The organism is Bacillus sp. FSL K6-2944 (assembly GCF_038005385.1).
Lineage (GTDB): Bacteria > Bacillota > Bacilli > Bacillales > Bacillaceae_G > Bacillus_A > Bacillus_A cereus.
Window position 1 is genome coordinate 2,534,911 of sequence record NZ_JBBOTE010000001.1, and the last position, 230,686, is coordinate 2,765,596.

Consider the following 230,686-nt stretch of genomic DNA (forward strand, 5'->3'; position numbering starts at 1 on the left):
CTTCAATCGCGATCGCATCACCAGGTTTTAATAAACATTGAACGATAAGATTAAGCGCCTGTTGTGCTCCTGACGTAATAAGAATAGAGCTTGAATCTGCTTCAATTTGTTTATATTGCTGAACATGTGCTGCAATTGTTTTTCTCAACATCTCATTTCCAAGTGGATGATCATAACCGAGGTTTTCCATAAATGTTTTCTCCGACAAAATTGTTCGAAATCTATCACTTGGAATTAATTCTGGTGACAGTTCACCGCTTGCTAAATTAATTAAATCATCTTTTTGTGTTTCCGTTCGAATTTGTTGAACGAGTGGTACGTTAGGTAAGAACGATCCATCCTCCACGTACCTACCCCAGTTCGGTATTCGTTTATGTGAGACACCCCATATGTCTGTATTGACCCGTGTTCCGCTTCCCTTTTGCCGTTCTACTACTCCAAGTGATTTTAATTCTTCATACGCAGCTACTATTGTACTCCGGTTCACCTGTAATTCCTTTGCTAACATACGCTCAGAAGGTAACTTACTATCAGAAGGAAATTCACCTGAAGAAATGCCTCTTTCAATATAATCCGCAATTTGTTTATATACAGGTGTCTTATCTGCACGATTTGGTTTCCATTCCATCTAGTTTCCTCCTTTCAAAACGAACTATCCTCATTTTTTACTAACAGTATTCACCGTAAAAATAGTATTAATTAGTCACATTTTCTTATCCGTAAATGGATATATCCAAAATGGTTCTCTTTCTGATTACTCAATAGCTTCTGAAATTCCAACTTCATACTCTCATTTCAGTTCTTTTACAAACTATTAAATCATTACCGCGTACCATGTTACCCCGGCCAGTAGAACAAAAAGAAGAAGAATATAGATTGCAGATAAGTTTTTCACATTTCTTTTTGTAGACTTACCGTAATTCTCCTCCACGTTTCTTGCAACTAGTACAGTCCCAAATAGCGATACAATTACAATAATAACGACTAGTGAAATTGCAAAATTCATTGTCTTTTCACCTCTCTAAGACCCATCTATTTTAATTAAAGAACTTACATAAAAACCTTCCTCTTTAAAACGTTGATAACATACTACCTTTCTTCTCTTATCATAATAGATGTTTGCAAAAAGCGGACCAACCACTTTCATGTTTTTTTGCTCATCCACTTAAAAAATAAAAAGCAACTGATCACTTAGGACCAGTTGCTTTTTTCAAACGATAATTTTTCATTTAAAATTAATTCGATTTAAAAGTTTCGCCTTTTCATAATGAAACATCGACTGAGATAACTCAAAAATTGTTCCATTTACAAGATACACTGTATTTTCAATAAGAAGCGCCGGATCACCTTCATTTAATTCTAAAAGCTGTGCATTTTCTTTATTTACTTTTTCACAACTAATAACTTTATCAGCAAAACCAATATTTAATCGTAAATCTTCAATGAAATAACTGTATACAGAGCTTAATGCTATTTCTTCGTTCAAATATGGAATAATATCCTTTTTGAAATAACTTACTTCAATAGAGAATGGTTTAGCATCTACAATTCTTAAGCGCTTCAAAAAATACAACCTAGTTCCAGCTTCGCATTGCATCCGCTTTGCTATCTCTTCGTCCGCATCTATTACTTCCAGCTCTAACACTTTCGTTTCAATATTTTGTGAAACAAGATTTTTCGTTAATCCACGTAAACTTCCTAAATTAATGTAATCTGTTACAGAAGTTTCGCGTAAAAACATGCCACTACCTTGCACTTGAAAAATATAACCTCTATTCACAAGCTGACTAATTACTTTACGTATCGTATTACGGCTTACTTCAAATCGATTCATCAACGCTTCTTCTGTAGGTAGTTTTTTCGTTTCATTAAAAAGCCCATCTCGAATGTTTTGCTCTAACACATCTGCAATTTGTTTATACTTTGCACTCATACACTTTCTCCTAAAATACGCTTTTATCTGTTATAACTCTTCCCCTCTCGTTTCGATCACACGTTTATACCAATGAAACGAAAGTTTCTTCTTACGTTTTAAGTTATCATTATGATCGACAAAAATAAAGCCATATTGCTTTTTATATCCATTTAACCAACTTAAAAGATCAATCACTGACCATGCATAATAACCTTTTAAGTTAATTCCCTCTTCAATTGCACGCTTCATTACTTTTAAATGCGCTTCAATAAATTTAATTCTCGGAACATCTACAATTTCTCCGTCAATGATTGGATCTTCATCACCAAGTCCATTTTCCGTTACATACATCTTTATGTCACCGTAACGCGCTTTCAACATATGCAATCCCTCTAAGAAACCTTCGGGAGATATTTCCCATCCCCATTTTGTATATGTTTTATCATCCATTTTAACTGTTCGATAAAAACCATCAAAAGAAGGGTTACCTGGAGCAAGCGTTGAGTTTTCTCGAGAATGTTCCTCACTCTTTATATCCATATCGTATCTTTCTACTCGTATTGGTTGATAATAATTCAAGCCAATAAAATCATTTTCTTCTGCATTTTGTTTAATGATTTCTAATTCTTCAACCGTCCAATTAGGAGTCCATCCTTTTTCCTTTAATTGTTGTACAACATAAGACGGATACTCGCCTTTTAAAATTGGATCATAATACCAATACGTTTCATATTCATTCGCATGATTTGCTGCTTGTATATTTTCTTTTTGATCATCCACACTATAAGCTGGTAAGAAAACATGTGTAATCCCAATCTCACCATATTGTTTCAGCTGCTTGTACACCGCAACTGTTTTCGCGTGTGCATAAAATACATAATGAGTCGCTTGAAAATACTTTGGAACATCATTTTGTATTCCTGGTGGATGTGCACCTTTTAAATAACCTAATCCACAAAACATTACGGTCTCATTAAAAGTAATCCAATGCTTAACTCTGTCACCAAATGCCTTAAAACAAGTTTCTGCATATTTTACGAAAGCCTCTGCTGTTCTTTTATTCGTCCATCCACCATCTTTTTCTAACGGTAATGGTAAATCCCAATGATATAAAGTGACAAACGGCACAATCCCGTATTTTAAACATTCATCAATTAAGTTGTTATAAAATTCAATCCCTTTTTCATTTACCTTTCCATCTCCAGTCGGCAATATTCTCGCCCAAGAAATAGAAAAACGATACGATTCTAATCCCATCTCAGCCATTAAGCGAACATCTTCCTTATATCGATGATAATGATCAACAGCTACATCACCATTTGTTCCATTGTATGTTTTGCCAGGAATTTTTGAAAACTCGTCCCAATTCGTAACACCTTTTCCATCTTCATTCCATGCACCTTCTACTTGATAAGAAGCTGAAGCAGCTCCGAATAAAAAATCATGTGGAAACTTCATAGTATATACCTCCATTTCATTACAACAAATCAAATTCAATCATACATATAAAATTTATAGGTACAAATTTTATATGTATGATTATATCTTATGTTTTTATTTTTTTCTATTATAAAAGTACAATTTATATTGTTGGTTATTGGAAAAGAAATAAGAAGCGATATATTTTATCGCTTCTCACTCTCATCATCTTTATTCTTTTATTAATGACTTATTCGCTCTTATAACTTCTTGATACAATAATGGTGACCACTTTTCATTTATGTAGTCTTGAATTACCCAGCCTACTCTCGCAGGATTCTTTTGTTTTATATGGTTTGCAATTTCAGGATTTATATAAGAGGCATAGTAATATGGACTATTCCATGCTGTACCACCAGAAGACAAGCTTGTAAAATTTATATATAGATGATTTAAATCCTCGCTATTGTTCATCGTTTCATTCATTGTATCTTTAATAGATTTTACTTTCTCATCATAACTCACTTTATATTTATCTTGTACTGTTACATTTACATTTTGATTTACAGTTGTGGTAAACGTCTCATTATCTGGCCAATAAAAATTATTATATCCTCCAGATTCATTACTACCACTATATCTTTTTAGTAGTACAATTTTCCCACGAGCATCTCCAAGTTTTATATTTCCTTCTGTTTTTAAAAAGATAGGATCAACAAAATAATTTTTTTCAAACGTACTACTAAATGAATCTTCTGCCCCTTTCATATCCTCATACTCTTTTTTTAAAGACATAATAATCGTTTCACTCGGGTTATCTCTTAAAAATTGTTTCGCTTCGTTTATGAATTCATGCAGTGTTACATAAAGATATAATGGCCCATGATGAAGAACTATCGTATTATCATCTGTTAAACGTCCTCTTATATCAAAAATGCGAGCTCCATGGTCCATTTGATAGCGAAAATCATATTCTTGCGTCATTCCCCATACTTGCTTAATCGGATTTTGCAACTTGAACGTCCCACTATCGTGTGTTCCTGGAATTGAAATTCGTGCTAACGGGATATTATCAGGTATAGGTTGCATCCATTTCGACCAATTTTCAAGCTCATTAACAGAGCTAGCTGCAACTACTTGCTTATCATGTAAAGCAAATACAAATGTGATAAATATTGTACTACATATGAATAATTTCAAAATTAACTTCTTATTGCTCATTATTATCCCTCTCTTTTTCTGTTTTTATATCAAACTTATTGAATATAATATAAGCTAGTTCAGAAAAAATAAATAACATTTCATCAATATGAAATATTGCATAGAAGTAAAGTTAAAAAATCATTCACATATACTAAATTAGAAAAATTTAAAGGAACTTCATCTGAAGTTCCTTTTACTTATTTTATGTTCAATACGTATGAACCATCTGTATTCTCATATTTATAGACGTATAAATAATATTTACCTGGCTTTGCATTATAAGTTCCTTTAACTACATTGCCTTCATTTTCACCATATGCTACATAGTTATTTAAATCTGATTCATGATGAAGTACCCATGTCATTCCGATATTTTGTTCATTTAGTAGAGAAATATTAATATTTTCCGGCGAGTCAATTTGGAAAGTAAATACATCTACTCTATCACTATTATGTAGCATTCCTTTCACCGGTGTATGAAAGTTAACTTTATTTGCCTGTCTAGGCTCATTATTTGGTTCATTTTCTGTTACTTGTAATTCATTCCCACCGTTTGGTTTTCTTTGTTCATAGCCTAAGTTTAATAGTATAGACTTCAAATCTGATAAAACACCAATTTTATCTGCATATGGATCTTTAGATTTTGTTCCTGTGCTCTGGTTGCTTAATATTGCTCTTAGTTCACTAGGTCTATATGGTTGTCCTAAATTTTCTTTAGCAATGCTTTGTACTAAAGTCGCTGCCCCAGCAATAATTGGCGAGGCACTAGATGTTCCGCTAAAGCTTGAAGTATATAGATTTACAGCACTTCTACTTTGTTCAGCTGTAGTTGTATCTACATTTTCTCCCCATCCGTACACATCAATACGGCTTCCATAATTCGAAAACCACATACGTTCATGAGGGAAAGATGAAGAGCCAGCGCCTACCATAATTGCACCCGAATCTTTAAAATCTTTACTATTACGATTTAAGACTTGCTTACCTTTTCTATCTTTGAACTGGTCTAAATCATTCCACCCATTTGCTCCAGCCTCTATAATTACAATCCCTTTATCTGTACCAGCACGAATTGCATCAAAAATATCTGGTTGTACTTCAACAGGTAAATATTTATCACCATATCCATCAAAGGATGCTTGCGCCTCTAATAATAAAACATCCCCAGCTTCTAACTGATTTACAGCGCTTAATATTGCATCAGCCGTATTATACTGTCCGTTATCTCTTATTTGAGAGATAACCTTTGCTTTCGCTTTTGGCGCAATCCCAATATTCCCGACTTCATTGTCCTCAGAGGATACAATTCCTAGTACAGACGTCCCATGACCGACATGCTGATCTATATTTCTTCCAGACATTAATTCAATATTTTGATGTAATAAATCCTCATGATTTAATAGCCATCCGTATTCCATATCAACAAAAGTAATACCATTTCCATTACCGCCTTGAATTCCCCAGGCGAAAGGCGCATTAATACCGTATGGGGCTGCTTCAAGATAACCTTGTTTTTTAAATCTAGGATTGTTATTAGGATTAAGAGCTACACTTGATGATTGCACTTCAGGTGGCATTATTTTCTCTTGTTTCTTCATATACGCATCTTCTATTAAAGAAGATGCCTTTAACTTATCTACTATTTCTTCTTCATACCCACTATTTTGATTTTGAAGAATATAGTAGTTTAATAGACTTGTAGATACATGATTAGGTGCTTTCACTTCAAGGTTTTGTATTTGTTCCGGGCTTACAGATGTGAATAAACGAGTAAATGTTACATCTGGATATTCTGTCAAAAGATCTTTTATTATTTTATCATTCGTTTGAGATTGTATTTGTTTTTCAATACCATCTTCATATGGCAAATCCAAATCCGCTTTAAATTTTACAATGATTTGCTTATCTGTTTCTTGTTCTATCCCTAATTTACTCTGCTGTTCTATAGAATCAGCATATACACTATTGATAGTGCCTCCTGTTCCTAAAAGTGTTGTAATGATTACAGTTGACGCACACATTTTTTGAAATATTTTCATTACATCAATCCTCCTATTAATAATTATTAATCATTATATTAATCTATAATGATTAATTCTATAACGTATTCCCTTTCTACTAAATAGATTATAGTAATCAGAAATATGAACTTCAATGTATTTTCATATGCAATATTTCATATTCTGACTCTACACTAAACGAATATGAAACTTATAGTGATTATTTATTTTATATGTGCTAATATACTTACATTAATATATTACGCATATACACATTTCAAACTACATTACTTAATCGTTTCACCTTAATTTTTTCTTAGGAGGATTTACAATGAAATTACTAAAAATAAAACATATAATTCCTTTATCTGCGGCCGCAATTACATTCGTATGTAGTCAAAGTACAGCTGAAGCTTCTACCATTCATACAGTAAAAAAGAACGATACACTTTGGGGCATTAGTAAACAATACGGAGTTTCAATACAATCCATTAAACAGGCTAATAATAAAGGAAACGATAAAACCTTTATTGGCGAACAGTTACATATTCCAGGGTCCGTGAAATCAAATGAAATCACTGTTCCTCAAAATGCCAAGCCTGCGAACATTTCTGAACAAATTATTTATCAAGTACAACCGGGAGATTCATTAGAAACGATAGCAAAGCGTTACAATGTCACTGTCCAATCTATAAAACAAATGAACAATACAGTCGGAAACAAGCTTTATACAGGACAACATTTAAAAATCAACTCAAGTATTTCACAAAAAGAAAAAGACTTAATGGCACGCTTAGTTACCGCTGAAGCAGGTGGCGAATCCTATAAAGGAAAAGTAGCAGTAGCCAAAGTTATACTAAATCGTGTAAATGCAAAAGGGTTTCCAAATACAATAACAGGCGTTATTTATGAACCTATTAAATACGGATATGCATTTACTCCTGTTACAGATGGAAGAATTAATCAACCTGCAAGTGCAGAAGCAAAAATGGCTGTAGAAGAGGCTATCTCCACAAATGGAGTAGATTCAGACTGGATTTATTTCTACAATCCAAAAACATCAACGGACAAGTGGATTACGACACGTCAAACAGTAGCAGTAATTGGTAATCATGTGTTTGCTAAATAAGATTTAAAATCATTAACAGACCTCTTCACTTAAAAGGTCTGTTTTTTTCTATGTAAGATGTTATTAATCATATGACATAGTTATTTTTTAAACTGTTTCTTCTTTCAAATAAAAATTTTTGTATTTACTCCACCACTCGTAGAAATTAATAAAGCATCAAGTTCAAAAACTCCCACTTTATTAATAAAAGCTATTTCTTAACTTCATAAAATTGTTATACACTAGAAAAATAAAAAACAAACTATTCGTTAGCAGGTGGAAGAATATGTATGATGTTACGATTATCGGCGCTGGAGTAAGTAGCATTTTTATGGCTTATTCACTAGCTAAAAGTAACAAAAAAGTTTTAATTCTTGATAAAGGTAAAGCGCTAGAAGATCGCCATTGTCCTTTAGACGAAGGAAAAGTGTGTAATTGTACTACATGTGATAAATATTTCGGGTTTGGTGGTTTAGGCAAATCTGAAGGGAAATTTAATTATACAAACGGATTTGGCGGAGAACTTGAGAAAAAAGTCGGTAAAGAGGTTTTTTTACAACTCATGGCTGAAGTAGATGAAATTCTATGTCAGTTTGGTGGAAGTTCGGTTTCAAAATATTCTACTGAAAATTCAAGTCTCACTAAGAGAGCTGAAGCGTGTGGTTTACAAATGCTAACAACAGAAGTAAGACATCTTGGTACTACACTTTCCAGTAACATTTTTCAGCAGCTCTATGAATTTTTACTGACGAAAATAAAGATCCAATTTCATATAGATGTACAACATATTCTGAAACAGGAAGATCATTTTACAATAGATACAAATCAAGGAACAGTTCAAACTAAGCAACTAGTATTTGCAACTGGGCGCTCTGGGGCCGATTGGTTAAAAGAAATGTGCAGTTCCCTAAATATTTCTCAGGAGCAAACACGTGTAGATTTAGGAATTAGAGTAGAAATGAAAGAACATCAATTACGTTCTATATTAAAAGATACTTTTGAAACAAAACTTTCTTATCAAGGTGAGCATTTCACAGCAACTACTTACTGTATGAATCCAAAAGGACGCATCATTCGAAAGTACGAAGAAGGTTTAGTTATGCCTGACGGTCAAAATTTTCGAGAGCAAGGAACTGGCACTTCTAATTTAAATTTCACTTTATTTATTCCTAGCTATTTTCCAACTCTCAAAGAAGCAAATGTATACGCAGGTTCAATTATTAAAGGCATTAACCAAGGACGAGATCGGATTGTTATACAGCGCTTAGAGGACTTACTAAAGAAACAACCTACGGCGGAAAACAGCATGGAACATAGCCGTATACAGCCTACACTACAGGGGGATTATGGAGATTTGAATCAAGAAATTCCTCAATTATATATTGAAGGGCTCAAAGAATTTTTATTACGTTTAGAACAATTTATACAAGAACCTATTGATCAACATACTTTACTATATGGAATTGATGGAAAGTTCTATGCTCCTACGATAAAAATTAATAATCATTTTGAAACTAGTATACATGGGCTATTTTTAATTGGAGATTGTTCAGGCGTTACGCATTCATTATCTCAAGCAGCTGCAAGTGGTCTGTATGTTGGAAAGTACTTATCTGACATTTAATTTCTATCATTAAAATGTCAGTCAAATATTTTCAATTTCAAAACACTTTACTTACATATAGTAAAATTATATTAATAAACCCCCTATCCTTCCCTGCTAATAATTAACCGACAAAAAATCGGGATTTTACAAAATACATATGTAATATAACTGTATATTTAAAACGATTGACATTCAATTCTAATAAATTGAATGTCAACAGTTTTAAAAGTCTCTATCCATTTTCACTTTTATTTGTTCGATATTTTGTAACATCATCATAGTGTTTAATATGGTAGGATGTCTATAAGTCAATTTCACTACAACTATGACTTGTTCTGCCCGTTTCTCAAAAAGAGTTATATTTATGCTACTACGCTTTAAAAATCCCCATTGTATATATATGAATACTTCAAATTATTCCCTTTAGAAAACAAAGTCTAAATGGTTCATTACACTCTAATAGTTATAAAAATATAATATATAACTTTAGTTAAATAAATTATATAAAGAAGGTGTAAAAATGAAGAACAAAATAAATTTACAAATGCAAAATATAAGTTTTGTTATAATAATGGCTTTAGCGGTATGGTTAAAAACATATCTTATTACGCGATTCAGTTTTGATTTAAAAATCGAGTCTTCAACGCAAGAGCTCATTTTGTTTATTAGCCCTCTAGCCGCATCATTAGCATTTGTTGGATTAGCATTATTTGCAACTGGTGAAAAGCGAAATTATATAGCGCTCTGTATTAATTTCTTATTAACAATCGTGCTTGTTGGAAATGTAATGTTCTATGATTTTTATAGTGATTTCGTTACATTACCAGTACTTGGACAAACCTCAAACTTCGGCCAATTAGGCGGCAGTATTATAGAAATATTAAACTACAAAATTATACTCGCATTCGTAGACATTGTTTTCTTCTTTATTTTATTAAAAAAGAAATCATTGGTCTTTAAAACAGAACGTGTAACTCATTCTACGCGCTTGTTATACTTTCTTTTAACGATTGGTGTATTCTTTGCGAATCTACATCTTGCAGAAAAAGAGCGCCCTGAATTATTAACAAGATCATTCGACCGAGTCATGCTTGTCAAAAATTTAGGCTTATATACTCACCAAGTATATGACTTAACACTGCAAGTAAAAGCTGGGTCACAAAAAGCACTTGCTGATAGTAGTAAATTACAAGAAACTGAAAACTACGTAAAAGCAAATCAAAGCGAGCCAAACCCTAATATGTTTGGTGCAGCGAAAGGAAAAAACGTAATTGTCGTCACTCTTGAATCCTTGCAGACCTTCTTAATAGGCGCATCAGTGAACGGGCAAGAAGTTACACCATTCCTAAATGAATTCATAAATGAAAGTTATTACTTTGATAACTTTTTCCATCAAACTGGTCAAGGGAAAACATCTGATTCTGAATTTCTAATCGATACGTCGTTGTATCCATTAAATCGAGGAGCTGTATTCTTTACACACGGTAACAATGATTATACTGCAACTCCAGAAATTTTACGTCAGCAAGGTTATTTCACTTCTGTATTTCATGCGAATAACGCAACATTTTGGAATCGTAATATCATGTACTCTGCTCTTGGTTATGATCGTTACTATAATGAGCTTGATTACAAAATTACACCAGAAACAAATTTAAATTGGGGATTAAAAGATATCGAATACTTTGATCAATCAGTAGATATATTAAAAACTGTTAATCAACCATTCTATGCTCGTTTCCTTACTTTAACAAACCATTATCCATTTACGTATGATGAAGATACAAAATTCATTGAACCATACAACTCTGGTAATGGCGTATTTGATCGTTACATCGTAACAGCACGTTACTTAGACGAATCAATTAAAAAATTTATTGAACGTCTAAAGGCCGAGGGGCTTTACGATGATTCTATTATTGTGTTATACGGTGATCATTATGGTATTTCCGAAAAACATAATCGTGCAATGGCACAGTTTTTAGAAAAAGATCAAATAACAGAATTTGATACTTTAAATTTACAACGTACACCTTTATATATTCATATTCCTGGACAAACAGAAGGTCAAACTATTTCAAAGCCTACTGGACAAATCGATATGAAACCTACTATTCTAAATTTATTAGGTGTTGATTCTACGAATGATATTCGTTTTGGCCATGATATGTTTTCAGATGAATATACTGGCTTTGTTGTTTTACGTGATGGTAGCTTCGTTACAGATAAGTATGCATACAAAAACAACACTTTCTACGACCGTATAACAGGTGAAATTGTAGATTTACCAAAAAAAGAAGCTCAAGCCCTCATTAAACGTGCCCAAAATGAATTACGAATGTCTGACAAAATTATTGAAGGCGATTTATTACGCTTCTCAGAAAGCAATAAAATTAAAACTGGCGAAGTACAAACTAAAATTAAAGAAACAGAAAAATAATCTATATATGAAAAAGGAGCAACTTATTACAGTTGCTCCCTTTTACTTTTATTCTACGCTTGTTTCTAAAGCTACATCCGTATAGGTATTATCATTACCTATATTTAAAATTACTTCACATTGACGCAATCTCAATTCAAAGAGCATGATAGAATCATGATAGATTTCAGGATTTGATTTCATCTTATGTAATATCTCTTGTTTTTCTTGTATTTCTAAATGCGTGTTTTCTACAGCTTGCTTTAAAGAGTTAAATGGATTCCTAAAGAATATATTAATATCTCGCTCTTGTGTGTTTTCAAACAGCTCAAATTGCAAGAAAAATTTCTTCATAATAGAAGCCGTTACTTCAGTATAATCTTCATTTTCTACATACTGTTTGTATTTGTTATATAGCATAGATTTATTTTTAGGAAGAACTCCAAACAATTTACCGGCACTTTTCAGTAAAAATTGTGCTGGCGTAAATCGACGTAAAATATTTACTTCATCCATTTGTATTCTAGTCGTCATCCTGTCAGTATCTCTGCGCCAGTCATCAAGCACTTTAAAGTCACATTCTAACTGTATTCTATTTTCTCCAAATAGTGAATTAAGCCCTTCACTAAGTTCTTCTAAATACGTTTGACTTTGAAGAAGCTCATTATTAGAAGTTGCAATCCAATTTTGCATAGAAAGAGCCAGATTAGGTAACACAGTTTGTTCTAAATATTTATGCACTCTTTCATTCATTGCTTTATTTAGTTCCGTATCCATGTGCCCGAAATCACTTTCTTCACTAATTAAATTAGAACAGCTCTTTAATATCTTCGGAATATTTTCAGTAAGATCATTTGTAATTTCAGTCTTCATTGAACGATATGATTGTGTAATGAAATGAATTTTTTCCCTCTCAAATGTAGTAAGGTTATTAATGCTACCGTTTAGTTTCACTAGCATATCTTCATTCCAATTAATAGCATCCACCAGATTATTTTCTTTCTCAACACGTTTATCCAAAAGATATGTAATTGTTTTTCGAATGAAAAATAATAACTTTTCAGTACGTTCTGCATCGATATTTTTATGATTAAAGTTAAAATGAATAAACTCAGTTAAATCATTTAATTGTTGACTACTTGTATATAACGAGGAATAAGGGAAAATTCTCGCATACGGGAAATATGTGTTTATTCTCGTTGCCGTATCATGTAATACCCTTTTCACTTCTGCTTCACTGTAAATGTTATCGATTTTATTTAATAAGAAATGAATTTGTAAATTTGGCGTATGTTCTTGAATACTTAATAGAATGTCACGTTCTTTATCAGTAAAAGGTGAATCCGCATTCAATACGAACAGTAATTCGTCTACAGAATTTAAATATTCGAATATCTCATCTCTAGTGTCGTTATTCCTATTAAAGCCAGGTGTCACTACAAATGTAAGTTTATTTTCATTTAAAAATCTGCATGGTAATTTAAATTCAACACACGCTCTATCTCTATATGTTTGATGGTGCTGAGACATCATATTATGGTAATCAGAGACATCTTCCGTTGTTGTAATTGCTGAGTCTGTTATAGCGTTTATTTCTATATGAGCATCATTTTTTAAAACTACTACATTTGAAATTGATTTTTCTAATATATTTTCTCCTAATATAGAGTTAATAAATGTAGTTTTTCCGTTCCCTGAAGTTCCCGTTACTAAAATACGATTTGTTCTTAAATCTGCGAGCTCGTCAACTAACCATTTAAATCGGTGACCTATTTCTATATTCTGCTTTTGTGCCCACTGTGTAATAGATTCAAAAAGGTGTAAGCTGTACTCTAAGCCATTTACATGATTAATAGAATGTGACAGTAAGTTTTCCGCATGTTCTATATTTGCTGAATCTATTTTGGAAGGGAAAATCTCATCCCATGCCAATACAGCTGCAGATGGAAATACAGCATAAGATGGATTGACTACCTTTAACCAATTTGCTAACAGATTTGGTATGATATCGTTTAATTGTCTAAGCGTATATTGACCTTGAATTAATGCAAAGTACGTTTCTTCGTAAAGAGCAGAAACTTTGTTCCATATATCGGACGAATGTATTTCAATATGTAAGAAAAATTCATTTATTGTGTTAAGCCACAATAAGTAATTTTTTTCATTTTTATAACTGTTCCAGAGTGATGAAACCATTTGCGTAAATTGTACTTGATCTACATTATTTAATGTAGCTAATGCATCATAAAAATAGTCTGGTGAAATATGTTTAGTAAACCCTTTATCGATATATCCTTTTAACACCTCAAACCAAGGATACGATTCTATGCGAATTAACTCATTCACAGCAAGCTCTACTGCACTATCAAAATCTTGCTGTTCCTCATAAAAGGAACGGGCAATTTTTGTGACATTCGGATAATCAGGATTTAAAGAAACTGCTTCTTTAATAACACCGAAAGCTGAGTCAAAATTATTTTGCTCAATGTAAAGAGAAAGTAATTGTAGTCTAATTTCGGTCATCAATATTTTATTATCAGTAGTAATAGAAGTATAAATATTTTCAGCAAATGATAACTGATTCAGTTCGAAATAAGCATCCGCAATATTTTTTTGTGCCCATGGTGCTAATTCATTACTAACCTTCTCCCATTTAAAAATAGCTGCTTCAAAATCTTGATGACGATAATAAAATTCACCTTGTGCAAAACGAATATAAGACCCATCAGAAATCTCATTTTTTTCTTCGTTTACATAAGCTTGTCCAAGTACGTCAAGAGTTGGTTTTGTTTCATTCTCCATTAGGAATGTTTCATAATACATCTTTTTTATTAATTGTTTTTCTAATCTCATCTTTTCCCCCACTATATCTTGAAAATACATTTTTAAGATATGTCAATACTTTTTGTATGTATGCTTTTTATCTTAACAAAGAATATCTTTTGGAAAATTTCATTTTCCTTTCATTTTTCAAGTTAGATTGAATTTTTATGAGAAAAGTTTCAGTTTTTTTTCAATTACCTTTCAGTTATGAAACAGCATTAAATGTTCCTAATAACCTAATAACACTATAATATTCCACATTATATTATCAAGAAAACCCCATATAAACCATATTATAAAAACAATCTATATTGAATTTATATACATAATTAACTGTGCTGTCAAACAAAAAAAACAACAATAGGAGCCAACAGCTATTCATACCATTTCTTTCTCAAATTGTTTTCCTTTAAAATGTTTCAGTAGTTATGTAATTAAATTCCATTAACCTATATAAATAACTAGTCCAAAAAATATCTATATGCATATCATGTTATAGTAAAGAATTTAGGAGATCCTAAAAGGAGGCATTTTCATGTTTGAAGATAAATCTAAAATAAATTACCCATATGAATTTACTGAAACTACAACAGTTCCTCTAAAGAACCCCATTGATAAAAAATTCAAGAACGGCACAGGTACACATAACTTCCCAATTAAGAAGCACTATAAAGAGCAAGTTCTATACACTGAAAAAATTAATAATAATAAAAATAAGTAATTGTATAGATCTTTATAACAATTAGCTAAATAAGAAGCAACATTCAACCATGCATAGTTATTTAGTTAGTAATGATACAATTCATGCACATTTTAAAAAGTGCTGTATACAGCGCTTTTTTATACATAGATAAATTTAAGCTAACACAACCAAGAAATAAACGGTAAAATTACTCCACCATATTCTCGTTTAACTATTAAATCTACATATGAAAAGGGAGCAACAGTAAATGTTGCTCCCTTTTGAAATATAATTTATTCACTCTACATAACCCTCTTAAACATCTTCTCCAACTCATAAGTAGAATGATGCACAAGAATCGGTCTTCCGTGTGGGCATGTGTATGGGTTTGTTGTTGTACGTAATTCTTCCAGTAAGGCAAATATTTGATCGTTCGTTAAATATTGATTCGCTTTAATGGATGCTTTACAGCTCATCATGATGGCTGCTTCTTCACGTAACTTTTTAATATCCACTTTTTTTAGTTTGACAACTTGCTCCATCATTTCATCGATAATTTCTGTTTCTTGTCCTTTCGGGAACCATGTTGGATGCGAGCGGACGATAAAGGATTGATGGCCGAATTGTTCTAAAAATAGCCCAACTTTTTTTAGTTCTTCTAACTGTTCTTCGACACGTAAAAATTCAGTAAGAGATAGATCAATACGGTACGGTACAAGTAACTCTTGTACTTCTTGCGCTACCCTTCCTACTTTATCACGGAAGTATTCATAATTAATACGTTCCTGCGCGGCATGCTGGTCAATCATATATAAGCCTTTATCATTTTGAGCGAAAATATATGTTCCATGCATTTGTCCAATTGGATAAAGCGGTGGTAAGTCATTCCCGTTCATTTCAATCTCTTTTATTTCCCGAACTTCTTCTTCTAATTCCTCTAGTTCAAAATCCTCTTCATTACTGTCCCACGATTTCTCTTCTTGAATTGGTTCTTCGATTATCGGTTTAGTGGATGGTTGCCAACTTTGTTCTTCTCTTATGAGCGACTGTGGTGGTTGCCATTCTTGTTTCGGCGGTTGCCACAGTTGTGGTGGCTGTTTCACAGCCTGCGGTTCTTCTTGTTTTGCATCCATGCCAGTTGGTAAAACAATGTCCGGCATAGATGGTTCTTTCGGCTTCGCATGCTCAAACTGGAACTGTTCTTGCACACTTTCGTCTTTTTCTTTTTTCTTCGTTGTTACGCCTGCATCTGGAATGAGCTGTATTTTTTTAAATGCAGCTTGCAATGTTTCTTCGATCAGCTTTAGCAATTCTTGTTCTTTACTAAAACGAACCTCTAACTTCGCTGGATGTACGTTAACGTCAACTAGCATTGGATCCATTTCAATCGATAAGAAGCCAATTGGATACCGGCCAACTGGCAGTAATGTATGGTAGCCTTGCTGAATTGCTTTCATTAGTACAAAGTTTCGAACGTAACGACCATTTACGATCGTTGACATATAATTACGAGATGCTCTCGTTACTTCTGGTAATGTTACATAGCCTTTAATTGTAAAGTCTAAAGATTCAGCTTCAATTGGAACAAGCTTCTTCGCAACTTGAATACTGTAAATCGATGCAAGTACTTGTCTTACATCACCGTTACCTGATGTATGAAGCAATTTCTTTTCATTATGAAACAGTTTTAACGATACTTCTGGATGTGACATTGCAATACGATACACGATATCTGTAATATTCCCGAGCTCCGTATGAATGGTTTTCATATATTTAAGACGCGCTGGTGTATTAAAGAATAAGTTTTGTACTGTAATATCTGTTCCTTTTCGGCTCGCAGTTTTCTCTTGTTTTATAATGTCTCCACCTTTAATTATGAGGTGTGTACCAGGCGCATCACCTGTGCTAGTAATTAATTCTAATTCACTAACAGAGGCAATACTCGGCAATGCCTCACCGCGGAAACCGAGTGTTCTTATGCGAAACAGATCGTTTTCATCTTTAATTTTACTCGTCGCATGGCGTTCAAAAGCGACGATACAGTCTTCTTCTGCAATACCATCACCGTTATCAATGATACGAATTTTCGATAACCCAGCTTCTTCTAAGTGGATTTCAATAGATGTACTATTCGCATCGATAGAATTTTCCACAAGTTCTTTTACGACTGAAGCAGGGCGCTCTACTACTTCCCCTGCCGCAATTAAGTTAGAGAGTTGGTCATCGAGTTTGCGAATTTTCCCCATCTACTTACTCATCCTTTCTTTAACTTTTTCTGTAAGCGATACAATTCGTTCATCGCTTCTAAAGGTGTCATATCAAGTAAATCGATTTTTTTAATTTGCGCCAATACTGCTGTTTCTTTTTGATCTAGCAGAGGTTTGTCTTGTTTCTTCGAAGACTGTTCTCCTCCAAAGAAAGATAGTTGCGATTCTTCTTCAGTCTCTACTTTCGTTTCCTGTATTTCTGCTATTTCCTCTTTTACAACTACAGGTTCTGGAGCAGCTTCTTGTACTTTCACTTCTACTCGTTTTGGAATAATAATTTCTTCCTGTCCTTCTAGCTGTGCTAACACTTCTTTCGCGCGGGCGATTAAGCTATCTGGAAGCTCTGCAAGTTGCGCAACGTGAATTCCGTAACTTTTATCAGCTGCCCCGTCTTGAATTTTATGAAGGAATACTACTTTTCCATTCTCTTCAATTGCTGAAACGTGTACATTTTTCAGTTGATCTAAACTCTCTTCTAACACAGTCAATTCATGATAATGCGTAGAGAATAACGTTTTTGCACCAATTTGGTCATGAATATGTTCAATGATTGCTTGTGCAAGTGCCATACCATCATAGGTAGATGTACCTCGTCCAATTTCATCGAATAAAATTAAACTTCTTTCTGATGCGTTTGCAATTGCATTTTTCGCTTCTAACATTTCGACCATAAATGTACTTTGACCTGATATTAAATCATCCGCTGCACCAATTCTCGTAAAGATTTGATCAAATACAGGTAATACTGCTTCTGTTGCTGGTACGAAACAACCGATTTGCGACATAACAGTTACAAGTGCTAATTGTCTCATATACGTACTTTTACCAGACATGTTCGGTCCTGTAATTAAAAAGACATCCATCTTCTCTGGCATAATACAATCATTCGGTACATACAATTTCCCGTTCAATACTTTTTCAACGACAGGATGACGACCATCTTTAATAAAGATTTCACGCTTCGTTGTTAGTACAGGTTTTACAAACTGTTCTTCTTCACTAACTGTCGCAAAACTTTGCAGTACGTCTAATTCACTAATTACTTTTGCTAAATGTTGTAATTTCGGAATAAATACTTTTACTTCTTCACGAAGCGCTGTAAATAAATCGTATTCTAGTTGTACAATTTTTTCTTCTGCTTCTAAAATTAACGTTTCTTTTTCTTTCAGTTCATCTGTAATGAAACGTTCAGCATTAGCAAGCGTCTGTTTACGTTCATAGCGACCTTCTGGAAGTGCTGCAAGATTCGCTTTCGTTACTTCAATGTAGTAACCGAAAATACGGTTGTATCCGATTTTTAACGATTTAATTCCAGTAATATCACGTTCTCTTTTTTCAAGCTCAGCAATCCACGTTTTCCCGTTTTTACTCACGTAACGATATTGATCAAGCTTGTCATTATAACCATCTTTAATAATATCTCCATCTTTAATTGAAAGCGGTGGGTTTTCTTGAATACTTCTTCCTAGTAATTCTGTTAAGCTTTCACATGGATCTGCACCTTGAATTAATCTCGATGCATAAGCGTTATCTAACAAACTAATTGCTTCTAAAATAGCTGGCACTTGAAGTAATGAACGTCTTAATTGTAATAAGTCTCTTGCATTTACGTTACCAAATGCAACTTTTCCTGCTAAGCGTTCTAAATCATATACTTCTTTTAACTTTTCTTTTAAATCTTCACGTAAGAAGTAATCATTTACAAACGTTTCAACCATTTCTAAACGCTCTTCAATTCTTTCTTTCTGTATAAGTGGACGTTCCATCCACTGTTTTAACATACGACCACCCATAGCTGTTTTCGTCTTGTCCAATAACCATAATAGTGATCCTGTTTTTTCTTTCGTCCGAAGTGTTTCTGTCAGTTCTAAGTTTCGCTTTGAATGTACATCAATTTTCATAAATTGATTCGTATAATAAATTTCTACTGGTTGCAAATGATCTAAAGAACGTTTTTGCGTTCTTATTACATAGTTAAATAAACGTCCAACTGCTTTAATTAATTTTGCTTGTGAAACATTTTTCACAAGATGTTCTAATCCTTCCGGAATTGCCGTTGCATCTTCATACGAAATCGTCATTTTCAATGTTTCAGTTAACTTGTTTAGTTCATCTTTAGAAAATGAAGAATCAACAACAATTTCTTTCGAACCAGTTGCATACACTTCTAATAAAATATCTTCTACTGAACCAGTCAGTAACGTTACTGTATTTTGTCCAGTCGTTAAGTCGTTACAAGCTAATGCATATGATCCATCTTCAAAATGTGTTAATGCGGCTAAGAAGTTGTTTTCTTTCTCATCAATTGTACGCCCTTCCATCATCGTTCCTGGCGTAATTAATTGTACTACTTCACGACGTACTACACCTTTAGCTGTTTTCGGATCTTCTACTTGCTCACAAACAGCTACTTTATATCCTTTTTCAACAAGTTGTTCAATATAGTTTTTAGCCGCATGATATGGTACACCGCACATTGGTATACGTTCACTACTACCACCATCTCGGCTCGTTAATGTAATTTCAAGTTCATGGGCTGCTTTAACAGCATCCTCAAAGAACATTTCATAAAAATCGCCTAAGCGAAAAAATAAAAAGGCATCTTGATAATCTGCCTTAACCTTTAAATATTGCTGTATCATAGGCGTATATTGAGTCATACTTTTCCTCCATAATTCTTACATGATAATCTATTTTCATATATGTCGCATTTCACGGACACTCTTATCTCCTATTTCAGGAGTCTTTCTTCATTATAACATATTTCATAAAGAATCATGTTCATTCAGCGCCACTTATGTAAAGTAAAAAGCTAGGAAGAACTTCTCCCTAGCTTTCTATTACTCTTCTTCTGCATCAACGATAAAGTTCGGATCTAATTCTTCAAATTCATCATCAGCAATTTGGAAATCATCATCTGATTCTACGCAACCTTCAGGATTTACACTTACACAAATTTTCGTTTCTCCAACTACTTCTGTTACAAATTCACGTTCTACAGTTACAACAATTTTATTACCATTTGGTGATACAAGTGCTTCTAAACAATTTGGCGGCTGAATAACACGAGCAATAATTTCTAAATCGTCACCAGAAAAGTTTTTATCACGATAACCAATACTTACTTCGTCCGTGTAGTTCACACGTTCTGTTACAACTTCAGTCTTTGTATTTCCATCAAATGAATACCAAGTGTTCACATCATAGAAACCTTCAATTTCCACATGTTTTCCATTCTTTCTTGCTTCGTACGAGTGGTTAATTACCCAGCACCCTAAAATACTTGTTGGCTCATTATTCGATTCACATGTATGCGTTGACTTTGTATACTTACGTCCTTTTCCAACCACTGCTTTTGTAATAATCTCTCTGAATTCGGACATTCGTAACCCTCCTCAATCACTATTCACTTAATCATATGCGTGACAATAGCGGAATGTGTCATTCTTTTTTTTGAGAAGACCTTACGTTTAATCCACAAAAAAAGAGATGTCAATATGACATCTCTTTAACAACCACAATTTCCTTTTTTACTTTCTACTGCTGCGCCAGTTTCACCCTTTAGTACATCGCCACCAGTTGAAATTAATATTTCATCTGTTACGTTGTTAGAAATTGTACTAGCAACTAACTGTAATAAGTCATTTACGTATGTTTGTGAAGATTTAAATTGTTGTACGACTGGAATACTGTCTAACTTATCTTGCAATGCATCAATTTCAGCTTCTACCTTTTTTAAAGCTTCCCATTTCCCGTAATGTTGCAAGTTTACTGCTTGTTTTTGCAGTGCTTTAATTTCATCGATTGCGCGCTTTACATTTTCATTTTTATGAATTTGCGCCTCTGCTTTCTTAAAAAAATCAACTTCTTCTGTTTCAGAAATCATTTTTGCTAATTCTTTCGCTTGTTCAACAATGTCATCTTTCGAATATACTTTCATCTATTATTTCACCTCAATCGGCTCTTCAACTAATTCCCCGTTAAGAGACCAAGTTTTTGCTTCCGTTATTTTTACTTTCACAAGCTGACCAATTAAAGATTTTGAAGCGACGAAGTTTATAAGTTTATTCGTACGAGTATAACCTGCAAGTACTTCCGGATTATTTTTACTTTCCCCATCAACTAACACTTCTACAATTTGACCTTTGTAACGACTATTCTTTTCAATTGCCAACGTATTTACTAGTGTATTTAAGCGTTGAAGACGTTCTTTCTTTACTTCCATCGGTACATTATCTTTCATTTTTGCAGCTGGTGTACCTTCGCGAGGAGAGTAAATGAATGTAAAGGCAGTATCAAACCCTACTTCACGATATAACGACATCGTTTCTTCAAATTGCTCATCTGTTTCATTTGGAAAACCAACGATAATATCTGTTGTTAATACTGCATCTGGAATTGCTTCTTTAATTTTTCTTACAAGTTCTAAATAATGCTCACGCGAATATTTACGTGCCATAATTTTCAGCATATCCGTACTTCCAGATTGAACTGGTAAATGGATATGTTCTACTAGGTTGCCACCTTTGCCAAGCACTTCAATTAAGTGATCATCGAAATCACGTGGATGGCTCGTTGTAAAACGAATACGGGCAATATCAACTTTACGAAGTTCGTCCATTAAATCGCCAAGACCGTATTCTATATCTTCAAAGTCTTTACCATATGCATTTACGTTTTGACCAAGTAAAGTAATTTCTTTATAACCATTTGCAGCTAAATGACGAATCTCTTGGATAATATCTTCTGGACGTCTACTTCTCTCTTTTCCGCGTGTATACGGTACAATACAATACGTACAGAATTTATCACAGCCATACATAATATTTACCCAAGCTTTAATATCACCACGACGTACTTTCGGAAGGTTTTCAATTACGTCACCTTCTTTTGACCATACTTCAACTACCGTCTCTTTCGAGAACATCGCATCTTTTAGAATGTACGGTAATCTATGAATATTATGCGTTCCAAATACCATATCTACATGCTGATTTTTTTGCATAATTTTATTTACAACAGATTCCTCTTGAGACATACAACCACATACACCAATTAAAAGGTCTGGATTTCTTCGTTTGAGTGACTTTAAATGGCCTAGCTCACCAAACACCTTATTTTCAGCATTTTCACGAATTGCACAAGTGTTTAATAAAACTACATCTGCATCCTCAGTTGAAAAAGTTGGTTCATATCCAAGTGCGGTGAAAATGCCTGCCATTACTTCCGTATCATGCTCATTCATTTGACAACCATATGTACGAATATAGAACTTTCTTCCTGTACCAAAATTGCGAAACTCTTCAGGTAAGCCAAAATCCCGTTCAATTTTAACTTCTTCTTTCCCGCGATTTTTCGCATCCTTTAAGGAAGGTGGTTGATATACACTTTCAAAGTATTTACTATAATCTTTCTCTTCTTTTTTCGTAGAGGAATTTGCTTGTTGACTTGCTAATCGTTGTTGCTCGTTCATCGGTAATCTCCTTTCACCCTTAACTATACATACTCTATAGTCCATTTTAATGCGCCTAGACTCACCTGTTATGAAGTGACCTTTGTCAATAGTTTTTCACCCATAATATTTTTCTTGATGGCATACAAAAGCTTCAGAAATAAGATCTATCGACAGTTAACCACTCTGTTATTCGTGGATTGGTTACCTCAGGTTAATGGTTCGTCGTTAGGCTCTTATAATCTCACTGCGTGGATCACACCTTTTCAAATTCTAATAAATAGCTTGTTTATCAGAATTTCAGCCATGCCAGAAGAGGTGAGTCATAGATAGCCAGACCTGTAATTCACTATCTCTGAAGCTCATCTATGCCATCAATTGATACCTTTGGTTTCTAACTATGAATGAATCAATCAACTTCATATCCTTCCCTCTTTATTTTCGGTGAATTTTACCTGTTTCTAATCCCCATATAAAACACCCCAGTTCTCTTGCGATAGCTGTAACGGCAACATTTCTAGGTTTCCCTTGATATATCATGCGATAATATTTTCTTTGTAACCTTTCTACAGCCTGATCCGCATAAGCAATCACTTCGCTTCGTTGCCCTTTTTGTCTTGCTTTCACTCGCTTCGATTTTAATCCGATTGTTCCTTTTACCAACGCATTTGCACATTCTACAAGAGTAGACCTAACGGTCGAATTTCCTTGTTTTGTAATCGAACGTCGACTGATTTTTTCTCCACTTGAGCTTTCGCTTGGTGTCAATCCTACATAAGCCATAAATGCTTTAGCCGTGGGAAAACGAGTGAAGTCTGCAATTTCCACATGAACAGTCATTGCCGATGTTGTATCTATACCTTTTAAGCATCTTAAATTTGCGATTGGTTCTTCGTACCTTTCACGATGAGATAATTCTTCTAATCTCAGACTGAACCGCTCAATTTTATCGACTAGAACATCATACTGTAATAGGTATTCGCCTAACGTTTCTTTGAATAATCCTTGTAGATCAAGATTCTTTAACCATTTCATATAAGCGATTGTCCAGCTTGATTTCCCTTCATACACATAGCCATGCCTTAAAAGGAATGCTTTTATCTGTTGTTTTATTTTTTTCAAAGATGTTTTAAAATCACCTAACATGCGGATATACTCTTTCACGGCAACATCCTCTTCTTCTGGAACATATACTTCTTTATAGGTGCCATTTGCTAAATTAAGAGCAATCATTTTGGCATCGAATTTATCATTTTTAACCATTTTATTTTTTGATGAACTGTACATTGTTGTGGGAGCTAAAATATCACAATCAATTCCATTTTGTTCAAGAAGATTATGAAGTGAATACCCTAAACAACCAGCCTCATATCCAGCTTTAATTTTTATATCTTCACCATATTTTGTTTTCAGTTTCTCAACGAATTTTTTTACGAGAGATACATTTGAAGCACATCGTGCTTCTCTTACAATTTCCCCAGTTGTTCCGTGTAGTGCACATAAGCTAAAACTTTCCTTGTGGACATCCATCCCAATATAGATTATATTTTCCATAGTGGCCTCCTATTATCATAGGGTATAACCCCATTCATAATGTTTTCATTCATTATTATGGGTTAAAATCCCTGACTTGATAATCTAGGAGGTCGCTTCATATTATCTCAAAAATGGTTAGATAGCTTGAGAGATAACTTGTCCTTTGAAACTTGAGTAATCAATCTAATCATTCATAAGAATGAAGTCTTCCCCACGCAAATAGACATTCCCTTTTTATCATTTCTTGTTGTCCTACCAAAAAGCATATTGCTTTATCCCTATAAACATTACCATAGTATGATGTATTTCGCCAATTTTAACAATAAAGAGGCCCTTTATTATCTTACATTTCATAAGCAATGAACTTGCCATTTTCATACAACGATTTATATATTATTTTATCATTCTGAATTTTCTAAGTAAATAAGACTACCCTATATTTTTGTACATAAAAAAAGGTTACCAAATCGGCAACCTCCTCTTCTTACATTACATAAATTCAGCAACAAGCTCATCAAACATTTTCTGATCCATATTTAAATCAGATTTCACTAAAGGCTCTTCACTATAGCCTTTAACAAGTTCTTGATATGATGGTTGCTTAGTATTTTGATAAATTAACCCTGTTACTAAACCGTTATTTTCCATTAAAGTTTGCATAGCCATCATGCGATTAGATGGATCATATCCCTCTACTGTACTTAGTTTCGTTAAATTCTCTTTAAACCAATCGTAAGTATTTACTTTATTGTAAGTAACACATGGGCTAAATACGTTAATTAATGAAAATCCTTTATGGTTAATACCAGCTTCAATAATTTGTGTTAATTCTTTTAAATCACTCGAAAAGCTTTGCGCCACAAATGTCGCACCAGCTGTTAAGGCCATTTCCATTACATTTAGTGATGGTTCAATTGAACCTTGTGGTGTGCTTTTCGTTTTAAATCCAGCTTCACTACGTGGTGAAGTTTGCCCTTTTGTTAATCCGTAAATTTGGTTATCCATTACGATGTACGTAATGTCGATATTACGACGAATAGAATGGATTGTATGACCCATACCAATCGCAAATCCATCACCGTCACCACCTGAAGCGATAACTGTTAAATCACGATTTGCCATTTTCACACCTTGCGCAATTGGAAGGGCACGACCATGAATACTATGCACACCATATGAATTAATATAACCTGAAATACGGCCTGAACAGCCGATACCAGAAATAACAGCAAGTTCATCTGGATTTAGGCCAACGTTAGCTGCCGCACGTTGAATTGCAGCTTGCACTGAGAAGTCTCCGCAACCTGGGCACCAGTTTGGCTTTACACTGTTACGAAAGTCCTTAAATGTTGCCATTTAATACAACCCCTTTTTTGCATTCGTTGTAAATCTCTTTCGGCAAGAATGGGTTTCCATCATATTTTAAAAGACTAGAAATTTTCTCACCATTACCAAGATTCATTTTCATAATGTTAGCAAGCTGACCTGTTGCATTGTTTTCTACTACTACAACACGCTTCGCCTTTTTCACAAGTGGATCGATTTCAGCTGTTGGGAACGGGTGAATTAAACGCACATGAGCATGGTTTACTTTCATACCCTCTTGTTCTAAACGCGTCATTGCCTCTTCGATCGCACCACGAGTTGAGTTAAATCCAACAAGCAATACGTCTGCTTCTTCATGCTTAACATTTTTATAAACAGGGGTATTAAACTTCAAGTTCTCCATTTTACGGAAACGTTTGTCCATTTGATCTTTACGGTTTATTGCTGATTCCGATGGTTTTCCAGTTTCATCATGTTCTACACCTGTAACATGGTGAACACCATTTTTCATACCAGGTAAAACACGTGGTGAAACGCCGTCTTCTGTTACTTCATAACGCTTGAAGTATGCTTTATTTTCACGTTCTGGTAATTCTACTTCTAAATCAAGTTTACCACGACGAATTTCCACTTTATCTAATTTAAGTGGTTCTACTGTTTGTTTTCCTAAAGAAAGCTGTAAATCTGTTAAGAAAATAACAGGAACTTGATATTCTTCAGATAAGTTAAATGCCTCTACAATGTCATAGAAAGCTTCTTCAACTGTACTTGGCGCCATTACGATTTTTGGAATTTCACCATGCGTACCGTAAATCATCGCCATTAAGTCAGACTGTTCTTGCTTAGTTGGTAATCCTGTACTTGGGCCGCCACGTTGTGTATCAACAATTACTAATGGAGTTTCTGTAATACCTGCTAAACCGATTGCTTCCATCATTAATGAAAGACCTGGACCAGCAGATGCCGTTAATGTACGAACACCAGCATAGTTTGCACCGATTGCCATTGTACAAGCTGCGATTTCATCCTCAGTTTGGATTACTGTTCCGCCGACTTTCGGTAATTTTTTTATTAAGTATTCCATAATTTCTGATGCAGGTGTGATTGGGTATGCTGACATAAAACGAGCACCACCAGCTACCGCACCAAATGCGATTGCATCGTTCCCAATCATAAACATGCGTTTTTTACCATCAGCTTTTTCAAGCTGCATCATGTTTACTTTCTCACCTAGTAATTCTTTCATATATTGAGAGCCACGTTTAATTGCGTCCATATTCTTTTGAACGACTTGCTCTCCTTTACGACCAAAGATTTCTTCAACAACATCTAAATAAGCTGTTTCATCTAATCCTAATACTGCACTTGATGCTCCAACAGCAACCATGTTTTTCATTAATGATGTGCCTAATTCTGAAGCAATATCTGTAAACGGTATCACATATAGATTTACATCTGTATTGTCAGGTATTGTTGGATTAAATTTCGCATCCGCAACTACAATTCCACCTGGACGTAGTTCGTGGAAATTAAAATCAATTGTTTCTTGGTCAAAAGCAATTAAAATATCTAAATCATCTGAGATCGCTCGTACTTCTGTTGTACTTACACGAATTTTATTATTTGTATGGCCGCCTTTTATACGTGATGAGAAGTGGCGGTAACCGTATAGGTAATATCCTAATCGGTTTAATGCAATACAGAAGATTTCTCCTGTACTTTCAATTCCTTCACCTTGTTGGCCTCCAACTTTCCATGAAAGTTGACTAATCATCTCCTACACCCCTTTTGGCTGCATTCATTGTAGTGTATTTTTTTACAGTAATAGTTTAGCATTTTTTATGCAAATAAACTACAACGGACGCAAATTATGCCTCTTCTGATTTCCCTGAATCTTTAGTATAAAGCTATTTTGTTTTTCATTCTAGTATTAGGTCTTAAAAAAAGCAATAAAATCAAATGAATTAATTTTAATTTTTCTGAATTTTAAACCGAAACTTAAAAACTCATATGTTCTACAAAATTATCATATAAAAATCGTTCTACAGTAGATGTAGCATAGTGTTTACAAAGCTCATTCATTACATTTTCATAATCTCGATAAACTGATACATTTACAACTGTTTCTAAAATCCCATCAAAATCTGAACCAAATCCTATATTGTACTCTCCACCTAATGAACAAATATATTCGATATGTCTTACTATATCTGTTATATTTGCTTCATTTTCATTCGTTAGAAACTGCGGTACAAAAGTGACACCGATCATGCCATTTTTCTTTATAAGAGCTTTAAGTTGTTCATCGTTTAAATTACGTGGGTGCTCGCAAAGTTTCATACAATTTGAGTGGGAAGCAATAGGATTTTTTGCAATCTCTATAACATCCCAAAAACTTCTTTCATTCAGATGAGACACATCAGTCCATACATGTAGCGCATTCAGTTCTTGTACAACCTGTTTACCAAAATTCGTTAAACCCGCCCCACGTGTCTCTAGCGCACCATCAGCTAAGAGATTGGCATAATTCCATGTTAGTCCAAAAGAACGTACTCCTAGGCGATACAACAACCGTAATTTCATTGCTTCTTTTCCAATTACTTCGCATCCTTCTAGTGTTAATATCGCTCCAACCTCGTCCTGTTTTAACATGTTAATATCATCTTTTGTCTGAATAAACTTTACACCTGGTAGGGATAAAATTTCATTATAAAAAATATCTACCATTTGTAATGCTGCTTCAAATCGGTTTTCATATGCCACTGTTTCTGGTACATATATAGCAAAACATTGTATACTTCCTTTTCTTCTCTTTAACTGTTCAAATGTAATATGTAATTGTGAATCATCGTTAAAATTCCTTTTCCCTTGTGCACTCCATAACTGAAGAAGCACGTCACAATGAGCATCAAAAATTTTCATTTTCATTCCTCCATTATAAAAACAACCTGTTTGCATACTGCAAACAGGTTGTTTAAAACTTAACGAGGTTCTACAATTAATTTTATTGCTGTACGCTCTTCGCCATCAATCATAATATCTGTAAACGCTGGGATACAAATCAGGTCCAAACCACTAGGCGCTACAAATCCTCTTGCGATTGCTACTGCCTTTACCGCTTGGTTCAATGCACCTGCACCAATAGCTTGAATTTCTGCTGTTCCGCGTTCGCGAATAACACCTGCAAGTGCACCAGCTACAGAATTAGGGACCGACGTTGCTTTAACTTTTAATATTTCCATTCCGCGTTTCCTCCTCGTTTCTTTAAAAAGTATTAGCAATTATTTCACTTTAACTTATATTCACGAGGAATGGCGCGTATTCCTGCTAAATTTTCGTAATTTTTCTAAAAAATTAAAATATAATAACTTATCTAAAATTTAACGGGAATTTACTCAAAAAATGGTTGATCGTCATTAATTAAAATACGTTCAATTTTCTTTGCTTTTCCTGTATTTGGATCCACATCAATTAACACTGCACTTAATTGCGTTCTACCATTTGTTACTTCAAATCGTACTGGTAAGTTTGTTAAAAACTTCTTCAATACTGCTTCTCTATCCATACCTAATATTCCATCATACGGCCCTGTCATTCCAACATCTGTAATGTATGCCGTTCCGCTTGGTAAAATACGGTTATCTGCTGTAGGGACATGCGTATGCGTACCTACTACTGCTGTAGCACGTCCATCTACATACCAACCTAGCGCTTGTTTTTCACTTGTAGTTTCCGCATGGAAGTCAACAAAGATAATATTCGTACGTTTTTTCGCAATATTAATTAATTCATCCACTTTACGGAATGGACAATCAATCGGAGGAAGGAAAGTACGTCCTTGTAAGTTAATAACTGCAACTTCTGTTCCATTACAGTTCACAAAGATAAGTCCTTTTCCTGGAGTTCCTTCTGGGAAGTTAGCTGGTCTTGCAAGATATTTTGCATCATCGATGAATTCAAATACTTCACGATTATCCCAAGCGTGGTTTCCAAGTGTAACTGCTTGCGCCCCACATTCTAAAAAGTTTCGATATATTTTTTCTGTAATCCCACGGCCACCTGCTGCGTTTTCTCCATTAATGATTGTTACTGTAGGTGTATATTTTTTCTTTAATGCCGGTACGTATTGTTGAATCATACCTCTACCAGGAGATCCTACTACATCCCCAACAAATAATATTCTCATATGTCTTACCCTTTCTATGTACTGCATTTTTTATTGCTATAGCATCAAGTAAATTCCTTATAATATGTTTATTATAAGTTTGTTTCACTTTTATACTATATAACTAACTGTCTTTATTTTATCCAATTCCAACACAAAAAAATAAAGTGGTGTTTCACCACTTTATTTTGCGTATTCCACTGCACGTGTTTCACGAATAACAGTTACTTTAATATGTCCTGGGTAATCCAGTTCATTTTCAATACGTTTTCGGATATCACGAGCTAAACGATGAGCTTCTAAGTCATCGATTGTATCTGGTTTTACCAAAATACGAACTTCACGTCCTGCTTGAATTGCAAATGACTTTTCAACGCCTTCATAAGACTCTGAAATCTCTTCTAACTTTTCAAGACGACGAATATAGTTTTCAAGTGTTTCACTACGAGCTCCCGGTCTTGCAGCTGATAAAGCATCTGCTGCTGCAACTAAAACTGCAATGATAGAAGTTGGTTCTGTGTCACCATGGTGAGATGCGATACTGTTTATAACTACAGGATGCTCTTTATATTTCGTTGCAAGTTCAACACCAATTTCAACGTGGCTTCCTTCTACTTCATGGTCAATCGCTTTTCCGATATCATGTAATAGACCTGCACGTCTTGCTAGTTTTTCATCCTCGCCAAGCTCTGCCGCCATAAGTCCAGTTAAATATGCAACTTCCATAGAGTGTTTTAAGACGTTTTGACCATAACTTGTACGGTATTTTAAACGACCTAAAATTTTAATTAAATCTGGATGTAATCCATGAACACCCACTTCAAACGTTGTTTGCTCTCCGACTTCGCGAATATACTCGTCCACTTCACGTCTTGATTTTTCGACCATCTCTTCAATACGCGCTGGGTGAATACGTCCGTCCTGTACTAGTTTATCAAGAGCGATACGAGCTGTTTCACGACGAATTGGGTCGAATCCAGAAAGGATTACTGCCTCTGGTGTATCATCGATAATTAAGTCAATACCCGTTAACGTTTCTAACGTACGAATATTACGACCTTCACGCCCGATAATACGTCCCTTCATTTCGTCATTTGGAAGATTTACAACCGAAACGGTTGTTTCAGCAACATGATCAGCTGCACATCTTTGCATTGCAAGAGATAAAATCTCTTTTGCTTTCTTATCCGCTTCTTCTTTCGCGCGAACTTCACTTTCTTTTACCATAACAGCGATTTCATGAGAAACTTCACTTTCTACTTTACCAAGAATAATTGCTTTCGCTTGTTCGCGTGTCAGATTGGAAATGCGCTCTAATTCTGTTTGTTGCTTTTGAACTAACTCTCCCACTTTGCTTTCCAACTCTTCAATCTGTTGTTGTCTCGCTACAAGAGATTCCTCTTTCTTCTCTAACTGTTGCTCGCGTTTATCGAGCGTTTCGTCTTTACGATCAAGGTTCTCTTCTTTTTGCATTAAACGATTTTCTTGTTTTTGTAATTCGCTTCTACGGTCACGAATTTCTAATTCAGCTTCTGTACGAAGTGTATGAATTTCATCCTTTGCTTCTAAAAGCGCTTCTTTCTTAAGTGCTTCAGCATCACGATTCGCTTCGTCTAAAATACGTCTCGCTTCATTAGCCGCACCATTAATCTTCGCTTCAGCAATAGACTTTCGAACAAAAAAGCCAACAACTGCACCGACTGTTGCAAGCAAAATGGAGATGAGTATCCAAACTGTACTCGTCATGATTTCACCTCCCCTTGCTATGAATGAAAAAAGACTGTCGGCATGTACATTGAATTACAACATACAGCAAAGACCGTCGTCCCGCTTTTTTAAGGGACTTTCTTCATTTCACAATTAAAATGTCATATTATTATTTCGGTAAGATTTAAACCTTACTCCGAATATTACTTCTCTTCTTGAGAAGAGTATATTGTATATAAGAAAAAATATACATTCTCATTGTATCTATCGTAATTTTCATTGTCAAGCGTTGTCTACTTTTACTTTCTTTGCCTTCAGCCTTGAATGTGACCTAAATTTTAAAAGTAAGGAGCCTACTATACTGGAAAACCTTAGTAATTCCCATTTCTTTTACTTAAAATATTTAAATATCCCTCTTTACACAACGCATTTGAAGTAAAAAAATATTTTTTATCTATAGTATTATGCTCCTTAATAGTAGATAAAAAAATAAAAGACACGAGGCCGTGTCTTTTATTTTTTTAATCAAGAAGAGTTGAATCTTCTGCGCCCTCAGCACCAGAATCTTCACTAATTCCGTGATGCTCACGAATAAAGAAAGCAATTTCTTCTCTTAAATCTGTATTTTCTTTTAAGAACTGCTTCGAATTTTCACGACCTTGTCCTAGGCGTTCTTCATTATAAGAATACCAAGCACCGCTCTTTTGAACGATATCAAGCTCAGAAGCCATATCCAAGATTTCACCTTCTCTTGAAATACCTTCTCCGTACATAATATCAACTTCAGCAACACGGAATGGTGGTGCTACTTTATTTTTCACTACTTTTACTTTTGTTTTATTACCAACGATGTCGTTACCTTGCTTTAATTGCTCCGCACGACGCACTTCAAGACGAACAGTTGAATAGAATTTCAACGCACGACCACCTGGAGTTGTTTCTGGGTTTCCGAACATAACCCCAACTTTTTCACGAATTTGGTTAATAAAGATTGCAATTGTTTTTGATTTGTTGATTGCTCCTGAAAGCTTACGAAGTGCTTGTGACATTAAACGTGCTTGTAAACCTACGTGTGAGTCACCCATGTCGCCTTCAATCTCTGCTTTCGGTACAAGAGCTGCTACAGAGTCAATTACGATAATGTCAACCGCACCACTTCGTACAAGTGCTTCCGCGATTTCTAATCCTTGCTCCCCTGTATCAGGCTGTGATAATAGTAATTCATCTATGTTAACGCCTAATTTTTGTGCATATACAGGATCCATTGCGTGCTCCGCATCGATGAATGCTGCTTGTCCACCTTGACGTTGTACTTCTGCAATTGCATGTAATGAAACTGTCGTTTTACCTGAACTTTCAGGTCCGTAAATTTCGATAATACGGCCACGTGGATATCCGCCTACCCCTAGTGCCACATCAAGTGCTAAAGAACCACTAGAAACCGTAGAAACTCTACGCTCCGCTTGTTCTCCTAATTTCATAATTGAACCTTTACCGAATTGCTTCTCTATTTGTTTTAACGCCATATCTAACGCTGCTTGACGATCACTCATTCAAAATTCCTCCTTAACTGAATTGCTAATCTTATTATACCTATTTTCAATTCAATTTGCCAACAAAAATCGAACATTTATTCGATTTTTTTATTTTCTATCAAATAATATCTAAATTTAACCGTAAAAAAACTAGAAGAAACTTATATCTCTTCTAGCTTTTTATATAAATGATAAAATCCATATTTTGCTGTTCGTTCTCTAATTTGTTGACGACTTCCGCTTAAATTAAGAGGAAAGACTACAGTTGGTTCATCCTTAATCGAAAGCCCAACAAATACTGTTCCTGGTTCTTTCTGTTCTGAAGCATCTGGCCCTGCTACCCCAGTGAAACTAATTCCAATATCCGCTTTTAGTACATCCTTAACATTTTCAGCAAGATAACGAGCACATTCTTTACTAACTGCACCATCAGTATGCAACACTTCTTCAGGCACACGTAAAACATATTGCTTCACATCATTATGATAACAAATGACACCGCCTTTAAACACAGAAGAAACACCAGCGGTTTCAGTTACTTGATTTCCAAAAAGACCACCTGTTAAACTTTCTGCACACGCTAAAGTTAACCCTTTTCTCTTCAATAACTCGATTGCCTTATAATGCAAAAATTCTTGGTCATATCCGTAGAAAAATTCTCCTACTCTTTCTAAAATCAAATCTTCCACATGTTGAATTAGTTTCTCCGCTTCGCTAACATTTTGATGCTTAGCGGTTAAACGTAATGTCACTTCTCCATCATTTGCTAACGGGGCAATTGTTGGGTTTGTTTGTCCATCAATTAAATCTTGAACTTTCACCTCTAATTGGGACTCCCCAATACCGAAGAAACGAAGCACACGAGAATAAATGTTTTCTCCTGTTGTAAAATTACGTAAAAAAGGCTCTACGTAACTTACATACATTGGTTTCATTTCTTTTGGCGGCCCTGGTAATAAAATATAAACTTTTCCGTTCTTATTTACCCCCATACCCGGCGCCATACCGTGGTCATTTGCAAATACTGTTGCTCCATTTAAAACGAGCGCTTGCTTTTTATTATTCTCCGTAAATTCACGGCCTGTACGCTTAAAGTAATTACTTATTAAGGCTAATGCCTTTTCATCATACACAAGCTCTTCATCTAAACTAGCAGCTATCGTTTCTTTCGTTAAATCATCTTTTGTCGGTCCTAATCCACCTGTAAAAATAAGTATATCAGCACGTTCTTCCGCAGCTTCAATCGCCTTTTGCAATCGCTTATTATTATCACCAACAACAGTATGATAGTACACGTTAATTCCGATTGAAGCTAACTTTTCAGATAAAAACTGGGCATTTGTATTTGCAATTTGTCCAAGTAATAATTCAGTTCCAACCGCAATAATCTCAGCATTCATCCCAATTCCCCCATAAACTTCTATTTTGAGTTTACAAAAGCAGCTCTATTTTTCCAGAAATAATCCCATCCTGAAATAACAGTAAAGATTAATGCAATCCATATGAAGATATCCGCAACTGGAATATGGATTAAATTTAAAGGTACATCGTGTAATAAATATGCTGCAATCGCAATAATTTGTGTCCATGTCTTAATTTTTCCTAGCTGGTTTGCTGCAACTACTTCCCCTGTTCCAGCAAGTACAAGACGTAAACCAGTTACCGCAAACTCACGACTGATAATTACAATAACAATCCAAGCCGGTACATATTGCATCTCTACCAATGTAATAAGTGCTGCCGAAACAAGTAATTTATCAGCTAACGGGTCAAGAAACTTCCCTAAATTCGTTACAAGATTATATTTTCTTGCGTAATGTCCATCAATCCAATCTGTAGCTGAAGCAATGATAAAGATAAGTGCCCCCACTAAATGTTGAATCGGTAAATCAACATCACCAATTTTGTATGAACCCCAATCAAAGGGTGCTAACATAATTACCATAAAAATTGGAATTAAGAAGATTCTAGATATTGTAATTTTATTTGGTAAATTCACAGCTATTCCTCCATCATATCAAAAACATTTGTTCATCGAAAAAAAGTCATCGAAGCGATGACTGTTATTGTGCAGGTTGCTCTATCCCTTGGTTTTTTATCACCAATCTTTGGTGAAGTTCTTTTTCTGGATCCAATGGATAAGCGACCACTTGGCCATTCAGTTTAACTTCAACATTCGTTGCATTTCCAATATTAAGTCGCACTTCTTTTAATGTTGATACATCACGTTTTTCTATTTGGCCCTCTTGTACTGTAGCGTTTAGAATCACATTCCCAGCATCATCTTTAACATCTACATAACTCGCACCTTTACCCGATAATTCCAGTTCTAATGTTTTATTATTATGAATTTCCAAAGTAGATACTTTTCCAGTTGTTCCAACTACTTTCACTTCTTGCTGTCCAGTTGGTTGTGCTGGTTGCTCCTCTTTCTTTGGTTCTTCTTTCTTTGGTTCCTCTTTTTTTGGCTCTTCCGCTTTCACTTCATCTTTCTTCGTATCTAACGGAGAATCTTTCGCTTTTTGAACTTCAATTTTCTCACTTTGAGCACTCGGAACTTTTTCATCATCTTTTCCAGTTAACGCTTGAAACACAAACCAGATTACCACTCCAACTGCGATTACTAACAGCGCAACTAAGATTTTCGGCATGTGATCTGCAATTGGCCATGATGAAGATTTTTGCATTGTTTCTTGTGTTTTTTGTCCCGTTGATACTTGTGGAACTTCACGCTTTTCAGATTGTGGTATCGTACTCTGATGTTCTACGAGCAGTTCCTCTCCATTTAATCCAACCGCATCTGCGTATTGTTTAATGAATGCACGCGCATAAAAAGCTCCTGGCAATACATCATAATTGCCTTCTTCAATTGCCACTAAATGGCGTTTTTGAATTTTTGTAATCTCATGCAGCTGATCAATAGACAAGCCTTTCGCTTCTCTTGCTTCTTTCAGCTTTTGTCCCAATTCCGTCACTACTAACACCTCAATATTTCTTTAAAAGTCAAACATAGAGAAATTATTTTGCGTACCTTGCTCAATTTCATCTACTAAATTATATTGAATTTCTTCATCATAATCGTTACGCAACTCGATAATATAATCAAAATCATCCAATGTGTATTCTGACTGACTCACAAATACATCAGGATGTTCCACAACTTTCGTTGCAGGCAATCTCATAATTTCACGAACGAGCTGCCAATGTCTTTCGTTAGCACGCTTCGTTGACACAATTCCATCTAGGATGAAAATATTGTCATCGCTATACTCATCTTCAATTAATTGACTACGAACAGTTTGCTTAATAAGAGTAGATGATACAAATAACCACCTTTTATTTGCACAAACACTTGCAGCAACAATGGATTCTGTTTTTCCGACACGAGGCATTCCGCGTATCCCAATTAGTTTATGGCCTTCTTTTTTCATAATTTCTGCCATAAAGTCTACAAGTAAGCCTAATTCATCACGCACAAATCGAAATGTTTTCTTATCATCTGCATCTCGTTGTATGTACCTACCATGTCTAACCGCTAGCTTATCTCTTAGCTTGGGCGGACGATATTTCGTTACCGTTATGTTATCCATCGTATTTAAAATTGATTCAAGTCTAGAGATTTGCTCTTGATTATCACACATAAGAAGTAACCCACGTCGTGCATTATCTACACCATTAATTGTGACAATATTAATGCCGAGCATACCGATTAACGAAGAAACGTCACCAAGCAAGCCAGGTCGGTTTTTATGTATTTCATATTCAAAATACCATTCAATCATCCAAGATCACTCCCCTTGCTTACTTTACACCTACGTACTATATTATATGATTTCACCTTAATAGGGAAGCTAAATGTATAATCTACCCTGTGTAATTATTATACAAAAAAAGTAGAGAGGAGAATCTCCTCTCTACTTTTACTTATGTTGTACGAACTTAACCATTAAATTTGCAATTGTATGTTGCTCCTGTTCATCAGCAACTTTCCAAAGCTCAGCTAATAATTTCTCTTGGTCATTGCGTCCTTCTACCTCATTAGCAAGATAGTCGCCAACACGAAACGCCATATCTGATACCGCACCGCCATCTAAACCTTTGTCTTGCGCTTGCTCTAAACGTTCTCCTAAAAAGCTCTTCCACTGATCAAAATTATCTAATACTGACATAATTAAGCACCTCACTATTGAGTAATAAAATCATCCTTAATTTGTGCAACTATTCATTTTTTATGTAAGAATTTTTTAGCAGTGCCAACCGCCATTCACTCCGATAATTTGTCCAGTTATGTAAGACGCTCCTGGTGATACGAGGAATGAAACTGTTTTCGCTACTTCTTCTGGTAATCCTATTCTACCTAATGGTATATCTTCAGCAATTCCCATTTTATCTTCTTCAGAAAAAACACTTAACATTTCCGTTTCAATTGCTCCTGGTGCTACTGCATTCACACGTAATCCACTTAAAGAAACTTCTTTCGCTAAAGCTTTCACATATGAATTTTGTGCCCCTTTTACCATTGAATAAAGCACTTCACAAGAAGCCCCTATTTGTCCCCATATAGATGAAACAATTACAATATTACCACTTCTTCTCCCGATCATAGGCGGAAGTGCCATAGAAAGTAATTTATATACGTTCTTCACTTGAAGTTCTACCATATAATCCAATTCATCGTTTGTTACATCTGTTACTAGTCCAAAAATACTCTTCCCAGCTGCGTATACAATAACATCAATAGGATGTTCAATTTGTCCCCACAATTGCTCTGCTCCATCACTAGAAGCTAAATTTGCTTGAACAGGGATAACTTCTCCCCATGCCTTCTGCAATTCCAATACCTTTTCTTCACTGTTATTGTAATGAACATAAACTGTATATCCATCTTGAATTAATTGTTTCGAAATAGCAGAGCCAATTCCTCCGCTCCCTCCAGTTACTAACGCATACTTTTTCATAAAGTCCCTCTCTTATCTCTACAAGTTCAATTTTCACATAACTAAATAATACCCTCATCTTACAATTTTTCAATGATAAGATGAGGGTATCTTTTTAATTTTATTTTTTCGGTAACACCTGACAAATACTCATTTTGTCTTCTGATAACAATAATTTCGCTACTTCTTGTAAGTCTTGAACGGTTAGTCCTTCTAATACAGTCAATGCGTCAAATAGGCTAGATTCATTAAACGCGTATCGTGTAAATTGATTTGCAATATATTCTGGTGAATTCAACGAGCGTAAAAAACCACCAATTTTCTTTTTCTTCACTCGTTCTAATGCCGCCGCATCTAATTGATCATAATCTGTTTTTAATAAAATATCTTTTAAACGATTTGCCAATTCATCAGGTTGTTTCGTATCACCGCCAACCATTGCAAAACCGAAGTTATTTTCTTCTGTATAGTCATACGAGAATGAATCATCAATAAGCCCTTCATTATATAAAGTTTCGTAATGAACAGAACTTTTCCCAAATAAATAATCTAAGAGTAACGTAAGCGCAATTTCTTGTTTTAAAAGCGCTTGCCCCTTTTCCTTTAAATTAGTCGCTTTAATACCAACTAAACATTTCGGTGTTTGCACAGGCATTGAAATAATTTTTTTCTTTTCATTTACCTCATTTGGTTCTTCTTCAAATGAACGCACAATTTCTGGCTGGTTTTTATAATCTTTTTTCGCTTGATTTTCACGTACTAAATCCATTGTTTTCTCTGGATCAATTGCACCCACAACAAATAATAACATATTGCTCGGATGATAAAATGTTTCATAACATTCATACAATAAATCTTTCGTAATTTTACTAATAGATTCGATTGTCCCTGCAATATCAATTTTAATTGGGTGTTTTACAAACAAGCTATCAATTAACCCGAAGTACAAACGCCAATCTGGGTTATCTTGATACATTTGAATTTCTTGCCCAATTATCCCCTTCTCTTTTTCAACCGTTTTTTCAGAGAAATAAGGCTCTTGCACGAAGTTTAGCAATGTATTTAAATTTTGTTCTACGTTTGAAGTACATGAAAAAAGGTAAGCTGTTCGTGTAAAGGATGTAAAAGCATTTGCCGATGCTCCTTGTTTACTAAACAATTGGAAAGCATCGTGATCTTCTTTTTCAAATAATTTATGCTCAAGAAAATGTGCAATTCCATCAGGCACACGAATCATTTCTTCTTTCCCTAATGGTACAAATGTATTATCTACAGAACCATATTTCGTCGTAAACGTCGCAAATGTTTTATTAAATCCTTGTTTCGGTAAAACATATACATCTAATCCATTAGGAAGTTTTTCATAATAGAGTGTTTCTTTTAATTGCTCATAAACAATTTTCTCCATTTACTCTCCCTCCGTTCCTTGTAAAAAGTAAATTGTATCTAGTTCAATATTTTTAGCAACTTTTACAATTTCTTCTTTCGTCACACTTTCTATGCCTGTAAGCCATTCTTCAACTGGACGTGTACGATCTGAAATAATACCATGATATAGCATTTCTACAAAGCCACGTGGTGTATCAATTGCCTCTAATATTTGATTTTGGATGACACTTTTTGTTTGATGTATTTCTTCTTCAGAAAACTCTCCGTTTTGCATCGCAAGCATTTGTTCTTTAATAATCTCAACTGCTTTTTCATAATTTTTCGCTTCGATTCCTGACATAACAAATAATAAACCTTTATGACTTTCAAAGCGCGATGCTGCATAGTACGCTAAACTATTTTTTTCACGCACATTTACGAATAACTTCGAATGAGAAAAGCCACCAAACAATCCATTGAACAATTGCAATGCAAAATAATCTTCATCTTTATATGTGACAAATGTACGATAACCGATGTGTAATTTACTTTGTTTTAATTCTTGTTTTTCAACAACTTCTTTTTCTTCATTATTTCGTCTATGAAGGAGTACATTTCTTTCTCTCACTGGACGAGTTGAAATAGAAAAATACTTACTTACAAGATCAACGGCGTTTTCTGAAATATCACCAATAATATATAGATCCATTTCATCTTCCGCTAACACCTTTTGATAATATTGATACAAACTTTCATTTGTAATAGACATAACACTCTCTTTTTTTCCATTTGCACTTAAACGATACGGTTCTACTTTGCACATTTCTTCAATTAAACGCTCGTTTGCATAACGCATTTTATCATCATAAGTAGCTTCAATTCTCTGTAACAGTGCTCTTTTTTCACTTTCTACGATAGAAGATAGGAAACCGTTCCCCTCCGTTGCTGGATGTAACACAATATCTGACAACATAGAAAGCGCTTTTTCAAATAACGGTGGTGCATCATGTAAATAAACTTCATTTGCAATGTCTACATAAATGGAGATAATATGGTCTTCCCCTTTTTTACTTACATCTACCGCTAAAGAAGATCCGTATAATTCTTCTAAATATTGACGAAGACGAATTACAGAAGGTAATTTTTCTGTCGCACTTTGCAATACGTATGGCAATAGGGCACGCTCTGTCACCGTCTCCTCATTTAAAGGCGCTTTAAAACGAAATACAAAGGTATTCGTTTTATATTTATCAGTCGGAATAATATGTACGCGCAAACCACCTAACTCATGTAGTTGTTGTTCCATTAGTTTCATTTATAGCCCTCCTTTACGTATATAGGAATATTCCTCTTCAATATACAGTTTTTAGAAATAAAAAATCAACTTTTCTCCCTTATTATGCTTACATATGATTCTTTCTAAAAACTTTAATATGTAAGGAACATAGTAAAATTCCGTATTAAATATATTCTATGTAAAAAAGCCCACACTAATGTGCGAGCTTTTTTATACTTATAAAATACTTATCGTTTTCCTTTTTCATAAGGAGTTCCTAAAGCTTTGGGAGCTTCAGAACGACCTACAAAACCGACAAGCGCTAATATTGTGAATATATATGGTAATATCGTTAATAAAACACTTGGAATTTGATCTAATACAGGGATTGTTCCGCCCGTTACACTTAGAGATTGCGCAAAACCAAAGAATAGAGCTGCACCTAGTGCGCCTAGTGGATTCCACTTTCCAAAAATCATAGCAGCTAAAGCTAAGAAACCTTGTCCTGTAATAGTTGCCCCTGAGAAGTTATTAGAAATTGACATTGCAAAAATCGCTCCACCAATTCCAGCAAACACTCCTGAAATACAGACTCCAATATAGCGCATTTTATATACGTTAATCCCCATCGTATCCGCTGCCATTGGGTGTTCACCAACAGCACGTAGACGAAGACCGAACGGTGTTTTATAAATAACATACCAAACAACGAATGCTAAAATAATGGCAATATATGACGTTATTGGTACGTTCGAGAAAAATATTTTCCCTAAAACCGGAATATCCGAAAGGCCTGGAATATCAATCTTTTCAATACGATACTGAATAAAGTCAGTCTGCCCTTTATCAAAAATCTTCTTAATTGCAAATACTGTTAAACCAAGAGATAAGAAGTTAATGGCTACACCACTTACAACTTGATCTGCTCGGAATGTAATAGAAGCTACCGCATGAAGTAATGCAAATAACCCACTACCAATTGCCGCAAATAGTAACGCAATCCACGGAGTCATCGTTCCCCAAGTATCACCCATTAATAAGTTTGTAACGACTCCAATAAATGCACCAAATAGCATTAGTCCTTCTAATCCGATGTTTACAACACCCGATCGTTCACTAAATACACCACCTAGTGCTGTGAAAATGATAGGTGCCGATGTATATAACGTACCCGTCACAAGAATGGCTAATATATCTAAAAAGCTCATTTATTTCCCCTCCTTGCTCATGCGTGTAAGCGCCCATCTTAACACATAACTACATGCAACAAAGAAGATGATACATGCAATAATTACATTAATAAGCTCTGACGGTACATCTGCCTCAAAGTTCATTTGAGGGGAAGCACTTTTCAAACCACCAAATAATAAAGCTGAAAGGATTATACCAAACGGATTATTCCCTCCAAGTAATGCTACGGCAATCCCATCAAATCCTACTCCTGTAAACGAAGACATCGCTGTCATACTCTGGAATGTCCCTAATCCTTCCATCGCTCCACCAATCCCCGCAAATGCACCAGCAATTGTCATGGAGAATACTACATTACGAGAAACTTTCATACCTGCATATTGAGAAGCATGCTGATTAAATCCTACTGACTTTAATTCGTAACCTAAAGTTGTTCGATCTAATAAGAACCACATTAAAATAGCGATTAAAATTGCTACAATAATTCCCCAGTGTAGACGTGAACCATCAGTAATAGAAGCAAGCCAGTCTGAAGATAGTGACGCACTCTCTTTAATATCATACGTTTTGTCATTACCCGCATGTAAGAAACGCTTAATGATGTCATACGTTACATACAAAGCGATATAGTTCATCATAATAGTTACAATAACTTCATTCACTTGAAACTTCCCTTTTAAATATCCCGGAATGAAGCCCCAAATTCCGCCCACCAATGCTGCAAATAAAATAGATAATGGAATATGAAGGAAAGCTGGTAGTGAGACTGCATAACCGAACCAAACCGCTGCAAGCCAACCAACTAACAATTGACCCTCTACCCCGATATTAAATAAACCTGTACGAAATGCAAACGCCACCGATAAGCCAGCAAGAATAAGCGGTATCATTGTACGAAGCGTTTCACCAATCGCACTTGCGCTGCCGAACATTCCTGTCCAAAGTGCACTATAACCAACAATTGGATCATAGCCACTAACTAGCATTACAATCGCTCCTACAAGTAAGCCGAAAATAACGGATAGTACTGGGACTAAAATATTTATCGTTCGTTCTGTTAAAAGCTTTTTAGCCATTTGTACCCACCTGCTCCTTCTTTGTTCCTCCAGCCATTAACAATCCAAGCTGTTGTTCATTCGTTTCTTTCGCATCAACTATTGCTACAATTTCCCCTTCATAAATAACAGCAATTCGATCGCTAACATTTAAGATTTCATCTAACTCTAATGATAAAAGTAATACACCTTTTCCTTTATCCCTTTGCTCTATTAATCTCTTATGAATAAATTCAATTGCTCCTACATCTAAACCACGTGTTGGCTGTGCCGCAATTAATAAATCTGGATTTCGGTCTACTTCACGTGCAATAATTGCTTTTTGTTGATTCCCCCCAGATAGAGCGCGTGCTAACGTTTGCTCACTAGGTGTACGCACATCAAACTGTTCAATAAGAGCCTTTGCTTTTTCTGTAATTTTGCTGAAATTTAAAATCCCTTTCTTTGAAAATGGATTTTTATAATACGTTTGCAGAACTATATTATCTCTAACAGAAAAATCAAGAACGAGCCCGTGTTTATGACGATCTTCTGGAATATGACCAATTCCTTCTTCTGTTATTCTTCTAACAGGCCAATTTGTTATTTCTTTTCCTTTAATTGCAATAGAACCTGACTCAACTTTTCGTAAACCAGTAATTGCTTCTATTAATTCACTTTGTCCGTTTCCATCAATCCCTGCAATCCCAACAATTTCCCCCGCACGAACAGTTAAGTCAAGGCCTTTTACAGCAGGTAGTTGACGTGCATCGTGAACAACAAGGTTTGCAATTGAAAGTACCTCTTCTTTTGGCTTCGCGTCTATTTTTTCTGTTTTAAAATTCACTTGACGTCCGACCATTAATTCTGCAAGTTTATTTTCATCCGTATTTGCAACGTCAACCGTTCCAATCCCTTTTCCTTTACGAATAATCGTACAACGATCGCAAACTTCCATAATTTCTTTCAACTTATGTGTAATAAGAACAATAGATTTTCCTTCTTGCACAAGCTTTTTCATAATTTGAATTAGCTCATGAATTTCTTGCGGTGTTAACACAGCTGTTGGTTCATCAAATATTAAAATTTCTGCACCGCGGTAAAGAGTTTTCAAAATCTCAACACGCTGCTGCATACCAACTGAAATATCCTGTATTTTCGCATATGGATCTACAGATAAACCGTATTGTTCAGACAGTTTTTGAATTTCTTTAGCAGCTTCCTCAACAGCAATTTTCCCTTTTTTCTTCGGTTCATTTCCGAGAATAATATTCTCTGTAACTGTAAAATTATGAACAAGCATAAAGTGTTGATGGACCATTCCAATACCAAGGTCATTTGCTATATTCGGATTTGTGATTTTTACAGGTTTACCTTTAATTTTAATTTCACCCTGCTCTGGTTGGTACAAACCAAATAGTACATTCATCAATGTGGATTTCCCTGCACCATTTTCTCCAAGTAAAGCATGTATCTCACCCTGCTTTACTTGCAGCGTAATATCATCATTCGCTACAATGCCTGGGAATACTTTCGTAATGTTATTCATCTCAATTACGTATTCCATTGTGTTCCTCCTTTTAACAGGGAACATTCCCTATTACACTATTAACTTATTAAGCAATTCGGAAGTTTTATACATACAAAGGTTAGTTCTATGAACTAACCTTTGCTATTTCTCTATTTATTTTTTTAGAGAAGCTTCATATTCTTTATACTCTTTATCTGTAGCTGGCACTTTAATTTCACCGGCTGTAATTTTCTTTTCAAGCTCTTCTACTTTTGTTAAAATTTCAGGGTTAACTTTTTTCACGTTATCAGTTGTTTTTGAAATACCAATACCGTCATCTTTTAAGCCAAACTCTTCAATTTTCCCACCTTTTAAATTCCCATCTTTTGCTTCTTTAGCTACTTTTTCTACTGCTACATCAACACGTTTAATCATTGAAGTTAATGTTACATTTTCAGGCATACCTTCTTGATGTTGGTCACGGTCAACACCGATTACCCAAACATTTTCACCTTTTTTCTTACGGTTTTTCGCTTCTGTGAACACACCGTTACCTGTACCACCAGCAGCATGATAAATTACGTCTACGCCTTGACCATACATTGCTGAAGCAAGAACTGTACCTTTTTCAGGCTTATCGAATGCTTCTGCATATTCAGATACGATTTCAATGTTTGGATTTACTGCCTTTGCACCAGCTTTAAATCCATTTTCAAATTTACTAATTAAATCACTTTTCATTCCACCAACAAATCCTACTTTATTCGATTTTGTTGACATAGCTGCTACCGCACCTACAAGGAATGATCCTTCATGATCTTTAAACGTAATGCTCGTTACGTTCGGTGCATCTACAACAGTATCTACGATTGCAAATTGTTGTTTTGAAGATTCTTTTGCTACTTCTTTAATTGCACCTTCTAATTTATAACCAATTCCGAATGTTAAATCATATTTATCTTTTGAGAATTTTTTTAAATTCGGAATATAATCAGCTTCTTTTTCAGACTGAAGGTAACGATAATTTGTCTTTTCTTTTAAACCATTATCTTTACCAAACTTTTGTAACCCTTCCCAAGAAGATTGGTTAAATGACTTATCATCAACGCCCCCAACATCCGTTACGAGACCAACCTTGAAGTCTTTATTGTCTTTCGTGTCTTTCTTGTCACTGCTCGCCTTATCCGAGTTACCACATGCACCTAAAACTGTACTTGCTGCTAAAGTTAATGATAATAAAAGGCCTGCTTTTTTCTTCATACTAGAAACCCCTCCAAAAATGATATATATTTATTTATTCTTACGCTGCTGTTCCTTACTTCTTGCTGTCACCTCCCTAAAAAGGAATTTACCTACATACGCTTTCTTAATACGTGGAAGCTAAATTTATCAGCTCTAAAGTAATTGATAGAATATAAGATTGGCTCATCATTTTGATCATAGTGCATTTGTTTTAATACAAGCAGCGCTGTTTCAGGCTCACATTCTAAAATTGGTGAGATTTTAGGGTGATAGCCAATTGGCTCAATGTGAGCAACCGCATATGTTATGCGCTTATGCGTGTTATTATGTATCACCGTTAATAATGATTCCTCATTGTAACCCGATAAGTCTGGCAATATTTCTTTTGCAAGTTTATCGATACAATACACAACAGGTTCCCCATCTGCTGTACGCACGCGTTCAATCATCACTGCATTAAAACCATCTTCACTATTAAACTTCTCTTTTTCCTCTTCTGTTAAAGTTGTAGTAGATGATGATAAAAAGATTGTTCCTGGTGTTTTCCCCACACTAGAAATCATATCTGTAATACTAGAAAGTTGTTCTATTCCAGAAGAAAATAATGGCTTTGCATTTACAAATGTCCCTACACCATGTCTACGAATGACAACATTTTCTTCTTCTAAAATACGCAACGCTTCCCTTAAAGTCGCTCTACTTACGCCAAGTTCTTTCGCTAAATCAAACTCTGATGGTAACTTTTGTCGTTCTTTATAAGCGCCATCTTTAATTTTTTCTTTGATGTGATCAATCACCCGTAGATATAGGTGACGACTATCAGATTTTACTGACATAAGACTCCCCCGCATTTCAATTATTCGACCTCTGATGTAAGACTTCTTTTCTCTTTTTTCAACTTACAACATAGTACAAATGACTAAACACCAAAATAAGTGTAATTGTCGAATAAATAATAATAATTTTTTAAAATAAAATTTTCACTCTTTATTGCATAAAAAAAACTTTGCACCATAAACATTCCTCATTTCGAGAAAAAGTTCGGCACAAAGATCCTTTACATCCTTTGTTACACACTTTTCCCCTCATAGTCTAGCAATTCATGGTTGCCAGGTAGAAACTTATGGACCTTATCTCCAAGATTATATGAGGCAGTGATTCTTTTCGAAGTAATCTTACCACTTGCTCTCATACGTGTCAACAAAATCTAACATTTTTCTGCATTAAATATCGAACATTTACATAAAACATACTCAAAGTATTCGTATTCTAAAGGGCACCCCTAAATGTAAGCCCTTTCTTTATTGCTGAGTATAGTATATAACAAAAACACTATATAAAAAAGCCTAATTGTAAAAACAATTAGGCTTTTTTTAAGAACTTTTTTCTTGTACATCATTAATGAGTACTTCTCTCGGTTTACTCCCTTCATACGGACCTACTACACCATTCATTTCCATTGCATCAATTAGGCGAGCAGCTCGCGTATAACCTACTCTAAACCTACGTTGTAACATAGAAACAGATGCTGTTTGCATTTCCACTACAAGTTGAACCGCTTCATCATATAATTCATCTTCTACTTCCTGCTTCGTATCAGGAACATCTTGCGGAATCATATCTTCTTGATATTGTGCTTTTTGCTGTCCAATAACATATTCTACAACTCTCTCAACTTCATCATCTGATAAAAATGCGCCTTGTACACGTACAGGTTTCGATGCACCAATTGGTATAAACAGCATGTCTCCACGACCTAGTAGCTTCTCTGCACCACCACCGTCAAGAATTGTACGAGAATCTGTTTGAGAAGATACAGCGAATGCAATACGTGATGGAATATTTGCTTTAATAACACCCGTAATAACGTCAACTGACGGACGTTGCGTTGCAATAATTAAATGAATACCAGCAGCACGAGCCATTTGCGCTAGACGCATAATCGCATCCTCTACATCAGACGAAGCAACCATCATTAAATCTGCTAACTCGTCCACAATTACTACAATATAAGGTAATTCGGGTTGTTTCGCTTCTGATTGACTATTATGCTCTTTTATATAATCGTTGTATCCTTCAATGTTACGTGTACCACTATGAGCAAACAATTCATAACGACGTTCCATTTCACTCACAACTTTTTTCAATGCTTGCGATGCTTTTTTCGGATCAGTTACAACTGGCGTTAACAAATGAGGCACACCGTTATATACATTTAGCTCTACCATTTTCGGGTCAATCATCATTAATTTTACTTCATGTGGTTTTGCACGCATTAAAATACTAACAATAATACCGTTAATACATACACTTTTCCCGCTACCTGTCGCACCAGCTACGAGTAAATGAGGCATTTTATTTAGACGGGCTAATACAGCTTCACCTGTAATATCTCGGCCAAGACCAATTAACAACTTCTCTTCCGGATGATTATTAGCCTTAGAGTCAAGAACTTCCCTCAGCGTTACCATCGAAACTTCTGAGTTTGGAACTTCGATCCCTACAGCTGATTTCCCGGGAATTGGCGCTTCAATACGAATGTCCTTTGCAGCTAAAGCAAGGGCTAAATCATCACTTAAACTGACAATTTTGCTTACCTTTACCCCCATATCAGGATACACTTCATATTTTGTAACTGCAGGACCTCTATGCACTTTTGTTACTTTCGCTTTCACTCCGAAACTTTGGAATGTACGTTCTAATTTACGAGCATTCTCATAAATTTCCGCATTTTCATTTGTAACTTGCTTATTCTTTGGAAATTTTAATATATCAAGTGAAGGAAGCTTGTAATCTTTATTTTCTACATTTGAAAATTGCATAGGAGGTGCTTGCGCTTCACTCTCTAACGATTCAACAATTTTTTCTCCACGCTTTTTCTTTGGTTCTTCAATTGGCGGAGTCTCTTCAATAAACGGTGAAGTGATCAACTCTTCTTGCTCTACTTCGATTCGTTTATCCTCTTCTTCATTTACAGGATAATTCTCAGTGAAATTCGAAATAATCGGAGGATCAATTGAGATTTCTTCCATCGGCTCAATAATTTCTTCTTGTTCTGCAGCACGTTTGCTTCTTGTGCTTCTTGTTGTTTTTTTCTTTTCTGTTTGTTCAGCCGTTCTTTTGGCTCTCCAATCTTTATAATCCCCTTGCATCACTTGAAACTGACTTCTAAGAATTCTACCAACTGGAGCTAACACTTCTCCAATATGCTTATTTGTTATACAAAGTATACCGAGAATAACTAGAATAATACCAATGATATAAGCTCCTACTTCGTCAAATAAGAAGTAACATGTTGCGAACATAAGCGCACCAAACATACCACCACCTAAATGAACGCTATCTGGCCCCTTTTTCATTTCAAGAAAGAAGTTATCTTTCGTACTCACAATAACAGAAGTATTTTGCACTGCTCCATCTTTTGTAAGAAGGTTAAATAATGTAATATGACTAAACATTAATATCGCCAATACAATTAAATAAAATCCAATTAATCGTTTATTTAAAAGGTTCGGCCATCCGCGTTTTATAACAAAGGAAACCGATAAAGCTATTACACCTAACACACCAATTATGTACCACTCACCAAAGAAGAAGCGAAAAAATAACACAAACGATTTCCCTACAACGCCTAGCTGTAAAATCGTAATGATTGAAAGTGCAAAAAGAGTTAAACCGACGATTTCATAATACAAAGTTGGCTTTATCGTACGTCTTGCCTTTGCCTTCGTCCCTCTTTGCTTTTGTTTTGCCATTTCTTCACCTCGTGTTCTACATATAAGTAAAGCTCCCTTCAAAACGCTCTATTTATATGTCTGTTTTCTCTATTTTTCTGGTCTTTATATCTTCTATTTTTACACTTCTTGTAAAATGCTAAATAAACAGAAGAAAGCAGCCTACTCATGGCTGCTCAACCGTCTTGTTTTTTATATTATACCATAGCTTCTAAACAAAATCCTTCTTTTTGCTAAAAGGTTATTTTCTGACCGGGCTCAAACTCTAAATAGTGAAGTGGGTCCGTACTTAGCACACGTACAATAGAATAACATCCATGTTCCTCTTCAGAAACCATTAATTCCACACCATTTATATTTACAACTTTTTGACTTTCACATTGTGAATAATCGACCGGATACACAAGTTGCTCTGGCATAATTGTATATAAAATCATTGTAGCATTGTCCCTTCTGTACTATCTTCCGCACGAACATCTATTAATTCGTTTAATTTTCGAATCGCATTTCCAATACCGCCGACATCATCTATAAGACCGTACTTTACTGCATCCCCACCAATTACATTCGTCCCAATATCTCGCGTTAAATTTCCTTTCGCAAACATAAGCTCTTTAAAACGATCTTCTGTTACTTTCGAGTGCTTCGTCACAAAACGAATGACTCTTTCTTGCATCTTATCCAAATACTCAAATGTTTGTGGCACACCTATGACAAGACCTGTTAAACGAATTGGATGAATTGTCATCGTCGCAGTTTCCGCAATAAACGAATAGTCAGTAGAAACAGCAATCGGTACACCGATGGAATGTCCCCCACCTAAAACTAGAGATACTGTTGGTTTTGAAAGTGAAGCTACCATTTCAGAAATTGCTAGCCCAGCTTCAACGTCACCTCCAACTGTATTTAATATTAAAAGCAAACCTTCAATTTTCGGATTTTGTTCAATCGCAACAATTTGCGGAATGATATGCTCATATTTTGTTGTTTTATTTTGCGGTGGTAATTGAACATGACCTTCCACTTGTCCGATAATCGTTAAACAATGAATACGTGATTCATTCATCTGTGGTACATTTGTCTGTCCAAGCTGTTGAATTTTTTCAACTATTGAAGCCTCTTTTCCAGCTTCTTTTGGCTCAGCTTCTTTTTCTTCATTTGTATATCGATCACGTTCTGTCATTTCGCATCCCCTTTCACTCGTATATAACTATTATTTCTTAAGTTATAAATTTCATTCGATAGGGTTAAAAAGAAAAAAGATCACCCATAAGGGTGATCTTTTTATACTTCCATAATAATCGGTAAAATCATAGGTTTTCTCTTTGTCTCTTCGTACAAGAACTGTCCTAATAATTCACGAATATTTTGTTTTAACATTGACCATTCAATTGAATATTCTTTAATTGACTGCTCAACAATCATACGTACAATCTCTGTAGATCGTTCAATTAACGCTTCTGATTCACGAACATATACGAAACCACGTGAAATGATTTCTGGGCCAGAGATAATTTTCTTTTCATCTTTACCAAGCGTTACAACAACTACTAGTATTCCATCTTGAGATAACATCTTTCTATCTCGAAGAACGATATTACCAACGTCACCTACACCTAATCCATCAATTAAAACATTACCAGCTTGTACTTTACCGACTAAGTTTGCTTCATCGTCACCAAAAGCAATTACATCGCCTTTTTCTACGATAAAGATATTTTCTCTTGTAATACCTACATCTTCAGCTAAATATGCATGTGCTTTTTGCATACGGAACTCACCATGTACGGGTACAAAGTACTTTGGTTTCATTAAATTTAACATTAATTTTAATTCTTCTTGGCTACCGTGACCTGACACGTGAACTTTTCGTTCACCGTAATAAACAACTTCAGCTCCAGCTCTAAATAACAAATCAATAATTTTTGATACAGATATTTCATTACCCGGAATTGGCGAAGCAGCAATGATAACAGTATCACCTTTACGAATTGAAATTTGTTTATGCGCTTGTTTTGCCATTCTAGATAGAGCAGCCATCGGTTCACCTTGACTACCTGTCGTTAAAATAGCTACCTTTTTCTCTGGGAAGTTGTCTACTTCTTGTAATGAAATAACCATACCTTCTGGAACATCTAAATAACCAAGACGTCTTGCAATGTCTACTACTTTCACCATACTACGTCCTACTACTGCTACTTTTCGCCCTGTTTCAGCAGCTGCATCAAATACTTGTTGAATACGATGTACATTCGATGCAAATGAAGCAACGATAATGCGACCTTCTGCGCCGTAGAACACTTTAGAGATTTCTACACCAACTTCTTTTTCTGAACCTGTATAGCCTGGGCGCTCTGCGTTTGTACTATCAGATAATAAGCAAAGTACGCCTTCATTTCCGATTTGTGCCATTTTACCAAGGTCTGCTCCACTATTTCCAATTGGAGTTTGATCGAATTTAAAGTCTCCCGTATATACGACTGCACCTTTTGATGTATGGAAACAAACGCCAACAGAATCCGGAATACTATGTGTCGTTCCGAAGAATGACACCGTTGTAGTGTTAAATTCTACTGTTGAATTTGAATCGATTGTTTTTAGGTCTACACGGCCTAACATGCCCGCTTCACCAAGTTTTTCTTGTATAAGTCCTACTGTTAATTTCGTTGCATAGACTGGAATAGATAATTTACGAAGTACATACACAATTCCACCAATATGATCTTCATGACCGTGAGTAATAAATAAACCTTTTACTCGCTCTTGATTTTCCACTAAATATGTAATATCAGGAATAACGATATCAATTCCAAACATTTCATCTCCCGGGAACATTAACCCTGCATCTACGATAAAGATTTCAGAATCAATTTCAACACAGTACATGTTTTTCCCGATTTCACCTACTCCACCAAGAGCAAATACTTTAACAGACTCATTCTCTTTTCTCTTCATGTTGTTGCCTGGTTTAAAAATCTTGCAAACACTGATTTCACTAAAATTGCAGAGACACCAGGGGAAACTCTACAACCACCATATTTTCACCGTCCAAGACGAATGTCCTTACCGTTATGCGATATCATGTCCTTGTTTATTTTTTAAACCAGGTTTCACCTCTCTTTCATTATATAAATCAAATATCTTATTCGATATGATATGAAAATTTAATTAAATTATAATTTTTCCCAATTTTGCTAAGCATACCCGTACTAAGCTACTTAGCCATATTATACCTGATACAAGAAATAGAACACAAGTTAAATCGTGCGAAAGAAAGAGGAAAAGAACGGAATGACAACAAAAGTATCGAACGTATTTCCTTTATATTTACTCCGATTTTATACTCCATATTATTTTGAAGAACTAGCCATACATACGCTAAATTCATTTCATAATAGGGAGTTTCAAGATTTATTTTTCTAGAATCCAACAAAAACACTTACAAAATGGAGTTTTTTTATGAATTACGTCACATTTGAGGGGATTTCTCTAAAAACAGACACCGTAGTTTATTACGTTTATGCCATAATATCTATCATTTTTTGACTCAGTTAAAGGGGTACGATTATTTTCTTATACACATAATGAAGAAGCGATTAATATTCTTATAAGAACACATATAAGTAAGAAAAAGAGGAAAAGATTTGCATATAATAAAAAATGACCTAGTTCTACACTAGGTCATTTTTTATTAACGAGGGATAGATTGCATTACAGATTGTAACGTTACTCTTTCTTCTTCTGTTAATGGAAGAAGTGGTAAACGTACAGAACCTACATCTAATCCAACCATTTGTAACGCTGTTTTTACTGGAGTTGGACTTGGCGCCATAAATAATGAATCAGTTACTCTTACAAGTAATTGATGTAATTTTTGTGCCTTCTTAAATTCTCCTGCTTGAAATGCTGTAATCATTTCTTGCATTTCGTTTCCGATAACATGAGAGGCTACCGAAACGATACCTTTCGCTCCAACTGCCATAGCTGGTAACGTTAAACCGTCATCACCGCTGTATACCGCAAAGTCGTCCGCTGTTTTTTCAATGATTTCTGTCATTGTTAACACATCGCCGCCGGCATCTTTAATAGCAACAATGTTTTCTATTTCTGATAAACGAACAACTGTATCAACGGAGATTTGTACAATAGATCGTCCTGGAACGTTATATAGCATAACCGGAAGCGGCGTGCTTTCAGCAATTGCTTTAAAATGCTGATACATTCCTTCTTGACTCGGTTTGTTATAATACGGTGCTACTAGCATTACTGCATCCACACCAACTTCTGTTGCCTTTTTAGTTAAGTCAATAGAAGCATGCGTATTATTGCTACCTGTTCCAGCGATTACGGGCACTCTTTTATCGACAACAGATACGACATGGCGATATAACGCTACTTTCTCTTCTGAAGTTAATGTAGGAGATTCTCCTGTCGTTCCTCCTACCACGATTGCTGTTGTACCGTTATCAATTAAATAATTTACCAATTTCGTTGTCTTTGCAAAATCGATATTCCCGTTTATATCAAACGGTGTTACCATCGCGGTTGCAATTGTCCCAAAATCTATCATGGTCTCACTCCTTATTGTTCCAGTTGCTTTTCTTTTGAAAGCTCAAACGCACTATGTAATGCATTTACAGCCTCCACTAAATCAGTTTCTTTTACAAGAACCCAAATTGTTGTATGACTATCTGCCGATTGCAGGATTTGAATACCTTTTTCCGCTAAAGCTGTAACGATTTTCGCAGTAACCCCTGGGTATCCTGCCATTCCAGCCCCAACGATAGATACTTTCGCACAATGTTCTGTCACAATTGGCTCATATCCAAGGTTCTGTAATAATTTAACTGCATGACTTGATACATTATCACTCACCGTATATGCTACGCCAGTAGGTGAAATATTAATTAAATCAACACTTATTCCTTCGTTCGCCATCTCTTTAAACACATGTTGTTGCAAATCATATGCCGTTTCTTTTGCAAGCACTTTAATTTGCGTTACGTTTGATACGTGGGCAATGCCTGTAACAGGACGTTCTTCTACATCACGACCTCTTGTAGCACCGTCATATGCTGAAATAAGCGTACCTTCACTATCAGAATACGTAGAACGTACACGAAGTGGCACTTTTGCATGCATCGCAATTTCAACTGCACGTGGATGAACGACTTTCGCACCTTGATAAGCCATGTTACAAATTTCGTTATACGTTACAGTTTGAAGATGACGTGCATCTTTTACAATACGAGGATCCGCAGTCATAACACCTTCTACATCAGTGAATATATCGATGTATTCAGCATGAAGTGCAACACCTAATGCTGAAGCTGAAGTATCACTACCTCCGCGTCCAAGTGTTGTCGTATCACCTTTTTTCGTTTGTCCCTGGAATCCTGTAACGACGATTACATCTACATTTTCTAACTCTTCATGTATACGATCGCAATTCATTTCAATAATCTTTGCATTCGTAAAGTCATCATTCGTTACAAAACCAGCTTGTGCACCATTTAATGCTGCTGCTTTTATACCGTTCTCATTCAACATATTAGAGAAAACAATTGCAGAGATTAACTCTCCACACGATAATAATAAATCTTGCTCACGCTTAGAAATAGTAGATTCCTCTTGATTTACAAGACTTAATAACGTATCCGTTGCATATGGTTCACCTTTACGGCCCATAGCAGATACGACAGTAACTACTTTATAACCAGCAGCTAATGATTTTTTTATATGATGAAGCGCATGCTTACGTCCATTGTCATCACGTACTGATGTGCCACCAAATTTTTGAACAATTATTTTCATATTTTGCACCTTCTCTTAGCCGTTTACACTAATTGTAATTTTACTAAGCGCTCTGCAATTTGAACAGAATTCCATGCAGCGCCTTTTAATAAGTTATCAGATACGACCCAAAGATGGAATCCTTTATCGTTATTTAAATCTTTACGGATTCTTCCAACGAATACTTCGTTTTTACCTACTGCAGTAGCTGGCATTGGATATAACTGCTCTTCTGGATTATCTTGTAGAACAATACCTTCCGCATTTGCAAGTAAGCTCTTTAATTCTGCTACTGTTACGCCTTCTTTTTCTACTTCGATGTAAACAGACTCAGAGTGTCCTGATACAACTGGTAAACGTACACATGTTGCCGCTACTTCTAATTCAGGCATATGCATAATTTTTTTCGTTTCGTTAATCATTTTCATTTCTTCAAACGTAAATCCATTATCTTGGAATTTATCAATCTGTGGAATCGCATTAAAAGCAATTGGGAAATGCTTCTTATCACCTGATACAGGAAGAACATTTGCCTTAACTTCTTCGCCATTTAAGATTGCTTGTGATTGTTCATGCAGTTCTTCAATAGCTGCCGCACCAGCACCTGATACAGCTTGATATGTGGAAACGATTACTCGTTTTAAACCATATTGCTGACGAACTGGCTCAAGAGCTACTACCATTTGAATTGTAGAACAGTTTGGATTTGCAATAATACCATTATGTTCTTTTAAGTCGTTTTCATTTACTTCAGGTACAACAAGTGGCACGTTTTCTGTCATACGGAATGCACTTGTATTATCAACAACAATCGCACCGCGTTTTGCTGCTTCTGGCGCTAATTGTTTCGATACAGATCCACCAGCACTAAATAGTGCAATATCTACTCCTTCAAAGCTTTCAGGAGTTGCCTCTTGAACTGTAAATTCTTCGCCTTTAAATACAAGTTTCTTACCTGCAGATCGTTTAGATGAAAGTAACGTTAATTTCCCGATTGGAAATTCTCGTTTCTCTAAAGTATTTAACATTTGTTCACCAACTGCGCCGGTTGCTCCAACTACAGCGACATGAAAAGTTTTTTGCTTTTCCATCACTATGCCCCTTTCTAGATACCAATCCTTCTATAACTTAGAATCAGAAGGAGTATACAATACCCCTTCTAATCTTAATAACGTTAATTTTATCATATTCTACAGTAAGAATGATGGTTTCATCAAAAATTGTCCGTTTTTTTTCGTTTTTTAATTCATATATCTGAATTTTTCTACGACTACCGGTTGCAATTGCTTTCCTTGCAGCGCTTCTAATACTGTATCTTCCAGTAACTCCATACGAGCTACCATTGAGTTCGGTTTTTTCTCTGGCGCATCTTGACCGAATGGGACGAAGTAGATGTTTTTTGTTGCCATTAGGCGCATGAGATTTACCCCATTTAACCCTAAAGCATCATTCGTCGAAACTGCCAATACGACAGGCTTGCCATTTCTTAGCGTCGCTTTTGCTGCCATTAGTACTGGAGAGTCTGTCATTGCATTTGCAAATTTACTCATAGAATTTCCTGTTAAAGGAGCGATTACCATGCAGTCTAATGGAATTTTAGGTCCAAGTGGCTCTGCTCCAACAATTGAATTAATTGCTTTAAAACCTGTTATTTCTTCAATCTTCTTAATCCACTCTGCTCCTTCTCCAAATCTAGTATTTGTTGATTGAACAGTGTATGAAACAACAGGACGTACTTCTGCTCCTTCAGCAATTAATTTTTCTAAGTGCGGCATAACTTCCTCATACGTACAATGTGAACCTGTAAATCCGAAACCAATTCGTTTCCCCTTCAAACTCATTTCTTTTCCTCCTCCTTTGCGATTGCATCTGCTGCTAATAACTGAGAAAGAACATTTGCTAAGATTTGCCCAGCCGTTTTTGGGGCAACAATACCTGGTAATCCAGGTGCTAGCAATGCTTTGACTCCTCTTTTTTCTGCATATCTAAAGTCGGTACCGCCTGGTTTAGAAGCTAAATCAATCACTAACGTATGAGCTGGCATTTTTGCAATAACATTCGCTGTTACAACGAGGTGCGGAATCGTATTAATTACAATATCGATATTTCCTACTTCTTTCTCTATGTCTTGCATATGAAAAGGAGAAAACATCATTTCTGTAATACGTGCAATATGTTCAGATCGTCTTGCTCCAACTTTGACATGGGCTCCTAATGATTGAAATGCTCTCGCAACACTCATTCCTGTTCTACCAAATCCTAGAACCATTACATTGGACCCATGAATTGTATAGTCGGTATGTTGAATTACCATCATTAATGTACCTTCTACCGTTGGAATAGAATTGTATATTGCTACATCATCACGATCAAATAATTTAACAAGTTTTCGGTTCGTAGTAGATACGAGATTTTCCAAGTAAGGTGTACCAATACCTGAATATATAGTAAAGTGTTCTGGTGTATTTTCAATTTGTTCTTTCGTTATTGAAACTTTTTCATTTGAAAAAATAGTATCTACTTCTCCTTTGGCATTTGTACCGGCAACCGGCAAAATAATTGCGTCTACAGAAGTGAAATCTAAATTTTGTATACTTTCTTTTGCTGCCCCTGTGAAACCATGATCTAACTGATCAAAACCTATCAAAGAAAGTTTCGCATCCAATTCAACTAGCTTACGAATTACTTCTAGCTGCCTTGCATCTCCTCCTATGACAGCAATATGCATCTCAGTCAACATTCCCTAATTCACCTTCTTTTTCTGTCATTTATAAGAAAAGTGCCTACTTTTTCTTTTTCCTCCACATCATATGTAATGTACGAGTTTATGGTGATTGAAAATCCAAATGCACATATGATTTATCAGGTTTCTATGTAGATACAAAAAAAGATGACCAAAATGGCCATCCTTCACTCCGAATTTGAACGATCTATACTATCACAAAGAAGCATATCGTGTCCGACTTTCTTTATTTGACTCCATGCCACCCTTACTTCTTGTGGTTCCTTTTTAAAACCTCCCCACTTCCCTACAGGTATTATAAGTGTTTGTATTTGCCCGTCTTTCTCATTAATCTCTAAATCCATATAACCTAAGACTCCCATTTTTTCCGCTTTTTCTATATCTACAACCTCTTTACCACTTAATTCACTTAATCGCATACACACTCCACTCCCCTAATGAATTTTTCATTTGCATTGTCTATAATTAGTACCTATTCTATATGTATAAAAAAAATAACCTTCTCTCATTTAAAAAGAGAGAAGGTTATTTTTTTTACATCGTAAAAATTGATTATAGTTTTATTCCTTTTGGAAGTTTTCCGTCTGGACTAATAAGTGCCGCAGAGAACTCGTCAGTAAACATATTGCGAATTAATCCGTCCACATTTTCTTTTGTTACAGTGTTTACACTTTCAATAATCTCATCAAGTGAACGATGTTTACGAAGAAGCAATTCATTTTTACCGTTACGGCTCATACGGCTATTTGTACTTTCTAAACTTAACATTAAGTTTCCTTTTAATTGCTCTTTACTATTCATAAGCTCTTTTTCTGTAATACCTGTATTTTTCAATGTCTCTAATGTTTCTTGCATTGTTTCATACAATGTATCTAATTGTTGGCTACCTGTTCCACCGTAAAGTGTTAACATGCCTGTATCTTCATAAGAAGAGTGGTAAGAAAATACTGAGTAAGCTAATCCACGTTGCTCACGTACTTCTTGGAATAAACGGCTACTCATGCTACCGCCTAAAACATTATTTAATACAATTAAGTTATAAATATCTTCGTGTCCCATTTGTAAGCCTTTATATCCTAGACATAAATGAGCTTGTTCCGTTTCTTTTTTACGGGCTACCTTATTGAAATGGAAAATTGGGCTATGTACTTGTTCACGGTTTGTTGTTCCTTCATAACTACCGAAATATTGCTCCACTGTTTGTAAAAATGCTTCATCAATATTTCCTGCGATTGATACAACTACATTTTCAGGTGTATAATGATCTTTTATATATTGACGTAACGTATCACCTGTAAACGTATCAAGCGTTTCTTCTGTTCCTAAAATAGGATATCCAAGTGGATGCGTTTCATATGTTGCTTTCGTTAACATATCATGCACAATATCATCTGGAGCATCTTCGTACATTTTAATTTCTTCACATACGACATTCTTCTCTTTTTTCAGTTCTTCCTCATCAAATGTTGAATTAAAGAACATATCTGCTAAAACATCTAAAGCATATTTAGCATGCTCATCTAATACTTTTGCATAGTAACATGTATATTCTTTTGAAGTAAATGCATTCACTTGACCACCAATGCTATCAAATGATTCTGCAATCTCTCGTGCACTACGTGTTTCTGTCCCTTTAAAGAACATATGCTCTAAAAAGTGAGAAATCCCATTATTTTTTTCATTTTCATTTCTTGATCCCGCATGGATCCAAATACCAATTGCAACCGATCTTACAGTTGGTATATTCTCCATAACTATTCTTACACCATTTTTACAAGTATATTTTTTAATCAAAAACTTTCCTCCTACTGCCAGTTTCTCTAAATAAAACGCTATTATTTAATGATAACAAGTTTAAGGATGAATGTCATGCAAATGTATTTAATCCACACGTTTTTCATCCAGTAATTCAGTTATATTCCCCACTTTATATCCTTGTTCCTTCAATTTTGTAATCATTATATCTAAAGCCTCTGCTGTAGACGAAGTAGGATGCATTAATATGATAGCACCTGGATGTATTTTTCTCATTACTCTCTGCAATAGTACATCCGGCTCAGGGCGCTTCCAATCAATCGTATCTACAGTCCACATAATCGTTCCCATTTGAAAATCATCTGCAATCTTTACGACTTCATCTCGAAAACTTCCACTCGGCGGGGCAAACCATCTTACTTTTTGATTCGTTACTACTTCTATCATTCGATTTGTTTTTTGTAACTGATCTCGTATTTCATCTGACGATAACGTTTTCATATTTGGATGTGTGTATGAGTGATTTCCAACTTCTTGTTTTGCATCGACAATCATTTTTGCAAATCGCAAATTTTCTTTCACCCAACGTCCTTCTAAAAAGAAAGTGGCCTTCACATCATGCTTTTTCAATATCTCTAATATGCGAGGCAAATACTCATTTCCCCATGCCACATTTATTGTTAATCCTACCATCTTTTTATTTGGATGCCCTCTATAAATTGGAGCTGGTGATAAATCTTCTAAATGAACACTCGGTGAGACTTCTCTGAATTCAAGATATTTTTGATCAAATTCCTTTAGCTTCTTCATATTATTATACGATGCTTCAATATCCACTTGTCTTCCATTATATCCAGGTGTTGCCTTCCATATTTTATCAATCATCGCATTTTGAGGTGCAATCTCATACTGTTTTGCATGCTTTTGAATTTCTTCATGCAAGTTATCTTGCGCAAAAACAGAATAAGAGCCTAAACTGACATATAAAGAAAATATACATATGTATGCCAATATACGAACTTTCATATAAACCCTCCCAAATTAACTATATAAAAACATTTTCTTCTTATCTTTGTTAATTTGAGCGTTATAATGAAAACTATACCTATACCGACATAAAAATATATTGAACATCATGTTTTTTACATAACAAAAAAAGCCAGTTAAACTGGCTTTTACTTATTGCTGCTCTTGTTTGTTTTCTTCTTTAGCAGCTTCTTTTTCTTGCTCTTCTTTTAGCAATACTTTTCTAGATAGATTTACGCGACCTTGCTTGTCAATCTCGATAACTTTAACTGTAATTACATCACCGATTTTGACAACGTCTTCTACTTTACCTACACGCTCAAGTGCAAGTTCAGAAATATGAACTAATCCATCTTTACCGCTGAATAATTCAACGAAAGCACCGAATTTCTCAACACGTTTCACTTTTCCTTCGTAGATTTCACCTACTTGTACTTCGCGAACGATATCTTCGATAATTTTCTTAGCTTTGTCGTTCATTTCTTGGTTTATTGAAGAAATGAATACTGCGCCATCTTGCTCGATGTCAATTTTAACGCCAGTTTCTTCAATAATTTTATTGATTTGTTTACCGCTCGGTCCGATAACGTCACGGATTTTATCTGGATCAATTGTCATTGTAATAATCTTTGGAGCGTACGCTGATAATTCAGTGCGTGGCTCTGGAATAACAGATAACATATGATTTAGAATGTGCACACGACCAACTTTCGCTTGTTGTAATGCCTCTTCTAAAATTTCACGAGATAGACCATCGATTTTAATGTCCATTTGTAGTGCAGTTACACCTTGTGCTGTACCTGCTACTTTAAAGTCCATATCACCTAAATGATCTTCCATACCTTGAATATCAGATAAAATTGTGTAATGCTCACCAGTTTTAACTAGACCCATTGCAATACCTGCAACTGGAGCTTTAAGTGGAACACCAGCATCCATCATTGCTAAAGTACTACCACAAATACTTGCTTGTGAAGTAGAACCATTTGATTCTAAAACTTCAGATACAAGACGTACTGTGTATGGGAAATCTTTTTCAGATGGAATTACAGGCTCAAGTGCGCGTTCTCCTAGTGCACCGTGACCGATTTCACGACGACCTGGTCCACGCATTGGTCTTGTTTCACCAACACTAAATGATGGGAAATTGTAATGGTGCATAAAGCGTTTTGATTCTTCTACACCAAGACCATCTAAAATTTGCACATCGCCTAATGCACCTAATGTACAAATACTTAACGCTTGTGTTTGTCCACGAGTGAACAAACCAGAACCGTGTGTACGAGATAAAATACCAACCTCTGATGCTAATGGACGGATTTCGTCACCTTTACGGCCATCTGGACGGATTTTTTCAACTGTAATAAGACGACGTACTTCTTCTTTTACAATTTTATATAAAATCTCATTTACTTGTCCTAATGTATCAGCGTCAGCTTCCTGCGCTTCGTAATGCTCAATAACACGCTTTTTCACTTCGTTAATTGCATCTTCACGTGCATGTTTCTCATGTACTTGAATTGCTGAATGCATATCTTCTTCAGCCATTTCACGTACAGCTTGGTTAAGATCAGCGTCAACTTCATAAAGTTTCACTTCTGATTTCTCTTTACCTACAGCTTGTACAATCTCTTCTTGGAATGCAATTAGACGTTTAATTTCGTCATGACCAAACATAATTGCTTCTAACATTGTTTCTTCAGGTACTTGATCTGCTCCTGCTTCAACCATGTTAATCGCATCTTTCGTACCAGCTACAACTAAGTGGATATCACTTTGTTCTTGCTGTTCTACTGTTGGGTTAATAACGAATTCGCCATTAATACGGCCAACTGTCGCACCAGCGATTGGACCTTCAAATGGAATATCTGAAATCGATAACGCTAATGAAGAACCAAGCATAGCTGCCATTTCAGAAGAACAATCTTGATCAACACTCATTACAATGCTGACAACTTGTACTTCGTTACGGAAGCCATCTGCGAATAGCGGACGAATTGGACGGTCGATTAAACGACTTGCCAAAATTGCTTTTTCACTTGGACGACCTTCACGCTTAATAAAACCGCCAGGAATTTTTCCGACTGCATATAAACGCTCTTCATAGTTTACTGTAAGTGGGAAGAAATCTACATTTTTTGCTTCTTTTGATGCAGTTGCTGTAGATAGAACCGCTGTATCGCCATATCTTACTAATACTGCTCCGTTCGCTTGTTTTGCAAGCTGACCAGTTTCAACTGTTAGCTGGCGACCAGCTAAATCTATCGAGAAGACTTGCTTTTCTTGACTCATTTAAGTACCCCTCTCAATTTAAAGTATTCAATTCTTCTATGTAAATGGATAGTATATCACAATATTCTACCTCTAGTATTGCCTAAAATTAAGTAAGCTATAAAGCGTAGAAGATATATTTTTACCTAACAAAAAAGCGGGAATATTCCCGCTTCTTTGACTATCGACGTAAGCCAAGCTTTGTGATTAATTCACGGTAACGTGTGATATCGCTATTACGAAGGTAAGTTAGTAAGTTACGACGTTTACCAACCATCTTTAATAGACCACGACGTGAATGATGATCTTTCTTGTGAGTACGTAAGTGCTCGTTTAGAGTGTTAATTTGCTCCGTTAGGACAGCAATTTGAACCTCTGGAGAACCAGTATCAGTCTCATGAGTTCTAAATTGTGCAATGATTTCATTTTTACGTTCTTGTGTTAAAGCCATCCTATTTCACCTCCTATTAATTAAACCCCCAATTACCTAGCAAGCGTCGGTGAGTCGCAATGCCAAGCAATGGTTGTCATAAAGTACATAACATAGAATACTACTTTTCATTTGAAAAAGCAAGTATATTCTTTTCGCTCATAAAATATTCTTGTGCTGTTTTCTTATCTTTTGCGATTTGTTCAACTAACTCATCAATACCGTTGAATTTCTTTTCTGCTCTTATACGCATATGCCACTCTACTGTAACATTTTGATCGTATATATCTTTGTTAAATTCAAATAAGTGCACTTCAATTGATAATTGACGCTCATCTTCTTTAAAAGTCGGTTTATATCCAATATTACATACACCATCGTACCATTCATCGTGAACTTTTAATCTCACTGCATAAACACCTACAGGTGGCAATAAATACTCATCACTTAAACCTACATTAGCTGTCGGGAAACCAATTTGACGCCCACGTTTGTCGCCGTGTATAACTGTTCCCGCTACAGTATAGGCTCTACCTAAAATAGATGGAATTTGCTCCATTTCGCCATTTCGAATTAACTTTCGTAATGCTGTAGAACTTACTTTCTCTTCTTGAAATTCAACTTTTTCAATCACAGTCTGTGTAAACTCCCCTCTTGCATGAAATGGTAAAGTCTCCATCTTTCCTTTTCCTAAACGTCCATATGAATAATCAAACCCTGCTACTACATGCTTTACATTTAAACCAATAATATAATCATCTACAAATTGTTGCGGTAATAACCCTGCAAATGATTCATCAAATTTAATCACATATAATATATCGATTCCTAAGCTTTCGACTATTTTTTCTTTATCACGCATTGGTGTAATATACTCCACATGCGCATCCTTTTTCCCTAAAACAACAGATGGATGAGGATGAAATGTCATAACTGCACTTTTATATCCTCGTTCGTCCGCTATTTTTTTCGCAGTTCGAATTACACATTGATGTCCTAAATGAATGCCATCAAAAAATCCTAATGCCATTACAGTAGGTGGTAATTCTAATTTATTTTGTTCATGTGGATGAGTTAAATGAATAAGTTTCACGCTTGAATTCACCTTTTTCTGTAATAATCCTTCCAATAATTCATTATAGCTTTAGTTCTTGATTATTCACAAGTACTTTCATCGGCTTTAACATGCCAGGATGTTTCGGATGATGTTCATAAATTGCTAAGCAACGATCATTTTTATCAAACACTGTAATAAATGGTGCTGTTATTTCTAATTCATTCTTTAAGAACATACCATTCTTTATTTTCTCTGCTTGCTTTTCATCTACAACCATTTTTGGAAACTTACTTAATGCTTCATCAATTGAAATGAAGATAGACTCTACTGTTCCATTTTGCACGTTTTCTTCAATTTCTTCAAATGATATGCAATCTTCTAATAAAAATTCACCAGATGCCGTTCTTACAAGGTGAGACATATGTGATGGGAAACCAAGTTTCTCCCCGATCATTACAGCTAACGTTCTTACATATGTTCCTTTACTACACGTTACACGGAAACGGAATGAAATATTTTCTCCTTCAAAAACTTCACGATCATCAAGTAATACGAATTCATGAATTGTAATTGTACGAACTGGACGTTCCACCTCTTGTCCTGCTCTTGCATATTCATATAATTTTTTCCCGTTTACTTTTACAGCCGAGAACATTGGTGGCATTTGTTCAATCGTGCCTGTTAATTCCGCAAGGACTTTCTCTACTTCCATACGAGTAATAGTACGATCTACATTTTTCGTTTCAACAACCTCACCAGAAGCGTCTTCAGTTGTCGTTGAAAACCCTAATGTTACTTCACCTTCATATGTTTTCGTTTCACTTGTTAAAAATTGTGCAATTTTCGTTGCTCTTCCAACGCAAATTGGTAATACTCCTGTTACATCTGGATCTAATGTTCCCGTATGACCAATTCTCTTTTCTCGCAATATCTTTCTTAATTTAAATACACAATCATGTGATGTCATGCCTTTTGGCTTATGTAATAATACTACACCTTCCATATATGTTCACCTCATCATAATTCTTTCGTATTAAATATCCAAAACTTATTTTGCATTGAAAAAATGGATAGACAAATGTCTATCCATTATTCTTCACGTTTACCGTCTTTATTAATTTCATGTAAAAGTGTATCAATTCGATGACCATATCCGATAGACTCATCAAACTCAAAGGTAATTTCCGGTGTTTTACGAAGACGAATACGTTGGCCAATTTCTGAACGAATAAAGCCTTTTGCCTTCGCTAAACCTTTTAAAGTATTTTCTTTCTGTTCTTCGTCACCTAAAACAGAAATATATACTTTAGCAATTTGTAAATCACCACTCACTTGTACATCTGTTACTGTAACAAATCCAATACGTGGGTCTTTAATTTTACGACTGATAATATCGCCTAATTCTTTTTTCATTTGCTCGCCCACACGGTTCGCACGTAATTTCATAACTCTTCACCTCATTCAATACCATTCCAAATGTGTTATTGTACGTTCAATTTCAGGAAATGAATCGATGTACTCAAGTACACGATTCATTTCTTTTTCACAGATAACACGATTTGAGGATACGGAAACAATTGCAATTTCTGTACGTTGCCATACATCTTGGTGCCCAACTTCAGAAACAGCTACATTATAGCGCTGTTTCACACGAGTTAACACACGTTGTAAAATTGCACGTTTCTCTTTTAAAGAATGCACATCGTAAATCATACACTCGAATGAGAGTGAAGCGATAATCATCGCTTCACTTCTTCCATAATGTACGCTTCAATGATGTCCCCTTCTTTAAGATCATTATATCTCTCAATTGTAATACCACACTCATAGTTTTGTGCAACTTCTTTTACGTCGTCTTTGAAACGTTTTAACGTATCAAGTTGTCCTTCGAAAATTACTACGCCGTCACGGATAATACGTACGCCACTATCACGCGTAATTTTACCGTCTGTTACATAACAACCTGCGATTGTTCCAACTTTTGTTACTTTAAACGTTTGACGAACTTCTGCTTGACCGATTACTTTTTCTTCGAATTCTGGATCAAGCATACCTTGCATCGCTGCTTCAATCTCTTCGATTACTTTATAAATAATACGGTGTAAACGAATATCAACGTTCTCTAATTCAGCTGTACGCTTCGCGTTCACATCTGGACGTACGTTAAATCCAATTACAATTGCATTAGATGCAGAAGCTAAAATGATATCAGATTCTGTAATCGCACCTACACCAGTGTGAATGATTTTAACTTTTACGCCTTCAACATCAATTTTACGAAGTGATGCTGCCATCGCTTCAACAGAACCTTGTACGTCTGCTTTTACGATTAAGTTAATTTCTTTTACATCGCCCTCTTGGATTTGTTGGAATAAATCTTCAAGGCTTAATTTAGATTTCTCACCACGTTGTGCAACTAACGCTTCTTGTGCACGTGATTCACCAATTTGACGAGCTTTCTTCTCATCAGCGAATGCCATGAAACGATCTCCAGCCTGTGGTACTTCGTTTAAACCAGTAATTTCAACAGGAGTTGATGGACCAGCAACTTTTACACGACGACCAATATCACTTACCATTGCACGAACACGTCCGAATGAAGTTCCAACAACGATTGGATCTCCAACTCGAAGCGTACCGTTTTGAACAAGTAATGTCGCGATAGTTCCTTTACCTTTATCAAGCTGTGCTTCGATTACTGTACCAGTTGCATAGCGGTTTGGATTTGCTTTGTATTCTTCTACTTCACTTACAAGAAGGATCATTTCTAGTAAGTTGTCAATGCCTTCGCCTTGAATTGCAGAAATTGGTACGAAAATAGTATCTCCGCCCCAAGCTTCTGGAACTAATTCATATTCTGTTAGTTCTTGCATTACGCGATCAGGGTTTGCAGCTGGTTTATCCATTTTATTCACAGCAACAATAATTGGTACTCCTGCTGCCTTCGCATGGTTAATTGCTTCAACCGTTTGTGGCATAACACCGTCATCCGCTGCAACAACAAGGATTGTAATATCCGTTACTTGTGCACCACGAGCACGCATCGTTGTAAATGCTGCGTGACCAGGTGTATCTAAGAATGTAATCTTCTTATCGTTTACTTCAACTTGATATGCACCGATATGCTGAGTAATTCCACCCGCTTCGCCTGCAGTTACTTTTGAGTTACGAATAGAATCCAGTAATGTTGTTTTACCGTGGTCAACGTGTCCCATGATTGTAACTACAGCTGGACGTTCTTTTAAGTTCTCTTCATCATCTTGCTCATCAATGAATGTTTCAAACTCAGTCTCGCTCACAATTACTTCTTCTTCTACTTCAATACCGTAGTCGTTAGCAATTAACTCAATTGTATCTTTATCCAAGTCTTGGTTAATTGTTGCCATAATTCCAAGCATGAAGAGCTTCTTAATAATTTCAGATGGCTCTTTGCTTAATTTTTTAGCAAGATCTCCTACTGTAAGGCTTCCAGAGAAAGTAATTTTATCTGGTGTTTCTACAATTTGAGTTTGTTGTCTACCAGCAAAGTTCTCTTGACGTTTGTCTTCGTTTCCTTTGCCTTTTTTCTTTTTCTTATTGCTGTTCTTTTTACTGCGAACAACTTTTTCTTCTACTTCAAACTCATCTGCAACAGAAGGTTTTTCAGTTTGATATTCATTATCTAATTTATTTACTACTTCATCGTCTAACATTGTCATATGATTCGAAACCTCGATATTCATTTCTTTTAGTTTTGTCATAAGATCTTTACTTGAGATATTATGTTTTTTTGCATATTCATGCACTCGAATTTTACTCATACCTTCACCCCCGGTAATTTGTATCGAGCATGCTACGCAGCTTTTTCGCAAAGCCTTCATCTAACACAGCTACAACGACTCGCTCATCTCTCCCAATCGCATGCCCTAATTGTTGTCGATTTTCGACCTTTCTCATTGGTACGTTGTAGTACGTAGTTTTATCTGTGATGCGTTTTGTAGTATTTACTGACGCATCTTCAGATAGCAATACAAGTTTTGCTTTGCCACTTCGTACTTCTTTTAAAACGAGTTCTTCACCCGAAATAATTTTCCGAGCCCGGTTTGCTAGTCCTAAAAACGATTTCCAATCGGACACTTATTTCGACTCCTTCTCAACAAGCTCAAGAAGCTCTTCATATAAAGAACCGTCGATTTTCGCTTTTAGATGATGTTCCAAAACATTTTTCTTTTGAGCTTGAAGAATGCTCTCCTTGTCCTTCGACAAGTAAGCACCTCGTCCTGATTTTTTCCCAGTTAAATCAATGGACACTTCTCCCTCTTTGGAACGAACAATGCGAACGAGCTCTCGTTTTGATTTCATTTCTTGCGTTGCAACACATTTTCGTAACGGAACTTTTCGATTGCTCATACTCATCACCTCTATTCGATTTCGTCTTCCACTGAATCGAATCCAAATGCGATTACGCTATCTTCTTCTGTTACAATACCAAGTTGTTTCGCATCAGACTCACTCTTAATGTCAATTTTCCAGCCTGTTAATTTAGCTGCAAGACGTGCATTTTGTCCACGCTTACCGATAGCTAATGATAGCTGGTGGTCTGGAACAACTACTGTTGTCGCTTTTTCTTCTTCATCTACAAGTACTTTAACAACTTGTGATGGGCTTAATGCATTTGCAACATATTCAACTGGATCATTTGACCAGCGAACGATGTCAATTTTTTCACCTTTTAATTCGTCTACAATGCGTTGTACACGTTGCCCTTTTGGTCCTACACAAGAACCAACTGGATCAACATCAGTGTTCTCTGCATATACAGAGATCTTAGAGCGATCGCCAGCTTCACGTGCTACAGAACGAATTTCTACAGTTCCATCATAGATTTCAGGAACTTCCATTTCGAATAAACGTTTTAAAAGACCAGGATGTGTACGTGATACGTAAATTTGTGGTCCTTTTGTCGTTTTTTCTACTTTCGTAATGAATACGCGAATACGATCATGTGGTTTGTATTGCTCATTAGGCATTTGCTCACTTACAGGTAATAAAGCTTCTACTTTTCCTAAGCTTACATAGATGAAACGAGCATCTTGACGTTGTACAATACCTACCATAATATCTTCTTCACGATCACTAAACTCAGAGTAAATAACACCGCGCTCTGCTTCACGCACTCGTTGTGTTACAACTTGTTTTGCAGTTTGTGCTGCAATACGACCAAAGTCTTTTGGTGTTACTTCAATTTCTAGTACGTCACCATCTTGGTAGTTTGGATTAATTTGTCTTGCTTCCTCTACAGAAATTTCAAGACGTGGATCAAACACATTGTCTACTACGTCTTTACGTGCTAAAACTTGAATTGTTCCCACTTCTGGGTTAAAGCTCACACGAACGTTTTGTGCTTGATTAAAATTGCGCTTATAAGCAGAGATTAAAGCTGCTTCAATCGCATCAATAATAATGTCTTTGCTAATGCCTTTTTCAGATTCTAATACGAGCAAAGCATCTAATAACTCAGTGCTCATGAAGATCCCCCTTCTAACTAAAACGTAACAGCAAGTCGCGCATTTGCGACTTTATCCATCGAAATTTGGATTTCTTTTTTACGTGTTTTAATTGTTAATAATAATGTTATTGTTGTACCATCGTAAGAAAGCAGTTTTCCTTCAAACATCTTTTCACCATCAATCGGCTCATATGTTTTAATTGCCACTTGTTTTCCTACCGCTTGCTGGAAGTCTTTTTCTTTCTTTAATGGGCGTTCCGCTCCAGGAGATGATACATCCAAAAAGTAAAGATGAGGAATTGGGTCCTCTTTATCTAAAGCTTCGCTTAAACGTTCACTTACCGCACCGCATTCTTCAATGTCGACTCCCTTTTCAGAATCGATGAATACGCGTAAGAACCAGTCTTGTCCTTCTTTCACATACTCTACATCTACAAGTTCAAGATTTAACTCTTCAACGATCGGCTGCGCAAATGCTTCTACAACTTCTGTGACTTTCTTATCCATAAACAGCCTCCTTCCTGCCGTCATGTACCATTTAAAAGAAGAAGACCCCGCCAATTTAAAAACGGTCTATCTTATTCTTTCTCGTTAGCTAACAAAAGCCCCTGCTGTTCAGCAGGGATTATCTGTCTTAGTATTACCAAATTTAAGAAGTAAAACTTGTAACAAAATATGTATATACGACAGAAATCTTTTACCTATCTACGTAGATAAAACATAGATAGTAACACGAAAGAGTGGGTTTCCCCACTCTTTTCTTTACACAATATACATGACATGGTTATCTCGGTTAATAGTATATCATAGGAAATGTTGATTTGCAAAGACTTTTCCTACCTACTAGAACAGTGATAACTGGTTTTGATCTGGTAAGTCTCCTAAACAACCTTGGCTATCTAAATACTCAATAATTGTTTTCGAAACCTTACTTCGCTGTTGCAAGTCTTCTTTTGATAAGAAGTCTCCATTTTTACGTGCTTCTACAATACTTAAAGCTGCGTTTGTGCCAAGACCAGGTACTGCATTAAATGGAGGGATTAATGTATCTCCATCAATAATAAATTCTGTTGCATGTGAGCGGTATAAATCCACCTTTTGGAATGAGTATCCACGCTCACACATTTCAAGTGTCATTTCTAGTACCGTTAATAAACTCTTCTCTTTCGGCGCAGCATCGAGTCCCTTTTGAGCAATTTCATCAATTCTTGCACGTATAGATGCTGAACCTTTCGCCATTGCCTCTACATCAAAATCATCTGCACGAACTGTAAAATATGCGGCATAGAATAACAGTGCAAAATGTACTTTAAAGTATGCGATACGTACAGCCATAAGTACGTAAGCAGCCGCATGGGCTTTAGGGAACATGTATTTAATCTTCTTACATGAATCAATATACCAACCTGGTACATTATTATTTTTCATGTCTTCTTCCCATTCTTCCGGTACACCTTTACCTTTACGAACCGACTCCATGATTTTGAAGGCTAATGATGGATCTAGACCTTGATAGATTAAATATACCATGATGTCATCACGACAACCGATAACTTCGCTCAGCGTACATGTACCGTTATAAATTAACTCGTTTGCATTACCAAGCCATACGTCGGTACCATGTGATAGTCCAGAAATTTGGACTAACTCTGAGAATGTCGTCGGTTTTGTCTCTTCTAACATCTGTCTTACGAATTTTGTACCAAACTCTGGTATACCAAGTGTACCTGTTTTACAGTTAATTTGTTCTTCCGTTACCCCTAACGATTCTGGACCAGAGAAAATTTTCATTACTTCTGGATCATCCGTTGGGATTGTTTTCGGATCAATACCACTTAAATCTTGTAACATACGAATAACGGTCGGATCATCGTGTCCTAGTATATCAAGTTTCAATAAATTATCATGAATCGAGTGGAAATCAAAATGCGTTGTTCTCCATTCAGCACCAATTGAATCAGCTGGATACTGTATTGGTGAGAAATCAAAGATATCCATGTAATCTGGCACAACGATAATACCGCCTGGATGCTGTCCTGTTGTACGTTTTACACCGGTACACCCTGCTACTAAGCGATCAATCTCTGCATTTCGAATCGTTAAGTTATGATCATTTGCATAACCTTTTACATATCCGTAAGCAGTTTTTTCCGCAACTGTACCAATCGTTCCTGCACGATATACATAGTCTTCACCGAACAGTACTTTCGTATAGTTATGGGCACGTGGTTGGTATTCCCCGGAGAAGTTCAAATCGATATCGGGTACCTTATCTCCTTTAAATCCAAGGAATGTTTCGAACGGAATGTCATGTCCATCTTTTACATATGGAATATTACAAGCAGGACATTCTTTATCTGGTAAGTCAAAACCAGAGCCTACAGAACCATCATTAAAGAATTCTGATTGCTTACACTTCGGACATACATAGTGTGGTGGTAATGGGTTTACTTCTGTAATTTCCATCATCGTTGCAACAAATGATGATCCTACCGATCCACGCGAACCTACTAGATATCCGTCTACTAACGATTTTTTCACAAGCTTATGTGAAATTAAATAAATTACGGCGAATCCATGCCCAATAATACTTTTTAATTCTTTTTCTAAACGTGCTTCTACAATTTCCGGTAGCTCTTCACCATAAATGCTACGCGCCATTTTATAACTCATATCACGCGTTTCATCATCAGCACCTTCAATTTTCGGTGTGTATAGATCGTCTTTTACTGGATGCACATCACCAATTAATGACGCAATCTTTTGTGTATTTGTTACAACAACTTCTTTCGCTTTATCTTCACCTAAGAATGAAAAACATTCTAACATTTCATCAGTTGTACGGAAATGTACTGGCGGTAATGAATGTCGATTTAACGGATTGGCTCCGCCCTGCGAACTGACTAAAATTTTACGATACATTGCATCCTCAGGGTCTAAATAATGCACGTTTCCTGTAGCAACAACTGGTTTATCTAACGTCTCACCTAGTTTTACTAAGTTAGAAATAATTGTTTTTAATTGACCTTCGTCTCGAACAAGTTCACGTTCTACTAAATGACGCAACACCTCTGGAGGCATTACTTCAATGTAATCATAGAACTGGGCAATTTCTTCTACCTCTTCAGGTGCCTTTTGCATCATTGCCTCGAAAACTTCACCTTTATCACAAGCCGTTCCTACTAAAATTCCTTCACGGTATTTTTTTAATAGTGACCTCGGCACACGTGGTACACGGTAAAAGTAATTAAGGTGAGAATATGAAACAAGTTTATATAAATTTTTCAATCCAACATCTGATGTGGCAAGTAACGTCATATGACTTGGACGGCCACGCTTATACGCATCCCCTTGTCCCATGCTATCATTTAATTGATCGTGATATTCAAATCCCTTTTCAATTACGTCTTTCAACATTTTCTCAAGTAAATATCCCGTCGCTTCTGTATCATAAATCGCACGGTGATGTTGTGTTAATTCAATATCAAGTTTTTTACACATCGTATTTAATCGATGATTTTTCATTTCTGGGAATAAGAATCGTGCAAGTTCTAACGTATCAATAACGGGGTTATTCGTTTTTTCTAGTCCAGCCTTTTTAAAACCTACGTTAATAAAGCCCATATCAAAGCTCGCGTTATGGGCAACAAGTGTATGGTCGCCCATCCATTCCTCAAACTTTTTAAACACTTCGTCCACTTCAGGTGCATCAGTTAACATATCATCTGTAATACCTGTTAATTCAATGATCGTCGCCGATAATGGTTGATGCGGATTTGCAAAAGATTCAAAGCGGTCAATAATTTCGCCACCCTTTACTTTTACAGCAGCCAACTCAATAACTGTATCGTATACAGCTGATAAACCTGTCGTCTCAACGTCGAAAACAACATACGTTTCCTCTGCAAGTAAACGATGCGCTTCGTTATATGCTATCGGTACACCATCATTAACTAAATTTGCTTCTACACCATATATAACTTTAACTCCAGCCTTCTTCCCCGCAGAATACGCCTCTGGGAAAGACTGAGCCACGGCATGGTCTGTAACCGCAATAGCCTCATGTCCCCATTTACCAGCTTGAGCAACAAGCTTAGAAACTGGAGTGACAGCGTCCATTTGACTCATCGGAGTATGGAGATGCAGCTCTACTCGTTTTTCGCCTTCTGGTGCTTTATCTTTACGAGACGGTCCTGTTATTTCATTAATATCATTTGCAATCATTACTAAATCTCGAACGAATGTATCGTTTTGAACAGAACCACGCGCTTTCACCCACATTCCTTTTTTCAAGGATTGCAGCATTGGAATATCTTCTTTGTCACGCGAGAACATTTTGATCATAATAGAATCCGTATAATCCGTTATTTTTAAAGTTAATAACGTACGTCCACTACGAAGCTCTTTTGTTTCTACATGGAAGACATATCCTTGAACCGTTTTTCTTCTTTCTTCATCTTGAATTTCTCGCATCGGTGTAATCTCTTCATCTGGCTTAATAAGATACCCGAGTGTAATCGGTCCTTCATACACAACGCTGCTTTCTTCAGCTTGCTTCTTCGCCATTTCTTCCATAGCTTGTATAACACGCTCGCGGTCTTCTTGCTGCGTTTGTTCACGAAACTTTTGCATTTCTTCTGTATTTTGCTGTATATGTGTGTCTAACTGAAAACGCGGGAATCCAAAAACTTCGTATTGATCCCCTACTGGTTTCGCAACGTTTTTCTTTAAAGCAGTAGACTCCAGCTCGTTATTCACATTTATTAGCAACTTCACTCCATTCACCTGCGGAAGCTGCTTCTTTAAGTATGCGAACATAGGTGAAAATGTAATTCGTTCCGTACAAAGCGGCCAATACGCCCTCACTTCTTCTTCTGTAAATTGTTTATTCTCTGTTTCTAATGCAAATGTTGTTCTTGCAATATGAGAAAATGATTGCTTAAGCTTTGTTTCTAGCAATTCATATAATTCTGTAGGCAAAATACGTGGCACTTGTAAATCAAAATGCCAACTTTTATTCGCTTTATCAATAACGAGCCTTTCAATACCACCGCCTTGTAAATATTGATTTATAAGGTCGTCTGGTATTTGCAACTGCTGGAGCAAAATTTGAAATCGCTCTTGTTGTTCATTTGTTAAAGACATAAGCACTCTCCTTCCATTTGCTATTATAAATTGAAACGTACCACAAAGAAAGATTTCTCACCTCTTCTTTTACAAAATACGTTTACAAAGAAAGAGAAGGTACCCCATTACGAGGTACCTCTTCTTATTTTAAAATATTTGCAATATATGTTTGAAGTTCTTCTACGTTTACTTCTTCAGACTCACCTGTAGCACGTACTTTCACTTCTACAATACCTTCGTCTGCTTTTTTACCAACTGTAACACGAACTGGAAGACCGAATAAATCTGCATCTGCAAATTTAACACCTGCACGTTCTGCACGATCGTCTAATAACACTTCAGAGCCTTGTTCTTGTAATGAGTTGTAGATATTTTCACCCATTTCACGTTGTGCATCCGATTTCATATTTACTGGAATTACATGCACATGGAACGGTGCTACAGCTTTTGGCCAAACTAAGCCGTTCTCATCGTTAAACTGCTCTGCAATTGCTGCCACTGTACGAGATACACCGATACCGTAACAACCCATAATAAGTGGTTGTGTTTTTCCGTTTTCATCTAGGAATGTTGCGTTCATTGCTTCACTATAACGAGTTCCTAATTTGAATACATGACCAACTTCAATTCCGCGTGCAAAAAGAATTGTTCCGTTTCCATCTGGAGATTGGTCTCCTTCTTGGATGAAGCGTAAATCTGTATATTGACTTACTTTAAAGTCACGTTCTGGATTTACATTTACATAATGGAATCCTTCTTCATTCGCTCCTGAACATCCGTTAACAATTGATGCTACAGCATGATCAGCAATAATTTCGATATCACCTGTTACATTAATCGGTCCTAATGAACCAACTTCACAATTTAATAATGCTTTTACTTCTTCATGAGAAGCAAGCTCAACAACTGAAGCGCCGTATACATTTTTCACTTTCACATCGTTTACTTCGTGATCACCACGAACAAGTACCACTACTAATTTCTCATCTACTTTAAACACCATAGACTTAATGCACTTGTCAGCTGCAATGTTTAAGAATGCAGATACTTCTTCAATTGCTTTTTGGTCTGGTGTTGCTACTTTTTCAAGTGCTTTTTCTGCTTCGTCACTCTTCGTATACGTAGCTACAACAGGAGCCATTTCGATGTTTGCTGCATAATCAGATGTGTCAGAGTATGCAATTGTATCTTCACCAACATCAGATAATACCATAAATTCATGTGTATCTTTTCCGCCCATTGCTCCAGAATCAGCAATAACTGCACGGAAATTCAAGCCACAGCGAGCAAAAATGTTAGAGTATGCTTTATATAAACGATCGTATACTTCATCTAAGCTCTCTTGTGTAGCATGGAAAGAGTATGCATCTTTCATTAGAAACTCTCTTCCACGTAATAAGCCGAAACGAGGTCTTTGCTCATCACGGAATTTTGTTTGAATTTGGTATAATGTTAACGGTAATTTTTTATATGATTTCACTTCATCACGCACAAGATCCGTAATTACTTCCTCATGTGTCGCTCCTAATGCGAATTCACGGGCATTACGATCTTTCATACGCATTAATTCAGATCCGTAAGAATACCAACGACCTGATTCTTGCCACAATTCCGCAGCTTGCATAGCTGGCATTAATAATTCTACAGCTCCTGCGCGCTCCATTTCTTCTCGAACGATACGTTCTACTTTGTGTAATACTTTTAATCCAAATGGTAGAAAGCTATAAATACCAGAAGCATTTTGACGCATAAAACCTGCACGAAGTAATAGCTGATGACTCTTAATTTCAGCATCAGCTGGAACTTCACGTAATGTAGGACTGAATACCATACTTTGTTTCATTTATTTGCACCTCTTCATTTTACTCTTACACGCAGTAAAACCCCTCACCTCGAGTTAGGTGAGGGATTTTATTCTACGAGCTCTATTTCATTATAAGTTTCACTTTATTTTACAAGAAAAACTTACGAATGTCATTCCAAGTTACAACTAACATAAGTAACATTAATAATGCAAAACCAATAAAGTGAACCATTCCTTCTTTTTGGCGATCAATTGGTTTCCCTCGTAACGCTTCAATTAAGAAGAAGAATAAACGGCCACCATCTAAAGCAGGAACTGGTAATAAATTAAATAAACCAAGATTAATGCTTAGAACTGCAGCTAAACTTAGTACACGCGTAAACCCATAATCTACAACTTGATCTGTTAGATTATAAATTCCTACTGGACCTGATAACTCATTAATAGAAAATTGACCAGTTACTAATTTAACAAGAGATTCAAAAATTAGTTTCGTCCATTGGTACGTTTGTTCAAATCCTGATTTAATAGAACCCATTACTGTTTTCTCTACAGGAGAATACACACCGATTCTACCAACTTCGTCTTTTCCTTCTTTATCGAGTGTTGGCGTTACTTTCACATTAAACTGTTCATTATCACGCTTTACTTGTAACGTAATTTCTTTATTTGGGTTTTCACGTACAATAGTAACAACATCTTTCCATGTACTTGTGTTTTTCCCATCAATAGCTTGAATTGTATCATTCTCTTTCAATCCAGCTTGCTGTGCTGCACTGTTATCCATCACTTTTCCGACCATTGGTTTGTCAATAGGAACCCCTTGTACAAATCCAAGAATCACAAAAATAACAAATGCTAAAATGAAGTTCATTGCAGGACCCGCAAAGATTGTTAAAGCGCGTTGCCCTAGTTTTTTCGAGCCAAATTGTCTATTATACGGAGCAATTTGAATTTCTTCCCCCGCAGTAATAATACGAGCCTTTTCATTCACTCGGAATGTTTGAAGCTCTTCCTCGTACTCTTCATAGCCCGAAATTGTTAAATTATGCTCCAAATCAGCTTGTTCGACTTCAATAACACGAACATTTGGATACTTTTCATATCCATCAAAAACTAATTTCACAACTTCGTCTTTTTCATTTAATACAAGGCCAACCTTTTTCCCAGGCTTTAACTCAACTGTGTCCGCATCCTCGCCGGCCATTCTTACATAGCCACCAAGGGGCAGTAATCGAATCGTATACACCGTTTCATTCTTTTCAAATGAGAATATTTTCGGACCAAAACCAATCGCAAACTCGCGGCATAAAATACCTGCTCTTTTTGCGAAATATAGATGCCCTAGCTCATGGAAAAATACGAGTGCACCGAAAATTAATATAAAGGCAATCGCTGTATTCAATTCCATAACCACCTTTGCTAAATTTGTTCCATCACAAACCGTCTTGTGGCCGCATCAATTTCCAAAATTTCCTCTAAGCTCGGTCGTGCAATGACATTGTGATGGTTCATTGCTTTTTCAATGAGGTCTTCCACTGTTAAGAAACCAATTCTCTTTTGTAAAAAGGCTTCAACCGCTACTTCATTCGCTGCGTTCATTACAGCTGGCATACTTCCACCTGCTTTTCCAGCTTCATACGCAAAACGTAAACAACGGAATCGTTCTTGGTCCATTTTCTCAAAATGCAACGTCCCTATTTCCCATAAGTTTAACTGTTTTGTGTCTGAAAGAGGCAATCTATCAGGATATGTAAGTGCGTATTGAATTGGTACTCGCATATCAGGTGAACCAAGCTGCGCCATTACACTACGATCTTCAAATTCAACCATAGAATGGATAATACTTTCTTTATGTAAAACAACATCGATTTGCTCATAAGGGATACCAAAAAGCCAATGCGCTTCAATTACTTCTAGTCCCTTATTCATCATTGTAGCAGAATCAATTGTAATTTTCGAACCCATTGACCAGTTTGGATGTCGAAGCGCATCTTCTACGGTCACATGATGCAATTCATCCCTCGTTTTATCACGGAAACTTCCACCAGAAGCCGTTATAATAAGACGAGAAATTCTTTTTTCATTTTCACCATTCAAGCACTGAAAAATAGCCGAATGTTCACTATCTACTGGAAGTAACGAAACATTATGTTTTCGTGCTGCTTCCATTACAAGATGTCCTGCAGTTACTAACGTTTCTTTATTTGCAATTCCAATTGTTTTTTTCGCCTCAATTGCACGAAGTGTTGGTAACAACCCTACGCTACCTACAACAGCATTTACTACAATCTCCGCATCTGGATGTAATGCTACTTCTAAAAGTCCTTCACTACCATATACAATTTTTGTATTACCAGAAACAGATTGTAATTTTAAAACATCTTCCTCTCTTTGCACAGAGACGATTTGCGGAGAAAATTCTTGAATTACCTTTACTGCGTAGTCAATATTTTTCCCTACAGAAAAAGCAACGAGACGGAATTGGTCTGGGTGCGAGCGTAATACATCTAAAGTTTGTGTACCAATTGATCCGCTTGCACCTAATAAACTAATGTTTTTCATGACTCCAACCCCTCGTTCATTTATTAATTGTATTGTAATAAGAAGTAGAGAATTGGTAAAACGAATAACCAACTATCTGTTCGGTCTAATATACCACCATGCCCAGGTAAAATTGTACCTGAATCCTTTACGCCATAATGACGTTTAAAAGCAGATTGTACTAAATCACCAATTTGTCCAAAAATAGAAATGATAATTGTCAGCACAATTAAAATTACTACATTCGATTCGACTGGGAAGAACACGTTGTAAACAAGTGCCACAATAATTCCACAAACGATACCGCCTAATGAACCTTCAATCGTTTTATTCGGACTAATTTCTGGCCACAATTTTCTCTTGCCCAATGCTTTTCCTACGAAATATGCGCCTGAATCAGTAGCCCATATAACAAATAATGCGCAAAATACATATTTAATTCCTAATATTCTCGTTTCATTTAAATATAAGAATCCCATTGCCACATATGTCGTTGCCATCAGTAAAAATGAAGCATTATCAAAAGTAAATGTATTCTTAGAAAGGACTGTATATGATAAAAGTAATAAAACAATCACAAATGTGATTTCCAATTTACCTAATCCAATCCATGTAAACAGTTCTGATGCACTACTTGGAATTAAAAGAATCCACAATAATACTGCAGCTAAAACTGTCGGTACTGAAATAAGCGTAAGCTTATTCATACGAATTAATTCATATAAACCTATAGAAGCAAGTGCATACACTAAAACCGTAAAAGGCACGCCACCGTATATTACGATGGGAATGAATAGCGCGGCAGCAACCACTCCAGTAATAATTCTCTGTTTCACTACCAAACCCTCTCTTTCTACACGCCTCCGAATCTGCGCCCTCTATGTTGAAAGTCAGTAATCGCATTTAGCAAATGTTCTTCTTTGAAGTCTGGCCAATACACGTCTGTAAACCAAAACTCCGAATATGCAATTTGCCATAACATGAAATTACTAATACGTAGCTCTCCGCTTGTTCGGATTAACAACTCTGGATCAGGTAAAGAACTCGTCATTAAGTAGGAGGAAAGCATTTCTTCACTTACCTCTTCAGAACGAATTTTTCCTTCCTCATTATCTTTCATCATATGTTGCACAGCAGAAACGATTTCATCTCGACTTCCATAGTTTAACGCGAAATTAAGAATTAATCCCGTATTCTCTTTCGTATCTTCCATGGCTTTCTCCATCGCTCTGCGTGTATGCGTAGGAAGACGATCTTTTTGCCCTATTACTCGGACTTGTACGTTTTCTTCAATCAATTCTGGTAAAAATGTACCTAGAAATTCTTCTGGAAGCTTCATTAAATAATCAACTTCCTTTTTCGGTCTTTTCCAGTTCTCAGTTGAAAAAGCATAGAGAGTTAACACTTTCACATTAAGTTTACTTGCAAATTTTGTAATTTTCTTTACAACTTGCATACCTTCATGATGTCCCGCAATACGAGGCATTGCTCTCCTCTTTGCCCATCTTCCATTCCCATCCATAATGATGGCAATATGTTCTGGGATATATCCTTTTTTCACTTCTTCAACGAGATGATCAAACGATGTGTCCTTTTTACCTTTAAAAAAAGGAAAGTTTTTAAACATCATTCATACCCTCCAGCAAGCAGACGTATGCCTAAAAGTGTAAAAAGACCCCCTTAAGAAGAGGGTCATATTTGCGAAGTTATCGCTATTACACTTCCATGATTTCTTTTTCTTTGTTTTTTGCGATTTCGTCAACTTTTGCAATATATTTATCTGTTTCTTTTTGGATATCTTCAGTATATCCTCTTAAATCATCTTCTGTAATCTCGCCAGCTTTTTCAAGCTTCTTAAGATCATCATTTCCGTCACGACGTACGTTACGAACAGCAACTTTTGCTTCTTCAGCATATTTTTTCACAACTTTTACAAGATCACGACGACGCTCTTCTGTTAGTGCAGGGAATGCAATACGAATTACAGTTCCATCATTAGAAGGGTTTAAGCCTAAATCTGCTTTTAAAATTGCTTTTTCAATATCACCGATAGAAGTTTTATCATAAGGTTGAATTACTAGTAAACGCGCTTCTGGAACTGTAATGTTCGCTAATTGCACAACTGGTGTTGGTGCACCATAGTAATCAACTTGTACCTTATCTAATACAGACGCGTTTGCACGACCAGCACGAACTGTTGCTAATTCACGAGAATAAGCAGCAACTGCTTTTTCCATTTTTTCATTTGAAGACTTCAATACTTGTTGTCCCATATTTATTTCCCCCTTACCACTGTTCCGATATTTTCGCCTAAAACGGCACGTTTAATATTACCTTTTTCCATAACTGAGAATACAATTAGTGGAATATCATTATCCATACATAGAGAAGAAGCTGTAGAATCCATTACACCTAAACCTTCTTTTAATACATCTAAGTAAGTAAGCGTTTCGTATTTTGTAGCTGTTGGATCAATAGATGGATCCGCATTATATACACCATCTACATTGTTTTTCGCCATTAAAATTACATCTGCTTCAATTTCTGCCGCACGTAATGCTGCTGTTGTATCTGTAGAGAAGTATGGGTTACCTGTACCTGCTGCAAAGATAACAACACGTTTTTTCTCTAAGTGACGAACTGCTTTACGACGAATGTAAGGTTCTGCAACTTGACGCATCTCAATTGAAGTTTGTACACGAGTTTGAATTCCGATATTCTCCAAGCTATCTTGAAGAGCTAATGAATTCATAACTGTCGCTAACATGCCCATGTAATCTGCCCCTGCACGATCCATGCCCATTTCACTTCCAATTTTTCCACGCCAAATGTTACCGCCACCAACAACAACAGCAACCTCTACATCAAGTTCTGCAATTTCTTTTACTTGTTCCGCAACTGACTTAATAACAGTTGGGTTAATTCCAAATCCTTGCTCTCCAGCTAAAGCTTCTCCACTTAGCTTTAAAACGACACGATTATATTTCGGTTTACTCATAATGAACCTCCAATTGCTTACATCTTTATTTTAAAAAAGGGAACACAATGTGTTCCCTAATCTGTATTAGTTACTACCTTTTACTTGGTTCATTACTTCTTCAGCAAAGTTGTCTTCGCGTTTTTCGATACCTTCACCAACAGCGTAGCGAACGAATCCTTTTAATGTTCCGCCTTTAGACTCAACGAACTGACGAACTTTCATATCAGGGTTTTTAACGAATGCTTGGTCAAGTAAGCAAATCTCTTCGAAGAATTTGCCTAGACGGCCTTCAACCATTTTCGCAACAATTTTCTCAGGCTTGCCTTCGTTTAATGCTTGTTGTGTTAATACTTGACGCTCATGCTCAACTTCTTCAGCTGTTACAGCATCGCGGTCGATGTATTTAGGGTTAACTGCAGCGATGTGCATTGCAACATCTTTAGCAGCAGCTTCATCAGTAGAACCTTCAAGAACTGTTAATACACCAATGCGTCCACCCATGTGTAGGTAAGCGCCGAATGCATCTGCATCAGTTTTTGATACGATTTCGAAACGACGAAGTGTAAGTTTTTCACCAATTTTAGCGATTGCTTCGTTGATGTGCTCTTCAACTTTTTTACCGTTTTCCATTGTTTGAGCCATAGCTTCTTCAACGTTAGCTGGTTTGTTAGTTAATAAGTGAGCAGCTAATTCTTTAATTAGTGTTTGGAAACCTTCGTTTTTCGCAACGAAATCAGTTTCAGAGTTTAATTCTAAGATTAAAGCGTCGTTACCGTTTGTTTCGATGAAAGTTAAACCTTCAGCAGCAATGCGGTCTGCTTTTTTAGCAGCTTTCGCAATACCTTTTTCACGTAAGAAGTCAATTGCCTTCTCCATGTCGCCATTAGTTTCTGTTAAAGCTTTTTTGCAGTCCATCATACCTGCGCCAGTTTTTTCACGTAATTCTTTTACCATTTGAGCAGTGATTGCCATACTTTTCATCCTCCTAAAATATGTATTTATACCTTTTATAAAGGTGTTTATACCTTAAAAAAGGTGATAAAAGGCCGAACCCCTTATCACCTTTCCAACTTTGTTACGCAGTAACAGTTTCTTCACCTTGTTTTGCTTCAAGGATCGCGTCTGCCATTTTAGATGTAAGAAGTTTTACAGCACGAATTGCATCATCGTTTGCTGGGATAACGTGATCGATTTCGTCTGGATCACAGTTTGTATCAACGATACCGATGATTGGAATGTGTAATTTGCGTGCTTCAGCAACTGCAATACGCTCTTTACGAGGGTCTACTACGAATAATGCACTTGGAAGACCTTTCATATCTTTAATACCGCCTAAGAATTTCTCAAGACGCTCTAACTCTTTTTTAAGTTGAACAACTTCTTTCTTAGGAAGTACTTCGAAAGTACCATCTTCTTGCATTCTTTCGATGTCTTTAAGACGCTTGATACGCTTTTGGATTGTTTGGAAGTTTGTTAAAGTTCCACCTAACCAACGTTGGTTAACGAAGTACATACCAGCACGAGTTGCTTCTTCTTTAATAGCTTCTTGTGCTTGTTTTTTAGTACCTACGAATAAGATGTCTCCGCCTTCAGCAGCGATGTCGCGCATCGTTCTGTAAGCTTCCTCAACTTTTTTCACAGTTTTTTGTAAGTCGATGATGTAGATACCGTTACGCTCTGTGAAAATGTAACGCTTCATTTTTGGGTTCCAACGACGAGTTTGATGTCCGAAATGAACACCAGCTTCAAGCAATTGCTTCATAGAAATTACTGACATAATATAGTTCCTCCTAAATGGTTTTTGATATCCTCCGTTTACTTCATCTCTAAGCGAAACTACAAACGTAGCACCAACACTTAAATCAGTAAACGTGTGTACTTTGTACTGACACCACTGCTTACTATATCATACTGAAATATTACAATCAAGTCGAAAATGCGAACAATGTAAAACTTTCTTTGTTCATACTCGAATTCTAGTATTACCAACCTTCTTTTCTTTTAAGCAAAAAAGTAAATACAATTAATAGTTTTCCCAGAAAACACGCTTATGACACTTTTCACAAGCATCTTCTATCCATTGCACAAAAAAACTCTCCTCAATTGAGGAGAGTTTTTTATAAATTAGTTTGTTTTTAATTTAGCAAGTTCTTGTAGAAACTTGTCGTTTAGCACTTTAATGTATGTTCCTTTCATACCTAAAGAGCGAGACTCAATAACACCAGCACTTTCTAATTTACGTAGTGCATTTACGATTACAGAGCGAGTAATTCCTACGCGATCAGCAATTTTACTTGCAACAAGTAAACCTTCTGTTCCATTTAATTCTTCGAAGATATGCTCAATTGCTTCTAACTCACTGTAAGATAATGAGCTGATTGCCATTTGAACAACAGCTTTACTACGCGCTTCCTCTTCGATTTCTTCTGCTTTTTCACGTAAGATTTCCATACCTACAACAGTTGAGCTGTACTCAGCAAGGATTAAATCATCATCTAAGAACTCTTGACCAAGACGAGCTAACACTAATGTACCTAGACGCTCACCGCCACCAACGATTGGTACGATTGTAGTTAAACCTTGACCGAATAATTCTCTGTTTTCTACCGGGAATGCTGTGTAAGCACTGTTCACATCTAAGTTTGAAGATGTTTCTGTAATGTTGAATAAGCTTTGTGTATATTCTTCTGGGAATTGACGTTCTGCAAGCATTTGCTTCATGCGTTCGTTTTCGATTTGTTGGTGAATTGCATAACCTAGTAATTTACCACGACGGCTAACTACGAATACGTTTGCTTCGATTACTTCACACATTGTGTCAGACATTTCTCTAAAGTTTACAGGCTTCCCTGCTGCGCTCTGTAATAACGCATTTAATTTTCTCGTTTTTGCTAATAATTCCATTTCAAAAGTTCCTCCTACATGTTACTCACATATTTTTTCATCACTTGGAAACTAGGGCGAGTCACCTGATGACACTATTACAAAATAAACTGGCTCACATCTTTATTTTTAGCAATTGTTGCTAATTTCTCCTCAACGTATTGAGGTGTTATCGTTATTTTCTCTAACGTAATTTCAGATGCTTCAAACGATAAATCTTCAAGGAGCTTCTCCATAATCGTATGAAGTCTTCTTGCTCCAATATTATCTGTATCCTGATTAACTTGATAAGCAATCTCAGCAATCTTACGAATAGCTTCGTCTGAAAATTCAATTTCTATACCTTCAGTCGCTAATAATGCCATATATTGTTTAATTAACGCATTGTCAGGCTCGATTAATATTTTAACAAAATCGTCTGTCGATAATTTTGTTAATTCTACTCGAATCGGAAATCTCCCTTGCAATTCCGGAATTAAATCCGACGGTTTAGACATATGGAACGCTCCAGCTGCAACGAATAAAATATAATCCGTTTTTACTGATCCGTATTTTGTCGCAACATTCGACCCTTCTACAATTGGCAGAATGTCACGTTGCACACCTTCACGTGATACATCTACGCTATTCGACTGCTTACCAGCAATTTTGTCAATTTCATCGATAAAAATAATCCCGAGCTGTTCAGCACGATAAACAGCCTCTTGTGTAACTTCATCCATATCAATTAAGCGCTGTGCCTCTTCATTTGTCAAGAGTTTTCTTGCTTCTTTTACAGAAAGTTTACGTTTTTTCGTTTTTTTCGGCATAAAACTTCCTAGCGCATCTTGGAAATTCATTCCCATTTGTTCCATGCCAGTTCCTTGTAACATATCAAACATGGAAGACTGTTGTTCAGTCACTTCAATCGATACAATTTCTTCTTCAAGAAGCCCTGCAGCAAGCTTTCTCTCCACATCTTGACGTTTCTTTTCGATTTCAACATCTTCTTGTGTATCAGACGTTTGATTCGAATTTTGAGCGCCTCCAAAAAGCATCTCTAATGGATTTTTGAATCCAGATTGCTTCTCCGGACTCGGCACTAAAATTTCAACAAGACGTTGATTCGCTTGCTCTTCTGCTTTATCTTGAACTTTCACTACCATTTCTTCTTTTACGATACGAACCGATGTTTCCACCAAGTCACGTACCATCGACTCTACATCTCTACCCACATATCCAACTTCTGTGAATTTTGTAGCCTCAACCTTAATAAAAGGTGCTCCAACGAGTTTCGCCATTCGTCGTGCTACCTCTGTTTTCCCAACACCTGTCGGTCCAATCATTAAAATATTTTTAGGCGCAATTTCGTCACGTAAATTTTCAGCTAATTTACTGCGGCGATATCGATTTCTCAACGCTACAGCAACCGCTTTCTTTGCGTCTTTTTGACCGATGATGTATTGATCTAATTTTTCCACAATTTGGCGCGGAGTAAAATGTAAATGCATATAAAATGCCTCCCTTACGATTCTACAATTCTTCAACAATTATGTTGTGATTCGTATAAACACAAATATCGCCAGCAATCTCTAAACTCGCTTTCGCAATTTGCTTCGCTGTTAAGTGTTCACTTGCATATTGCTTTAAAGCACGACCTGCAGAAAGTGCATAATTCCCACCAGATCCAATTGCTAAAATACCATCATCCGGTTCAATCACTTCTCCTGTACCTGAAACAAGGAGCATAGTTGTTTTATCCATGACAATGAGCATCGCTTCTAGCTGACGTAACATTTTATCGCCACGCCATTGTTTTGCCATTTCAACAGCAGCACGCTGCAAGTTGCCATTATACTCTTCTAATTTCCCTTCAAACATTTCAAAAAGAGTAAATGCGTCAGCAACTGATCCTGCGAAACCAGCTAAAACTTTACCTTGGAAAAGTTTACGAACTTTACGAGCTGTATGTTTCATTACAACAGCATTTCCCATTGTCACTTGGCCATCTCCAGCCATTGCACATTCTCCATTATGATGAACTGCAAATATCGTTGTAGCGTGGAAATTTCCCATAGAAAAAACTCCTTTATTTGTTTTTATAGCTTTTAAAGCAATTTATGCCCGCGGGTGATGCTTCATGTAAACAGAACGCAATCTTTCTTTAGAGACATGCGTATAAATTTGTGTCGTCGACAAATTTTCATGGCCTAATAGCTCCTGTACAGTACGTAAATCCGCCCCTTCATCTAGCATATGTGTAGCAAATGTATGCCTTAACATATGGGGACTTATCCGCATTGTCAGCGAAGCCTTTTTAATGAGTTCATTTAAAACATAACGAACCCCACGACTTGTTAGCGGTGTACCTTTCGCATTTAAAAATACCATATGAGAATCTTCGTCAGTCTTATTAACTAACTGTTTTCTCCCATTCTCTATATAAGTAATTAAAGAATCTTGCGCATAGCTTCCGAACGGAATATACCTTTGTTTTTTTCCTTTTCCCATTACTAAAATTGTTCCCACCGCAAAGTCAATATCGGTAAGTTGTAAATTGACACATTCACTCACACGGATCCCAGTCGCATACATCAACTCTAATAAAGCTTGATTCCTTTGACCTAATGGCGTTTCCGTGTCAGAAACTTCAAATAATTCCTCTAACTCTTCAGCATATAAAAACTTTGGGATTGACAATTCTTTTTTGGGGAGTGACGCAAGTGCAAACGGATTATCCTTTCGATAACCTTCACGCATCAAAAAACGATATAAACTTCGTAAGCTTGATACTTTTCTTGCGACAGATTTACGGGCTAACTTTTCATCGTGCAACGTCGTTAAGTACAAACGAACATCCGCGTATGTAACGTCTAAAAAAGAGGATATGCCTTCTCGTTCCATAAATTGCACAAAATGTTCTAAATCATTTTGATAACTTGCAATTGTATATTTTGAATAATTTCTTTCAATTTGTAAATATCCAACGAATAATTGTAACAATTTCTTCACATTCACACAACTCACCTGTTATGAAGTGACCTTTGTCAATAGTTTTTCACCCATAATATTTTTCTTGATGGCATACAAAAGCTTCAGAAATAAGATCTATCGACAGTTAACCACTCTGTTATTCGTGGATTGGTTACCTCAGGTTAATGGTTCGTCGTTAGGCTCTTATAATCTCACTGCGTGGATCACACCTTTTCAAATTCTAATAAATAGCTTGTTTATCAGAATTTCAGCCATGCCAGAAGAGGTGAGTCATAGATAGCCAGACCTGTAATTCACTATCTCTGAAGCTCATCTATGCCATCAATTGATACCTTTGGTTTCTAACTATGAATGAATCAATCAACTTCATATCCTTCCCTCTTTATTTTCGGTGAATTTTACCTGTTTCTAATCCCCATATAAAACACCCCAGTTCTCTTGCGATAGCTGTAACGGCAACATTTCTAGGTTTCCCTTGATATATCATGCGATAATATTTTCTTTGTAACCTTTCTACAGCCTGATCCGCATAAGCAATCACTTCGCTTCGTTGCCCTTTTTGTCTTGCTTTCACTCGCTTCGATTTTAATCCGATTGTTCCTTTTACCAACGCATTTGCACATTCTACAAGAGTAGACCTAACGGTCGAATTTCCTTGTTTTGTAATCGAACGTCGACTGATTTTTTCTCCACTTGAGCTTTCGCTTGGTGTCAATCCTACATAAGCCATAAATGCTTTAGCCGTGGGAAAACGAGTGAAGTCTGCAATTTCCACATGAACAGTCATTGCCGATGTTGTATCTATACCTTTTAAGCATCTTAAATTTGCGATTGGTTCTTCGTACCTTTCACGATGAGATAATTCTTCTAATCTCAGACTGAACCGCTCAATTTTATCGACTAGAACATCATACTGTAATAGGTATTCGCCTAACGTTTCTTTGAATAATCCTTGTAGATCAAGATTCTTTAACCATTTCATATAAGCGATTGTCCAGCTTGATTTCCCTTCATACACATAGCCATGCCTTAAAAGGAATGCTTTTATCTGTTGTTTTATTTTTTTCAAAGATGTTTTAAAATCACCTAACATGCGGATATACTCTTTCACGGCAACATCCTCTTCTTCTGGAACATATACTTCTTTATAGGTGCCATTTGCTAAATTAAGAGCAATCATTTTGGCATCGAATTTATCATTTTTAACCATTTTATTTTTTGATGAACTGTACATTGTTGTGGGAGCTAAAATATCACAATCAATTCCATTTTGTTCAAGAAGATTATGAAGTGAATACCCTAAACAACCAGCCTCATATCCAGCTTTAATTTTTATATCTTCACCATATTTTGTTTTCAGTTTCTCAACGAATTTTTTTACGAGAGATACATTTGAAGCACATCGTGCTTCTCTTACAATTTCCCCAGTTGTTCCGTGTAGTGCACATAAGCTAAAACTTTCCTTGTGGACATCCATCCCAATATAGATTATATTTTCCATAGTGGCCTCCTATTATCATAGGGTATAACCCCATTCATAATGTTTTCATTCATTATTATGGGTTAAAATCCCTGACTTGATAATCTAGGAGGTCGCTTCATATTATCTCAATAAAGGCTACTAAATCGTATCACAACTTAGTAGCCTTTGCAAGAAATTTAACTAAATATTCACAAAATTTCGAATCGTTTCTAAAGCGCGTGCTGCGTACGCTTCATTTCGTTCTGCTTTCTTTTTAATCTTCTTCTCTAACGGTGCAAATAGACCGAAGTTCGCATTCATCGGCTGGAAGTTTTTAGCGTTCGTTGCCGTAATGTAATTTGCCATGCTACCCATCGCAGTTACTGGCGGTAATACAACTGGCTCTTCACCTTGCACAAGACGCGCAGCATTAATTCCTGCTAATAATCCTGATGCTGCTGATTCAACATATCCCTCTACTCCAGTCATTTGACCAGCGAAGAATAAATCATCACGTTGTTTATATTGATATGTTGGACGAAGCAAATTAGGTGAATTAATAAACGTATTACGATGCATTACACCATAACGTACAATCTCTGCATTTTCCAATCCCGGAATTAACTGTAGCACTTCTTTTTGCGGTCCCCACTTTAAATGAGTTTGGAAACCTACGATATTGTATAAAGTTCCCGCTGCATCATCTTGACGTAACTGAACAACAGCATATGGCGTTTTCCCTGTTTTGGGATCTTCCAATCCAACAGGTTTCATAGGTCCAAATACTAACGTCTGTCTCCCTCTACTTGCCATAACTTCTACTGGCATACAACCTTCAAAGAAAATTTCTTTTTCAAACTCTTTTAAAGGCACTGTCTCAGCAGCAATTAGAGCCTCATAAAAACGATCGAACTCTTCTTCTGTCATTGGGCAATTTAAATATGCAGCTTCACCTTTGTCATAACGCGATTTTAAATACACTTTATTCATGTCAATGCTGTCTTTTTCTACGATTGGGGCTGCAGCATCATAGAAGTAGAAATAATCTTCTCCTGTTAATTCTTTCAATTTTGCAGAAAGATCAGGAGATGTTAATGGACCTGTAGCAATAATTGTCGGTCCCTCTGGAATATCTGTAATTTCTTCATTCATTACAGTTACATTTGGATGGTTCTTTACGTATTCTGTTACTTTAGCTGCGAACTCATGACGATCTACAGCTAAAGCACCTCCAGCTGGTACAGAGCACTCATCCGCCGCACGAATAATTACAGAATCCATTAAGCGCATTTCCTCTTTAATAACTCCAACTGCATTTGTTAAAGTGTTTGCACGAAGTGAGTTACTACATACTAATTCAGCGAATTTATCTGTGTGATGAGCTGGCGTTTGCCTTACCGGTCTCATTTCATATAATCTAACTTGGACACCACGTTTTGCAATTTGGTAAGCTGCTTCACTTCCTGCAAGACCTGCGCCAATGACGTTTACTACTTGTGTTGTCATTTATATCACCTTTCCTTTTCTTCCCGAAAAAAATGTGAGCAGTTACGCTCACATTTGTTGTTCTTCTTCATAATCGCACGAAATACATTGTACTTGCACGCCTTTTTTCAACTTTTTCTCTACAAGCATGCCTTCGCACTTCGGACACTTACGACCAATTGGCTTATCCCAAGATACAAAGTCGCATTCCGGATACGTACCGCACCCATAGAAAAGACGTTTCTTTTTATTACTACGGCGTTCAATAATTTGACCCTTATCACACTTTGGACAAGTAACACCGATTTCTTTCACAATCGGCTTTGTATTACGACAATCTGGGAAATTCGAGCAAGCCATAAATTTCCCGTATTTACCCATTTTAAAGACCATTGGGTGATTACATAATTCACAATCTTCCCCAGCTGGTTCATCTTTAATTTCCACTTCACGCATTTCTTTTTCCGCTTTTTCTAAACGCGGTTCAAAACCTACGTAGAAATCATCAACAATTTTTACCCAATTCGCATTTCCTTCTTCTACTTCATCAAGGCTTTGCTCCATATTGGCAGTAAATTCAATGTTAATAATTTCTGGGAAAAACTCTAAAATAAGTTCAATTACTATTTCACCAAGTTCAGTCGGAACGAAGCGTTTATTATCCAAACCTACATACCCACGCTTTTGAATTGTTTCAAGTGTAGGTACATATGTTGACGGTCTTCCAATTCCAAGTTCTTCAAGTGTTCTTACTAGGCGAGCCTCTGTATAGCGCGGAGGAGGTTGTGTAAAATGTTGCTTTGGTTCTAAATCCTTTGAAAATACAGTTTCCCCTACTTCTAAAGGTGGCAACATCTTATCCTTTTCTTCAGCACCATCATCTTTTGACTCTACATACACTTTCATAAATCCTGGGAACTTTACAACCGATCCACTTGCACGGAACTGAACATTGTTATTAATGAGTCTCGCTGTCACAGTATCCATTATAGCAGACGCCATTTGACTTGCAACAAATCGCTCCCAAATCAATTTATATAATCGAAGTTGATCACGACCTAAGAAACTTTTTAGTTCCTCTGGCTTTCTCATTACCGAAGTAGGACGAATTGCCTCATGCGCATCTTGCGCATTTGACTTTTTCGTTTCTTTCTTCTTTTCTGTTCCTATGTATTCCGTACCATACGCTTCAGTGATGTAAGTACGAGCCTCTGTTTGAGCTGTTTCTGAGATACGTGTTGAATCAGTTCTCATATACGTAATAAGACCTACAGTTCCTTGTTTTCCAAGATCTATCCCTTCATACAATTGCTGTGCAAGCATCATTGTTTTCTTTGCTCGCATGTTTAACTTACGTGCTGCTTCTTGTTGCAAGGAAGATGTTGTAAACGGTAATGCAGGATTACGTTTTCGCTCTTTGCGCGTTACATTTTCAACTGAAAACGCATTGTCTTTCATCTGTTCAATTATTTCATTCACTTGCGTTTCATTTGTTAATTGAACTTTTTCACCATCTACACCGTAAAAGCTTGCTTCAAATGTGTCTTTTCCTTTTACAAATTCTGTTTTAATTGTCCAGAATTCTTCAGGTTCAAAGTTTTGAATTTCCCTTTCACGCTCGATGATTAAACGAACTGCTACAGATTGTACACGTCCTGCACTTAATCCTTTTTTTACTTTCTTCCATAATAAAGGACTAATATTGTAACCAACAAGACGATCAAGTATACGTCTTGCTTGTTGTGCATCCACTAAATCCATATTAATTGCACGAGGATGTTTAAATGATTCTTTGATTGCATCTTTCGTAATCTCATTAAACACAACCCGACAATCTGATTCAACGTCCACATTTAACGTATTCGCTAAATGCCAAGCAATCGCTTCCCCTTCACGGTCTGGATCGGCCGCGAGATAGACTTTCTTTGCTTTTTTCGCCGCTGATTTTAAATCTTTTAAGACGGGACCTTTACCACGAATGGTAATATACTTCGGGGTGAAGTTGTTCTTTACTTCTATCCCCATTTGACTTTTTGGCAAATCGCGAACATGTCCCATAGACGCGACAACTTTGTATTTTTTCCCTAAATATTTCTCAATGGTCTTCGCCTTAGAAGGCGACTCCACGATTACGAGGTAATCTGACATGCTAGTGCCTCCTTAAGAGGTGGATTCAAGTCTTCATTAATCTTATTGATTTCTCTTGTTTTTGTCAATCAAGAATGAATATACCATACAGTGCCAATCTACCATTTGTCAATAATTGTTTAATAAAAACATAAAAATATAAGGTTAATTTAAAATCTCTTCCAAGATATCTTCTGCATTTCTTACTAGTTTTGCTCCTTGCTGAATAAGATGATTCGTTCCCGATGCCCCCTCTACAAATATAGGTCCAGGAAGCGCAAACACCTCTCTATTTTGCTCTAACGCAAGGTCTGCAGTAATAAGTGTTCCGCTTCTCGATTTCGCTTCTACAACTAAAACACCTTTACTTATACCACTAATAATCCGGTTCCTTTTTGGAAAATACCATTTTTTCGGTGCATAGTGCGGCGGATACTCTGTCAATAACAATATATATTCCTTCCACATTTCATATAAATGTCTATTTTCTTTCGGATACATAAAAGACAATCCATGCCCTAATATCGCAATAGTCGGGCAATGATGCCTTACTGTAATCTCATGAGACATTGTATCTATCCCTTTTGCAAACCCACTGACAATAAGCCACTCTCTTTCTAATAAAGGGTGTAAAATAAACTTCAAACTCTCATGACCATATAATGATGGTTCTCTCGTTCCAACAACTGCTAATTTATTTACTTTATTCAGGAAATCTTTCTCTCCTTTTCCATATAAAACGAAGGGAGGGTCTTGCATTTCACGTAATAATTGCGGATAATCTTCATCCCATATCGTTATATAAAAAATACGATTTCTCTCTAAATAAGATATATATTGCGGAAGATTTGAATTTTGAAGAAATTTTACTAGTTCTGAAGATTTTTTCGAGGATATTCCAGTGTAGTGTTCCATTTGTTTTTCGTTAAAATTATATATGTTCTTTAATTCTGGATCGACATATAGTAGCCTCTCCATCGCTTTCCAATAATCTGCTAGCAAGTAATGAACATGTAATAACCTCTCTCTTTTCATCTTGATTCTCCTTACCCATAATTTTTATTATGTAAACAGAAAAAAGTGTAAAAAGACACCCTCAAGTAAGAAGGTGTCTTTCAACAGATTAATAGTTTTTACAAGTCTCAAATAAACCTTTTTCTTTTAAAACAGAGATTAGCGTTTCTCCCATAACTGCTGGAGTTTCAGCTACTTTAATGCCACAAGCTTCCATTGTTTTAATCTTTTCAGCAGCAGTTCCTTTACCGCCAGAAATGATTGCACCAGCATGGCCCATACGTTTGCCAGCAGGCGCTGTTTGACCACCAATGAAGCCTACAACAGGTTTTGTCATATTAGCTTTTACCCATTCAGCTGCCTCTTCTTCTGCTGTACCGCCGATTTCACCAATCATAATTACAGCATGTGTTTCTTCATCTTCATTAAATGCTTTTAACGCATCAATAAAGTCTGTACCGTTAACAGGGTCTCCGCCGATACCTACAGCAGTAGATTGGCCAATACCTTCTTGTGTTAACTGATGTACAGCTTCATAAGTTAATGTACCAGAGCGAGATACGATACCAACATGACCTTTTTTATGAATATATCCTGGCATAATACCAATCTTACATTCATCTGGTGTGATTACACCTGGGCAGTTTGGTCCAAGTAAACGTGTATGTTTACCCGCCATATATCTCTTTACGTTTACCATATCTAATACAGGAATCCCTTCAGTAATACATACTACTAAATCAATTTCTGCATCAACAGCTTCCATAATTGCATCTGCCGCAAAAGCGGGTGGAACGTATACAACTGAAGCGTTTGCGCCTGTTGCTTTCACTGCATCTTCTACTGTATCAAATACTGGTACACCTTCAATATCAGTGCCGCCCTTACCTGGTGTTACACCACCGACAATTTTCGTACCGTATTCAATCATTTGTTTTGTATGGAATAAACCTTGAGAACCTGTAATACCTTGAACAATAACTTTTGTATCTTTATTAACTAATACGCTCATTTTTCTCCCCCGCTTTCTATTAGCCCACTAGTGAAACAATTTTTTGTGCACCGTCTGCCATAGATTCTGCTGCAACAATATTTAAGCCAGACTCATTTAAAATTTTCTTACCTAGTTCTACGTTTGTGCCTTCAAGACGTACAACTAAAGGTAACTCAAGACCTACTTGTTTCGTTGCTTCAATAACACCTTCTGCAATAACATCACACTTCATAATGCCACCAAAAATGTTAACGAAGATACCTTTTACATTTTTGTCAGAAAGGATAATTTTGAATGCTTCTGTAACTTTTTCTGCAGTTGCACCGCCACCAACATCTAAGAAGTTAGCTGGGTCACCGTGGTAATGTTTAATGATATCCATTGTAGCCATCGCTAAACCTGCACCATTAACCATACAACCGATATTTCCATCTAAAGGAATGTAGTTTAAGTCGTATTTTGAAGCTTCAATTTCTTTTGAATCCTCTTCATCAAGATCACGAAGCTCTAAAATGTCTTTATGGCGATATAACGCATTAGAATCAAAGTTTAATTTTGCATCTAATGCCATAACTTTACCTTCGCCTGTTGTAACAAGTGGGTTAATCTCAGCGATAGAGCAATCTTTTTCGATAAACGCACGATATAAGCCCATCATAAACTTCACAGCTTGTCCTACAAGCTCTTTTGGAATATTGATGTTAAATGCAATTCGGCGCGCTTGGAAACCTTGCAAGCCTACTGCTGGATCAATATATTCTTTAAAGATTTTTTCAGGTGTTTTTTCTGCTACTTCTTCAATTTCTGTTCCGCCTTCTTCAGACGCCATTAAAACAACTTGAGAAGTTGCACGATCTAAAACTAGACCTACATAATATTCTTTTTTAATATCGCAACCTTCTTCGATAAGTAAGCGTTTTACTTCCTTACCTTCAGGACCTGTTTGATGTGTCACAAGTGTAGTTCCTAAAATGCTTTCTGCATATGTACGAACTTCATCTAAATTTTTCGCAACTTTTACTCCGCCAGCTTTGCCGCGTCCACCAGCGTGAATTTGTGCTTTCACTACACATACATCTGTTCCTAATTCTTTCGCTGCTTCTACAGCTTCTTCTACTGTAAACGCAACCTTCCCGTTCGGAACGCTAACCCCATAGCTTCTAAGGACTGCCTTACCTTGGTACTCATGGATATTCATGGTCCCATCCTCCCCTGTTTTCCTGTTTTACTCGAAAAGTTTTTTAATGTTTAAAAAACATTACATTGCCATTGTATAAGATGATTGGCACGCTGTCTACAATAAAGTGTCAGAAAACTGAAATCGCTTTATTCTTTTTCGAAAATAGTAATGTTTATATGCCAAAATAAAAAAATAAGCTGTATATTTACAGCTTATTTTTGAATCATATCTTTAATTGGTGCGAATGACTTGCGGTGTTCATCTAGTACTCCATGCACTTCAATTGCCTCTAAATGTTGCTTTGTGCCATATCCCATATGTTGCTCAAATCCATATTCAGGATACTTCTCTCCCAGTTCTTTCATCATACGATCTCTCGTTACTTTTGCTATAATGGATGCTGCTGAAATCGAAACACTTTTCGCATCACCTTTAATAATTGATGTTTGCGGAATTGGTGTAGGAAGCTTCATCGCATCAATTAATAAATGTTGAGGTGTACAAGATAAATTTGCAACTGCATCTAACATCGCTTGTTTCGTTGCTTGGTAAATATTAATGTCATCAATAACTTGCGGTGATACAATTCCTACTCCAATTGCAATTGCTTGTACTTTTATTTCATCATAAAAACGCTCACGTTTCGCTTCACTCAACTTTTTCGAGTCATTTAACCCTGGAATATAAAAATCCTCAGGAAGAACGACAGCTGCCGTCACAACAGGCCCAGCCAATGGCCCGCGCCCTACTTCATCAATACCCGCGATATATGTGACCCCTTTTTCACGCAAAGCATTTTCATACTTGGACATTTCAAAAAACTTCTCTTTTTCTTTCTGTTCTAACTCTTTTTGTTTATACCACTTCAAAACGAGCTTTTGAACACCTTTTCGATCATCTTTCATTAACAGCTGAAAGCGATCATCTTCTTCATTCATAATTTCTTTCAATACATTTTCCGCTTCTTTTATCGTCATAGTTTGCATTTATACAAGCTCCTTTTTAAACATATCCAAAAAGAAAAGACGCACAAACGCACGTCTTATACTTCTTCTATTTTTTCCACATCTTCCACTTGCTCTCCAAACTCTTCCGGTGTTTCAAACGTCATTTTTCCAAGTTTGCCACCACGAAGCTCACGAAGCACAAGCTCAGATGTCTTATCATAATCAATCATTCCGCCGCCCATTAAGCAGCCTCTATTTTTTCCAATTGCATCGAATAATTCCACAATATCTTCTGGAATCTCATTTAAATTATAGCGTTCTTTCAAGCGTTCTGGATAATGTTTCTCCATAAAACGTAATGCGTAAACAGCTACATCTTGTAAATTTAAAATTGAATCTTTAATTGCACCCGTTGTCGCTAAACGAAGACCCACTAATTGATCTTCAAATTTAGGCCACAGAATACCTGGTGTATCTAACAATTCCATTTCCTTCCCAACTTTAATCCATTGTTGAGCTGTTGTCACACCTGGACGATCTCCTGTTTTAGCAATATTTTTCTTTGCCAATTTATTAATCAATGTAGATTTACCAACATTTGGTATACCTACAATTAATGCACGAATCGCTCTCGGTCTAATACCTTTTGCAACCATTTTATCAAATTTTTCTTTAACAAGCACTTTACAAGCTGCTGCAATTTCCTTCATACCTTGTCCAGCTTGCGCGTTAATCGAAATTGCCATATGGCCTTTTTCTTTAAAATATGCGATCCATTGTTTTGTTAAACGATCATCCGCCATATCCGCTTTATTTAAAACAACAAGCCTTGGCTTATGTGTAATGATTTCATCAATCATTGGGTTTCGAGATGATAATGGTAATCGAGCATCTACAAGTTCAATTACAACATCAATTAATTTTAATTTCTCCGTTACTTGGCGTCTAGCCTTCGCCATATGCCCTGGAAACCATTGAATTACCATGTTGCCACCTTCTTTTTCATTTATTTCACAATACGTGCGTCTTCTAACGGCCAATATAACATATTAGCTTTACCAATTACTTGATCCATTGAAATCGTACCGATTGAACGGCTATCTTTACTAAAACGACGATTATCACCTAAAACAAATAATTGATCTTTTGGAACGGTTTTCTTGCCTGTCATTTCTTCAAGATTAAAATCATATGTAAGCGGTCCGTCAGCAATTTGCTTTTTCTGCTTGTCTAAATACGGCTCCTCATAAGCCTTTCCGTTAACATACAGTTTATCATTACGATACTCTATTTCATCGCCTGGCAGGCCTATAATGCGCTTAATGTAATCTTTATCTTCTGTTGCTCGAAATACGATAATATCAAAGCGTTTTGGATCTCCAATGTGATAACCAATTTTATTCACAATCATTCGATCACGATCATGTAAAGTAGGTGCCATCGATACCCCGTCTACGAGAATTGGCGCAAAGAAAAACTGTCTAATAACACCAACTAATACAACAGCAATCAAAATTGCCTTAATCCATTCCCAAAGTGAACTCTTCTCTTTTTTCATGCATTTCCCCTCCACGGTTATGTAAACTGCTCGTATTATACCAAAATTTCATATAGATTGGAAAAAGGGAGCTTGTGCATTTACAAGCTCCCATACATGTCTTATCGAATTTCTTTAATACGTGCTTTTTTACCGCGAAGGTTACGTAAGTAGTATAACTTAGCACGACGTACTTTACCACGGCGAAGTACTTCGATTTTCGCGATTCTTGGCGTGTGAACTGGGAATGTACGCTCAACACCTACACCGTAAGAAATCTTACGAACTGTGAATGTTTCACTGATTCCGCCACCACGACGTTTAATTACAACACCTTCGAAAAGCTGAATTCTTTCACGAGTTCCCTCAACAACTTTTACGTGTACACGTAAAGTGTCACCAGGACGGAATGAAGGAAGGTCAGTTTTTAATTGGCCTTTTGTAATTTCTGCGATTAATTGTTGCATATTAAATTCTCTCCTTTAAACAGATGCTCTTATAAAGTCTTAATAAATTACAGCGGAACATCGTTAATACGGCTACTGATTTCAGTAGCACAAATGTTATAATAGCATATTACTAGGCCTGTTGCAATAGCAAATATATGAAGTTATTACTGCTCTCGCTTTATTTCCTCAAGCCATTTTTTCTCTTGTTTAGATAACTCTCTCTCATCTAACAAATCCGGTCTACGCGTATACGTTCGACGCAAAGATTCCTTATGTCGCCATTCATCAATGTTTTTATGATTCCCTGACATTAATACATCCGGTACCTTCATACCACGAAAATCAGCCGGACGTGTATAATGAGGATGCTCTAATAAACCTGTACTAAACGAATCCTCTACTTGTGAAGCATGATTTCCTAGCACACCTGGCAAGAGACGTACAACACTATCAGTAATAACCATAGAGGCTAATTCTCCGCCCGTTAATACATAGTCACCAATAGAAATCTCATCCGTTACGAGATGCTCACGAATTCGTTCGTCATACCCTTCATAATGCCCACATACGAAGATCAAATGTTCTTCCCCTGCAAGCTCTTCCGCTTTCTTCTGCGTAAATCTTTCGCCCTGCGGACACATTAAGACAACTCTAGGCTTACGCTCTGTCTCTTTCGTCAAATCTTCTACAGCATCAAAAATAGGCTGAGGAGTAAGCACCATACCAGCTCCTCCGCCGTAAGGATAATCGTCTACACTATTATGCTTACTTGTTGTATAATCACGAAAGTTAACAACACGAAGGTTTACCGCTTCTTTTTCTTGTGCCTTCTTTAATATAGAAGATCCAAATACACCGGTAAACATGTCTGGGAACAACGTTAAAATATCAATTTTCATTATAGCAGCCCTTCCATTACATGAATGGTTACTAATTTATTTTCAATATTAACTTGAAGTACAACGTCATCGATATAAGGAATTAAGAGATCTTGACCCTTCGGGCGTTTAATTACCCAAACATCATTTGCACCAGGAGATAGAATCTCTTTGATTGTCCCTAGCGCTTCTCCTTCTTCCGTTACAACACTGCAACCAATAATTTCATGATAGTAGTATTCACCTTCAGCAAGTTCACCTAACTGCTCTTCTGGTACTTTTATTAAAGAACCTTTAAACTTCTCTACTTCATCTACATTGTTATATCCTTCAAATGTTAATAAATCGAATGTCTTATGTTGGCGATGAGAAGTTACCTTCACCGGAAGGTAGTCTGTGCCTTTCTCATTCGATATGTATAACGTGTTTCCTACTTTATATCGCTCTTCTGGAAAATCAGTACGAGAAATAACACGGATTTCTCCTCTTACGCCATGAGTATTTACAATTTTCCCTACGTTAAACCATTTTGTCATAAATAGTATGTCACCCCTGGTTTCTATATAAATTAAGCATCTCCATTTCACAGATGGAACATGCACTCTCTATTTAAATGTTAAAAAAGGGAGAGGAATAACTCCTCGCCCTTTTTTACGTTTATTGAATTTCTAGTGTTACTTTTTCATCATTATGATGTCCCACTGAATACAAGAGCATTCGAATCGCTTTCGCAACTCTCCCTTGCTTTCCAATGACTTTTCCAACATCCTCAGGATGTACAGTTAATCGATACTTTATCTCTCCGTTGCAAAGTTCCTGTGTAACTTTTACATCTTCAGGATAATCGACAAGAGGCTTGACAATCGTCTCGACTAACTTCTTCATAGTCATTGCCTCAATTACTTACCTTGTTTAGATAAGTGGAATTTCTCCATGATACCTTGGTTAGAGAATAAGTTACGAACTGTATCAGATGGTTTAGCACCATTTCCTAACCATTTTAATGCTGCTTCTTCGTTGATCTTAACTTCAGCTGGTTGAGCAACTGGATTGTAAGTTCCGATTTCCTCAATGAAACGTCCGTCACGAGGAGAACGAGAATCTGCAACAACTACACGATAGAAAGGAGTTTTTTTAGCTCCCATACGTTTTAAACGAATTTTAACTGCCATTTATAAAGCACCTCCGAATTTATTTCACACAGATAATTATATTAGCAAAAAGACTATTGCTTTGTAAAGTATTTTTTCTTAACAGAGCCATCTTTTTTTCCTTACATGAATGGAAACTTCAATCCACCTAGTCCTTTTTTCTTACCTTTTTGCATTCCCGTCATCGTCTTCATCATTTTTTTCATGTCATCGAATTGTTTAATTAGACGATTGATTTCTTGTACAGTTGTACCGCTACCTTTGGCAATACGCTTTTTGCGACTAGCATTGATTATTTCCGGTTGTTCTCGTTCTAATTTAGTCATAGAACGAATAATTGCCTCAATATGCCCAATTTGTTTTTCATCAACTTGTGCATTTTTCAGCCCTTTAATTTTATTTGCACCAGGAAGCATTCCTAACAATTCATCAAGCGGCCCAAGTTGACGCACTTGTCCAAGTTGTTCTAGGAAATCGTCAAGCGTAAACGAAAGCGTACGCATTTTTTGCTCAAGTTCTTTCGCTTTCTCTTCATCAACTGTAGCTTGCGCTTTTTCAATCAATGTTAAGACATCGCCCATCCCTAAAATACGGGATGCCATACGCGCTGGATGGAACGCTTCAATTGCATCTAGTTTTTCACCCATACCAGCAAATTTAATCGGCGTGTTTGTTACAGCCTTAATAGATAATGCAGCACCACCGCGCGTATCACCATCTAATTTCGTTAATACAACACCTGTTAAACCTAACTGTTCATGGAAACTTTGCGCAACATTTACCGCGTCTTGTCCCGTCATCGCATCGACAACAAGGAAAATTTCATCCGGTTTCGCAACTTCTTTAACTTTCGCTAATTCATCCATTAGTTCTTCATCAATATGCAGGCGACCCGCTGTATCGATTAAAACATAATCGTGATGATCTTCTTTTGCTTTTGCAATCGCTTGTTTCGCAATTTCAACAGGACTTACTTGATCTCCTAAAGAGAATACAGGCATGTCCAATTGCTTCCCTAATGTTTCAAGCTGTTTAATCGCTGCTGGACGGTAAATATCCGCTGCAACAAGCATCGGTTTACGGTTATGCTTTTTACGAAGCAAATTCGCAAGCTTACCTGTCGTCGTTGTTTTACCCGCACCTTGCAGACCAACCATCATAATAACAGTCGGTGGCTTATTAGCAACAGCAATTTTGCTTTGCTCTCCGCCCATAAGTTCTGTAAGTTCTTCCTGTACAACTTTAATTACTTGTTGTCCAGGTGTCAAACTTTTCATTACATCTTGTCCGACAGCACGTTCAGACACACGCTTCACAAAATCTTTTACTACTTTAAAGTTAACATCTGCTTCTAAAAGAGCTAGACGAACTTCTCTCATCATTTCTTTCACATCGGCTTCAGAAACTTTTCCTTTGCCGCGGATTTTTTGCATTGTCTGTTGAAGTCGGTCGGCTAATCCTTCAAATGCCATATTGCCGCCCTCCTAATCTAATTTTTCGATAGCTTCAACAACTTGTTTCATTTCTTCATTTACATGCTCTTCTTCGCTGATTAGCTGTTTTAGCTTTGCAACAAGTCGCTGTCGCTCTTGAAACTTTTGAAGTAATACTAATTTTTCTTCATATTCTTCAAGCATCGCTTCAGTCCGTTTAATATTATCATACACGGCTTGGCGACTTACATCAAATTCTTCCGCAATTTCACCAAGAGATAAATCATCTAGATAATAAAGCGACATATAACTTCTTTGTTTTTGCGTTAACAACGATTGATAAAAATCAAATAAATAGTTCATTCTCGTTGTTTTTTCGAGCATGTTGGATCATCCTTTGTTAAGTGATTTCCCTTTACATGAATTAGTTTACATGTAGTCCAAAAGAGTGTCAAGTTTTTTTCTTAACATCATATATTTTTTATAGAAAAAGAAGCGGAAATACCGCTCCTTTCACTTATACTTCTTCTGTTTCTACTAAGTTCGCAAATAAACCATACACATATTGTTCTGGATCAAACTGTTGCAAGTCATCCATTTGCTCTCCTAATCCAACAAACTTCACTGGTACATCCATTTCGTTACGAATCGCTAATACAATACCACCTTTAGCAGTTCCATCTAACTTCGTTAAAACAATACCAGTTACATTCGTTGCTTCACGGAATGTTTTCGCTTGGCTTAAACCGTTTTGTCCTGTTGTTGCATCAATAACAAGTAATACTTCATGAGGAGCACCTGGTACTTCACGCTCAATTACACGCTTCACCTTCTCTAATTCTTTCATTAAATTTACTTTATTTTGCAAGCGTCCTGCTGTGTCACATAGTAATACATCTACCTTACGTGCTTTCGCAGCTTGTACAGCGTCATACATAACCGCCGCTGGATCAGATCCAGATCCTTGTTTAATCACTTCTACACCAACGCGATCGCCCCATACTTCTAATTGTTCAATCGCTCCAGCACGGAATGTGTCTCCTGCCGCTAATAGGACTGACTTACCTTCTGATTTAAACTTATGCGCCAGTTTACCAATTGTCGTCGTTTTTCCTACACCATTAACACCAACAAATAAAACAACCGTTAATTGGTCCTCTTGCATATTAATTTCGTTACTAAAATCGCTGTCGCCTTTGTAAATTCCTACTAGTTTTTCTGAAATAACAGCTTGTACTTCTTTTGGATCTTGAATGTTACGACGTTGTACTTCTTCTTTCAATTGGTCAATTAATTCCATTACCGTCGCAACGCCAACGTCTGCACCGATTAAGATCTCTTCTAACTCTTCGAAAAAATCTTCGTCCACTTTACGGTAACGATAAACTAAATCATTCACTTTATCCGCAAATGAATTTCTCGTTTTTTCTAATCCTTGTTTAAATTTCTCTGTAACTGTATCCGTTTGTTTTGAAATTTTTTCTTTTAGTTTTTTAAAAAAACTCATACTTTCCCATCCTTCCTATTCACTTGCAATAAGTTCTTCTCCGGCGTCTAAACGAACCGAAACAAGTTTAGATACCCCTGATTCTTGCATTGTTACACCGTACAACACATCAGACTCTTCCATTGTACCTTTTCTATGTGTAATTACAATAAACTGCGTCTCATTACTGAATTTCTTTAAATACTGTGCAAAACGAGCTACATTCGCCTCATCAAGGGCTGCCTCTACCTCATCTAGTACACAGAATGGTACTGGGCGTACTTTTAAAATACCAAATAAAAGCGCAATTGCTGTTAAAGCACGCTCTCCACCTGAAAGTAAACCTAAGTTCTGCAGTTTCTTCCCTGGCGGTTGTGCTACAATATCAATACCCGTATTTAGTAAATCCTCTGGATTAGTCATTACTAAATCCGCTCTACCGCCTCCAAATAATTCAGAGAATACCGATTGAAACTCCATTCTAATGCCTTCAAACGTAGTAGAAAAGCGTTTTTTCATTTCTTCATCCATTTCGGTAATAAGCTGGTGCAATGTCGCTTTCGCTTCTTCTAGGTCGTCTCTCTGCTCTAGTAAGAATGTATGACGCTCCGCTACACGTTCATATTCATCAATTGCCCCTAGGTTCACTGTACCTAACTCTTCTATAGATAATTTGATTAATTTTACTTTCTTACGCGCATCTTCTGCAGGCATTGTCATTGTATATTTTAGTTTTGCCGCTTCAAATGAAATCGTATATGTTTCACGTAAATGTTGTAATCTATTTTCCAACTCTACATCAAGTCGATTTATTCTCACTTCTTGATCTTTCAACATTTCAAGAATATATTTATGTTTACCTGTCGTTTCTTTCAAATTGCGCTCTAAATGTTCTACCCTCTCTTGCAACGATACACGTTGTTCACGACGAGAGCGAATTAATTCTGAAGTTTGATTACGATCATATGCTTTCTTCTCAATCATATTCGTAATTTGCTCTTCACCACTTGAATTAGATGTCATTTCTTGTTTTAAGAACGCTAAATCCTCTTTCGTTTTTACAAGTGTCGCATCCGTTTCTTCTTTTTCCTTCGTCAATCGTTCAACTTTTTCTTTTTGATTAAATAAGCGTTGTTGCTTTTCAGCTACCAGCACTTTTAACTCCGTCATTTCTTTTTGAACTTTTTCTTTCGAAGAATGTTGCTCACTTTTTTGTTTTGTTAAAGCTACAATTTTACTATCTAACTTAGTGATATCAGCTTGAAGATTCGTTAAAATCCCTTCTAACTCCTCTTTACGCCCTTGCATTTTTACTCGATCTTGTAAAAACCCTTCAATCTCTAAATCATAAATAGACAATCGATCATTAATACGATGTTCTTCTAATTCTAGACGATTAATCTCTTCTCTTAATTTCTGCTCATCTACACGATCTACTTCTACAGTTTGCCTTAGTTCGCGTATTTTCACTTCTTTTTCTTGAATCTCTTGTTTTACTGCTTTAACAAAGTTTTCTAACTTCATTGTTTTTTCTTCCATATCAGTTAACTTGCGAGTCCACTCTTCCAGTTCACGTTGGCGTCCTAATAAAGAAGATTTCGCTTGCTTTACCGCCCCACCAGTCATAGAACCGCCAGGATTCACTACATCACCTTCGATTGTTACAATGCGATAACGGTATTGCAGTTGTTTCGCCAACTCATTTGCTCCGCGTAAATCTTTCGCAACAATAACCGTACCTAATAAATTTGAAACTACATTTTCATATTTATTGTTGTACTGCACAAGTTCTGCCGCCACACCTACAAACGATGGGTGTTGATTTGCAATGCGTAATTGCTCAAATGATAAAGACCTGCTTTTAATAACAGCTTGCGGTAAAAACGTTGCACGTCCATGTTTATTTTGCTTTAAAAATGCTATCGCATTACGAGCATGCTCCTCTGTTTGTACAACAATATGCTGCATCGCTGCACCTAGAGCAATTTCCATTGCAACTTCGTATTCTTTCGGTACCGTTAACAGTTCCGCAACAGCACCCTCGATACCTTGCAACCTATTTTCTCTAGCTTTCAATACTTCACGTACACCTTGATAGAATCCAGAATAATCTTCTTGCATCTCTTCAAGCATTTCTTTTCGAGAACGTGCCTGTTGCACAAATTGATATGCTTGATACAGTTTTGTTTCATTTTCACTATACTGCGTCTTACATTTCCCAAGCGCCGCCTCTGTCTTCTGTATGTTTGAGAGAATGCCAGCTACTTTTTCTTTCGCTTGTTCGTAACTTTCTACAAGTTTCGTCTTTTTCGCTGTAATTTCCATACGCATTTCTACATATTTCGCATTCTCTTCATCTAGACGCTCGTTTTTAGACGTTTGCTGTTTAGATTGTTCTTCAATCATAGATAATTCATTACGATGACTAGCTTGTTGATTTAAAAGCTCAATATAGTCACCTTTTAAATTCTCAATCTGTTCCTCTAAATTGTCAGCAAAAGTAGCAAGCAGTTGCTCATTATCATGCAATTTTTGCTCCAACTCTTTTACTTCATTCACAAATTGCATTAAAGCTTCTGTACTTGACTCAATCTCACCATCGTAACTTTTAGCTTTCTCTGTTAATTCAACAATTAACTGCTCAAGTTGCGCACAATGCGTCGTAGCATTTTGCTTTCTCTCTTTTAACAACTCGCGCTGCCCTTCAAGTTTTTCTAGCTCTTTACTAGAAAGAAGAAGTACTTCTTGCAACGAGTCTACAGACTCATCTACCGCTTGTAATTGTCCTCGTAATTCCTCAAGCTCTTCTTCACTTTTTTGTAAATTCGTTGACATTTTAGCTTCTTCGTTTTTATTATGCCCAAACTGATTTCGAAGCGCTTCCCATTTCTCGTGCAATTCTTCAATTTCATGGACAATAAGCGCAGCTTCTACTTTCTCTAATTCTTCTTTATTCTCAAGATAATCTTTCGCAATAGAAGCTTGTCTTTCTAAAGGTTCTACTTGACTACTTAATTCATGAATTATATCTTGTACACGATTTAAGTTTTCTTGTGTTTCTGCTAATTTCCCTTCAGCTTTCTTTTTGCGAAGTTTGTATTTTAGTACGCCTGCCGCTTCTTCAAATACACCTCGACGCTCTTCTGACTTACTACTTAAAATCTCTTCCACTTTCCCCTGGCTAATAATTGAAAAAGCTTCTCTTCCCATACCAGAGTCCATAAATAAATCGATAATATCTTTCAATCTACATGATTGTTTATTAATATAAAAATCACTATCACCTGAACGAGATACACGACGTGTTACACACACCTCATTGTATTCAATTGGTAAACGTTGATCTTCATTATTTAAAGTTATTGTTACTTCAGCAACATTAACCGCTCTCCTCGTATCACTGCCTGCAAAAATAATATCCTCCATCTTTGCACCACGTAATGATTTTGCAGATTGTTCACCAAGTACCCAGCGAATTGCATCAGTAATATTACTTTTCCCGCTTCCATTAGGTCCTACTACAGAAGTTACACCTGGGACAAAATCAACAGATACACGCTCAGCAAAAGACTTAAACCCTGCTATTTCTAATCTTTTTAAAAACACGAAAGGCCTTCCTCCTATTCTCCGTCGTTATAAATGTTCTCTATACAAAAACAAGTATTATACGGATTTACCTTCTTTTTCATTATAAACAAAAAGAAAGTTTCATTCTATGCACAAGGAATCCCCCTCATTCAAAGGGGGATTCCTTATAGTTGTTCTTTTAATTTTTTCAATGCTTCTGCAGCAGCTTGTTGCTCTGCTTCTTTTTTCGACTTACCACTACCAAGACCTAAAGCTACGTTATTTAACGTAACACGTGACACAAATTCTCGATTGTGAGCTGGTCCTTTTTCTTGCAAAATTTGATACTCAACATTGCCACTGCCATCACGCTGAATCAATTCTTGCAACTGACTCTTATAATCCATCACATGAGAAAAAGCACCCTCATTAATTTTCGGATATACAATTTCTTTTAAGAATTCCCAAACTGTTTCTAGCCCTTGATCAAGATAAAGGGCACCAATAAACGCTTCAAAGACATCCGCTAATAAAGCTGGTCGTTCACGTCCACCTGTCATTTCTTCACCTTTTCCTAATAAAACAAGGCTACCAAATGACAATTCGTTCGCAAAACGAACAAGAGATGGCTCACATACAATAGCTGCACGTAGTTTTGTTAACTCTCCTTCGCTCATTGTCGGATATTTTTGAAACAGATACTGCGATACAGTCAGTTCCAATACTGCATCTCCAAGAAATTCAAGACGCTCATTATCTTCATGCGGTTTTTTTCGATGCTCATTCACATACGATGAATGCGTAAATGCTTGAATCAATAATTTTTCATCTGTAAACGTAATACCTATCTTTTCTTGAAACACTTTAAATGCTTCACGATATTTTGTTTCGTATTTTTTTTCTCTATATTTTCGGTACGGCATAGGTCCCTCCAGATATAAGCCAGAAAGCCCCGCTAAAAAACGGGACTTCACTTAAGCATTATAGATGACTCTCTATGTAAGTCACAGCATCGCCAACAGTAGCAATCTTTTCAGCATCTTCATCAGAAATTTCCATTTCGAATTCATCTTCTAATTGCATTACAAGTTCTACTACATCTAGGGAGTCTGCTCCTAAATCTTCCTTGAAGCTTGCAGCTGGTACTACCTCAGTCTCTTCTACTCCTAAACGATCAACGATGATTTTTGTTACGCGCTCTAAAACATCTGCCATTCCATTCACCTCCCCTCAAATATTATATTAAATATTGACCAAAAAAACTAGGTGAAATCGATTCTTTTATTACATTACCATACCGCCATCAACATTTAACGTTTGACCTGTAACATATTTGCTTTGATCAGAAGCAAAAAACGTTACAGCATTCGCGATATCTTTCGCTTCACCAAATTGAGCAGCTGGAATAACTTTTAACATTTCGGCTTTAATATTCTCATCTAGTACATCCGTCATATCAGTCGCAATAAAGCCCGGCGCAATTGCATTCACTGTAATATTTCGACTTGCTAACTCTTTTGCAGATGTTTTTGTTAATCCAATAACACCCGCTTTAGCAGCAACATAGTTAGCTTGTCCTGGGTTTCCTATAACACCAACAACCGAAGCGATGTTTATAATTCTACCGTGACGTTGACGCATCATATAACGAGATACTGCTTTTGTACATAAGAATACACCTTTTAAGTTTGTATTAATAACTGTATCCCATTCTTCTTCTTTCATACGCATTAATAAATTATCTTTAGTTACACCAGCATTATTTACAAGAATATCAACTTGTCCAAATGTATCTACTGTTTGTTTCACCATATTTGTAACATCATCAGCATTTGCAACATCTGCTCTTACCGCAATTGCATCAGAACCTAATTTTTTAATTTCATCTACTACTTCATTTGCTTTTTGTTCATTACCAGCATAATTTACTACTACATTTGCCCCTTGTTTCGCTAAATCAATCGCAATCGCGCGACCAATTCCACGTGAAGCGCCAGTTACTAATGCTACCTTCCCTTTTAACATCAGTTTTCTCCTCTCAAATTTGAAATGGTATCTTTTAATGTCTCTTCATCGTATATCGCATATGCTTTTACTGATGAATCAATTGACTTCATAAGTCCAGCAAGTACTTTTCCAGGTCCAATTTCAATAAATGTATCTACTCCCTGGTTCACCATATATTCAATAGACGGGTACCATAATACAGGCGAATAAAGCTGTTCGATTAACTTTTCTTGAATGTCTGCACCCCGTGTAATAACTTCCGCCGTAACATTTGCAATAACAGGAATATTCGTGTCATGAATTGTAATTTCATTTAAAACACTTTGGAACTTCTCAGCTGCCGGCTTCATAAGTGAAGAATGGAATGGCCCACTTACTTTTAGTGGAATCGCTCTCTTTGCACCATTTTCTTTCGCTCTTTGAGAAGCAACCTCTACGCCTTGCTTCGTTCCAGAAATCACAATTTGCTTCGTACTATTCATATTAGCGATTTGCACTGCATATCCTTCACTTGTTACTTCTTCTGTAACTTGTTTCAGCATATGTGGGTCAGCACCTAATATAGCTGCCATTGCGCCTTCCCCGCCCGGAACAGCTTCTTCCATATATTCGCCACGTTTCCTTACAGCATATACAGCATCTTCAAAAGTTAATGCACCAGCTGCTACAAGAGCACTATATTCACCTAAACTATGACCAGCGACAAAGTCAGGTGTAATGTCATACTCTTTCAAAGCTGTCAAAATAGCAAAACTCGTTGTTAATAATGCAGGCTGCGCATTTGTTGTTAATGTAAGCTTTTCCTGCGGTCCTTCAAAAATCACTTCTGAAAGTGAATCTTCCAACACCTCATCTGCTTTTGCAAACACTTTTGCAACCTCTTTATTATTCTCTGCTAATTGTTTACCCATTCCAACTGCCTGTGAACCTTGGCCCGGAAAAAGAAATGCTATTTTTCCCATTTCAAATCCTCCTCTTATTGGAGTGACTCTTTCTCCATTACGCTTGAAATCGTAGGAATTACTTCTTTCGCTACCATTTCTCTCGTTTGACGAATCGCACTAAATATCGACTGATCATTAGAAGAACCGTGAGCCTTAATGACAGGTGCTTTCAATCCAAATAATGCAGCTCCTCCATACTCCGAATAATCCATTTTATCTTTTAATACCATAAGTTTTGGCTTTAATACCGCCGCTGCTAATTTGCTCGTAAATGAACTCATTAACTGTTCTTTCAACATAGAGAATAGCGCAAGTGCTGTTCCCTCTAATGATTTCAACGCTACATTCCCTGTAAAACCATCACATACAACAACATCTGCTACACCTTGCAATAAATCTCTTGATTCAACGTTCCCCACGAAATTAATTGGCGCATCTTTAAGCATTGCAAATACTTGCTTTGAAAGCTCGTTTCCTTTTCCATCCTCTGTTCCAACGTTTAATAGTCCAACGCGAGGATTTTCAATTCCTCTTACCTTCTCAGCATAAACAGATCCCATTACTGCATATTGATATAAATGAATTGGTTTTGCATCAACATTTGCTCCAACATCTAACATAACAAAACCTTTTCCATCTACAGTTGGCATTGTAGGCGATAAAGCTGGTCTCTCAATTCCTTCCATACGACCGACTACAAATAATCCAGCTGCCATTAAAGCTCCTGTACTACCTGCGGATATACAAGCGTCTGCTTCTCCATCCTTTACTTGTTGTGCCGCAAGCACCATTGAAGCTTGTTTTTTTCGACGAACCGCTCTTACTGGTTCCTCCGTTGATTCTATTTTTTCGTCTGTATGAAGAATAGTAATTCGTTCATCACTCGTTAAGTATTGACGAATTTCCTCTTCTTTCCCTACTAACGTAATATGTAAATCAGAATATTCCTTAATAGCTTTCATTGCCCCTAATACTACAGCCTTTGGAGCGTGATCTCCGCCCATTGCATCTATTGCGATTTTCATAAGTTGTTACCTTCCTCACTATAATTACTAGATCGATACATTTCAAAAGTGCCTGTAAAAACAAGTTCTTCTCCAACGAAGCTACGCACTTTGACAACCGTCCGTCCTTTATCATTCTCTACATCTTCAACGCGCGCTTTTGCAACAACACGCTCTCCTAATTTTACAGGGCGAATGTATCGAATGGTAGACTTTGCAGTTAAAGCTAATTCTTCATCAATAACCGCAACAGCTAGTGAGTTTGCTTGCGCAAACAGATGATGCCCACGAGCGATTTGATTTCTTTTAAATACATGTTCTATCTTTACTTCAAAGATAGAGATTGCATGTCTATCTAATTCAATATCAATAATTTCTCCAACAACCTCTTCTAACGGTAAAGATTTCACATCTTCTTCATGTTGCTTTGTAGCTACATGTTTAATTCTCTCTCTTAATTCAGGAATAGACAATTCCATACGATCAAGTCGTACCGTTTGTATACTCACTTGAAATTTTTCCGCTAAATCTTCATCCGTAATAAAAGGATTTGATTCGATTGTTTGTTGTAATAACTCTTGTCTTTCTTTTTTACTTCTTCTTTTTTTCATACCGCACCATCCATTTTTATGACTAGGTACTAACAGTAGTATATAATCATTAAAAGTAGAATGCAACAAAAACTTTTGTTGACTCCCTTTAATCGAGCTTCTCTCCTTGGAACACACCTGTCCCATCAAGATACGTACGCAAGGCAGCATACTGATCATTGTGCCAAAACGCTTCTGAATCTACTAGTATCGCCGCATCTTGCCTTGCCGTTTCTAACGCTCGATAATCATGTACCATGTCAGCAACCTTAAATTCTGGTAAGCCACTTTGCTTACTCCCAAAGAAATCTCCAGGACCTCGTAATTCTAAATCTTTTTCTGACAATACAAATCCATCATTTGTTTCAGTCATTATGCGCATTCTTTCTTTCCCTGTTTCTGATTTAGGGTCTGCTATTAATAAACAATATGATTGTTCACTACCACGGCCGACACGCCCTCTAAGCTGATGAAGCTGCGATAAACCGAAACGTTCTGCATCATAAATAACCATTACAGTCGCATTCGGTACGTTCACACCTACTTCAACAACTGTTGTCGATACAAGAATTTGTACTTTATTTTCACTAAACTGTCCCATTATCTCTTCTTTTTCCTGAGACGATAATCTCCCATGCATCAATCCAACTTGGCATTTCCCTTGGTAATGATGCGTCAGCATACTATGTAAGTCGATAGCATTTTGCACATCAAGTTTCTCAGATTCTTCAATTAGAGGACAAATAACGTATGCCTGTCTTCCTTTTTTTATCTCCTTTTCAACGAAACCGAGAACGCGATCTAACATATCATGTTTTGCCCAGTATGTTTCAATCACCTTTCTACCTGCTGGCATCTCATCGATTATCGAAACATCCATCTCTCCAAATGCAGTAATTGCAAGCGTACGCGGAATTGGTGTCGCTGTCATAAATAATACATCTGGACTTTCACCTTTCTCCCGTAAAACTCGGCGCTGCGCTACACCAAATCGATGCTGTTCATCTGTAATAACGAGACCCAACCTATGAAATATAACTTCATCTTGAATTAAGGCATGCGTTCCAACAAGAATATCTATTTCTCCTTGTTCTAACTTCGCTAAAATTTCTCGACGTCTCGCCCCTTTAACAGAACTTGTTAACAGTTCCACCTTCATACCAAAATGCGAAAACGTTTCAGCAAGCGACTGATAATGTTGCTCAGCTAAAATTTCTGTAGGAACCATTAAAGCACCTTGATAATGAGCTAATTTCGATGCATAAAGACCAATCGCAGCAACAACTGTTTTCCCAGAACCAACGTCACCTTGCAATAGTCGGTTCATCCGATAAGGAGATGTCATATCTTTCAAAATTTCATCTACAACTCGGCGCTGCGCACCCGTTAATGGAAACGGCAGTGCATCGATAAATTCTTGTAATTCTGCTGACGGAATCTCTTTCTTCGTCCCTTTTGAATTTTCCCTCTCCATTTTCCGGAGCGTTTGCATTTTCAGCTGAAATAAGAAAAATTCTTCATATACAAAACGGCGACGCGCTTGCTTCAAATCTTCCTGTCCTACCGGAAAATGCAATGCCCTGAGCGCTTCATATCTTGGTAATAATTTATATCGCCCTAACAAACCATCCGGTAACACTTCGACTATAGAATCTCCATATTCCTTTAACGCTTGAGCAATAAAACGACGCATCTGTTTTACTGTAAGTTTCCCCTTTACTGAATAAACAGGTTCCACTTCTTGTTGACGTACAACCGGTCCAAAATGAAGTTCTGATACAGCAATTGTTTGACGATGTTGATCCCATTTACCAGTAATCGTTATCGTTTCATCTAACTTTAATTTTTGCTTATAGTAAGGCCTATTAAAACATACCGCCGTAATTAAATAACGACCGACGAGAACACGAACTGTTAAACGCGATTTCTTCTTACCATAATATTGCAGCAAAGGAGCACTATGAACCTTCCCTTCAACCGTTACACGTTCATCATGCTTTACTTCAGCAAGATCTTTCATCGCATAATCTTCATAACGGTACGGAAAATGTTCTAATAGATGAGAAACTGTATAAATACCCATCTCATGTAGTAACTCAGATGTTTCTCCTCCGATCCCCTTTACATCCGTAACAGGAACTTGTACAACATCATTCAAGATTCTCACACCCCGTCACATTATTTTCTTTATTGCATTTTATTTGAGTACCAATTAGCATCTGTAATCGCTCTCTTTCACCTTATATATTCTATCATAGGCATTCTAAGAGAAACTACTCAAATCCCTTATATAAAACAAGTAAAAAAGAGCCTCACTATTAGCAGCAAGGCTCTTTTCTCTCTTCAATATGCTAGCCTTTTGAATAAAAACTAGTAATAAACTTCATATTACTACTTCTTATCCATTAGCAAGTAAGTAATCCATTTATTTTCAAAACGAATCTTATCTTATTCTACAGAGAAGATGAAAGAATACACTGGTTGGTTTCCAGCATGTACTTCTACTTCTGCATCTTCAAATTTCTCTTCTACAAATTCAACTAACTCCGCTACTTCTTCATCAGTTGCATCTTCCCCTTGTAGAATCGTTACGATTTCAGAATCTTCATCAATAAGCGCTTCTAGTAATTGCTTCGCAGCTCCTACCTTTTCAGCATTTGTAGATACAATTTTCCCATCTGCAATACACATGAAATCATCTTTTTGAATTGCTACACCATCAATTTCCGTATCACGTACAGCATACGTAATTTGACCTGTTTTCACATGAGATAAAGCTTCTTGCATGTTTTCTTCATTCTCTTCTAACGTTCCAACTGGGTTAAATGCTAACATTGCTGCCATACCTTGAGGAACTGTTTTCGAACGAACAACAATAACTTCTTGATCTACAACTGATGCCGCTTGTTCTGCTGCCATTACAATATTTCCGTTATTCGGTAAAATAATGATTTTTTCAGCATTTGCTTCTTCAATTGCCTTCACGATATCCTCCGTACTTGGATTCATCGTTTGACCGCCTTCGATAACTTTCGTTGCGCCAATGCTCTCAAATAAAGTTTTAATACCAGAACCCATAGCTACAGTTACGATACCATATGGTTGTTTTTCTTTCGATTGAGCTGGTTGCTCAGGAACCATAGTAGGTTCATCTAACAAAGCAGTATGCTGTTCACGCATATTTTCTACTTTAATCTTAATTAAACTACCGTATTTTTGCCCGTAGTTCATAGCGTCTCCAGGATGTTCTGCATGGATATGAACTTTTACAATTTCATCATCAGACACAACTAGTAGAGAATCACCATATACACTAATATCTTCACGGAATTTTTGTTCAGAGAAATTATGCTCTTTCACCTTTTCAGCCTCTAATTTCACCATGAACTCCGTACAATATCCATACTTAATATCTTCTGTACTCAATTGGCTTTGTACACTACGGTGATGTTCTGCGCGTACCATTTCATTCATAGATGGTTGCGTCGGTCCATCAGAAGAAATCGTTTCTCCTTTTAAGTCAGCTAAAAACCCTTCGTATACCACTACAAGACCTTTACCACCGCTATCTACAACGCCAACTTGTTTTAATACAGGTAATAAATCTGGCGTACGATTTAACGATGCGTTTGCTTCTTTCACAACGTCTTCCATAAACAAAACAAAGTCGCGCTGTTTTTTCGCAACTGTTACTGCATATTTACCCGTTTCTCTTGCAACCGTTAAAATCGTTCCTTCAATCGGTTTCATAACCGCTTTATAAGCCGCCTCTACTCCAGCTTCTAGTGCTGCAGCAAAATCAACTGTTGTTAATTCTTCTTTTTGTTCAATGGATTTAGAGAAACCACGGAACAACTGAGATAAAATAACTCCAGAGTTACCACGAGCTCCCATTAATAATCCTTTGGCTAAACTTACGCCGACTTTACCAGCATGCTGTGAAGGATTTGCTTTCACTTCACGCGCACCTGAAGTCATAGATAAGTTCATGTTTGTACCGGTATCGCCATCTGGAACTGGAAATACGTTTAATGCATCAACAAGCTGAACATTATTTGTTAAATTATTCGCTCCTTGCATGATCATTTGTGATAAACGTTTTCCATCAATTTTTTGAATTGACACAGATTTTCCTCCTTAATGCACATTACAAGTTTATTACTTTAACTCCTTGTACGTAGATGTTTACAGAATCTACTGCTAGTCCTACAGTTTGATCTAATGTATATTTCACTTTCGTCTGCACATTATGTGCCACTTCTGAGATTTTCGTACCATAGCTCACAATAATATACATATCAATATGTACTTCATCTTCATCTTTACGAACAATAACACCTCTAGTGAAGTTTTCTTTTCGTAAAATGTCTGTTAATCCATCTTTTAACTGATTTTTTGATGCCATACCTACGATACCGTAGCAATCTACCGCGGCACCTCCAGCAATTGTTGCAATTACATCTGTACTAATATCAATTTGACCGTACTTCGTTTTAATTTCAATTGACATCTCGTTTCCCCCTTCATAAATGGTGAAAGTGAGCTAGACTACTTTAGTTACTATCATATAATCTTTTTAAAGAAAATTCCATCGTTCTTTCTTTTCACTCTCATATTTTATGTTTTAAATTACACTTTTTTATGATGAGCAAAATAGTCCATTGTTATTATACAACATGTACCACTATAATATGTCAAGCAATTTTTATGGATTTCAACTTTTCTTCATTGACATATAGTGTCAAGTAAATTTTCTTGATTTCTTTTTTCTACGGTGTTGCATTCTCTTTTTAGTTGTGTTAAATTATAGTAGTGTTTTTAGCATCGCATAAAAGACTAACATTGAAAAATTACGTATGGTAAGGTATCAAGGGAGGGAAATATAAATGGCTCGTGTTTGTGCTATTACTGGAAGAAAAGCTCGTTCTGGTAACTCTCGTTCTCACGCAATGAACGCTACAAAACGTAAGTGGGGCGCTAACCTTCAAAAAGTTCGCGTACGCATCGACGGAAAAGTTCAACGTGTTTACGTTTCTGCTAGAGCATTAAAATCTGGCAAAATCGAACGTGTTTAATAATAAAAAAAAGAGCCGATAGGCTCTTTTTTTACTATAACAATGGAAAAAGCACCGGTGATAGGTGCTTTTTTTAATCTTTTTTGAAGGTATTTAACATTGCACGAACAATTCCACCAAGAAATTTAGGTAACTTAATTGTATAAAATCTCATGGTTTCCCTCCTAATCCCCATTACTCCACTTGGTCACTATATGATGTAAGGAGCAAAATTGTTTCTTCAATCAGTGCTTCTTATCAACATTAATATGCCAGAAGTAAATGAAAAAGTACCTTTTTCCTCAACGAGTTCGTTACTAATACAAAGTGTTGATCCCCACTCTATTGTTTTATTAGTAAGCGGGTACTTAAAACCAAACAATGTAATCCCTTCCACTATTTCAGTAACTGGTACAAAAGATACATAAGGAAAATTTTTATTTTCTTCAATTATATGTGTACCCACTTTTTTAACTGTTATTTCATTTTTATTGTCCACAATACACATTTCTATCTCTACTTCTAACCCTTTTAAAAGCATCTGTATATTTGCCAAACCGTGATCAAGCCTTCCACCGGTAGCACCAAAAATACGAATTAGTGCCGGCTTCTGTCCTAATGCCCAGTTAATTGCAATTTCTAAATCCGTTTGATCTTTTTCTCGCGGAACAATATGTAATTCGTTCGTTTGCTGTCCCATCCATACTAATTCTTCTTCGGTAACTGAATCGTAATCTCCAAACGCAACAGCCGGTGTAATCCCTTTCTTTAATAGACGGTATACTCCCCTATCAACCGCTGCCCACACTACTTCCTCATCCTCATATCGAGCAAAATCTGCACAATATTCCGAAGGTCCTCCTGCCAAAATATGAATAATCATTTTTTCTTCCCCTTCCATTGTAAAAAGGCAATCTGCCATTCGGTAGATTGCCTTTTTACATATTTTTACGCTATCCTATGAATACCTTACTAGGATAAAGTTCATCACTACCCACGAATTAAGCGAATTGCTTCACCGCGGTCTTTTTGATTGTATACTGCTGATCCAGCTACAAGTACATTTGCTCCTGCTTCCACACAAAGTCTTGCTGTTTCAGCATTTACACCACCATCAACTTCAATTTCTACTTCTAGATTGCGCTCTTTCACCATGTCTGCAACTTGTTTAATTTTCGGTAATACAGAATGGATAAACTTCTGTCCACCAAATCCAGGGTTTACTGTCATAAGTAATACCATATCTATATCTTCTAATACATGCTCAATTACTGAAACTGGCGTATGTGGATTTAATACAATGCCCGCTTTAATACCATGAGATTTAATTAACTGAATTGTACGATGTAGATGTGGACACGCCTCTACGTGAACAGTAATAATATCCGCTCCCGCTTGTGCGAAAGTCGGGATATAGTTATCAGGATTTTCAATCATTAAATGTACATCTAATGGTAATGATGTAATTGGACGGATAGCTTCTACAATTAACGGTCCAATCGTAATATTTGGTACGAAATGTCCATCCATTACGTCAACGTGAATGTAATCCGCTCCGCCCTTTTCTACATCTTTAATCTCTTCCCCTAATTTTGAAAAATCTGCTGATAAAATCGATGGTGCAATTTTAATCATAACTAATACCTCGGCTTTCTCTCTCTAATTTCTTCTACGAATTGTTTATAGTTCTTATAGCGATATTCTGTAATCTTCCCTTCTTCAACCGCAGCTTTCACCGCACATTTCGGTTCAGAAAGATGTGTACACCCTCTAAATTTACAGTATTGGCTCGCTTCTTTCAACTCTGGAAAACAATATGTAAGATCTTCTACTTCTATATCAATGAAATCTAGTGAACTAAAACCCGGTGTATCTGCTACTAGTCCACTCCCAATTGCAATTAATTCTACGTGTCTTGTCGTATGCTTCCCGCGTCCTAAATGGGAGGAAATATCATTTGTTTTCAGCTCTAATTCTGGACGTAGCACATTAAGCATTGAAGATTTCCCCACACCAGATTGACCCGCAACGACAGAAACACAATTTTCTAAGTATGGTTTTAATATATCAATACTTTCTGACGTATTAATAGAAGTAAATAAAACATCATAACCCATCTCACGATAATCATTCGCATAAGCTTCAACAGTTGCTTTCATCTTTTCATCTACTAAATCCATCTTGCTAATACAAATAATTGGCTTAATGTTATGATATTCAATCAGCACTAAAAATCGATCTAACAGTCCAGGATTAAAATCTGGTTCTACTGCAGAGAACACAAGGATCGCTTGATCGACATTAGCAATAGGAGGTCTAACAAGTTCATTTTTTCGATCAAACACTTCAAGCACATAACCTTCAGTTGGATTATCTGCCTGAAAAACAACTTGGTCTCCTACAAGTGGTGTAATTTTATTTTTTCTAAATACACCTCGTCCACGACATTGCGTAACCCCTTCTTCATGCTGCACGTAATAAAACCCACTTAAAGCTTTTATAATTTTTCCTTCTGGCATAGAATTCTCCTTTTTTGTATAAGGTGATGCTGAATTTAAAAATGAATGGATTTAAATTTTCTAAATAACGATTTCAAAACCTACCATATATACTTTTGCTAATATACATTAAATTTCCCATTAAATGCAAAAAAATATTTACAGCTGCATCACTTTACTAGCTTTTTGAATCATATATTTTTGCCTGCTATACCGTCCACTTTGTAGACAGCATAACAGGCAATAATAATAAGTAGACTTTCACTATTATTGAGTTGGATATGGTACTTCTTTATCAATAATCGTTACTCCATCTCGTACAATTTTATAGTGTCCCTTTGAACCTTCTTGAATTACAAATTCTAAAGAAATAGTCGCTGATTCAGTAATTGTTCTCGTTTCAACCGGTCTATCCATTTTTTGCTGCATGTCTTCTTTATAAATTTCTATTGTTTGCGGCTTTTTTTCACCTGTTACAGCAGGCTCATATGGGATAGAGATATTGTCCAATTTTACCGTTTTAGTCACTTTAGGCTTTTGACCATCAGAGATAATAATAGTTACTTTATCTCCCTCTTTTAATGGTGTACCTGGTTTTGGAAATTGCGAAATTACAAGTCCTTTTTCGACTGTATCTGAATACTCTCGTTTTATATCTGACGTTAGTTTTCTCTCATTCAAATAACCAGTTACACTATTTTCAGTCCACCCCGAAAAGTCACCTGGTCTAATTTGATAAGGACCTTTACTTACCCAGATTTTCAGTTCTTGCTCCGCTTCTATAACCATTTGATCAGGCGTCGGAATTTGCTCTACAATTTCACCTTTCGGCTTATCATTTTCAATATAATTTACTGTAACTTGTTTATATTTTTCTTCTAACTCAGCTTTTACACTCTCAAAGTTTTGCCCTGTGAAATTCGCCATCTTACTTTTCTTTTTCCCACCTGATTGATAGATAGTAATTTTAGCGTTTTCTTTTACGACTCTTCCTGCTACAGGGTCCGTTTTTATTACATCCCCAACTTCAACATCATCTGTATATACAATATTAGGCTCCGTCACCTCAAAGCCCTTTTCTACTAATGTATTTACAGCTGTCGTGTATTTCATACCAGCCACATCAGGAACTTTCACATCTTTCGGAATAAATAATCCTGGAATAACCGTAAGCGCTAATGTTATTCCTATTGCTAAAAATAAAAATGTTGAAATTAAAACTTTAAGCCACTTGTTACTCCGTTTTTTCTTCTTATCTAACTCAGCTGCTTCTGCTCTTATCGGTTCTTCCACCTTACTCCCTTTTAAAACAATCGTTTCATCACTTACATTTTCAAATAATTGTTCTTGTTGAATAATCGGAATCGCTTTCGTCGCTTCCATATCTTCTGGTATGTAAAACGGTTGCTCATTTATCCTCTCTGGATATAGCGCAGTTTCAATATCTCGCTTCATCGCATTGGCAGATTGATATCGATGGAACGGATCTTTTGCAGTTGCTTTTAATATAATATTTTCAACACTTTGCGGAATATTTTCATTCCATCTTTTTGGTGATGGGATTTCACTTTGTAAATGTTTTAAAGCTATAGCAACAGCAGATTCGCCAGAAAACGGTTGTCTTCCTGTTAACAATTCAAACATAACTATCCCAAGAGAATAGATATCTGATTGTTTATTTGCTATTCCGCCACGTGCCTGTTCTGGTGATAAATAATGGACTGAACCGAGCACTGAATTTGTATGTGTAATTGTTGTTGCACTTGTAGCTGTCGCAATTCCAAAATCTGTTACTTTTATTATTCCATCAGCTCGAATTAAAATATTGTGCGGCTTTATATCACGATGCACAATTTCAAAATGATGGGCGTGTGCCATAGCGGATGTTAACTGCTCCATAATATCAAGAGCTTCTCCTATAGGTAACATCCCTCGCTCAATTATGTATTGCTTCAATGTTTGCCCTGGTACATATTCCATGACAAGATAGTATATACCATCTTCTTCTCCGACATCATACATATTCACAATATTTGGATGCGACAACGTTGTAACAGACTGCGCTTCTCGATGGAAACGTTTAATAATCTCTTCGTTATTTGAGTAGTCGAGTCTTAATATTTTTACCGCTACATCTCGGCCAAGTATATCATCATGAGCTAAATATACATTGGCCATTCCGCCACCACCAATCATTTTCAGCAGCTTATAACGGTCATTTAAGCGTTTTCCAATCAGCACGTTGCACTTCACCTACTTTCGTTTGTCGAACCCGCATAATCAATAAGAACAAGTGTGATATTATCTTCTCCACCGCGATCATTTGCCAATTGAATGAGACACTGCCCTTTACCTTCAAGCTGTTCATTTAACTGTAAAATTTGTCGCATATCATCAATAGAAACTTTGTTTGATAACCCATCAGAGCAAAGAAGTAATTGATCATCTTCCTCAATCACCAACGTTTTAACATCTAACCCAACTTTTTCTTCTGTTCCTAATGCTCTTAATAACACATTCTTTTTCGGATGATACTCTGCGTCTTCCTTTGAAATTTCACCATGTTTCACCAGCTCATTTACAAGTGAATGATCTTCCGTTACTAGCGTCATTTCTCCTTCTGATACCATATAGCAACGACTATCTCCTATATGCCCTATTGTCACAAAGTTTGGTGTACAAACAGCTATTATAAGCGTTGTTCCCATACCATTACATTCTGCATTTTGCTGAGCATATTCATATATACGCTCATTAATAATCCCAACACTAGTATGTAACCATTGTTCTACTTTTTTCGGCTCATTCATATTATGTGTTTGCTTCCAATAATCATGGAATAATTGAATGGCCATCGAGCTAGCTACATCACCAGCTCGATGACCTCCCATTCCATCTGCTACTACCGCTAATACATTTCCATCTAAATTGTGAAAAACTCCTGCACTATCTTCATTATGTTGACGAACTTTTCCTTTATCCGATAGAAATACGGCTTTCATCTCGTCACCTCGTCTCTTCTTTGCGCTCCTTCGCACGCAACTGACCGCAGGCTGCATCAATATCATGACCTTGTTCACGGCGAATCGTTACATTCACTCCACGATCTTTTAACGTTTTCTCGAACAAGAAAATTTGTTCACGTGGCGTACGTACATAATCACGTTCAGGTACGTAGTTTACCGGAATCAAGTTCACATGACATTTTACACCTTTTAAGAGCGCAGCAAGCTCTTCAGCATGCTCTACTTGGTCATTTTCTCCTCCAAATAATCCATATTCAAAAGTAATACGACGCCCCGTTCTATTTACATAGTATTTAATAGCTTCCATTAAATCTGGTAATTTATAAGCACGGTTAATCGGCATTAATTTTGAACGTAATTCTGAGTTTGGAGCATGCAATGAAATCGCAAAATTAATTTGTAGATCTTCTTCAGCAAACTTATAAATTTTCGGGATAATTCCACTCGTCGAAACAGTCATATGTCTCGCACCAATATGAAGTCCTTTTTCATGGTTAATGATGCGTAAGAATCCCATTAAATTATCATAGTTATCAAATGGTTCTCCAATCCCCATAACAACAAGAGAACTTACACGTTCTTCTGTTTCATCAAGCGCACGCTGAACTTCTACTACTTGCGCTACGATTTCTCCAGCTTCTAGGTTTCGCTTTAATCCACCAAGTGTCGAAGCACAGAACGTACACCCAATACGACAACCAACTTGCGTTGTTACACAAATGGAATTTCCATATTCGTGTCGCATTAATACCGTTTCAATAGAATATCCGTCATATAATTGGAATAAGAATTTAATTGTTCCATCCGAAGACGTTTGTTTTACTAACGTTTTTAAAGTAGTAATATCAAAGGAATTCGACAATTTATCACGCAATCCTTTAGAAAGGTTTGACATATCCTCATAATTTTTTACACGTTTTTTATATAACCAATCAAAAATTTGTCCAGCACGGAACTTCGGTTCTCCTTGTTCCTTTAACCAATCTTGCATTTCATGAAGTTGTAAAGAGTAAATTGATGGTTTCTTCGTTTCTAAATTTTTCTTTTGTTTTCTTACAGTCGTTTCCATGATGCTACACCTTCTTCCTTAAACAAGCAATATAAAAGCCATCCGTCGCAAAATAATGCGGTAAAATTTGCACTTGACCTTCATCAATATACGGAGTTAATTTTTCTGGCATACGCTCTTTAAGCGTAGTATCCCATTCAAATTCAGGATGTTCTTGTAAAAATTTCTCTATTACTTGTTCATTTTCTATTTTCTCAATTGTGCACGTACTATAAACAAGACGACCGCCTTGTTTTAATAATGGTGCTATTTTTTCTAGTATTGCAATTTGAATCGTCGATAATCTTTCACTATCGCCTTTATCTTTTCCTAACTTAATATCAGGTTTACGTCTAATTACACCAAATCCAGAACACGGTGCATCTACCAATATTTTATCAAACGTTTCATTTGCAAAGTGCTCTTGCACTTTTCTAGCATCTAGCGCTTTAGTTTCGACATTTTCTAGACCAAGTCGCTCTGCTTGCTGTTTAATTAAACGTACTTTGTGTGCATGTAAATCAAGGGACATGACCTTACCAGTTCCCTTTAATCGTTCCGCGATATGCGTTGTTTTTCCGCCTGGAGCAGCACAACTATCAAGAACTGCATCTCCCGTATTCGGTTCTAAAGCGCGTGCTACAAGCATAGAACTTTCATCTTGAATAGAAAGAAATCCTTTTTTAAACGCTTCTGTATGCGCTACATTTCCTCTTTCAATCTGAATAGCATCATCTGATAAGTCACCACGTTTTGCTTCTATACCTTCACTTGCCAACAACTCAATCGCTTCTTCTACAGTTACCTTATCAACATTCACACGCGCTGTTGGTACAGGGGGTAACATGTTTACTTCGCACATTTTTTCTGCAGTTTCTAAACCGTATTCTGAAGTCCACTCTTGGACAAGCCAAACTGGATGACTTGTTGTAATTGCAAGACGTTCTACTGGATCCTTGATTTCATCTACAGAAGGTACACCTTCTCTCTGAATCGAACGTAATACACCGTTCACCATACCAGCAATTCCTTTATGCCCGCGACGCTTTGCAATCTCAACCGCTTCATGAATAGCCGCTCTTTCTGGCACTCGGTCTAAATAAATCATTTGATATAAAGATAAGCGAAGCAATACTCTTACCCACGCCTCAACCTTCTTTTTTAAAAAAGGCTGTAAATAATAATCTAATGTGTCACGACGTTGAATCGTTCCATATACAATTTCAGTTAATAAACCAATATCTTTTCTATCAATTGCACTTTTTTCAATTAGATTATTTAAAAGTAAGTTGCTATATGCACCACTTTTTTCCACTTGAATTAAACCATCAAGAGCTAATTCACGAACATTTTGTCTCATGCATTTTCTCCTAACTTCGTTCCAATTTCAGGTTTTGTTCCACGTAAAAATTGTGAACAACTCATACGCTTTTTACCAGAAGGTTGCAATTCAGTAATTTTAACACCTGTTTCATTACTCGTTGCTACAACAAAACCATCTTCTTCGATTGCAACAATCGTACCTGCTTCAGCCGGTTCAGTTATAGGCACTTTTTCCCCCCACCATACTTTAACAACTTGTCCTGCTAATGTTGTATAAGCAACTGGCCATGGATTCAATCCGCGAATGTGATTGTATACTTCTTCACCTGTTTTTGTCCAATCAATTTTCTCTTGCTCACGTTTTATATTGTACGCAAACGTTACTTCTTCTTCGTTTTGTTTAATCGGTTCTAACTTACCTTGAATTAATAAAGGCACTGTTTTAGATAGAAGGTGTGCTCCTGCTTCACTTAATTTATCAAATAATGAGCCTGTCGTTTCACGCTCTTCAATTTCAACTTCCACTTGCGTTAAGATATCACCAGCATCCAATTTTTCTACCATATACATAATTGTAATACCTGTTTTTTCTTTACCTTCCATAATTGCATAATGAATTGGTGCACCACCACGAAGTTCAGGAAGTAAAGAAGCGTGAACATTAATACACCCATACTTTGGTGCTTCTAAAATTTCATTTGGTACAATCTGCCCAAATGCAGCTGTTACAATTAAATCTGGCTCTAATGCCAATACTTTTTCATATTCATCTTTTTCACGAATTTTTAACGGCTGTAACACAGGGATACCATGTTTTTCCGCTTCAACTTTAACAGGTGTAGGTGTTAATACTTTTTTTCTACCTACTGGACGATCAGGTTGCGTCACAACACCTACTACCTCATAGCCATCTTCAATAAGACGACGAAGCACCGGCACTGAAAAGTCCGGTGTTCCCATAAACACTACTTTTATCATTTAAAAACCGCTCCTTTTAACACCTATTCTAGTTCGTTTTCTTCATAATATCTTGTCACTTTCGATGTAAATAAAACACCGTGTAAATGATCAATTTCATGTTGAATTGCACGCGCTAAAAATCCTTCCGCTTCTAATAAGAATACTTTCCCACGGCGATTTTGCGCTCTTACTTTAATATAATCGGCACGTTCTACTTCACCATAAAGTCCCGGGAAGCTTAAACAGCCTTCGGGACCTACTTGTTCACCACGTTTTTCTAATATTGATGGATTGATTAACTCGATTTTCCCAGTATCATCATCTACATCAACAACCGCTACTTGCAAGCTTACACCTACTTGAGGCGCAGCTAAACCGACTCCGTCCGCAATTAACATTGTTTCATGCATATCTTTCAACAATTTCACTAACTTTTTATCAAAGTTAATTACTCTTTCGCATGGTGTTTCTAACACTTCATTTGGATGCTTTATTATTTCTAAAACTGCCATATTTCCCTCCGCTACATTAACATTGTTGGATTAAAATCAATTGAGATTTGTAGCTCTTTTTGCATTTCTGCTTGATAATGTTCATTTACCATTTTGAGCACGTTCTTTAAGTTTGGTTCCCGTTTGTATTTTATCATGCATTGATAACGATATCTATCTTTTATCCTTGGAATCGCTGAAGCAACTGGTCCTAGCACCATTGTTTGCTGTGAGCAATGCGTTCGTAAATACGAGGCAATTTTTTCCGTCACTTGTACCGCTTTTAATAATTCTGGATGAGATACAGTTACGAGTACAACATAGTAATATGGGGGATATTGTCTTGTTCGTCTCATTTGCATTTCTTGGTCAAAAAACACATCATATTGTTGGTTCTTCGCTAACTCTATACTGTAATGTTCTGGCGTATACGTTTGAATCACAACTTCCCCTGGCAATTCATGTCTACCCGCTCGTCCACTTACTTGCGTCAATAACTGATATGTCTTTTCACTCGCCCGAAAATCAGGTAAGTGAAGCATCGTATCTGCAGTTAAAACCCCAACGAGCGTTACTTTCGGAAAATCTAATCCTTTAGCAATCATTTGTGTTCCAAGTAATATATCTGCTTTTTCTTCCCCAAACGCCTTTAATAATTTTTCATGCATTCCTTTTCGACTTGTCGTATCTACATCCATTCGAATGACTCGTGCCTCTGGAAATAGTTTTGTAATTTCTTCTTCTACCTTTTGTGTACCTGTACCAAAGAAACGAATGTATGTACTTTGACAAGCTGGACACTCCGTTGGCATATTCTCTTCGTAACTACAATAATGACATTTTAAACGATGATTCATTTTATGATATGTCAATGAAATATCACAATGCGGACATTGGACAACATACCCACAATCACGGCACATAACAAATGTAGAATGACCTCTTCTATTTAAAAAGAGTACCATTTGTTCTTTCTTTTCTAATCGATCTGCTATTTTTTCATGCAGCGCCTTAGAAAACATTGATCGATTCCCGTCACGAAGTTCTTCTCGCATGTCAACAATCTCTACCGTTGGTAAAGCTTGTTCATTCATACGTTTTTCCATTGTTAATAGTTCATAAACACCTTTTTTCGCCCTTGCAAACGATTCAAGTGTTGGTGTCGCACTACCAAGAACGATAGGACATTTATGATATTGTCCTCTCCAGACAGCTACATCTCTTGCATGATACCTCGGATTATCTTCTTGTTTGTAACTTGATTCATGCTCTTCATCAATAATAATAATCCCTAAATTCTCAAAAGGCGCAAAAACAGCTGAACGCGCACCAACTACAACTTTCACTTCTTTTCTTAAAATCTTACGCCACTCGTCATACTTTTCTCCAACAGACAACGCACTATGAAGAACTGCAACTTGCGAGCCAAACCTACCTTTAAAACGATCCACCATTTGGGGCGTTAGTGCAATTTCAGGAACAAGAACGATAGCTTCTTTTCCTTTCTTGAGCACTGCTGCTATAGATTGTAAATATACTTCTGTCTTTCCACTTCCTGTAACACCATATAGTAAAAATGGATTATAAGTTTCATTTGTAATTGATGATAAAATCGGTGTAATAACTTGTTTTTGTTCCTCCGTAAGTGGAAATGGTTTTGTTTGTTCAAAATCATCATCGTCATACGGATTTCGGTATACTTCCACATACTTTTCTGAAATGAATCCCTTTTTAACAAGTGCTTTTATTGGAGCATCTGTTATTTGTAACTCTTCTGTAATTACTTTCAACGGTGTACTTTTATAATTTTCCACAAAATAATAAAGTACATCTTGTTGTTTTTTACTTTTCAGTTCAAATGCCGCTAATTCCAATTTATCTTCTGGCAACTCCGGCTGAACCACTCTTTGCTTCTTCTTTTGTACTTTATCTTTCACCTGATAAACGACTTCAACCGTACCATTTTTAATTTCTTGTTGAATAGTTCGGTATAAATGTGGCTGTTGCTCGATTACTTCAAAATCAATTGCTTCTTTATCCTGAAATAAATATAGTATTTCAGGTGCTATTTCTTCCTGTTTACAAAGTTGTAGACGTTTTTTATACGTTGCTTTTATCGCAGTTGGAAGCATCACTTGAAAAGCTGAAATCATGTAGCATAACGTTTCACTTGTAAGCCAATATCCAAGCTTTAATAATTCATCATTTAAAACCGGTGTTACATCTAATATTTCATGGATTGTCTTTAACTTCTTACTTTCTACATCCACCGAATCTTTAATCCCAATAATAAAACCTTGCAATTTTCTTGGCCCAAACGGAACTACTACACGCATTCCTGTCTGTACAATATCTTCCCATTTTTTAGGAATAATGTAATCAAATGGTCGATCTGTCTGACGGGCAGGTACATCAACAATTACACTTGCAAATTTCATAAACGATCATCTTCTAACATCATTTCAATTTGCTTCAATATTTCACGAGCTACCTCTTTTTTCATTAAAAGTGGCAACTCAATAACTTTTCCATCTTTTCTATACATTGTTACAATATTCGTATCCGTGCCAAATCCAGCTCCTTGCGCTTTTACATCATTCGCGACAATCATATCTGCATTTTTCTCACGTAGTTTTTTCGTTGCATATTCCTCTACATTTGTCGTTTCAGCAGCAAAACCGATAAGTAACTGTTTATCCTTTTTCTGACCTAATGTTTTTAAAATATCCACCGTTCTTTCAAGTTCAATGACAGCATCACCATTTTGCTTTTTCATTTTATTCTCATGCACATATTTCGGACGATAATCTGCAACTGCTGCTGTTTTAATGACAACGTCTACGTTTTGATAATGTTGAAGAACTGCTTCTAACATATCTTGTGCAGATTCCACTTGCACTGTCGTTACATGTAACGGTGGATTTAATGCTGTCGGTCCTGAAACGAGTATAACATCAGCGCCTAAATTCGCTGCCACTTCCGCAATCGCATACCCCATTTTCCCAGAAGAAAAATTCGTCATAAAACGTACTGGATCAACCTTTTCACGTGTTGGGCCAGCAGTTATTAATATTCTTTTTCCCTGCAATGGTTTGTGTTCTGAGAAAGCTTCCTCTAACCGTGCAATAATTGCTTCAGGTTCTTCTAGTCGTCCCTTCGCTACATATCCACATGCTAAAAAGCCTTCCCCAGGCTCAATAAATGTATATCCTAGCGTTTTCAATGTCATCATATTTTTTTGAACTATTTTATTTTCATACATATGCACATTCATAGCAGGCGCAATCCATACCGGAGCTGTAGTAGCTAACAAAGTAGTTGTAATCATATCATCTGCAATACCACCAGCTAACTTTCCAATACAATTGGCAGTAGCAGGTGCGACAAGTACAACATCCGCCCAATCTGCTAAATCAATATGAGCAATAACAGCTGAGTCTTTCTCATCGAATGTATCCGTATATACATCATGGCGAGAAAGCGCTTGGAATGTAAGAGGCGTAACAAACTTCATTGCCGACTCACTCATCATTACTTTGACAATCGCGCCAGATTGTGTCAATTTACTCGTTAACGCAGCTGCTTTAAAAACCGCAATGCCTCCTGTTACACATAAAAGTATCTTTTTCCCTTTTAGCATATGACTCGTCCTCTTTCTTTTTCAAACTTATAATACTGAAATAGAATTCTCAGCTCGTCAGTACCGATATTTCATTCCTTTCGTAAAAAAATAACAACCTACTTGTAAATAGGTTGTTACCGTTACATAGAAAATTATAAAGTCTATGTTTTATTTTGTCGAAGGCAAAGGCTTATTCAGCTACTTTATCTTCACTTGGTACGTAGCTTAATGCTTCTGCATCGATTTCTTCTAATGCTTTACCTACACATTTATGAGAAACAGGTTTTTCTACAACACAGTTATTAGCAAGTTGCATTTCACGTGCGCGTTTTGCAGCCACTGTTACTAAAGTGTACTTAGAATCGATTTTTTGTAGTAATGAGTCAATTGATGGATTTAACATAATTATAGACCCTCCGTCATTTCTTTATAATATTTTGCTACCCTTTCGCGGCGGCAATGTTCGCCAACCACAATTGCTTTAATTCTATCACAAGCTAATTCAACTTGATCGTTTTCTACTACATAGTCGTAAGCGTCCATCATCTCGATTTCTTCTTTCGCTACAGTTAAACGATTTTCAATAACATCTTCAGTCTCTGTACCACGTCCGACAATACGGCTCTTTAGTTCAGATAAACTTGGAGGTGCTAAGAAAATAAATACACCTTCTGGGAAAGCTTTCTTAACTTGAATTGCTCCTTGCACTTCAATTTCTAAGAATACATCTTTTCCTTCTTGTAATGTTTTTTCAACATAGTCAATCGGTGTTCCGTAATAATTACCTACGAACTCAGCCCACTCAAGTAATTTTTCATTACGAATCATTTCCTCGAATTCTTCTCTTTCTTTAAAGAAATAATCCACACCATCTACTTCACCTTCACGCGGCTTACGTGTCGTTACTGAAATAGAGTACTGAAAACGTGTATCCTCATGGCTAAACAGCTCTTTACGAACCGTCCCTTTTCCAACCCCAGAAGGCCCTGAAAGAACGATGAGCAATCCTCTTCTACTTCTCATAAATATGTAAAACCTACCCTTCCTCACTTAAATCTTCTTTATTATTCAAACGATGTGCAATCGTCTCTGGTTGAATTGGACTTAATACAACATGCCCATCATCCATAACAATAACCGCCCTTGTTTTTCTCCCATACGTAGCATCAAGCAAAGCATTATGTTCGCGTGCTTCTTGTACTGTTCGTTTAATAGGAGCTGACTCCGGACTTACAATAGCAATAATTCGATGAGCAGATACAATATTTCCGTATCCAATATTTAAAAACCGCATGGCCATAGTTTGCGCCTCCTAGTAAGTCTATCCGATTTCTCCACCACGTATAACTTTATATATTTTTTGAAAGCTACTCAATATTTTGTACTTGTTCACGAATTTTTTCAAGGTTATTTTTCATTTCTACAACATATTTTGAAATTGTTAAGTCATTTGCCTTAGAACCAATCGTATTAATTTCTCTATGCATCTCTTGCACGATGAAATCCATTTTCCTTCCAACAGGCTCTTCAATCTGCAATGTTTCACGAAATTGCTCTAAATGACTTTGCAAACGAACTAACTCTTCATGAATATCACAACGCTCTGCAAAGATTGCAACTTCTGTTAGCAATCTTTGTTCATCTAGATCTTGATTATGTAATTCTTTTAAGCGATTTTCTAATCGTTCACGATATTTTTGTGTAACAATTGGTGCATGTGGAATAATTGCATTTACACAATTGCTAATCTCTTGTAAACGATACGCTATATCTTTATGTAATCGTTCTCCTTCGCCATCTCTCATCGTTTTCAACATATGAGCAGCTTGACGAACAGCCTCATATAAACTGTTCTCAAAATGTTCATTTACATTTTCTATTTCTTCAATTGCTGTTACTTCTGGCATTGCCATTAATTGTTCGAGTGTAATAGAATCTTGTAATTGAAATTTCCCTTTTATATCTTCCATCATCGATTGGTACTGCTCAAGAAGTGACCAATTCACACTTAATTTTCTTTCAACAAGTCCTTCACCTGCTATACTAATAGACACTTCGATGCGTCCACGTCGAACTTGCTGTGCAATTATTTTACGAATTTTGTCCTCAAATACCATCATTTGCTTAGGAAGTCGAATACTCATCTCTAAAAAACGGTGGTTCACCGATTTCATTTCTACTGTAATTTGAAAAGTATCACTTTCTACTTTCGATCTTCCAAACCCTGTCATACTAGAAATCATTTTTATCACATCCAAGCCATAAAATAACTCAATGAAAAAGGTAATAGAGACAAGGCTCTACTACCTTCTGTAAATTATATCACATTTTCATAACATTGACTATTTCAAGTTTAATCCCTTCTTATATAACATCGGCTTTTTCTTCTTAGCCTTTTTCCCTGTTAATAAAGAACCTACTAGTAAGAAAGTCGGAATTGATGACAAACCTCCAATTAATAACCAATCTCTTGCTTGTATCGGCATTGTGCTAAAGATCGGTTGTAACGGTGGATAATATATAACCACTAGCATAAGTAGTAACGAAATAATAACCGCCCCTACTAAATACACGTTCCCAAATGGATTACGGTGAAAGACAGAATGCTCACTACGACAATCAAATACATGAATAAGCTGTGCAAGTACCAACGTCGCGAACGCTACAGTTTGTGCATATTTCAGTTCATTTGGATGTTGGTTATACGCAATAATAAACGCCACTAACGTCACTGCTCCAATTAAAAACCCTCGACTTATTATTTTCCACGCAAGCCCTCTAGCGAATACCCCTTCTTTCGGGTGACGCGGTGTTCTCTTCATCACATCTCCTTCAGCCTTATCCAAACCTAATGCCATCGCTGGTAAACCATCAGTAACTAAGTTCACCCATAAAATTTGAATAGGAACCATCGGCAGTGGTAATGCAAGTAACATCGCAAATAACATAACTAAAATTTCTCCAACATTTGACGCCAATAAGTAGCGAATGAACTTACGTATGTTCTCGTATATATTTCTTCCTTCTTTAATCGCTGACTTAATTGTAGCAAAATTATCATCTAGTAAAACAAGTGAAGAGGCTTCTTTTGCAACATCTGTCCCTGTAATCCCCATCGCTATCCCAATATCCGCTGTTTTTATCGCTGGAGCATCGTTCACTCCATCACCTGTCATCGCTACTATATGTCCTTGATTTTGCAATGCTTTAACAATTTTCAATTTATGCTCAGGTGATACACGAGCGAATACATACGTATCTTCTACAACATTTTCTAATTCCTCCACATCCATATTCGCGAGTTCTACTCCTTCAACAACGCGTCCATCTGGTGGTAAAACTCCTAATTGTTCAGCAATCGCCATTGCTGTAACTTTATGATCACCTGTAATCATTACTGTTCGAATACCAGCTTCTTTACACTCTTTTACCGCCTGCGCGACTTCTGGCCTTGGCGGGTCAATCATACCTTGTATTCCAACCAACATAAAATCTTTTTCAACGTCTCTTTCATGTTCAATAGAATCCGTTACTTTTAAAGGTTTAAACGCAACTGCAATTGTTCGAAGCGCTTGACTACCTAAGCTATGAATAGCCGCCTGTACTTCTTTTCTATATAGCTCACTTAACGGCTGCTGCTTATCCCCCCATAAGATTGTTTGACTCAGTTGCAAAAGAACATCCGGTGCTCCTTTCGTAACAATAAACTTTTTCCCCTCTCGATCTCGTACAATAACACTCATCATTTTTCGAGTTGAATCAAAGGGAAATTCACGAATAATTTCAAATTTCCCTTTCAATGCCTCACGTGTTATCCCAGCTTTCATTGCCGCAGCTACAAGCGCTCCCTCTGTTGGATCCCCATCTAATACGTACGCCTTTTTCTTTTGAATAATATTTGCATTGTTACATAGTGAACCAAATGTAAGTAGCTGATAAAGTGATTTTGTCTTAGCTGGATTCACTTCTTTTTCACCTTTCATAAAAGAGCCATTAGGTTCATATCCTTGCCCTGTCACTTTCCACAATTCTCCGCCTGACCACATATGTGTTACCATCATTTTGTTTTGTGTCATTGTTCCCGTTTTATCAGAGCATATAACAGAAGCGCAGCCTAACGTTTCTACGGCCGGTAACTTCCTTACAATTGCTCTCTTTTTTATCATACGCTGTACACCAAGTGATAAAGCTACTGTAACAATTGCTGGCAATCCTTCTGGAATAGCCGCAACAGCTAGCGATACGCCAGCTAAAAACATATGATATACTTCATTCCCTTGATACACACCAGCCAATACAACTAGCGCTGTCAAAATAAGAGCTACAATAATTAATATTTTTCCGAGCTGTTCTAACCTTCTTTGCAGTGGCGTTTCCATTTGCTCTGCATTTTGCAACATATTTGCAATTTGCCCCATCGCTGTATTCATACCAGTTGCTACAACGACTCCTGTACCAGATCCTCGCGTAATCATTGTCCCCATAAAAGCCATATTTTTTTGATCCCCAATTGCAACATCTTGCCCTTGCAGTGCTTCTACCTTCTTTTGTACAGGTACGGACTCCCCTGTCAAAGCAGACTCTTCAATATATAAACTTGATGCCTCAACAAGACGCACATCAGCCCCAATACGATCACCACTGGAAAACTTAATAATATCACCTAAAACAAGTGCTTTAGATGGTGCTTTTACCCACTTTCCATTCCGCATTACAGTAACTTGCGGGGCAGCTAGTTCCTTTAAAGCTTCCAATGATTTTTCAGCTTTTCTTTCTTGAAAAAAGCCGAGAATACCATTGATAATAACAATGGCAACAATAGCAATAGAATCAATGTATTCACCTAAAAACGCAGAAACAATTGTTGCTCCAAACAAAACGAGTACCATGAAATCTTTAAACTGTGCTAAAAATACCATTAGTGCAGAAGGCCTTTTTGCTTCTTCTAATTCATTAGTACCAAATTTCTTTACTCGCCCTTCTGCTTCTTTCTCTGTAAGTCCAACCTTTACATTCGTATTCGTTCTTTCTTCCACTTCATGTGCTCGCATTCCATACCAGTTCATCCTGCTATCGACCTCCTGATTCCAGACATACTCTATTGAAAGCTTATTCAGCCTCGTCCAAAAAAATGCTATAATTAACATTTAGTTAGAAAGGAGTGTTCATTTATGGCATTCGATGGATTATTTACAAGAGCGATTACACATGAAATTGAAAATTCTCTTTACACAGGAAGAATTTCCAAAATATATCAACCTTCAAAATACGAGATTTTATTACATATTCGAGCGAATGGAAAGAACCAAAAACTAATTCTTTCATCTCATCCTACATATGCGCGTATGCACTTAACGAATCAAAACTACGATTCGCCAGCAATACCGCCGATGTTCTGTATGCTTCTTCGCAAACATTTAGAAGGTGGATTTATTGAAAAAATTGAACAAATCGACTTAGAACGCATTATTCAAATTACAGTTCGCAGTCGTAATGAAATCGGAGACGAATCATTAAAAACATTAGTAATTGAAATAATGGGACGACATAGTAACATTATCTTATTAGATACGAAAACAAACGTGATTTTAGATAGCTTAAAACACGTTTCATTAGCCGTAAACCGTCACCGAACTGTATATGCTGGTGCTGAGTACGTCGCGCCACCAGCCCAACATAAAATCAATCCTCTGCAAATTGAAACCGCAGATGATTTTATTAGACCGCTAGACTTTCTATCTGGAAATATGGATAAACAACTCGTCGGTGCTTTCATGGGAATATCCCCATTATTTGCAAAAGAAGTAGTAAAGAAAGCCGGTATGGTAAACGAGAAAGCATTATCAGAAGCATTTTTCTCTATACAAACACCATTACTATCTCATGCATATACACCTACAATGATTACTGCAAATGGAAAAGAATTCTTTTATCTTTTCCCTCTTACACACTTGCAAGGAGAAGAAAAAACATTCTCATCAGTGAGCGAATTGTTAGATCGTTTCTTCTTTGGCAAAGCAGAACGTGATCGTGTAAAACAACAAGCTCATGATTTAGAACGCTTTATGCAAAACGAAAAAAATAAAAACGAGAAAAAACTCATTAAACTCGAAAAAACACTGCAAGATGCTGGAAAAGCAGATAAATATCAACTATTTGGAGAGCTACTTACAGCCAATATGTACGCTTTAAAAAAGGGCGATAAAGATATTGAGGTCGTTAATTATTACGATGAGGATGGTGGAACTGTAAAAATCACATTAGATCCTTTAAAAACACCATCTGAAAATGCACAACGCTATTTCCAAAAGTATCAAAAAGCAAAAAATTCGGTTGCTGTTGTAGAAGAACAAATCGAAAAAACAAATGAAGAAATTCTTTATTTTGATAGCTTACTTCAACAAATGGAAGCTGCTTCTTCAAAAGACATTGAAGAAATTCGTGAGGAATTAGCTGAAGAAGGTTATGTGCGCAATCGCAAAACGAAAAACGCAAAGAAAAAGCCTACTAAACCAGTATTAGATAAATATGTAGCAAGTGATGGCACAGAGATTTTCGTTGGTAAAAACAATAAACAAAATGATTATTTAACAACGAAGTTTGCCCGCCGTGATGAAATTTGGTTACATACGAAAGATATACCTGGCTCTCACGTTGTCATTCGTTCTTTAGAGCCTGCTGAAGAAACTTTACTAGAAGCCGCCAAAATTGCTGCCTATTACAGTAAAGCGAAAGAGTCTAGCTCTGTACCTGTTGATTTCACCAAAATACGCCATGTCAAAAAACCGAGTGGTGCAAAACTTGGTTTTGTTACGTACGACAATCAGCAAACCGTATATGTAACACCAGATGCTGATATTGTAATGAAATTAAAAGCATAAATAAAAAAATGCGTTGCTTGTATGCAGCGCATTTTTTATATGTTTTCAATTTCGTTGCTATATCCATTCAATATTGTCAAAAAAATTGACAGTATCATTTCACATTTGTATAAAATTTTTTACAGCATGTAAATAAAGTACAAGTGTAACTCCAATCATTTTTCCCCATCCCCCTGCTATTCATTGAAGCAATCTAGATTTTATGAACAAACCGTCTCCCACAAATTACGGGCTATTTTTTTATCTCCCCTAAAATATATGTTGTCCCTACTATCCTTTCTTCAAATATACATTTTGGCACGCTATTTGCTTTATTCAATACTATGAATAGGAGGAATTAACATGACTTTAAAAATTAATAAAATCCAAAATCAACTACAAAACTATGAAATTGAGGGGTTACTTATTACAAAAAAAGAAAACCGCCAATATGCAACAGGCTTTACAGGTAGTGCTGGCGTCGTCTTACTCTCTGCCGATCAAGCTGTTTTCATCACTGATTTCCGCTATGTAGATCAAGCGAAATCACAAATAAAAGATGCTGAAATTATTATGCATAAAGGAAATTTAGAAAAAGAAATTGCACATCAAGTATCGAAATTAAACATTCAAAAACTTGGAATTGAAGAAAACAACATGACATTGCAACAATATAAAAACTTGCAAAAATACGTACAGGCGGAAATGATTCAAGTGTGCGAAATTATCGAAAATATTCGTATCATTAAAGACACGCCTGAAATAGAAACAATGAAAATTGCAGCTAATATCGCGGACGAAGCATTTCATCACATTCTTACGTTTCTAAAACCAGGAATAAGTGAAAATGCTGTACGAGATGAATTAGAATTTTTCATGCGAAAAAAAGGTGCTACATCTTCATCATTTCAAATTATTGTAGCTTCTGGTGTTCGTTCTTCTCTTCCACATGGAGTTGCATCAAATAAAATAATTGAACGAGGCGACATCGTTACATTAGACTTTGGTGCACTTTACGACGGATATTGTTCCGATATAACACGTACCGTAGCAATAGGGGAACCATCGGAAGAATTCAAAAAAATATACAATGTTGTACGAGAAGCGTTAAAACGTGGGACTGAAGCGATTAAGCCTGGAGAAACTGCGAAAAGTATCGATGATGTAACAAGAAACTACATTACAGATTGTGGATATGGTCAATATTTTGGTCATTCTACTGGTCATGGTCTTGGCTTAGAAATACATGAACCTCTTCGCTTATCCCAAGAAAGTAAAGCTACATTAAAAGAAGGTATGGTTGTTACAGTTGAACCGGGCATTTACATACCGAACTGGGGCGGTTGTAGAATTGAAGATGATATCGTCATTACAAAAGACGGATATGAAGTTATTACAAAATCAAATAGAGAACTAATTGTAATCCCTTGTTAAAATCATGGCCTTTTTAAAAGGAGTTTTTTTCTACACATAGAATTCCTTCTCTGGAGTGTTCATTTAAAGAGGGGGAATTTAAATTGAATTTTGTAATTGATAAAATAGATGGTTTACAAGTTGAGTTTTCAAAACTTGTTTCCATGATGAATTACGCTCGTTATACAACAATGCAAGCAGTGGAAAGTTTAACAATTGAAGAACTTGATTATTTATATGATAAAGAAGCCAATTCAATTGGCATGCTGTTATATCACATGGCTGCTATTGAATTTTACTACCAAATCCATACCTTTGAGGATCGTGAACCGACGGAAGCTGAATTAGAACATTGGTTGCCAGCTATTGAGTTAGGGAATCTTGGACGAGAAAAAATAAAAGGAAACTCTTTAGAATTTTACATTAATACATTACAAGAAGTACGCTCTAAAACAATTGAAACATTTCAATCTTTACCTGATGAATGGCTATTTAAAACGACAGACTTTTGGTATGACAAACCAGCTAACAACTACTTTAAATGGTTTCACGTATTTGAAGATGAAATCAATCATCGCGGACAAATTCGCTTAATTAGGAAGATGCAAAAAGCTCATGCAGTAAAATAAGAAAGTGCCACCAGATAAGGTGGCACTTTCTTTTATTCATTTTTTAGGATTAACTGTATTGTAACATCCATTTATCGTTCTCATCATTACAGTACATGAAATTTTACTTTTTTCTTTTTCCTATACTCACATACTTTCACTGCTTTCATACAATAAACTACACGAATGCCTAAAGGATGTGAATGTTATGGGAGTTGAATTAACGCTATTACACGCTCTCTACATTATTTGTTTACTCACTATTATTACCTTTTTTATTCTCCGGAAAGATACGACTATCATTTGTATCGTTTTTATCTTTTTATTAGCATTAACTGCAACAAGTTCTATCCCTCTTGCCATTAGCGGGATTTTTCAAAGTTTCATTTACGCCATTACTGAGCTATTACCAACTATATTAATCATCTCCATTATCGTATCAATGAGCAATTTACTCGTTCATACTGGCATAAATGATACGATGATTTCACCATTTACAAAAATGATTCGTACACCTACACTCGCCTACTGGATTATCGGCCTTTTAATGATGACCATTTCTTTCTTCTTTTGGCCTTCTCCAGCTGTCGCCTTAATGGGAGCTATTTTATTACCGGTTGCTGTACGTGTCGGCCTTCCTCCAATTGGGGTTGCAATTGCTATGAACTTATTTGGACACGGCATCGCCTTATCTGGAGACTTCGTTATTCAAGGTGCACCGAAATTAACTGCAGACGCGGCTGGTCTCCCTGTTTCCAGCGTCGTATCTGCAAGTGTTCCACTCGTTATCGTTATGGGCGTTGTGACAACTTCCGTCGCTTTTTTCTTCTTACGAAAAGAGTTTCATACAGGCTTAGCTATACAAGAATCTATTCTATCAACTGAGTCTTCTAAAACGCTCACTTCATTATCTCCTCGCACAAAGAAATGGCTCGCTATTTGTATCCCTATCGTATATATCATTGATATCCTTTGCATGATTCAATTTAAACTACAAGGAAGCGACGCAACTGCACTTATCGGCGGAACAACTGTTATTATGATTATCATCATTTCTCTCATCGCCTACAAAGGTAATGGACTGAATAAAACAACCGATTATTTCATAGAAGGGCTCCAATTTGGCTTTAAAATTTTCGGACCAGTTATTCCTATCGCTGCACTCTTTTATTTAGGAGATAGTGGCTTTGTGAAAATTATCGGAGACTATTTACCGAAAGGTTCACACGGAATCATTAACGACTTAGGCATCGCTTTATCTCAAACTGTTCCTTTAAATCAATATGTATCGGCAGGGACATTAACCATCGTGGGTGTCATTACCGGCTTAGATGGATCAGGTTTTTCAGGTATATCACTTGCTGGTTCCATTGCCAATCTTTTTGGAACAGCACTTGGCCATGGAACAGCTACATTAACAGCTCTCGGGCAAATTGCAGCTATATGGACCGGGGGCGGGACGTTAATTCCTTGGGCACTTATTCCTGCTGCTGCGATTTGTAAAGTCGATCCATTTGAACTTGCACGCCGAAACTTTTTACCGGTTGTTATCGGTTTAATTGTCACCACGATCGTTGCGATGTTTATTTTATAACGTAAGCAAGTGTTCTCTTGCTTACGTTTTTTCTTGTAAAATTCATCATGAATTACTGGTTTTCAACAGGGATTCGTTATCCCTTAGCGAAATTATATTAGGAGAGTAATTTTTTCAAAACGTTTACGAGAAACAGATTACTGCAATTAGAAAAGGGGAAATAACTATGAATGAATTGATTTTCGTCTTATTAATTTGTCCGTTACTTATCTTTATCGTTTCTGTTATTGGAACGCGCAAGACGAAAACGTATTACGTAATGCCGATTGTAACGTTTGCTAGTTTTTTAATAATAGGTGTTATCGCCTTTACTCCAAAATTTTTCTTTTGGGTCGGCATGTATAGCATTTTCTCATTTATTGTTTCTTATGTGACTCTATTGTTTGTAAAAGGATATAAGCTTGCAGAAAGCACTAAGTAGTTAAGGAGATTGTAATATGATTTTCTTTGATATTGATGGAACTTTACTTGAATATGAGGCTGCTGAAAGAAATGGTATTATAGATTTTTTTCAAATATATAATACTATTTTTTCAGGCAATGAATTAGAGGCCACGAAAGTCTGGCATGAATTATCAGAAGAATATTTCAACAAATTTTTGTCCAAAGAATTATCTTTTCAGGAACAACAAAGGATGCGAATGTATCATTTATTTAAAGCATATGGAGTAAACTTATCCCCCGAGGAATCTCAGCATAAATTCAATCAATATATAGAACTATATAAGAACAACTGGACCGCGTTTGAAGATGTAAACTATACATTACAGACCTTGCAGGAAAAAGGGTACTCATTAGGTATCATTAGTAATGGTGAATATGAGCAACAAGTCGAAAAGTTAACTACTCTAAACATTCTACAATATTTCAAATATATATTTACTTCTAGTGAACTTGGGATATCGAAACCAGATCCTGAAATTTTTCACAGTAGTGTATTACAATCGAATCTTGAAATGAAAGACTGCTATTATATTGGCGATCGATTAGAGACTGATGCGATTAGTAGTACAGCAGCTGGGATGCAAGGGATATGGTTGAATCGGGATAACTCACAACTCAAGTACGATATTCCTACTATCTGTTCGTTACATGAAATTATAACAATGATATAAAAAAACGACCGCGTTCCCCCGCAGTCGTTTTTTTCGTGTTACGCTGTGATCCAAGCTTCGTTTGCTGGATTTTTACGCCACTCTTGTAATTTTTTCGTTTCAGCTTGTCCAATCATACCTTTTTCTGCTGCAACTTCAGTTAATGCACTGTAATCACTTAAAGAATATGATGCTACGTTAGCTGCTTCTAGTTTTTCTTTTCCTGCTTCTAACTCATATGTGAAGATTGATACGATTCCTAATACTTCACATCCAGCTTCGCGAAGTGCTTCTACACATGTAATTGCACTACCGCCAGTTGAAATTAAGTCTTCTACTACTACGACTTTTTGACCTTTTTCAGCTTTTCCTTCGATTTGGTTCCCTTTACCGTGACCTTTTGCTTTACTACGTACGTAGCACATTGGTAAATCCATACGATCGCTTACCCATGCAGCGTGCGCAATACCAGCAGTTGCTGTTCCTGCAATAATTTCTACAGTTGGGAAGTGCTCTTTAATTAACTCTTCTAATCCAGCTGCAATCGCTTGACGTACTTTTGGATAAGATAAAGTTAAACGGTTATCACAATAAATTGGTGATTTCATACCTGAAGACCAAGTGAATGGATCATTCGGTTGTAAAAATACTGCTCCAATTTCTAATAAATGCGATGCGATTTCTTTTTTCATACTGTTACACCTTCCCACTGTTGTTTTACTGTTTTATACGCTTCAAGCGGATTTTCTGCTTTTGTAATACTACGTCCAACTACGATGTAGCTTGAGCCAAGTTCCCTCGCACGTTTCGGTGTTGCTACGCGCACTTGGTCATTTACATCATCGCTTGCAAGACGAATCCCCGGTGTTACTGTTACAAATTCATTTCCGCATACTTCACGTAATTTTGGAACTTCAAGTGTTGAACAAACAACGCCATCAAGTCCACTTTCTTTCGTTAATTTTGCATAATGAGCAACCGCTTCTTCTAACGTTTTCTCAATGCCGATCTCTTTTTTCATCATAGCTTCCGAAGTGCTTGTTAGTTGTGTAACTGCAATACAAATCGGTCTCTCTTTTCCTTCTTGCTTACCTTCCTCTAATCCCTCAATCGCAGCTTTCATCATGCTGCTTCCCCCAGCAGCATGAACATTTACCATATCAACATCTAGACTAGCTAGGCTACGCATAGCGCTTTTTACTGTATTCGGAATATCATGAAGTTTTAAATCTAAGAAGATCTTATGTCCCTTTTCTTTTAAGTACGTAATAATCGCAGGGCCTTCTTTGTAAAATAACTCCATACCTACTTTGACAAATAACTCTTCCCCTTCAAAGTGGTGTAAGAATTGTTCTACTTCTTGTTTCCCTGGAAAATCTAGTGCAACGATTAACGACTGTGACATGTTTGCTTCCAGCTCCTTCCTTGACATTCCGAAATGTGATCAAATCCTAATTCATCTAATAATGCTGGTAACTCTTCAATAATTGTCGGACATACGAACGGATCGATAAAGTTCGCTGTACCTACTGCAACTGCGCTTGCGCCAGCATAGAAGAATTCAATTACATCTTCAGCTGTTTCAATACCACCCATTCCGATAATTGGAATGTTAACCGCTTGGCTTACTTCATGTACCATGCGAATTGCTACTGGCTTAATCGCAGGACCTGATAATCCGCCTGTACGGTTTGCTAAAATTGGTTTAGCTGTTTTTAAATCTAGACGCATACCAAGCAATGTATTAATCATCGTTAAACCATCTGCACCTGCATTTTCAATCGCTTTTGCAATTTCTACTATGTTTGCCACGTTCGGTGACAATTTCACGTATACAGGTACTTCAGAAACCTCTTTTACTCGCTTCGTTAAATCAGCAGCAATTTCAGGATTTGTACCAAAGGCGATACCACCTGTTTTTACGTTCGGACAAGAAATGTTTAATTCTAGTGCATGGACATTAGGCGCTTTAGAAATTTCCTTCGCAACCGCTACGTAATCCTCAGCTTGTGAGCCTGCAACGTTTGCAATAATTGGAAGGTCAAATTGTTCTAACCATGGTAATTCCGAATTCATTACTTTGTCTAATCCCGGGTTTTGAAGTCCGATTGCATTTAGCATGCCCCCTGGTGTTTCAGCAACACGAGGCGTTGGATTTCCATAACGTGGTTGTTCTGTCGTCGCTTTAATCATGATTGATCCTAGTACACTTAAATCGTAAAACTGTGCATATTCACGACCAAACCCAAAGCATCCAGATGCCGGTATAATTGGATTTTTTAATGATAATCCTGGTAATTCAACTTGCAATCTGTTCATAGTACAACCTCCCCGATTGGAAATACTGGTCCGTCGCTACACACCTTCTTGTAAGAATGTCCACTTGGATCTTCTTGTAAGTGGCATACACATGCGAAACAAGCTCCAATACCACAGCCCATACGTTCTTCTAATGAAATATAGGCTTTTTTCTCTTTGTAACGTCCTTCTAGTGCACGAAGCATCGCTAGCGGACCACATGAATAAAGAATATCAAAGTCAATTCCGTAATTATCAATTACATCTGTGACAAATCCTTTTGTACCGTGTGTACCGTCTACTGTCGCAACGTACGTATCACCAAGTTCTGCAAATTTTTCTTCATAGAAAACTACATCTTTCGTTTGAAAGCCTAAGATGTGAATAACACGTACACCTTTTGCAACGAGGCGCTGTGATAATTCATAAAGTGGTGGTACACCAATTCCCCCACCTACTAGTAAAGCTGTTTGACCAGCTTCTGCTTCTTCTACAGGAAAACCGTGTCCTAATGGTCCTAGTACATCTACCATTTCACCTTGTTTTCTAGTTGCTAATGTTTTTGTCCCTTGTCCTTCGGCACGATATAGCATTGTAAATTCGTTCTTCTCTTGATCTACATTACAAATACTAATTGGGCGGCGCAGAAGGGGCGCAATGCCCTCTGCTACCTTAATGTGTACAAACTGCCCTGGTTCGTTCATTTGCTGTACTAACGTTCCTTGAAGCACTAATTCGTAAATATTTTTTGCGATTTCTTTTTGGTTAACGACGATCATATTTTGCTTTTGCATCATGCATGTACCACCTCGTGACGCTTTGTTTGCGTAATTTCTTTCATTGAATGAGCTGAGAATGTCATAGATTCTAATACTCGTAAGATTGCTCTTGTTGTATCAAGTGATGTTAAGCAAGCCACACCATTTTCTACTGATTCACGGCGAATGCGGAAACCATCACGCGCTGGTTGTTTACCTTTTGTTAATGTGTTAATTACAAACTGTGCTTTTCCTTGACGGATAATATCTAGTAAGTTGTAGTCTTCAGAATCAATTTTGTTTACAACTTGTACTGGGATATTTTGCTCTTCTAATGATTGTGCTGTTCCAGCTGTTGCTAATAAGTTATAGCCGATTTCGTGGAAACGTTTTGCAATTTCCATCGCCTCTTCTTTATCTTTATCCGCTACAGTAATGATTACTGAGCCGTGCGTTGGGATGTTAATTCCAGAAGCAACTAATCCTTTATATAATGCTTTTTCAAGCGTTAAGTCTTTACCCATTACTTCCCCTGTTGATTTCATTTCAGGTCCTAATGTTGTATCAACTGAGCGTAGTTTCGCGAATGAGAATACCGGAGCTTTTACATATACTTCTTTCTCTTCTGGGTGATAGCCAGTTCCGTATCCTTGCTCTACTAGGTCTTGCCCTAAAATAACTTTCGTTGCAACATTCGCCATCGGTACGCCTGTAATTTTACTTAAGAACGGTACTGTACGGCTTGCACGTGGATTTACTTCAATTACGTACACTTGATCTTTGAATACTACAAACTGGATATTTAGTAATCCAACAATGTTTAATCCTTTTCCAAGTGCAATTGTATGTTCAATGATTTGTTCTTTTAGTTTTTCAGATAAACTTTGTGGTGGATATACTCCAATTGAGTCACCAGAGTGAACTCCAGCGCGTTCAATATGTTCCATAATACCTGGAATGAATACATTCTCACCATCGGAAATTGCATCTACTTCAATTTCTTTACCAACCATGTAACGGTCGATTAATACTGGGTGATCTGCATGAACTTTAACTGCATTTTTCATGTAGTGCAGTAGTTCTTCTTGACGATATACGATTTCCATCGCACGTCCACCTAGTACGTAAGATGGTCTTACTAATACTGGGTAACCAATTTCTTCTGCGATTGCTACCGCTTGTTCTACAGTCGTTGCTGTTTTACCAACTGGTTGCGGGATGCCAAGTTTTGTTAAAGCAGCTTCGAATTTATCACGATCTTCTGCACGGTCTAAGTCTTCAAGTGATGTTCCTAAAATTTTCACACCGTGTTCTTCTAGTTTCGCTGCTAAGTTAATTGCCGTTTGTCCACCGAACTGAACGATAACACCTTCTGGTTTTTCTAAATCGATAATATGCATTACATCTTCAATCGTTAATGGTTCAAAGTATAATTTGTCAGAAATACTGAAGTCTGTTGAAACTGTTTCTGGGTTGTTGTTAATGATAATTGCTTCATATCCAGCTTCTTTAATTGCCCATACTGAGTGAACTGTTGCGTAATCAAACTCAACACCTTGACCAATACGGATCGGACCAGATCCTAGAACTACTACACTCTTACGATCTGTTACAATCGATTCATTTTCGTCCGCATATGTGCTGTAGTAATATGGCGTTGCAGATTCAAACTCTGCCGCACAAGTATCTACCATTTTGAATACTGGCATCATATTATTTTCTTTACGCATATCGTAAATTTCGCGCTCCGTTTTGTTCCAAGCTGCTGCAATGTAGTGATCGCTGAAGCCCATTTCTTTTGCAGTTTGTAGTACTTCCATATTTCCTACATTCGCTTTTACTTCACGTTCCATATTTACGATGTTTTCAACTTTTTGTAAGAAGAAGAAGTCCATTTCACACCATTCATTGATTTCTTCTTTCGTTACACCTTGGCGAATTGCTTCTGCTACAATAAACAGTCGTTCATCATCCGCTTTAATGATACGTTTTTTCATCGTTTCTTTATCAAGTTCTTTTAAGTGGTCTAATTCTAAGTGATAAATGCCAAGCTCTAAAGAACGAACTGCTTTTAGTAATGATTCTTCTAAGTTACGTCCGATTGACATAACTTCACCAGTTGCTTTCATTTGTGTTCCAAGCGTTCTGTTCGCTGATTCAAACTTATCAAACGGCCAACGTGGAATTTTTGAAACAACATAGTCTAACGCTGGCTCGAAGCAAGCGTAAGTTTTTTGTGTTACTGGGTTTACGATTTCATCTAACGTTAAGCCGACTGCAATTTTTGCTGCTAATTTCGCAATTGGATATCCAGTTGCTTTAGATGCTAGTGCAGATGAACGACTTACACGTGGATTTACTTCGATTACATAGTATTGGAAGCTATATGGATCTAGTGCAAGCTGAACGTTACATCCACCTTCAATTCCTAGTGCACGAATAATTCGTAATGACGTGTTACGTAACATTTGGTATTCACGGTCGCTTAGCGTTTGGCTCGGTGCTACAACGATTGAATCACCTGTATGAACACCAACTGGATCGATATTTTCCATGTTACACACTACAATCGCGTTATCATTTGAATCACGCATTACTTCGTATTCAATTTCTTTACAGCCAGCAATACTTTTCTCTAATAAACATTGTGTTACTGGGCTATGTTTTAAACCACTTGTTACGATTTCAATTAGCTCTTCTTCGTTATGACAAATTCCGCCGCCCGTTCCTCCTAATGTGAACGCTGGTCGAACGATTACTGGGTAACCAATTTCGTTTACAAATCCATATGCTTCATCAAGGTTATGAATAATTTCACTTGGTGGTGTTGGTTCATTTAAATCTTGCATTAATGTACGGAATAAATCACGATCTTCCGCTTGCTCGATTGCTGATAATTTTGTTCCTAAAATTTCAACTCCGCACTCGTCAAGTACGCCTGATTTTGCAAGTTCAACAGCCATGTTTAAACCTGTTTGACCACCTAATGTTGGTAGGATTGCATCAGGACGTTCTTTACGAATAATACGGCTTACGAATTCTAATGTTAATGGCTCGATGTATACTTTATCTGCTGTTGCAGTATCCGTCATAATTGTTGCTGGGTTAGAGTTAACAAGGATTACTTTGTAACCTTCCTCTTTAAGAGATTGACAAGCTTGTGTACCAGAGTAGTCAAACTCCGCTGCTTGCCCAATTACAATTGGTCCTGATCCGATTACTAAAATTGTGTTAATGTCTAGGCGTTTTGGCATAACTCTTCCCCTTCTTTCTTGAAGTTTTCAATCATTGTTAAGAAATCTTCGAATAAATCATTTGCATCTTCTGGTCCCGCTGAAGCTTCTGGATGGTATTGTACTGTAAATGCCGGGAACTTCTTATGACGAAGACCTTCTACCGTTCCATCGTTTAAAGCAACATGTGTAATTTCAAGATCTGTATTTTCAACTGATTCTTCTTCTACTGCGTATCCGTGGTTTTGAGATGTAATTGCTACTTTTCCAGTTGCAAGATTTTTTACTGGATGGTTTAAACCACGGTGACCAAATTTCAACTTACTTGTATTTGCACCTGATGCTAGAGCGAACAATTGATGTCCTAGGCAAATTCCGAATAAAGGAACTTTACCGATAATGTCTTTTAACATTTCAATTGCTTCTGGTACATCTTTCGGATCTCCAGGTCCATTACTTAACATAATTCCATCTGGGCTAAGGCGTAAAATTTCTTCCGCTGTTGTGTTGTAAGGAACTACAATTACATCACAGTCACGCTTATTTAATTCTCGTAAAATACCATGTTTCATACCGAAGTCTACTAGTACAACTCGGTGACCACGACCTGGGCTTGGGTATGGATCTTTCGTTGATACGCGTTTTACATGATCTGTAAATACTGTCGCTTTTAATTGGCTTACAATGTACTCTACATCTGCATCCATGTTACAAAGGCGTCCACGTAATGTACCGTATTGACGAATTTTTCTCGTTAATTTTCTCGTATCAATCCCTGCTAATCCTGGGATATTTCTTTCTTTCAAGTAATCATTTAACGAAATTTCATTACGGAAGTTTGATGGGTGATCACAAATTTCGTTTACGATTAAACCATTTACAGATGGGTGAATGGATTCAAAATCGTCACGGTTAATGCCGTAGTTTCCGATTAATGGGTACGTGAATGTTACGATTTGACCGCAATATGATGGATCAGATAATGTTTCTTGATATCCAGTCATTCCTGTTGTAAATACAACCTCACCTGACTTTTCGATTTCGCCTCCGAAACCTGTTCCAATTAATACTGTTCCATCTTCTAAGATAAGTTGTCTTTTCATACTAATGCACTCTCCTTTTGCCATGCGATCTTACCACCAACGATTGTCATTACCGGCCATCCTTGGCATTTCCAACCTGCGAATGGTGTATTTTTTCCTTTTGATAAGAATGTTGTTGGGTCAATCTCTTCTTCTTGTTCTAAATCAATGATTGTAATATCAGCTGCTCTACCTTCTTTTAGGCGACCTGCTTCTAAGCCGAATGTATCAGCTGGCTTTTCTGTTAAGAATTGAATTAACTGTTCTAGCGTAATAACTCCCTTTTTCACAAGGTTTGTGTATAAAAGCGGGAATGCTGTTTCAAAACCAGTAATTCCAAACGGTGCTCTTTCAATTCCTTGTGCTTTCTCTTCCGCTGTATGCGGTGCATGGTCAGTTGCGATCATATCGATCGTTCCATCTAATAAACCTTCAATTAATGCTGCATGGTCTTCTTTTCCACGAAGCGGTGGGTTCATTTTAAAGTTAGGATCAGCTGATGGGATATCATCTTCACATAACACTAGGTGATGCGGTGTTACTTCTGCTGTTACTTTAATTCCAGCGCGTTTCGCATCACGGATTACACGTACAGAACCTTTCGTACTTACATGACATACGTGATAGTGGCAATCTGCTGCTTCAGCAAGCAGTATATCCCTTGCAATATGTACAGATTCACATACTGATGGGATACCGTTTAATCCGTGTTTCTCAGAAAACTTCCCTTCATGTACACAACCTTTATTAATAAGCGTATTCTCTTCACAGTGCGCAACTACTGCCATATCTAATTTTGCTGCACGTTTCATAGCCGCTAACATCATGCTCGCATCTTGTACGCCTACGCCGTCATCTGTGAAAGCAAATGCTCCAAGTTCTTTTAATGTTTCGAAATCTGTCATTTCAGAACCAGCTTGACGTACTGTAATTGCTCCGTATGGTAGTACGTTAACATGAGCTTTTTCTTCAATACGTTTTTGCAAGTCTTCCATATGTTCTCTGCAATCTGGTACCGGGCGTGTATTTGGCATTGCGCAAATTGTAGTGAATCCACCTTTTGCCGCTGCTAGTGTACCTGTTTCAATTGTTTCTTTATGTTCACCACCTGGTTCACGAAGATGTACGTGTACATCTACTAATCCAGGTGCGATTAACTTTCCGTTCACATCGATTACTTCAGCATTATCTGCCGTAATATTTTCTGCTACCTTAGCGATTTTACCGTCTTGTACGAGAAGATCCGTTGCTACGATTTTTCCTTCTTCATTCATATAACGACCATTTTTAAACAAATAATTCATGTTTCATTCCTCCTAATACATTTGGTAAGGCGCGTTTTAGTACAGCCATTCTTACGTAAACTCCATTTTCCATTTGTTTAAATATACGTGAACGCTCACACTCAACAAGTTCACTTGCAATTTCAACATCACGGTTTACAGGAGCTGGATGCATAATAATGCTTCCTTCTTTCATACGCTTTTCTCTTTCTACTGTTAATCCGTGTTTCTCATGATATTCTTTCATAATGTCTGTTTCATAATGATCATGACGCTCATGTTGTACACGAAGTAACATCATTACATCAACTTCTGGAACAAGTTCATCTAATGGTTTGTATGTTCCAAATGTGTTGTCTTCATCTTTCCACTCTTCTGGACTTGCAAAGTAAATTGTTGCACCAAGCTTCGTTAATGCTTCTGCATTAGAACGTGCTACTCGGCTATGACGAACATCTCCTACTATTGCAATCTTCAAACCTTCAAATCTTCCAAACTCTTGTTTAATTGTAAGAAGGTCCAGTAGGCACTGTGTTGGGTGGTTTCCGCATCCATCTCCAGCATTTAAGATTGGAATATTCACCTGATCTTTTAGTTCATCGAAGTAGCGATCTTGCTCGTGGCGGATGACCACTGCTTTTGTTCCGATTGATTCTAGTGTTCTTATCGTATCGTATAGAGTTTCTCCTTTTTGTACGCTAGATGCATCAGCTGAAAAGTTTAAAACATCAAGTCCTAATCTCTTCTCAGCAACTTCAAAGCTAAATCTCGTTCTCGTACTATTCTCAAAGAACAAGTTCGCAACAAAAGTTTGCTCTGTCGTTTTGCTCTCTTTTCCATTCGCAAAATCTTCTGCATCTTTTAGGATTTCTGAAATTTCTACTTCCGATAATTCACTCATCGTTAACAAATGGCTCATCGTCATCCCTCATCTTTCTGATTTTTATGTTACCACTTTCGAATTTTTATAACAACCTTTGCATAAAAATACCCTAATCGTGTGAGACTAGGGTGCAAGAAAGAAGCCACCCTTTCCGGTCTCACAGGACTGAATTAAAAGGTTATTATTATGAAGCAATCTGCTTAGATTGTTTTATTTGTTTCGTTTCCGGTAGTAGTAGATTTAACAGTACACCTACAATTGCTGCTAGTGCCATTCCTTCTACTTGGAATGATTCTCCTACGTGAAGTACCGCTCCACCAATACCGATTACTAATATTACTGATGCAATCATTAAGTTTCGTTTGTCACTTAAATCTGTTTTATCATCTACCATCATGCGTAATCCGCTTGATGCGATTACACCGAATAGTAAGATTGATACACCACCCATAACTGGTGTTGGGATCGAATGAATCAGTGCAGAAATCTTACCGATAAATCCGAACATGATTGCGAATACTGCTGAACCGATGAATAAGTATACACTGTATGCTCTCGTAATTGCTAGCACACCGATGTTTTCACCATACGTTGTATTCGGTGGCCCACCGATTAGTGACGCGATTAATGTTGCTACTCCGTCACCGAAGATTGAACGGTGTAAACCTGGTTTTTCAATTAAATCTCTTTTAATAACATTTCCAAGAACAATTTGATGTCCGATATGTTCTGATATTGTTACTAGTGCAACTGGTACCATCAAGAGTACAATCTTCCATGAAAACTCTGGTGTGTATGTTACAAATGGTACTGTGAAATCTGGTACAACAAACCATTTTGCCTCAGCTACCGGCTTTAAGTCTACTAGCCCTTGGAAGTAAGCGAAGATATATCCGCCGATAATGCCAAGTAACACTGGTATGATACTGAAAAATCCTCTTCCAAATATCGAGCATATAATTGTAATTGCTAATGTTACTAACGCTACTGAAAAGTGTGTAAAGCTATATTTGCCATCCGCACCGTTCATCGCCATGTTAACTGCTGTATGTGCTAAAGCTAGACCGATTACCATTACTACTGGACCAACTACGATTGGTGGTAGTAATTTCATAATCCACTCTGATCCTGATTTCTTAATTCCGAGTGAGATTAAGATGTACACAAGTCCTGCTAGCAAACCACCAAGCATTGCCGCTCCCGGTCCACCTGCCGTTTTCGCTGTTATAATCGGTGCGATAAAGGCGAATGATGACCCTAGATAAGCAGGTACTTGACCTTTCGTTATAAGAAGGAATGCTAACGTTCCTAATCCACTTGATATTAATGCTACTGATGGATTCAATCCTGTTAAAAACGGAACAAGCACTGTTGATCCAAACATCGCGAACAAATGTTGTATACTTAAAAATAACCATTTTCCCGGTTTCGGTACTTCATTAACGTCTAACACTGGCTTTTGTTCCATTGTTACATCCTCCTTCAGTTTAAATCTTTGCAATAAAAAAACTCTTTGTGCCTGTGCACAAAGAGTCCTACACTTTCGTATGCCAAATTTGACATATGAAAGCCAAGACCCTTTGGCAGCCTCACAGGACTACATTTAAAAGGGCTTTACTTATCGTATATGCTTACTCGATCTTGTTGATCTGTCTCTTGCAAATCAACTTCGATACGCTCTTCACTTGATGTTGGAATATTCTTCCCTACATAATCAGCGCGAATTGGTAATTCGCGATGACCTCTATCAACAAGAACCGCCAATTGGATTTGAGATGGTCTACCTAAATCCATAAGAGCATCCATTGCTGCTCGAACTGTTCTTCCTGTATATAATACGTCATCCACAAGGATAACTTTTTTCTTCGTAATATCTACAGGGATATCAGAACCTTTTACAAGTGGTTCTTTATTTTTCGATTGTAGTGTTAAATCATCACGATATAACGTAATGTCTAACTCTCCAACTTCCATTTCTTTTCCTTCAATTTGACCAATTCGTTCTGCCAAACGTTGTGCAATAAAAATTCCACGAGTTTTAATTCCGACAAGAACACAATTATCGACACCTTTATTTCGTTCCACGATTTCATGACTAATTCGTGTTAAAGCGCGGCGAATCATTTGGTCATCTAAAACGACAGCTTTCTCTTGCATGCTCTACACCTCCAAGCTTTTTTCTTGCGTGAGAGTAATGGTATAAAAAAAGTCCTCTCAGCGTGTGCGAGAGGACTTTTGAAAAAAGGGTACAACATACCCTAAGTATTTCAAACCGTTACCTTCTCAACCTCACGGGGCTGTGTTAAAGGATCATTATTTAACTGTTGTCAGTATCTCAGTTTTCTTATGATTTGTCAATACTATTTTCGTAAAATATTTAATGCGTCTTCAAACACTTCTGGAATCGGTGCCTCAAACTGAATATATTCACCCGTACGAGGATGATCAAAGCCTAAAATACCCGCATGAAGTGCTTGTCCATTCATATCTAACGTTTTCTTCGGACCATACTTCGGATCTCCTGCAAGTGGATAGCCAATATATTTCATATGAACACGAATTTGGTGCGTACGTCCCGTTTCTAAGCGACATTCTACAAGTGTAAAGTCTTTAAAGCGTTCTAACACTTGGAAGTGCGTAACAGCGTTCTTACCATTTTCATCAACTGTCATACTTTGACGCTCTTTCTTATCACGAGCAATCGGAGCATCAATCGTTCCCTTATCATGCGGAATCACACCGTGTACAATCGCTTTGTAACGTCTCGTTACTGTTTTTGCTACAAGCTGATTCACAAGCGATTCATGTGCCATATCATTTTTAGCAACCATTAATAGTCCAGATGTATCTTTATCAATACGATGCACGATACCTGGACGCATTACACCGTTAATGCCTGATAAGTCTGTACAATGATGCATAAGGCCATTTACAAGTGTACCACTTGTATGCCCTGGTGCTGGATGTACAACCATACCACGTGGCTTATTTACAACAAGCACATCTGCATCTTCATAATAAATTTCTAAATTTAAATCCTCTGGTTGAATATCTAACTCTTCTGGTTCAGGAATTGTTACTGTAATTTCATCTTCTTCTTTTACTTTATAATTCCCTTTTACCGCTTTCCCGTTTACTGTCACAACGTTATCTTTAATCCATTGCTGCACTTGCGTACGTGACCATTCGTTATTTATCCCTGCAACGAATTTATCAATTCGCTCGTTTTTTTGCTCTGCTGCAACTGTTACTTGTACTACTTCACTCATTCAATTACTCCTTCGCTTTCTTGCCTTCTAATAATGTTTGAATAATAATTAATACAACACCAATACATAATGCTGAATCAGCTATATTGAATACTGGATAGTTGTACGAGAAAATATACACGTGAATGAAATCCACTACTTCTTGTCTAAATACACGATCAATAAAGTTACCAATTGCCCCGCCCAAAATTAGGCCTAACGAAATACCTAGAAGCCTGTCTGTTTTCGCATACTTTTTCATATAAAATACAATAAACACTACAAAAACAACTGTAATAATGTAGAAGAACCACATTTTATTTTCTAAAATACCCCAAGCAGCGCCTCTATTTCGATGTGATGTTATGTATAATACATTGTCGATAATCGGAATACTCGTACCCAATTCCATGTTCTTTACAATTAACCACTTCGATATTTGATCGATAGCAATGACGAATAACGCTATTACATAATATATCATTTTCATTTCCCCCACAAAGACAGTGTACCTCAAAATTTTAGCATAGCTGCTACCTTTTCACAATGAACCTTTATAGAAGAATAAAATAAATTAAAAAAAGGTAATATAATATCGTTGTGCGTATTCATACATTTACCTTTTCATAAAAGAATTCATGAATCGTACGGGCAGTCGGCATTGTCTTCATTTGCTTTGTCGAAATTAATCTCCCCGTCTCTTCACAAATACCATACATGTCTATTTCCATTTTAAATAATGCGCGTTCTACATCCTTTAAATCCTCTTTTATATCATGTAATAGCAATTTTTTCTTTATCTCTTCCTTAATTTCATATCCAAGCTCTTGGCTGAACTCGACATCATATTTGTGCATTACTTCTTTAGCTAGTCTCTCTTGCAACTCTTTTCTCATCAATTGCAATTCTTCTTTTATTTCCATGTAAATTTCATTCACGTGTACATTCCTCCTAGCTGTAATGTACAGTTAGTGTGTCCGAAATTTATTTGCTTACCTCACACACATTTTTCCTTCACAGGAAAGAGTCTGAAAGTGATTTTGATATGCCATAAACAAAAAAACTGACTGCATCAATAGCAGTCAGCTTTTTTTATTATTTTACATAGTTTTCTTTAACAACTGTTGCACAACGCTCACATAATGTTTCATGTTCAGCATCTTTACCAATTGTTTCTGAAACTACCCAACAACGTTCACATGTTTCACCAGTTGCTTGAGCAACAACAACCGCTGTATGTTCATACTTCGGTGCATCTGCTGGCGCTTCATCCATCATACCACCAAGTTTATACTCAGAAACGATGAATAATTGCTTTAAGTCTTCGCTAATAGACTCTAACATAGCTTTCATTTCTGCAGTTGGATATAGCGTAATGCTTGCATTTAATGACTTACCGATTACTTTTTCATTACGAGCTACTTCTAGTGCTTTTAACACGTCATCACGTAATGTCATAAATGCATCCCATTTTGTTTTTAACGCTTCCGCGTCATCTAATTGTACAGCTTCTGGCATATCAGTTAATTGTACACTTTCTTCTGTTACGCCTGGAATGTATGGCCATACTTCATCAGCTGTATGCGGTAAGATTGGTGTTACAAGTTTCGTTAACGCAACAAGAACATCATATAATACAGTTTGAATCGCACGACGATCTTCGTGGTTTGCACCTTCAATATATAAAATGTCTTTTGCAAAGTCTAAATAGAATGAACTTAAATCAATTGTACAGAAGTTATGAATTGCATGATACACAGCAGCGAAGTCGTATGTCTCATATGCTTCTTTAACTTTTGTAATTAAGTCATTTAATTTCACTAACATGTAACGATCTACTTCACGAAGTTCAGCTACAGCTACTGCATTTTCACTTGGCTTAAAGTCGTCTAAGTTTCCTAATAAGAAACGGAATGTGTTACGGATTTTACGATACACTTCTGCTACTTGTTTTAAAATATCATCTGAAATACGTACGTCAGATTGATAGTCAACAGAAGATACCCATAAGCGTAAAATGTCTCCGCCTAATTGATCCATAATTTTCTTCGGTACGACAATGTTTCCAATCGACTTACTCATCTTACGTCCTTCACCATCTAGTACGAAACCGTGACTTAGTACGCCTTTATATGGAGCTTTACCTGTTACAGCAACTGCTGTTGATAATGAAGAGTTAAACCAACCACGATACTGGTCAGATCCTTCTAAATATAAATCAGCTGGACGCTGTAAATCTTCGCGCTCTTCTAATACCGCTTGGTGAGAAGAACCTGAATCGAACCATACATCCATGATGTCTGTTTCTTTACGGAATTCGCCATTTGGGCTACCTGGATGTGTAAATCCTTCTGGTAATAGATCTTTCGCTTCACGCTCGAACCATACGTTAGAACCGTGTTCACGGAATAAATCTGCTACATGGTTAATTGTTTCATCCGTAATAATTGGATCACCATTCTCAGCATAGAATACCGGAATTGGCACACCCCATGCACGCTGACGAGAAATACACCAGTCACCACGGTCACGAACCATATTATGAAGACGAGTTTCTCCCCATGCTGGTACCCATTTTGTTTCTGCTACAGCTTCTATTAATTCTTTACGGAATGCTTCAATAGATGCAAACCACTGTGCTGTCGCACGGAAAATAATTGGTTTTTTCGTTCTCCAATCATGTGGGTATGAATGTGTAATGAATGTTAGTTTCAGTAACGCGCCTACTTCTTCTAATTTTTCTGTAATTGGTTTATTAGCTTTATCATAGAATAAGCCTTCAAATCCAGGTGCCTCATTTGTTAATACACCTTTATCATCGACTGGGCAAAGTACTTCTAATCCATACTTTTTACCAACAACGAAGTCATCTTCCCCGTGTCCTGGTGCTGTATGAACACAACCTGTACCTGCATCTGTTGTTACGTGGTCTCCTAGCATAACTAATGAATCACGATCGTAGAATGGATGTTTTGTAACTGTGTACTCAAGTTCGCTACCTTTTACTGTTTTCACAACTTCAGCATTTTCCCACTCTAACGTTTTTGCAACTGTCTCAAACAGCTCAGAAGCAATGATATATTTCTCATCGTTTACTTTTACAATGCTATATTCAAGCTCTGGGTGAACAGAAATACCTAAGTTTGCAGGTAATGTCCAAGGTGTCGTTGTCCAAATGATGTACTTTTCATCACCTTCTAATACGTTCTTTCCATCTTTTACAGGGAATGCTACGTAAATAGATGCTGATTTTTTATCTTGATATTCAATTTCAGCTTCCGCTAAAGCAGATTCACTCGTTGGAGACCAGTAAACTGGTTTTTGACCTTTATAGATATAACCTTTTTTCGCCATGTCACCAAACACTTTGATTTGTTGTGCTTCATAAGCTGACTCTAAAGTAATATATGGATTATCCCAATCTGCACGTACACCTAGACGCTTAAATTGTTCACGTTGACGTTCTACTTGTTCATATGCATACTCTGCACATAACTTACGGAACTCAGCAACTGTCATTTCTTTACGTTTTACACCTTTATTTGTTAAAGCTTGTTCAATTGGTAAACCGTGCGTATCCCATCCTGGAACATATGGCGCACTAAAACCAGTCATTGATTTATAACGAACAATAAAGTCTTTTAATACTTTATTTAATGCATGTCCCATATGAATGTCACCATTCGCATATGGAGGTCCATCATGCAATACAAATAAAGGACGTCCTTTTGTATGTTCTTGTACTTTTTCGTAAATATTCATTTCAGCCCATTTTTCTTGCATTGCAGGCTCACGTTTTGGTAAATTCCCACGCATTGGGAACTCTGTTTTTGGCATCAGTAATGTATTTTTGTACTCCATGCTCAATTCCTCCTTACATGTATAAAAGAAACACTTAAAAAACGGAATAAAAAAGAGACCTTCTCATCCCAAAAAGGGACGAGAAAGTCTCCCGCGGTACCACCCTAGTAGATCATATACATGTGTATAGAATCCTCTTTATATTCTTAACGCGAATACACGCCTACGCTTACTCTATTTGTTCAGCGCGGAACTCCAGGGTGATATTCCCACTATCTCCTTATCCTGAGCTTACACCATCCTCAGTTCGCTATATAAGGTTTGAAAAGGTACTTATCCCTATCTTCGTTTTTCTTAATAAATATGTTGTTTAAAATTATATGTAATAATGAGAAAAACGTCAAGCTTACACTGTTTCTTCTTTTTTCAACAGTTCATCTACTTCGTCTTCTAATTCAATTAGTTTATCCCAATCATCGTTGTTTAACATCTCAAGCTGTGTTTCTAATAACATACGGAAACGAGTTCGGAATACTTTCGCTTGTTTCTTTAGCTCTTCAATATCAAAAGCAACTTTTCTTGATTTTACTAATGCTTCGTTAATAATACGATCAGCATTCTTTTCAGCTTCACGCACAATTAATTTCGCTTCTTTTTGCGCATTACGTTTTACTTCTTCCGCTGCTTCTTGTGCAACGACGATAGATTTGTTTAACGTATCTTCAATATTAGAGAAATGATCTAACTTCCCTTCTAACTGCGCAACTTTTTCTTCTAAAGCTTTTTTCTCACGAATGACCAATTCATAATCTTTGATAATTTGATCAAGAAACTCATTTACTTGATCTTCATCATAGCCACGGAATCCGCGACCAAATTCTTTGTTATGAATATCTAATGGTGTTAACGGCACAACGCCACCTCCAAGTAGTTATCTAAATTTCCTCTTTCAATTATATCTTTTCTTCGACAAAATAGGAGGATTTCCTTCTAAAAAACCAATCATTTTAGTATACCATACAAAATTCTCCATTTGTCGCGTTTTGTTCTACCTTCTACAGAAAATAATTTACTTCGGCCATATCCTCTAACAGAAAAAACATCTCCTGGATAGCATTCATAAGAAGTTTGCTCCACTGTTTTCCAATTGACTTTTACTAAACCATTTTTTATGAAAGGTTGCACTTTCTGTCTAGATAAATGTAACATTTCAGCTAACATAACATCTAAACGAAGTGAAGAAACCGTTCCAGATTTCTCTCCCCACGTTTCATCTATCTGTAGAATTTGTTCTCCTTGCACTGACGCTAAAGAGACTTTTACTTTCCCTATTGGTAACTACTCAGCCACCTTTCGGTGTCTTTTTTAAATTTTACTAGTTTCATATGCCTCCCATTTGTAAATACTGAGTATATCAAACAGGGGAGGTGAATCTTATGGTCGATCGAAAAATTATTTTAGATACATATAAAAAAGGACCTGAAGCTGTTATTTCTTTATTTGAAGAAACATTTTCTAAGTTAGAAAAACGTATACAAGAACTAGAAAATGCTTCAAAAAAAAACTCCAAAAATAGTCATAAGCCACCTTCTACAGATGGTTTGGGTAAGCCCGTTACAAAAAGTTTGCGCAAACCGTCTCATCGTCAAACGGGTGGCCAGTTGGGCCACAAGGGACATACTCTTGGTTTGACAGCGACTCCAGATCATACGATTACACATTCTCCTACATATTGTACTTGTTGTCATACTTCCTTGAACCACGAGCCTGTAAAAGGGTATCGCATTCGCCAAGTGTATGACTTACCACCTATTCAGATCGAAGTGACAGAACATAAAGTAGAACAGAAAGAATGCCCACATTGCCATTCTATCCAAGAAGCCCAATTTCCTTCGACAGTATCTCGTCCTGTTCAATATGGTCCAAATATAAAAAGACTGATTCCCTATTTAACGCATTATCAATGCATTTCTTTGAAGCGAACAAAAGAATTCTTTCAGGATTGTTTTGGACATTCTATAAGCGAAGGAACCCTGGTAAATCATACACAGGCTTTCGCTTCTCAATTGCAGCCATTCATAAAAGAAGTAAAGGAAAAGATTCTGCAGTCTCCTGTTGTCCATTTTGATGAAACTGGTATGCGTGTAGAAAACAAAACACAATGGTTACATACTGCCAGTACACCGGAGGTGACATTGCAACATATTCATCAAAAACGTGGAAAAGAAGCAATGGATGCTGGAGAAATCTTGCCATCTTTTTCTGGAATTGCGATGCATGATGGTTGGAAATCGTATGATGCGTATACAGATTGTCGTCACGTTTTATGTAATGCCCATCTCTTACGAGATTTACAAGGAATTATAGATAGTACTGGAGAACAATGGGCACAACAGATGCAGAAATTTCTAACGCAAGCGTTGACGATGAAAAAGCAATCCGAAGGTACCATGCCAAAAGCGACGCAAAAGAATCTGTTTATTATGTATCAATCCATATTGAAAGAACAACAGATTCTTTCCACGAAACAAAAGAAGAAAGGAAAGCAGACGCCTTCTCAAAATTTATGGAATCGCTTCGTCAAGTATTCTGACAGAATTCTAGCGTTTTTAGAACATCCAGCCATTCCATTTGATAACAATCAAGCAGAACGGGATATTCGGATGACGAAAGTAAAACAGAAAGTGTCTGGGACTTTCCGAAGTAAGAAAGGCGCAGAATCTTTTTGTCAGATACGAAGCTTTATGAGTACCATGAAAAAACAAAAACAATCGGTCTTACAAGCGATAAACCAAGTCATAGAAACTAGAACGGTTCCTTGGAATAACACGACTTCATAAGAGAATTTCTCTATTTGGCATAGATTCTTTCTCTGATTGGAGTATTTTCTTTTCATGTTTTCGAATCGGAAACATGTATTTGGCCTGTTTTTTTATTTGAAGAAGCTGAGTAGTTACCCCTATTGATTGTAAGTTCATCTCAATATACGATACAATTTCTTTCGCAACTACAATTTGGGCACGATTTTCTTGCAGCAAAATATCACCACATTTTTCTCTTGTTAAACCAAGAGACATAAATGTACCTAATATTTGCCTATGTTCTAGCGTATAAAACTTGGAAGGATAGTCAATTTCTAATACTTCTACTTGAAATTCTTCTTCATTTAATTCTAGATAGTCTGGATAAATAAGTGCTCTTTTACGCTCTGCATTAGGCGTTGCACCACCAAATTGTACAGCAATATCACCTTGTCCTATTACCATAGAAACAATTTGTTGTTGCCTAGGATCAAGAAAATCCGTTAACTTCACTTGATGGTACTCCGCCGCTCGCTTCCACTCTAGCACTTTATCCACAAAGACCTCCTCATCAGGCCTAAAATGTTCGTAGATGCTCATGTATTTACCTTCTTACTATAAGAAATAGCTTAATAAACTGAACAAACCAGTTTTAGCAAGTTTCAACGCAAAGATCGCAACGATTGGAGAAATATCAATCATTCCAAGCGGCGGAATAAAGCGGCGGAATGGTTCTAAATACGGTTCACAAATACGTGCCAGGAACTCTCCAAAAGATGATTCCTTTGCACCAGGAAACCATGATAGGAGAATGTAAATAATAAGTGCCCACGAGTAAATCTCGATAGCATAACTTAACACTATAAAAACTGTTGTCATGGCGTATTACCACCTCTTTATATTTGTTTCTTCTTCTTCACCGAATAACTCTGAAATCGCACCAACAATATCTACATTTTCAGGTGTACACATAAATGTTTTCGGCCCTATTTTTTGAATGTCCCCGCCTATAGCGTATACAGTACCACTTAAAAAGTCAACGATACGTACCGCTTGATCAGTAGACATTCTCTGCAAATTAATTACAACAGCTCGTCTACCTTTTAAGTGGTCCGCAATCCCTTGTGCTTCCGAATATGTGCGTGGTTCTAATAAAACAACTTTTGAAGATTGTTTTGCTGTTTCAATACTCACAACATTTTGCTTCGGTTGCGCTTTCGGAAACGTAACGTCTTGTTGTTCTGGTGGATCTTGCTGCTTTTTCATGTCTGTTTGCTCCTTTTCATAACCATATTGAGCTGCTTCTTTTTCTTCCGGTGTATCAAAAAAGAAGTATTTTACTTTTGACCAACTCATAATAAGATTCTCCTTCCTTTTACGCTTTTCCTACTAAAATCGTTCCCAAACGAATATATGTAGCCCCTTCTTCAATTGCAATTGTGTAATCGTTGGACATTCCCATTGATAATTCTTTACATGGCGCATGTAATAACTCTAGCTCCTGCACCTCTGTTTGCAGCATACGTAATTCCTTAAAACAGCGTCTGATTTCTTCCTCTTCTTCTGTAAATGGAGCCATCGTCATTAGTCCAACCACTTCAATTTTATCGAATTCTTGCAAACTTTGAATAAAAGAAACAACCTCTTCTATTGCCAATCCTTGCTTCGATTCTTCAGATGAGGTTTTCACTTGAATAAAGCATTTCACTTTCTTATCAGCACGTTTCTGAATTTCTTTCGCCAGCGAAAGACGATCTAACGAATGTAAATAATCAATTTCATTAATGATTTCTTTTACTTTTCTCGTTTGTAATGAGCCAATAAAGTGCCAATTAACTTTTGAACCGAAATGCTCGTATTTCTGTAAGAAACCTTCATTTCTATTTTCACCTAAATCGATAATTCCAGCTTCAATTACTTCGTTTGTTTTTTCAATCCCTACAGTTTTTGTAACTGCAACAAGTTTAATATCTTGCAACGAACGTCCAGCTCGAGCGCAAGATTCTTTAATAGCTTCATTTACAATTACTAAATTTTCTTGTACTGTCACTTGCTTCCTTCCCCCTTAAAACCTATGAAACTCAACATTCTTCCTGTCTTACCTTGATCACGACGATGAGAGAAAAATAGTTGCTCTTCACAGCTTGTACAAAGAGATGACATTACAATATGCTCTTCTTTTATGCCTGCTTGTACACATAATATACGATTAATTTCTTTTAAATTAATTGCGTACTGCCCGTCAGAAATTTTTTGATGAGGAACAGCACCGCTAACTACTTCCTGTGCTGCTGTTAATACACGATCATCCACAACATAACAACAAGATCCGATCGACGGCCCAATTGCAACATGAATTTCATCACTTGAAATACCTTCTGCATTCCACTTTTGAATCATTTCCTTTGCAATCTCTTGTACAGTGCCTTTCCATCCAGCATGCGCAAGTCCTATCATACCATGTGATGGTGCATAAAAATAGAGCGGAACACAATCCGCGTAACAAGACGTTAACAGAACATCTTCATTACTCGTATAAATGCCATCTGTTTTTGAAATGCCGTCCTCATATGAATAGACACCACTTCCCTTTTCCTGTTGCCCTACTTTTTCAACATGATGAGCATGAACTTGTTCAGAGCAAATCCAGTTTTCTAATGGTTTTTGTAACTTATTTGCTAAAATGCGTCTGTTTTCATGAACGTTCTCCACGATATCATTCACATGTAATCCTAAATTCATCGCATGAAAGGAGCCCGTACTTATCCCACCATCTTTTGTCGTAAATCCAGCAGTAATGTTTCCAAGTTCTTTCCACGCTTGTAAATACAGTATACCGTCCACATATTTAAATGGTTCTCTCATAATAAAGCGGCTCCTTTTAATTAAAATAACAGAAAAAAGCATGGTACTTCCTGTCTATTTTACCATACTTTTATTTTTTCATAATCCTAACAGAAAAAAAAGAGGAATTTGTAATATTCTTTATGAAATTGTCGGTGTTTGTATTGATTCTGTTACAGAATTAACAGGATTTACTCTTACAAGTATGACATCTTCCCCAATTTTCACAATTTCCTTCCAAGGAATTACAATCTCAACATCTTTTCCAAAAATACCTAGCATACGTGTCTGTTTGGAAATAATAACAGAACAAATTTTCCCTGTGTTCATATCAATTTCAATATCTCCAATATTCCCAATCCTTTTTCCATCTGAAATATTTATAACATCCTTCATCTGTAACTCTGAAATTCGTATCACCATTTTTATCCTCTCCCTTATATGACAAATTGGAAACTGTTTCTCATATTTACAGGAAGCCACCTATACGAAACACCATGCTAGTTTCATTATATGAACACTAATCCCCTACTATGAGCACAAACCATATTACATATAAAAAGGTCTCACCATAATTGGTGAGACCTTATCCTTGAATCGTTTTATTCATTTGTTTAATGGCTGACTTCTCTAAACGTGATACTTGCGCTTGGGAAATCCCAATTTCTTCTGCAACTTCCATCTGTGTCTTTCCTTGGAAGAAACGTTTTCTAATAATCATTTTCTCTCTATCATTTAAACGCTTCATTCCTTCTTTCAATGCTAATTCTTCAGCCCACTGCTCGTCCTTTTGTTTTTCATCACTTAACTGATCCATAACAAAGATAGGATCTCCCCCATCATTATAAATCGGTTCAAATAATGAAACTGGATCTTGAATCGCATCTAAAGCAAATACTATCTCTTCATGAGTTACTTCTAGCACTTTTGCAATATCCATTGCTGTTGGTTCTTTTGAATTTTCTGCAATCAATTTTTCTCTTACTTGCAAAGCTTTATACGCAATATCTCGCAATGAGCGCGATACGCGAATCGGATTATTATCACGCAAATATCTGCGTATTTCCCCAATAATCATCGGCACAGCATACGTTGAAAATTTTACATTTTGGCCTAAATCAAAATTATCAATTGATTTCATAAGTCCGATGCAACCAACTTGAAATAAATCGTCAACATATTCTCCTCTGTTATTAAATCTTTGGATGACGCTCAGTACAAGACGTAAGTTTCCATTCACTAATTTTTCTCTTGCGCTTATCTCTCCACTTTGCATTTCACGAAATAATTTACGCATCTCTTCATTTTTTAATACTGGAAGTTTAGCTGTATCAACACCGCAAATTTCTACTTTGTTTCTCGTCAAAGTGTTCCCTCCTATCGGGAGTTGCTGTACAGTGTAAAGTATTTCCTTTGAAGGGGATTTTATGCATGTGGTTTTTTCACGATTTATTATTTAAATTATCTTTCCTAATACAACTAAATAGAATAAGACCAGCCTACATAACGGCTGGTCTTATTCTTTACACCATTTTATTAAATTCTTTTCGTAATCTTTTTATAATTCTTTTTTCTAAACGCGAAATGTATGACTGTGAAATCCCAAGCATATCAGCCACATCTTTTTGCGTCTTTTCCTCTCCTCCAGCAAGCCCAAACCGAAGTTCCATAATTTGTTTTTCACGATCATTTAATTGGTGTAATGCTTTCATTAAAAGGTGACGATCTACAGTAGCTTCTAAATCTTTTGTAATAATATCATCATCTGTACCTAACACGTCAGACAATAACAGTTCATTCCCATCCCAATCAATGTTTAGTGGTTCATCAAAAGAAACTTCCGAACGATTTTTGTTATTTCGACGTAAATGCATTAAAATTTCATTTTCTATACAACGCGATGCATATGTTGCTAATTTTATTTTCTTTTCTGGATTAAATGTATTTACCGCTTTAATAAGGCCGATTGTTCCTATACTAATCAAATCTTCAATATTTATCCCTGTATTTTCAAACTTTCTTGCTATATATACAACGAGCCTTAAGTTACGTTCAATAAGTAATGACCTTGCTGCCTGATCTCCTTTTGGCAATTTATTCAAAAGAACTTCCTCTTCTTCTTTTGTTAACGGTGGTGGCAACGCTTCACTTCCACCAATATAATAAATTTCATCGGTCTTAATTCCTAATTTCAGCAATACTTTATACCAAAGGTATACTAAATAAAATTTTAATTTCATCATATTATCCCGCCTCTCATTTATTAAGCGATCACCATTTTTTGCGAAATCAACATTTTTGGATGCACAATACATTGATACTCCCCATTAGTAGACAGCTGTTGTGTATTTAATCCAATTAATACTTTGTTTACAACAATAGAACTACCTTCATGGTCAACTTGCACACTGTCAGGCTTAATTGCCCACAAAAATTGACTCTCTACTCCTACTGCACGGAAAGGAATTAAGCGTAATTTGGTCGCCCAACCAGAATCATTTTCTGGTATTTGAGGAATTTCTGTTTTGGAATAAATTTGTTCTGTTAACCAAGATGGTAAGCAATGTTCTAATGATGAAACATGCATAATCATAACAGGTGTTTTTGTTAATGGGTCATAAAGTTGGTTCCCACTGTCAATAAGACCTGCGAGTTCTAGTTCTTCTTCGGCTAATTGAATTTTTACTTTCACAATTTGATCATAGTGTATTTTCGTGACCTCTACGCTTTCAATACGCTTTTTAGAAAAATAATAAATTACTGGAAAACCAAAAATAACAAATAACCAACTAATTGGATCACCGTAAGAAATTGACTGAGATTGAACCAATCCATTTACCATTTCATTCGTTTGCAAAAAGAAATGAGTTCCAATTAATCCTCCGCCAACCATAAAGGTTACAAAGTAAAAAGTAAAAACAGTTTGTGCATAATTTCTAAATGTCGTAAACCCAAATGCTGTATACACAATAAGTAACGAGTACAGTAGTTTCATAATTGGATGTGTCATCATAGAAGCAAAAGGAGTAAAGGCAAAAATAACAATAGTTGAACCTATAAATGCCCCTAACACAAGCCTCCATCTTTTGATTTTCTTTTTTAACACGGTAGCTGTTAATAAAAGCAAAAGAAAATCAATGCAGGCGTTTAACAACCAAACAACGTCGGCGTAAACAACCAAACAATTCACCTCTTTTTTCAAGTTGAGACTAGTATAATGCATATCCAATAGGAAAGTGTGTCAATTTACGGAGGTGTTTTTTTGTTATTTTGTGATTTCTAGACATAATCTGTCGGTAAAAAATAAAAGTACAAATTCATAGAATGATATACTCTTATTTTCACAAACAAAATATATTGAAATATACGAAATAAAAAAAGACTTGCTTAGCAGGTCTTTTCCATAAAAAATAAAAAGGAGCATGAAAGCTCCTTTTTTTATCGTCTACGACGGTTACGTAAAAATGCTGGAATATCGATATCATCTGAATCTGAATGACGCTCATGTACAACTGGCTCTTCACGCTTCATTTCACGTTTTACTTCACGCTGTTTTGAAGGTTGAGCTACTGGTTGTTGCTGTTGTTGCGTGTGGTTCGCATTCGGACGAATAATTGGTTTTGGTGGTTGAGTTGCAATGCTATCATCAAAACCAGTTGCAATTACAGTTACAACGATATCATCTTTTAATCCTTCGTTAATAACAGAACCGAAGATCATATTTACTTCTGGATCTGAAGCTGAAGCTACGATGTCTGCCGCTTCTTGTACTTCATATAAGCTTAAGTTAGCGCCACCCGTAATGTTCATGATAACACCTTGAGCTCCATCAATAGATGTTTCTAGTAATGGGCTAGAAATCGCTTTTTTCGCAGCTTCTGCAGCACGATTTTCCCCATTACCAGAACCAATACCCATTAAAGCAGAACCTCTATTAGACATAATTGTCTTTACGTCTGCAAAGTCTAAGTTAATTAAACCTGGCGTTGCAATTAAATCCGAAATACCTTGAACACCTTGACGTAATACGTTATCAGCTTCACGGAATGCTTCTAACATTGGCGTATTTTTATCAACAATCTCTAATAAGCGATCGTTTGGAATTACAATAAGAGTATCTACATTTTCTTTAAATGCTGCAATACCAGATGCTGCTTGCGTCGCACGCTTACGTCCTTCAAAAGTAAATGGACGTGTTACAACACCTACTGTTAAAGCACCTAATTCTTTTGCAACTTGAGCAACAACTGGAGCTGCACCAGTTCCAGTTCCACCGCCCATACCGGCAGTTACGAAGACCATATCCGCACCACGAAGTGCTTCTTGGATCTGTTCTTTACTTTCTTCTGCAGCTTTTTTCCCTACTTCAGGGTTTGCGCCTGCACCAAGTCCACGCGTTAATTTTCCACCAATTTGCATTTTTGTTTCAGCTTTTGATAGATTTAATGCTTGTGCATCAGTGTTCACAGCGATAAAGTCTACACCTTGTACACCGTGTTCAATCATACGGTTTACAGCATTGTTTCCGCCACCGCCGACACCGATAACTTTTATATTCGCTAATTGATCTTGAGTAGTATCAAACTCTAACATGTCGAAATCCCCCTAGAACCTCATTTTTCGTGTCCAATTTTAATCCCATAAATAACGGAATACACGTTTTACTTTTGACATCATGCGGTCATCATTTTGATTATTATTGTTTTGATTACGAGTTTTTTGTTTCGTGGGTTGCTGTTGTACCGGCGTTGGTGCTGGTGCTGGTACTGGTTCAAAATGCTCTTGCTTTTCCTGCACATTTTTCCCACGTAATTTAGCTTTTTGATAAGAATGTTTAATTAATCCAACTCCACTTGTATATTGGGGCTCACGCACACCAATATAATCAGGAGTTGCTACACGAACATTTTCATGTAAAATATCATATGCAAGATCAAGAACACCTGGCATAGAAGCAATTCCGCCAGTTAGTACATAACCAGAAGCCACTTGCTTTACTCCTAACTTACGCACTTCATCTTGAACAAACATTAAAATTTCCTCTACACGAGCCTCTATTATATCCGATAATTCCAACTGAGAATATTGTTCTGTTTGATCACTTCCCATAATAGGAACCGTAAACATCTCTTCTTCAGATGCTGTATCATAAAAAGCATGTCCATATTTCAACTTAATTTGATCTGCATTTTCTGTTGAAGTTTTCAACCCAATCGCAATATCTTTCGTTATATGGTCTCCACCTAATGGTAATACGCTTGTCGCTTGTAACTCTCCATCTTTAAAAATAGATAAAGTTGTAGATCCTCCCCCCATATCAACAAGGGCTACTCCTCTATTTTTTTCATCTGAAGATATTGCAACTGTTGCAGCCGCTAAAGGTTGAAGACAAATATCAACAATTTCAAGACCTGCTTTTTCTACACAACGAAGTAGGTTATGTAGTAAAGTTCTCGAGCCTGTAATAAGTGTACCTTCCATTTCTAATCTTACACCGATCATCCCGCGTGGATCGTTAATCTCGTCAAGACCGTCTACGATGAACTGTCGAGGTACCACATCAATAAACTCACGTTCTGGAGCAATTGACACAACTTGTGCTGCATCTAGAACGCGTAAGACATCTTCATTCCCGATTTCACGATCTTCATTTGAAACAGCGACTACTCCGTGACAAGGAAGTAGCTGTACCTGGTTTGCATTGACACCTACTACAACTTGCTCAATGTGGATTCCCACCATGCGCTCAGCTTGTTCAATTGCTTTTTTAATTGATCGAACAGTCTCGTCTATATCAACTATCGATCCCTTCTTTAAACCATTTGATTTTACATTTCCAACACCAATAATGTTTAAGCTGTCATTAACCATTTCACCAATGATGACTTTAACATTGGATGTACCGATGTCAAGACTAACATATATTTCATTGCTGTTCATTCTTTGGCACCTCCTTCTTTATTTATACCATACAACTCAATATATGGAACAACAATCGCAACTTTACTATTTATAAGAAAAATATTCAACGTCTTTATACGTTTCCCTTTTTTAACCCTATATTTTTCTTATTTTTATTTAGCATTCAATTAAGAATATCGCAGTAAACTATGAATAACTGCTTATCTTGAAATAATTCTATTTCGAGTGTAAAGTTTACCGCCAAGTATAAGTCTACACTAAGATGTACTCATAGAAAAGTGAAACTTGTACCAATACTAGTATGAATCTAAGAATTTTTACATATTTTTCATCAAATGAACCATTCTTCTAAATTCGTATACATATAATAGAACATTCGTTTCGTTTTTTCTGCTATAAGTAACGAAAACTACCATTCTATTCTTTTTTTTCTTCCGCACCTAATTCTTTCGTATATGCACCTACTTCTAAGTCAATTAATACCTTCTTACCTGGCTCAATTGTTTTTAAAATAAGCGGATAGGCTTCCATACGTTTTGCGAAATTTTGAATTGTAGTGCTCACTTCATAACCTTCATTCATATATAAAGTAAGATGATCTTCATTCGCATTCGTTGGTGAATAGCGAATCTCCGAAATAGATTTTAAAATAGCTGGTGTTAATTTTTCTAGTTCAGCGATTAACTCCTTCATTTTCTCTTCTTTAAAAGGTTCGAAAATCGGTGCTGCAACAGGAAGTTTTCCATTAGGTAGTACATCAAGCGTTTTTCCATTCTCTAATAACGGTTGTAATTTTCCCTCTTTATTTATATAACCAATCGTTAAATATTCTTCGATATGAATATCAATATTGTTTGGAAAACGTTTTTTTACATTTACTGCTTTAATTTCTTTTCGCTTCGTTAAGTTTTCTTCAGCTTTATGTGCTGTCACTCGGAAATAACTTGTATCATATGTCACGCCTGAATCCTTCATTACTTGTTCATCCGTCATATAGTGATTTCCAAACACACTAATCTTTTTTATATTACTAAGCGGAGACCGAAAATAAATTAAAAAGAGCACTAATAAAAATAAAATTGATATGTATAAAATCAATCGATGATTAACATTTTTTTTGTTTTTTTTCTTTTGATTTTTCAATTTTGGTACACGATCTTGTAGTTTAATCACTTTACTATTATTCATGTACGATCCCCCTATGTAACATAAAGAACGGCATGTTCCTCATGCCGTTCTTATCTTCTTATTATAACATAAATGATAATGAGCGGAACGAATAACCGTTATCTTCCAATGATTTCTACTTCTGTGTGCATATCTACATCAAATTTATCCTTAATTGTATGTTTTATTAATTCAATTAAAGACAATACATCTTGCGCTGAAGCTCCCCCAGTATTAACAATAAAATTGCCATGCATTTCAGAAATTTGAGCTCCACCAATCCTATAGCCACGAAGCCCTGCTTTTTCTACTAAATCTCCTGCAAAATGTGGGATTGGATTCCGAAATACACTTCCTGCACACGGGTGATTCCATGGTTGCGTTTCACGGCGGTAATCTTTATTATTTTGCATGCTACGTACAATTTCTTCACGTTTCCCCGCCTGTAATTGAAACACCGCCTCTAAAACAATACCAGGACGTTTCGTTTGCAATACAGATGCCCGATAAGAAAACTCCAATTCTTTATTCGTTAACCAGTCAATTGCACCGTCTTCAAACAGAATGAGAGCCTTCGATAATACACTCGATATATCCGATTTATGTGCACCTGCATTCATATATACTGCACCACCGACACTTCCTGGAATACCGCTTGCAAACTCCAATCCAGCTAACCCTTGACGACTAAGTAAAGTTGACAATTTAATAAGAGGATATCCACTACCAACTCTTACCTTATGTTTTTCGACCTCTAAGTGATCTAATCCTTCTCCTAAACGAATAACAACACCTTCTATGCCTTGATCAGATACAAGAAGGTTTGAACCGCGACCAATTACAGTCCACTTCGTTTTGTATTGCTTTACTAACTGTAATGTTTTTTCAATACCGGCTACATGCTTTGGCACAATTAAAATATCCGCTGGGCCACCTATTTTCATAGTTGTATAACGTGCTAACGGCTCGTTAGCCAAAACACGACCAACGTCTGCTTCTATAAGCTCATTTACTAATTGTTCCATAGACAATCTCCCCCATATTAAGTCTCCTTATGACAATAATATGCAGGGCGTTCACCTAACGTTATCCCTCTATTTACGGGCAGTACAGCTCCTAAATCAAAATTAGGTGATAACAAAGAAATTAGGCGGAATGAGGATACCAGTAAACATCCGATTAGTGAAAGGTAATAATCAAAGAGAGAGAATCACTCCCCACTGATTAAAGCCTCACTTTATTTTTTTACAAGTTTATTCATTACTTCATACAGCTTATTTGCTGCATCTGGAATACCTAGTTGCTTAGCAGCTAGCTTCATATTTTGTAATGTTTGTGCATCTAATAAAATCTCATCAATATCACGAATAAGCGTTTCAGCTGTTAAATCTTTTTCAAGTAACATTTTTGCCGCTCCTTTATCAACAACTGAACGTGCATTCTTTTCCTGATGATTATTTGTTACATACGGACTCGGTATTAACACACTTGGTTTTCCTAACGCTGTTAATTCTGCAAGTGTTGTTGCCCCAGCCCTTGAAACAACAAGGTCTACACCAGTTAGTACCTCTGGCATATTATGAATGAACGGCTTAATAATAACATTGCTTGGGTTCCCTTTTTGCTTCACGGCTTCCATCACTTTGTCATAATGTACTTCACCTGTTACATATAGTATTTCGTAGCTTTTGTTCCCAAACTGTTCAATTGCTTCAACGAAGGCATCGTTAATCGGTCTAGCCCCACGACTTCCACCAAATATAAGTACAGACTTTTTAGGAAGAGAAAGCCCAACTGAACGTTTCTCCTTCATTCCATTTTGTTCCATTACCTCTGATGCTCGTGGATTACCTGTCATTACCACTTTTGACTCCGGAAAATGCTCTATAGCTGCTTCAAAACAAACAGCAACTTTATCAACATAACGGCTTAAAAACTTGTTCGTTACACCTGGTACACTATTTTGTTCATGTACAATAGTTGGAATACCTAATTTGGCTGCAGCGTATACAACTGGTCCACATACATATCCACCCGTTCCAATTACGATATCCGGATTAAAACGACGAATATATCGTTTACTATCCTGTACACCTTTTAGAAAACGCATTACTGTTTTCACATTATCTAATGATATTTTTCGTTTAAATCCACTTATAACAATAGATTGAAATGGTATACCTGCTTTTGGAACGATTGTACTCTCTAGTCCATTTTCCGTACCAATATATAAAAATCTTGCTTCTGGATTTAACTTTTTTATTTCTCTAATTAAAGCAAGAGCTGGATAAATATGACCACCAGTACCCCCACCACTCACTAATACACGCACTACTAACTCCTCCGCTTCTCTTTTCTTATTTCCATTATATTTATTTCTATATACATATTGCATTTTTACACACATACGAAAAACCCTGTCTTATAAACAGGGTTTAGTAGCGAGAATGGCGACTTATATTTAATAATACACCTACTGCCATTAACATTAATGTCAAACTTGATCCACCATAACTTAAAAACGGCAAGGTAATACCCGTAACAGGCATTAGTCCTGTTACAACACCAACATTAATCATTACTTGAATCGCAATCATCGCCACAATACCTACTGCTAAAAACGTACCATATAAATCTGGCGCTCCTAATGCGATACGAATCCCGCGCCATAATAATAGACTAAATAATAATAACACAAATGAACCACCAATAAAACCTAATTCCTCGGATAAGATCGCAAATATAAAGTCAGTTTGTGGTTCAGGTAAATAAAGAAATTTTTGTCTACTTTGTCCAAGTCCAAGCCCAAATAATCCACCAGGTCCAATTGCAAGTAATGATTGGATAATTTGAAATCCACTCCCGAGCGGATCTGACCACGGATCTAAATATGATGTAATGCGTTTCATTCGATACGGTGCTGATGCAATTAACCCTACAAATCCTGCTACACCAATCAAACCAAACATTGCAAAGTGAAAAACTCTCGCTCCCGAAATGAATATCATAATGATACATGTCCCAACCATTACCGTTCCTGTCCCAAGGTCTGGCTGTAACATAATCATCCCAAAAGCAAGAAACACAAAACTAAGAGCCGGTAATAAACCACGTTTAAAAGATGTAATCAATTTTTGCCGTTCTGCTAAAAACTTTGCCAAGAAAATAATCATCGCAAACTTCATAAATTCTGACGGCTGAATCGAAAATGCCCCGATTCCAATCCAACTTCGTGCTCCTCCTCGAACAAGACCTACTCCAGGAATAAGAACGAGAATAAGAAGAATGAAGCAAACTAGCAAAATCACTTTTGAATACGTACGCCACACCCAATAATCAATTTTCATAATAAAAAACATAGCTACTACACCAAGACCCGCAAACAGTAATTGTCTTTTTGCAAAAAAGAATGAGTCCCCCATTTTATAAGAGGCCCAAACTGCACTCGCACTATAAACCATAATCATTCCGATTGTCAACAATGAAAGTGTTACGATGATGAGAATAAAATCAGGCGTTTTCTTCATTACCCACAAACACCACCTCTTTAGGCAGAACCTTTTGCCCTATGTAACAAAACATCAGTAGGTGTTAGCCTACTGATGTTTTGATTTACTTTATATAAGTTTATGCACAGCTTGTATAAAAATGTCTCCTCTTTCTTCAAATGTTTTAAATTGATCCCAGCTTGCACACGCTGGAGAAAGAAGAACGACATCACCATCTTTAGAATGAGCATAAGCTTTCACCACTGCTTCATCTAAAGTATCGACACTTTCAATTATATCTAATCCCGCTTTTTCTGCCGCTCTTACTAGTTTAGGAGCTGTTTGTCCAAATGTTACAATCGCTTTTACATTTTTGAAATACGGAATTAAATCATCGAATTCATTTCCGCGATCAAGCCCACCTGCTAGTAACACAATCGGTTGTGTAAACGCAGATAGTGCTTTCTCAGTCGCTAACATATTCGTTGCTTTTGAATCATTATAAAACTTACGGTTGTTAATCGTTGTTACATATTCTAAACGATGTTTTACACCCGTAAAACGTTTTAACACGACCGTAATTGCTTCATTAGAAGTACCTAATAATTTCGCAATACTCATTGCAGCTAAAATATTTTCTAGATTATGTTGACCAGGTAAAACGATATCGCTTACTTCAATAACTTTTTCACCTTTGAAATAAAGAGCGTTATCTTTTATACACGCACCATCTTCAATTTCTTTCGTTGTCGAAAACAGGATTTTTTGACCTTTAGAATACGCAGACAAAGCCATCACATCTGCATCATCCGCATTTATTACACTATAATCATTTTCTGTTTGGTTTTTAAAAATATTTGCTTTTGCTAAACCATATTCTTTCTTCGTCCCATGATAGTCTAAGTGGGCCTCAAATAAATTTAAAAACGCAGCAATTTTAGGTTGGAACAATTCTACTCCCATCAATTGAAACGATGAAAGTTCTGTAACTACAACTTCATTTTCTTTTGCATCCTGTGCTACTTCACACGCTACAGTTCCAATGTTCCCTGCAATTACAGGATGCTTTTGTCCTTCTTTTAGCATTTCAAATGTCAGCATTGTCGTCGTCGTTTTACCGTTAGACCCCGTAATCCCAACAAATGGTGCTTCTGAAATACGATATGCTAATTCAACTTCCGTAACAATCGGAATTTGCTTTTCTATCGCAGCAACTAATATTGGATTAGAATACGGGATTCCTGGATTTTTTACTACAAGAGAAATATTTCTCTCTAATAATTCTAAAGGATGACCACCGCATACAACGTCCATTCCTTTTGCTTGTAATTCTGCAGCAAGTACATTCTCTGCTAAAGGCTTTCCGTCATTTACAATAACATTTGCCCCTAACTTTTGTAACAATGTAGCTGCTGCATAACCACTTTTTGCAATGCCCAATACAAGAATATTCTTATTTTGAAATTCAGTTACAGTTTTCAATTACATCCACACCCCGATATAAATTCCTAACACAGCTAATAAAAATCCTGCAGACCAAAACGTCACAACAACACGCCACTCTGACCAACCACATAATTCATAGTGATGGTGTAATGGACTCATTTTAAAGACACGTTTTCCTGTTGTTTTAAATGAAATGACCTGAATGATAACCGATAAAGTTTCCATTACGAATACTCCGCCAATAATTACAAGTAGCAATTCTTGTTTTAATAAAATCGCTACAGCTGCAATGGCTCCACCTAAAGCTAATGAACCTGTATCTCCCATAAACACTTTTGCTGGATTCGCATTGAATACTAAAAATCCAAGTACAGCTCCTACAACTGCCATACAGAATATCGCTACTCCAAATTGCTCTTGTGCCACAGCAATAATACTAAATGCTCCAAATGCAATAGCAGCTGTTCCTGATAATAAACCATCTAAACCGTCAGTTAAGTTAACTGCATTTGATCCACCAATAAGCATAAATAGTACAAGTACGAAATACGCCCAACCTAATTCAAACTTAACATCCGTTCCCGGAATCATGATGTATGTGTGGAACGCTTGCCCTTTTCCAATTAAAAAGAATGCAATAGCAATAACAAGCTGACCTACTAATTTTTGCTTTGATGTTAAACCAAGATTTCTCTTCATAACTACCTTTATGTAGTCATCTAAAAATCCAATCAATCCGTAACCAAACGTCACTAATAGTAATAACGAAACCTCTGCACCTAAATAATTAAACTTAATCGCCATAATAAGTGAAGTTACCATCATAGATACGTATATGACGATACCACCCATTGTCGGTGTCCCTGATTTTTTTTGATGTGACTTTGGTCCCTCATCACGAATACTCTGTCCGAACTTTAATTTTCTTAAAAATGGAATAAACAATGGCGAAAGGGCAACAGAAATTAAGAATGCTACCCCAGCCGTTACTAATAAACCTTGCTCAAGCACATGTAGTCCTCCTCTCACGTTGTTACTCTTCGTTGTTTAAACGCCCTGTAATTGCTTCTTTAGCAACTTCACGATCATCGAAATGATGAACTTCTTTACCAATAATTTGATACGTTTCATGCCCCTTACCAGCAATAATAATGATATCATCTGCTTTCGCTTTAGCGATTGCATGGTGTATTGCTTCTTTTCTATCAATGATCATTTCATAATTTTTCCCGCTTGCACCATGTACCATATCATCTAAAATAGCCGCTGGATCTTCACTTCTTGGATTATCTGATGTATAAATTGCATGAGTTGCATATTTTGTTGCAACACTTGCCATTATCGGTCTCTTCGTTCGGTCCCTATCGCCACCACAACCAACGATACAATACACATCACCTTTTGCAAATTGTTTTGCAGTTTTTAATACATTTTCTAAACTATCTGGCGTATGTGCGTAATCAACAATAACTGTATAATTTTGCCCTCCATCAACAACTTCAAAACGTCCTGGAACCCCAGCTAAATCCTTTATAACAGCAATGATTGTTTCTAATTTCACACCCGAAACAAGTCCTGCTGCTGTTGCTGCAAGTACGTTATATACATTAAATTTACCTATTAATTTCATCGTAACATTTACACTTTCATATGGTGTGACAAGCGTAAATGTAGTCCCGCCACTCGTCATAACGATATTTTTTGCCATAATATCACTTGTTGTATCAATACCATATGTTACAACTGTTGCTGCAGTACTTCTCATATACTCTTCTGTTACATTATCATCGCTATTCAGCACAGCGTACTTTTCACGATTATGATTATAACTATTGCCAAGCTGTGCAAATAGTAACCCTTTTGCATGTTTATATTCTTCCATCGTTTTATGATAGTCTAAATGATCTTGTGTTAAATTCGTAAACACCGCTACATCGTAATCACATCCGTGTACACGACCAAGATTTAACGCATGTGACGAAACTTCCATTACCGTGCTGTCCACACCTTGTTCAACCATTTTTGAAAACGTCTGTTGAAGTGTTAGTGCATCTGGTGTTGTATTTTTCACCTCAAATGTTTCATCACCGATTTTCATATTAATCGTTCCAATTAGCCCTGTTTTATGACCATGTGCTCGCATAATCTCATCCATAATATGCGATGTTGTTGTCTTTCCATTTGTACCTGTAATTCCGATTAAATGTAACTTGTGTGTCGGTTGACCATAAAAATAATCAGCTAAAACCGCTAACGAACGAAAAGTATTTTTCACAAGTACAACTGGAACGTCAACATCAATTGGTCTTTCCGCAACAATAGCAGCCGCTCCTTGTGCCGCTGCTTGCTTAGCAAAATCATGGCTATCAACCGTATATCCTTTCATACATACAAATAAGCTTCCCTCTTTCACTTTACGTGAATCAGCTTCTATAGATGTGATTTCTGGATTTTCTTTTGGAACAACTGGAAAATCATGCAAACATGATACAAGTGTATGCAACTTCATTTCACTAAACCCTCTCTACATTGTTTATTTATCTTTTTTCAGTAAGCAACACATTACCTCCTATATAAGGAGGTAAGTGCTACTGACCTATTTATGAATGAGACACTTACTGTCTCAAATTAAGTAACTGTTCTATAAAGAACTCACTTCCACCAATTGTACCATAAAACGTACTATGTTACCTTTAATTCCCGAAGTAAATTCTAATTTTTGAGCCTTCTTTTACTTTAGCTCCCGCTTCTGGTGATTGTTTAATTACTTTCTCTCCATCTCCACTTATATCAAGCTTCAAATCGACGAGTTGTGTTTGTAAGTCTTTCTTTTTCATTCCAATTAAATTCGGAACTTCCACAGTTGGTGTATCGCCCCATTTATATTCTTTCTCAACTTGTTCTTTTCTCGGTTTCACTCCCATAACAGGAAGCGCATCTCGAAGGATATTCCCGACAATCGGAGCTGCTACCACTCCACCAAACTGTGTAACCCCTTTTGGATTATCAACAGCAACATACACAACAATCTCTGGATCATCCGCTGGAGCAAATCCGATAAAAGATACTATATAATTATTCTCTAAATATTTACCATCTTTCACCTTTTGAGCAGTACCCGTTTTTCCACCTACACGATATCCATCAATATAAGCACCTTTACCAGAACCTTTCGCTACAACATTCTCTAATGCATAACGAACTTTTTCTGAAGTTTCCTTGGAAATAACTTTTCTTTTCTCAACAGGTGTCTTTTTACTAACAACTTGATTATTTTTCGGATCAATAAACTCCTTAGCTATATACGGCTGATACAATGTTCCACCATTTACAGCCGCCGCTACAGCTGCTACTTGTTGAATCGGTGTAACAGAAACCCCTTGGCCGAATGAAGTTGTTGCTTGCTCTACTGGACCAACTTTATCTAAATTAAATAAAATCCCACTGCCTTCACCTTGCAAGTCAATTCCAGTCTTCTGCCCAAAACCAAAATTACGAATGTATTTAAATAATCGGTCTTTACCAAGGCGATCACCAAGTTCAATAAATCCCGGGTTACATGAGTTTTGAACGACTTCTAAAAACGTTTGACTGCCATGACCTCCTGCTTTCCAGCATTTCAATCTAGCTCCACCTACTTCAGCTGCTCCATCATCATAAAACGTATCCTTCTCTAAGTCTACTAAATTTTCATTCAATGCTGCAGCTAATGTAATGATCTTAAATGTTGAACCAGGCTCATACGTACTCCATACAGGTAGATTTCTGTTATACACTTCTGGAGAGACACTTTGAAAATCCGCTGGGTCAAAACTCGGTCGACTAGACATACCTAAAATTTCACCATTTTTAGGATTCATTGCAATCGCAATCATACCGTCAGGATTATAAGTTGACTCAGCAATATTCATTTCTCTTTCCATAATCCTTGTAATACGCGCATCGATTGTTAATCCTAAATTTAAACCAGCTTCTGGCTTTTTGAAATCATCACCAACATTAGGCATCCTTTGTCCTTTCGCATCTGCAAAAAAACGCACATGACCTTTGTCCCCATTTAGCTCTTTATCATAATATTTTTCTAGTCCCATAAGACCTTGGTTATCGCTACCTGCAAAACCTAATACATGTGATAAAAAGTTTCCAAATGGATAGTACCGGATAGAATCCTCTGCGATATACACGCCCTTCAAACTTAATCCTCGTACTTCTTTCGCTTTGTCATGTGATATTTTCCTTCCGCCTTTATCTAACCTTACAATCGATTCTTTTTTTGTAATCCTTTTATAAATCTCATCTTTTTCCACACCTAATACTGCAGCTAACTTCTCTGCAGTCTCTGCTGGTTTTTCAATTTGCCTCGGTACAACAAAGACAGTTGGAGCACTTTTATTCGTGGCAAGTTCCACACCATTTCGGTCTAAAATTTTCCCACGTTCGGGTTCAAAAGTAATATTACGACTCCATGAATCTTTCGCACGATCCGTTAACATATTCCCAAGAAAAAATTGCACATATCCAAGACGAATATCGATAATAGTGAAAATAAGTATACCTGATATAAGTATAAAAATAAGTCGTTTTCTAACTGTTACATTTGATACACGCATATCGGAACAAGCCTCCCTTACGCCTAGCTTGTTCCAATATATGCTTGTACTTATTTAATTAGAACTTATTCTCTTTTACCATTACGGCTTTTCTGCTTCTTGCTGTGGTTCGAGTGGCGGTACGAGTGTGACACCTAATTCTGTACCAGGTTGTAATAATGTTCCTTCCGCCACACTTTGTTCTGTTACGTATCCTGTACCAGAAGGTTTCAAGTTAAGCTGTAATGTCTTCGCTAAATTCATAACATCACGCAGTGCCCATCCTTGTATATTTGGCATTGTAGGCTTATCTCCTACCAAGAAGACTCGGTCGCCTTTTAATGTTTGTTCAGTCGCTTTTGGTACTTGTTGCTGTACTTTCCCTTCACCTAGTACGATTGGACGAAGTTTTGCTTTATCAATCGCTTTCCCCGCTTCAGCCATCGTTTTACCAGTTACATCTGGAACAGTAGTTTGTTGTTCTTTCAGATGCTTTTTCGGATCTTTCACTTCATTTGGCTTAATCTTTAAATACTCTAAACTATTTTTTGTTACATATTTAAAAATATCAGCTAAAGGTTGTGCGCCGTTCTCATCATCTTTTAATTTCGGCTGTTTAACAGCTACATACACGACAAGTTGTGGATCGTCCATTGGTGCCATACCTAAGAATGAGAATATATAATTCTGTCTTCCTGTCATATAGCCGCCTTTTCCATCCGGAATTTGCGCTGTACCTGTTTTACCACCAACTGAATATCCATCAATTTTATAAGCTGTCCCTGTACCTTTCGGAGATGTAACAACACGTTCTAATAACTGTCTTACTTGCGCTGCTGTTTCCTTTGTAACAGGTTTTCCTACTTCTTCTGGCTTATGTTCTAATTTTACTTTGTCTGTTATCGGATCTACAATTTTATCAATTGCATAAGGTTTCATCATTTTCCCATCATTTGCAATGGCCGTTGCAGCTTGTACAAGCTGAATTGGTGTTACAGTGGAACCTTGTCCAAAAGCTGTTGTCACTTGTTGTATTTGCTGATCAAATAAAATTGTATTCGATCCTTCACCTGATAAATCAATGTTCGTTTTTTCATCTAATCCAAAACTATGAATATATTTTCGGAAACGTTCTGGACCAAGTTTTTGATCTCCTAAAATTGCAAACGCTACGTTTGAAGAACGCTCTACCCCTTCATCAAACGTGATAGAGCCCCAACCAGCACCGCCATTATGATCTTTTATTTTCCTATTTCCGACTTGATATGTCCCGGATTGATAATAATCTTGTCCTTTGTACACACCTTCATTAATAGCTGCCGCTAACGTAAAAATTTTCATTGTTGATCCAGGTTCAAATGCATTGGCAATCGCGTCATTGAAGAAATATTTAATTTGGCGATCATTAGGGTCATAACTAGGTTTAGTAGACATCGCTAATATTTTCCCAGTTTTCGGATCTGCAACAATCCCTATTAAACTTTCTGGCTCATATTGCTTACTTGCTGCTTTCATCGCGTCTTCTAAATAACTTTGGACACGTTGATCAATTGTTAAATAAGCATTATCTCCATTTTTAGGTGCCTTTACATTAACTTTTCCCCCATCAAGGGACACACCTTTACGATCACCTGTATATGCTACTTCTCCATTCGAAGCACTTAAGTATTTATCCAAGCTTTTCTCTATGCCAAATTGACCTACCGAGGTTCCATTCTCATTTGGTTTTGCATGACCTATAACGTAAGATGCAAAATCACCGTTTGGATACACCCTTGCATTTTCTGTAATAAAAGATATTCCCGGCAACTTCAACGCTTCTATTTGTTCCTTCTTTTCTTTCGTCAAATCCTTGCCTAACGTTCCAAATTCGACTTGACTTCTACCTTCCTTGTTTAAAGAAGCTAAAATATCCTCTTCGCCTTTTCCAAGTACTCCTGCAATTTTCTTTGCAGTATCTTCTTTATTCTCAACTGAGTTAGCACCTTTTAGTGCAGCTACCATTTTGTAAGAGTTTGCGTCTTGCGCTAACACATGACCGTTTTGATCATAAATGGTTCCTCGGTTCGCTTCAAGAACTCCTTTTTTACTATGCTTTTGTTTAGCAAGTGCATCTAAATCCTGATTATGAACGGTTCCTGTTGATTGTATGTAAAAAAATCGGGCTAATAACAGCAAAAAGAGCAGGAGGAAAAATATCATAAAATAACCTGCTCCCTTATTGGTATGAAATTTAGTCATATTCTTCTTCATCGTTCTTTCACACCTATTGCCTTATTTGAGGCCTTTCACATTATTCGCATTAATTTCTAGCCCATGTTTTTTTGCAACTTCAGCGATTCGTTCATAGCGACTTAACTTCTCTACTTCAGCTTGTAATTCTTGATTTTCTTTTTGCTGCTGTACAATTTTTTCTTCTATCGTCGCTGCTTCTACATTAACTTGATAAAGGCCTGCTTTATTTCCAATAAACGCGACACAGGCATACAATAAAAAGCCAATAAACGCTACATACAACAGTTTTTCGATTCTTGTAATTTTCGCTTTAACCTTCGGCTTAGCCATCTGCTGTGGGGGCGTTTGAATTTGCACCTCTTCTTGCGCTTGTTGTTTGTACTTTACAGCTAAATTAGTCATACCTCTCTCTCCCTTTTATCGTTTTTCAGCGATTCTCAACTTCGCAGAACGCGCACGATTATTTTCTTCTAGCTCTATATCAGAAGGTAAAATCGGTTTTCTTGTAATAAGCTTTAATTTCGGCTTAAATTCATCAGGAATAATCGGTAATCCTGGCGGCAATTGTGGCGTTGTACTATTTCGCTTAAACGTTGTTTTACAAATACGATCTTCTAATGAATGGAATGTTATAACACTAACCCTTCCACCTGGCTTAACCATCTCAATAGCAGATTCCAATGCTTCTTCAAATACTTTTAATTCATCGTTTACAGCTATACGAATTGCCTGAAACACTCGCTTAGCAGGATGCCCACCCGTTCTACGAGCAGGAGCCGGAATACCTTCTTTAATTAGCTCTACTAATTCTCCTGTCGTTTCAATAGCTTTATTCTCACGATAAGCTTCAATTTTTCTTGCAATTTGTTTTGAAAATTTCTCTTCACCGTATTGGAAGAAAATCCTTACAAGTTGTTCATATGACCAGCTATTTACAACATCGTACGCTGTTAATGGGGCATCTTGATCCATCCGCATATCTAGCGGTGCATCATGATGATAACTAAAGCCTCGTTCTGGTGTATCTAATTGTGGGGATGAAACACCTAAATCAAATAAAATACCGTCTACTTCTGTTATACCTATTTCCTGCAGTTTTTCAGCTAAATAACGGAAGTTACTCTTTACTGTTATAAACTGTTCACCGTATGAAGAGAACTTTTCTTTCGCGTTTTGAATCGCTATCTCATCTTGATCAAACGCTATTAATTTTCCACCTTCAGTTAATTGGGATAATAAATAAGAACTATGTCCTCCTCCCCCCAGTGTACAATCTACATATGTACCATCTGGCTTTATATCTAAGCCGTCTACTGTTTCCTTTAAAAGCACTGTTACGTGTTTAAACATTGTTGCACCTACTCTTTTTCCAATTAATTATGTTGAATGTATCCCTTCCTCTAAACACATATTTCACGCTTAGAGAATGAAATAATACGAAAGAACGACTCATTTAACTTACCAACAAAGGCAACATACTATACAAATCGCTATTTTCTTTTATTATATACTAAATTTTATCATCTTTTGCGGGAATTTAAATAAAAAACTGTCGAAAAAGCGAATAATACGTTTACATTTTGTGCTATTTTGTCATATATTTAAGTATCCAACACAATTGCCATATTTAACACTTTTTTGATTGATAATTCAGAAAAAAATCACTTCACAGTAAATTCAACGGAATAAAAATAAAATCCTGCTCCAAAGAGCAAGATTTTATAGTTTTATAACATGATGTTTTCCGTCCCAAGAAAAAGGGTTTTCCATTACACGATCAACGAAATCCAAACCAAACTGATTTAAATAATAACATACATTCCACACACGTTCTTGCGGTGCACCTAATGGACGAAGTGCGAATTGTATACGGCGGAATTTATTTAGCTGAACCTCATACTTTTTCTCAACATTTCTTTTCAACATTCTTTCCAGCAGTTCAATTTGTTCATTAATTTTCAATTCGTTTTTCCCTGCAAACGCACCTAACCCTGGCTCTATTTTCTTTACAAATTGCTGTAAAGATGTATGAATATCGGCAATTTCTTTTTTCGCCTTTTCAAAATAATCATCAATCGGTTCCTCTATTTGATTAGACAACCAGTTTTCACGCAATTTATCGACATCATTTAAAAACGGATCACTTTCTCTCAATTGCAAATCAAATAAATCCGTCGCTATATCTCTCTCCACATAAGTAATTGTAAGACGAGGAACGACAGGTGGCATTTGAAAACCGACAGTATGGAATACTTGTTGTAATTCACTCCAATAAGCTAATTCTCCTGGACCTCCAATAAATGCGAGCGTAGGAAATACATACTCTTGCATAAGAGGACGTGTTACAACATTATTACTAAAACGTGCCGGATTTCTCTCCATCTCTTCAATCAACTCTTCGTATGAAAAGGAATGCGCCCCATCCTTTCCAACAAACTTACCTTGTTGATCTTCAAGCAATACTCGTTCATCATCTATTTCCATGAATATATGCACTGCATGAGACTTCGTTTCAATAATCGGTTTGTATCCTAGTTCTTTAATTACTTCTTGCTGATTACGAAGCCCCTCTTGTACCTCTTTATACTTACTTATAATTCGCTTGAAAAATGGAATTTCTAACTTTCTTAATTCAGGATGATGTGAATCAACAAGGATTAAACCAGAATTAGCAAAGATTTTCGTAATAAGATGAGCAAAGAAATCTACATACGTATTCGATTTTTTCAAAGCATCATCAACAAATTTTAATACATCCTTTGTAAAATTTGTTTCTGGGTATGTTTTAAAAATCTCTTCAATCCAATTTCTACAATCTTCAACAGAAAGTTCAGACTCAGAAGCACTCGCCTTTTTCGGATTACGGTCATAAAAAATAGTTTTTTTCATCTTTTTATTTTTCGCTACAAAAGTATGGTTAATCTCATCCATATCATGGTCTTCACCCGCAATCCAGAAGACAGGGACAACTTTAACTCCTAAACTTTCTTCCTTTTCCTTTGCAAGCTGTAAAATTGAAATAACTTTATGAATTGTATAAAGCGGTCCAGTTAATAACCCTGCTTGTTGTCCAGCTATAACAACATATGTATTTTCATCTCCAAGCGCTTTTACATTTTGAAGTGTAGATTCTCCCGCTTGTAATTTTGTATTATATTCTAATAAATGCGCTACTAAATCTTGGCGGAAAAACTCCCTTTCACGCAAATCATGTAAACGTTGTTTAAAAGCATCTTCTGTTAACATATAATCAAAACATGACTGTATCTCTTTTTTACCGTTCATATAGTCCGCTACAACACCTTGTTGCGGAACAGAGATTTCTTTTATCTCCATATAATTCTTCCTTTCGTATCCAGTTCTCTCACCAATCCACATTGTAGTCAATGTTTCACGTAAAAGCAAAGAATAACACTTATACTCTTGTTTCTAACCCTTTTATTGCATCGAACAAAAATTGAAGTGTCGGAACTGGTAGTTGCTGTTTCTTAGCTTCTTCTAATACATATCCAACAATCGCATTAATTTCCGTCTGTCTATTCGCTCTTACATCCGCTAACATAGAGGATGTATTACGAGACGTTCCTTCACACACATTTCGTACCATTTGCCATACCATTTCTTTTTCTCCTCTAATAAGAAATGCGACCTCCTGAAACACTTGCTCCATCATTTGATAAAAAAAACGATTCGTGATTAATTCACCATTCTTAACTCCCAATAGTGCTGTCAATGGATTGATACATACATTTACTACTAATTTTTTGTGCATAATCTCTTCCCAATCCGTTTCTATTTGAACTGGAAAATAAGTAACAGGAAAATAACGGAATATTTTCTTGAAATGTATAGATTGACCACAAACCACTCCAAATTTTGTTACCCCTATCCCAGTATGATGAACGATATGCCCTCCCTCTTTTTTCGCACCATGTTCTACAATACCAACAGCTATATTTTCACTCCCTATTTTCAGCATCTTTTGAAGATGCGACATTCCGTTTTGCAAAAAGATTAATGATGATGCCCCTTCCACAAACGGTAGTACGTCATCTATATGATATTGCTTCACAGAAATAAATATATAATCTAAATTTTGTGCTACCATACTTTCTATCGGTAAAACAGATGGATATACTGTTTCACATCTTCCATCTCTAATACAAGTTACACCTGTTTCATTCAACTCTTCAGCCTGCTTAGCCGTTCTTGTAAACAACGTAACATCTTGGTTACTTTTTTGTAAATAAAATGTATACAATAGACCAATAGCACCTGGTCCGACAATTCCAATTTTCATTTTCACACAAGGGATTCACATTAAGCGCCCTTGCCTTCCCTCCTTTTTATATCTTTTTAAAGTACATGAGCACGCCCTATAATTTCGTTGTCCTCTGTCAAACAAATACACTCTCTTTTTTCGCTATGTATAATACTGCCTATTAATACACTTATACTCTTAGTTTAGCAAATCCTCAAAAAAATAATAAAAGAAATATACTATCTTCTTCATAAAAATAAAAAAATGAGTTATAATATTATTGTAAATATTTTTACTTTTCTGCATTCAACAAGATAACAAAAGGATGTGATGTAATGGGATTCCCAAAAGTTGAGCGCTTGCTCATCAATTATAAAACGTTAGATGAATTCAAAAAATTTAAAGGGTGCGGAGCCCAAGAACTATCTATGCTGGAAGAATTGCAAGCAAACATTATTGAAAACGACAGTGAATCTCCATTTTATGGCATTTATTATGGTGGATCACTAATCGCACGTATGAGTCTATATATGAAAAGAAACGGCGGAGAACCATTCGAAATTACAGGTCCTTACCTAGAACTTTATAAACTTGAAGTATTACCAACTTTTCAAAAACAAGGATTCGGGCAAATGCTTGTAAATCATGCGAAACAAATGCAATTTCCCATTAAAACAATAGCACGTATTCATTCAGCTGGTTTTTGGGATAAATTAAATTTCAACCCCGTATCAGTAACTGATGGTGATTTTTATATTTGGCATCCAGAAACAAATTTGAATGCGGTTACAAACGAAGAATCGGCTTAAAAAATAAAAAACAGCTGTATAACAGCTGTTTTTTATTTCTTAAGCTTCTCTAACTTCTCATTCGAGCGAGCATTGTTTCTTTCCGCTACCATTACACTTCTTTTTTGATCGATATAATCAAGTAATGTTCTATACTCTTCTTCATATACTGATAATCGCTCCAGAAGGCGCTCTCTTTCTGTTTGTAATGATTCAACTTGTTGTTGCAACACCGTTAAAGAGTTTTCATCTTTATAATTTTGCAAGAAATCAATAACATCATTCAACGTAATTGACGTAGGTTCTAACACCTTTGTCTCTTTCACTTCATAATGTTCTACTTTACGAAGTTGCTTTGCTTCCTCAATACGTTCTTTATATTGCTTTCTTACGTAAGAATTCCATCTAAACCCACATGCTGCTGGTGTACGAGATAAATTTTTTCCCACTTCCTTAAAGGCAGAAAGTTGTGTTCCACCTTCTCGAATATGCCGGAGTACTACTTCTGCCAGAAGCAAATCTTCATCATCAGTCCAAGCATCTTGTCTTGTTGTCGCCATCTCTCTAGTCCTCCCTATGCATTTTTTATTAAGCATATGCAGTTACTAGAAAAGATAGAATACAAAAACTAAAGATTAAGACAAAAAAAAATAAACGCAGAAGATATCTTCTGCGTTTATTTTCCCGCAATTACTTGCTGATTACTTCTTTACCTTTGTAAGTACCGCATGCTTTACATACACGGTGAGCTAATTTCGCTTCACCACAGCTTGGGCACTCTACCATACCAGGTACTGATAATTTGAAATGCGTACGACGCTTTCTTTTTACTGTTTTAGAAGTTCTTCTAAAAGGTACAGCCATTCTTCCCACCTCCTTAAAAGAAATAGTTATTTTCATATGAAGGCCTGAACCAGTCTTCCGATTATTTGTCAAAAAACTTTGCAAGTCCTGCCAATCTTGGATCAACAGTCTTTTCTTTGTCTTCTTCCGAAATCACTTGCCAGTCTTGACCTTGCGTCGGTGCTCCACCAGAAACATCATCACTGAAAATTTGCATTGGAATCTCCAAAAGTATATTTTCCTTGATTACGGGCAGTAAGTCAAGTATTTCTCCTTCTAAAGAATGAATTTCAGCTTCAGTTTCAAATTCTTCTTGTGAAGTTTGGAACACCTCAGTTGTTTTAATGTCAAATGGTAATGTCACATCTACTAAAGAGCGAGAACATGGTAAAACCATGCTTCCAGTTATATGTAGATGAAACGTAAACTTACCGGAGCCAAAATCAACTCTTCCCGTTACATGAACAGGATTAATTTCACGAATATCTTTCTCGACCTCTTTTAGCTCACTTACATCTACCATCTCATCCAATGTCAATCCTTTATTTCTCAATTTATTCAATTGATGGATGGACCATTTCATATCATATCACCTCAAGGCAACAAACAAAATTATAGCTAGCCATTTTATATTTGTCAATGTTTTTTCTTTACACTATAATGAAGTCATCATAGTAAATAATATATATAGTATCACGTTTTTCAAAAAGATGCTACATCGAAAGGAGAGATTACCATAAAAGCTGGTGGTATTGTTGTTGAATATAACCCTTTTCATAACGGTCATCTTTATCATGTGCAACAGACAAAAAAGTTAACACAATCCGATATAATAATTGCCGTTATGAGTGGTCCTTTTTTACAGCGTGGTGAGCCCGCACTCATTTCCAAATGGTATCGCACTAAAATGGCCTTAGCAAACGGCGTAGACCTTGTTGTAGAGCTTCCATACGTCTTTGCAACACAAAAGGCTGAAACCTTCGCAAATGGTGCTATTTCCATTTTAAATGCCCTACGTGTTTCCGAAATTTGTTTCGGTAGTGAGGATGGACAAATCGAAAATTTTTATAATACCATCTCCATACAAAAAAACGAAGAAGAGACTTTTAACTGCCTTGTAAAACAATTCATGGACGCTGGTAATAGTTATGCAAAAGCAACATCGGATGCTTTCTCACACATTTTAACATCTGAAAAAAACATAGATATGTCACAACCAAATAATATTTTAGGCTTCCAATATATGAAAGCAATTCTGTCACAAAATAGCTCTATACAAGCTCAAACTATAAAAAGATTTGCCTCTCATTATCATGATGAAACATTTAATGACCAACATATTGCAAGCGCGACAAGCATCCGAAAACAACTCTTTAGCGAAGAAGGATCATTTACAACAATTGAACCTTTTCTCCCACAGGCAACCACTTCGCTTTTAGCAAATTACAAACAAAACTACGGGATATTACATAATTGGGAACAATACTTTTCATTTTTTAAATATAGACTCATGACGATGTCTCCAGGGGACTTACGACATATATATGAAATAGAAGAAGGTTTAGAGCATCGTATTTTATCAAAAATACAAAACAGTTCCTCCTTCTATTCATTCATGGAAGCATTAAAAACAAAACGTTATACATGGACTAGATTACAAAGAGCTTGTACACACATTTTAACAAACACAACAAAAGAGGATATACGTAGCGCAAATATAGAACAACACGCACCATATATTCGCCTGCTAGGCATGTCACAAAAAGGACAAACTTACCTTTCAAAAAATAAGAAAAAAATCGAACTTCCAATCCTTACTCATACAAAAACATTCGACCATGCCGCTTTAGATATAGAGAAAAAAGCAAACTCTGTATATTTCTCCATCATGCACGAACCGTTACGCACACAACTATTAAAACAGGATATAACACACCATCCTATTCGCTATGATGAAACAACTACAAAATTCCTATAAAAAACCTCTCTATTTCAGAGAGGTTTTTTCCTTATCCATCTTTTCTAAATATGTTAACGCATCATCCAGCGTATCCACTGGTACAATTTTCATTTTTGTTTTAATATCCTTTGCAGTCTCAAGTGCATCTTTATAGTTCGATTTCTCCGCACCTTTTTCATTTGGCGCAAAGAACACTTCAGCCCCAGCATCGCTAGCAGCCACCACTTTTTGATTTATACCACCAATCGGGCCCACTTCTCCTTTTTCATTAATTGTACCTGTTCCAGCTATTTCATGTCCTTTCGTTAAGTCTTCTTCCACAAGTTGATTATATATTTCTAATGTGAACATTAAACCTGCGGATGGTCCACCAATTTCATTAGAATTAATTTTCACTTTCGGATCGACCACTAGTTCTCTTTCCGTAACGATAGAAACACCTATACCGACACGTCCATTCCCATTAGGAATCGTCTTTACATTTAAATTCTCTTTCAATTGTTTTCCATTTCTCATGTACTCAATACTTACAGCATCATTTTCTTTTTTCCCTGTCATATATTCAATAAATTGCTCCGTCTTTTCAAATGTTTTTCCGTCAACAGCTATAATAACATCACCAAGCTTAAGCTTTCCTTCTGACGGCATTCCTTTTGCCACACCAGCAACTAATACACCTTTATTTTCAAAAGATACTGAGCGATTTGCACGTTTATATGCATTATAAATCGCTGCATTTTGTGAATCTTTCATCGCATAATTTTGGCGAAATTGATATTCTTCATCACTCTCACCTTTTTGCAATATTTCTTCCGCTTTCGAAATATGTGTATATTTATTAAACTGTGCCGCTATTAAATTCACCACATTTGCTGGTCCCATTGAAACCGTAACAAGCATAAAATCACCAGATTCTTTCGTTCCACCCTCAACTTGAACATAAGGCTCTAATTTGGCAGCCATTCCTGGTTTTGTTATATAATACGGTAAACGTACGTAAACAAGTAACATCGCCAATATAACCCCTATTAAGATTGCATATATAAACCGAAAACGCTTAAACATTATGTTTCTCCTTCCACTGCTCAATTAATAAATAAATATTTGAAATATGTTTTTCTGCTTCTACTTCTCCAACTCGAATAATGTCTTCAATGTTTGTAAAAGCACGTGAACTAAATTGCTCTACAGCTGGTCGCATCATTAAATCCGATGCAATTTGCCGATTCATTACAAGCTCATGCTGCATAATTTCAATACTTTGCATGATTACGTCATAAATGGACGTAACATCGCCATTTACCTTAATTGGAGATACATCAACAGCGATAACAATATCGGCCCCTAACTCTTTCACAACCGATACTGGGATGCGATCAATGACTCCACCATCCACTAATAATCTTCCATCTATTTTTTCTGGTACAAACACTCCAGGAACAGATATGCTAGCCCTCACCGCATCTGCAACTGGCCCACTTGTAAAAACCACTTTTTCCCCCTTCAATATGTCAGTAGCCACAACAGCCGTCGGGATATCTAACTCTTCTAAATTTTTATTATATGTAAACATTTTAATCATATCTTTGACACGTTTTCCAGCAATAAATCCCATTTTCGGTACCGTGAAATCTAAATAATACTTCCGCTTAAAAACAGATGCTAATTTATACAATCTTTCAACGTTACTACTTGCCGCATAAAACGTACCTATTAGCGCCCCCATACTACTTCCTGCAATCATGTGAATAGGGATACCCGCTTCCCTTAAAACCTTTATTACACCAATATGAGCAAACCCTTTCGCTCCTCCAGACCCAAGTGCTAAACCAATCTTTGGTTCTTTCATTTTTCTCACCCTTTAATTTTTTTCATTCCTTTTTCATACTTATGGTCTAAATTCACTACGTATCCACGTATACTGAAATGAACGTTTTTTGGGACAAAGGGGGATTTACTTACATGTATGAAAAATGGAAAACCGCTTTCCTTACCATATCAACGCTATTTTTAACCTTTTCTCTTGTACTCCACCCCCAAGCCGCTTTGCAAGCTTCTATTCGCGGGTTAAATATATGGTGGGAAGTTGTATTCCCTTCACTACTACCGTTTTTCATCATTGCGGAACTTCTAATTAGTATCGGTGTTGTAAAATTTATTGGCGTTATATTAGAACCACTCATGCGCCCACTTTTTCGCGTTCCAGGGATAGGCGGATTTGTTTGGGCGATGGGAATGGCTTCTGGTTTCCCTGCAGGCGCCAAATTAAGCGCTAGACTACGAAAAAGCAATCTTTTAACTCAGATTGAAGCAGAGCGCCTCGTTTCTTTCACAAATTCTTCTAATCCACTTTTTATTTTCGGTGCTGTGTCTATCGGTTTTTTTAATAATCCGAAATTAGGAATTATATTAGCCGCTGCCCATTATTTCAGTAACTTTGCTGTCGGATTAATTATGCGTTTTTACGGCGATAATACCGCTTACAAAATTAACACACACACTACAAAAAAACGTCGCTTTCAAAACCCTTTTTTAATCCTTCACGAGACACGCTTACAAGAAAAAAGACCAATTGGTAAATTACTTGGGGATGCCATTGTTTCTTCTATTCAAACATTACTTATGATTGGCGGATTTATTATTTTATTCTCTGTGTTAAATAAAATGATTACTGTATTTCACATTACAGCAGCTCTTTCTTTTATTATGCAACATATTTTATCATTCTTCCAACTAAGTACAGATTTTAGTATACCTATATTATCAGGTATTTTCGAAATGACACTCGGAAGCCAAATGATTAGTCAAATAAATGAAACACCGCTCTTACAACAAGCTATGGTAACAAGCTTCATTTTAGCATTTAGTGGTCTTTCTATTCAGGCACAAGTTGCTAGCATATTAGCTGAAACAGATATCCGATTTAAACCCTATTTTTTCGCACGAATTATTCAAAGTATTCTTGCCCCTATTTTTACATTTGTATTTTGGACACCATTTTATGAGAAAGTGAGTTCTTTCTCGCCTATGCCAAAAGATATTCCTGTATTTTTATCCGAACATCCTTCTATACTACATGAAATTTGGACATCTTTTATACATTATGGACCAATTTTCACATTATTTTGTCTATACTTATATGTTATTTTATTATTTTTGCGCACATATAAAGAAAAACCCCGTTCACTTTAACGGGGTTTGAAACTTTTCTTTTAAAGCACGTTCTACAATAGGAGGTACAAGATCTACTACACTTCCTCCATACCTCGCAACTTCTTTTACAATACTCGAGCTTAAAAATGAATATTGATTGTTTGTCATAATAAAAAATGTTTCAATATTTTCATCTAATTTTCGATTCATAGAAGTAATTTGCATCTCATATTCAAAATCAGAAACTGCTCGTAAACCACGTAATATTGCATTTGCATTACGCATTTTTGCATACTCTACTAATAGCCCACTATGTGAATCTACTTTTACATTCGGGATATCCTTTGTCGCTTCTCGAATTAATTCTAATCGCTCTTCAACTGAAAAGAATGGTTTTTTTGATGAATTGTTTAAAACGACTACGTACACCTCATCAAATACTTTTGCTCCCCTTTTAATAATATCCAGATGCCCAAGGGTAATTGGATCAAAACTTCCTGAAGAAATAGCTATACTTGTCATTCTGTCCCCTCACCTTCATACTTATAAATCGATATTGCAGTAATCCCATAATTCTCAGCTCGTACTTTTACAAGCCTTCCTATTGAATTAGGTAAAACTACATCATTACCATGCTCTGCCATAATTAATCCATCACTATGTAGCAATCCATGTTGATCCATTATACTAATTAAAGATACAATTTTTTGCTCTTTATATGGAGGATCTATCAATATAAGATCGAATGACATTTCACGTTTTATTAGCGCCTTTACTGCACGTTCAGCATCATTTCGATATACTTCAGCTTGTTCCTGTACTCTACAACTTTCTAAATTTTGATGAATTACTTTTATCGCTTTACTATCCCGATCAACAAAAATTGCTTTATCAATCCCTCTGCTCAAAGCCTCAATTCCAAGACCACCACTACCACCAAATAAATCAAGGGCGATACCACCATCAAAATAAGGACCTATCATATTAAAAATAGATTCTTTTACTTTATCTGTCGTTGGACGTGTTGTATTACCAGGAACCGCTTTAAGTGGGTGTCCTTTACATTTTCCTGAAACTACTCTCATCTGTTGTCACTACCTTTATTTCAATCTATCGAGCGATTATAGAAAGCCATTCCCACTTCGGTAACCGTTAACAAACCACATTCACCTAACTATAGGAAAACTCGGCCTCAAATAACCTCTCGTTATTTTTATGTATTCATCTCATCATTCACTAATATGAACCCAATATGTATATTAGTTCCACTTTATCTTTTTTATCCTATCACAAAATAAAAAAAAGAAAAATAAAAAGCCCAACATAAAATTTAATTTCATTATGTATATCTTCATTTAGATTGGACATAAATAATTATAACAACATCACCTTCGATGTTGTTGCCAACCGCGGAGAAGACTTACGTTTCCCCATAAGTTCTTCCTCCGGTTTCTCCTCTCCCTTTGCCTTCTTACTAGTACATGCTAGTATAAGAAGGGCCCTGCTATGCAGAGTTTTTTTCTTTGTGTGCTTTTCATTTAAAAAGTGAAATGGTACAGTAAAAGAAAGAGGAGGAAAAGATATGATTCAACGCTTTATAGAACTTGGAGAAGGCTACTCTGATTTATATGAATTACTTGAAATTGCCAAAACAAATCAAGAACGTATAGCACATATGTTACAATTTGAAACGATAAAAAACGATAAAAAAGTATGTTCGCTTGTTGTAATATTAAAACCAACTACTACTGGTGATTTCCAACCATTATACATATGTCGTGAAGGCATTCCTGTATTTGAAAATAAAAAAAGTAAACGTGTCATTTTATTTGAAGAAACGGCAGAACAACTCGGAAAAAAAGTGGCTACCTTTACTGTAAAACCATCTACAACTTTCCCAGAAAAAGAACTATTTTTTAATCATTTAATTGGTATTTTACGAATGAACAATTTCATTCCTCCGATGAAATAACACGTTATTTCAAGTGAAAAATCCCCGGCTAAATTTAGCCGGGGATTTTTTCTATTAGCTATAATCGTATTCTTTTGCTCGATCAGGACGCGAATTTTCAAATTCCGTTTTTAAATACGGGCGATACGACTGTTCTATCTTTTTCACAAAAGGAAGTTTGTTCAACTTATGCATCATATGCTCAATTTGTTCCATATCACAATATACTACAGCATATTTTAATCGTTTTGATATGTAATGTATGTTACCATATTTCCTTAAAATCTTGGCATGTTTCAATGAATGTAAATAAACAATCATACTTTGTCGTTGCCCGAACATAATCTTCTCCATCTTCTCCTTTTAAAAACATATATTTTATATTCTATGAAAACCAATCAGAAATTTATAACATTACAGGACAAACTCTGTATACGTTTTCTTCCAACTTCTAAAAAACGGGGTACATCACCCCGTTTTTTTACAACCACAACCTCCGCCAGTACCACAACCTCCACCACAGCCACCAGCATCAAAGAATGGATTTCCTGTTGGCACTTTAATGGAAGAAGACACTTCCGAACCGATTGCTACACTAACTTCGTCTAATAACTTCTGCAAAGCAGTTTCTGCTCTTTTAAAAGCTGCAACCTTATCATGTAAGTCCACAGAACGCTTTAATTCTCTCATTTTCATTGACACGGTAGTATAGTCAGGATGGTATTTTCCAAAACGCTGTACTTCCTCATACCGTTCTTTCATCGCTGTAAATTGCTGAATGAGCGCCTGAAGTTCCATATCTTCATGTAATTCTCTATAATACTTACGATAATCTTCTGCTATATCTGAACAGATAATCGCTTTTGCAAGCTGCTCTGCCTTATCTAATATTAATACGCTTTCTAGCGTCGCTACAATCATGAGAGACACCTCCGAGTATCCATCATACCACATTTAGATTAGAACTACTAATTGAAGTGACTTACTCAAAAGAAAGATATAATGAAACTATTTTTACACTATATCCGTACACACTTATACATTAATATGTTCCGCTATATTATATTTAAGAACATCCCACTTTCCACTATTTTGTTTCACATAACTAATACACGCATTTTTTAATGGTGTCTTAAATGTAATTTCATCTGGTTCAATGGCATGTAAAATCGCTTTTATCGCGTGTGAGTGAGCAACAATAATAATACGTTTGCCAAAATGAGTTGTCGCAACATCTTCTAAAGCAGCAAAGCAACGAGCTACAATCTCTTCATCTCGCTCCATACCTTCTACTTTACCTTCAGCAATCAACTCTCTAACAGCCGCAACCGGCTTCCCTGAAGCTTCTCCAAAATTCCGTTCAACAAATCGCTCATCTAATAAAATCGATTGTAATCCAACTGTCTTTGCAATTTCATTAGCCGTTTCTTGCGCTCTAATTAACGGGCTACTTATAATGATATCCCACGTTTCTTCTTGTAAAGCAGCTGCACTCTGACTCGCTTGCTTCTTACCAACTTCATTAAGCGGAATATCTTCTCGCCCCTGAATAATTTCTTGAAAATTCCAATCAGTTTGTCCATGTCGTACTAAACAAATTTCCGTCATGCTGCAACTCCTTTTTAAATAATCAACCTCTATTGTAACAAAAGTTCTGCATGACGGACATATTTTTCACTTCCAATTAGGTTGCATTTTGTTGCTTCATATACTGAAACATATCAATCATGATCGAAGCAACGGCCAATTGATTTTGAAACTTTTCCACTTTATCTGGTATTGTTTTTTTGAAATGTTGCATCGCCGCTAACTCAAAAGCCTCTTTTTCTTCAGGATTTCGTGTTAATTTTCTATACCAGTACGGTTGCTCTCTAATATAGCGAGATAAATCCTCATCAGCCTTTATAAACTCCATAATTTCTGCTCTCATCATCTTTCCCCCTAATCCTTTTGAAAGAAAAATGGGTTATTTTCTGAAGTACTTTGCTCTTGCTGCGTACGGTTACCTTGAAATTGCTGAATAACTTGTTGCACGCTCCCGATTGCACTCGTCACATTGGCTAAATGGTTCTGCATTTGTTCCACGTCCAACTTTTTAAAAAAAGAAAGCATTTGCCCCATCACATCAGCAGTTTTTTCCTCTTCAGTTCGATTATCTTTTTCTTTTTTATTTTCTTTTACCGAAGAAAACGCAGGCGCTCCATCCGGTCTATAAGTTGCCCATATTGGATCTTCTTCACCAAGTAAGTACCATTCTTCATAAAATTGTTGCCATGTTTTATGACCACTTCTAACCTCATGAACCATTTTAGGGTGATGGTTTACAAATTCTTTAAACTGTTGAACCGATGGATGTAACGGTCCTTTTGTTGTTGGCATAATCCTCACCTCTCCATGTATATCTACTATATAGTAAGAAAAAAAAGGCGCATGGTTCGCCTATTTTTAGACGATTCATGCACCTTTTTTTCTGCTATTTGCATACGGTCAGATTCCCACCTACAATTCAGTGAATACGAAGTAACTAATTTGGTGATGTTAACACCCCACCGCTTACAATTTCACTTTATTTTCGAATAAAGTTTTGTGTATAAAATTTATCGTATACACCAACACCTAATCCTGTAAATTGTTCATTTAATAAATTCTTTCTATGCCCCTCACTATTTAACCAACCTTGCACTGCCGCAATTCCATCACTATGTTGCGCCGCTATGTTCTCACCAGCAAGTTGAAATCCTACTTTCCCGCGCTGCAAACGATCTCCTAGTGTACCTAATGTAGGTGAGTCATGAGAAAAATAATTATTGTCTTTCATATCTTTACTGTGACCAACAGCAACATCTGCTGTTTCCTGATCCCATGTTAATAATGGTAATTTATGACGACTTCGAATGATATTTGTTAAATCAAAAATTTGTTGCATATTCCCATTTTCTACTTGTTTTATTTTTTCTGGAGTCAATGGTTGTTCTGCTATTAATTCACCTGAATAAACGAGCTGATACGGTCTTTGGCGTAATAAAGTTTCATCATCCATATAACGAACACCAATAAGCTCATGTGTAAATTGATCAAAATACAATTGCGCCCATCCATCTTCTACAGGTATTAACGGTTGTTCCATGACTTCGGTATCAGATAGCTCAAATTGATAACTATTTTTCCCTCTTTTTAATGAAATTTCATGCGAAAGCGGACTTTTTTTATATACTTCTTCATATTTTTCATTTATATAATAAGGTGGAACCTTAACTTGTTCACCAGCTGCGTATGCCGTTACAACTTTACGTTCAGAAACTCCAAATTGAACATACTGAGTTAAATCCTGGTTGTATACCCACCATTCATATCCGTATGCAGATGGCTCTATTCGAGAGGGTTCTCCCCACTTCGCTAATAAGTTTTCAGAGTCTTCACCAATCATATTTAAAACAGTGTCTGAGGAGTCTTCCTTAATTTGCTTTTTCTTTTTCACAATTTTATTTTCTTGCTTTGATTGAGATGGGGTTAATATATATTGTGAAACGAGTAATTTCCCGTATAAATCAACAGCTAAAATTAAAAATGTAATCATTACGATACGCAATAATTTCTTCAAACGATATACCTCCTGAACAAAACATAAAATTGAGATATACACAAATCCTTTTCTTTCTTTTTGTGTGTACCGTACTCTTTTCACTATATCATATTTTTGTGAAAAAAGTCTGGATTATCCCTTTTCTCTCAATATGAATTGCACTTTCTTATTATTCATACTATTATAAAAATAATGGTGTAACATTAAAAAAGGAGGTATTATATGCAATTTACAAATACGCAATTTAATGGAGCCGTCGTTGAATTAACTCTTTTAACTGAAATCATGGAAAACAACCACTTCGTACTTGCCGGACAGTGGGATTATGAGCGAGTTACATACGATTATAAATTTGAAATATTAAAGGATGTTTATTATTTACGAGTGCAAGGAGTTGCTGTTGAAGGTGACATTGGCAGTAGACACGCTGAAGTAAAACTACTTCCCCCCTTATTAGGAAAACATTATTATCCTCACGGCGTTGAATATGGTGATGATGAGACTTTCCCAACGAATGTACTTCAAAAAAGCGAACAACTCCTACAAAATGTCGAAAAAGAGTTAAAAGAATTTCAAATTATTGATTAACAAAAACAAGCGCATCAATATGATGCGCTTGTTTTATTTCCCTTCCCTAAGAATGAATCGTTTTTTTTACTGGATATCCATAAATAGATCCATCTTTTACTTTAATCTCATCTTCCCAAGGAACCTTATATTTACCTTCAGCTAAATCTTTTACAAACGTATATGGATTTTCTTTCACCCCACCAGGAGTTGCTACATATCCTCTTGAACCTAGATTATATATATTATTTTCCAATCCCCATCCTAATCTAGCCTGATCTGCTAGTTCTGGATATACTTCAGCAGTAACAATCTCCCAAGGATTTCGATGTCCCTGTACTAAAGTAGTCCCATCAAAATTACATACTTGTCCTTCACCAAAGTAATAAAATACGCCATCATAACCCGCTAAGTTTACCGACAATGTATACATTAAATTCTGCCATGCATTTGAACGATTGGTTAGCATCCATTGTTCACTAACTTGTGTACTATATCCAGAAATACGAATTAAGACATTTGCACCTTTATAGGCCGCTTCACGAGCTACTTCAGGGAACATGCCATCATGACAAATACAAACAGCTAATTTACTTCCTCCAGGTCCATCACAAACAGGTAAGCCTAAATCTCCAGCTTTCCAAGGCTCGACTGGCACCCAAGGATTTAGCTTACGATACTTCAAAATCATTTCACCTTGTGGATCAATAATAACTGCTGTATTATATGGCTCTCCACCATCAGGATTTTTCTCCATTATTGAAAAAACACCATATACTTTAGATTCTTTACATGCCTCAGCAAATAAGTCTGTTTCTGGCCCAGGCACTGTGCATAAAAATTCTTCTGTAGTCCATTTTTTTGTATTGAGCCCTTGTGTACTATATTCAGGAAATACTATCAATTCTAAACCAGGGTAACCTGATTTGGTCGAATGAATTGTTTTTATGATTTGTTGAATTTGTTTATCAATGTCTGCACGCGATTCTACTACTGGTACTGGATATTGAATTAGTGCTGTCAAAAAACCACTAATCGGCTTTACCATACTTCCACTACTACCCATTTAAACTCCCCCTTAAAATAGTTCGTGTTTATTAAAGATAACAATATATATTTGTAACTCTCTAAAAAACTTGCACTACATATGGAATTATTACGCATGAAAGCTAGTAGTAAATTTTATCTCCACTTTTAGTACACGCCTACACTAACTTAACATAAAAAATTAGAAAATTCAATCTTTTTAAGGTAGCTAAAACTAAGTAAAAAAAGCGCATGGAATCCCATACACTTTTTTTACTTAGTCTGTAAATACGGCGGCAATTGTTGCAACTGCTCCTTATCCTTTTCACGTTCTCTACGTGCCCATCTAAAGAATACATAGCCTATAATTGTACCGTACACTATTTCCTGGACAATTTTCATTATGATACCACCAGTTTGCTGGTCTTGTACGACTGGCATCCAGTGCAAAAATTCTGGTCCCGTTATATTTAAATCTGATAAAGTGCCCGCTGGTACACATAATTCCATCGCTTTCATCCAAGCAGCCGGATCCGTATACGTTGCAAATAACGGGGCTGTCGCAAAAATGATTAACGCACAAGCAGGCGTTAATAATATGCCATTAGCAAACATATAACCAAGTTTCTTTATATCACTTAATGTTTGATATTCTGGTAATGGATTTAACATCGGCCACCACATCATGATTGCTGTAAAAAACAATATAGCGAGACAAATAGGATGAGCTATTTGACTTTGTTTTACCGTATCAAAAACAACTGGTAAATGATAAAAAGAAAACAGGCCGTTAAATACAAATAACGCAATAAGCGGTTTAGCAAATGCCTTTAATATAATTTGAACAAACTTAAAAGAAGTAATGTAACGATATAACCAAATTGGTATACCAAGCAACAGTAACGGTGGAACTGCAATATACATGACTGCCATTTCAAACATATGAGCACTAAATATAATATGGCCAATTAAATCAATAGGCCCTCCCTTTACAAAATACAAAAGAACAATACCAGTCGTAAAATAAAAAATTTGCTTCTTACTTACCTTCGTCGCATTTTCAAATCGCATTCTATATGGCCCAATAATTAAGAAGTACCCAATAAGAATCGAAAGCATAAATAATAAAAAGATTGGACTCCATAAAGCCTGAAAACCAAATATCCACAAGTTACTCATTTTCACACCTACCTTCGTAAGGTTATCTCATAATATGAAGAGGGAGCTGTGACAACACAAGCTCCCTTATTTTTCACTTTTCAAATCCACACGATTGTCATAAAAGCTAAAATTGTAATTAACCCTATTAGCAGACCAGAGTAAAGAAAGAAACTTGCTGCTTCATGTCCTTTATGACTCATATGCATAAAATAATACAATTGAAAAATTACTTGTACCACTGCTAATAGTAAAATAAACGGTACAGAGAAAATCGGACTAAAAGTTTTTGGATACGCCACCGCTACAAATGCAACTAATGTTAAAAAAATCATTAATGCAAACGTAATAACTTGATGCCTCATTTCCTCCGCACTTTTTCTCTTCCGATAAACAAGATCAACTTTAGGATTATTCGTTTGCTTTATCGCCATTGTTTATCCCACCATTCCCATTAAATATACTACAGTGAAAATAAACACCCAAACTACGTCAATAAAGTGCCAATAAATCGATGCAACATAAAACTTCGGTGCATTGTATAAATTTAGACCTCTCTTCGCATTTCTAAAGATTAATGTTAGAATCCAACATAACCCAAACAATACGTGGAGTCCATGTGTACCAACAAGAGCATAAAACGCAGAGCCAAACGCACTACTTCTCATAGTATGCTTAAATTCATGTGTATAATGATAAAACTCATATATCTCAAACCCTAAAAACCCTAAACCTAGCAATACTGTTACTAGTAACCAAAGCTGCATTTTCTTAAAGTTAAAGTTTTTCATGTGATACATCGCATATACACTCGTTAAGCTACTCGTTAATAAAAGCATCGTCATAATGAAAACGAGTGGCATTTGGAACATCTCTTGAGATGTTGGTCCACCATTTGTAGAATTCTTTAACGCTAAATATGTTCCGAATAAGGAAGCGAACAACACTGTTTCGCCTCCAAGAAATAACCAAAAACCGACAAACTTATTTTTCCCTTCAAGGGTTGCTTTTTCAGGCTCTGCTGGAAATGTTTCATTCGTTAATTTTTCATCTACATGCATTATGCCTTGCCCCCCTTATCCTCTAAATCTTCTTTATGAATATGATACCCATGATCATCAATTACTGAACGTAGGAACATTGCGCCAAATGTAATGATTAAACCAATAATTGCTACTAATAACCAGAACTTATCTTTTCCGCCCTGCATATACATCGCACCAAATGCCGCTATAAACAATCCGAAAGAAATGACAAATGGTGAAAACGAAGGATTTGGCATATGAATATCACCAACTGGTTCCGCTGCTGTCATCTCTTTATTACCTTCACGTTTTTCAATCCAAAACGGATCTAATCCGCGAACAAATGGTAATTGTTTAAAGTTATATTCTGGTGTCGGTGCTGGCATTGTCCATTCTAATGTACGTGCATCCCACGGATCACGACCAGCTTTTTCTTTTGATACTGTCGTTTTAATTACATTGAATAGAAGAACAATCGTTCCAAGAGCCATAAACACCGCTCCGATGGAACTAATCATATTCCCCATTTCCAACCCTTGCCCTTCAAGATATGTGTAGTAACGGCGTGGCATACCAATCAAGCCAAGGAAATGCTGAATAAAGAACGTTAAATGGAAGCCGATAAAGAATAGCCAGAACGTTATCTTTCCTAATGTTTCATTTAATACTTTATTAAACATCAGTGGCCAATAATAATGAGCTCCTGCAAGTAAACCAAATACAACACCGCCAACGATTACATAATGAAAATGCGCTACTACGAAATAGTTATCATGAAATTGATAATCAGCTGGTGCAGATGCTAGCATAACCCCTGTAACTCCACCCATTACGAATGATGGAATGAAAGCTACTGCCCACATCATTGGTGTCGTAAAACGAATACTTCCGCCCCACATTGTAAAGAGCCAGTTGAATATTTTGATACCAGTTGGAACCGCAATCGCCATTGTTGCGACCGAGAAAATAGCATTAGCAACTGGACCAAGTCCAACAGTAAACATATGGTGCGCCCATACCATAAATCCTAAAAATCCAATTAATACAGTCGCAAACACCATCGATGAATAACCAAACAATCGTTTTTTCGAAAATGTCGCGAAGATTTCTGAGAATATTCCGAAAGCTGGGAGTATAAGAATGTATACTTCTGGATGACCGAAAATCCAGAATAAATGCTCCCATATAATTGTATTCCCGCCCAATGCCGGATTAAAGAAACTTGTTCCAAATAAACGATCTAACATTAAAAGTCCTAATCCTACAGTTAACGGCGGAAAAGCGAATAATATAAGCGAAGATGTTACAAATGTCGTCCATGTAAACATCGGCATACGCATGTACGTCATTCCTGGCGCCCGCATATTAATAATGGTTACAAGGAAGTTAATACCTCCAATTAATGTACCAATACCTGAGATTTGCAAGCCGAGTACATAGAAATCAACACCATGACCTTTAGAGGCTAAAGCTAAAGATGCATAAGATGTCCATCCTGCATCAGGTGCTCCACCTAAAAACCAACTTAAATTTAAAAATACTCCACCAAAGAAAAATAACCAAAATCCGAGTGAATTCAAAAACGGGAACGCTACATCACGTGCACCAATTTGAAGTGGTACAGCGGCGTTCATAAATGCAAACACGAGTGGCATAGCTGCGAGGAAAATCATTGTTGTACCGTGCATCGTTAATACTTGATTATAAGCATCCCCAACAAGAAAAGCGTTGTTAGGAATCGCTAATTGAAGGCGAATAAATAGAGCTTCTATTCCGCCTATTACAAAAAACAATCCACCTGCAATTAAATAGAGAATGGCAATCTTTTTATGGTCTACTGTCGTTAAATAATCCCATATGACAGCACCCATCCCCTGTTTTTTTGCTACAGAACTCACGTTTTCAACCTCCCCTTCGCGAATAATCCCTCTTTACTTTTCAACTTTTAACGTTTGTAAGTATGCATTTAATGCATCAATTTGATCATCCGTTAAGTTGCCATATTTGCCAGTCATTTTGTTTCCTGGCTTCATATTTTCAGGATCTTTCAGCCATTTTTTTAAGTTTTCTTCATTGTTTTCGGCAATACCGGCAACCATATCGCGATCCGCAAAGTTTGCTAAGTTTGGTGCGATACGAGCGGAAGGTGGTCTACTATCATTAGATCCAACTGCATGACAACCAATACAGCTTTTATTAAATATTTCTTGGCCCTCTTGCGCCTTTGTTGAAGCTACTTCTTTCTTCCCATCAATCTTCTTCATATCAGCAAGCCATTTTTTGTACTCGCTTTCATCTAAAGCTTTCACTTTAAATTGCATTAAAGAATGTGATGGGCCGCAAAATTCTGTACAAAAACCATTATAAGTGCCCGATTTATCTGCCTTTAACCACATTTTGTTCACATTGTCTGTATTTGTATCCATTTTCCCTGCTAAAGATGGAACCCAAAATGAGTGTTTAATATCGGCACCCTTCAAATTTAAATACACTTTCTTACCTGTGGGGATGACCAAATCTTGCGAAGTTACTATCTTTTCTGATTTATAAGAAAATTCCCACCAATAAAGATTCGCTGTTACATCAACAACGATAGTATCTTTATCAATATTCTTTTTCTCCATCGCACTTACATCAGCAAGTTTGAATGTATATGTAACTGTTGGAACAGCTAAGATTAGTAAAAGAATAATCGGAATAACTGTCCATATAATTTCTAGCTTGTGATTCCCTTCAACTTGCTCTGGAATATAATCTTCCTGACCTTTCTTTTGTCGGAAACGCACAATTACATATAAGAAAATAATAGTAACTACTAGTACTACTCCTACCATGATTGCACTCGCCAGTAGAAGTAAATCATATTGCATTTTTGCTACTTCTCCTTGCGGAATTAAAGTAGATTGAAAGGCTTTACCGCATCCCCCTAACAGTAAAGCCAGCAGTGAAACGAACGAAAGCAGTCGCCACTGTTTCTTCATACAAACAACCCCCACTTTCCTTGTGAATTAGATTGTACTTTATAGTTAAGTAAAGTAAATCTCAACGTAAAGAAATCCAATTATGTCGTTGTCTTAGAAGAATGTAACTACAATCATTGATACAAATAAGATTGTTAAATAATTTAGGGAATAAACAAACATTTGCACGGACCATTTGATGTCATCTTTCTTACGGAAGCCATAAAATCCTAAAACGATCCATCCGATGTTAAGCAGTGTTGCAATTACCATAAATGTTATCCCTAGTCCACTCATATAAAATGGTAGTGGTAATAAACATACTGTCCAAATCATAATTTGGCGTTTCGTAATTTCAAATCCATGAACTACAGGAAGCATTGGAATTCCTGCATTTCGATATTCATCAACACGTTTCATTGCTAATGCAAGGAAATGTGGGATTTGCCAAATAAACATAATTAAAAATAACATCCAAGCAATTGGATGGCCTAAAGATGGATCGATTGCTGCCCATCCAATTAAAGGAGGAACTGCACCAGATATACTACCTACAACAGTATTTAGTGTATACTTTCTCTTTGTCCATAAACTATATAGAACAACATATGTGAAAGCACCAATAAATCCCATTAAGACTGCCATTGGTGTTGTTAATAATAAAAATACAAAACCAAGAAGTAATATGACTAGTCCAAATGTAAGTGCAAATCCTGGTTTATACTTTCCAGTAACCGTTGGACGGGTCTTTGTTCTTTCCATTAATGGATCGATGTCTCGATCAATGTAGTTGTTTAAACAACATACCCCTGCCATAACTAATCCAGAACCAACGATTGTAAAGAATAACTTATCCAGATTGTCCATTACACTTAATCCATTAAAGTGTAATGCCAACCAAAATCCTGTAAATACAGTAAGTGTATTTGAGTTTACAATCCCCATTTTAACGAGTGCTTTTAAATCTTGTAACCGAGTTGTTTCCGGTACACTTGTAACAGCGGACTCATCATGCAGCTCACTTGTTGCATGGTTCATCACTCTAACCCCCTCTTAAAACTTTCATCTTTCTTTTTGCGCATATTTCAAATGAAATAATTCGCTTCTATATAGCAATATTATTACAGTAGAAACATTGTTAACCCATTCTACTACTAATCTACGCCCATACTCCAATATATTAAATCATATTTCCCGAACATTTTGTGAAGAAAACATGAACTTTTTGTGTCGAATATAAAAAACTTCATTCTGACTTGTCCTTATCATAACATGATGTTACCTTCTATAATAAACTATTTTGTCTTATTTAACACGTATTCTCCCCATTTCTTTTCAAAATAGCCTATTTTTCACCTAAAATTTTCCTTATGAACCCTGTTTTTACACCTATTTTCTCCCCCTTTCCTTCCCCCTCCATTTCTTTGCTATTTTATTATTTTTTATATATCATAGGAACTAGCGCGTTTTATTCTATACATAATGGAATGAAAATATTTCGCAATAACTTCATAGCAGAAAGATGGTGAAAGAGATTGCAACGCTTTATTAAATGGTTAGCAGTCATTACAAGCCTTGATTTATTAATAGTTTTATTAGGAGGCGCTTTAGTTACAAAAACAGGTTCTGGTCAAGGTTGTGGTAAATCATGGCCACTTTGTAACGGTGAATTTGTTCCATCTAATTTATCAATGGAAACTATTATTGAACTTAGCCACCGATTAACATCCGGATCAGCTGGAATTCTTGTCACTCTCCTTTGTATTTTGTCCTGGAAATATTATAAACATGTGCGTGAAACAAAAACGTTAGCAATTTTATCCTTCGTATTTTTAGTTGCACAAGCATTAATGGGAGCAGCAGCAGTTGTTTGGGGCCAAATGCCAGCTGTACTTGCTATCCACTTCGGTATTTCCTTAATTTCATTTGCTTCTGTCATTTTATTAACGTGTCTTATCTTTGAAATTGACCAAAAATTTGATGCACGTTCACTTATTATGGACAAAAAAATGAAATTTCATATTTATGGTGTAACAATTTACAGTTATATCGTCGTCTACACAGGTGCTTTAGTACGTCACGAACGAGCTAGCTTAGCCTGTCCAGACTTTCCTTTATGTAGCAAAAACAGACCTATGCCAACTCAACTACATGAATGGGTTCAAATGGGCCATAGAGTTGCAGCGATGTTAATTTTCGCTTGGATACTATACGCGATGATTCTCGCTATTCGCCATTACAAACAGCAACCTGTCGTATATTGGGGATGGATCATTTCATTTATCCTTGTTACACTTCAAGCTGTAGTAGGAGTTTTAGTTGTATTTACAAACGCTAGTTTAGCAATGGCATTGTTACATTCTCTATTCATTTCTTGCTTGTTTGCCGTACTATGCTATTTAGTTATGTTAGGAACAAGAAGTAAAGTGAATGCAAAAGAAGCCGAATTAACTTCTAAACAAACAAAATAATTTAAAACTAAAATCCCTTGCCAATTCGGCAAGGGATTTTTTGCAATAAAAAAAGAGCTGTATTTTACACAGCTCTTTTTTTATTTTAGTGATCTAATTCAATAAGTAAATCACCCGTTTGAATCGCATCACCATCGTTAACATATACTTTCTTCACTTTACCATTGAACGGCGCTTGAACTGTCGTTTCCATTTTCATCGCTTCTGTAATTGCCATAGAATCGCCTTTTTTCACTTCATCGCCTTCTTTTACAACTACTTTAATTACCGTTCCTGGCATCGTTGCACTAATATGATTTGGATTCTCACGGTTTCCTTTCACACGTTGTGCAACTGTTGCTTTTACACTCTCGTCTTTCACGATAATTTCACGTGGTTGACCGTTAAATTCCAAGTAAAGGACACGATTTCCATCCGGCTGAGGTTCTCCAATTGATACTAGTTTAACCATCAATGTTTTACCCTGTTCAATTTCTACATCAATTTCTTCACCTAGTCTCATACCATAGAAGAACGTCGGTGTATCAAGTACAGATACATTTCCATAAAGCTCAGCAACTTTTTCATAATCCATAAATACTTTTGGATATAAAGCATATGCAACTACATCAAAAATCGTTACTTCGCGTCCAAGTTTATGGAATAATTCTTCTTTTAACGCTTCGAAATCTACTGGCTCTAGTAATTCACCTGGTCTTACTGTTAATGGCTCTTTCCCTTTTAAAATAATCTTTTGTAATTCTTTCGGGAAACCACCGTACGGTTGACCTAAATCACCAGAGAACATTTCAACAACAGATCCTGGGAAGTCCATAGCATGTCCACGCTCTAAAACATCTTGTTCTGTCAGATGGTTTTGAACCATAAATAATGCCATATCACCAACAACTTTTGATGATGGCGTTACTTTTACAATATCTCCAAACATGTCATTCACACGGCGGTACATTACTTTCACTTCATCGAAGCGATCTCCTAAACCAACCGCCTTCGCTTGTTGCTGAAGATTACTATACTGCCCACCCGGCATTTCATGCATATATACCTCTGTATGAGGCGCATTCATACCACTTTCAAACGGTGCATAGTATTTGCGTACATCTTCCCAATAATGAGATAGTTTTTCTAAAGAATCTATATTAACATCTGGTTGTCTTTCGTTTCCACCTAATGCATAGTATAGCGTGTTCGCACTTGGTTGTGACGTTTGACCAGCCATAGAACTCACTGCTACATCGACGATATCAACACCCGCTTCAATTGCCTTCGTATACGTTAATATACCATTTCCACTCGTATCGTGCGTATGCAGGTGAATCGGAATCGACACTGTCTCTTTTAATGCAGAAACTAAATCATATGCTGCATTTGGTTTTAATAAGCCCGCCATATCTTTAATACCTAAAATGTGAGCTCCTGATGCTTCTAACTCTTTTGCTAAATTTTTATAGTAATTTAAATCATATTTACTACGCAGTGGATCATGGATATCCCCTGTGTAGCACATTGTTGCTTCTGCAATTTTACCAGTGTCTCGTACAGCGTCAATTGCAACTCTCATGCCTTCCACCCAGTTTAAGCTATCAAAAATACGGAATACATCAATGCCTGCTTGAGCAGAACATTCCACAAATTTTTGAATTAAATTATCTGGATAGTTTTTGTATCCAACTGCGTTTGAAGAACGAAGTAACATTTGGAATAAAACGTTCGGCATTTTTTCACGAAGATCTAGTAATCGTTCCCATGGATCTTCTTTTAAGAAACGATACGCAACATCAAACGTTGCACCGCCCCACATTTCCGCTGAGAATAGGTTCGGTAACATTCTCGCTGTTGGCTCCGCAATTTGATGTAAATCTTTTGTACGAATACGAGTTGCAAGTAATGACTGGTGTGCATCACGGAATGTTGTATCCGTTAAAAGTACACGTTTTTGATCCTGTACCCATTTTACTAATCCGTCTGCTCCACGCTCGTCCAAAATTTGTTTCGTTCCATTTTGGATTGGCTCTGAATGTTTTAAACATGGAATACGAGCATCTGGGAATATTGGTTTTTCTTTTTTACCTACTCCTGGGAAACCATTTACTGTTACTGTACCAATGTAATTTAACATTTTCGTTCCACGGTCTTTACGTTTCGGGAACAAGAACAATTCAGGTGACGCATCGATAAATGAAGTATCATATTCTCCTGATAAGAAGTTTTTATGTTTTACTACATTCTCTAGGAATGGAATATTTGTTTTAATACCACGAATACGGAATTCTTTTAAGTTACGTTCCATTTTTGCAGCAGCTTGCTCAAAAGTAAGTGCCCAAGTTGTAACTTTTACAAGTAAAGAATCGTAGTACGGTGTAATAACTGCACCTTGGAAGCTATTTCCTGTATCAAGACGTACACCAAAACCACCGCCTGATCGATACGCCATAATTTTTCCTGTATCCGGCATAAAATTATTTAGCGGATCTTCAGTTGTTACACGAGATTGAATTGCAAATCCATGTACAACTACTTCCTCTTGCTTCGGAACACCTACCATTTTGCTATGTAATGAATGTCCATCAGCTATTAAAATTTGTGATTGAACAATATCTACTCCCGTAATCATTTCTGTAATCGTATGTTCTACTTGAACACGTGGATTTACTTCAATAAAGTAAAACTCATCATCTTTTACAAGGAATTCTACTGTTCCTGCATTTAAATAATTTACATTTTTCGTTAACTTCACAGCAGCATCACAAATACGCTGACGCAGATCATCTGAAAGTGATACACTCGGTGCAATTTCTACAACTTTTTGATGACGACGTTGTACAGAACAGTCACGCTCGTATAAATGAACAACATTGCCTTCTTCATCTGCTAAAATTTGTACTTCTATATGTTTAGGTTTTTCAACGAATTTTTCGACGTAAACTTCATCATTACCAAAGGCTGCTTTCGCTTCTGATTTCGCTCGATTATATGATTCTCCTAATTCCTCACTAGTACGCACAATACGCATACCACGACCGCCACCCCCAAGGGATGCTTTAATAATAATCGGGTAATCATACTTTTCAGCAAATTTTTCGACTTCTTCTAATGAATTTACTGGACCATCACTACCAGGTATAACTGGAATTTGTGCTAGCTGCGCTTGTGTTCTTGCTTTCACTTTATCTCCAAACATATCTAAATGCTTACTTTTCGGACCGATAAAGATAATTCCTTCTTCTTCACAACGTTTAGCGAATTGAATATTTTCTGACAAGAAACCATATCCAGGGTGGATTGCATCTACATGATTACTTTTTGCAATCTCAATAATGCCTTCAATATCTAGATAAGCATCAATTGGTTTTTTTCCTTCCCCAACTAAATAGGACTCATCGGCTTTATAGCGATGATAAGAACCACTATCCTCTTTAGAATAGATTGCAACTGTTTTTAATCCAAGTTCCGAACAAGCTCGAAACACACGAATTGCAATCTCTCCACGGTTAGCTACCAATACTTTTTGAATACGTTGCAGCTTTGTCATGATTTTCCCCCTCTACTTTCCTACCACTCTAGAGATAAAATATATACACACCTTAAAAAGCGTGAAGTTCTTCACTTTCCACATTATATTATACTTAGAAAGCTTCACTTTATTTTTATCCATCATACCTTATTTTTTAACAAATGATAAGTTTTCTGTGCAATTTGTTTCACAAAAATAGTATAGCATACCTCTTCCTTTTCTAACAACTTAATTGTATATCATATTAAACTAAATGTGATATATTGTTTAACCGAAAGATATATTAATACATCACATTTAAAACTACTTAAAAATAAAAACACATCATGCTCTAAAGCACAATGTGTTTTTATTTTACAACTACAAGATGTGGTCCATTTTGTTCTTTTTCTTTCATTAATCCATTCTGTTGTTTCTCTTGTCGTTTCACGTGACTAGCAATATTGAGTAGTATCCCCATCGCAAGTAGATTAGCTAATAAAGAACTACCACCGTAACTGACAAACGGTAATGGTACTCCGGTAAGTGGTATTACTCCAGACATACCACCAACATTAATAAACGTTTGAACTCCAAACAAGCTTGCAATTCCGATAGCTATTAAACTTCCAAATGGATCTGTACACTTTTGTGCGACTCTAAATGATCGAATAATTATAAGCAATAAACAAATCAAAATGATTGCTACGCCTATAAAACCAAGTTCTTCCGATATAATTGCCATAATAAAATCCGTTTGTGGTTCTGGTAAATAACCATACTTTTGCACACTATTTCCTAATCCCCTACCATTAAGCCCTCCAGAAGCAATTCCAATAAATGAATTCACCAATTGGAATCCATCCTTTTGAGGATCATTAAACGGATCAAGGAAAACAGAAAAACGTGCCTTTTGATATGGATTTAATGCATAATTGCCAAGAAGATATAGTGCCGGAATCCATACTATAGAAGTTAAAGCAATTCGTTTAATCCATAAGTTAACCTGTACTCCCGAACAAAGGAACATAATTCCTACTGTTCCTGCAATTAACAAATCAGTACCTAAATCATTTTGCTTTAATATTAAAAACATGATTATACCAACACCAATGAGTACTGGACCTGACCCTTTGAAAACAGGTGTATTCGTTTCTTGTCTTTTCGCAAAAAAATGAGCTAATATGAGGATAACCGTTATCTTTACAAATTCCGCAGGCTGTATTCCAAATATCCATCCGTTTGCACCGTTTACTGACTTAGTGAAAAAGGCAGCTGCAGCTAATAAAGCAACACTAGCACCGTAACTCCCCAACAAAAAAATTCGTTTTCTCCAAACTTTATATGGGATAGTAGCAATAATTATTAATACTATTGTCCCAACAACTAAAGTAATTAATTGTCTTTTAAAAAAGAAATTTGCTGGTTTATCAAATCGCGAAATCGCAACAATGGAACTAGAACTATATACCATTATTACTCCCAGCACACATAAGATAACAAGAGGAAGTAACAATGAATAATCCATTGATTTCCATACTTTTTTCATTTCATTTCCTCTTTCTGTTTCAATTTAATTATTGTTGTATTCCATATGTACATTGATTCTTCCTGCTTTATTATACAAATAAAAAGCTCAAACTAATTTAGTTTGAGCCCCCTTATTTGAACCCGTTATTGTTGTTTGTTTGTAAATGCTTCATGAAGTGCAGATAACTCACGTTCGAGCTCACCTAACATTGCTTTCCCTTGTTCTTCTGCAATAAGACCAAGGCGAACTGCAAAATCGACCTCGCGGGATAGTCCAAACATTTGTGTGTCTAACACTTCTTCATATAATGGACATTGCGGCATTGTAAGATGGTCCATTTGCACCTTAATAAGTCTTAAAATCTTCTCTGCATCCGCTTGTAGAAGGGCTAGTGCCTTTTCCTGATGATTTGCTACTGTCTCAGACGCCAAATTGATTCCCTCCGTTTCCGTCCTACTCTCCTCTATCCTATCTATTAATATTAGCGATAGTTTTAATAAATTGCAATAGAAACATTTTTTGTGACAACAGTGTCTAATACTATTATACTGAAAAGTGGGAGTATAACACAAATGGGGGAACAACAATGAGCGAAATTTTATTTATTAACGGAAAAGTACGTTTTCCAATCACTATTGATCCAACTGTTTGGATCTTTGATGATCGAAAAGTAGATTTGACAACTTACTTTGATGAAACTAGAGAAAACACGTCTGAACTAGAAACTTATTTAAAAAACACTTCAGAACATTGGGATCGCGAAATCCGTGATGGTGCCGCTTTTCCTCCAATACAACAAAGTGTGAAGAAATATAAAAAAGAACAGCTGATTACTGGAACATTTGGTATACCATTTCATCCATTCCTTGCTAACGCTGAAATTTTAGAGGACGCTACGCAAGTTGAAATTGAAACGGTAGATCATACAATGACACTTCCATTAGAAACTGTCAAAAATGCTATACTAGGCTTTTCAAAAGAAGGAAAACCATTAAAAGAAGACGGGCCTGTTCATCTCTATTTCAACGATGGATCTAATCAACAAAATCCAATCCGTAACATCCGTAAATTTACAATTATTTAAAGAAAAGGAGTGAGCTTAAGCTCACTCCTTTTTACAATAAATCTGCTGCTAGTTGAGCTAAATTAGATCGCTCCCCTTTAACAAACTTCACATGACCACTAATACGCTGTTCTTTAAACTTCTCTACAACATACGTTAAGCCATTATTATATTCATCTAAATATGGGTGATCAATTTGCTGAGGATCTCCCATCAATACAATCTTACTCTTTTCCCCTACCCTAGTTAATATCGTCTTCACTTCATGCTTTGTTAAATTTTGTGCTTCGTCAATGATAATGAACTGATCTGGAATACTTCTCCCGCGTATATAAGTAAGGGCTTCTACTTCAATCGAACCCATTCCAGCTAAAATAGCATCTAACTCTCCTGGCTTTTTCGTATTAAATAAATACTCTAGGTTATCAAAAATTGGCTGCATCCATGGTCTTAATTTTTCTTCTTTTTCTCCTGGTAAATAACCGATATCTTTTCCGACTGGAACAATTGGTCTTGCCACAAGTAATTTTTTATATAACCCTAAGTCTTCTGTTTGCATAAGTCCCGAAGCTAACGCAAGTAACGTTTTTCCTGTGCCGGCTTTCCCCGTTAACGTTACAAGCGGAATATCTTCACGAAGCAACAATTCTAATCCCATAATTTGCTGCACGTTTCGTGGTCGTATCCCCCACACTTGTTCATTGTGAAAAATAAGTTTCTTTACCTTCTTCCCTAAGTGATCCACAATGCCAAGCGCAGAACTAGAGCCCCCTAATGCATCTTTCATTACTACAAATTGATTTGGGTAAAAAGGATGATTCGCAATTTCAGATAGAGGCAATTCACCTTTCTCATAAAAATAATCCAATTGTTCTTTTGATATATATCCTTCTAAAAAACCAGAATATATATTTTCTACTTCAATTACGCGATCACTTAAATAATCTTCAGCCTTCAAACCAATTGCATCAGCTTTTACCCTTACGAGTACATCTTTACTTACTAAAATAACAGACTTCCCGTCCTCTTTTTCCTGTTCTTCTAAAGATAGATTTTTTGCTACAGCTAAAATTCGATTATCATTTGTTTTTTCTACAAAAATATCTTGTAGTTGCACAAATGAACGATGGTTCAATTCAATACGAAATGTTCCGCCGTTTTCTAGCGGGATACTTTCATGCAGCTTTCCTATTTCACGAAATTTATCTATTAACTTAGATACATAACGAGCGTTTCTTCCTACTTCATCCATATAACGTTTTTTCGAATCAACCTCTTCTAATACAACTGCTGGAATCACTACTTCATTGGTTTCAAATGAAAAAATAGATAAAGGATCCTGCAAAAGTACATTCGTATCTAACACATAAATTTTATCCAACCTGTTACCCCCTGACTCCACTTTTAAATTTGTAGAACAAGGGTTTCATCCATAAAATATGGACGAACCATTGTTATAATTATATGTACCGTGTAAACGAGGTAGAATCGAAAATCATAGTCATTAAACCTTTTATTTATTCTTTATTCATTTCTATTCAATATATTACTTTTTATTATAATTATTAACGTTAAATCACAATAACCGACTACAAAAGTGAATAAACGAATTTCTTATTTAGCATCTTTATAATTCTCTTATCCCTACTAACACTTCGTTATCCAGCTTTTTCGCTGCCCGAAGATCATATGTTTTTTCATATGTTGGTTCAATTGCAAGTTTCGCTCCATAAAACATAACATCACGCACTTCTTGCACCTTTACTTCTATTACAGTTAATTTTAGAGAAATACCTTCCATTCTATCTGTCAAAATTTCACCTGCACCACTTATAGAAAATACGGATTCATTCGCCATTATAGTCAATACCACACCTGTATTATGACGTATATTTTCCACAATACGTGAACGTTGATCTACTGCAAATCGAATACTAGTTTCACTCACTGCATACACCCAAGAAATAGCACTTACGTTAGGAACTTGTTTTTCGAAATCTGTCGTTGCTATCATAACAATACACTCTTTACGCAACGTTTGTACTAAATCCTCTGTTAAGGTAGGCTCTACTACATTCGCCATATTTTCACCTCCAAATATACTTGGTATACCCTTATCATAACTTATTTTTTGAATTGCGAAAATATTATTTTTTCCCACTATTATTCAAAAACATTATACTTCCATGATATACTTATACTGATAGAATTCGTATTGAGGTGACGAAATGAGAGTCAAATGTATGATTTGTGATAAAAAAGATATGTTAGATGATGAAAATCCTATGGCAAAAAAACTGCGTAATCGCCCTATTCATACATATATGTGCATGGAATGTTCGGAACGAATTGCAGAGCGTACAATGGAACGTCATGCAAGTGGTAATTTCCGATTATATCGTGATAAAAAAATCGAAGATGATTGGTAAAATGTAAATAAGTCCTTACTCATATAGATAAGGACTTATTTATATTTTTCTGGTTCACGATTCATCTGATCCAAAAAACAATCAATGGCTTCTAACGGAAACCTTGCAGATTTCCGTTCTCCATTTATTTCATATGTAATTAAATACATTTCCTCGTTCTTTTCGACTTCCACATTTCTTAATTTATGTTCTTCATATACCATATTTTGAAATAACAAATATGTTTCTTTTGCAGCACTATCATCTGGACGTGCTTCCGCAACTGTTTTAATTGTTAACCAATTATATAGTGCATCTTGTACTGAACGCATGAAAACTCCCCTTTCTTATCCTGCTTTTTGTTGTTTCGCTTGACGCAAACGCAGTCTATAAATTCCAAGTACAATTGCCGCTACAACAAGTCCTTCTCCAACAGGTAAAAACACAGCAAAAAAGGTTAATACTGTGCATCCAATTGCTAATGATATGTATATCACAATATTTTTTAGTACAGACAACTTTCTAGCAAACCCTAAATTATAAACGAGAGCACTTAATATAATAATCGTCCCATAAAGTAACCACATTCCTAACTCTGGATTTTCATCTACCTTACACAATTTTGCAAAAAAAGACATCCTTTCTAACACACTCTTCCCCCCCTAGCAGTAAAATGCAATTTTCTTTATACACTTAATACAAGAGTAACTCGCAAAAAAAATACTGTCCACAAAAAAGAGTAAATATTCTAAAAAATAAACAAAATAAAAAAACAACGCCCTTTATAAAGGGCGTTGTTTTTTTATTTTTACGCTTCAACAGATTTCTTTTTCTTAGCAGCTCTTTCGCGCTCACTCTTATCAAGAATCTTTTTACGTAGACGAATTGATTCTGGAGTTACTTCACAGAACTCGTCATCGTTTAAGTACTCTAATGATTCTTCTAAAGTCATTAGGCGTGGTTTCTTCATTGTTGAAGTTTGATCTTTCGTCGCAGAACGAATGTTAGTTTGTTGTTTCATTTTCACAACGTTAACTGTTAAGTCGTTCTCACGAGTGTGTTCTCCGACAATCATACCAGCATATACTTCTGTACCTGGTTCAACGAAGATTACACCACGGTCTTCAACTTGCATAATACCGTATTGTGATGCTTTTCCTGTTTCAAGTGAAACTAGAACACCTTGGCGACGTCCACCAACTTGTCCAGCGTGTACTGGTTGGTAGCAATCGAATGTATGGTTTAAAATACCGTAACCACGAGTTAATGTTAAGAATTCTGTTGTGTAACCAATTAAACCACGTGCTGGAACCATGAAAGTAAGACGAACTTGACCGTTTCCGTTATTCACCATATCTAACATTTCACCTTTACGTGCACCCATAGATTCCATAATAGAACCAGTGTATTCTTCAGGTACATCGATTTGTACGCGCTCTACAGGCTCACATCTTACGCCATCAACTTCTTTAATGATTACTTCTGGCTTAGATACTTGTAATTCATAACCTTCACGACGCATGTTTTCAATTAAGATAGATAAATGTAGTTCCCCACGTCCAGATACGATCCACGCATCAGGAGAATCTGTATTATCTACACGTAAACTTACATCTGTTTCTAATTGTGAACGAAGACGCTCTTCAATTTTACGAGATGTAATGTATTTACCTTCACGACCTGCAAATGGGCTGTTATTTACAAGGAACGTCATTTGTAGTGTTGGCTCATCAATACGTAATAATGGTAACGCATCTTGATGTTCAACTGGACATACTGTTTCACCTACATTAATGTCTTCCATACCAGAAACGGCTACTAAGTCCCCTGCTTTTGCTTCTTCAATTTCTTGACGTTTTAATCCCATGTAACCGAATAATTTCGTTACGCGGAATTGCTTCACGCTTCCGTCTACTTTCATTAAAGCAACTTGTTGTCCAACCTTCATTGTACCGCGGAATACGCGACCAACTCCAATACGTCCAACGTAGTCGTTGTAATCAAGAAGTGCTACTTGGAATTGAAGTGGCTCTTCGCTGTTATCAATTGGTGCTGGAATATGTTCGATAATTGTATCGAATAATGATTTCATATTCTCTTCTTGATTTGCTGGATTTGAATCTAAGCTTGCTGTTCCGTTCATTGCTGATGCAAATACAACTGGGAACTCTAATTGATCTTCGTTTGCACCAAGCTCAATGAATAAGTCGATTACTTCATCAACTACTTCATCTGGACGAGCGAAGTCACGGTCAATTTTGTTTACAACTACGATTGGAGTTAAGTTTTGCTCAAGAGCTTTCTTTAAAACAAATCGTGTTTGTGGCATACAACCTTCATATGCATCAACAACAAGTAAAACACCATCAACCATTTTCATGATACGTTCTACTTCTCCACCGAAGTCAGCGTGACCAGGTGTATCTAAAATGTTAATTCTTTTATCTTCATAGTGAATCGCTGTATTTTTCGCTAAAATTGTAATACCGCGTTCTCTTTCTAGATCATTTGAATCCATTGCGCGTTCTTCAACGTGTTCGTTCGCACGGAAAGTCCCCGCTTGACGTAATAACTGGTCAACAAGTGTTGTTTTACCATGGTCAACGTGGGCAATAATTGCTATATTACGTAAATCTTGTCGTTTTTTCAACATGTCCAACTCCTAATGTCTTTTTAATCCTTCTCTATTATAAGAGCGAAGGGGATACAATAGCAATTAAAATAAAAGCAAGAATGAAAATATAGTTGTATTCTTACTTTTGTGAAAGTAAAATGAGATTGGAGGGTGAAGAAATGGAACACATTCAATATCGCTTTTTATTAACTGCAATTATCGGTGTTATTTTCTTAATCGGTATCGGCATTATGATTGCTGAAAATAGTCCAATCGGTATTATTATTTGCATTATCGGCACATTTGTTACAGTTGGATACGGTTTTGTAACAAAAAGAAAAATGCGCAAATCACAATAACGCTAAAAAGTAAGAAGCTTATACACAGCCTCTTACTTTTTTTGTTGCTCTCATATAAACGATAACACTTCTTCATACACTCCTGGTTTTGCAACTAACACACTGCTCTTCTCTATGATAGAAAGTGGCGCTCCAGAGAATGTCGTCACCTTACCTCCAACTTCTTCTACAATTATCTGCCCTCCGCCAAAATCCCATGGTGATAATCTCGGCGTTACATATGCATCTATTCTTCCTGTTGCAACGTATACCATCTCTAATGCTGCACAGCCATATGACCTTGTGCCCCTTGCTTTCTTAACAAGTGCCATCATACTTTCCATATTAAGCAATGGATTATCTGTAAGCCATATCGCATTTAAAGCTACAATACCTTGCTCTACAGTTCCTTTTTCCAATGGAGGAATTGATATATCATTACAAAAAGCTCCAGATCCCTTGACTGCATGATATAGTTCATCATGCACTGGATCATATATAAGTCCAATCTTTCCGATACCGTTCTCATAAATCCCAATTGAAATTGCAAAATTTCTTTTTTGATGAACAAAGTTCATCGTGCCGTCAATTGGATCAATTAACCAAACAACCCCGTCAGAAGACGTTATCTCGTCTCCATAACCCTCTTCTCCTAAAATATTATGATTCGGGAATGTTTCTTTAATTTTCCCAATTAAAAACTGTTCTATCTCTCGGTCCATATTTGTAACTAAGTCAGCTGCATTTGATTTTGTTTCTATAATAAGTGCTTTTTTCATTGATGCCATTAAATGCTCTCCTGCATCCCGAATCCACCGTTTGGCGTGTGCATCGATGTCTTTCCATACTTCTTGCATGTTTAAACACTCCGATCTATACTGTTCACAGAAAAAACGAACCCTTTATAAGGTTCGCACCAACTAATTTTTTATACATATACTATTATTACGCTTCTAAACGAATCATTTCAAGTCTTAACACTTCTAACTTTTGTACACACTCTTCTTTTTTCTGGTTATCATCTTCCATCATCGCATCATATAAAGTTGCTAATTCATAATCTAGCTCCAAACGTAGCACCGGTATTCTCTTTTCAGCATCTGTTCTCTTTAACGCATTAATCACCTGTCTCATATTATTTGCCTCCTCCCAATATTCGTCTGCCCTCGGACTAGAATTAATTCAATTTTCTGATTTTTTGTTTTATACTATACTATGTTGGATAAATCATCTATGCAACAAAATTATATTTTTTTATTTAAATTTTTTTGTGCTGTTTTTTTTATGAATAGTACAAGCTATGCTAAAATAAAAGCAAAATAGGAGTTGGAGGAACAATCATGACAATACAAACATTCAAATCAACTGATTTTGATGTCTTTACAGTTGATGGTCTCGAAGAACGAATGAGTGCAATTAAAACGAACATTCATCCTAAGCTAGAAGCTTTAGGGGAACAATTTGCAGAATACTTATCCAAACAAACTGATGAGAACTTTTTTTATCATGTTGCAAAACACGCACGCCGCAAAGTCAATCCACCAAACGATACTTGGGTTGCTTTTTCAACAAATAAACGAGGATATAAAATGCTACCGCATTTCCAAATCGGCTTATGGGGTACTCATGCCTTCATATACTTTGGTTTAATCTATGAGTGTCCACAAAAAGTTGAGACGGCTCATGCCTTCTTAGAACATTTAAATGATTTAAAAACAAATATTCCAAATGACTTCGTTTGGTCCATTGACCATACTAAACCAAGTGTGAAATTACATAAAACACTTGAAACCGAAGACTTACAAAAGATGATTGAACGATTAGCTACTGTAAAAAAAGCAGAATTATTAGTTGGTATTCATATATCACCAGAGGAGTTTTCAGCAATGACCAACGAACAATTCCTTGCTAAGATTGAATCTACGATGCAATCACTCCTTCCTTTATATGCACTTTGTAATCGATAGTAGAAAACGGACAATTTATATTGTCCGTTTTTAGTTGTTATCACATTATATCACTTCAGTTTTTATTTTTCAAAATATTTTTTACATTTTTACAAGCTTTTGTTCTTCGACTTCTTTTGCCCTTTGAATAGCACGATATATAGAGTATCCACTTACCTCTTGAAATTCTTTATCAATTTTCTTTTCTTCTGCTTTCGATGGAACAATCTCTTTAAAACGACGATATAAACCCATTAACTCTTCTCTTATAATTCCTTTTTCATAAGCTTTCTCAATCGCTTCATAAAACTTCACCATTGTAACCATTTCCTCATTTGACCAATCATAATCTAACGGATATTGATATTCCATTTTGCACCTCATTTATCATTTCTTCTTGTTTCATTATGCTATCTTAAAGAGAATATTTTATTCTTCATTATAGCCACTCTGCATTATACACTATTTATTCATTTTAATGGAATTGTCTTCCTCTATTCATTAGTTGAGGCTAACTATTAAACATACTCACCTTAAAAAGATTTTTTTCTATACATCTATAATTATTGGTGATATAATGCTTTTGTTTTATAGAAAATAAAGTGAAGCTACCATCTCAAAAACGATTTTTTGAATGGCAGAAAAACAAGCCTTATTCTAAAAAGGGCTACACTTTTTTAGAGCAGGATTATATAAAACAAATTACACTAAATATTATGAAGAAGAAGGGGTGTATAGATTGTCCCAATACGAAACACCATTGTTTACCGCTTTAGTTGAGCACAGTAAGCGAAATCCAATTCAATTCCATATTCCTGGTCATAAAAAAGGACAGGGCATGGATCCTACATTTCGCGAATTTATTGGGCATAATGCATTAGCAATTGATTTAATTAATATTGCGCCACTCGATGATTTACATCATCCAAAAGGTATGATTAAAGAAGCACAAGATTTAGCAGCAGCCGCATTCGGTGCAGATCATACTTTCTTTTCTATTCAAGGTACAAGTGGCGCTATTATGACAATGGTGATGAGCGTTTGCGGTCCTGGTGACAAAATCCTAGTACCACGAAACGTGCATAAATCAGTAATGTCAGCTATTATTTTCTCAGGGGCAAAACCGATTTTCATGCATCCTGAAATCGATCCGAAGCTCGGTATTTCTCATGGAATCACAATTCAATCTGTCAAAAAAGCACTTGAAGAGCACTCAGATGCAAAGGGCTTACTTGTTATTAACCCAACGTACTTTGGATTTGCTGCAGACTTAGAACAGATTGTACAATTAGCACATTCTTATGACATCCCTGTACTAGTCGACGAAGCTCATGGTGTTCATATTCATTTTCACGATGAATTACCTATGTCAGCGATGCAAGCTGGTGCGGATATGGCAGCAACAAGTGTTCACAAATTAGGAGGCTCTTTAACTCAAAGTTCTATTCTTAATGTGAAAGAAGGCTTAGTGAATGTAAAGCATGTCCAATCTATTATTAGCATGCTTACAACCACATCAACTTCTTACATCTTGTTAGCATCCCTTGATGTTGCGAGAAAACGTCTTGCTACAGAAGGAACAGCACTCATAGAACAAACAATACAATTAGCTGAGCATGTTCGTGATGCTATAAATTCTATTGAGCATCTTTACTGTCCTGGAAAAGAAATGTTAGGTACAGATGCTACCTTTAACTATGATCCTACAAAGATAATTGTATCTGTAAAAGATTTAGGTATTACCGGCCACCAAGCTGAAGTATGGCTTAGAGAGCAATATAACATTGAAGTAGAACTCTCAGATCTATACAACATACTATGTCTTATCACTTTGGGAGATACAGAAAGTGATACAAATACACTTATTGCAGCATTACAAGATTTAGCAGCAACATTTAGAAATAGGGCAGATAAAGGTGTTCAAGTACAAGTAGAGATTCCAGAAATTCCAGTGCTAGCACTTTCTCCTCGAGATGCTTTTTATTCGGAAACAGAAGTCATTCCATTTGAAAATGCAGCGGGTCGTATTATAGCTGATTTTGTTATGGTTTATCCACCAGGGATTCCAATCTTTACTCCGGGGGAAATTATTACACAAGAAAACTTAGAGTATATTCGTAAAAACTTAGAAGCAGGTTTACCTGTACAAGGTCCTGAAGATATGACATTACAAACATTACGTGTTATTAAAGAGTACAAGCCTATCAGTTGATAGGCTTTTTTTTCACCTTTTTTCCTTTTCTTCATACGATACTTAAGAATGTAACGTATAGGTGGGGATACTATTATGATTGTAATAGGCCGTTCTATTGTACATCCTTATATTACAAATGAATACGAGCCATTTGCAGCAGAGAAACAACAAATTTTATCAATAATGGCAGGAAATCAAGAAGTTTATTCCTTCCGAACAGCTGATGAACTCAGCTTTGATCTCAATTTACGAGTTAATATTATTATCTCTGCACTAGAGCTTTTTCAAAGTGGATTTCAGTTTCGTACATTTCAGCAATCCTTTTGCAACCCCCAGTATTGGAAAAGAACGTCTCTTGGAGGATTCGAGCTTCTTCCAAACATACCACCTTCTATTGCCATACAGGATATTTTCAAAAACGGAAAACTATATGGAACTGAATGCGCAACCGCTATGATCATTATTTTTTATAAAGCTTTACTATCATTGTATGAGGAAGAAACTTTCAATCGTCTATTTGCAAACCTTTTACTTTATACATGGGACTACGACCAAGATCTAAGGCTCATAACAAAAAACGGTGGCGATCTTGTTCCAGGTGACCTCGTTTACTTTAAAAACCCACAAGTAAATCCAGCTACGATTGAATGGCAAGGAGAAAATACAATCTATTTAGGAAATTTCTTTTTTTACGGGCATGGCGTAGGTGTAAAAACAAAAGAAGAAATTATTTATTCATTAAATGAACGACGAGTCCCTTACGCTTTTATTTCAGCTTTCTTGACCGATACTATTACCCGTATCGATAGTCGTATAATGAGCCAATACGCTTCTTCTAGTACACCACAGACCTCCATAAGCTTTATTCCGATTAGGGATGATGCAATCGTTGCAACAGTTGGTCATACAACTACAATTTATTAAAAAAGCGCCTACACATGTAGGCGCTTTTTCTTATTATTAAGCTTTTGTATGTTCTTTATGGTCACATTCGCAATGAGATCCACATTTCCCGTATAGTACTGTTGATTTTTCATCTTCAAAATGTCCAATTGTTCCTTCACACACTTGGCATACGATTGTTCCCATTTTCATTTCCCCCTGAGTTTCAATAGTAATCTATTTATTTATCATTAAGCTTTCGCATTATCTTTTCTAGCACAGTCACAATTTGTTCCGCATTTTCCGTAAAGTACCGTCGTTTTCTCATCTTCAAAATGTCCGATTGTTCCTTCACATACTTGGCATACGATTGTTCCCATTTTTCATTTCCCCCTAAGTTTATGGTCCTAAAAACTTTTAGCTGTCCATTTCCTATCAATTATTGGGCTTTTGTATGCTCTGTGTGATCACATCCGCAAGATCCACATTTCCCGTAAAGTACCGTTACTTTCTCATCTTCGAAGTGTGCAATTGTACCTTCACAATCTTGACATACGATTGTTCCCATTTTTCATTTCCCCCTAAGTTTATAATCCCAAAAACTTTTTTGTAACCGCTTAACTTTCTGTCTTCATTTTAATATGTTATACTTTTTACGTCAATAGGTTTTTAGTATAACACATTAAATATTTTCAATTTAAATTAGTATGCGATATTCAAATAAAAAACAGCCATATTTATAAGTACGACTGTTTCACATTAATTATTCTTCATATTCCGCATGTAAAGAAGTTGACGGAACTAGAAATTTGAAAAACTGAGCTAACTCCTTTGCTTCCTCTTCTGATCCTAATTTAAAAATCTCCTGTATATATTGAACATTCTCTACATCATCTCGTCCAAGTAAAGTAGACCTTCCTGTTTGCATACAAACAATGAGCGGCTTTCCAAAAAACATATTTGTATAAATAACACCAAAATCATAACGTGTATCATGTGTCATAAACCCTAAAAATCGTACCTTCACACTTTCATGCTCATCATACAATTTTTCAAACATTGGTTTCCACCTTTCTACATCACGTTTCATTAATAGTATATTAAACAAAACATGTAATACTCCTTTTAATTGTCAAAAAATTCAGTAGGATGTAGAATGATAGTATTCTACTAAGTTAGGGGGAACTTATATGCAACACGCCTTTATTACGCTTGTACCGAAATCCAACCAACAATCAGTTTCAATAGATGATATAAAACAACTTTTTCATTATTATAAAGCAGTTACTTCTAAAACTGGTGCCCAAATTAATTACACGTATACAAATACCGCTTTTCCTTATGAAATTTTAGATACATCTACAACAACATTAAAACTTCAATCCAATCACGACCGGTATGACTCAATTTATATTGGTGTTGGTATAGAAAATGAACAATCTTTCATCCAAGTTTCTTTACCACCTAATGCAACATTTGGTGACAAAGGGAAAGCAAATGAATTTTGCCGTTTTTTAGCGAAGAAATTAGAGGGAGAGTTACAATTATTTAATGGAAGAACAATGTATTTTTATAAACGCTAATTTAAAAAATAGATAATATGATTAAAAATAATATACAATTCGAACATGTAAGAAATAAAGCTTGCTTTCTTACGTGCAATACAAAATATGCTATTACATAGGCTAAATATAGAAATACGAAAAAAAGAATAACTTTATAATGAAACTTATCACCATTCGATAATGTTAATACAGTGGAAAAGCCACTCCATAGTAGTAAATGATAAAATATAACATGTAATATTTTCATGGAACCTTCTCCTTTGACATGCTCTATTTTATTAATATATGGGGGTACGTTTGAATCAATTACATATTATAGGATGATATATATTACCTTTGAAGTAAGTTAAGCCGGAATCATTTGTTAAAGTATTATATATTCATTCGACAAGTACGTTTAAAGACCTTGCAAGTCATTTGATGAAAATAAAAATAGCCCCTCTCTTACAATAAGAGAAGGGCTATTTACATTACTTAAATTATTTTACAATGTGAATTGGCATTCCAAGAGCAACTTCAGCTGCTTCCATTGTGATTTCACCTAATGTTGGGTGAGCATGGATTGTTTGAGCGATATCTTCAGCTGTCATTCCAGCTTCGATAGCTAAACCAATCTCAGAGATAATATCAGAAGCACCTGCACCTGCAACTTGAGCACCTACAAGAAGACCATCTTCTTTACGTGTTACAAGTTGTAAGAAACCGTCAGTGCTGTTTAATGATAATGCACGACCGTTAGCAGCGAATGGGAACTTAGATACAGTTACAGTCATTCCAGCTTCTTCAGCTTGTTTTTTAGTGTAACCAACAGATGCTAATTCTGGATCAGTGAAGCATACTGCAGGAATTCCGATGTAATCGATAGCTGATGCATGGCCACTAATTGCTTCTACAGCTACTTTACCTTCGTAAGAAGCTTTGTGAGCTAATGGTGGTCCAGGAACGATATCACCGATTGCATAGATGTTTGGTACATTTGTACGACATTGCTCATCGATTTCGATGATGCCGCGGTCAGTCATTTTAACTCCAACCTGCTCAAGACCGATTTCTTGAGTGTTTGGACGACGACCTACAGTTACTAATACGTAATCTGCTTCTACAGTTTGGATTTCACCTTTAACTTCAAAGCTAACTTTTACGCCAGTTTCTGTTTCTTCAACGCCTTTAGCCATAGCTTTTGTATGGATATTTACGTTACCTTTTTTCTGTAGAGCACGTTTAACAACAGAGCTCATAGCTTTTTCGAAACCAGCTAAGATTTCGTCGCCAGCTTCTACTACAGTAACTTCTGTACCGAAGTTAGCATATGCAGTACCTAATTCCATACCGATGTAACCGCCGCCGATTACAACAAGTTTTTTAGGAATTTCAGGTAAGCTTAAAGCACCTGTAGAGTTGATAACACGTTTAGAGTATTTGAATCCTGGAATTTCGATTGGTGTAGAACCAGTTGCAAGAACAGCATTTTTAAACGTATAAGTTTGAGCTGCATCTTCAGTCATAACGCGTAATGTATTAGCATCTACGAAGTAAGCTTCACCGCGAATGATTTCAACTTTGTTACCTTTAAGAAGGCCTTCAACACCGCCAGTTAATTTCTTAACTACGCCGTTTTTCCATTCTTGAACTTTTGTAAAGTCAACTTTTACGTTTTCTGCAGTAATACCCATGTCATCAGAATGCATTGCATTCTCATAACGATGACCTGCATTGATTAACGCTTTTGAAGGAATACATCCAACGTTTAAGCATACGCCACCAAGGTTAGCTTTTTCAATGATTGCTACCTTTTGACCTAATTGTGCTGCACGAATTGCCGCAACGTATCCACCAGGACCTGCACCAACAACGACTGTATCTAATTCAATTGGGAAATCTCCTACTACCATTGTTATTACGCCTCCATTACTAATAATTGTGGGTCATTCAATAGACGTTTAATTTGGTTTAACGCTTTTTGAGCAGTTGCACCGTCAATTAAACGATGGTCAAAGCTTAGAGATAATGCTAATACTGGAGCTGCAACGATCTCACCGTTTTTCACAACTGGTTTTTCAGCGATACGGCCGATACCAAGGATTGCTACTTCTGGGTGGTTGATAACTGGAGTGAACCATTGTCCACCTGCAGAACCAATGTTTGTAATTGTGCAAGAAGCACCTTTCATTTCAGCTGGAGCTAGACGACCTTCACGTGCTTTACCAGCAAGATCATTGATCTCGTTAGAGATTGTGAAGATAGACTTACGATCTGTATCTTTAACAACTGGTACTAATAGACCTTTGTCTGTATCAGCTGCGATACCGATATTGAAGTAATGTTTATGAACTACTTCTTGAGATGCATCGTCTAAAGAAGTGTTTAACATTGGGTATTCACGTAATGCAGATGTTAAAGCTTTAACAACGTACGGAAGGTAAGTTAATTTAATACCTTTGTCAGCTGCTACTGCTTTGAACTTCTTACGGTGAGCAACAAGTTCTGTTACATCTACTTCGTCCATTAATGTTACGTGAGGAGCTGTGTGTTTAGAGTTAACCATTGCTTTCGCAATCGCTTTACGGATACCACTCATTTTCTCACGAGTTTCTGGATATTCACCAGCTGGGATTGGTTGTGCTTTTGGTGCTTCTTCTTTCGCTGCTGCTGGAGTAGCTTCTACTGCTGCTGGAGCCTCAGTTGCTGCTACAGTTTGTCCACCATTTGCAAATGCATCGATGTCAGCTTTTACGATACGGCCATTCTTACCAGTACCAGCTACTTTATGAATGTCTACACCTTTTTCACGAGCGTATTTACGAACAGATGGCATAGCGATTACGCGCTCATTTACTACTTCTGCAGTTGCTGCTGGAGTAGCTTCCGCTGCTGGAGCTTCTACTGCTGCTTCTTCAGCTTTTGGAGCTTCATCATGATCGTCACCTTTAAATTTAAGGTTTTCGTATCCAGGAGCATCAAATTTAATTAATGTATCTCCTACGATTGCAACTGTTCCTTCTTCTACAAGTACTTCAAGTACTTTACCTTTAACAGGAGAAGGGATTTCTACTACTGCTTTATCATTTTGTACTTCAAGAAGTACATCGTCTTCGTTTACTTCATCGCCTGGTTTAATAAACCATTTTACGATTTCACCTTCGTGGATACCTTCACCGATATCTGGTAGTTTAAATTCAAATGCCACGGAATTCAGCCCCCTGATTCATTTCATTATTATGGAATATGTACAAAAGAAACCAGCATGTGCTGATTTCTTTTGCACATGAAAAGCTAAAAATTAGAAGTTCATTACTTTGTTTACAGCTTCAACAATATCTTTGTGGTTTGGTAACCATACGCTCTCTGCTTGAGAGAATGGGAATACTGTATCAGCAGCTGCAACACGTACAACTGGAGCTTCTAAGTTTAAGATTGCACGGTCGTTAATTTCCGCTACAACGTTAGCTGCAATACCAGCTTGTTTTTGAGCTTCTTGAACTACAACTACGCGACCTGTTTTTTCAACAGAAGCGATGATTGTTTCGATATCTAATGGTTGAACTGTACGTAAGTCAACAACCTCTAAAGAGATACCTTCTTTTTCAAGTTCTTCAGCAGCTTTTAATGCAGCGTGAACCATAGCACCGTAAGCGATAACAGATACATCTGTA

At 36.4% G+C, this 230,686-nt stretch carries 216 protein-coding genes, 2 pseudogenes, 1 riboswitch and 1 other annotated feature (2 of these 220 running past the window's edge); of the genes and pseudogenes, 25 read left to right on the forward strand and 193 right to left on the reverse strand.

What is annotated here, in order from left to right:
• The 6 genes from pdxR to MHH55_RS12825 form a co-directional block, all read right to left on the reverse strand.
• A protein-coding gene (gene pdxR, locus MHH55_RS12800) for a MocR-like pyridoxine biosynthesis transcription factor PdxR (protein ID WP_000454965.1) crosses the window boundary here: on the reverse strand, positions 1 to 628 show its 5' portion. It extends 806 nt beyond the left edge of the window; the window shows 628 of its 1,434 coding nt (coding positions 1–628); the start codon lies at positions 626 to 628; its stop codon lies beyond the left edge, outside the window.
• Between the two features lie 186 nt (positions 629 to 814).
• Complete coding sequence (locus MHH55_RS12805; protein ID WP_001008261.1) at positions 815 to 1,006, reverse strand: hypothetical protein; 192 nt, start codon at positions 1,004 to 1,006, stop codon at positions 815 to 817.
• A gap of 219 nt (positions 1,007 to 1,225) precedes the next feature.
• Positions 1,226 to 1,933 carry a GntR family transcriptional regulator gene (locus tag MHH55_RS12810; protein WP_001274912.1) on the reverse strand — a complete coding sequence of 236 codons (708 nt, stop codon included), beginning with the start codon at positions 1,931 to 1,933 and terminating at the stop codon, positions 1,226 to 1,228.
• Between the two features lie 30 nt (positions 1,934 to 1,963).
• Positions 1,964 to 3,373: a glycoside hydrolase family 1 protein gene (locus tag MHH55_RS12815; protein WP_000671628.1), complete on the reverse strand. Its 1,410-nt coding sequence runs from the start codon at positions 3,371 to 3,373 to the stop codon at positions 1,964 to 1,966.
• A gap of 192 nt (positions 3,374 to 3,565) precedes the next feature.
• Positions 3,566 to 4,555, reverse strand: coding sequence for a phosphatidylinositol diacylglycerol-lyase (gene plcA, locus MHH55_RS12820; RefSeq protein WP_000066288.1), 990 nt, complete (start codon positions 4,553 to 4,555; stop codon positions 3,566 to 3,568).
• A 179-nt stretch (positions 4,556 to 4,734) separates the two neighbouring features.
• The gene (locus tag MHH55_RS12825; protein ID WP_078186843.1) at positions 4,735 to 6,576 is read right to left on the reverse strand and encodes a S8 family peptidase; all 1,842 of its coding nucleotides are present in this window, start codon (positions 6,574 to 6,576) and stop codon (positions 4,735 to 4,737) included.
• 292 nt (positions 6,577 to 6,868) lie between these two features.
• Between MHH55_RS12825 and MHH55_RS12830 the strand changes: the two genes are divergently transcribed.
• The 3 genes from MHH55_RS12830 to MHH55_RS12840 all read left to right on the forward strand — a co-directional run bounded on the left by MHH55_RS12830 (position 6,869) and on the right by MHH55_RS12840 (position 11,691).
• Positions 6,869 to 7,666 carry a cell wall hydrolase gene (locus tag MHH55_RS12830; RefSeq protein WP_000771005.1) on the forward strand — a complete coding sequence of 266 codons (798 nt, stop codon included), beginning with the start codon at positions 6,869 to 6,871 and terminating at the stop codon, positions 7,664 to 7,666.
• A 265-nt stretch (positions 7,667 to 7,931) separates the two neighbouring features.
• Positions 7,932 to 9,269 (forward strand): NAD(P)/FAD-dependent oxidoreductase, encoded by a 1,338-nt coding sequence (locus MHH55_RS12835; protein ID WP_000272406.1) that lies wholly within the window; start codon positions 7,932 to 7,934, stop codon positions 9,267 to 9,269.
• Positions 9,270 to 9,771: 502 nt separating this feature from the next.
• Positions 9,772 to 11,691 carry an LTA synthase family protein gene (locus tag MHH55_RS12840; protein WP_000791027.1) on the forward strand — a complete coding sequence of 640 codons (1,920 nt, stop codon included), beginning with the start codon at positions 9,772 to 9,774 and terminating at the stop codon, positions 11,689 to 11,691.
• 48 nt (positions 11,692 to 11,739) lie between these two features.
• Here MHH55_RS12840 and MHH55_RS12845 read toward each other — a convergent pair whose 3' ends face one another.
• Complete coding sequence (locus tag MHH55_RS12845) at positions 11,740 to 14,523, reverse strand: dynamin family protein (RefSeq protein ID WP_001235309.1); 2,784 nt, start codon at positions 14,521 to 14,523, stop codon at positions 11,740 to 11,742.
• A gap of 505 nt (positions 14,524 to 15,028) precedes the next feature.
• On the opposite strand from MHH55_RS12845, the gene MHH55_RS12850 reads away from it, so the two are divergent.
• Positions 15,029 to 15,214, forward strand: a complete 186-nt coding sequence (locus MHH55_RS12850) for a hypothetical protein (RefSeq protein WP_000461138.1) — start codon at positions 15,029 to 15,031, stop codon at positions 15,212 to 15,214.
• 263 nt (positions 15,215 to 15,477) lie between these two features.
• Here the strand turns inward: MHH55_RS12850 and mutL are convergent, their stop codons facing one another.
• The 90 genes from mutL to MHH55_RS13300 form a co-directional block, all read right to left on the reverse strand.
• Entirely contained in the window at positions 15,478 to 17,421 is a 1,944-nt protein-coding gene (mutL, locus tag MHH55_RS12855; RefSeq protein ID WP_000516465.1) for a DNA mismatch repair endonuclease MutL, read from the reverse strand.
• A gap of 8 nt (positions 17,422 to 17,429) precedes the next feature.
• A complete protein-coding gene (gene mutS / locus MHH55_RS12860) occupies positions 17,430 to 20,102 on the reverse strand; it encodes a DNA mismatch repair protein MutS (RefSeq protein WP_000196021.1) in 2,673 nt (890 codons plus the stop codon).
• 180 nt (positions 20,103 to 20,282) lie between these two features.
• Positions 20,283 to 20,825 (reverse strand): outer spore coat protein CotE, encoded by a 543-nt coding sequence (cotE, locus tag MHH55_RS12865; protein ID WP_001288799.1) that lies wholly within the window; start codon positions 20,823 to 20,825, stop codon positions 20,283 to 20,285.
• Between the two features lie 125 nt (positions 20,826 to 20,950).
• Positions 20,951 to 21,382 (reverse strand): RicAFT regulatory complex protein RicA family protein, encoded by a 432-nt coding sequence (locus MHH55_RS12870; protein WP_000870461.1) that lies wholly within the window; start codon positions 21,380 to 21,382, stop codon positions 20,951 to 20,953.
• A 3-nt stretch (positions 21,383 to 21,385) separates the two neighbouring features.
• The gene (gene miaB, locus MHH55_RS12875; protein ID WP_078186344.1) at positions 21,386 to 22,915 is read right to left on the reverse strand and encodes a tRNA (N6-isopentenyl adenosine(37)-C2)-methylthiotransferase MiaB; all 1,530 of its coding nucleotides are present in this window, start codon (positions 22,913 to 22,915) and stop codon (positions 21,386 to 21,388) included.
• 414 nt (positions 22,916 to 23,329) lie between these two features.
• Complete coding sequence (locus MHH55_RS12880) at positions 23,330 to 24,448, reverse strand: IS110 family transposase (protein WP_340880263.1); 1,119 nt, start codon at positions 24,446 to 24,448, stop codon at positions 23,330 to 23,332.
• 471 nt (positions 24,449 to 24,919) lie between these two features.
• Positions 24,920 to 25,786, reverse strand: a complete 867-nt coding sequence (locus MHH55_RS12885) for a 2-oxoacid:ferredoxin oxidoreductase subunit beta (RefSeq protein WP_000190155.1) — start codon at positions 25,784 to 25,786, stop codon at positions 24,920 to 24,922.
• Complete coding sequence (locus MHH55_RS12890) at positions 25,773 to 27,530, reverse strand: 2-oxoacid:acceptor oxidoreductase subunit alpha (protein WP_000625418.1); 1,758 nt, start codon at positions 27,528 to 27,530, stop codon at positions 25,773 to 25,775. The genes MHH55_RS12885 and MHH55_RS12890 overlap by 14 nt, the downstream gene beginning before the upstream one ends.
• 224 nt (positions 27,531 to 27,754) lie before the next feature.
• The gene (locus MHH55_RS12895; protein WP_000688048.1) at positions 27,755 to 28,678 is read right to left on the reverse strand and encodes a dipeptidase; all 924 of its coding nucleotides are present in this window, start codon (positions 28,676 to 28,678) and stop codon (positions 27,755 to 27,757) included.
• A 59-nt stretch (positions 28,679 to 28,737) separates the two neighbouring features.
• Entirely contained in the window at positions 28,738 to 28,998 is a 261-nt protein-coding gene (gene spoVS / locus MHH55_RS12900) for a stage V sporulation protein SpoVS (protein WP_000404341.1), read from the reverse strand.
• Between the two features lie 149 nt (positions 28,999 to 29,147).
• Positions 29,148 to 29,942 (reverse strand): TIGR00282 family metallophosphoesterase, encoded by a 795-nt coding sequence (locus MHH55_RS12905; protein ID WP_001221095.1) that lies wholly within the window; start codon positions 29,940 to 29,942, stop codon positions 29,148 to 29,150.
• Positions 29,943 to 30,104: 162 nt separating this feature from the next.
• Entirely contained in the window at positions 30,105 to 31,667 is a 1,563-nt protein-coding gene (gene rny / locus MHH55_RS12910; protein ID WP_000204911.1) for a ribonuclease Y, read from the reverse strand.
• A gap of 482 nt (positions 31,668 to 32,149) precedes the next feature.
• Positions 32,150 to 33,181, reverse strand: a complete 1,032-nt coding sequence (recA, locus tag MHH55_RS12915) for a recombinase RecA (protein WP_001283860.1) — start codon at positions 33,179 to 33,181, stop codon at positions 32,150 to 32,152.
• Positions 33,182 to 33,324: 143 nt separating this feature from the next.
• Positions 33,325 to 34,563: a competence/damage-inducible protein CinA gene (gene cinA, locus MHH55_RS12920; RefSeq protein WP_000990692.1), complete on the reverse strand. Its 1,239-nt coding sequence runs from the start codon at positions 34,561 to 34,563 to the stop codon at positions 33,325 to 33,327.
• A 20-nt stretch (positions 34,564 to 34,583) separates the two neighbouring features.
• Positions 34,584 to 35,162, reverse strand: coding sequence for a CDP-diacylglycerol--glycerol-3-phosphate 3-phosphatidyltransferase (pgsA, locus tag MHH55_RS12925; protein ID WP_001052967.1), 579 nt, complete (start codon positions 35,160 to 35,162; stop codon positions 34,584 to 34,586).
• Positions 35,163 to 35,226: 64 nt separating this feature from the next.
• Positions 35,227 to 36,138 (reverse strand): helix-turn-helix domain-containing protein, encoded by a 912-nt coding sequence (locus MHH55_RS12930; RefSeq protein WP_000137461.1) that lies wholly within the window; start codon positions 36,136 to 36,138, stop codon positions 35,227 to 35,229.
• Between the two features lie 21 nt (positions 36,139 to 36,159).
• On the reverse strand, positions 36,160 to 36,945 hold the full coding sequence (locus MHH55_RS12935; RefSeq protein ID WP_000574107.1) for a DUF3388 domain-containing protein: 786 nt from the start codon (positions 36,943 to 36,945) through the stop codon (positions 36,160 to 36,162).
• Between the two features lie 138 nt (positions 36,946 to 37,083).
• Entirely contained in the window at positions 37,084 to 37,332 is a 249-nt protein-coding gene (locus MHH55_RS12940; RefSeq protein ID WP_000114450.1) for a DUF3243 domain-containing protein, read from the reverse strand.
• A 75-nt stretch (positions 37,333 to 37,407) separates the two neighbouring features.
• Positions 37,408 to 38,121 (reverse strand): elongation factor P 5-aminopentanone reductase, encoded by a 714-nt coding sequence (gene ymfI / locus MHH55_RS12945; RefSeq protein WP_000759604.1) that lies wholly within the window; start codon positions 38,119 to 38,121, stop codon positions 37,408 to 37,410.
• 100 nt (positions 38,122 to 38,221) lie between these two features.
• Positions 38,222 to 39,508 carry an EF-P 5-aminopentanol modification-associated protein YfmH gene (yfmH, locus tag MHH55_RS12950; protein ID WP_000411976.1) on the reverse strand — a complete coding sequence of 429 codons (1,287 nt, stop codon included), beginning with the start codon at positions 39,506 to 39,508 and terminating at the stop codon, positions 38,222 to 38,224.
• Complete coding sequence (gene yfmF / locus MHH55_RS12955; protein ID WP_000772418.1) at positions 39,509 to 40,783, reverse strand: EF-P 5-aminopentanol modification-associated protein YfmF; 1,275 nt, start codon at positions 40,781 to 40,783, stop codon at positions 39,509 to 39,511.
• 209 nt (positions 40,784 to 40,992) lie between these two features.
• The gene (locus MHH55_RS12960; protein WP_000008856.1) at positions 40,993 to 41,952 is read right to left on the reverse strand and encodes an ABC transporter permease; all 960 of its coding nucleotides are present in this window, start codon (positions 41,950 to 41,952) and stop codon (positions 40,993 to 40,995) included.
• Positions 41,953 to 43,011 (reverse strand): ABC transporter permease, encoded by a 1,059-nt coding sequence (locus MHH55_RS12965; RefSeq protein WP_001085254.1) that lies wholly within the window; start codon positions 43,009 to 43,011, stop codon positions 41,953 to 41,955. It lies immediately after the preceding gene.
• Entirely contained in the window at positions 43,004 to 44,536 is a 1,533-nt protein-coding gene (locus MHH55_RS12970) for an ABC transporter ATP-binding protein (RefSeq protein ID WP_000456914.1), read from the reverse strand. Before MHH55_RS12970 ends, MHH55_RS12965 begins: the two co-directional genes overlap by 8 nt.
• 117 nt (positions 44,537 to 44,653) lie before the next feature.
• A complete protein-coding gene (locus MHH55_RS12975; protein ID WP_000725771.1) occupies positions 44,654 to 45,739 on the reverse strand; it encodes a BMP family lipoprotein in 1,086 nt (361 codons plus the stop codon).
• A 92-nt stretch (positions 45,740 to 45,831) separates the two neighbouring features.
• Complete coding sequence (locus MHH55_RS12980; protein WP_000114182.1) at positions 45,832 to 46,557, reverse strand: GntR family transcriptional regulator; 726 nt, start codon at positions 46,555 to 46,557, stop codon at positions 45,832 to 45,834.
• A 232-nt stretch (positions 46,558 to 46,789) separates the two neighbouring features.
• A riboswitch (purine riboswitch) is annotated at positions 46,790 to 46,891 on the reverse strand.
• Positions 46,892 to 47,094: 203 nt separating this feature from the next.
• Positions 47,095 to 49,476, reverse strand: a complete 2,382-nt coding sequence (locus tag MHH55_RS12985; RefSeq protein ID WP_001118782.1) for a DNA translocase FtsK — start codon at positions 49,474 to 49,476, stop codon at positions 47,095 to 47,097.
• 212 nt (positions 49,477 to 49,688) lie between these two features.
• On the reverse strand, positions 49,689 to 49,892 hold the full coding sequence (locus MHH55_RS12990) for a YlzJ-like family protein (protein WP_000605036.1): 204 nt from the start codon (positions 49,890 to 49,892) through the stop codon (positions 49,689 to 49,691).
• On the reverse strand, positions 49,889 to 50,638 hold the full coding sequence (tepA, locus tag MHH55_RS12995; protein WP_000139806.1) for a translocation-enhancing protein TepA: 750 nt from the start codon (positions 50,636 to 50,638) through the stop codon (positions 49,889 to 49,891). The genes MHH55_RS12990 and tepA overlap by 4 nt, the downstream gene beginning before the upstream one ends.
• Positions 50,639 to 50,739: 101 nt before the next feature.
• Positions 50,740 to 52,410, reverse strand: coding sequence for a ribonuclease J (locus MHH55_RS13000; RefSeq protein WP_000823096.1), 1,671 nt, complete (start codon positions 52,408 to 52,410; stop codon positions 50,740 to 50,742).
• Between the two features lie 736 nt (positions 52,411 to 53,146).
• Complete coding sequence (gene dapA, locus MHH55_RS13005) at positions 53,147 to 54,025, reverse strand: 4-hydroxy-tetrahydrodipicolinate synthase (protein WP_000564763.1); 879 nt, start codon at positions 54,023 to 54,025, stop codon at positions 53,147 to 53,149.
• An 11-nt stretch (positions 54,026 to 54,036) separates the two neighbouring features.
• Entirely contained in the window at positions 54,037 to 55,269 is a 1,233-nt protein-coding gene (gene dapG, locus MHH55_RS13010; protein WP_000692451.1) for an aspartate kinase, read from the reverse strand.
• Positions 55,270 to 55,292: 23 nt separating this feature from the next.
• Entirely contained in the window at positions 55,293 to 56,339 is a 1,047-nt protein-coding gene (gene asd, locus MHH55_RS13015) for an aspartate-semialdehyde dehydrogenase (protein ID WP_000414846.1), read from the reverse strand.
• A gap of 150 nt (positions 56,340 to 56,489) precedes the next feature.
• Complete coding sequence (gene dpaB / locus MHH55_RS13020) at positions 56,490 to 57,089, reverse strand: dipicolinate synthase subunit B (protein ID WP_000053596.1); 600 nt, start codon at positions 57,087 to 57,089, stop codon at positions 56,490 to 56,492.
• Positions 57,086 to 57,988, reverse strand: a complete 903-nt coding sequence (dpaA, locus tag MHH55_RS13025) for a dipicolinic acid synthetase subunit A (RefSeq protein ID WP_000954735.1) — start codon at positions 57,986 to 57,988, stop codon at positions 57,086 to 57,088. Before dpaA ends, dpaB begins: the two co-directional genes overlap by 4 nt.
• Positions 57,989 to 58,158: 170 nt before the next feature.
• A complete protein-coding gene (locus MHH55_RS13030) occupies positions 58,159 to 58,410 on the reverse strand; it encodes a YlmC/YmxH family sporulation protein (protein WP_001239759.1) in 252 nt (83 codons plus the stop codon).
• Positions 58,411 to 58,543: 133 nt separating this feature from the next.
• Positions 58,544 to 59,785, reverse strand: coding sequence for a M16 family metallopeptidase (locus MHH55_RS13035; RefSeq protein ID WP_000592986.1), 1,242 nt, complete (start codon positions 59,783 to 59,785; stop codon positions 58,544 to 58,546).
• Between the two features lie 87 nt (positions 59,786 to 59,872).
• Positions 59,873 to 60,772: a polysaccharide deacetylase family protein gene (locus tag MHH55_RS13040; RefSeq protein ID WP_000868227.1), complete on the reverse strand. Its 900-nt coding sequence runs from the start codon at positions 60,770 to 60,772 to the stop codon at positions 59,873 to 59,875.
• A gap of 153 nt (positions 60,773 to 60,925) precedes the next feature.
• Positions 60,926 to 63,064, reverse strand: coding sequence for a polyribonucleotide nucleotidyltransferase (pnp, locus tag MHH55_RS13045; protein ID WP_078186343.1), 2,139 nt, complete (start codon positions 63,062 to 63,064; stop codon positions 60,926 to 60,928).
• A 160-nt stretch (positions 63,065 to 63,224) separates the two neighbouring features.
• Positions 63,225 to 63,494 (reverse strand): 30S ribosomal protein S15, encoded by a 270-nt coding sequence (rpsO, locus tag MHH55_RS13050; protein ID WP_001229392.1) that lies wholly within the window; start codon positions 63,492 to 63,494, stop codon positions 63,225 to 63,227.
• Between the two features lie 100 nt (positions 63,495 to 63,594).
• Complete coding sequence (ribF, locus tag MHH55_RS13055; RefSeq protein ID WP_000766706.1) at positions 63,595 to 64,566, reverse strand: bifunctional riboflavin kinase/FAD synthetase; 972 nt, start codon at positions 64,564 to 64,566, stop codon at positions 63,595 to 63,597.
• Between the two features lie 43 nt (positions 64,567 to 64,609).
• Positions 64,610 to 65,533: a tRNA pseudouridine(55) synthase TruB gene (truB, locus tag MHH55_RS13060; RefSeq protein WP_000399352.1), complete on the reverse strand. Its 924-nt coding sequence runs from the start codon at positions 65,531 to 65,533 to the stop codon at positions 64,610 to 64,612.
• Positions 65,534 to 65,619: 86 nt separating this feature from the next.
• A complete protein-coding gene (gene rbfA / locus MHH55_RS13065; RefSeq protein ID WP_000776437.1) occupies positions 65,620 to 65,976 on the reverse strand; it encodes a 30S ribosome-binding factor RbfA in 357 nt (118 codons plus the stop codon).
• A gap of 15 nt (positions 65,977 to 65,991) precedes the next feature.
• Complete coding sequence (locus tag MHH55_RS13070) at positions 65,992 to 66,273, reverse strand: DUF503 domain-containing protein (RefSeq protein ID WP_000582363.1); 282 nt, start codon at positions 66,271 to 66,273, stop codon at positions 65,992 to 65,994.
• Positions 66,270 to 68,330 (reverse strand): translation initiation factor IF-2, encoded by a 2,061-nt coding sequence (infB, locus tag MHH55_RS13075; protein WP_000036343.1) that lies wholly within the window; start codon positions 68,328 to 68,330, stop codon positions 66,270 to 66,272. The genes MHH55_RS13070 and infB overlap by 4 nt, the downstream gene beginning before the upstream one ends.
• A gap of 4 nt (positions 68,331 to 68,334) precedes the next feature.
• Positions 68,335 to 68,646 (reverse strand): YlxQ family RNA-binding protein, encoded by a 312-nt coding sequence (locus tag MHH55_RS13080; RefSeq protein WP_001286523.1) that lies wholly within the window; start codon positions 68,644 to 68,646, stop codon positions 68,335 to 68,337.
• Positions 68,647 to 68,919, reverse strand: a complete 273-nt coding sequence (gene rnpM / locus MHH55_RS13085; RefSeq protein WP_000071127.1) for an RNase P modulator RnpM — start codon at positions 68,917 to 68,919, stop codon at positions 68,647 to 68,649.
• An 11-nt stretch (positions 68,920 to 68,930) separates the two neighbouring features.
• A complete protein-coding gene (gene nusA / locus MHH55_RS13090) occupies positions 68,931 to 70,037 on the reverse strand; it encodes a transcription termination factor NusA (protein WP_000102604.1) in 1,107 nt (368 codons plus the stop codon).
• Positions 70,038 to 70,054: 17 nt separating this feature from the next.
• Positions 70,055 to 70,525, reverse strand: coding sequence for a ribosome maturation factor RimP (gene rimP / locus MHH55_RS13095; protein ID WP_000359096.1), 471 nt, complete (start codon positions 70,523 to 70,525; stop codon positions 70,055 to 70,057).
• 336 nt (positions 70,526 to 70,861) lie between these two features.
• On the reverse strand, positions 70,862 to 75,163 hold the full coding sequence (locus tag MHH55_RS13100; protein WP_078186342.1) for a PolC-type DNA polymerase III: 4,302 nt from the start codon (positions 75,161 to 75,163) through the stop codon (positions 70,862 to 70,864).
• A 124-nt stretch (positions 75,164 to 75,287) separates the two neighbouring features.
• Complete coding sequence (locus tag MHH55_RS13105) at positions 75,288 to 76,988, reverse strand: proline--tRNA ligase (RefSeq protein ID WP_078186341.1); 1,701 nt, start codon at positions 76,986 to 76,988, stop codon at positions 75,288 to 75,290.
• Between the two features lie 109 nt (positions 76,989 to 77,097).
• Positions 77,098 to 78,354: an RIP metalloprotease RseP gene (rseP, locus tag MHH55_RS13110; RefSeq protein WP_001090243.1), complete on the reverse strand. Its 1,257-nt coding sequence runs from the start codon at positions 78,352 to 78,354 to the stop codon at positions 77,098 to 77,100.
• A gap of 17 nt (positions 78,355 to 78,371) precedes the next feature.
• Positions 78,372 to 79,514 (reverse strand): 1-deoxy-D-xylulose-5-phosphate reductoisomerase, encoded by a 1,143-nt coding sequence (dxr, locus tag MHH55_RS13115; protein WP_000790373.1) that lies wholly within the window; start codon positions 79,512 to 79,514, stop codon positions 78,372 to 78,374.
• A 23-nt stretch (positions 79,515 to 79,537) separates the two neighbouring features.
• Positions 79,538 to 80,329 carry a phosphatidate cytidylyltransferase gene (gene cdsA, locus MHH55_RS13120; protein WP_000813592.1) on the reverse strand — a complete coding sequence of 264 codons (792 nt, stop codon included), beginning with the start codon at positions 80,327 to 80,329 and terminating at the stop codon, positions 79,538 to 79,540.
• A 17-nt stretch (positions 80,330 to 80,346) separates the two neighbouring features.
• On the reverse strand, positions 80,347 to 81,123 hold the full coding sequence (gene uppS / locus MHH55_RS13125) for an isoprenyl transferase (RefSeq protein ID WP_000971296.1): 777 nt from the start codon (positions 81,121 to 81,123) through the stop codon (positions 80,347 to 80,349).
• Positions 81,124 to 81,208: 85 nt separating this feature from the next.
• A complete protein-coding gene (gene frr / locus MHH55_RS13130) occupies positions 81,209 to 81,766 on the reverse strand; it encodes a ribosome recycling factor (RefSeq protein ID WP_000531501.1) in 558 nt (185 codons plus the stop codon).
• A gap of 2 nt (positions 81,767 to 81,768) precedes the next feature.
• Positions 81,769 to 82,491 (reverse strand): UMP kinase, encoded by a 723-nt coding sequence (pyrH, locus tag MHH55_RS13135; protein WP_000042668.1) that lies wholly within the window; start codon positions 82,489 to 82,491, stop codon positions 81,769 to 81,771.
• Positions 82,492 to 82,557: 66 nt separating this feature from the next.
• Positions 82,558 to 83,445, reverse strand: a complete 888-nt coding sequence (tsf, locus tag MHH55_RS13140) for a translation elongation factor Ts (RefSeq protein WP_001018578.1) — start codon at positions 83,443 to 83,445, stop codon at positions 82,558 to 82,560.
• 103 nt (positions 83,446 to 83,548) lie between these two features.
• Complete coding sequence (gene rpsB / locus MHH55_RS13145) at positions 83,549 to 84,250, reverse strand: 30S ribosomal protein S2 (RefSeq protein WP_000111485.1); 702 nt, start codon at positions 84,248 to 84,250, stop codon at positions 83,549 to 83,551.
• A gap of 347 nt (positions 84,251 to 84,597) precedes the next feature.
• The gene (codY, locus tag MHH55_RS13150) at positions 84,598 to 85,377 is read right to left on the reverse strand and encodes a GTP-sensing pleiotropic transcriptional regulator CodY (protein WP_000421290.1); all 780 of its coding nucleotides are present in this window, start codon (positions 85,375 to 85,377) and stop codon (positions 84,598 to 84,600) included.
• A gap of 77 nt (positions 85,378 to 85,454) precedes the next feature.
• Positions 85,455 to 86,846 (reverse strand): ATP-dependent protease ATPase subunit HslU, encoded by a 1,392-nt coding sequence (gene hslU, locus MHH55_RS13155; protein WP_000550078.1) that lies wholly within the window; start codon positions 86,844 to 86,846, stop codon positions 85,455 to 85,457.
• A 22-nt stretch (positions 86,847 to 86,868) separates the two neighbouring features.
• Positions 86,869 to 87,411: an ATP-dependent protease proteolytic subunit HslV gene (gene hslV, locus MHH55_RS13160; RefSeq protein ID WP_000526272.1), complete on the reverse strand. Its 543-nt coding sequence runs from the start codon at positions 87,409 to 87,411 to the stop codon at positions 86,869 to 86,871.
• 42 nt (positions 87,412 to 87,453) lie between these two features.
• Positions 87,454 to 88,353, reverse strand: a complete 900-nt coding sequence (gene xerC / locus MHH55_RS13165) for a tyrosine recombinase XerC (RefSeq protein ID WP_001101243.1) — start codon at positions 88,351 to 88,353, stop codon at positions 87,454 to 87,456.
• 358 nt (positions 88,354 to 88,711) lie between these two features.
• Positions 88,712 to 89,830 (reverse strand): IS110 family transposase, encoded by a 1,119-nt coding sequence (locus MHH55_RS13170; protein WP_340880263.1) that lies wholly within the window; start codon positions 89,828 to 89,830, stop codon positions 88,712 to 88,714.
• Positions 89,831 to 89,992: 162 nt separating this feature from the next.
• On the reverse strand, positions 89,993 to 91,297 hold the full coding sequence (gene trmFO / locus MHH55_RS13175; protein ID WP_000213002.1) for an FADH(2)-oxidizing methylenetetrahydrofolate--tRNA-(uracil(54)-C(5))-methyltransferase TrmFO: 1,305 nt from the start codon (positions 91,295 to 91,297) through the stop codon (positions 89,993 to 89,995).
• 48 nt (positions 91,298 to 91,345) lie between these two features.
• Entirely contained in the window at positions 91,346 to 93,424 is a 2,079-nt protein-coding gene (gene topA, locus MHH55_RS13180) for a type I DNA topoisomerase (protein WP_001286963.1), read from the reverse strand.
• A 144-nt stretch (positions 93,425 to 93,568) separates the two neighbouring features.
• Positions 93,569 to 94,438 (reverse strand): DNA-processing protein DprA, encoded by an 870-nt coding sequence (gene dprA / locus MHH55_RS13185; protein WP_078186355.1) that lies wholly within the window; start codon positions 94,436 to 94,438, stop codon positions 93,569 to 93,571.
• 88 nt (positions 94,439 to 94,526) lie between these two features.
• Positions 94,527 to 95,429, reverse strand: a complete 903-nt coding sequence (gene sucD / locus MHH55_RS13190; protein WP_000115178.1) for a succinate--CoA ligase subunit alpha — start codon at positions 95,427 to 95,429, stop codon at positions 94,527 to 94,529.
• A gap of 19 nt (positions 95,430 to 95,448) precedes the next feature.
• Entirely contained in the window at positions 95,449 to 96,609 is a 1,161-nt protein-coding gene (gene sucC, locus MHH55_RS13195; protein ID WP_001020791.1) for an ADP-forming succinate--CoA ligase subunit beta, read from the reverse strand.
• A 194-nt stretch (positions 96,610 to 96,803) separates the two neighbouring features.
• Positions 96,804 to 97,577 (reverse strand): ribonuclease HII, encoded by a 774-nt coding sequence (locus tag MHH55_RS13200; protein WP_001194265.1) that lies wholly within the window; start codon positions 97,575 to 97,577, stop codon positions 96,804 to 96,806.
• 56 nt (positions 97,578 to 97,633) lie between these two features.
• A complete protein-coding gene (ylqF, locus tag MHH55_RS13205) occupies positions 97,634 to 98,524 on the reverse strand; it encodes a ribosome biogenesis GTPase YlqF (RefSeq protein ID WP_000236704.1) in 891 nt (296 codons plus the stop codon).
• 20 nt (positions 98,525 to 98,544) lie between these two features.
• The gene (lepB, locus tag MHH55_RS13210) at positions 98,545 to 99,096 is read right to left on the reverse strand and encodes a signal peptidase I (protein WP_078186356.1); all 552 of its coding nucleotides are present in this window, start codon (positions 99,094 to 99,096) and stop codon (positions 98,545 to 98,547) included.
• 101 nt (positions 99,097 to 99,197) lie between these two features.
• Positions 99,198 to 99,542 carry a 50S ribosomal protein L19 gene (rplS, locus tag MHH55_RS13215; RefSeq protein ID WP_001186516.1) on the reverse strand — a complete coding sequence of 115 codons (345 nt, stop codon included), beginning with the start codon at positions 99,540 to 99,542 and terminating at the stop codon, positions 99,198 to 99,200.
• Between the two features lie 146 nt (positions 99,543 to 99,688).
• Entirely contained in the window at positions 99,689 to 100,423 is a 735-nt protein-coding gene (gene trmD, locus MHH55_RS13220; RefSeq protein WP_000686903.1) for a tRNA (guanosine(37)-N1)-methyltransferase TrmD, read from the reverse strand.
• The gene (gene rimM / locus MHH55_RS13225) at positions 100,423 to 100,938 is read right to left on the reverse strand and encodes a ribosome maturation factor RimM (RefSeq protein WP_000170278.1); all 516 of its coding nucleotides are present in this window, start codon (positions 100,936 to 100,938) and stop codon (positions 100,423 to 100,425) included. Before rimM ends, trmD begins: the two co-directional genes overlap by 1 nt.
• 121 nt (positions 100,939 to 101,059) lie before the next feature.
• Positions 101,060 to 101,287: a KH domain-containing protein gene (locus MHH55_RS13230; RefSeq protein WP_000737401.1), complete on the reverse strand. Its 228-nt coding sequence runs from the start codon at positions 101,285 to 101,287 to the stop codon at positions 101,060 to 101,062.
• 14 nt (positions 101,288 to 101,301) lie between these two features.
• Positions 101,302 to 101,574: a 30S ribosomal protein S16 gene (rpsP, locus tag MHH55_RS13235; RefSeq protein ID WP_000268750.1), complete on the reverse strand. Its 273-nt coding sequence runs from the start codon at positions 101,572 to 101,574 to the stop codon at positions 101,302 to 101,304.
• 101 nt (positions 101,575 to 101,675) lie between these two features.
• Positions 101,676 to 103,025 (reverse strand): signal recognition particle protein, encoded by a 1,350-nt coding sequence (gene ffh / locus MHH55_RS13240; RefSeq protein ID WP_078186357.1) that lies wholly within the window; start codon positions 103,023 to 103,025, stop codon positions 101,676 to 101,678.
• A gap of 12 nt (positions 103,026 to 103,037) precedes the next feature.
• The gene (locus MHH55_RS13245) at positions 103,038 to 103,370 is read right to left on the reverse strand and encodes a putative DNA-binding protein (RefSeq protein ID WP_000891062.1); all 333 of its coding nucleotides are present in this window, start codon (positions 103,368 to 103,370) and stop codon (positions 103,038 to 103,040) included.
• Between the two features lie 133 nt (positions 103,371 to 103,503).
• A complete protein-coding gene (gene ftsY / locus MHH55_RS13250) occupies positions 103,504 to 104,493 on the reverse strand; it encodes a signal recognition particle-docking protein FtsY (RefSeq protein WP_000007655.1) in 990 nt (329 codons plus the stop codon).
• A gap of 15 nt (positions 104,494 to 104,508) precedes the next feature.
• The gene (gene smc, locus MHH55_RS13255) at positions 104,509 to 108,078 is read right to left on the reverse strand and encodes a chromosome segregation protein SMC (RefSeq protein ID WP_000478973.1); all 3,570 of its coding nucleotides are present in this window, start codon (positions 108,076 to 108,078) and stop codon (positions 104,509 to 104,511) included.
• A gap of 146 nt (positions 108,079 to 108,224) precedes the next feature.
• On the reverse strand, positions 108,225 to 108,962 hold the full coding sequence (gene rncS / locus MHH55_RS13260; RefSeq protein ID WP_001146875.1) for a ribonuclease III: 738 nt from the start codon (positions 108,960 to 108,962) through the stop codon (positions 108,225 to 108,227).
• 58 nt (positions 108,963 to 109,020) lie between these two features.
• Entirely contained in the window at positions 109,021 to 109,254 is a 234-nt protein-coding gene (gene acpP / locus MHH55_RS13265; protein WP_000786062.1) for an acyl carrier protein, read from the reverse strand.
• Positions 109,255 to 109,323: 69 nt separating this feature from the next.
• The gene (gene fabG, locus MHH55_RS13270) at positions 109,324 to 110,064 is read right to left on the reverse strand and encodes a 3-oxoacyl-[acyl-carrier-protein] reductase (RefSeq protein WP_000911773.1); all 741 of its coding nucleotides are present in this window, start codon (positions 110,062 to 110,064) and stop codon (positions 109,324 to 109,326) included.
• Positions 110,064 to 111,008: an ACP S-malonyltransferase gene (gene fabD, locus MHH55_RS13275; RefSeq protein WP_000515899.1), complete on the reverse strand. Its 945-nt coding sequence runs from the start codon at positions 111,006 to 111,008 to the stop codon at positions 110,064 to 110,066. The genes fabG and fabD overlap by 1 nt, the downstream gene beginning before the upstream one ends.
• Positions 111,009 to 111,022: 14 nt before the next feature.
• Positions 111,023 to 112,015 carry a phosphate acyltransferase PlsX gene (gene plsX, locus MHH55_RS13280; RefSeq protein WP_000684100.1) on the reverse strand — a complete coding sequence of 331 codons (993 nt, stop codon included), beginning with the start codon at positions 112,013 to 112,015 and terminating at the stop codon, positions 111,023 to 111,025.
• Positions 112,012 to 112,605 (reverse strand): transcription factor FapR, encoded by a 594-nt coding sequence (fapR, locus tag MHH55_RS13285; RefSeq protein ID WP_000747348.1) that lies wholly within the window; start codon positions 112,603 to 112,605, stop codon positions 112,012 to 112,014. Before fapR ends, plsX begins: the two co-directional genes overlap by 4 nt.
• A gap of 88 nt (positions 112,606 to 112,693) precedes the next feature.
• Positions 112,694 to 114,742, reverse strand: a complete 2,049-nt coding sequence (recG, locus tag MHH55_RS13290) for an ATP-dependent DNA helicase RecG (RefSeq protein WP_001000816.1) — start codon at positions 114,740 to 114,742, stop codon at positions 112,694 to 112,696.
• A 290-nt stretch (positions 114,743 to 115,032) separates the two neighbouring features.
• A complete protein-coding gene (locus MHH55_RS13295) occupies positions 115,033 to 116,709 on the reverse strand; it encodes a DAK2 domain-containing protein (protein ID WP_078186358.1) in 1,677 nt (558 codons plus the stop codon).
• A gap of 22 nt (positions 116,710 to 116,731) precedes the next feature.
• Positions 116,732 to 117,094 carry an Asp23/Gls24 family envelope stress response protein gene (locus MHH55_RS13300; protein WP_000021109.1) on the reverse strand — a complete coding sequence of 121 codons (363 nt, stop codon included), beginning with the start codon at positions 117,092 to 117,094 and terminating at the stop codon, positions 116,732 to 116,734.
• 376 nt (positions 117,095 to 117,470) lie between these two features.
• Between MHH55_RS13300 and rpmB the strand changes: the two genes are divergently transcribed.
• Positions 117,471 to 117,659 (forward strand): 50S ribosomal protein L28, encoded by a 189-nt coding sequence (gene rpmB / locus MHH55_RS13305; protein ID WP_000124776.1) that lies wholly within the window; start codon positions 117,471 to 117,473, stop codon positions 117,657 to 117,659.
• Positions 117,660 to 117,732: 73 nt separating this feature from the next.
• Here rpmB and spoVM read toward each other — a convergent pair whose 3' ends face one another.
• The 17 genes from spoVM to MHH55_RS13390 form a co-directional block, all read right to left on the reverse strand.
• A complete protein-coding gene (spoVM, locus tag MHH55_RS13310) occupies positions 117,733 to 117,813 on the reverse strand; it encodes a stage V sporulation protein SpoVM (RefSeq protein ID WP_001213599.1) in 81 nt (26 codons plus the stop codon).
• Between the two features lie 66 nt (positions 117,814 to 117,879).
• A complete protein-coding gene (locus tag MHH55_RS13315; RefSeq protein ID WP_002026234.1) occupies positions 117,880 to 118,560 on the reverse strand; it encodes a thiamine diphosphokinase in 681 nt (226 codons plus the stop codon).
• A 68-nt stretch (positions 118,561 to 118,628) separates the two neighbouring features.
• The gene (gene rpe / locus MHH55_RS13320; protein ID WP_000589971.1) at positions 118,629 to 119,273 is read right to left on the reverse strand and encodes a ribulose-phosphate 3-epimerase; all 645 of its coding nucleotides are present in this window, start codon (positions 119,271 to 119,273) and stop codon (positions 118,629 to 118,631) included.
• 2 nt (positions 119,274 to 119,275) lie between these two features.
• Positions 119,276 to 120,157: a ribosome small subunit-dependent GTPase A gene (rsgA, locus tag MHH55_RS13325; RefSeq protein ID WP_001113932.1), complete on the reverse strand. Its 882-nt coding sequence runs from the start codon at positions 120,155 to 120,157 to the stop codon at positions 119,276 to 119,278.
• 246 nt (positions 120,158 to 120,403) lie between these two features.
• Complete coding sequence (gene pknB, locus MHH55_RS13330; protein WP_340880774.1) at positions 120,404 to 122,377, reverse strand: Stk1 family PASTA domain-containing Ser/Thr kinase; 1,974 nt, start codon at positions 122,375 to 122,377, stop codon at positions 120,404 to 120,406.
• A gap of 8 nt (positions 122,378 to 122,385) precedes the next feature.
• Positions 122,386 to 123,138 (reverse strand): Stp1/IreP family PP2C-type Ser/Thr phosphatase, encoded by a 753-nt coding sequence (locus tag MHH55_RS13335; protein WP_000648701.1) that lies wholly within the window; start codon positions 123,136 to 123,138, stop codon positions 122,386 to 122,388.
• Positions 123,139 to 123,142: 4 nt separating this feature from the next.
• Positions 123,143 to 124,231, reverse strand: a complete 1,089-nt coding sequence (gene rlmN, locus MHH55_RS13340; protein WP_000450540.1) for a 23S rRNA (adenine(2503)-C(2))-methyltransferase RlmN — start codon at positions 124,229 to 124,231, stop codon at positions 123,143 to 123,145.
• Positions 124,232 to 124,235: 4 nt separating this feature from the next.
• Complete coding sequence (gene rsmB, locus MHH55_RS13345) at positions 124,236 to 125,570, reverse strand: 16S rRNA (cytosine(967)-C(5))-methyltransferase RsmB (protein WP_001249666.1); 1,335 nt, start codon at positions 125,568 to 125,570, stop codon at positions 124,236 to 124,238.
• Positions 125,567 to 126,511, reverse strand: a complete 945-nt coding sequence (fmt, locus tag MHH55_RS13350; RefSeq protein WP_000598804.1) for a methionyl-tRNA formyltransferase — start codon at positions 126,509 to 126,511, stop codon at positions 125,567 to 125,569. The genes rsmB and fmt overlap by 4 nt, the downstream gene beginning before the upstream one ends.
• Positions 126,512 to 126,534: 23 nt before the next feature.
• Positions 126,535 to 127,005: a peptide deformylase gene (def, locus tag MHH55_RS13355; RefSeq protein WP_000279455.1), complete on the reverse strand. Its 471-nt coding sequence runs from the start codon at positions 127,003 to 127,005 to the stop codon at positions 126,535 to 126,537.
• Positions 127,006 to 127,016: 11 nt separating this feature from the next.
• Positions 127,017 to 129,422 carry a primosomal protein N' gene (gene priA, locus MHH55_RS13360; RefSeq protein ID WP_000666720.1) on the reverse strand — a complete coding sequence of 802 codons (2,406 nt, stop codon included), beginning with the start codon at positions 129,420 to 129,422 and terminating at the stop codon, positions 127,017 to 127,019.
• Positions 129,419 to 130,624 (reverse strand): bifunctional phosphopantothenoylcysteine decarboxylase/phosphopantothenate--cysteine ligase CoaBC, encoded by a 1,206-nt coding sequence (gene coaBC, locus MHH55_RS13365; RefSeq protein ID WP_000911750.1) that lies wholly within the window; start codon positions 130,622 to 130,624, stop codon positions 129,419 to 129,421. Before coaBC ends, priA begins: the two co-directional genes overlap by 4 nt.
• Before the next feature lie 172 nt (positions 130,625 to 130,796).
• Positions 130,797 to 131,009 carry a DNA-directed RNA polymerase subunit omega gene (gene rpoZ / locus MHH55_RS13370; protein WP_000933960.1) on the reverse strand — a complete coding sequence of 71 codons (213 nt, stop codon included), beginning with the start codon at positions 131,007 to 131,009 and terminating at the stop codon, positions 130,797 to 130,799.
• Between the two features lie 2 nt (positions 131,010 to 131,011).
• The gene (gene gmk, locus MHH55_RS13375; protein WP_001257741.1) at positions 131,012 to 131,629 is read right to left on the reverse strand and encodes a guanylate kinase; all 618 of its coding nucleotides are present in this window, start codon (positions 131,627 to 131,629) and stop codon (positions 131,012 to 131,014) included.
• A 13-nt stretch (positions 131,630 to 131,642) separates the two neighbouring features.
• Entirely contained in the window at positions 131,643 to 131,906 is a 264-nt protein-coding gene (gene remA / locus MHH55_RS13380) for an extracellular matrix/biofilm regulator RemA (RefSeq protein WP_001251456.1), read from the reverse strand.
• Between the two features lie 67 nt (positions 131,907 to 131,973).
• The gene (locus tag MHH55_RS13385; RefSeq protein ID WP_000625866.1) at positions 131,974 to 132,849 is read right to left on the reverse strand and encodes a YicC/YloC family endoribonuclease; all 876 of its coding nucleotides are present in this window, start codon (positions 132,847 to 132,849) and stop codon (positions 131,974 to 131,976) included.
• Positions 132,850 to 132,948: 99 nt separating this feature from the next.
• Entirely contained in the window at positions 132,949 to 135,672 is a 2,724-nt protein-coding gene (locus MHH55_RS13390; protein WP_001104776.1) for a calcium-translocating P-type ATPase, SERCA-type, read from the reverse strand.
• A gap of 105 nt (positions 135,673 to 135,777) precedes the next feature.
• Between MHH55_RS13390 and MHH55_RS13395 the strand changes: the two genes are divergently transcribed.
• The 6 genes from MHH55_RS13395 to MHH55_RS13420 all read left to right on the forward strand — a co-directional run bounded on the left by MHH55_RS13395 (position 135,778) and on the right by MHH55_RS13420 (position 142,196).
• On the forward strand, positions 135,778 to 137,487 hold the full coding sequence (locus MHH55_RS13395) for an Rqc2 family fibronectin-binding protein (RefSeq protein WP_000863284.1): 1,710 nt from the start codon (positions 135,778 to 135,780) through the stop codon (positions 137,485 to 137,487).
• Positions 137,488 to 137,829: 342 nt separating this feature from the next.
• Positions 137,830 to 138,900, forward strand: a complete 1,071-nt coding sequence (locus MHH55_RS13400) for a M24 family metallopeptidase (RefSeq protein ID WP_000172817.1) — start codon at positions 137,830 to 137,832, stop codon at positions 138,898 to 138,900.
• An 83-nt stretch (positions 138,901 to 138,983) separates the two neighbouring features.
• Positions 138,984 to 139,508, forward strand: coding sequence for a DinB family protein (locus MHH55_RS13405; RefSeq protein WP_001012048.1), 525 nt, complete (start codon positions 138,984 to 138,986; stop codon positions 139,506 to 139,508).
• Positions 139,509 to 139,695: 187 nt separating this feature from the next.
• Entirely contained in the window at positions 139,696 to 141,081 is a 1,386-nt protein-coding gene (locus MHH55_RS13410) for a membrane protein (protein WP_000537875.1), read from the forward strand.
• A gap of 166 nt (positions 141,082 to 141,247) precedes the next feature.
• Positions 141,248 to 141,502, forward strand: a complete 255-nt coding sequence (locus tag MHH55_RS13415) for a YbeF family protein (RefSeq protein ID WP_001003935.1) — start codon at positions 141,248 to 141,250, stop codon at positions 141,500 to 141,502.
• 16 nt (positions 141,503 to 141,518) lie between these two features.
• Positions 141,519 to 142,196: an HAD family hydrolase gene (locus tag MHH55_RS13420; RefSeq protein ID WP_048538890.1), complete on the forward strand. Its 678-nt coding sequence runs from the start codon at positions 141,519 to 141,521 to the stop codon at positions 142,194 to 142,196.
• 38 nt (positions 142,197 to 142,234) lie between these two features.
• Here MHH55_RS13420 and pyrE read toward each other — a convergent pair whose 3' ends face one another.
• The 16 genes and pseudogenes from pyrE to MHH55_RS13500 all read right to left on the reverse strand — a co-directional run.
• Positions 142,235 to 142,867, reverse strand: a complete 633-nt coding sequence (gene pyrE, locus MHH55_RS13425; RefSeq protein ID WP_000711440.1) for an orotate phosphoribosyltransferase — start codon at positions 142,865 to 142,867, stop codon at positions 142,235 to 142,237.
• A complete protein-coding gene (gene pyrF, locus MHH55_RS13430; protein ID WP_000083510.1) occupies positions 142,864 to 143,580 on the reverse strand; it encodes an orotidine-5'-phosphate decarboxylase in 717 nt (238 codons plus the stop codon). The genes pyrE and pyrF overlap by 4 nt, the downstream gene beginning before the upstream one ends.
• The gene (pyrD, locus tag MHH55_RS13435; protein WP_001081049.1) at positions 143,565 to 144,494 is read right to left on the reverse strand and encodes a dihydroorotate oxidase B catalytic subunit; all 930 of its coding nucleotides are present in this window, start codon (positions 144,492 to 144,494) and stop codon (positions 143,565 to 143,567) included. The genes pyrF and pyrD overlap by 16 nt, the downstream gene beginning before the upstream one ends.
• The gene (gene pyrK / locus MHH55_RS13440) at positions 144,491 to 145,270 is read right to left on the reverse strand and encodes a dihydroorotate oxidase B electron transfer subunit (RefSeq protein ID WP_000983359.1); all 780 of its coding nucleotides are present in this window, start codon (positions 145,268 to 145,270) and stop codon (positions 144,491 to 144,493) included. Before pyrK ends, pyrD begins: the two co-directional genes overlap by 4 nt.
• Positions 145,267 to 148,485, reverse strand: coding sequence for a carbamoyl-phosphate synthase large subunit (gene carB, locus MHH55_RS13445; RefSeq protein ID WP_001126101.1), 3,219 nt, complete (start codon positions 148,483 to 148,485; stop codon positions 145,267 to 145,269). The genes pyrK and carB overlap by 4 nt, the downstream gene beginning before the upstream one ends.
• Positions 148,470 to 149,567: a carbamoyl phosphate synthase small subunit gene (locus tag MHH55_RS13450; RefSeq protein WP_000828680.1), complete on the reverse strand. Its 1,098-nt coding sequence runs from the start codon at positions 149,565 to 149,567 to the stop codon at positions 148,470 to 148,472. Before MHH55_RS13450 ends, carB begins: the two co-directional genes overlap by 16 nt.
• The gene (gene pyrC / locus MHH55_RS13455; RefSeq protein WP_001108367.1) at positions 149,564 to 150,850 is read right to left on the reverse strand and encodes a dihydroorotase; all 1,287 of its coding nucleotides are present in this window, start codon (positions 150,848 to 150,850) and stop codon (positions 149,564 to 149,566) included. Before pyrC ends, MHH55_RS13450 begins: the two co-directional genes overlap by 4 nt.
• A complete protein-coding gene (gene pyrB / locus MHH55_RS13460; RefSeq protein ID WP_000018849.1) occupies positions 150,834 to 151,748 on the reverse strand; it encodes an aspartate carbamoyltransferase in 915 nt (304 codons plus the stop codon). The genes pyrC and pyrB overlap by 17 nt, the downstream gene beginning before the upstream one ends.
• A gap of 148 nt (positions 151,749 to 151,896) precedes the next feature.
• A complete protein-coding gene (gene uraA, locus MHH55_RS13465) occupies positions 151,897 to 153,180 on the reverse strand; it encodes a uracil permease (RefSeq protein WP_000435928.1) in 1,284 nt (427 codons plus the stop codon).
• Between the two features lie 146 nt (positions 153,181 to 153,326).
• Positions 153,327 to 153,869 (reverse strand): bifunctional pyrimidine operon transcriptional regulator/uracil phosphoribosyltransferase, encoded by a 543-nt coding sequence (gene pyrR / locus MHH55_RS13470; RefSeq protein ID WP_001156491.1) that lies wholly within the window; start codon positions 153,867 to 153,869, stop codon positions 153,327 to 153,329.
• Positions 153,870 to 154,072: 203 nt separating this feature from the next.
• Positions 154,073 to 154,981, reverse strand: coding sequence for an RluA family pseudouridine synthase (locus tag MHH55_RS13475; protein WP_000005831.1), 909 nt, complete (start codon positions 154,979 to 154,981; stop codon positions 154,073 to 154,075).
• Between the two features lie 4 nt (positions 154,982 to 154,985).
• A complete protein-coding gene (gene lspA / locus MHH55_RS13480) occupies positions 154,986 to 155,444 on the reverse strand; it encodes a lipoprotein signal peptidase LspA (RefSeq protein ID WP_000642185.1) in 459 nt (152 codons plus the stop codon).
• 124 nt (positions 155,445 to 155,568) lie between these two features.
• Positions 155,569 to 155,898 carry a molecular chaperone DnaK gene (locus tag MHH55_RS13485; protein ID WP_001002956.1) on the reverse strand — a complete coding sequence of 110 codons (330 nt, stop codon included), beginning with the start codon at positions 155,896 to 155,898 and terminating at the stop codon, positions 155,569 to 155,571.
• Positions 155,899 to 156,055: 157 nt separating this feature from the next.
• A complete protein-coding gene (ileS2, locus tag MHH55_RS13490; protein ID WP_078186359.1) occupies positions 156,056 to 158,821 on the reverse strand; it encodes an isoleucine--tRNA ligase in 2,766 nt (921 codons plus the stop codon).
• Between the two features lie 71 nt (positions 158,822 to 158,892).
• Positions 158,893 to 159,116, reverse strand: a binding site (T-box leader).
• A gap of 51 nt (positions 159,117 to 159,167) precedes the next feature.
• The gene (gene divIVA, locus MHH55_RS13495; protein WP_001131611.1) at positions 159,168 to 159,674 is read right to left on the reverse strand and encodes a septum site-determining protein DivIVA; all 507 of its coding nucleotides are present in this window, start codon (positions 159,672 to 159,674) and stop codon (positions 159,168 to 159,170) included.
• An 89-nt stretch (positions 159,675 to 159,763) separates the two neighbouring features.
• Positions 159,764 to 160,093, reverse strand: a pseudogene (locus MHH55_RS13500) (S4 domain-containing protein); the annotation flags it as partial.
• 104 nt (positions 160,094 to 160,197) lie between these two features.
• Here MHH55_RS13500 and tnpC point away from each other — a divergent pair.
• Entirely contained in the window at positions 160,198 to 161,601 is a 1,404-nt protein-coding gene (tnpC, locus tag MHH55_RS13505) for an IS66 family transposase (protein ID WP_100910632.1), read from the forward strand.
• Positions 161,602 to 161,718: 117 nt separating this feature from the next.
• Here tnpC and MHH55_RS13510 read toward each other — a convergent pair.
• From MHH55_RS13510 to panE, 24 genes and pseudogenes are all read right to left on the reverse strand, one after another.
• Positions 161,719 to 162,162, reverse strand: a pseudogene (locus MHH55_RS13510) (YlmH/Sll1252 family protein); the annotation flags it as partial.
• 15 nt (positions 162,163 to 162,177) lie between these two features.
• A complete protein-coding gene (locus MHH55_RS13515) occupies positions 162,178 to 162,441 on the reverse strand; it encodes a YggT family protein (RefSeq protein ID WP_000214233.1) in 264 nt (87 codons plus the stop codon).
• Between the two features lie 6 nt (positions 162,442 to 162,447).
• A complete protein-coding gene (locus MHH55_RS13520; RefSeq protein WP_000119129.1) occupies positions 162,448 to 162,918 on the reverse strand; it encodes a cell division protein SepF in 471 nt (156 codons plus the stop codon).
• A 19-nt stretch (positions 162,919 to 162,937) separates the two neighbouring features.
• The gene (locus tag MHH55_RS13525; protein WP_000218005.1) at positions 162,938 to 163,612 is read right to left on the reverse strand and encodes a YggS family pyridoxal phosphate-dependent enzyme; all 675 of its coding nucleotides are present in this window, start codon (positions 163,610 to 163,612) and stop codon (positions 162,938 to 162,940) included.
• The gene (gene pgeF / locus MHH55_RS13530) at positions 163,609 to 164,427 is read right to left on the reverse strand and encodes a peptidoglycan editing factor PgeF (protein WP_017657591.1); all 819 of its coding nucleotides are present in this window, start codon (positions 164,425 to 164,427) and stop codon (positions 163,609 to 163,611) included. Before pgeF ends, MHH55_RS13525 begins: the two co-directional genes overlap by 4 nt.
• A gap of 120 nt (positions 164,428 to 164,547) precedes the next feature.
• Entirely contained in the window at positions 164,548 to 164,829 is a 282-nt protein-coding gene (locus MHH55_RS13535) for a YlmC/YmxH family sporulation protein (RefSeq protein WP_000236745.1), read from the reverse strand.
• A 163-nt stretch (positions 164,830 to 164,992) separates the two neighbouring features.
• Positions 164,993 to 165,772, reverse strand: coding sequence for an RNA polymerase sporulation sigma factor SigG (sigG, locus tag MHH55_RS13540; RefSeq protein WP_078186705.1), 780 nt, complete (start codon positions 165,770 to 165,772; stop codon positions 164,993 to 164,995).
• 157 nt (positions 165,773 to 165,929) lie between these two features.
• Positions 165,930 to 166,649, reverse strand: coding sequence for an RNA polymerase sporulation sigma factor SigE (sigE, locus tag MHH55_RS13545; protein WP_000976948.1), 720 nt, complete (start codon positions 166,647 to 166,649; stop codon positions 165,930 to 165,932).
• A gap of 20 nt (positions 166,650 to 166,669) precedes the next feature.
• Positions 166,670 to 167,587 carry a sigma-E processing peptidase SpoIIGA gene (gene spoIIGA, locus MHH55_RS13550; RefSeq protein WP_000261975.1) on the reverse strand — a complete coding sequence of 306 codons (918 nt, stop codon included), beginning with the start codon at positions 167,585 to 167,587 and terminating at the stop codon, positions 166,670 to 166,672.
• A gap of 257 nt (positions 167,588 to 167,844) precedes the next feature.
• On the reverse strand, positions 167,845 to 168,999 hold the full coding sequence (gene ftsZ / locus MHH55_RS13555) for a cell division protein FtsZ (protein ID WP_000888984.1): 1,155 nt from the start codon (positions 168,997 to 168,999) through the stop codon (positions 167,845 to 167,847).
• A 39-nt stretch (positions 169,000 to 169,038) separates the two neighbouring features.
• Positions 169,039 to 170,346 (reverse strand): cell division protein FtsA, encoded by a 1,308-nt coding sequence (gene ftsA / locus MHH55_RS13560; protein WP_001087558.1) that lies wholly within the window; start codon positions 170,344 to 170,346, stop codon positions 169,039 to 169,041.
• A gap of 399 nt (positions 170,347 to 170,745) precedes the next feature.
• Positions 170,746 to 171,516, reverse strand: coding sequence for a cell division protein DivIB (divIB, locus tag MHH55_RS13565; RefSeq protein ID WP_001065793.1), 771 nt, complete (start codon positions 171,514 to 171,516; stop codon positions 170,746 to 170,748).
• A gap of 98 nt (positions 171,517 to 171,614) precedes the next feature.
• A complete protein-coding gene (murB, locus tag MHH55_RS13570; protein ID WP_000437018.1) occupies positions 171,615 to 172,520 on the reverse strand; it encodes a UDP-N-acetylmuramate dehydrogenase in 906 nt (301 codons plus the stop codon).
• Between the two features lie 212 nt (positions 172,521 to 172,732).
• Positions 172,733 to 173,827 carry an undecaprenyldiphospho-muramoylpentapeptide beta-N-acetylglucosaminyltransferase gene (gene murG, locus MHH55_RS13575; protein ID WP_078186707.1) on the reverse strand — a complete coding sequence of 365 codons (1,095 nt, stop codon included), beginning with the start codon at positions 173,825 to 173,827 and terminating at the stop codon, positions 172,733 to 172,735.
• Positions 173,828 to 173,930: 103 nt separating this feature from the next.
• Complete coding sequence (gene spoVE, locus MHH55_RS13580; protein WP_000753520.1) at positions 173,931 to 175,022, reverse strand: stage V sporulation protein E; 1,092 nt, start codon at positions 175,020 to 175,022, stop codon at positions 173,931 to 173,933.
• Between the two features lie 90 nt (positions 175,023 to 175,112).
• The gene (murD, locus tag MHH55_RS13585; protein WP_000860111.1) at positions 175,113 to 176,465 is read right to left on the reverse strand and encodes a UDP-N-acetylmuramoyl-L-alanine--D-glutamate ligase; all 1,353 of its coding nucleotides are present in this window, start codon (positions 176,463 to 176,465) and stop codon (positions 175,113 to 175,115) included.
• Entirely contained in the window at positions 176,466 to 177,440 is a 975-nt protein-coding gene (gene mraY / locus MHH55_RS13590; RefSeq protein ID WP_078186704.1) for a phospho-N-acetylmuramoyl-pentapeptide-transferase, read from the reverse strand.
• Between the two features lie 22 nt (positions 177,441 to 177,462).
• Positions 177,463 to 178,938, reverse strand: a complete 1,476-nt coding sequence (murE, locus tag MHH55_RS13595; RefSeq protein ID WP_000766320.1) for a UDP-N-acetylmuramoyl-L-alanyl-D-glutamate--2,6-diaminopimelate ligase — start codon at positions 178,936 to 178,938, stop codon at positions 177,463 to 177,465.
• A gap of 184 nt (positions 178,939 to 179,122) precedes the next feature.
• Positions 179,123 to 181,039 (reverse strand): stage V sporulation protein D, encoded by a 1,917-nt coding sequence (locus MHH55_RS13600; RefSeq protein ID WP_001266234.1) that lies wholly within the window; start codon positions 181,037 to 181,039, stop codon positions 179,123 to 179,125.
• An 81-nt stretch (positions 181,040 to 181,120) separates the two neighbouring features.
• Entirely contained in the window at positions 181,121 to 183,271 is a 2,151-nt protein-coding gene (locus tag MHH55_RS13605) for a penicillin-binding protein (RefSeq protein WP_000739960.1), read from the reverse strand.
• Positions 183,272 to 183,292: 21 nt separating this feature from the next.
• Positions 183,293 to 183,655 (reverse strand): cell division protein FtsL, encoded by a 363-nt coding sequence (ftsL, locus tag MHH55_RS13610; RefSeq protein WP_000182804.1) that lies wholly within the window; start codon positions 183,653 to 183,655, stop codon positions 183,293 to 183,295.
• A gap of 15 nt (positions 183,656 to 183,670) precedes the next feature.
• Positions 183,671 to 184,603, reverse strand: a complete 933-nt coding sequence (gene rsmH / locus MHH55_RS13615; protein ID WP_000472508.1) for a 16S rRNA (cytosine(1402)-N(4))-methyltransferase RsmH — start codon at positions 184,601 to 184,603, stop codon at positions 183,671 to 183,673.
• A 369-nt stretch (positions 184,604 to 184,972) separates the two neighbouring features.
• Positions 184,973 to 186,589: a bacillithiol biosynthesis cysteine-adding enzyme BshC gene (gene bshC, locus MHH55_RS13620; protein ID WP_078186703.1), complete on the reverse strand. Its 1,617-nt coding sequence runs from the start codon at positions 186,587 to 186,589 to the stop codon at positions 184,973 to 184,975.
• Between the two features lie 79 nt (positions 186,590 to 186,668).
• Positions 186,669 to 187,553, reverse strand: a complete 885-nt coding sequence (gene panE, locus MHH55_RS13625; RefSeq protein WP_002182931.1) for a 2-dehydropantoate 2-reductase — start codon at positions 187,551 to 187,553, stop codon at positions 186,669 to 186,671.
• 296 nt (positions 187,554 to 187,849) lie between these two features.
• Between panE and MHH55_RS13630 the strand changes: the two genes are divergently transcribed.
• Entirely contained in the window at positions 187,850 to 188,323 is a 474-nt protein-coding gene (locus tag MHH55_RS13630) for an N-acetyltransferase (protein WP_000506694.1), read from the forward strand.
• A 32-nt stretch (positions 188,324 to 188,355) separates the two neighbouring features.
• Here the strand turns inward: MHH55_RS13630 and MHH55_RS13635 are convergent, their stop codons facing one another.
• The 3 genes from MHH55_RS13635 to MHH55_RS13645 all read right to left on the reverse strand — a co-directional run bounded on the left by MHH55_RS13635 (position 188,356) and on the right by MHH55_RS13645 (position 189,728).
• Positions 188,356 to 188,862 (reverse strand): RsfA family transcriptional regulator, encoded by a 507-nt coding sequence (locus MHH55_RS13635; protein ID WP_000246467.1) that lies wholly within the window; start codon positions 188,860 to 188,862, stop codon positions 188,356 to 188,358.
• Between the two features lie 130 nt (positions 188,863 to 188,992).
• Positions 188,993 to 189,166, reverse strand: coding sequence for a 50S ribosomal protein L32 (gene rpmF, locus MHH55_RS13640; protein ID WP_001984764.1), 174 nt, complete (start codon positions 189,164 to 189,166; stop codon positions 188,993 to 188,995).
• A 61-nt stretch (positions 189,167 to 189,227) separates the two neighbouring features.
• Positions 189,228 to 189,728, reverse strand: a complete 501-nt coding sequence (locus tag MHH55_RS13645) for a YceD family protein (protein WP_078186702.1) — start codon at positions 189,726 to 189,728, stop codon at positions 189,228 to 189,230.
• Between the two features lie 213 nt (positions 189,729 to 189,941).
• On the opposite strand from MHH55_RS13645, the gene MHH55_RS13650 reads away from it, so the two are divergent.
• Positions 189,942 to 191,123 (forward strand): nucleotidyltransferase, encoded by a 1,182-nt coding sequence (locus MHH55_RS13650; protein ID WP_002182932.1) that lies wholly within the window; start codon positions 189,942 to 189,944, stop codon positions 191,121 to 191,123.
• Positions 191,124 to 191,132: 9 nt separating this feature from the next.
• Here the strand turns inward: MHH55_RS13650 and MHH55_RS13655 are convergent, their stop codons facing one another.
• Together MHH55_RS13655 and MHH55_RS13660 are read right to left on the reverse strand one after the other, a co-directional pair.
• On the reverse strand, positions 191,133 to 192,170 hold the full coding sequence (locus MHH55_RS13655) for a SepM family pheromone-processing serine protease (RefSeq protein WP_000476281.1): 1,038 nt from the start codon (positions 192,168 to 192,170) through the stop codon (positions 191,133 to 191,135).
• The gene (locus tag MHH55_RS13660; RefSeq protein ID WP_000662588.1) at positions 192,163 to 192,954 is read right to left on the reverse strand and encodes a patatin-like phospholipase family protein; all 792 of its coding nucleotides are present in this window, start codon (positions 192,952 to 192,954) and stop codon (positions 192,163 to 192,165) included. The genes MHH55_RS13655 and MHH55_RS13660 overlap by 8 nt, the downstream gene beginning before the upstream one ends.
• A 113-nt stretch (positions 192,955 to 193,067) precedes the next feature.
• On the opposite strand from MHH55_RS13660, the gene ylbJ reads away from it, so the two are divergent.
• Positions 193,068 to 194,297, forward strand: coding sequence for a sporulation integral membrane protein YlbJ (ylbJ, locus tag MHH55_RS13665; protein ID WP_000273082.1), 1,230 nt, complete (start codon positions 193,068 to 193,070; stop codon positions 194,295 to 194,297).
• Here the strand turns inward: ylbJ and coaD are convergent.
• The gene (gene coaD, locus MHH55_RS13670; RefSeq protein WP_000200601.1) at positions 194,289 to 194,780 is read right to left on the reverse strand and encodes a pantetheine-phosphate adenylyltransferase; all 492 of its coding nucleotides are present in this window, start codon (positions 194,778 to 194,780) and stop codon (positions 194,289 to 194,291) included. The two genes, ylbJ and coaD, sit on opposite strands and share 9 nt — an antisense overlap.
• Positions 194,777 to 195,343: a 16S rRNA (guanine(966)-N(2))-methyltransferase RsmD gene (gene rsmD / locus MHH55_RS13675; RefSeq protein ID WP_001266978.1), complete on the reverse strand. Its 567-nt coding sequence runs from the start codon at positions 195,341 to 195,343 to the stop codon at positions 194,777 to 194,779. The genes coaD and rsmD overlap by 4 nt, the downstream gene beginning before the upstream one ends.
• Positions 195,344 to 195,840: 497 nt before the next feature.
• Between rsmD and MHH55_RS13680 the strand changes: the two genes are divergently transcribed.
• Positions 195,841 to 196,230, forward strand: a complete 390-nt coding sequence (locus tag MHH55_RS13680; RefSeq protein WP_000616017.1) for a DUF7147 family protein — start codon at positions 195,841 to 195,843, stop codon at positions 196,228 to 196,230.
• Between the two features lie 54 nt (positions 196,231 to 196,284).
• Here MHH55_RS13680 and MHH55_RS13685 read toward each other — a convergent pair whose 3' ends face one another.
• From MHH55_RS13685 to MHH55_RS13710, 6 genes are all read right to left on the reverse strand, one after another.
• A complete protein-coding gene (locus tag MHH55_RS13685; RefSeq protein ID WP_002082261.1) occupies positions 196,285 to 196,551 on the reverse strand; it encodes a YlbG family protein in 267 nt (88 codons plus the stop codon).
• A gap of 126 nt (positions 196,552 to 196,677) precedes the next feature.
• Positions 196,678 to 197,130, reverse strand: coding sequence for a YlbF family regulator (locus tag MHH55_RS13690; protein ID WP_000634362.1), 453 nt, complete (start codon positions 197,128 to 197,130; stop codon positions 196,678 to 196,680).
• Positions 197,131 to 197,244: 114 nt separating this feature from the next.
• A complete protein-coding gene (locus MHH55_RS13695; RefSeq protein WP_000134946.1) occupies positions 197,245 to 197,817 on the reverse strand; it encodes a histidine phosphatase family protein in 573 nt (190 codons plus the stop codon).
• 76 nt (positions 197,818 to 197,893) lie between these two features.
• Entirely contained in the window at positions 197,894 to 198,139 is a 246-nt protein-coding gene (locus tag MHH55_RS13700; RefSeq protein WP_001200990.1) for a YlbE-like family protein, read from the reverse strand.
• Positions 198,140 to 198,150: 11 nt separating this feature from the next.
• Positions 198,151 to 198,588 (reverse strand): YlbD family protein, encoded by a 438-nt coding sequence (locus tag MHH55_RS13705; RefSeq protein ID WP_001143346.1) that lies wholly within the window; start codon positions 198,586 to 198,588, stop codon positions 198,151 to 198,153.
• 187 nt (positions 198,589 to 198,775) lie between these two features.
• Positions 198,776 to 199,810, reverse strand: a complete 1,035-nt coding sequence (locus MHH55_RS13710) for a CAP domain-containing protein (RefSeq protein WP_000735375.1) — start codon at positions 199,808 to 199,810, stop codon at positions 198,776 to 198,778.
• A 204-nt stretch (positions 199,811 to 200,014) separates the two neighbouring features.
• Between MHH55_RS13710 and MHH55_RS13715 the strand changes: the two genes are divergently transcribed.
• Positions 200,015 to 200,380 carry a YugN family protein gene (locus MHH55_RS13715; RefSeq protein ID WP_001160952.1) on the forward strand — a complete coding sequence of 122 codons (366 nt, stop codon included), beginning with the start codon at positions 200,015 to 200,017 and terminating at the stop codon, positions 200,378 to 200,380.
• Positions 200,381 to 200,426: 46 nt separating this feature from the next.
• Here MHH55_RS13715 and MHH55_RS13720 read toward each other — a convergent pair whose 3' ends face one another.
• The 7 genes from MHH55_RS13720 to ctaB all read right to left on the reverse strand — a co-directional run bounded on the left by MHH55_RS13720 (position 200,427) and on the right by ctaB (position 207,566).
• On the reverse strand, positions 200,427 to 201,425 hold the full coding sequence (locus MHH55_RS13720; protein ID WP_000535802.1) for a formamidase: 999 nt from the start codon (positions 201,423 to 201,425) through the stop codon (positions 200,427 to 200,429).
• A gap of 233 nt (positions 201,426 to 201,658) precedes the next feature.
• Entirely contained in the window at positions 201,659 to 202,564 is a 906-nt protein-coding gene (gene ctaG, locus MHH55_RS13725; protein WP_000069023.1) for a cytochrome c oxidase assembly factor CtaG, read from the reverse strand.
• 80 nt (positions 202,565 to 202,644) lie between these two features.
• Positions 202,645 to 202,977 carry a cytochrome c oxidase subunit IVB gene (ctaF, locus tag MHH55_RS13730; protein ID WP_000985706.1) on the reverse strand — a complete coding sequence of 111 codons (333 nt, stop codon included), beginning with the start codon at positions 202,975 to 202,977 and terminating at the stop codon, positions 202,645 to 202,647.
• Between the two features lie 3 nt (positions 202,978 to 202,980).
• Positions 202,981 to 203,604, reverse strand: coding sequence for a cytochrome c oxidase subunit III (ctaE, locus tag MHH55_RS13735; RefSeq protein WP_000557861.1), 624 nt, complete (start codon positions 203,602 to 203,604; stop codon positions 202,981 to 202,983).
• Positions 203,604 to 205,439, reverse strand: a complete 1,836-nt coding sequence (gene ctaD / locus MHH55_RS13740) for a cytochrome c oxidase subunit I (protein WP_153579316.1) — start codon at positions 205,437 to 205,439, stop codon at positions 203,604 to 203,606. The genes ctaE and ctaD overlap by 1 nt, the downstream gene beginning before the upstream one ends.
• Positions 205,440 to 205,499: 60 nt before the next feature.
• Positions 205,500 to 206,549, reverse strand: a complete 1,050-nt coding sequence (coxB, locus tag MHH55_RS13745; protein ID WP_000745268.1) for a cytochrome c oxidase subunit II — start codon at positions 206,547 to 206,549, stop codon at positions 205,500 to 205,502.
• 93 nt (positions 206,550 to 206,642) lie between these two features.
• Entirely contained in the window at positions 206,643 to 207,566 is a 924-nt protein-coding gene (ctaB, locus tag MHH55_RS13750; RefSeq protein ID WP_001015058.1) for a protoheme IX farnesyltransferase, read from the reverse strand.
• Positions 207,567 to 208,063: 497 nt separating this feature from the next.
• Between ctaB and ctaA the strand changes: the two genes are divergently transcribed.
• The gene (ctaA, locus tag MHH55_RS13755; RefSeq protein WP_001188743.1) at positions 208,064 to 208,999 is read left to right on the forward strand and encodes a heme A synthase; all 936 of its coding nucleotides are present in this window, start codon (positions 208,064 to 208,066) and stop codon (positions 208,997 to 208,999) included.
• Positions 209,000 to 209,084: 85 nt separating this feature from the next.
• Here ctaA and pyc read toward each other — a convergent pair whose 3' ends face one another.
• The 3 genes from pyc to MHH55_RS13770 form a co-directional block, all read right to left on the reverse strand.
• Positions 209,085 to 212,531, reverse strand: a complete 3,447-nt coding sequence (gene pyc, locus MHH55_RS13760) for a pyruvate carboxylase (protein ID WP_000164087.1) — start codon at positions 212,529 to 212,531, stop codon at positions 209,085 to 209,087.
• A 331-nt stretch (positions 212,532 to 212,862) separates the two neighbouring features.
• Positions 212,863 to 214,041 carry an FtsW/RodA/SpoVE family cell cycle protein gene (locus tag MHH55_RS13765; protein ID WP_000758402.1) on the reverse strand — a complete coding sequence of 393 codons (1,179 nt, stop codon included), beginning with the start codon at positions 214,039 to 214,041 and terminating at the stop codon, positions 212,863 to 212,865.
• Positions 214,042 to 214,166: 125 nt separating this feature from the next.
• A complete protein-coding gene (locus tag MHH55_RS13770; RefSeq protein WP_000135694.1) occupies positions 214,167 to 214,454 on the reverse strand; it encodes a YlaN family protein in 288 nt (95 codons plus the stop codon).
• Between the two features lie 155 nt (positions 214,455 to 214,609).
• Between MHH55_RS13770 and MHH55_RS13775 the strand changes: the two genes are divergently transcribed.
• Positions 214,610 to 215,107: a hypothetical protein gene (locus MHH55_RS13775; RefSeq protein WP_001289809.1), complete on the forward strand. Its 498-nt coding sequence runs from the start codon at positions 214,610 to 214,612 to the stop codon at positions 215,105 to 215,107.
• A 31-nt stretch (positions 215,108 to 215,138) separates the two neighbouring features.
• On the opposite strand, the gene MHH55_RS13780 is transcribed toward MHH55_RS13775, so the two are convergent.
• Together MHH55_RS13780 and MHH55_RS13785 are read right to left on the reverse strand one after the other, a co-directional pair.
• A complete protein-coding gene (locus MHH55_RS13780) occupies positions 215,139 to 216,467 on the reverse strand; it encodes a PhoH family protein (RefSeq protein ID WP_000358083.1) in 1,329 nt (442 codons plus the stop codon).
• 246 nt (positions 216,468 to 216,713) lie between these two features.
• The gene (locus MHH55_RS13785) at positions 216,714 to 217,169 is read right to left on the reverse strand and encodes a pyridoxamine 5'-phosphate oxidase family protein (protein ID WP_000024593.1); all 456 of its coding nucleotides are present in this window, start codon (positions 217,167 to 217,169) and stop codon (positions 216,714 to 216,716) included.
• 145 nt (positions 217,170 to 217,314) lie between these two features.
• Between MHH55_RS13785 and MHH55_RS13790 the strand changes: the two genes are divergently transcribed.
• Positions 217,315 to 217,515: a YlaI family protein gene (locus MHH55_RS13790; RefSeq protein WP_002082250.1), complete on the forward strand. Its 201-nt coding sequence runs from the start codon at positions 217,315 to 217,317 to the stop codon at positions 217,513 to 217,515.
• Positions 217,516 to 217,550: 35 nt separating this feature from the next.
• Here the strand turns inward: MHH55_RS13790 and MHH55_RS13795 are convergent, their stop codons facing one another.
• From MHH55_RS13795 to typA, 3 genes are all read right to left on the reverse strand, one after another.
• The gene (locus tag MHH55_RS13795; RefSeq protein ID WP_001258151.1) at positions 217,551 to 217,826 is read right to left on the reverse strand and encodes a hypothetical protein; all 276 of its coding nucleotides are present in this window, start codon (positions 217,824 to 217,826) and stop codon (positions 217,551 to 217,553) included.
• Between the two features lie 15 nt (positions 217,827 to 217,841).
• The gene (locus MHH55_RS13800; RefSeq protein WP_000893662.1) at positions 217,842 to 218,144 is read right to left on the reverse strand and encodes a YlaH-like family protein; all 303 of its coding nucleotides are present in this window, start codon (positions 218,142 to 218,144) and stop codon (positions 217,842 to 217,844) included.
• Between the two features lie 158 nt (positions 218,145 to 218,302).
• Positions 218,303 to 220,147 carry a translational GTPase TypA gene (typA, locus tag MHH55_RS13805; RefSeq protein WP_000914762.1) on the reverse strand — a complete coding sequence of 615 codons (1,845 nt, stop codon included), beginning with the start codon at positions 220,145 to 220,147 and terminating at the stop codon, positions 218,303 to 218,305.
• 140 nt (positions 220,148 to 220,287) lie between these two features.
• On the opposite strand from typA, the gene MHH55_RS13810 reads away from it, so the two are divergent.
• Complete coding sequence (locus tag MHH55_RS13810) at positions 220,288 to 220,467, forward strand: DUF5325 family protein (protein ID WP_000400127.1); 180 nt, start codon at positions 220,288 to 220,290, stop codon at positions 220,465 to 220,467.
• A gap of 50 nt (positions 220,468 to 220,517) precedes the next feature.
• Here the strand turns inward: MHH55_RS13810 and MHH55_RS13815 are convergent, their stop codons facing one another.
• Both MHH55_RS13815 and MHH55_RS13820 read right to left on the reverse strand, forming a co-directional pair.
• Positions 220,518 to 221,303 carry an inositol monophosphatase family protein gene (locus tag MHH55_RS13815; RefSeq protein ID WP_001158701.1) on the reverse strand — a complete coding sequence of 262 codons (786 nt, stop codon included), beginning with the start codon at positions 221,301 to 221,303 and terminating at the stop codon, positions 220,518 to 220,520.
• Positions 221,304 to 221,391: 88 nt separating this feature from the next.
• Positions 221,392 to 221,580: a hypothetical protein gene (locus tag MHH55_RS13820; protein ID WP_001250165.1), complete on the reverse strand. Its 189-nt coding sequence runs from the start codon at positions 221,578 to 221,580 to the stop codon at positions 221,392 to 221,394.
• Between the two features lie 206 nt (positions 221,581 to 221,786).
• Here MHH55_RS13820 and MHH55_RS13825 point away from each other — a divergent pair, with 206 nt between their 5' ends.
• Complete coding sequence (locus tag MHH55_RS13825; protein ID WP_000155317.1) at positions 221,787 to 222,413, forward strand: YktB family protein; 627 nt, start codon at positions 221,787 to 221,789, stop codon at positions 222,411 to 222,413.
• Positions 222,414 to 222,494: 81 nt separating this feature from the next.
• Here MHH55_RS13825 and MHH55_RS13830 read toward each other — a convergent pair whose 3' ends face one another.
• On the reverse strand, positions 222,495 to 222,764 hold the full coding sequence (locus MHH55_RS13830; protein WP_000456562.1) for a UPF0223 family protein: 270 nt from the start codon (positions 222,762 to 222,764) through the stop codon (positions 222,495 to 222,497).
• Positions 222,765 to 223,131: 367 nt separating this feature from the next.
• On the opposite strand from MHH55_RS13830, the gene speA reads away from it, so the two are divergent.
• Together speA and MHH55_RS13840 are read left to right on the forward strand one after the other, a co-directional pair.
• Positions 223,132 to 224,604, forward strand: coding sequence for an arginine decarboxylase (gene speA, locus MHH55_RS13835; RefSeq protein WP_000084899.1), 1,473 nt, complete (start codon positions 223,132 to 223,134; stop codon positions 224,602 to 224,604).
• 75 nt (positions 224,605 to 224,679) lie between these two features.
• Positions 224,680 to 225,510, forward strand: coding sequence for a protein-glutamine gamma-glutamyltransferase (locus MHH55_RS13840; protein WP_000635337.1), 831 nt, complete (start codon positions 224,680 to 224,682; stop codon positions 225,508 to 225,510).
• A 36-nt stretch (positions 225,511 to 225,546) separates the two neighbouring features.
• Here MHH55_RS13840 and MHH55_RS13845 read toward each other — a convergent pair whose 3' ends face one another.
• From MHH55_RS13845 to MHH55_RS13860, 4 genes are all read right to left on the reverse strand, one after another.
• A complete protein-coding gene (locus tag MHH55_RS13845) occupies positions 225,547 to 225,675 on the reverse strand; it encodes a GapA-binding peptide SR1P (RefSeq protein ID WP_000536796.1) in 129 nt (42 codons plus the stop codon).
• A gap of 44 nt (positions 225,676 to 225,719) precedes the next feature.
• Positions 225,720 to 225,848 carry a GapA-binding peptide SR1P gene (locus MHH55_RS13850; protein ID WP_000536803.1) on the reverse strand — a complete coding sequence of 43 codons (129 nt, stop codon included), beginning with the start codon at positions 225,846 to 225,848 and terminating at the stop codon, positions 225,720 to 225,722.
• A gap of 59 nt (positions 225,849 to 225,907) precedes the next feature.
• The gene (locus MHH55_RS13855) at positions 225,908 to 226,036 is read right to left on the reverse strand and encodes a GapA-binding peptide SR1P (RefSeq protein WP_000536778.1); all 129 of its coding nucleotides are present in this window, start codon (positions 226,034 to 226,036) and stop codon (positions 225,908 to 225,910) included.
• A 195-nt stretch (positions 226,037 to 226,231) separates the two neighbouring features.
• Positions 226,232 to 226,528 (reverse strand): DUF3055 domain-containing protein, encoded by a 297-nt coding sequence (locus tag MHH55_RS13860; RefSeq protein WP_000462038.1) that lies wholly within the window; start codon positions 226,526 to 226,528, stop codon positions 226,232 to 226,234.
• 130 nt (positions 226,529 to 226,658) lie between these two features.
• Here MHH55_RS13860 and MHH55_RS13865 point away from each other — a divergent pair, with 130 nt between their 5' ends.
• On the forward strand, positions 226,659 to 227,051 hold the full coding sequence (locus MHH55_RS13865; RefSeq protein ID WP_001163291.1) for a DUF1885 family protein: 393 nt from the start codon (positions 226,659 to 226,661) through the stop codon (positions 227,049 to 227,051).
• A 1-nt stretch (position 227,052) separates the two neighbouring features.
• Here the strand turns inward: MHH55_RS13865 and MHH55_RS13870 are convergent, their stop codons facing one another.
• The 4 genes from MHH55_RS13870 to pdhB all read right to left on the reverse strand — a co-directional run.
• Positions 227,053 to 227,280 (reverse strand): hypothetical protein, encoded by a 228-nt coding sequence (locus MHH55_RS13870; RefSeq protein WP_000697469.1) that lies wholly within the window; start codon positions 227,278 to 227,280, stop codon positions 227,053 to 227,055.
• A 232-nt stretch (positions 227,281 to 227,512) separates the two neighbouring features.
• Positions 227,513 to 228,925 carry a dihydrolipoyl dehydrogenase gene (gene lpdA / locus MHH55_RS13875; RefSeq protein ID WP_000260104.1) on the reverse strand — a complete coding sequence of 471 codons (1,413 nt, stop codon included), beginning with the start codon at positions 228,923 to 228,925 and terminating at the stop codon, positions 227,513 to 227,515.
• 5 nt (positions 228,926 to 228,930) lie between these two features.
• On the reverse strand, positions 228,931 to 230,220 hold the full coding sequence (gene pdhC, locus MHH55_RS13880; protein ID WP_000863419.1) for a pyruvate dehydrogenase complex dihydrolipoyllysine-residue acetyltransferase: 1,290 nt from the start codon (positions 230,218 to 230,220) through the stop codon (positions 228,931 to 228,933).
• A 93-nt stretch (positions 230,221 to 230,313) separates the two neighbouring features.
• Positions 230,314 to 230,686, reverse strand: partial view of a pyruvate dehydrogenase complex E1 component subunit beta gene (pdhB, locus tag MHH55_RS13885; RefSeq protein ID WP_000068168.1) — the 3' end only. Its footprint extends 605 nt past the window's final position; the window shows 373 of its 978 coding nt (coding positions 606–978); its start codon lies off the right edge, out of view — the gene reads right to left on this strand; its stop codon occupies positions 230,314 to 230,316.

Coding starts and splice junctions, on each gene's coding strand:
- yfmF (WP_000772418.1), bottom strand. CDS start 40,783: ATGAAACTAATGGAACAACAACTACATGAGTTAGGTGGTTTGCGCGTA.
- MHH55_RS13720 (WP_000535802.1), bottom strand. CDS start 201,425: ATGGGTAGTAGTGGAAGTATGGTAAAGCCGATTAGTGGTTTTTTGACA.
- pyrH (WP_000042668.1), bottom strand. CDS start 82,491: ATGAGTAAACCGAAATATAATCGTGTCGTTTTAAAGCTAAGTGGAGAA.
- MHH55_RS13700 (WP_001200990.1), bottom strand. CDS start 198,139: ATGAGAGCAGAAATTATGGAGTTTATAAAGGCTGATGAGGATTTATCT.
- MHH55_RS13690 (WP_000634362.1), bottom strand. CDS start 197,130: ATGATTGTAGCGACGCTAGAAAGCGTATTAATATTAGATAAGGCAGAG.
- ctaD (WP_153579316.1), bottom strand. CDS start 205,439: ATGGGTGCTGTCATATGGGATTATTTAACGACAGTAGACCATAAAAAG.
- gmk (WP_001257741.1), bottom strand. CDS start 131,629: ATGAGAAGTAGAAGAGGATTGCTCATCGTTCTTTCAGGGCCTTCTGGG.
- rplS (WP_001186516.1), bottom strand. CDS start 99,542: ATGCAACAATTAATCGCAGAAATTACAAAAGGCCAATTAAAAACTGAC.
- lpdA (WP_000260104.1), bottom strand. CDS start 228,925: ATGGTAGTAGGAGATTTCCCAATTGAATTAGATACAGTCGTTGTTGGT.
- acpP (WP_000786062.1), bottom strand. CDS start 109,254: ATGGCAGATGTTTTAGAGCGCGTAACAAAAATCATCGTTGATCGTTTA.
- ctaB (WP_001015058.1), bottom strand. CDS start 207,566: ATGAACCATGCAACAAGTGAGCTGCATGATGAGTCCGCTGTTACAAGT.
- ileS2 (WP_078186359.1), bottom strand. CDS start 158,821: ATGGAGTACAAAAATACATTACTGATGCCAAAAACAGAGTTCCCAATG.
- plsX (WP_000684100.1), bottom strand. CDS start 112,015: ATGAAAATCGCAATAGATGCAATGGGCGGAGATCACGCTCCAAAGGCT.
- trmD (WP_000686903.1), bottom strand. CDS start 100,423: ATGAAAATTGATATTTTAACGTTGTTCCCAGACATGTTTACCGGTGTA.
- rnpM (WP_000071127.1), bottom strand. CDS start 68,919: ATGAGCAATCGAAAAGTTCCGTTACGAAAATGTGTTGCAACGCAAGAA.
- MHH55_RS13200 (WP_001194265.1), bottom strand. CDS start 97,577: ATGCAAACTATGACGATAAAAGAAGCGGAAAATGTATTGAAAGAAATT.
- remA (WP_001251456.1), bottom strand. CDS start 131,906: ATGGCCATGCGGTTTTTAAATATTGGATACGGAAATATTGTATCTGCT.
- MHH55_RS12940 (WP_000114450.1), bottom strand. CDS start 37,332: ATGTCAGTATTAGATAATTTTGATCAGTGGAAGAGCTTTTTAGGAGAA.
- cinA (WP_000990692.1), bottom strand. CDS start 34,563: ATGAATGCTGAGATTATTGCGGTTGGAACTGAATTATTACTTGGACAA.
- ymfI (WP_000759604.1), bottom strand. CDS start 38,121: ATGAAAAAGTATGCGTTAGTAACTGGAGGGAGCGGAGGAATTGGCTCT.
- rncS (WP_001146875.1), bottom strand. CDS start 108,962: ATGCCGTACCGAAAATATAGAGAAAAAAAATACGAAACAAAATATCGT.
- dapA (WP_000564763.1), bottom strand. CDS start 54,025: ATGATAGATTTTGGGACAATTGCAACCGCGATGGTAACACCGTTTGAT.
- lspA (WP_000642185.1), bottom strand. CDS start 155,444: ATGATATATTATGTAATAGCGTTATTCGTCATTGCTATCGATCAAATA.
- trmFO (WP_000213002.1), bottom strand. CDS start 91,297: ATGACAACACAAGTAGTAAACGTCATTGGCGCAGGTCTTGCAGGAAGT.
- hslV (WP_000526272.1), bottom strand. CDS start 87,411: ATGGGAAATTTCCACGCTACAACGATATTTGCAGTTCATCATAATGGA.
- MHH55_RS13170 (WP_340880263.1), bottom strand. CDS start 89,830: ATGGAAAATATAATCTATATTGGGATGGATGTCCACAAGGAAAGTTTT.
- pyrB (WP_000018849.1), bottom strand. CDS start 151,748: ATGAGCCATTTGTTAACGATGAGTGAATTATCGGAAGTAGAAATTTCA.
- MHH55_RS13410 (WP_000537875.1), top strand. CDS start 139,696: ATGGGAGTTGAATTAACGCTATTACACGCTCTCTACATTATTTGTTTA.
- MHH55_RS12970 (WP_000456914.1), bottom strand. CDS start 44,536: ATGGAATACGTAATTGAGATGAATAACATTACGAAAGTATTCCCAGGC.
- dpaB (WP_000053596.1), bottom strand. CDS start 57,089: ATGAGTTTGAAGGGGAAACGAATTGGTTTCGGATTTACAGGTTCACAT.
- dapG (WP_000692451.1), bottom strand. CDS start 55,269: ATGAAAATAATTGTTCAAAAATTTGGTGGCACATCAGTACGTGATGAC.
- MHH55_RS13070 (WP_000582363.1), bottom strand. CDS start 66,273: ATGATTATCGCTTCACTCTCATTCGAGTGTATGATTTACGATGTGCAT.
- uppS (WP_000971296.1), bottom strand. CDS start 81,123: ATGATGTTTAAAAACTTTCCTTTTTTTAAAGGTAAAAAGGACACATCG.
- ylqF (WP_000236704.1), bottom strand. CDS start 98,524: ATGGTAATTCAATGGTTTCCAGGGCATATGGCGAAGGCTAGACGCCAA.
- ylbJ (WP_000273082.1), top strand. CDS start 193,068: ATGTATGAAAAATGGAAAACCGCTTTCCTTACCATATCAACGCTATTT.
- MHH55_RS13515 (WP_000214233.1), bottom strand. CDS start 162,441: ATGACAACAGTTTTTATAGTGTTAAGTTATGCTATCGAGATTTACTCG.
- MHH55_RS12830 (WP_000771005.1), top strand. CDS start 6,869: ATGAAATTACTAAAAATAAAACATATAATTCCTTTATCTGCGGCCGCA.
- MHH55_RS13715 (WP_001160952.1), top strand. CDS start 200,015: ATGCAATTTACAAATACGCAATTTAATGGAGCCGTCGTTGAATTAACT.
- MHH55_RS13775 (WP_001289809.1), top strand. CDS start 214,610: ATGAGCGAAATTTTATTTATTAACGGAAAAGTACGTTTTCCAATCACT.
- rpsB (WP_000111485.1), bottom strand. CDS start 84,250: ATGTCAGTAATTTCTATGAAGCAATTGCTTGAAGCTGGTGTTCATTTC.
- MHH55_RS13635 (WP_000246467.1), bottom strand. CDS start 188,862: ATGGCGACAACAAGACAAGATGCTTGGACTGATGATGAAGATTTGCTT.
- MHH55_RS12935 (WP_000574107.1), bottom strand. CDS start 36,945: ATGATTGAATGGTATTTTGAATATGAAATACATAAAAACCGACCTGGC.
- MHH55_RS13535 (WP_000236745.1), bottom strand. CDS start 164,829: ATGGTGATACGAATTTCAGAGTTACAGATGAAGGATGTTATAAATATT.
- rpoZ (WP_000933960.1), bottom strand. CDS start 131,009: ATGTTAAATCCATCAATTGACTCATTACTACAAAAAATCGATTCTAAG.
- MHH55_RS13655 (WP_000476281.1), bottom strand. CDS start 192,170: ATGTTTAAGCGTTTTCGGTTTATATATGCAATCTTAATAGGGGTTATA.
- nusA (WP_000102604.1), bottom strand. CDS start 70,037: ATGAGCACTGAGTTATTAGATGCTTTGCTCGTATTAGAATCTGAAAAA.
- hslU (WP_000550078.1), bottom strand. CDS start 86,846: ATGCATTTACATTTTACTCCGCGCCAAATTGTGGAAAAATTAGATCAA.
- MHH55_RS13100 (WP_078186342.1), bottom strand. CDS start 75,163: ATGTCTTTAACAAATGAACAACAAGAGCGATTTCAAATTTTGCTCCAG.
- MHH55_RS13475 (WP_000005831.1), bottom strand. CDS start 154,981: ATGAGTGAAGTAGTACAAGTAACAGTTGCAGCAGAGCAAAAAAACGAG.
- ctaE (WP_000557861.1), bottom strand. CDS start 203,604: ATGCATGTAGATGAAAAATTAACGAATGAAACATTTCCAGCAGAGCCT.
- rpsO (WP_001229392.1), bottom strand. CDS start 63,494: ATGGCTTTAACACAAGAACGTAAAAATGAAATCATTGCACAATTTAGA.
- murB (WP_000437018.1), bottom strand. CDS start 172,520: ATGGAACAATTAGTAAATGAGCTTATAGAAGCAGACGTTGGTCGTGTT.
- recA (WP_001283860.1), bottom strand. CDS start 33,181: ATGAGTGATCGTCAAGCAGCGTTAGATATGGCGTTAAAACAAATAGAG.
- lepB (WP_078186356.1), bottom strand. CDS start 99,096: ATGAAAAAAGAGAAGAGTTCACTTTGGGAATGGATTAAGGCAATTTTG.
- rsgA (WP_001113932.1), bottom strand. CDS start 120,157: ATGCCAGAAGGAAAAATTATAAAAGCTTTAAGTGGGTTTTATTACGTG.
- MHH55_RS12985 (WP_001118782.1), bottom strand. CDS start 49,476: ATGGCAAAACAAAAGCAAAGAGGGACGAAGGCAAAGGCAAGACGTACG.
- MHH55_RS13230 (WP_000737401.1), bottom strand. CDS start 101,287: ATGAAGAAGTTAGTCGAGACGATTGTCAAGCCTCTTGTCGATTATCCT.
- dxr (WP_000790373.1), bottom strand. CDS start 79,514: ATGAAAAACATTAGTTTATTAGGTGCAAGCGGATCAATTGGTACACAA.
- rimP (WP_000359096.1), bottom strand. CDS start 70,525: ATGGATAAGAAAGTCACAGAAGTTGTAGAAGCATTTGCGCAGCCGATC.
- MHH55_RS12895 (WP_000688048.1), bottom strand. CDS start 28,678: ATGAAAATTTTTGATGCTCATTGTGACGTGCTTCTTCAGTTATGGAGT.
- sucD (WP_000115178.1), bottom strand. CDS start 95,429: ATGAGCGTATTAGTTAATAAAGATACAAAAGTTATTGTTCAAGGTATT.
- MHH55_RS12825 (WP_078186843.1), bottom strand. CDS start 6,576: ATGAAAATATTTCAAAAAATGTGTGCGTCAACTGTAATCATTACAACA.
- MHH55_RS13865 (WP_001163291.1), top strand. CDS start 226,659: ATGCAACACGCCTTTATTACGCTTGTACCGAAATCCAACCAACAATCA.
- rimM (WP_000170278.1), bottom strand. CDS start 100,938: ATGACAAAATGGTTTAACGTAGGGAAAATTGTAAATACTCATGGCGTA.
- MHH55_RS13245 (WP_000891062.1), bottom strand. CDS start 103,370: ATGCTCGAAAAAACAACGAGAATGAACTATTTATTTGATTTTTATCAA.
- MHH55_RS12815 (WP_000671628.1), bottom strand. CDS start 3,373: ATGAAGTTTCCACATGATTTTTTATTCGGAGCTGCTTCAGCTTCTTAT.
- infB (WP_000036343.1), bottom strand. CDS start 68,330: ATGAGTAAAATTCGAGTGCATGAATATGCAAAAAAACATAATATCTCA.
- MHH55_RS13795 (WP_001258151.1), bottom strand. CDS start 217,826: ATGCGTTCAGTACAAGATGCACTATATAATTGGTTAACAATTAAAACA.
- MHH55_RS13825 (WP_000155317.1), top strand. CDS start 221,787: ATGACAATACAAACATTCAAATCAACTGATTTTGATGTCTTTACAGTT.
- rpmB (WP_000124776.1), top strand. CDS start 117,471: ATGGCTCGTGTTTGTGCTATTACTGGAAGAAAAGCTCGTTCTGGTAAC.
- dpaA (WP_000954735.1), bottom strand. CDS start 57,988: ATGTTGACTGAGATGCATATTGCTGTCATAGGAGGAGATGCAAGGCAG.
- MHH55_RS13645 (WP_078186702.1), bottom strand. CDS start 189,728: ATGAAATGGTCCATCCATCAATTGAATAAATTGAGAAATAAAGGATTG.
- spoVE (WP_000753520.1), bottom strand. CDS start 175,022: ATGAAGAAAACGCCTGATTTTATTCTCATCATCGTAACACTTTCATTG.
- pyrR (WP_001156491.1), bottom strand. CDS start 153,869: ATGCAAGAGAAAGCTGTCGTTTTAGATGACCAAATGATTCGCCGCGCT.
- ctaG (WP_000069023.1), bottom strand. CDS start 202,564: ATGAGTAACTTGTGGATATTTGGTTTTCAGGCTTTATGGAGTCCAATC.
- MHH55_RS13395 (WP_000863284.1), top strand. CDS start 135,778: ATGGCATTCGATGGATTATTTACAAGAGCGATTACACATGAAATTGAA.
- MHH55_RS13845 (WP_000536796.1), bottom strand. CDS start 225,675: ATGGGAACAATCGTATGCCAAGTGTGTGAAGGAACAATTGGACATTTT.
- coaBC (WP_000911750.1), bottom strand. CDS start 130,624: ATGCTAAAAGGGAAAAAGATACTTTTATGTGTAACAGGAGGCATTGCG.
- MHH55_RS12845 (WP_001235309.1), bottom strand. CDS start 14,523: ATGAGATTAGAAAAACAATTAATAAAAAAGATGTATTATGAAACATTC.
- MHH55_RS13105 (WP_078186341.1), bottom strand. CDS start 76,988: ATGAAACAAAGTATGGTATTCAGTCCTACATTACGTGAAGTTCCAGCT.
- MHH55_RS13030 (WP_001239759.1), bottom strand. CDS start 58,410: ATGCGATTAAGTGAATTAAGTGGTAAAGAGGTTGTAGATATAGAAAAA.
- fapR (WP_000747348.1), bottom strand. CDS start 112,605: ATGAAAAAAAGAAGAAGTAAAAAAGAAAGACAAGAGTTATTACAACAA.
- ctaF (WP_000985706.1), bottom strand. CDS start 202,977: ATGGCGATAAAGCAAACGAATAATCCTAAAGTTGATCTTGTTTATCGG.
- codY (WP_000421290.1), bottom strand. CDS start 85,377: ATGGAATTATTAGCAAAAACGAGAAAATTAAATGCGTTATTACAGAGC.
- MHH55_RS13850 (WP_000536803.1), bottom strand. CDS start 225,848: ATGGGAACAATCGTATGCCAAGTATGTGAAGGAACAATCGGACATTTT.
- MHH55_RS13790 (WP_002082250.1), top strand. CDS start 217,315: ATGAGAGTCAAATGTATGATTTGTGATAAAAAAGATATGTTAGATGAT.
- MHH55_RS12975 (WP_000725771.1), bottom strand. CDS start 45,739: ATGAAGAAAAAAGCAGGCCTTTTATTATCATTAACTTTAGCAGCAAGT.
- MHH55_RS13300 (WP_000021109.1), bottom strand. CDS start 117,094: ATGTCAATTGAAATTAAAACGAAGTACGGTCAAATTGATATTAGTACA.
- MHH55_RS12965 (WP_001085254.1), bottom strand. CDS start 43,011: ATGGCTAAAAAGCTTTTAACAGAACGAACGATAAATATTTTAGTCCCA.
- rpmF (WP_001984764.1), bottom strand. CDS start 189,166: ATGGCTGTACCTTTTAGAAGAACTTCTAAAACAGTAAAAAGAAAGCGT.
- frr (WP_000531501.1), bottom strand. CDS start 81,766: ATGGGACAACAAGTATTGAAGTCTTCAAATGAAAAAATGGAAAAAGCA.
- MHH55_RS13830 (WP_000456562.1), bottom strand. CDS start 222,764: ATGGAATATCAATATCCGTTAGATTATGATTGGTCAAATGAGGAAATG.
- MHH55_RS13705 (WP_001143346.1), bottom strand. CDS start 198,588: ATGCCAACAACAAAAGGACCGTTACATCCATCGGTTCAACAGTTTAAA.
- ftsA (WP_001087558.1), bottom strand. CDS start 170,346: ATGAACAGCAATGAAATATATGTTAGTCTTGACATCGGTACATCCAAT.
- MHH55_RS13335 (WP_000648701.1), bottom strand. CDS start 123,138: ATGAAAGCCGTATTTCTATCGGATAAAGGAAAAGTTCGTCAACATAAT.
- MHH55_RS13765 (WP_000758402.1), bottom strand. CDS start 214,041: ATGAAAAAAGTATGGAAATCAATGGATTATTCATTGTTACTTCCTCTT.
- rbfA (WP_000776437.1), bottom strand. CDS start 65,976: ATGAAATTACGTGCGAACCGTGTGGGCGAGCAAATGAAAAAAGAATTA.
- rpe (WP_000589971.1), bottom strand. CDS start 119,273: ATGATTAAAATTGCACCATCGATTTTATCAGCAGATTTTTCAAAATTA.
- pnp (WP_078186343.1), bottom strand. CDS start 63,064: ATGAGTCAAGAAAAGCAAGTCTTCTCGATAGATTTAGCTGGTCGCCAG.
- MHH55_RS12835 (WP_000272406.1), top strand. CDS start 7,932: ATGTATGATGTTACGATTATCGGCGCTGGAGTAAGTAGCATTTTTATG.
- MHH55_RS12990 (WP_000605036.1), bottom strand. CDS start 49,892: ATGATTTTATATACAATTATGCCAGAGCAACTTGTGTATCCGGTCGAT.
- MHH55_RS13315 (WP_002026234.1), bottom strand. CDS start 118,560: ATGGCAGATTGCCTTTTTACAATGGAAGGGGAAGAAAAAATGATTATT.
- MHH55_RS13420 (WP_048538890.1), top strand. CDS start 141,519: ATGATTTTCTTTGATATTGATGGAACTTTACTTGAATATGAGGCTGCT.
- MHH55_RS12810 (WP_001274912.1), bottom strand. CDS start 1,933: ATGAGTGCAAAGTATAAACAAATTGCAGATGTGTTAGAGCAAAACATT.
- MHH55_RS12840 (WP_000791027.1), top strand. CDS start 9,772: ATGAAGAACAAAATAAATTTACAAATGCAAAATATAAGTTTTGTTATA.
- fabG (WP_000911773.1), bottom strand. CDS start 110,064: ATGTTAAAAGGGAAGGTAGCATTAGTAACTGGCGCTTCACGTGGAATT.
- panE (WP_002182931.1), bottom strand. CDS start 187,553: ATGAAAATTGGAATTGTCGGACCAGGTGCTATTGGTCTATTGTATACA.
- MHH55_RS12880 (WP_340880263.1), bottom strand. CDS start 24,448: ATGGAAAATATAATCTATATTGGGATGGATGTCCACAAGGAAAGTTTT.
- MHH55_RS12850 (WP_000461138.1), top strand. CDS start 15,029: ATGTTTGAAGATAAATCTAAAATAAATTACCCATATGAATTTACTGAA.
- carB (WP_001126101.1), bottom strand. CDS start 148,485: ATGCCAAAACGCCTAGACATTAACACAATTTTAGTAATCGGATCAGGA.
- tsf (WP_001018578.1), bottom strand. CDS start 83,445: ATGGCAATCACTGCTCAAATGGTAAAAGAATTACGTGAAAAAACTGGC.
- bshC (WP_078186703.1), bottom strand. CDS start 186,589: ATGGAGATAAAAGAAATCTCTGTTCCGCAACAAGGTGTTGTAGCGGAC.
- MHH55_RS13600 (WP_001266234.1), bottom strand. CDS start 181,039: ATGCGTGTATCAAATGTAACAGTTAGAAAACGACTTATTTTTATACTT.
- miaB (WP_078186344.1), bottom strand. CDS start 22,915: ATGAACGAGCAACAACGATTAGCAAGTCAACAAGCAAATTCCTCTACG.
- MHH55_RS13870 (WP_000697469.1), bottom strand. CDS start 227,280: ATGAAAATATTACATGTTATATTTTATCATTTACTACTATGGAGTGGC.
- MHH55_RS13810 (WP_000400127.1), top strand. CDS start 220,288: ATGGAACACATTCAATATCGCTTTTTATTAACTGCAATTATCGGTGTT.
- pyrE (WP_000711440.1), bottom strand. CDS start 142,867: ATGAAAAAAGAAATCGCATCGCATTTATTAGAAATTGGAGCAGTATTT.
- MHH55_RS13820 (WP_001250165.1), bottom strand. CDS start 221,580: ATGAGACAGGTGATTAATGCGTTAAAGAGAACAGATGCTGAAAAGAGA.
- rsmH (WP_000472508.1), bottom strand. CDS start 184,603: ATGTTTAAACACGTAACAGTGCTTTTAAAGGAAACAGTAGACGGCTTA.
- murE (WP_000766320.1), bottom strand. CDS start 178,938: ATGAAGTTGCATACACTTGTATCATGTTTGCATGATTTTCCAGTTGTT.
- ftsZ (WP_000888984.1), bottom strand. CDS start 168,999: ATGTTAGAGTTTGATACTACTCAAGATCAATTAGCGAATATAAAAGTT.
- plcA (WP_000066288.1), bottom strand. CDS start 4,555: ATGAGCAATAAGAAGTTAATTTTGAAATTATTCATATGTAGTACAATA.
- MHH55_RS13450 (WP_000828680.1), bottom strand. CDS start 149,567: ATGAAAAGACAACTTATCTTAGAAGATGGAACAGTATTAATTGGAACA.
- MHH55_RS13385 (WP_000625866.1), bottom strand. CDS start 132,849: ATGATTTCTAGTATGACAGGGTTTGGAAGATCGAAAGTAGAAAGTGAT.
- yfmH (WP_000411976.1), bottom strand. CDS start 39,508: ATGGAGAAAATTGTTTATGAGCAATTAAAAGAAACACTCTATTATGAA.
- typA (WP_000914762.1), bottom strand. CDS start 220,147: ATGTTGAAAAAACGACAAGATTTACGTAATATAGCAATTATTGCCCAC.
- MHH55_RS13390 (WP_001104776.1), bottom strand. CDS start 135,672: ATGAACTGGTATGGAATGCGAGCACATGAAGTGGAAGAAAGAACGAAT.
- pyrF (WP_000083510.1), bottom strand. CDS start 143,580: ATGTCACAGTCGTTAATCGTTGCACTAGATTTTCCAGGGAAACAAGAA.
- def (WP_000279455.1), bottom strand. CDS start 127,005: ATGGCAGTTTTAGAAATAATAAAGCATCCAAATGAAGTGTTAGAAACA.
- rsmB (WP_001249666.1), bottom strand. CDS start 125,570: ATGAGACAAAATGTTCGTGAATTAGCTCTTGATGGTTTAATTCAAGTG.
- divIB (WP_001065793.1), bottom strand. CDS start 171,516: ATGAATAATAGTAAAGTGATTAAACTACAAGATCGTGTACCAAAATTG.
- MHH55_RS12870 (WP_000870461.1), bottom strand. CDS start 21,382: ATGAAAGTATATTCGAAAGATGACATTGTTGAACAAGCGAAAGAATTA.
- MHH55_RS12890 (WP_000625418.1), bottom strand. CDS start 27,530: ATGATTAGTCAACTTTCATGGAAAGTTGGAGGCCAACAAGGTGAAGGA.
- asd (WP_000414846.1), bottom strand. CDS start 56,339: ATGGAAAAGCAAAAAACTTTTCATGTCGCTGTAGTTGGAGCAACCGGC.
- truB (WP_000399352.1), bottom strand. CDS start 65,533: ATGGAAGGTGTAGTATTATTACATAAGCCAAAAGGCATGACATCACAT.
- pyrK (WP_000983359.1), bottom strand. CDS start 145,270: ATGATGCAAAAGCAAAATATGATCGTCGTTAACCAAAAAGAAATCGCA.
- MHH55_RS12980 (WP_000114182.1), bottom strand. CDS start 46,557: ATGTCAGTAAAATCTGATAGTCGTCACCTATATCTACGGGTGATTGAT.
- cotE (WP_001288799.1), bottom strand. CDS start 20,825: ATGTCCGAATTCAGAGAGATTATTACAAAAGCAGTGGTTGGAAAAGGA.
- dprA (WP_078186355.1), bottom strand. CDS start 94,438: ATGAAAAGAGAGAGGTTATTACATGTTCATTACTTGCTAGCAGATTAT.
- pyrC (WP_001108367.1), bottom strand. CDS start 150,850: ATGAATTATTTGTTTAAAAATGGTCGTTATATGAATGAAGAAGGAAAA.
- MHH55_RS12960 (WP_000008856.1), bottom strand. CDS start 41,952: ATGAGCTTTTTAGATATATTAGCCATTCTTGTGACGGGTACGTTATAT.
- uraA (WP_000435928.1), bottom strand. CDS start 153,180: ATGGAACAAAAGCCAGTGTTAGACGTTAATGAAGTACCGAAACCGGGA.
- fmt (WP_000598804.1), bottom strand. CDS start 126,511: ATGATAAAAGTAGTGTTTATGGGAACACCGGACTTTTCAGTGCCGGTG.
- pyrD (WP_001081049.1), bottom strand. CDS start 144,494: ATGAACAGATTGCAAGTTGAATTACCAGGATTATCATTAAAAAATCCA.
- pyc (WP_000164087.1), bottom strand. CDS start 212,531: ATGACAAAGCTGCAACGTATTCAAAAAGTATTGGTAGCTAACCGTGGA.
- tnpC (WP_100910632.1), top strand. CDS start 160,198: ATGGTCGATCGAAAAATTATTTTAGATACATATAAAAAAGGACCTGAA.
- spoVM (WP_001213599.1), bottom strand. CDS start 117,813: ATGAGATTTTATACAATTAAGTTACCTAAATTTCTTGGTGGAATTGTT.
- mutS (WP_000196021.1), bottom strand. CDS start 20,102: ATGACTCAATATACGCCTATGATACAGCAATATTTAAAGGTTAAGGCA.
- rsmD (WP_001266978.1), bottom strand. CDS start 195,343: ATGAGAGTAGTTTCAGGAAAATGTAAAGGACACCCACTTAAAGCGGTT.
- MHH55_RS13840 (WP_000635337.1), top strand. CDS start 224,680: ATGATTGTAATAGGCCGTTCTATTGTACATCCTTATATTACAAATGAA.
- coaD (WP_000200601.1), bottom strand. CDS start 194,780: ATGACAAGTATAGCTATTTCTTCAGGAAGTTTTGATCCAATTACCCTT.
- ftsY (WP_000007655.1), bottom strand. CDS start 104,493: ATGAGTTTTTTTAAAAAACTAAAAGAAAAAATTTCAAAACAAACGGAT.
- topA (WP_001286963.1), bottom strand. CDS start 93,424: ATGTCAGATTACCTCGTAATCGTGGAGTCGCCTTCTAAGGCGAAGACC.
- MHH55_RS12905 (WP_001221095.1), bottom strand. CDS start 29,942: ATGAGAATATTATTTGTTGGGGATGTAGTAGGATCTCCTGGTAGAGGT.
- MHH55_RS12805 (WP_001008261.1), bottom strand. CDS start 1,006: ATGAATTTTGCAATTTCACTAGTCGTTATTATTGTAATTGTATCGCTA.
- MHH55_RS12885 (WP_000190155.1), bottom strand. CDS start 25,786: ATGGCAACATTTAAGGACTTTCGTAACAGTGTAAAGCCAAACTGGTGC.
- MHH55_RS13630 (WP_000506694.1), top strand. CDS start 187,850: ATGGGATTCCCAAAAGTTGAGCGCTTGCTCATCAATTATAAAACGTTA.
- spoVS (WP_000404341.1), bottom strand. CDS start 28,998: ATGGAAATATTAAAAGTTAAAGCAACGTCGGTCCCTAATTCTGTAGCT.
- MHH55_RS13785 (WP_000024593.1), bottom strand. CDS start 217,169: ATGGCGAATGTAGTAGAGCCTACCTTAACAGAGGATTTAGTACAAACG.
- rlmN (WP_000450540.1), bottom strand. CDS start 124,231: ATGGAAACGACTGTAAGAAAACAAAAGAAAAATTTAGAAACGAAGAAA.
- ffh (WP_078186357.1), bottom strand. CDS start 103,025: ATGGCATTTGAAGGATTAGCCGACCGACTTCAACAGACAATGCAAAAA.
- MHH55_RS13860 (WP_000462038.1), bottom strand. CDS start 226,528: ATGTTTGAAAAATTGTATGATGAGCATGAAAGTGTGAAGGTACGATTT.
- MHH55_RS13660 (WP_000662588.1), bottom strand. CDS start 192,954: ATGAAAGAACCAAAGATTGGTTTAGCACTTGGGTCTGGAGGAGCGAAA.
- priA (WP_000666720.1), bottom strand. CDS start 129,422: ATGAAATTTGCAAGTGTAATTGTTGATGTACCTGCCCGTCAGACAGAT.
- rpsP (WP_000268750.1), bottom strand. CDS start 101,574: ATGGCAGTTAAAATTCGTTTAAAACGTATGGGAGCTAAAAAAACTCCT.
- tepA (WP_000139806.1), bottom strand. CDS start 50,638: ATGACAGAACGTGATCGATATACAAATGAAGAAAAAGAAGCTGAGCCA.
- MHH55_RS13415 (WP_001003935.1), top strand. CDS start 141,248: ATGAATGAATTGATTTTCGTCTTATTAATTTGTCCGTTACTTATCTTT.
- MHH55_RS13855 (WP_000536778.1), bottom strand. CDS start 226,036: ATGGGAACAATCGTATGTCAAGATTGTGAAGGTACAATTGCACACTTC.
- MHH55_RS13695 (WP_000134946.1), bottom strand. CDS start 197,817: ATGACGGAAATTTGTTTAGTACGACATGGACAAACTGATTGGAATTTT.
- MHH55_RS13680 (WP_000616017.1), top strand. CDS start 195,841: ATGATTCAACGCTTTATAGAACTTGGAGAAGGCTACTCTGATTTATAT.
- MHH55_RS13000 (WP_000823096.1), bottom strand. CDS start 52,410: ATGAAGAGAAAAGAGAATGAGTCTGTTAAAGTATTTGCTCTTGGTGGA.
- rny (WP_000204911.1), bottom strand. CDS start 31,667: ATGACGAGTACAGTTTGGATACTCATCTCCATTTTGCTTGCAACAGTC.
- coxB (WP_000745268.1), bottom strand. CDS start 206,549: ATGAAGAAACAGTGGCGACTGCTTTCGTTCGTTTCACTGCTGGCTTTA.
- MHH55_RS13400 (WP_000172817.1), top strand. CDS start 137,830: ATGACTTTAAAAATTAATAAAATCCAAAATCAACTACAAAACTATGAA.
- mutL (WP_000516465.1), bottom strand. CDS start 17,421: ATGGGGAAAATTCGCAAACTCGATGACCAACTCTCTAACTTAATTGCG.
- fabD (WP_000515899.1), bottom strand. CDS start 111,008: ATGGGAAAAATAGCATTTCTTTTTCCGGGCCAAGGTTCACAGGCAGTT.
- MHH55_RS13815 (WP_001158701.1), bottom strand. CDS start 221,303: ATGCAAGAAGTATGGAAAGACATCGATGCACACGCCAAACGGTGGATT.
- ftsL (WP_000182804.1), bottom strand. CDS start 183,655: ATGACTAATTTAGCTGTAAAGTACAAACAACAAGCGCAAGAAGAGGTG.
- pgeF (WP_017657591.1), bottom strand. CDS start 164,427: ATGAGAGAACCATTTAAATATGTGGACGGTATACTGTATTTACAAGCG.
- sigE (WP_000976948.1), bottom strand. CDS start 166,649: ATGATGAAATTAAAATTTTATTTAGTATACCTTTGGTATAAAGTATTG.
- sucC (WP_001020791.1), bottom strand. CDS start 96,609: ATGAATATCCATGAGTACCAAGGTAAGGCAGTCCTTAGAAGCTATGGG.
- MHH55_RS13605 (WP_000739960.1), bottom strand. CDS start 183,271: ATGAAGAAGAATATGACTAAATTTCATACCAATAAGGGAGCAGGTTAT.
- MHH55_RS13040 (WP_000868227.1), bottom strand. CDS start 60,772: ATGAAAGTTCGTATATTGGCATACATATGTATATTTTCTTTATATGTC.
- MHH55_RS13520 (WP_000119129.1), bottom strand. CDS start 162,918: ATGAGTTGGTCAAAAGTAAAATACTTCTTTTTTGATACACCGGAAGAA.
- MHH55_RS13685 (WP_002082261.1), bottom strand. CDS start 196,551: ATGTTCGGGCAACGACAAAGTATGATTGTTTATTTACATTCATTGAAA.